A 225,842-nucleotide genomic window follows, 5' to 3' on the forward strand; every position below is an offset into this window, starting at 1 on the left:
CGCGTCGAGAACAAGGAAGTGGTGATCGGTTTCGGCCACCCGGTGTACACGATCTCCGACCCGCGCAACAAGGTCATCAAGGAAATCGCGAAGAAGCTCTCGAAGGAAGCGGGCAACAGCAAGCTGTTCAATATCGCCGAGCGGCTGGAGTCGGTGATGTGGGACGCAAAGAAGATGTTCCCGAATCTGGACTGGTTCAGCGCGGTCTCGTATCACATGATGGGCGTGCCCACGGCCATGTTCACGCCGCTCTTCGTGATCTCGCGCACGGCCGGCTGGAGCGCGCACATCATCGAGCAGCGCGTCGACAACAAGATCATCCGTCCGAGCGCGAATTACACCGGACCTGAGAATTTGAAGTACCTGCCGCTAAATAGGAGAAAATAGCGGTCGCTGTGCGCTTTCAAAGCGCGTGCAGTTCAACCACGCGGTCGCCAGGACCGGTAGCCCGCGGAATGTTTAACTGAAACTAGATAGAAAGGTTTTCTCCATGAAAAAGCTGATGATCGCCGCCGTGATTGGCGCCCTGTCCACGACGATGCTGTCCGTCGCGACTGACGCCGCCGCGCAAACGGCGACCACCACGAAGCCGGCTGCCAGCGCTGCGCCGAAAAAGCCGCAGCCGAAGCGCCTGATCAAGCGCAAACCGAACCCGGCTAAGGAAGCGAAGGTCGATCCGGTACCGGAAGGCGCGGAAAAGTGGTCGTGCAACGAAGGCCAGGCTTTCGAACTGAAGGGCGACATGAAACGTGACCAGATCGTCACGGTTCACTGGGCTAACAAAAATTACAATCTGCCGCGCGAAGCGACCACCACGGGGGCAGACCGCTTCCACGATGCCGCAACGGGTATGGACCTGGTCGTGATCCCGACGAAGGCGATGTTGTTCTCGGACAAGGACAGCTCGCGCCTGGCCGACGAGTGCAAGACGGCAGCGATGCAGCAAGGCGCACCGGCTCCGACGCAATCGAACGCGATCGACAAGACCAGCAACTAATCATCGTCATCAGGAAAGCTCTCCGATGTCCGCTCCGATTTCCAACGTGCGACCCGACCCGGACCCAGTCCTGGCCGATATCGTCGACTACGTTCTGGATTATCAGATCGATAGCAGGCTCGCGCTGGAAACCGCGCGTCACTGCCTGATCGATACGCTCGGCTGCGGACTCGAGGCGCTCACCTACCCGGCCTGCACCAAGCTGATGGGACCGATCGTGCCGGGCACGATCGTCCCCAACGGCGCGAAGGTGCCGGGCACGTCGTTCCAGTTGGACCCGGTTCAGGCCGCCTTCAACATCGGCGCCATGATCCGCTGGCTCGACTTCAACGACACCTGGCTTGCCGCCGAATGGGGGCATCCGTCGGATAACCTCGGCGGAATTCTGGCGACGGCCGATTGGCTCTCGCGCAGCGCCATCGCAGCGGGCAAAGGGCCGCTGGCGATGAAAGACGTGTTGATCGCCATGATCAAGGCGCACGAAATTCAAGGCTGTATCGCGCTCGAAAACTCCTTCAACAAGGTCGGGCTCGATCATGTATTGCTGGTGAAACTGGCGTCGACCGCGGTGGTCGGCCAGTTGATCGGCCTCACTCGCGAGGAACTGATCAACGCGGTGTCGCAGGCGTTTGTCGATGGGCATGCGCTGCGCACGTACCGCCACGCGCCGAATACCGGCTCGCGCAAGTCATGGGCCGCGGGCGATGCGACCTCGCGCGCTGTGCGTCTCGCGCTGATCGCGAAGACCGGCGAGATGGGCTATCCGTCGGTGCTGACGGCGAAGACCTGGGGCTTTTACGACGTGCTCTTCAAGGGCAACGCGTTCCGGTTCCAGCGTCCGTACGGTTCGTACGTGATGGAAAACGTGCTCTTCAAGATTTCTTTTCCGGCAGAATTCCATGCGCAAACCGCAGTGGAAGCCGCGATGAAATTGCACGCGCAACTCGCGGCTGAAGGCAAACGCGTGGAAGACATCAGCAAGATCATGATCCGCACGCACGAAGCCGCGATTCGCATCATTGATAAAAAAGGACCGCTGAACAATCCGGCCGACCGCGATCACTGCATTCAGTACATGATCGCCGTTCCACTGATCCACGGCCGGCTGACGGCCGCGGACTATGAAGATTCGATCGCGCAGGACGCGCGGCTCGATGTGCTGCGCGCGAAGATGGAATGCGTCGAAGACGCGCAGTTCACGAAGGATTACCACGATCCGGAGAAGCGTTCGATCGCCAATGCACTGACGATCGAATTCAACGACGGATCGACATTCGACGAAGTCGTAGTCGAATACCCGATCGGTCATAAGCGTCGTCGCGAAGACGGGATTCCGTTGCTGGTCGAGAAGTTCAAGACCAACCTCGCGCGCCGCTTTCCGGTCAAGCAACAACTGGCGATTCTCGACGTGTCGCTGGATCAGGCAAGGCTCGAAGCCATGCCGGTCAATGAATACGTCGATCTGTACGTCATCTAGTTAAGTACTGTAGTTCCGCGATCAAACCAAGGAAAACACCATGGCCCACAACCTCCACAAAACGCTCAAGGAATTCGACAGCGGTTCCGGCAAAGGCAAGTTCTACTCCCTGCCGCAACTCGGCAAGGCACTGAACATCAAGATCGACCGCCTGCCGGTTTCGATCCGAATCGTGCTGGAATCGGTGCTGCGTAACTACGACGGCAAGAAAATCGCCGAAGAACACATCGAGCAACTCGCGAACTGGAAGCCGACCGCCGCGCGCGTCGACGAGATCCCGTTCGTGGTGTCGCGCGTCGTGCTGCAAGACTTTACCGGCGTGCCGCTGCTCGCCGACATCGCGGCAATGCGCGGCGTCGCGAAACACATGGGCAAGGATCCGAAGTCGATCGAACCGCTGGTCCCGGTCGATCTGGTCGTCGATCACTCGGTGCAGATCGATCACTTCCGCGAAAAGAACGCGCTCGACCTGAACATGAAACTGGAATTCCAGCGCAACAACGAGCGCTACCAGTTCATGAAGTGGGGCATGCAGGCATTCGACACGTTCAAGGTCGTGCCGCCGGGCGTCGGTATCGTTCACCAGGTGAACCTGGAATACCTCGCACGCGGCGTGCACAAGAAGGCTGAAGGTGCGGACACGGTGTACTACCCGGATTCGCTGGTCGGTACCGATAGCCACACCACCATGATCAACGGCATCGGCGTGGTGGGCTGGGGCGTGGGCGGTATCGAGGCGGAAGCCGGCATGCTCGGCCAGCCTGTGTACTTCCTGACGCCGGACGTGGTCGGCGTGAACCTGAAGGGCAAGCTGCGCGAAGGCGTGACGGCAACCGACCTGGTGCTGACTGTCACCGAACTGCTGCGCAAGGAAAAGGTTGTCGGCAAGTTCGTCGAGTTCTTCGGCGAAGGCACGCGCTCGCTGTCGCTGCCGGATCGCGCGACGATCGGCAACATGGCGCCGGAATACGGCGCGACCATGGGCTTCTTCCCGGTCGACGAGAAAACCATCGACTACTTCAAGGGCACGGGCCGCACGGACGCGGAAATCTCGGCGTTCGAGAAGTACTTCAAGGCGCAGAACCTGTTCGGCGTGCCGAAGGAAGGCGACATCGACTACACCAAGGTCGTGACGCTGGATCTGGGCACGGTCGCACCGTCGCTGGCAGGCCCGAAGCGCCCGCAAGACCGTATCGAAATTGGCAATGTGAAGTCGACGTTCAGCGACCTGTTCTCCAAGCCGGTTGCGGAAAACGGCTTTGCGAAGAAGGCCGAAGACCTCGGCGCGCAATACACGACGAGCAATGGCGTCGACGTGAAGAACGGCGACATCCTGATCGCCGCGATCACGTCGTGCACGAACACGTCGAACCCGAGCGTGCTGCTGGCCGCCGGCCTGCTGGCGAAGAAGGCTGTCGAAGCCGGCCTGACGGTCGCTCCGCACATCAAGACGTCGCTGGCTCCGGGATCGCGTATCGTCACCGAATACCTGACGAAGACCGACCTGCTGAAGTACCTCGACAAGCTCGGCTTCACGCTGGCCGCTTACGGTTGCACGACCTGTATCGGTAACGCGGGCGATCTGACGCCGGAACTGAACGAAGCGATCACGAAGAACGACATCGTCGCGGCAGCGGTTCTGTCGGGCAATCGTAACTTCGAAGCGCGTATTCACCCGAACATCCGCGCCAACTTCCTGGCCTCGCCGCCGCTGGTCGTCGCCTACGCGATCGCCGGCAACATCACGCGCGACCTGATGACCGAACCGGTCGGCAAGGGCAAGGGCGGCAAGGACATCTACCTGGGCGACATTTGGCCGACCAGCGATGAAGTCAACGACCTGCTCAAGTTCGCGCTGGACGCGGAAGCGTTCCGCAAAAACTACGCGTCGCTGACCAAGAAGGGCGACCTGTGGAGCAAGATCGAAGGCGAAGAAGGTCAAGTCTACGACTGGCCGAAGTCGACCTACATCGCCGAGCCGCCGTTCTTCGGCAAGGACTTCTCGATGACGCCGGCCGACAGCATCGCAGCGGTCAAGGACGCGCGCGCACTGGGCATTTTCGGTGACTCGGTCACGACCGACCACATCAGCCCGGCTGGCTCGATCAAGGAAGACTCGCCGGCAGGCAAGTGGCTGAAGGAAAACGGCGTGCAGAAGGCCGACTTCAACAGCTACGGCTCACGCCGCGGTAACCATGACGTGATGATGCGCGGCACGTTCGCGAACGTCCGGATCAAGAACCTGATGATCCCGACGAAGGCAGACGGCTCGCGCGTGGAAGGCGGCCTGACGATTCATCAGCCGAGCGGCGAAAATATGTCGATCTACGACGCAGCGATGAAGTACATCGACGCCGGCACGCCGACCGTCGTGTTCGCGGGCGAAGAGTACGGCACGGGCTCGTCGCGTGACTGGGCTGCGAAGGGCACGCAACTGCTGGGTGTGAAGGTTGTGGTCGCGCGCAGCTTCGAGCGGATTCACCGTTCGAACCTGGTCGGCATGGGCGTTCTGCCGCTGCAGTTCAAGGGCTCGGATAGCGTGCAATCGCTCGGCATTACCGGCGAAGAAACGTACGACATCGAAGGCCTCGGCGCGGACTTCAAGCCGCAACAGGAAGTGACGCTGGTGATTCGCGGCAAGGACGGCAAGGAAAAACGCGTGCAGGTGCTGCTGCGTATCGACACGCCGATCGAAGTCGACTACTACAAGCACGGCGGGATTCTGCCGTTCGTGCTGCGTTCGCTGCTGGCTGCTTAAGGTATTCGCTTACCTGTGCAGTAGCTGCGAGCTGTTTTGCAGGGGCTGCGTCCTGTGGAGGACGCAGCTGACTTTGAAGCCCGACCGGTGGTCGGGCTTTTTTTTTGGCTGCTGACTTTTTGGGCGCTATTTGCCGGCGCCGCTTGTGCCGAAGGCTTCAGGGTCGTCGGTGATCCGACGCTGCGTTAGGTGGGCGCTCCAGTCGGTATCTTTCGGCACCGGGATGCGAGCCCGCGTCGTGATGTTCGCGCGCCGTTGCTGGGCCGCCCAATCGAGCAATGCGGCGCGCTCGGCTGTGTCGGTTGCGGACAGAGGGCGCGCGGTCCAATCGGGTTGTTGCGACGTGGACGGTTGTCCGGGTCCGGATGGCTTGGTCGTGTGGCTTGGTGCCGGGCGTTCGTCCGCTTGCAGTTTGCTGAGGTGTGTGACTGGGACCCGATGGCGGGGCTTTGCGGCTTGGCTTGCCGTGTCCTGATGCATAGACACTCGGGCGGTTGGACGCGGCACAAGGCTTTCGACATGCTGCGGCTTCGGTGTCTCGCGAGAAACCTCGCTCGCCTTCGCTGTGTTTGGCGTAGGAACAGCGATGGGACTCGTCGCCTTTGGCGAACTAGCGGCCAAGGGTATGCTTCGCGCGATCGCGCGGGTGAATTCGACCGGCGGCTGTGCCGGTTTGGCACGCTCGCGTGGATCAGGCGCCATCGTACTTCCGTCTGCCGATGCAACCGGCTGCGTTATCGACTTAGCCGCAGCCGTAGTCGTGGCTGCCGTCCTGTCGGCATCGTGCGTCGTACAGGTGGCCAGCAGCCAGGCCAGTGCAATGCTGCAGCCCGCGAAGATCGCCGCTCCCAGCATATGATCCGAACGGGTCGACCTCGGGCGCACTTGCCCCATGTTCAGGTAGTACCTGGCTTCGGCCAATTGCTCCGCAAATCGATGAGAATGATCGCGTTGCGCCGGGAGTTTGTAGAAAAAAAGAAACTTCACGCCCGGTGGTAACGGTCCACGACGTGCTGGCGGCGACGGGTGTTGTACCGCATCCTGGATTGCCTGTTGGGCAGCGGTGAGTGACGCGGGTTGCGGTTCGCGTTGTGCCATGGCCTGGGCCTGCCGACGCCGTGAGCCGAAAGGCGGCGGCAAGACATCGAACGGCCGCGGAATTGGAAGCGCCAGGTCGCCTTCGATCAAGGCAAGCGGTCGATTCATTGTGAGGTGCTCCGGTATGCGCGCGACGTTGCTTCGAGTTGCGTGACCAGGGTTCTGGCGCGCGCCGTTAGCGCGTCGATTGAGCCGGTGCTGTGTTCCAGGGGCGACGTACTCGCACGCCGCAACACCTCCATCAAACTGCGCGCGCCGACGAGGCCCACTGCTCCGCTCAAGCGATGCAGCACGCTATGGAAATGATCGAAGTCGCCTTCACGATGCAAGGCGTTGAGACGCTCGAGGTCTTCATTCATTGCCTCACGCCAGTTGTTGAGAAACGCGTGAAGATCGACTCCCTCTTCAGCCAATGCATCCAGATAACGGCTTTCAAAGGGCTCAAACGAGGCGCTTGCGGAAACGTCCCGTGGCTGCGTGGTGTTCCGAAGAAAGGGCGCTTGTGCATTGCCGCTAGCCGTTCCTGCGGATGGCTCCTGTTGTTCGACGGCGAACAGCGCGTTGAAGGTCGCGCGAGGGCCCTTCTCTGAACTGGTCGCGATGGAAAGCTCGCCGTGCATGCACTGCGCCAGTAGTGTGCAGAGTGGCAAACACGCGTCGGCGTCGGCGAGTCGCTTGGCTACCTGTGAGTCACCAGCGACTGGAGCCGAAGGCTGCGACGGCGCGACGGCAGCATGCTTATCCGCACCGCCGACCACGCTGATAAAGATACGTTGCGAGCCCGAATTCAACGACTGCGCCCACACGACGAGCGAAATCTCTCCCTGCGCGCTGAGTTGGACCGTTCGGTTGAGCAAATGGAAAAGGACTTGGCCTAACCGGGCACCGTCGGCGCGAATCGTTTCGGCCACAGTGTGGCCGACGCTCGCACGCAGGTGCAAATCGCGACGAGATGCAAACGGGATGAGCAATGCGAAAACACCATCGATGAGCTCGCGCAGGTTCGTCGCGCTCTCTTCGAGGACAAACGCGCGAGATTCTACAGGCGCGGCATCCAGCAGATCTTTAAGCGTTTGGCTCCATGTGGACGCAGAGGAACGAGACAGACTGGCAGTATTCATAGCCCACAAACCTACTCGACCAAACGGTGCAAAGTCGCGAACTCGATGAGACCTGCTAACGACGAAAGGCCGAGTTTCTCCTGGATACGGCTTTTGTATGTGCTGACGGTTTTGTCGCTGATAAACAAGGCATCCCCAATCGCCTTATTCGACATGCCTTTCGAAAGCATCTGCAGAATCACGAGCTCCTTATCCGATAGCAGCCCGATCCTGGCTTCTTCACCTCCCCCCCCGCCAGCGAACGCCATACCGCCGCCATTAGCCGTCACCGGGAACACGGTATAGCCTGCCAGCACCGCCTCTACCCCGCGCATGATCTCCTTCATTTCCTGCGACTTGCCGACGAAACCATGCACGCCCGAGCGCATTGCGCGCGGCGCGAACGTCGCCGGATCGTGACTCGACAGCACCATCACGCGAATCGGCGGATGAACGAGCTTGAGTCGGGGAATCACATCGAGTCCGCTGATGCGCGGAATGTCGAGATCCAATATGGCGAGCTCTGGCGTGTGTATGCGGGCCATCTCGACAGCGCTCTGGCCGTTATCGGCCTCGATCACTTCTTCAACGCCAAGCAATTGCACGAGCTGCATTTTGATGACCATGCGAAACGCAGGATGGTCGTCGATAACCAGAATAGTTGACACTTTTCTTAATCCTCCTGAATACACGCTTTGCGACATTGATCGTTGGCAGCGTCAAGGTCGAAGACGCATCGATCTGTGCGGCACGCTTGCTAGCTTTCCACCCGAGGGCACACTACGGGGCCACCGCGACGAGTTCAATCTCGACGCGTCGATTCGGCGCGAGGCATCGCATCAACACATCTCGCTTCGTTTGCCGGCAGTCCACCAACGGATTCTCACTGCCTCTGCCTTGCGCGCTCATCGGCAAGCTCACGCCGCGCGCTCGCAAGTACCGCTCGACCGTGAGCGCGCGCTGCATGGACAAACCGATGTTGTAAAACTTGTCGCCGAGGCGGTCAGCGTAGCCGGTGACCTTCAACTCACGCATGGCAGGAATCTTCTTCAAACGCATTGCCACGTCGTTCAACTGTCGTTTGCCGGCGGGCAATATCGCGGCGGCGTCACCGCCGTTGAAACGGAAAAGAGAATCGGTTTTTAACGTGATCGTCCGCGGCGAATTCGCAGCTGAGGCGGAGGCAGGACCACGTGCGGGCGCCGGAGCGGACGTCGGCGTTTGTACAGCCTGCTTGCATTGCAGCGCAGTTTCCGCCGACTGACGCAAGTTGTCCTGCACTTCAGGCAGGCGTTTCTCGGCGTTGGAGAAACTGCGTCGCCATGCGTCATGCCCGCTTTGCATCAGTTCGACTTCGGCACAAGCAAGCGGCGGCAGCGCCTGCGGACATTGCGCAACAGCGGGATCTGACTTGATGGTATTGACGATCTTCCAAAGATCGGGGCGCACCGTGGACACGGTACGCAGCGCGGGATTGACAGCCGATAACGGCGCACCGTTCTCGAGGCTCATCGTGATCATGGCTGCCTGGCCAATCGCTTCTTCGACGAAGCCCCAGTGATCGTCGGCTTGCCGCGCCTGTTGAGCGGCATTGATCCAGCATTGTGCCTTGGCTTGAAAATAGCCGTTCTTATCGCCCGGCAAACGGTCGAGCCGCGTCTGCAGTAATGTCAACGCCGTGCCGCTGCTTGCGACCGGCGCATAGGTGCTGATCCATTGTGAGTTGACCGCGCCCGCGGCTTCGTCCTGAGTGACGCCGAATCCGCTATGCAATAAGGTGGCGTCTTGAACGCCAAGCCGGTCACGCGCGCCGTGGTCCGCGCAGGCCGTTAAGGCTAGCGCGCACACAAGCACCATTAGCTGGTGTTTCATTGATTCCCCGCGTCGAGCGCATCTTCTTATCGAGGGCTACGAGTATGAAGATATGCTGATGCATAGGGAATGGGAGCAATCTTAGATTAGCGTCAGGAAAATGTTAATTGTGATGCGTTTCAAATAAAATCTGTCATCAGCAGATACTCAGACCTTGACTGCCCGCGCTGCATTTCGCCCACGCAGCCACTCGAGCGCTAGTAACAGGCTGGTGGAAAAAATAATCAGAATGGTCGCCAGCGCGGCGATGGTCGGGCTGATATTTTCGCGGATACCGGTGAACATCTGTCGGGGCAACGTAGTCTGATCCGCGCCCGCCAGGAACAGCGTCACGACGACCTCATCGAATGAAGTCGCAAATGCGAACAGCGCGCCCGAAATCACGCCCGGTGCGATTACCGGCAACGTGATACGGAAAAACGTCTTCACCGGATTTGCGCCCAGCGACAAACTCGCCCGCACCAGGTTGTAGTTGAAGCCCTGCAAGGTCGCCGCCACCGTCGTCACGACAAAGGGAACGCCGAGCGACGCATGCGCGAGAATCAGACCGATGTAGGTATTGGCCAACCCAAGCGGTGCAAAGAACAGGTACATGCCGACGCCGACCACCACCACCGGCACGATCATCGGCGAGATCAGGATCGCCATGAGCAGCCCTTTGCCGCGGAAGTTTGCCTTGGTCAGTCCGATTGCCGCCAACGTCCCAAGCACGGTCGCGACCACCGTCGCCGAGGGCGCGACGATAAAGCTGTTCTTGGCCGCCATGCGCCATTCATCGGACGCGATCAGATTCTGATACCAGCGCAACGACCAGCCCGGAATCGGATACACCAGAAACGTGCTCGACGAAAACGACAGCGGCACGATCGCCAGCACCGGCAAGATGAGATACAGAAGCGTGAGCACCGCCAGCGCACGCAACGCGAAATACCACACGCGTTCGACGAAAGACGTATGCGGCGCGAACAAAGGCTTGGCAAGTTTCATCGCAATAGACTCCGTTCAGCCGAGGCTCAGTGACGAACGCGTGAAGCGCCCGTAGATGACGTACAGCACCAGCGTCGCGGCGAGCAGCAAGCCGCCGAGCGCGCACGCCATGCCCCAGTTGATGGTCACGTTGGTGAAGTACGCGACGTAGTAGCTGACCATCTGATCGTTCGGTCCGCCGAGCAAGGCCGGCGTGATGTAGTAGCCGATTGCCAGAATGAACACCAGCAACGCGCCTGCGCCGATGCCCGGATAGGTCTGCGGTACATACACACGCCAGAACGCGGCGAACGGATGGCTACCGAGAGAAATCGCGGCGCGCTGATAGGTCGGCGGGATCGACTTCATCACGCTATAGAGCGGCAGGATCATGAACGGCAGCAGAATGTGCGTCATCGAAATGTAGACGCCGGTCCGGTTGAACAGCAGCGCCAGCGGATCGTGCAACAGCCCGCTGCCGACCAGCGCCTTGTTCACCAGCCCTTCGCTTTGCAGAATCACGATCCATGCCGCAACGCGCACGAGGATCGAGGTCCAGAACGGAATCAGCACGAGAATCATCACCAGATTCGCGCGACGTTCGGACAGCGTCGAAATCCAGTAGGCGAGCGGATAGCCGAGTAGCAGCGCGAAGAACGTCACTGCCGCGCCGATCACAAAGGTGCGGCTGAACACGGCGAGATAAATCTGTTGATCAGGGTCGGTCGGAATGATGTGGCCGAACGCGTCCTGTTTGTGGTCCAGCGAAGCCAGCAGATAAAACGGCGAATACGCGCCGGAATTTTTCGCGATGGCCTGCCAGTACGCGACGTCGTTCCAGCGTTCGTCAAGCTCGGCGAATTTCGCGTGCATCTGGGCGGGCGTCAGTTGCAAGGGCTTGCTGTTGTCGTCGACGAACGGCATGGCGCGCGCGGATTTGGCGACCAGCGAACGGTAGCCCGGAATCTCCACGTTCAGGCGTCGTGCGAGTGCGCCCATGCCGTCGCTGTCGGCGATCGCGGCGAGGTCGACTGCCAGCGCGGCATACGCGGTATCCGGCGGCGGTGTCTTGCGATCCCACGCGCTCAACGACGCCAGCGTATGCGGCAGCGCATTGACGACTTCGGGATTTTGCGCGGCGCGCGTGAGCAGCGCGCCGATCGGCACGACAAAAATCAGCAGCAGAAAAATCGCGAGCGGCGCGATCAGCAGCAGGGCCATGGCCCGCTTCCTGGCTTCCGCGGCCTTCAGCTCGCGCTTGAGTCGGCCACTTGATTCAGGCGTCGAATCGGCAGCGATCGTCATCGTAGTCACACCTGTCTCCTGCTTTACCTTGGAAGCGCGCGCACTTGGGTACTGCATGCGCGCGCGTCATTTCACAACTCGAAGGCGCGGCGGCATCGAACCCGCCACGCCCTCACACAACACTAACTACTTCGAAGCCCACGACGAAAACCGCTGCTCCAACTCATCGCCATGATCGGTCCAGAACGCCAGGTTCTGCAGCACCGCATTCTTCCCATTAGCCGGCGAGTTCGGCAGATTCGCAAGCGTCTTCGGATCGAGCGCCTTGATAGCCGCCACATTCACCGGACCGTACGCGATGTTGTGCGCATAGTCCTGTTGCGGCTTCGACGAAATCGAATAGGCGATGTACTTCTCGGCCAGCGCCTTGTTCGGCGTGCCCTTCGGAATCGCCCAGTAGTCGAGGTCGTAGATGCTGCCGTTCCACACCACCTTCAGGTTCTTGCCTTCCTTCTGCGCGGCGTCGATCCGGCCGTTATACGCAGTGGACATCACCACGTCGCCCGCGACGAGGAATTGCGGCGGCTGCGCGCCCGCTTCCCACCACTGGATGTTCGGCTTCAGTTCGTCGAGCTTCTTGAACGCGCGGTCCTGGCCTTCCTTGGTGGCGAGCACCTTGTAGACGTCCTTCGGCGGCACGCCGTCGGCCATCAACGCGAATTCGAGGTTGTAGCGCGCGCCCTTGCGCATTGCGCGCTTACCCGGGAATTTCTTCACGTCCCAGAAATCGGCCCAGCCGGCCGGCGCCGTTTTCAGCTTGTCAGCGTTGTACGCGAGCGCCGTCGACCACACGAAGAAGCCCACACCGCAAGTTTGCGGTGCTTCGGGAATCAGATCCGCCTTCTTGCCGATCTTCGACCAGTCGAGTTTCTCGTACAGCCCTTCATCACAGCCACGGCCGATATCGCCCGATTCGACTTCCACCACGTCCCAGTTCACATGCTTGGCTTCGACCATCGCCTTCACTTTGGCCTGCTCGCCGTTGTATTCGACGGCGGTGACTTTGTTGCTGGTCTCCTTTTCGAACGGCTGGTTGAATGCAACCTTTTGCGCGTCGCCATTCGCGCCGCCGAAATTGACGACCGTCAATTCGGCCGCATTGACTTGCGCGGCGCCCAGCGCGAGCGCCACAGCACCGACAGCGATGGCGCAGCGCGATTTCCCGATCTTGCTCATGGTGTGTTGCTCTCCTTTGGTGGTGTGCTTCATACGTTCAGTGCGACTTTGTTATGTGCTGCTTGATCAGCCCTGCCTGCGTCGAACATCTTGCACGTTCGACGCGTTCACGCCCCTGCGAAAACCCGCAGATGCTCGGGTGCGAATTCGAGTGCGACCGGTGCGCCGGGCGCGAAGGTGTCGAGCACGCCGGTGCCGAGCGGCACCTTCACGAAGCACTCGTCCTGTTGCGGCAGACCACAACGCATGCGCACGTGGTCGCCGAAATAGATCAGCCCGCGCGCTTCACCGGCGAGCGCGTTGGCGCCCGGCCGCGACAAGCCGTTGGCGAGCTTCATGCGCTCGGGCCGGATGCACGCGACCGCCGGCGTACCCGCTTGCGCGCCGCCGATATTGCGGCCCGTGAGGCGCGTGCCGTCAATCAGGTGAAATTCGCAATACTCGCCGTCGACATTCGCGATCGTGCCGCGCAGCTTGTTGCTGTCGCCGATGAAGTTCGCCACGAACTCATTGCACGGCGATTCATACAGCCGGTCCACGGTATCGAGTTGCTGCACGATGCCTTTATCGAACACGGCGACGCGATCGGACATGGTCAGCGCCTCGCCCTGATCGTGCGTGACGTACACGAACGTGACGCCGAGTTTCTCGTGCAATGATTTAAGTTCGTACTGCATGTGTTCGCGCAACTGTTTGTCCAGCGCGCCGAGCGGCTCATCCATCAGCACGAGCTTCGGCTCGAACACCAGCGCGCGGGCCAGTGCGATACGCTGCTGCTGGCCCCCGGAAAGCTGCGCCGGATAGCGCTTTGCGAAGCTCTCCATGCGCACCATCTTGAGCGCGTTATTCGTGCGATGCGCGCGCTCTTCCGCCGAAATCTTGCGCACGGTAAGCGGATACGCGACGTTCTGCTCGACCGTCAGATGCGGAAACAGCGCGTAGTTCTGAAACACCATGCCGATGTTGCGCTTATGCGGCGGCACGGTATTGAGCAGCGTGCCATCCAGCCAGATTTCGCCGCCGGTGGGAAATTCAAAACCCGCCAGCATCATCAGACAGGTGGTCTTGCCCGAACCGGACGGCCCGAGCAGCGTCAGAAACTCGCCCTGATAGATATCCAGGTCGAGCTGTTTGACGACCAGCGTTTCGCCGTCGTAGGTCTTTCGCACACCTCGAAAGCTGACGATCACGTCTTCGGTTTTCATCGTCCAAGTCTCCTCTGCGGTCCGGCTGGCTCCCGTGCAAAGCAGCGGGATTGCAGCAATTGCGTGGCTCACTATAGACCGTTACGGTTCTACAATATGGAACCATTTCATTATTCCGGATAGAACCACTTGGACACCGTGATTTTGTCGGATTGGCTTGCCGCGCGGCTCGACCGCGCGGCCGCCGAACCGGTCTACCGGCAGACGTTGCGGCTCATGCAGCAGGCTATCCTGACCGGCCAGCTGCCGCCGGGCACCAAGCTGCCCAGCTCGCGCACGCTCGCCGAAGACCTCGGCATTGCGCGCAACACGGTGCTGCACGTCTACGACCAGTTGACCGCCGAAGGCTATGTGATCTCGACCACCGGTAGCGGCACCTATGTCGCCGATACGCGGCCGGACACGGCCGCCGTGAATATGCGCAGGAAGCCGACGGTGGCGAGCGTCGACAAAGAAGGCAGTACACCCAGGGAAAGCCCCAAGCCGCCGAAACGCGACCTCAGCGATCTGTCGACCCGCGGACGCCGTCTGATCGACAAAGCCGGCGTTTCCGCCAAACAGTGGGGCGCGTTCATGCCGGGCGTGCCCGACGTGGCGGAATTTCCGGCGCGCACGTGGAGCCGCCTGCAGGCGCGTTTGTGGAAGGAAGCCAATCCCGATCTGCTCACCTACGCGCCCGGCGGCGGCTACCGGCCATTGCGGCGGGCGTTGTCGGACTACCTGCGCGTGGCGCGCTCGGTGAATTGCACGCCGGACCAGATCATCATCACCACGGGCATTCATCAGTCGATCGATCTGGCGGTGCGTCTGTTGACCGATGTCGGCGACCGCGCGTGGGTGGAAGAACCGTGCTATTGGGGCGCACGCAGCGTGCTGCAGTCATCGGGGATTACCCTTGTGCCGGTGCCGGTGGATGACGAAGGCCTGAATCCGCGCGAACAGGATCTGCAACAGCCGCCGCGGCTCGCGCTCGTCACGCCGTCGCATCAGTATCCGCTCGGCATGGTGATGAGCCTCGCGCGCCGTCGCACACTGCTCGAATACGCGCGCCAGCACAACGTGTGGATCATCGAGGACGACTACGACAGCGAGTTCCGCTACGGCAGCCGTCCGCTCGCGTCGCTGCAAGGACTGGACGACGCCGGCCAGGTGATCTATGTCGGCAGCCTGGGGAAGATGCTGTTTCCGGGCTTGCGGATCGGCTACATGATCGCGCCGGAGCATCTGGTGGACACGTTCCGCACGGGCGTCGCCGAGCTGTATCGCGAAGGTCAGTTGATGCAGCAGGCGGTGATGACCGACTTCATCATGGACGGGCACCTCACCTCGCACGTTCGGCGCATGCGCGCGCTGTATGGCGAACGGCGGCAGATCCTGATCGACGCCATCACCGCGCGTTTCGGCAACGAACTGCCGGTGATGGGCGACGAGGCCGGTCTGCATCTGGTGCTCGGCCTGCCGGATCACGCGAACGATCGCGCGGTGACGGCCGCCGCTTACGACGCCGGCGTGATCGTGCGCCCGCTCGCAAGCTATTACAGCAGCGATACGCCCGCGCGGCGTGGACTGCTGCTCGGTTATGCGTGCGTGCCGAACGACAAGATCGGCCCCGCGTTCGACACGCTCGCGCGCGTGATCGAGCAAACCGCGTTGAAGACGCCGACGCGCGCCGCTTGAGCACATGCCGCCGCGAGCATGCGCGGCCGGCGGCGGTGCGCTCAACGTTCAACGTTCTATGTTCAACACAGCGAGCTCAAGAAAAACACCGGATTCTGCCTGACGTACGAAGCGCCAGGCCTCACCACGCTCACTTCAAGCCGAAGTCGACCCGCGTCGTCGCGCCCTTATCCTTGATGCCGTCAGCATTCAGCTTAGGCGCGACGATAAACACGCGGCTGCTGTCGATCTTGCCGTCCAGATATTGCTGCACGCTCTGCGCGCGCTGTTGTGCGAGCTGGCGCAGGCTGGCCTCATCGATCGGTGCGTTGGCGGCGAGCGCGCTCTTCATGTCGTCGTCCGGCAAGCTCTTGGTCAGGCCGACAAAATTGCGCGGCTTCTTGAAGTCCGCCGACTTGTAGGCCTTGCTCAGATACTTGTCGTAGTCCTTCGGGTCGACGGTGACGGTCGACAAGTCGACGCTCTCGCCGTTGCCCACCACGTCCTTGATCTTCTGCTGCTTGACGAGGCGGTCCACATAGCCGGTGCGCAACGCGGGTTCGTCGACGGCCGGATCGACGCGGCCGATCAGGTCCATGCGGATCGACGGTTTATCGGACAGCGCCTTCACGATCGTGTCGAGTTTCTGGGTGTCGGCGTCGGTCAGTTTCGCCGAGCCGGGTTCGAACTCGACATAGCCCAACTCCTCGCCACTACCGCCGAATGCGTTGGCGATCAGCGAGAACGGCGCGGTCACCGCCTTCTGGAGCAGATTGAGCACGGCATGCCAGATCAGGCCGCCAATACTGAACTCAGGATTCGACAGCGAGCCCGACACCGGCAGGTTCACGTCGATTTCGCCGCGCGAATTCTTCAGCAGCGAGATCGCGAGACGCACGGGCAGCTTGGTCGCCGTATCGTTGTCGATGTGATCGCCGAACGTGAGCTGGTCGATGAAAATATGATTGTTCGCGTCCAGTTGATCGTTCGCCAGCTTGTAGTGCAGATCGACGTTCAGCTTGCCCTTGGTGATCGGATACCCGGCATATTTCGACGAATACGGCGTGAGATTGGTCAGTTCGATATCGTGCGCGACCGCTGTCAGATCGAGCGCCGGCTTCGCAATCAGCGGATTGACCGTGCCGCGAATCGACAACGGACCGTTGGCCGCCAGTTTCGCGGCGATGTCGACCGGCGCGGCCGTGGTCGATTGCGTGCCGAACGCGCCGACCGTGCCCTGAATGCCGACCAGATTCGCCGTGAAATTCGGTTTGATGAAGTTGTCGGTGTACGTCACGCGGCCCTGTTGCAGCACCAGTTGACCGAAGTGGAGCTTGACCGGGCTTTGCGGCGGCGTAGCCGCCGTCACCGTGGCGGGCGCGGTCGACGAGGCCGGCGCAGGCGCAGCCGCGACTGTCGATGCCGCTTGCGGCGTCAACGGCACGGGCTCGGCGCCGCTCTTGTCGCGCGTCAGCGATTGCGCTGCGCCGCTTTCATGCGCGACGACGTCTTTGAGATTGAGCTTGCCCTGCGCGTCGAGCAGCACGCGTCCATAGAACTTGGTAAACGTGACGCGGCCCGCGTCGACCACCGTGCCGTGCTCGTCGTAGTCAGCCTTAAGGTTGGACAACGCGAGCGAGCCCCAACCCGCGAACGGATCGGAGGTCGCCTTGTCGAGCATACGGACTTCGACGAGCGCCACGTCGCCGTGATAGGTCGCTTTCAGCGATTTCGCCTGATTCAACGCGAGGTCGCCGTTCGCATTGAGCAGCGCGCTCGCGATCACCGCATTCAGCTTGCTGCCGAAGTACGGCTCGAAGGCCGCCGCGTCGAGCCGGTTGGCGTTCACCTTGACGGCCACCTTGAGCGGCGTCGCCGTGACGTCGCCCGTGACGCCGAGTGTGCCCTTCTTGTTCAGCGTCGCCTGCAGATCGACCGGCAGCGGACGGCTCAGGTCGTCGCTGATGTTCTGCACCTTTAGCTGCAGCGGCGTGATGTTCAGCTTCACCGGCTGCGGCGTGGTGTTGTCGATGAAATTGGCGGTGGCGTCTTTCACGGTCAGCTCGCCGATCTTGTAGTGCCATGCGGGCCCTTCCGCCTGCGCCTTCTTGACCGCGTGAATCGCGGTGCGCCGCTGCGCCGCTTCGTGCTGGCCGGCAAGCGCGGCGAGGTTGATGCTGCCGTCTTTCAGACGCTGCGCGTCGACCGCGAGGCCGGTCGTATCGACGCTGGCGATCTCGGCGGTGCGCGCCGCCAGATCCACCTGCTTGAGCTTCACGCTGCCTTGCGCGAGCGAGATCAGCGGATCCTTGCTCTCGCGCGTCCCGATTTTCAGCGATTGCAGGTCCAGTTGCGAATCGGTGACCATCACCGCAACCGGCGACTTCGACCAGTTCGCGCCGACATTGGCGCTGGCCGAAAGTGCGCCGTCCGTGATCTGCGCAACAGTCGCGGTGTCGATATACGGTTGCAGCAGCGGCAGCTTCAACGACTTCAGATCGAGCTTCGCACTGGCCGTTTTCGCGACGAGGCCGAACGCGCCGGCCACGCCGAGCGAGCCGCCGGCATTCTTGAAATCGGTGTTCAGCGTGTAGTGCGCGGGCGCGGTGGCGAGCGTCGAGAAATCGGTCAGCGTCACGGCCAGTTTTTGCAGGCCGACGTCCATGGGGCGCGAGGCGGCGTCGTCGTGAACATTCACGGTGCCGTCATTGAGCAAGAAGCGTTTGATCGACAGATCCAGCGGCGGCGCCGTCTTTTCGGTGGCCTTCGAACCGGACGCCGCAAGCGGCGCGCTCGCGGCCGGTTGCGCCGCAGCCGCTTCAGATGCGGGCGCGGGCGCGAACATCTTCTCGACGCTCACCACGCCGTCTTTGTCACGCGCAAGATTGGCGGTGGGCGCCTCGATGCGGATCTCGTCGAAGTGATAGAGGCTCTTCAACGGCTCGAGCGTGGTGGCGGCCACATGCACCGCGCGCGCCGCGAAGAACGGCGCCTTGCTCTGATCCTGCACGTCCACGTCGTTCATATCGACGGTGCCCGCCACGCGCAACGAAGGCGCGTCGTTGGAGACCACGAAGTTGAGCTTGAGATCGGTGGACAGTCTGCCGGACTGCACGATCACCGGTAGTTTGGTCGGCACGTACGACATGAGGCGCGGCACATCGAGCCCGTCGAAGCGCAACGACACTTCCGACTCGCGCGACGCGGCAAACGGCTTGGTCTTGCCGTCGATGGCAAGCGGACTGCCGTCGATACGCGCACGCAGCAAAGGCTCGACGAAGATATCGGTTTTCGACGGCAGCGTGGCGATGAACGGAACGCCGAGCTTCCATTGATCGATCACATGCGTCGCGCCGAGCAGTTTGTCGTCGAACGTAATCTGGCCGTTTTCGAGGCGAATGTTCGATACGGAGAACAGAGTCGGCTTGCTATCGGGCTTGGTCGGCTGCTTCGCGAATTTCTCGATCAGGTCGGTAAAATTGAAGCGCTGCGCATCGTAGCGAACAATGTGAAAGCGTGGCGAATCGAGCTGCACTTCGTCGATGATCGGCGCCGCGCGAAACAGCGAACTCCACGACGGCTGCACGATGAGCCGCGAGATATCCACGAAGTCGCCCGCGCCGCCGCGCTCGCCGATATGCACACGATCGGCTTCGAGCTTGAGCGTGTACGGATTGAGCGCAATGCGGCCGATGGTGGCAGGGCGGTCGAGTTGTTTGCTGAGCTGTTGTTCGGCAATGTGGCGAATCAGCGGCGGCGCCGCGAAGAAGCCCAGCAGACCAAACAGTACAACGAAGATCAGCAGACCGGTAATGACACGCCGGGTGCGGCGTGACTGCGCGACATCGCGCACGGTCTGCATGGACGAGGCTAGTGATGCTTTATTGAGGCTTGCCATGCTCGGTCTTGGGTAGTGCGGCGGCAAGCCCGCCGCGAAAACGAAAATCCCGCAAGCGGCAGTATAAGTCGTGAATCTTTCGTCGGATATAAATGTAAGGCGTGGCTTACACATTCCTCCGCGCGATAGCGTCGCATGTCCGCCGAGTCGATGCGGCGGACATGCGTTTCGCGATGCGCTAACCGCTCGTCACTGATGCGCGGCTGTCACGTCATGGACACGCAGGTATCACTGACGTACGACGGCCGGCGGTTGCCAACTGCCGTCGGTGGCTTGCGGCTTGGGCGCATACAGACGCAACACGAGTTGCAGATCGGCACGCGGCGCCGGCAGCCAGTTGCCGCTCTTGCCGCGAGCGGACGACACCGTCACGTCGAGCGAGCCGTCGTGATTGCGGCGCGCGCCGTTGCGGTCGCCGACCGCCAGACGCGCCGGCGCGCTTTCACCGAGCGCGCCGTCCTTCGTGTAGGCGGTGATCGACCAGAAGCCGCGCACCGGCGGCAACTGATTCGGCGCGAAGTGGATCACGTAACGGTTTGCGCCGTTGAGCACATGACCGTCGCTGTCCTGGGTGGCGACCGCGCGAACTTCGTCGTCTTTCGTGCCGATGCCGGGTTGCGCGTAAGCGGCATAGGCGCGCATCGCGTAGTCGGGACCGTAGTTGCCCACGCCGTCGCCGAACCAGCTCCAGCCGTTGCCGCTCAGCAAGTTGGATGGCGGCGAGACGACACGTTCATGACCGTCGGCGAGACCGGCCGCGATGGCCTCCGGCGCGTTCGGCAGCTTGACCGGCTCGCCGGGCGTCACACCGAGGTCCGAGAGAAATTTGAGCGCGTGCGGATCGGCCGGCGTCGGCGGATTGTCAGGCAAAGCCTGCGCGAGTCGCGTGAAGAAGCCGTTCGCGTCGAGCGCGGCGACTTGCGCGGCCGGCGTGCCGGACGCGGCCGCTGCCGCGTCGGCGGCATTGCTGCGCGGCGGTGTGATCGAGGCGGAGCGGCCGTCGCCCGCGTAGATGCTCAGCGGCGCGACGCGAATCGCGCGCTGCAGCTTACGAACCGCCGTCAGATCGCGTGTGCCGTTCGACTGGATACGCACGCTCACCCATGCATTGCGGGTCGGCACGTCGACGCGCGTCACACCTTTGGGCAAGTCCCCTTGCCAGCCCGGACCGACAAAGGCGATCGCCTGCGCCTTGATGCCCGCCGCACGCGTGGCGAACTGCGAACTGGTGGACCACACCACATTGGTCCACATGTCGAGCACGCGGGCGTCGACATAGCGGCCGTGCGAGTCTGGCAGCGAAACGATCACCGGTTCGCTGCCGACGTCCAGCCAGCCGGTCGAATCGAATGTATCGAGACTCGGCCGTATCGGATTGGACGCGCCGATCGGCGGCAATGCCTGCGCGTGGCGCAGCGTATTGAGCGGCGCCTGGCCCGGATCGGTACCGACCGCCGCGTCGCGCGCGACGCCCATCAGCACCAGCGGGTAGCCGAATACGTAAGAGTCGGCGACTTCGTCCTTGATCCAGCCGGTGGATTTTTGTGTCGCAGTGGGGGTCGACGCGCAACCGGCCAGAAATGCGAGGCCTGCGAACGATGCGCAGGTCCAGTGAATCGAAAACAAATCTCGGCGATTTTTTATCATTCGTTCAGGTGGCGGAACGGGTGGTCCTAAGGGAGACGCCGGCGTGCGGCGAACCCTGTTTGCGCGGCCTCCCAAAGCCCAACGCAGCCAGTCCGCGGTTCGCGATGCCGACAACATCGGGTTGTATCGTATCCTTGATTACCAGGCAAGCGCAAAGGCAGGAATAGCGCGGGTTCGCGCGCGCACGCCGTCCTTTTGCGGTACGGTTGACGTTTTTTGTTACATCCGCCCCGGCGCCCCACGCCTTGGGCGACCTTTCATCGCTGCTCTTTCGCCCCCTCGTATCCGGAGCGCTTTATGTATATGCCCGCCCATTTCGAAGAGAACCGCCCAGAGGTTCTCCATCGCCTGATCGCCGAGCAGCCTTTCGGGGCGCTGATCACCAACGGACCGAACGGGCTCGACGCGAACCATGTGCCGTTCGAGTTCGAAGTCCCGTCCGCGGCCAGTGAAACGCACGGCATCCTGCGCGCTCACGTCGCCCGCGCGAACCCGGTGTGGCAGGAAGCGGCCGCGAACCCGGATGCGCTCGTGATCTTCCAGGGTCCGGCCGCCTACATCTCGCCGAACTGGTATCCGAGCAAGCACGAGGCGCATCGGCAGGTGCCGACTTACAACTATATGGTGGTGCACGCTCATGGCCGGATCGTCGTGCGCGACGAGGAGTCGTTCGTGCGCGGCCTGGTCGCGCGTCTGACGCGCAAGATGGAAGCCGGCGAACCGGTGCCGTGGAAGATGGGCGACGCGCCCGCCGACTTCATCTCCCAGATGCTCGGCGCGATCGTCGGCATCGAGATCGAGGTGACGCGGCTGGTCGGCAAGTGGAAGCTCGGCCAGAACAAGGTTGCGGCCGACCGGCGCGGCGCGGCCGAAACCCTGCTGGCACGCTCTACCGACGAACAGCAGGCCGTCGGCCAGGCCATGCTGGACGCGCCGCCGGCCTTCTGAGCGGGCGTTTCGGCAAGATATCGGCGCCCTGAAGCGCGCCCTGCAATTCGCCCTTGACCTTCCCATCATGGGAAGGTCAATACTGGGTTCATGACGCGGCCCGATGCCGCCACGAGCCTTGCCTACCATGACAGAACTTGCCGACCCGCAGCGCCCCACGGACGCTGCCGCCCCTTCCGCCCGGACCGCCGAACTCGACATCGGCGGAATGACTTGCGCCTCGTGCGCGCTGCGCGTCGAGAAAGCGCTCGCCAAAGTGCCGGGCGTCACGCGTGCGTCGGTGAATCTCGCCACGGAGCGAGCACGCATCGAAAGTGACGCCAGCGTCGATCCCGACACGCTCGCCAACGCCGTGCGCAAGGCGGGCTACGACGCCACGCTGTTCGCCGCCACGGAGACCGCGCCACTCGTTGCGCAGCAGCCGACGGAACTGGCGATCGGCGGGATGACTTGCGCCTCGTGCGCGATGCGCGTCGAAAAGGCGCTGGCGAAAGTGCCGGGCGTGGTCGGCGCGTCAGTGAATCTGGCGACCGAAACCGCAACCGTCAACCTGGATGGCATGACTGCCGCGCCGGACGCGCTGATCGCCGCCGTCAAGAAAGCGGGTTACGAAGCGACGTTGATCGTGCCGCCGGATGAAACGGCAGCGGCCGATCAAGCCGACCACGCCTTACCCGCCGACCGCAAGCGCGACCAGACCCGCCGCGAACTGGCAGCCGTGCTCGCCTCCGCCGTGCTGACGCTGCCGCTCGTCGCGCCGATGGTCGGCGAATGGTTCGGCCTGCACGCGATGCTCTCGCCATGGCTGCAACTCGCGCTCGCCTCGATCGTGCAGTTCGTGTTCGGCGCGCGCTTCTATCGCGCGGCTTATCGCGCCGTGCGGGCCGGCGCGGGCAACATGGATTTACTGGTGGCGCTCGGCACGTCGGCGGCGTATGGCATCAGCGTCTACGAACTGGCGACCCATCCGGGCGACATGATGCATCTGTATTTCGAGGCGTCGGCGGTCGTGATCACGCTGGTGCGCTTCGGCAAGTGGCTCGAAGCGCGCGCCAAGCGCCAGACCACGGACGCCATCCGCGCCCTCAATGCGCTGCGTCCCGACCGGGCGCGCATTCGCGTCGGCGGCGACGAGCGCGACGTGCCGCTCGCGCAAGTGCGCGTCGGCACGGTGGTGATCGTGCGTCCCGGCGAACGCGTCCCGGTCGATGGCGCGGTGCTCGAAGGCCGTACGCATATCGACGAATCGCTGATCACCGGCGAAAGCCTGCCGGTGCCGAAGCAGGTGGCCGACGCGGTCACGGCCGGCTCGATCAACGGCGAAGGCGCGATTGCCGTGACGACGACCGCGATCGGCGCGGAAACGACGCTCGCGCGAATCATCCGCCTCGTGGAAAGCGCGCAGGCCGAGAAGGCGCCGATCCAGCGCCTCGTCGACCGGGTCAGCGAGATCTTCGTGCCGGCGATTCTGGCGATTGCCGCGCTCACGCTAGTGGGCTGGTTGATCGCCGGCGCTGGCGGCGAAACCGCGATTCTGAACGCGGTCGCCGTGCTGGTGATCGCGTGCCCGTGCGCGCTTGGCCTCGCCACGCCGGCAGCCATCATGGCCGGCACCGGCGTCGCGGCGCGGCACGGCGTGCTGATCAAAGACGCCGAAGCGCTGGAAACAGCGCATCGCGTGACGATCGTCGCGTTCGACAAGACCGGCACGCTGACGCTCGGCCAGCCTTCGGTGACGGCGTTCGAGCCGATCGCCGGCATCGGCCGCGACGAGGCGCTGGCGCTTGCCGCGGCGGTGCAGCGCCATAGCGATCACCCGCTGGCGCGCGCGGTGGTCAAGGCGTATGAAGCGGCGCAGACGAATGGTAGCGACGCGGACGCATCCGTTCAGACTCTCGCCCGCCAGGCGAGCGCCGCGCGCGCGGTCGCAGGCCGCGGCGTCGAAGCGGAAGTCGACGGACGCGCCCTCGCGCTGGGCAGCACACGCTGGCTCAACGAACTCGGCATCGACTTGCCGCAGGCGCTCACTGCACGCGCTCACGAACTCGAAGCCGCGGGCAACACCGTTTCGTGGCTCATGCAGCGTAATCCGCAAGCGCCCGCGGCACTCGCCTTGATCGCTTTCGGCGACACCGTCAAACCGACGGCACGCGCCGCCGTCGAGCGGCTGGCGCAAATGGGCATCAAGAGCGTGCTCGTCACCGGCGACAACCGCGGCAGCGCGGCGAGCGTGGCCAAGGCGCTCGGCATCGACGAATTCCACGCGGAAGTTCTGCCCGACGACAAGGCCCGCGTGATTCGCGACCTGAAGATCCGCAGCGCCGGCATCGTGGCGATGGCAGGCGACGGCATCAACGACGCGCCCGCACTCGCCGCCGCCGACATCGGCATCGCGATGGCGACCGGCACCGATGTGGCCATGCAAGCGGCCGGCATCACGCTGATGCGCGGCGATCCGGCGCTCGTGGCCGACGCCATCGACATCTCGCGCAAGACGTGGCGCAAGATCCAGCAGAACCTGTTCTGGGCGTTCGTCTACAACCTGATCGGGATTCCGCTGGCCGCCTTCGGCTTGCTGAACCCGATGCTCGCCGGTGCGGCGATGGCGTTTTCGAGCGCGAGCGTCGTGACCAACGCGCTGCTGCTGCGCACGTGGCGCGGCACGCAGGATCGTTCGGCGCGCTGAGCGAACGCGGACAGAAATGCCCCGCACGCGACGGGGCCTTTTACGCCGTCGTCACCAACGCGCTATTGCCGCGCGCCTAGCGCGGCACGCAGCGCAGTTCGGCGGACTGAGCGCGGTATGGGACCTAAGCGCCGCTGGCAGCACGACCAATTACGAAGCGCTTTCAAAATTCTAAAGAAAGCGGACACCGCAGCCGTAAACAAGGCATCGATGCCGGGCATGCCTACGCATGGCTCGCGCCTCGCCTGTCCTCCTCTACTCTGCAAACGTCCATGGAATTTCTCTCTTTGCGCCGCGCCAGCGTCGGCGCGCGGCTCGCCGTACTTTCGTGCGTGCTGGTGGCGTTGATTTTCGCCGCGTTCACGTGGGCGCTCACCCGCACCGCCGGCAAGCAGATCAGCGATCAGGTGCTCGAACGCATCGCCGATAAAGACCGCTCGATCGCCGCGATGATCAAGCTGTTCGACAAAGCCCTGTCGAACGAGGTCGATCGCTCGATGTCGCTGTTCGCGAGCTTCCTGCCCACCGGCTACACGCTCGACGAGACCCAGAAGGTCGACATCGGCGGCGTCGCCACGCCGACCATCAAGGCGGGCGACAAAGTCCTGAACATGGACTTTTCCATCCCCGATCTGTTTCTAGAACGCAGCGGCGCGGTGGCCACCATCTTCGCGCGCAGCGGCGATGATTTCGTGCGCGTCACGACTTCGCTTAAGAAACAGGACGGCTCGCGCGCCATCGGCACGCTGCTCGACCGCAAGGCGCCGGCCTACGCGCTGCTGCTCGCGAACAAGCCTTACACCGGCCTCGCCGCGCTCTTCGGCAAACGTTTGATCACGCAGTACCGGCCGATCACGGACGCAAGCGGCCGCGTGATCGGCGCGCTGTTCGTCGGCGTGAACGTGGACAAGGAAATTCAGTCGGTCCAGGACGGCATTCGCAGCCTGAAGATCGGCGACAGCGGTTACTACTTCGTCGTCAACGCGTCGAGCGGCGCGGATCGCGGCAAGCTGATCGTGCATCCGGCCGCCGCCGGCCAGAATGCCGACAACGCGAACGCGCCGTATGAACAGATGCTCGACATGAAGGAAGGCCAGCTCGAATACAGCTCGGCCGATGCAACGCTCGGCGAGCGCGGCTCGCGCGACAAGTTCGTGTCGTTCGTTACCGTGCCGGAATGGCAGTGGCTCGTGGGCGGCGTCGCGCCGCGCGACGAAGTGATGGCCGACGTCATCACCACGCGCAATGAATTTCTGCTGCTCGGCCTCGTGCTCGTCGGCGTGTTCGCAGCCGTGTTTCTCTTTGCGGTGCGACGCCTCGTAAGCCGCCCGCTCGAAGAAGCCGCCAAGGCATCCGAACGTTTCGCCTCGGGCGATCTGAGCGTGCGCGTGGCGAAGGGCGCGAACGCGCGCGCCGATGAAATCGGCCGCCTGATGCAGTCGATCGACGGCATCGGCGAAGGTCTCGCGCGCATCGTTTCGCAAGTGCGCAATGCATCGACGGATATGTCGCACGGCACCGAAAAGATCGCCACCGGCAGCGGCAATATCGCCGCGCGGATCGCCACGCAGGCGAGCAGCCTCGAGGAAACGGCGGCCAGCATGGAAGAGATCACCTCGACCGTGCAGCAGAACGCCGACCACGCCGCGCAAGCCAACACGCTCGTCACGCGCGCCGCCGACGCCGCGCTCGAAGGCGGCCGCGCCGTCGAACGCGTGGTGTCGACGATGGGCGAGATCAGCCGCTCGTCGCAGAAGATCGCCGAGATCACGAGCGTGATCGAAGGCATCGCATTCCAGACCAATATCCTCGCGCTGAACGCAGCGGTGGAAGCGGCACGCGCCGGCGAGCACGGCAAGGGCTTCGCGGTCGTGGCTTCGGAAGTGCGCGCGCTGGCGCAGCGCAGCGCGGCTTCGGTGAAGGAGATCGAGAGTCTGATCGCGACGTCCACGGCGACCGTGCAAAGCGGTTTCCAGATCGCCGAAGAAGCCAGCTCGACGATGCAGGGCATCGTTCAACAGGTCGGCCAGGTGCGCGCGATCATGGGCGAGATCAGCGTCGCGTCGCGCGAGCAATCGGGCGGCATCGAGCAGGTGAATCTCGCTGTCACGCAGATCGGCGAAGCCACGCAGCAGAACGCGACGATTGTCGGCGAGGCCGAACTCGCGGCGGCCGAGTTGCGCGATCAGGCCGCGCGTCTCGCACAAGTGGTCAGCGTGTTCAAACTGGAAAGCGGACGCGATTGAGGCGCAGTCGGGGCCGGCGCGGCGCGCTGCAGTACGGCCTATCGCGCCGAACGCCGCCCGCTGTTGCGGCAGCGGCGCCGCCCGGCTTCTTCAGAACTCGACGTCCAGTTCGTCGATCTCTTCCACTTCCTGTTGCGCGTCGGCGATCCACTCCTGCATCTCGGGCAGCGCCATGATCCGCTGTCCGTACTCGACGATCTCCGGATCGAGTTTGACGTCGTAGGTCACGAAACGCGTCACCACGGGCGCATACATCGCGTCCGCCGCGGTGCGCTCGCCGAACAGAAACGGCCCGCCGTACTGCTTCAGACATTCGCTCCAGATCGTCACGATGCGGTCGATATCCGACTGCGCCCGCGCCCACACCTTGAAGCCCGGAAAGTGCGCTTTGAGGTTCATCGGCAGAGCCGAGCGCAGCGAACCGAAACCCGAGTGCATCTCGCCGCAGATCGAGCGGCAATGCGCGCGGGCGCGAATATCGTCGGGCAACAGCTTCGCGTCCGGCTTCAGTTCGTTCAGATATTCCGCAATCGCCAGCGTGTCCCAGACCTTGATGCCGTCATGAACCAGGCACGGCACCAGGATGGACGGCGACAGCAGCAGGAGTTCAGCGCGTGCCGCGGGGTCGTCGATCGGCATCACGATCTCATCGAAAGGCAAGCCGCTGAACTTGGCCAGCAGCCAGCCGCGCAACGACCATGACGAATAATTCTTGCTGCTGATGGTGAGCGTGGTATTCGCCATACGATTCTCCTCCAGATGAGGCGTTCGGTCGACGCCTGACGCCATGCGTGCACGTTGCCGTGCGCGCGCGCACCAAAGCGCGGCAAATTCGGCCCGTTGCCCCGACTCGCGCAAATGCTATGCCAACGCGGGGGCACGTCTGCACCCGTGCGTGTGCATGCATGGCACATGACTTGCCTTTATTTGGGTTCCTTCCTTTTCAGCATTCGTGCGAAGGTTATGAACCTGTTCGCATATCCTACATACCAGGCTTTCGCCGACATCATGCTGCCGATGCGGCACGGCGCTTCGCTGGTGAATCATTCGCTCGACGCGTGGCCTGCGTTCGGCGAGACATCGCACGGACGCTCGATCCGTGCGGCCTGCGAGCTGTTGACGCTGGCCGGGCTGACGCCCGTGCGGCCGCCGTTCGAGATCGACAGCGTGATATGCGAAGGCAAATCCGTGCCGGTCGTCGAGGAAGTCGCCGCGCACACGCCGTTCTGTTCGCTGTTGCATTTCCGTAAGGAGACCCAGCCGTCGGCGCCGCAGCCCCGTGTGCTGGTGATCGCGCCGATGTCCGGCCACTTCGCCACCCTGCTGCGCGGCACCGTGCGCACCATGCTGGCCGAACACGACGTCTACATCACCGACTGGCACAACCCGCGCGACGTACCGTTGAGCCAGGGCCGCTTCGGCTTCGACGAATTCGTGCAGCATGTGATCGACTTCACCGAAACGATCGGACCCGGCGCGCATCTGCTCGCCGTGTGCCAGCCGACCGTCGCCGCACTGGCCGCGGTCGCGCTCATGGCCGCCGACGATCATCCCGCGCAACCAGCCAGCATGACGCTGATGGCCGGTCCGCTCGATACCCGCATCAATCCGACGCGCGTCAACGAACTCGCCAAAAGCAAACCGATCGAGTGGTTCGAGCAGAATCTGATCAGCGCGGTGCCGTTCGGTTTTGCGGGCGCGCATCGGCGCGTGTATCCAGGTTTCGTGCAATTGACCGCGTTCATGGCGATGAATCTCAACCGGCATCTCGACTCGTTCGAGACGATGCATTACGAGCGCGCCAAAGGCGATCCGGCGAAGGCCGACACGATTCACACTTTCTATGAAGAATACTTCGCGACGATGGACCTGACGGCCGATTTCTATCTGGAAACCGTCGATACGGTGTTTCAGCGGCATGCACTGCCGTTGCATGCGCTCGAAGTGCGAGGGCGTCTCGTCGAACCGTCGAAGATTCGCCGCACGGCGTTGCTCACCGTGGAAGGCGAGAAGGACGATATCTGCGCCGTAGGGCAGACACTCGCCGCGCAGGACATGTGCGACAAGTTGCGGCCCTATTTGAAAACCCATCACGTGCAGACCGGCGTGGGACATTACGGCGTGTTCAATGGACACCGCTGGGAGCGGCACATTTACCCGCGCGTGCGCGCCGTGATCTACGACAACGAACCGCGTGCGGTGCTGGTGAGTTCGCGCGCGCGCACGATCCAGCCGGTGCCTGCTGCGGCGGCTGCAGAAGTCACTCCGGCGGCGCCGGCGGCGACGGCGGTGGTCGATGTGGATGGGGATGCGGCGACGTCGGTCGGGTCGAATGGATCGAGCGCCACGTCGAGCACGGGTTCAACGGCTGCCATCAAGCCGCAGGCGCCGCGTGCTCCGCGCAGGCGGCCGCCAGCGACGCAATGAGTTGTTGTTGGCGGCGGCTTGCTTGATTGCGTAGTCCTCGCGCTACACAAGCAAACAGGCGGCCGCTGTTGGCTTCGCTACGCCGCGACGCTCTTCCAAGGCGTCACTGCGGGCACCTCGCACGGCCCTTCGACTTCGATGGATTTGAAATCGGCCGGCGAGACGATTTCGATGTACTCCATATCCTCCGAGTAGTCGAACAGATAGTGGACGATGCCCGGCGCCTGATGCACGCAATCGCCGGCGGCAACGAGCGTCTCCTTGTCGCCGTACATGAAGCGCGCCCAGCCCTTCAACATGATCACAATGTGGAAATCGGCCTCATGACGGTGCCAGCCGGTGCCTTGCTCTGGTGCGTGATTCGCCTTGACGAGTTGCGCGAGCACCTTGCCGCCGGTCGCCTGCGCGATGCCTAAATCGCGGTAGAGAAAAAAGTCGCGCAAGCCCTGATCCTCATAGGACGTGTCTTGCGGACGGACATGACTGAATTGCGTGGCGAATTCGGTGGACATGATCGCGCTCCTCGCGAGTGAGCCGGCATTGAAAACGACGCAGTGGAGCGTCGGTTGCAAGCATCAAGCGGGCCAGTGCGCGGACTCTGTTTTTTGCTTTTACGCGCTTCCGAGGCAATGCCGTGGACGTCGCGCCGCCTTGCGCGGCGCGACGTGTTCTCAAGCGCGGTGACGTTATGCGGTCGGGCGGAACATCTGGAACATGTCGCCGATTTCCGCGTAGTCGGCGCGGTAGCCGGCGCGCATGATCGGCTGCGCTGCGTGGGTGTCGAACAGGCCATCTTTCAGATACGCCTCGTTGATATGCACGCCGACCACCTGCCCGAGTGACAGGTAGTTGTCCATCGGCTTGCCGTCGAGCGTATGCAGACGCACCACTTGCAGCAGCTTGCATTCGAGCGCCGCAGGCGATTCGGCGACGTGCGGCACGGCCACGTTGCGGCCCGGCGCGGGCGTGAGGCCCGCGAGTTCAAATTCGTCGACGTGCGGCGCGACTGGCGCTGACGAGCGGTTCATCTGCTCAGCGAGTGGCTTGGTGGCGAGGTTCCAGACGAATTCGCCGGTGGCTTCGATGTTGGCGACGCTGTCTTTGCGGCCTTCGCTGGAGAAGCCGATGATCGCCGGAAAGGTCGCGAACGCGCCGAAGAAACTATAGGGCGCGAGGTTCAATGTGCCTTCGGTGTCGCGCGAGGAAATCCAGCCGATCAGACGCGGGGCGACGATGGCTTTGAACGGATCGTGCGGGAGGCCATGACCGGTGGCGGGGTCGTAGAAGTAGTGGGGCATGGAGGTTTAGGGGCTTTGCGAATGGGGCGAGACGGCATTTATACCGCAGAGTGGCGCGGGCCGCTGGCGTGCATCGACAGCGGCATCCGAAACATCAGGTGTGCGTGATTTTGATGTTTGCCGTGCATTTCCTATGTCGATGCAGTGTGGAAAAACCTGCAACGACGGAGGAATGACATGAGCTTTTCCAGACTCCGCCGTGTCGAGATCGAGGCGTGCCTGACATCGTGAAGCGATGTATGTCATCACCGATGAGCGCGGATTCAATGGTACGTCGTTGTCGACGACTGCAGCTTCGTCAGCACGCCGCGTTGGAATCGGAACCAGCCTTGCGAGCTTTGCATCACGACTTCATCGCCTTGCCAGAACACGCGCTTGACCGTCATGCGCTTACCCGAGCGTTGCACAAGCGGCGGATGGTGGCGAAAGTCGTACAGCACTGGGCCGGATTCAGTTTGCACGAGCATGCGCGTGACGGTGTCATCTGCGCTGCCGACGTCATCGAAATGACTGAGCGTGTTTGCGCCGAAGCGATCGAAAACTTCCTTGTCGAGCATCCCGACGAAATCGTGGTCGACACGCACGAATTGCAGGTTGCCCGAGGGCGTGACGAGCGGGCCGGACGCGTTGCTTTGCGCATGAACGCAGGTCACGAAAGAAGTGGCTGCCAACGCAGCGAGGAGCAGTCGTCTCATGTTTTCTTTTAGATTCGGCGGCGTCTCCGACGACGGAGCACGACCTGTAATCGTTCCTTGGGAACATTATCGTCAATTTTTGGCCGACACGTCGAAAGGTGCGGTGCCTACCGTGCCTTTTGCTATCACGTATGACTGCATTTCGGCGATCCGTGAGATGAGACTCTGAGTTGCGAATCTTGAAGGCACCACTGCATGCTGACAGGCGCAATGCCCTTTCATTGATTACCATTAAGCCATGGCCAATTAAGCTCAGAATACGAGCACAACTCGCGCCAGGACGATTCTAATAGATACGGCATCACCTCATCACGAAGGTTTCCGGGAGACAGGACATGCGCAAGCTTCGTTCACAAAGCTGGTTCGGCAGGAACGACAAGGATGGATTTATCCACCGCTCGTGGATGAAAAACCAGGGCATTCCGCACGATGAGTTCGACGGACGTCCGGTGATCGGCATTTGCAATACGTGGTCGGAATTGACGCCGTGCAACGCGCATTTTCGCGAGCTGGCGGAATACGTGAAGAAAGGCGTGCATGAAGCGGGCGGCTTGCCGCTCGAGTTTCCGGTGATGTCACTTGGCGAATCCAATCTGCGCCCTACCGCGATGCTGTTTCGCAATCTGGCCTCGATGGATGTCGAAGAGTCGATTCGCGGCAATCCGATGGACGGCGTGATCCTGCTTGTGGGTTGCGACAAGACCACGCCCGCGCTGCTGATGGGCGCGGCGTCGTGCAATCTGCCGGCGCTGGCCGTGTCCGGCGGACCGATGCTCAATGGCCGGTTTCGCGGCAAGAACATCGGCTCGGGAACAGGTGTCTGGCAGATGTCCGAGGAAGTGCGCGCCGGCACGATGACGCAGGAAGAGTTCACCGAAGCCGAGTCGTGCATGAACCGCTCGCGCGGTCACTGCATGACGATGGGCACGGCGTCGACGATGGCCTCGATGGTCGAATCGCTCGGCATGGGCTTGCCGCATAACGCGGCGATTCCCGCGGTCGATGCGCGCCGTCAGGTGCTCGCGCATCTCGCGGGCCGGCGCATCGTCGACATGGTTCGCGAGGATCTGACGATGGACAAGATCCTGACGCGCCAGGCCTTTGAAAACGCGATCCGCACGAATGCGGCGATCGGTGGGTCGACCAATGCGGTCGTTCATCTGATCGCGCTGGCCAAGCGCATTGGCGTGGAGTTATCGCTTGAAGATTGGGAACTGGGTTCGAACGTGCCGTGTCTGGTGAACCTGCAACCGTCGGGCGAATATCTGATGGAGGACTTTTACTACGCGGGTGGTTTGCCGGCGGTGTTGAAGCAACTCGGCGAACAGGGGCTCTTGCATAAAGAAGCGCTGACCGTGAACGGCAAGTCGATCTGGGACAACGTGCGCAACGCACCGAATCACGACGAGAAAGTCATCACCACGTTCGCCGAGCCGTTCAAGCCGAAGGCCGGCATCGCGGTGCTCAAGGGCAACCTGGCGCCGAATGGCGCAGTGATCAAGCCGTCGGCGGCTACCGCGGCGTTGCTCAAGCATCGCGGTCGAGCGGTGGTGTTCGAGAACGTCGAAGAACTACACGCCAAAGTCGATGACGAGTCGCTCGATATCGACGAGCATTGCATCATGGTGCTCAAAGGCGCGGGGCCGAAGGGTTATCCGGGCTTCGCGGAAGTCGGCAATATGCCGCTGCCGAAAAAAGTGCTGCAAAAGGGCATTACGGACATGGTGCGCATCTCGGACGGCCGCATGAGCGGCACGGCGTACGGCGCGGTGGTGCTGCATGTGTCACCGGAAGCGGCTGCGGGCGGGCCGCTCGCGTTCGTGCAGACCGGCGACATGATCGAACTCGATGTCGAAGCACGCCGCCTGCATCTTGACGTCACCGACGAGGAACTCGCGCGCCGGCGCGCCGCATGGCAGGCGCCCGAGGCTCCCAAACGCGGCTACTACAAGCTCTATGTCGAACATGTGCTGCAAGCGGATCAGGGCGCGGATCTCGACTTCCTCGTTGGATCGAGCGGCGCGCCGGTGCCGCGCGACTCACACTAATGCCCATTGACAAGGAAACAGTCCAATGACGGCGAACGATGCACTTCCTCCCGGTGGAATCTGGCCCGTTCTGTACGCGTATTTCGACCCGCACAATCAGCTGGATCGAAACGCAATGCGCGCGCAGGTCGATGCCACGCTTCACGCCGGCGCGCCGGGCATTGTGATCCTCGGGCTCGCGACCGAAGTGCATCGCATGTCGCACGAAGAGAAGCATCATGTAATCGACTGGGCCAGCACTGACATCGATGCGCGCGTGCCGCTCGCCGTCACGATCACGGGCGACACCGTTGACGCCCAGGCCGAGCTTGCCGATTACGCCGTGACGCGTGGTGCGTCATGGCTGATCCTGCAGCCGCCTTCCGCGCGTAATCAGCCCGAATCGTTCTATTTCGCTTTTTTCGCTGACGTGATGGAGCGCGTGCATGCTCCGGTTGGCATACAAAACGCGCCCGAGTATCTCGGCGTTGGACTGTCCGCTGAGTCGATCGTTGAACTCGCGCGTCAACGCGACAATTTTCGATGGCTCAAAGGCGAAGGACCCGCGATTGTGGTCCGTCAGACCATCGACCAGTTACGCGCGCTCGGAACACCTCTGCCCGTATTCAACGGACGCGGCGGTCAGGAGATCATCGACAATCTGCGCGCAGGTTGCGCCGGCCTGATCGTTGCACCGGATACCTTCGACAGGCAGGTCGCTATTCAGCGAGCGTTTGTTGCTGGAGACGAGGCGCGTGCTGAGGCACTGTATGCAGAAGTACTGCCGTCCATTGTGTTCGTGATGCAGTCGCTAGACTCGCTGACCTGCTACGGTAAACGGATCGCTGCGTGGAGAATGGGATTTGATGTGCACCACGATCGCGGCATCGCGCCAACGGCATTCGGACTCGAATGCGCGCGGCGCTTTGCACAGCGACTGGGGGCCTACGCCTGAACCGCGATTAGCGGACGAGACATTCGCATTGTCGCGGCTGGTTGGCGCGGGCCGATTTCCTCGACGGCCTTTCCCGACGCGGGCATGACGGCTGCGCGGCCGATGCAGTCGGCGTCGATCAATTCGTCGAGCGCCGGCTCGCACGCCCGAATGTGACAAAGCCGGTCTTCCGCAAGGAAGGACCGGCTTTGTGGACTTCCCGCCGACGCCGCGTCTTGCGCGTCGTGCGGCGTCGTTACGCGCGGATTAATAGCGCTGCTGCGGACGATGGTCGTCGTGGTGATGCGGATCGTAGTCGTGCGGATGATGGCGCATCCAGTCGTCATGAGCCCAATAACGATGGCCGTCATAGTAACGATCGCCGTGCCAGCCGATATTGATCGACACGCCCACCGGCATCATGTGCGGCTGACCGTAGACCGCCGGTCCGTTTTCCACGACCACGCGTTCTTGGGCAAATGCGCTGCCAGCTGCGAGCAGCGCGCCGCCAGCCAGCAAGGTTGCAATGATCGAACGCGATGTCTTGTTCAAGGTTTTCATAGTGACCTCCCATCAAAGTTTTGTATCAAGCCAGCGTCCGTGCTCGAGATCGACCTGAACCTGCAATTTCAGGCTCGAACCAGACGCCGTACGCTTGAGACCAACTTTAGCGGCGCAAACCGCATGAAGACGTGAGCACTTGTAAGCGCACATTTCATAGAAAGGGACGGATGGCCAAAGCGCTTTTTGCCTGTCGCGCCCTGTCTACAAAGCCATGCGCGGTGACCGGGCCACGCCGGCTCTGCGGCCATCTTTCAGGCTCCGTTACATTCATTTCGGCCCGGAAATATTCGGAGACAAGCCCTGAGCGGCGGAAAAGCGTCCGAAAAAAACAAAAAGCCACGGTACGCGTTTCGCGAACTGTGGCTTCAATGGTGATGCGATGCGCATCCGACATGCGCGCCCGTACGCGGTTGCTCCGCGCTTGGGCCGGTACGACTTTGCTTTTAGTCGCTCAGCTTGACGCCGAACAACGTAGCTTGTGCTCTGCGAACGCGTTCTGCTTCGCGGCTACGCGCTTCGTACGAGTAGTCCGCATCCAGCGGCAGATGGGGCGACGCAAAGAGGTCGCTGACCTTTTGGAACAATGCAAAAATGAAGCTCATGGCGACTCCCGGTTAGTTACTGCATTTGCTAGGGTTTTCCCTTAAGAAGAAGTATAGGGTTTTCCCTAGGCAAAAGCTAGTGCAATGCAGCAATTTTTCGGTGTGGTTCGTTGTCGCAGGTATTTTTCACATGTTGCGTTGCATCATGACAACGTCCCTGTTTTTTCAATTCAGGGGCAGAGGGCTGGTCTACTGCAACGTGGTCGATACCGGCTTCCTGCTGCGCATCGGCTTCGGGCTCGCCGCGGCCTTGCGCGGATTGACTACCGCGGCGTCGACGGCGCCCGCCGCCGTGCTGTCCGCGCGCATCAGCGTCGCGCTATTCACCGACACGATCAGCCCCGGCAGCGTCCGTGCCGGATTGTCCTGCGGCTTGACGGCGGCGCCCGTCGCTGAAAACTCGACATTCAGCGCCCAGTGGCCCTCGTGGATGCCCTGATCGCGCAGAAGTGCGCCCAACAGTTCCTCGATGGAGTATTTGTGTTCGCTAGTCGGCATAGTGGCTCCCGTCAGAAGATGCGCTGGCGTATCCGGTCCGGCTTCGCAACAGCATTGAAAGTGTAGAACGCGGGGTTTGCGTTGCGGCGTGGCGGAAACGCGCGGCGCCTTACGGCGTCTATCCGGTGAAATGGCGAGCTTGGCGGTCGGCGAGTACCGAGCGAACGTTGGCAAGCGGGGAGCGGGGGCCGGCGAGTGCCGACTGGATCACCGCGGCCGGCCCGTCGCCGGCGACGGCGCTCACTGACTGTCAATGCGGGGTAACGGCTTTCGGCTTATGCGCATGCTGCGCTCGCGCGAAGCGCCTCGCATGCGCCGGCGCAGCGGTGGCTTGCTGAGGCGCGGCGGGCGCTGCCGCAGCCGCGGCCGCGTCGGAAGCGGCATTGGCGGCGGCTGCGTTCGCCATCGCCATGTGCGTGTCGAGCAAACTCGCCATCGCCGCCTGCTGGTTCTGCATCATCTGTTCGATGCGATGCTGCTGGGCCGTCGTCTCGCGCGTGAGGCGCATCAGCAGCAACGTTTGCGTAATGCCGATCGCGACCGTCACCAGCAACGCGCCCACCACGATCGACAGCATCCATTTCATGCGGCGCGAATGATCGGTCGCGGCGCGGCGCTGATCGGCGATCACGCCGTAGAGCGCGTCGACGGTGTCGGCGAAGGCGGTTGCCCGCGCGCGATCGAGTTCCGGCGCGGCCCGCAGCGCCGCCGCGGCCGCCTCGGCGCGGCGGGCTTCGCGCCACGGCGTGGCGAACGCGGCGTTAGCCTGTGCGGACGCCGATGAATTCGTCGACGCCTCCAAGCCAACCTTCGAACCTTCAGTAGCAGCGTCCGACTGTGCGGACGCGGGTTCGCTCGTCGTTATGTCCGCCACGCCGGCCGCGACTGCGGCCGGTTCTTGCGAAGCCGAAGCCGCCTTGGCAAAAGTCGCCGCAAAGCGTTGCGGCGCCTTGCCGCCGCCTGAAGCCGGCACCGTCGCAGTGTCAGTTGCTGCCCCCGGCTCGGACGTCTGGCGCAGCGCGGTCACGCTGCGCGCCACGGTGGCTGCCGCCATCGAGGGCGAAAGCGGCGCCGGTGCATCACGCGCTGGTGCCGCCGATTTCTCTTCAGCGGCAGTGGCCGAGTCCGGCGCTTTCGCGTCACCCAAACCCTCGTCGCCGGCCGCCGAACCCGTCGCCACCAACGGCTCGATTTCGAGCCCGCTCAATAGCGCGTTGACCGGCACCGGCTGATCATCCGACTTCGCAGCACGAGGCGTGCGGCGCGCAGCCCGCGCGTCCACCGGCACGTTGTCGCCGGCATCGATCGCGCCGACCGCGGCCAACACCACATCGGGTAATTCGAAACCGTGCAGCGTGCCTTGCCGGATGTCGATATTCATCGCTTCCAGCGTGGCGCGGGTGGGATCGTCGGGGAACAGATCGAGCGTGCTGTCATCGCGGGACGCCTCGCTCAGTTGCGCGAGGCGTTGTGCCGAGCGCGCGGCGCGCGCCAGCTTGTTTTCAGTTTCGGTCGAGACGGTGGCCTGGCGACGCTTCTTCGAAGCGGCGCGCTGAGGCCGGGACTGCGTGGATGCTACGGAATCTGCCATAGAGAAAAAAGCGGTCGTCGCCGGAATGCGGGCGCCGAGCACCGCTCGTCAATGCCGTTGGAATTTTTCGAGACCGCATTGTCGCATGGCCGCCCGCGCCCACCGAAGCCATTCGGCGAGGATTTTCCGTTTTTAGGAAGTCGTGTCGTCCTGCCGGAACTGCTTGACGCCGTGCAGTTGACGCAAGCGGCCGCAGATCGCCTCATATTCCGTATTCGACACGCGATGCAAGGTGATCACCACTTCATCGCACTCGGGCGCGTCCTCGCTTTGCTGCATCACGAACTGCTTGACGCGCGGGCTCGCGGCGCCGAGTTCGTCGTGCAGCGAGTGGAACGTCATGGCGCCGCGCTCGACGATCATCGTCAGCTGGCGCCGTTGCTTGACCGTGATGAAGCGGCGCTCGAGCGGTTTGATGCCCGCGAGAATAATCAGAATGATGATGGTCGCCGCAATCGACGCCGTGTACAGCCCGCCGCCGACCGCAAGACCGATCGCGGCAACCGACCAGAGGCTCGCAGCCGTCGTCAGTCCGCGCACGATTTCGCCACGCAGCAGGATCGAGCCCGCGCCGAGGAAGCCGATGCCCGACACCACCTGCGCGGCCATCCGGGAAGGGTCGAGCACGATGTGGTCGCCGGTCAGCACTTCGGCGAAACCGTAGGCCGAGACGATCATGATGAGCGCCGAACCGACGCACACCAGCATGTGCGTACGCAGGCCCGCGGCCCACGAAAGCCGCTCCCGCTCGAAGCCGATGACACTGCCGAGCGCCGCGGCCACCACCAGACGGGCGATGAGTTCGAGATTCCCCAGCATTGTTTTTCCTCCTTATCGGAAACTATTTGGAGTATTTTCCGCACCGGCGCCGCAGTGCCAGTGGGACCCGTTTGCTTTATGCTAAGCCGCACGCGCCATGCGGACCGCGCGCCCAATCGCTGTCTCGATTTTGCGGTTGCCGATTTGCAAAGCAGGTAGCATCCACGCTCAGCGGCAGGTTTGCCGGCAACGGCGCCGCACTCTGAAACTCAGGCTACGGGCCCACTCCGCGGCCGCTTCGCTTCGACATACCCTGTTTGACCCATTTGACTATGCAGAGCATGAACCCACCCGCCGCTTCCACCGTCGCACTCGCTGCCAGTCTGCGCGATCACTTCACTGGCGTGGTGCTGCCGATCTGGCGCGGCCCGGGTTTCAACACCGCACTGAAGCTGCCCTACGAAGCGGTCAGCGCCGAGGATCATCAGGCGCTGCCTGCCGAGCGCTACCGGGCCATGGCCTGCGCGCGGCAATTGTTCGTGTTCTCGCAAGCGGGCGACGCGGCCCATGCGCAGGTGCTGTTCGATTCGCTGGTGCATACCTTTCAGGACACGCGCAACGGTGGATGGTTCTACAGCGTGGATGCGCAAGGCGCACCGCTCGACACCACCAAGGACCTGTACACGCACGCGTTCGTGGTGTTTGCGTGCGCGGAGCACGCCCGGCGCTCGGGAAAACGCGACGCGCTGGAAGTCGTGCATCGCACGTCGGCGCTGATCCAGTCGAACTTCGCCGCTGAAGACGATCTGTTCAACGCCGCGCTGACCTCGGATTTCGCGGGCGTGACGGGCGCGCCGATCCAGAATCCCTTGATGCACCTCACCGAAGCCTGGCTGGCCGCTCGCGAAGCCACGCACGACAACGCTTTCGACGCCGCGCTGCGACGTCTAGCCGGTGCGCTCGCGCAGCGCTTCGTGCATGCGCCCACGGGCTGCATCGCGGAACTGCCGATCGGCGCGGACGATAACCGTCTGGAACCCGGTCACCAGTTCGAATGGTTCTGGCTGGTCAAGCAGGCGGGCGCGGTGTTCGAAGGCTCGGGTCTCGTCGAAGCCATGCCGCGTGCGTTCAGCTTCGCGCAGCAACATGGAGTGGACCGGGAAACCGGCGGCGTGTACGCCTCGCTCGACGAAACCGGCCGGGTCAAGGATGCGACCCAGCGGATCTGGGCCCAAACCGAATATCTGCGCGCGCTGGCGAGCCACGGGGAACCGGCGGCGCGGGCCGCACTGCCGCGGCAAATCGAACTGTTCCAGCAGCGCTTTCTGCGTTCGCAAGGCTGGTTCGAATGCAAGACGCCGGCGGGTGAAGTGGCGCGCGCCGACATGCCGTCGACCACGCCTTATCACCTCGCGACCGCCTACGACGCGTTGCCGACCTGAAAGCGGCCGACAAAAACCACGCGACGTGCGAACGCCTCAACTTCGCTAGCCATCCTGGCCATGGCCAAGAAACTCGCCGAACCTTGGTATCGACCGCCGCCGGCTGACGAAGTGTGTCCACTCTGCGGCCGACCGATCCCGGCGAGCCAACGCGACCTGCATCATTGGGTGCCGAAAACGAAAGGCGGCAAGGAAGTCGCCGCGTTGCACCGCATTTGCCACCGCCAGCTCCACGCGCTGTTCTCGGAAACCGAACTGGCGCAGCGCTATTCAACGGTCGAGGCGCTCCTCAGCGACGAGGCGGTACGCACCTTCGTTCTCTGGATCCGCACCAAGCCGAATGATTTTTACGAGCGCACGCGCCGCAGCGGGCGCAAAGGCTAAGGCCGAAAAACGGCTAGGCGCCCGACCGATCGCGGCCGGCTGAACGCCGGCCGCGATCTCACGACGGGGCGCGGAAACACAAACCGACCGCCCGGTCGATCAATACTCTTCGCGCTGCCAAGGGCTCCAACCGCTGTCGGCAGATTTGAAACGCATATAAGTTGCGCTGTTGCCGGTGGGGGTGTCCGATGTGTCGCCGTGCGGCTTCTGATCGGTTGTGTGAAGGGCGAAAGCCTGGCGGTCTTCGGTATCGACGGTGATACGGCCGACCGGGTCCGGGGCCCCTTCTTGAGGTGATTTAGACTCCAATATCGCCAGATAGGGGGTCAAACGACTCCAGAACGAGGTAAGTTCTTCTTGCAAATAATGTGTCAATGTTTTTCCTGGAAGAGTAATACAAGCAGTTTACCCTACCCGCGGGAACAGCCTTCCAATTGCTTTCCAGGCCTCAAAAAGGCCGGAGCCGGGGAATACCCGAATACTGGTTGATTGGCGTCCGTCATAAAGACGTGATACAACTCCTACTTCGCGCTCGATCTCGTGTTGAGAAATAGCGGTCGCGAATGCAACACACAACATTTACTGGATTAAAAATGGCAACAGGTACTGTGAAGTGGTTTAACGATGCAAAGGGCTTTGGCTTCATCACGCCGGACGACGGCGGCGAAGACCTGTTCGCGCACTTTTCGGAAGTTCAAGGCAGCGGCTTCAAGTCCCTGCAGGAAAACCAGAAGGTGACGTTTGAAGTTAAGCAAGGCCCGAAGGGCAAGCAAGCTGCGAACATCCAGCCGGCCTAAGTACCGTCAGGTACGTTGAGGCACCCTTAGGCGCTTGCGTCTAATGCAAAATGGCCCGCTTCGGCGGGCCATTTTCTTTGTCTGACGTTTTCTTTTTGAGCGCTTGCGCGGTTTAAATTGCGCGCATACCGGACAACGAAAAATCGGCCGATGGCCCGCGTGCGTCGTCGAATTGTTGCGTGCGCAACACAGATTCAGAAATTTCGAACACGGACACGGCCTGCTTCAATTGCTGCGTTTGCTGATGCAGCGAAGCCGCCGCCGCGGCAGCTTCTTCGACGAGCGCCGCGTTCTGCTGCGTCATCTCATCCATCTGCACCACCGCCTGATTGACCTGCTCGATGCCTGTGCTCTGCTCGAGCGACGACGCGCTGATCTCCGCCATCATCTGTGTGACGCGCGAGATCGAGGCGGACACGTTGCTCATCGCCTCGCCCGCATGCTCGACCAGCGTCGAACCACCCTGAATCTCGGCGACCGATTCGCTGATCAGGGTTTTGATTTCCTTCGCCGATTGCGCGCTGCGCTGCGCGAGGCCGCGCACTTCGCCCGCCACCACCGCGAAGCCACGCCCCTGCTCGCCCGCGCGCGCCGCTTCCACAGCCGCGTTCAGCGCAAGGATGTTGGTCTGGAACGCAATGCCGTCGATCACCGAAATGATCTCGGCAATCTTGTCCGAGCTCTGCGCAATGCCGCGCATCTTGTCGACCACTTCGTTGACCACTTCGCTGCCGCGCGAGGTCGCTTCGAGCGCGGTCTCGGCGAGCGCGTTGGCCTCACGGGCGTGCTCGGCGTTCTGACGGACGGTAGCCGTCAGCTCCTCCATGCTCGACGCGGTTTCTTCGAGCGACGCCGCCTGGTTTTCCGTGCGCGCCGACAGATCGGCGTTGCCGGTCGCGATTTCGTCGGCGCCCAAGTGGATCGAATCGGCGGATTCGCGCACGGTCTGGACGGTGCGCGCCACGCTCGCCTGCATTTTCGCGAGACCCGAGAACAGGCGGCCGATTTCATTGGTGCCGCGCCCGGCGATCGGCTGATCGAGGCGGCCTTGCGCGATACGGTCGAAGTGACGGCCCGCTTCTTCCAGCGGGGCCACCACGCCACGGCGCAGCGCCGCGTACACGGCGAACGTGCCGGCCACCAGCACCAGCAGGATCACGATGCTGACGGCGCGGAAAGTCGCCATACGCGTATCGATCGAATCGAGCGACGCACGGCTCGCGGCGTTGCCGAATTGCACGAAGTTATGCGACTCGCCGAGGTAGGCGTCCTGGAACGACTGCGTCGGCTGATCGAGGAAGGCCTGGATGTTGTTCGAATCGAGAAACTGCACCAGTTCCGCGAGCGCGTCGTGCAGCTTCTTGTAGCGCTCGGCGAGCGCGGCGGCGCGGGCGCCGTTTTCGTCGCCGGTCTTCGGCGCGCTCATGAACGCCGCGAACGACTGGTCGGCGGCCGTCAACTGTTCGCGGGCGTGCTGCACGATATCGGTCGGCTCGGAGCCGCCGCGCACCATGCGCGTCCCGGCGCGCGAGAGGTTGATGCGCGCGTCCATCAAATGCTGGGTCGTTTCGTTGACCGCGTCCACCTGCTTCAAGGCGATGTTCGACAGATCGCCCACGTCGTCATGAGTACGCGTGAGCGACCAGAACCCCAAACCCACCGTGACAAGCTGAAAAACGCAGAACGCGGCCAGAACACACAACAGGCCGGATGCGACCTTGATCTTGCTGAACATCGTGAATACCTGAAGACAAAGAATGACGGGAGCTACGTCAGGGTTAACGGCATAAGCGCGCCGTGCTTGAGCCCAATTCCATCAAAGATCGTCTTACGCCCCCTTTTCATCGGCCAACTTCACTATTGCAATCAATTCGCGCAACAATGCACGGCGCAAATTACCGATTCACCTTGACGCGGTGCGTGCGCGCTTCCTAGAGTGGGTAGGGACTGCACGACGCAGGCCAGTGCAGATTGCCACCGCGGGCCACGCCCGAAGGAATCACAATGACCGACCTCCTCGACCGGGCGCGCGGCGCACTGCATGCCCAGCCGTTCAGCATGCTGTTGGGCGCAGAGTTGATGCAGACAAGCACCAGCGAACTCACGCTGAGTCTGCCGATCCGCGACGAACTGCGGCAGCAGCACGGCTTCGTGCATGGCGGCGTCATCAGCTATCTCGCCGACAACGCGCTGACCTTCGCGGGCGCGCTGCTGCTCGGGCCGAAGGTCGTGACCGGGGAATACAAGATCAACTACCTGCGGCCGGCCATCAACGGCACGCTGATCGCGCGCGCGAAGGTCGTCTACGCGGGCCAGCATCAGGCGACCTGCCAATGCAACGTGTATGTGATGGAAGGCAACCGCGAAAAGCTGATTGCCGTCGCACAAGGCACGGTCAACCGGATCAGCGAGAACGGCGAGCACGAACACTCGGGCTGACGCGGCTTCACCCGCGTGGCTGAAGCACATCGCGCCGTCATCACCGCGCTTGTTCACGTTTCGTCATTTAGCTAATATACGAAACGTTATCGATCTTTGACTCCGTTCGGCGCGCCGCCTCGTGACAGACGAACTCACCCGCATCAACGCGCTCGCCAACGCCAGCCGGCTCGCCGTCATGCGCTGGCTGAAAGAGCCGACGCGGCATTTCCCGTATCAGGACCATGCGGATATCGAAACAGTCGGCGTGTGCTGCACGTTCATCACCGACAAGCTCGGCATAGCGCCCGCCACCACCACGCGTCACATGCGCATCCTCGCCGATGCGGGACTCGTGCGCGCGCAGCGGATCGGCAAATTCACGTACTACAAGCGCATCGACGCCGAGTTGCAGAAGCTCGGCCGCGACCTCGCCAATCTTTAGGCGCGTGGTCTTCAAGGGACCACGCCAACAGTTTTTCGATCATCAAGGGAGCCACATGGACGAACTCGCAATTCTCGCGGACGCCGACCGGCGCGCGCACGCTTACCTTGCCGGCATCGGCAAGCGCCGGGTGTTTCCGGATGCGGCCGCGCTCGCGCAACTCGCCGCCTTCGACGAAGCCTTCCCGCAACATGGCCACGCGCCCGCCGACGTGCTGCGTCTGCTCGACGAAAGCGGAACGCCCGGCACGGTAGCGTCGAACGATCCGCGCTATTACGGCTTTGTGATCGGCGCGGTGTTGCCGGCCGCCGCGGCGGCCGAGCGTCTGATGGGCGCGTGGGACCAGTGCGCGTCGACCTTCGACAACTCGCCGGTCGCGGCCACGCTGGAGAAAATCGCGGCGCGCTGGGTGCTCGACGCGCTCGATCTGCCGCGCGAAGCGGCGATCGGCTTCGGCACCAGCGCGACGGCGTGCACGCTCGTTTGCGTCGCGGCGGCGCGACGCGCGCTGCTCGCGCGCAAGGGTTGGGATTTCGACAACGACGGTTTGGACGGCGCGCCGCAGGTGCGCGTCGTGATCTCCGAGATGGCCCACATCACCGTGAAGAAGGCGTTGCGCGTGCTCGGCTTCGGCATGAAGCGCGTGATCAGCGCGCCCGTGGATGAGCATGGCCGCATCGACCCCGCGCAATTGCCGCCGCTCGACGACATGACAATCTTCTGCGTACAAGCCGGCGAAGTGAATACCGGCGAATTCGATCCGTTCGCGGAGTTGATTCCCCGCGCCAAGGCGGCCGGCGCATGGATTCACGTGGATGGGGCGTTCGGTCTGTGGGCGCGGGCGTCGTCGAAACGGGCGCTGACCGATGGCATCGACGGCGCCGATAGTTGGACCACCGACGGCCACAAGTGGCTCAACACGCCCTACGACGGCGCCATGGCGATCTGCCGCGACGCGCAGGCGCTTTCATCGGCGATGAACAGCGACGCGGTCTATCTGACAGGCGCGCATGACGCGCAGAAGAACGTGAATCTCGAGTTCTCGCGCCGCGCGCGCGGCATTCCGATCTGGGCGGCGTTGCGTTCGCTCGGGCGCAGCGGCGTGCAGGAGATGGTCGACCGGCATTGCGCGCAGGCTGCACGAATCGCTGAAGGTCTGCGCGCCGCCGGGTTCGAGGTGCTGAATCGCGTCGTGTTGAACCAGGTGCTGGTGCGCGCGAAGACCGACGCGCAGACGGTGGCGATTCGCGAAGCGGCGCAGGCGTCGGGCGAAACGTGGTTCGGCCAGACTGTCTGGCAAGGCCGGCCGGCGTTTCGCATCAGCGTGTCGTCATGGCGCACCGAGGACACGCACGTCGATCAGTTGGTGGCGCTGCTCGCACGCTTGCTTGCGGAACAACGCGCCTGAACGGCGCCGCCGAAGACACGCAAGTTGATCGTTTAGCGGCGCCGCTCACGCGACTGCTCATGGAACGGCGCAACTGAGCGGTAACGACGCCAACTAAAAAGGCGGTTCCTGCCTGTCGATGCAGAAACCGCCTTTCTTCATGCAGTAAAGCTTGCGAGCGCGAATTACTCCGCCGCGTACGTCTTCTGCGTTTGCTCGCCCAGACCTTCGATACCCAGACGTATTGTCTGGCCCGGCTTCAGGAACACCGGATTCGGCTTCACGCCCATGCCGACGCCCGGCGGCGTGCCGGTCGAAATCACGTCGCCCGGTTGCAGGCTCATGCACTGCGACACGTACGAAACCAGTTTCGCGACGCCGAACACCATCGTCTTCGTGCTGCCGTTCTGATAGCGGTGGCCATCCACTTCGAGCCACAGGCTCAGGTTCTGCGGATCGGCGACTTCGTCGCGCGTGACCATCCACGGGCCGATCGGGCCGAACGTGTCGAAGCCCTTGCCCTTGTCCCAGGTGCCGCCGCGTTCGATCTGCCATTCGCGTTCCGACACGTCGTTGATCACGCAATATCCGGCAACGTAATCGAGCGCGTTGGCTTCGTCGATATATTTCGCCGGCTTGCCGATCACCACGCCGAGCTCGACTTCCCAATCGGTTTTCTTCGAGCCGCGCGGAATCTCGACGTCGTCGTTCGGGCCGCTGATCGCGCTCGTCCACTTGTTGAAGATGACCGGCTCGGAGGGCACCGGCAGATTCGATTCGGCCGCGTGATCCGCGTAATTCAAGCCGATGCAGATGAACTTGCCGATCTTGCCGACGCACGGACCCATGCGCGGATTGCCTTCGACCAGCGGCAGCGAGGCCGGATCGAGCGCGCGCAGTTTGGCGAGACCTTCGTCGGTCAGCGCGGCGCCGTCGATATCGGCGACCACTTTCGACAGATCACGAAGCTTGCCTTGCGCGTCGAGCAGGCCCGGTTTTTCCTGGCCTTTCGGCCCATAACGAAGCAGTTTCATCCTTGCACTTCCTTTCAGTGGTGTTCGGTTCGTGGTTCAGCTTGAGTCGGCGTGGGTCGGCGTGCGTCAGTTCGACCAGCCGCCGTCGATCACATGCGCATGGCCCGTGGTAAACGACGATTCGTCGGACCCGAGATACAGCGCCAACGCGGCGATCTCTTCCGGCTTGCCGATGCGGCCCATCGGCTGACGCGCCACAAAGGCGGCCTGCACGGCGTCCAGCGTCGCGCCTTGCGCCTGAGCCTGCGCGACGATCCGCTGTTCGAGCGACGGCGAAGCCACCGTGCCCGGGCAGATCGCGTTACAGCGTACACCACGCGTGATGAAGTCCGCAGCAACGGACTTGGTCAGCCCGATCACCGCGGCCTTCGAGGCGCTATACGCGAAGCGGTTCGGCACGCCCTTCACGCTCGATGCCGCCGACGACATATTGATGATCGAGCCGCCGCCGTGCTCCAGCATGGCGGGCAGGAACGCGCGGATCATGCGGTACATCGCCTTCGCGTTCAGGTCGAACGCGAAGTCCCAATCCTCTTCGCTGCATTCGAGAATATTGCCCGCGTGCACGAAGCCCGCGCAGTTGAATAGCACGTCGATCGCGCCGAGTTCGGCGGCCAGCGCTTTGATCGCCGCGTCGTCGCGCACGTCGAGCTTGCGCGCGTCGACCGGCTTGCCGGCGAGCCCGTCAATGCGGATATCCGTGGCGATCACACGCGCGCCTTCGCGTGCGAAGAGTTCGGCGGTGGCGAGTCCGATGCCTTGTCCTGCCGCTGTGATCAGGGCCGTCTTGCCGGCCAGTCTTTGTGTCATCTACGACTCCAGTTGAATGGGCTTTGCATTTGCTTTTGCTTCAGGTCTCTTGCAGAAATCACAGTCGATAAAACGCGGCGGCATTACCGCCGAAAACCGCTTCGCGCTCGCCCTCGCTCAACGACGTGAGCAACGTGTTGGCCACCGAATGCCAAAGCAGATAGTCGCCGTTCAGATCGAGCACCGGCCAGTCGCTGCCCCACATCAAGCGCGCCGGACCGAATGACTTCAGCAGATGATCGACGTACGGGTGCAGCGTTTCCTCGCTCCAGCCGGGCGATGCCTCGGTGACGAGGCCCGACAGCTTGCAATGCACGTGCGGCAGTTGCGCGAGCCGCGTGATCGCATCGGCCCAGCTTGGATAGCCCGCGCGTCCATAGCGGATGGGCGGCTTCGCCCCATGATCGACGACGATGCGCAGCGCCGGAAAGCGCGTCGCGAAGGTCTCGAAAGGCTCGACGTGGCGCGCGTAAATCAGCGCGTCGAACGCGAGGTCGTGCGCGATCAGCGCTTCGATCGCCGGCGCGAGATCGGGGTTCGCGATCCATGTGTCGTCCGGCAAATCCTGCAGCATCGGCCGCACGCCCTTGAACTTCGGCTCTTGCGCCAAGGCTTCGATCACCTCCGGCGCCGTGGGCAGCAACAGCGGCACCCAGCCGACCACGCCCGCAATCGACGGCTCATGGCGCGCCATGTCCAGCAAATAACGCGTTTCGTCGATGGTCGGTGCCGCCTGCACCACCACCGTCCGTTCGATGCCCGCGCGTTCGCGCAACGGCTTGAGATCCTCCGGGCCGAACGTCCGGTACAGGATTTTCAGTTCCGGCGTGAGCCACTCGTAATCGCCACGAGCGGGATCCCAGTAGTGCTGGTGGGCATCGATATGCATCGTCAACTCAATCCTCTGGCGCGGGGGCGCGGCTGTCGAGCAAGCCTTCGTCGCGCAACGCGGACCACAAGGCCGCGGGGATCGGCTTCTCGAACGACGCGGCGTTCTCGCGTAATTCGTCGGCACTGCGCGCGCCGGTCAACACGGTGGCGACCGCCGGATGCGCATACGGAAACTGCAAGGCAGCGGCCGCCAGCGGCACGCCGTGCGTACGGCAAACCGCTTCCAGCCGCGCGACGCGCTCGATCACTTCGGGCGGCGCTTTGCCGTAATTGAATTTCAGATCGCCTTCGACGCCGCGCGCCAGAATGCCCGAGTTGAACGCGCCGCCTAACAGGATGCTGACGCCGCGTTTTTCACAGGCCGGCAACAGGTCGTCGAGCGTGGTCTGTTCGAGGAGCGTATAACGGCCCGCGAGCAACGCGCAATCGATATCGAACTCGGCCATCGCATCGAGTATGACCGCGCCTTCGTTGACACCGAGTCCGACTGCCTTGATCGCGCCAGACGAGCGCAATGTGTCCAGCGCGCGAAAACCGCCGCCTTCGGTTAGCTGCCGCCAGTAATGGGGATGGTTGTCGCCGTGCGTGACACGACCGATATCGTGCACCAGCAGAATGTCGATTTCGACGATGCCGAGGCGCTGCTGGCTGTCCTCGAACGAACGCAGAATGCCGTCGTGTGTGTAGTCGTAAATCGCTTCGAAAGGAAGCGGGTTTTGCCAGCCTTCCTTGTCGTCGAAAGGCGTGGTGCGCGGCACGAAACGGCGGCCCACTTTGGTGGACAGAAGATAGTCGCCGCGCGGATAGCGCCGGAGCGCGTCGCCCAGACGATGCTCGGCCTTCGTATTGCCGTAATGCGGCGCGGTGTCGAAATAGCGCACGCCTGCGTTCCACGCGGCGGCAATGGTGGCGTGAGCTTCTTCATCGGTCAGATCGCGGTAGAGGCCGCCGAGCGGCGCCGTTCCGAGTCCCAATCCGGTCACCTGCAAAGGCCCGCGGCCGATGCGGCGCCGTTGCCCGATCTTCGATCCGATCGTTGCGGTCATTGAGCGCGTCTCCAGTGTCGATCGGAGTTGGCGCTTCAGCTGTCGACCAGAGTCGGCGGTTCAACGCCTACTCTGGTCCCATGCAAAGCACTTAGTCCGATCCCATTCGTGTTTTACCATGCATGGGCGAGGTTTGCCCACGGTGTATACAGACGGCTTGTTGCTAGGCCCGCGGACCTGCCGCTCAGTGCGGCTCGATCGCAACGACCCGATGCTGCGCTGCGGCGCTCGACGGCAAGCAAGCCGGCCCAACCGGTTCGAACGTCTTGTACGTCAGGATGAACTCCTGATGACCGAGCGTCTCCGACTTCGAAGCCGCGCCGCGCGACACCGCCACCGTTTGCTCGAACACTTCGCGGCCCACCTCGTCGAGCGTGCCGCGGCCTTCGAGAATGCGGCCTGCATCGACATCCATGTCGCCGGAAAGGTTGCGGTACGTCGCGGGATTCGCGCACACCTTGATCACCGGCGAGATCGCAGAGCCGACCACCGAGCCGCGTCCGGTCGTGAACAGAATCACATGCGCGCCGCAGGCGATCAGTTCGCCGATCTCCGCGTTGTCGCTGATGTTCGGAAAGCCGAAGCGCGGCTCGCCGTCCGGCACCACGTCGAGCAGATACAGGCCGCCGGTCGGTGGAATGTCGCCGGGTTTGATAATGCCGATAATCGGCGACGCCCCGCTCTTCGCATACGCGCCCAGCGATTTTTCTTCCTGCGTGGTGAGTCCGCCATCCGCGTTGCCGACCGCAAAACTGCCGTGGCCGAGAATCGAGTAATAACGCGCCGCCTTCGCGACGCAGGCCACGATCTCATCGCCGAGCGCCGGGCGCGCCGCGCGCGTCTTCATATGGAATTCGCAGCCCACCAGTTCGCCGGTTTCTTCGAAGATGCACGTCGCGCCCGCGTCGATCAGATGATCGAACGCGCGGCCCACCGCCGGGTTCGCGGTGATGCCGCTGGTGCCGTCCGAGCCGCCGCAAATCGTGCCGATCACCAGTTCGCTCAGCGCCATGGGCACTTTCTGCTGCGCGGCGAGTTGCTCGCGCGCGCCACGAATCCAGTCGACGCCGTATTGAATCGTGCTGCGCGTGCCGCCCTTTTCCTGAATCGTCAGCACTTCGACGGGACGGCCACTCGCGCGCACCACGTCCACCAGATAGTGCTTGTTCATGCTCTCGCAACCGAGCGATACGAACAGCACCGCGCCCACGTTGGGGTGCGTGGTGAGCCGCTCGAGCATTTTTTCGGCGTAGCCGTTCGGATAGCAGCCGGGAAAGCCGATCAGATGCACGGGTGGCTCGCGTTCGGCGGAAGGATCGTCGAACGCGTCGAGCGGTTCGCGAAACTGCGTGACGATCTCGCGCGCGACGTGATGCGCGCACTCGACCAGATACGCCACCGCAACCACATTGCGGATGCCCTTGCGGCCGTCGCGGCGCAGATAGCCTTGCAACGCGGGCTGCTGCGATTCGGCAGATGGAGATGCTACGGAAATGTCAGTCATGATCGATCCAGCGCGGCGCGAGGCCACGTCATTGTGCCCACATCAGTGATGGACGAATTCGTGGCCCGCGTCGTGTGTGTACGTCGGCAGGTAATCGCTTTCGAGATTGTGCGTATGCAGATGCGCACCGCGCGCCACGGCTTCTGTCACGTGACCGATCACTGCGCCGTAGCGCAGCACCTTGTCGTCTTTCGCGAGTTCATGGCGCGCCACCTTGTGGCCGAGTTCGATGGTCTTGGCGAGCGTCACGCGCTCGCCTTCGATCTCGACTTGCGTGCCGCAGTCCAGACGCGCCGCCGCGATCAGGCAGTTGTCGGCGGGGCTGAGCAGGATCAGGCGCGGGTCCGTTTGCAATGGGCGGCTGGTCAAATGAGTTCTCCGAGGTGCGTGCGCATTAGTTTTGACCTTCGCCGCTGGCGAGGCGCGCCACCATCAGCGAGCCCAGGATGATCGCGCCGTAAATCGCCTGAATCCAGAAAGACGGCACCTGGGCAAGCGTCAGCAGGTTCTGCACGACGCCGAGCAGCAGCACGCCGGTGAGCGCGCCGAACATGGTGCCCTTGCCGCCGTCGAGTGAAATGCCGCCGATCACCGCTGCCGCGAACACCGTGAAGATCATGCCGTTGCCCTGGTTCGCGTTGATCGCGCCGACATAGCCGGTCACGATCAGACCGCCCACCGAGGCAAGTATGCTCCCGAGCACGAATACGCCCCACGTGATGCGTTCCACGCGAATCCCCGCTGCGCGCGCCGCTTCCGGATTGCCGCCGATGGCGTACAACGCGCGCCCCAGCCGGTGATAGCGCAGCATGAAGGCCGCAATCGCGAACGCCACCGCCGCGAGCCACACGGACAAGGGCAAGCCGAGCACGATAGTGGTGGCGAGCGCGAAGAACGACGGCGGCATATCGAACAGCGTGCCGCCTTTGGTCGCGCCGACCAGCATGCCGCGCAACACGATCAGCATGGCCAGCGTGACGATGAACGCATTGAGCCGCAAGCGCACCACGAGAAAGCCGTTGATCAAACCGATCACCGCGCCCACCACCACAATGGCGAGCAAGCCGGCCGCCGCTGGCCATTGCATGCCGAAGCCCGCCGACGCCGCCGGCATCACCAGCATCGCGCCCACAGCGGGTGCGATGCCGACCGTCGATTCGAGCGACAAGTCGAACTTGCCGGTCAGCACGATCAGCGATTCGGCAAGCACGACGAGCGCCAACGCCGCCGACGCGCCCAGCACGCTGATCAGATTGGCTTTGGTCAGAAAGCTCGGGCTGACAAACGCGCCGATCACGATCAGCAAAGCTAGCGCGGGCAGCAAGGCCAACTCGCGCAGACGCGCGAGTTCGGAGCGCGCGCGTTTGCCGCGTGACGCCTGCGCGACCAACGGCGGCTGAGCCGCAGCTTGCGCGGTGCCGAATGCAGGACTGGGCACACTATTCTTCATGGAGACTGACTCCTTCAACGGATGCGATCAGGTCGTGGTCCTGCCAACCCGCGGGAAATTCGGCCGCGACACGGCCACGGAACATGACCAGCACGCGGTCACAGGTGCGCAGATCGTCGAGCTCGCCGGACACGACCAGCACGGCCTTGCCCTCTTCGCGCACGCGATCCACGACGGAGAGCAGCGCTTCTTTCGATTTCACGTCGACGCCCGCGGTGGGATCGATCAGCACGAGCACATTGGGATTGGTGGCCAGCGCGCGCGCCATCACCACTTTCTGCTGGTTGCCGCCGGACAGACCCGACACGACATGCTCCGGACCTTGCGCGACGATGCCGAGCGCGTCGATCATCTTCTGACCGAAGGCGCTCTTCTTCGCGGGCGGCGCGATGCCGAACTTGCCGAGCACGCGCGCGATCGTCATCGATGCATTTTCCGCAACCGATTGCGTGAGCACCAAGCCTTCGTGATGCCGATCCTTCGGCACACAGCCGATGCCGTGCGCGAGCGCCGCGGGTACATCGCCGGGCGGCAAGGTTGCGCCGTCCACGCTGATCGTGCCGCGTTTGGCGGCACGCAGACCCGCAACCGCTTCGGCCACGCTCGTGCGGCCGCTGCTCGTCGCGCCGGTCAAGCCGACGACTTCGCCGCGCTTGACGGTGAACGACACGCCTTCGTAATCGGCGCCGGCCAGTTCTTTAATTTCCAGCGCAACCGCCGTGTCTGCGGGCAACGCGGCGCGCGCCGCCGCATCGGCGACGGCGAGACCGCCGCGTTCGCCGGTCATCGCTTCGATCAACTGCTCGCGCGGCAACGCGGAAACCGGCGCGCTGACGATATGCCGCGCGTCGCGGAGCACCGTCACCGCCTGGCAGATTTCATAGACTTCCTGAAGATGATGCGAGATGAAGAGGAATGTCACGCCCTCCCGCTGCAACTCGCTGATGCGCCGGAACAGGCGCTTGATCTCGTCGCCGTCGAGCTGCGCGGTCGGTTCGTCGAGAATGATGAAGCGCGCGCCGTACGACAGCGCGCGCGCAATCTCCACCAGTTGCCGCGCTTCCACTGACAGATCGCCGGCGCGGGCATCTTCGCGCACGTCGATCTTCCAGTGATCGAGCAACGCGCGCGCGTCGCGCCGCATGGCTTGCCAATCGATCACGCCACCGCGCAACGGCTGCCGGTTGATGAACAGATTCTCCGCGACGCTCAGATCGCGGATGATGGTCGAATGCTGATAGACGCACGCCACGCGCTCGCGCCACGCGTCGCGATTCGCGATCGACGGCGCGGCCGCGCCGCTGAAACGCACCTCGCCGGTGTCGGGCTTGCGCAGGCCGGTGAGGATCGACACCAGCGTCGATTTACCCGCGCCGTTGCGCCCGACGAGCGCATGCGACTCGCCGGGCATCACGCGGATGCTCACGTCGTTCAGCGCGGCCGTCGAGCCGAAGCGTTTGGTGACCTCAAGCGCTTCGACCACGGGCACGGAGGGCGTGAGTTCGCTCATTTGACCGTGTTACCCCACAAGGCTTTGTCGTCGACGTTCGATTTCGTCACGAGCGGTGCGGGCAATTGGTCTTCCAGAATGCCGGGCGCCAACTGGATGATGTTGCTGCCGTGATCGGTCGGGCCCGGCTTGAAGGTCTGACCTGCCAACGCCGCCTTGATATAGAACAGGCCGTATTTCGCGTACGAGTCGGCGGGCTGCGACACGGTTGCGTCGATATCGCCGCGGCGGATCGCCTCGAATTCCTGAGGAATGCCGTCGTTGCTGACGATCACGACGTGCTTCGCATCGCCGGCGGGAAACAGCATCTGCTTGCGCCGCAAGGTTTGCAGCGTCGGCGACAGATAGACACCGCCTGCCTGCATGTAAATGCCCTTCACGTCGGGATTGGCGGTCAGCAGGCTGTCGAGCGCGGTAGCCGCGACGTCGCCTTTCCAGGCTGCGGGAATTTCCAGCACCGACACGCCAGGATAGCCCTTCATGCAAGAGCGGAATGCTTCAGACCGGTCGCGCCCGTTGACCGATGCCAGGTCGCCCATGATCTGCACGACCTTGCCGGACTTCACGTGCTCGCCGATGTACTTGCACGCCTTCTCGCCGTACGCGTGATTGTCGGCGCGCACCACCATCGCGACCTTGCCTTGCGTGGGCGCGACGTCCACGGCGACGACCGGCACATTCCGCGCCGCGGCGGCGTCGAGCGCACGGCTGATCGCGGCCGAATCCAGCGGGCCGACCACGATGCCCTTCGCACCGAGGTTCAGCAGGTTGTTCATGTCCGTGATCTGCTGGACGGGATCTCCATTCGAATTGACCGGCGCGAGGATGTCGAGGCCGCTCTCCTTCGCATATTTGGGCAGATAGTTGTTGTACGACTGCCAGAACGGCGACGTCAGCAGCGGCAGACCGAGGCCGATCTTGCCGGTGTCGGCGGCTTGCGCGGCGCCCGTCACACCAAGTCCGGCGAGGCACGCAGCGGCTGCAACCGCGGACAACGAACTGCGGAACAAACGGCGGGCCGTGAGCGGCCCTTTCGTGAACGACATGGTTGTCTCCTGTGTCGATGGGACTCAGCGCTTTAGCACTGACTCCCATCCCATACACGATGGTTGTTGTGGGAACTGCGTGAACCCGGCTGCGGGGCCCGGCACTTCGTCCAGCGCTTTCTGATCGATTCGTGTGAGTATTGGCGTGCGCTCATTCACCAATGAACGTATTATTCATATACGGACTTTTTTAAGTCAAGGCATGTACACTGCATTAACCGTCCGTGTTTTCCCTGGACGAACGCCACCTCTACGAGATTCGTCACGCACTTACACTCACGCGCCACATAATGAGAACAGCCCAAGGAACTTCGCTCACGATGGACGCAGACGACAAAGACGACGCCGACCGCTACCGCGCCCCGGCGCTCGACAAAGGCCTCGACATCCTCGAACTGCTCGCCGAGCAGAAGGAAGGACTGACGCGCGCCGAAATCACCAAGCTGCTCGGACGCAATGCGAGCGAGATGTATCGCATGCTCGAACGGCTGGTCGCGCGTCAGTACGTGGTGCGCTCGGCGGCGGGTGACCGGTATTCGCTCAGCCTCAAGCTGTACGCGCTCGCCCACCGTCATCCGCCGATGAACCGTCTGATCTCCGAAGCGCTGCCGCTCATGCAGCGCTTTGCCGACGTTGCCGAACAGTCGTGTCACCTCGTGGTGTACGACCGCGGCAATCTGCTGGTGATCGCGCAGGTGGATGGTCCCGGTACGTGGGGCATCTCGGTGCGGCTCGGTTCGCGCGTCGGCCTGATCGATACGGGTTCGGGCCGCGTGATGCTGGCGTTTCAAAGCATCGAGCAGCGCGAACAGATGCTGGCCGAACACACCAAGGTGAAGGGCGAGGTCACCATCGATCGCGCCGCGCTCGAGCAGGCCTGCGAGCGGATTCGCACGGCGGGTTTTTCGCAGAAGGACAGCCAGCAGACGTTCGGCGTGACCGACGTCACGTTTCCGATCCAGGGTCCTTCCGGTCAGGCGATCGCGGTCCTCACCTGTCCATATTTGCGGCGTATCGACGAATACGTCGCGCCGACGCTTGAAGCCGCCACCGCGCTCTTGCGCGAGACGGTCCAGGCGCTGTCGATGTTTCACGAGAACGCCGCCTAGCGTGCCATGCGGGCAAGCGAACCCGCGCGGCGGCTCGTCGAAATTCGACGCCTCGCGCACATGGTTTAGAATGGCGACCCTCTCAAAAATCACGCCGCATGGGTTCGCTCATGCGCGCTCATCGATAAGCAATGGCGAAACTTCTGACCGATTCCGAATTCCAGCGTTTTTCCGAACTCCAACAGAAGCAGTCGAGCTTCACGATCACGCCTGAAGAAGCCGACGAACTGCGCGACATCGTCGCTCATGCGCAAAAGCGCCGCGACGACCGCGCGGCGGCGATGCAAAGCATCGAGACGTTCATTCAGCAATTCGACATCAGCCCGGACGAACTGTTTTCGCCGGAGCAGATCGGCGAAGCCGCGCGCACGTTCGGCCTGATTCCGGCCGCGAAGAAAGAGCGGGTGCTGCCGCCGCAATTCACGTTCAACGGCAAGCCGTATCAATGGACGACGCGCGCGCTGCCGGACGATATTCGCGTGCCGTTGTTCGATGCCTTCAAGGCGGGTGAATCGGTGAAGTCGTTTATCGCGACGCCGAAGGATGCGAGCCGTTGCGCGGCGACGATTGCGCGTTTGGAACGTGAGACGGGGGCGGTTTATGGGGACGCGTGGTTGGAGGAGTTGGCGGTGACGCGTGATCAGGTCGACGCCGCTGCGGAGAAACTCGCGGCGTAAGTCTGAGCACCCTGTTATCGCGGGTGGCACTCTATACGCGTATGACAAGAAAGGCGGCTGCGTGCCGCCTTTTTCTTTTTGAGCGCGGGTGTGGTGGGTGGGCGTTGTCGCCGCTATTCGATCCCGCTAGAAGACTGTTGATACGGTAACCCACGTCTGTTGGCGAGCCGTTTGCGCCAAGGGATGCCCCGCGCGCATCGCGTAACTCAATTGCGCGGCCACACGCTTGCCGCTGTAGCTCGCGCCGATGCCATAGCCTTGCAATCGCACGAAGGCGCCCGGTATCGGACCATCCTGACGTGTTCTGCCTCGCGCATTGTCATAGAACACCTGCACGGCGGCACCCGGCAAACTGCGTATGGATTTGCTCGCGGCGATCGAGAAGATCAGGCCGTCGTCGACCGAGGCCGCATTCTGATCGCAGGCGCGCACGGCCGAGGGACCGCCGAGGCCCATCCGCTCCGAGCTGTCGAGACTGCGGCTGGCCCATTGCCCACGCATCTGGACCGTCGCGCGGATGGTCGGCGTAATGGCCTGGACGTAGGCGATGGCTGGTTCGGCCTTGTAGAAGTCGAATCGTCGGCTGCCGAGCATGGGCGCGCTGTTTGAATAGTCGAATTCACTCTGCTTTGCCGTGCCGCGACTGAGAACCGCGCTGTACTGGATCACATTGCGCCGCTCACTGATTGCACCAGCCAGGGCGCCGTCAGCCCGCACCGATGCAACGAGACTGCGCTGGCTGGTTTGGAGCACGTTGTCGAACTTTTCGTCGCTGGAACGTTTGAGGTCGAGATTGGCGCCGAGATCGAGACTCGCGGAGTCTGAACGGATCAACGGCTCGACGCCGTAAATGCTGACGACATTGGCCGATCCCGTACCCAAGCCCGTGAACATTTCGCCGAGCCGGTAATCCACGTGCGAGTACGCGATACCCGCACGACTCGCGCCCAGACCCGTGAGCATGTCGTAGGAAATGCGGCCCAGGCGGGTTTGCCCGTCTTCTCCTGCCTTGGTCTGCATGAAGCGCGGCGTCAGATAGACCGTAGCCTGCAACTGATCGCCTAGTCCCAGCATATTGTTGACGCCACCAGTCAGGCCGAATCTGCGCCAGCCCGCTTGCCTCGAGCCCGCGTTATCGACGGTCGCCGCGCCGTAGTAGCGATCGCCCGGCGCTACGTCGACCGTGACAACCGTGCCGCCCGGCTGCGTTCCCGCTGATAACGTGGATGTCGCCGAGCCGATGCCGGGAATGTCCTCGACAAGGCGTGCGTTGCGCTCGATATCGCGCAGCGAAGGCGCGCCGTTGCCGGTGCTTTCGAGGATTTCCCTGAGCCGTTTGGTCGCCACGTCGGAGCTGTTTTCGACATTGACCGATTCGACGTGGCCGCGCGTGATCTCGAAGTGTATGACGCCGTCCGTCACTGTCTGGGGCGGCAGGATGACGCGCACGAGAGAATCGCCGCCGTGGTACAGGATAGTGGTAAGCGCGTCACGCAGCACGCGCAACTGCGAAAGCGTGACGTTACGCCCGCGCCACGGCGCAAGGAATTCGTCGACGCGCTGTTGTTCCTCTGCGGACAGCGCACCGCCAAAGTCGAAGCTATGGACGGGGAATGAAAGCTCGCCGTTTTCGGGTGTGGGTTCGGGCGGGGTTGAAGGCTGTGTTGGCGCCGTTCGGTCGACTCCGGGCTCGGCGCCGACTCCGCGCGTCAGTTCGGGATTTTGCCGAAGCAGTGAGCCGGCATTCGTCGGCTCGTAGGCTTGCGCGGCAGTGTGCCATGCGGTCGCGCCGAGTAATGGCAGCCATGCGACACCAAAACGACGGCGTATAGGCCGATATCGGTGAACGGCTTTCACGATGAGTGGGCTGGAAATATAAATGCCAGCAGAGGCTCGTGAGAGCCGTGCTGATGCATGAATCTGGAATGAGGAAGGCTTGCGACTACGCAGTCAGAAAGGAAGAGGCGATGCACGCCTCTCCCTTCGTTACGTCGGCTTGCCTGCCCGGCTTGGGGAAGATTGCAACTAGCGTGATGAAGGACCGTTCAAGTGCGTCATCACGCTCGCTTGCTATTACAGGTTCGCGGACTTGGCTTTGATGCGGATGTTGTCGTCCGTGTTCTCTGTGTTGGCCGGCAGGCTGATTTCGCGGGCCGTCAGTTTGCCGCCGATATGCGCCGCGTACGCATCGACAGCAATCTTGTTGCCGGCCTGAATGCGGCCGGTTTGAACGTCGAAGGCTTTAAGCGTGACGTCGTTACCGGCTTTGGTTAGGGACGAGGGCTGCTGCGAGACAGTGGTTGCGGCGTTCAATGTAACGTTGCCGTTGCGGCTGGTCACGTTGCCTGTCTGGACCAGGTGGCCACCTTGCATCACGGCAATGCAAATCTCTCCTTGACACGGAATGCTGCCTCGTAGCGATCTAACCGCGATGTCATTGTCTGCCTTCAGATCCCCCGCCAGCGTGATGTCGCCGCCGTTGATATTGATGGTCGTGCCAGTGACATTCGCCACGCGGATTTGACCAGTGGTCACCGTATTCGGCCGAACCGACCTCGATATTAGCGAGACGCTGGTATCGCCCGAAGTTTTGACGCCATCGGCCTGGATGATATTGATGCCGGCCACGTTGACCGAACCGGTAGTTGCCTTCACGTCCGCATGCTGGTTCACATCGCCGTCAGCGGAAACATCTACGCGGCTCCCCGCGCGGATCGGCGCATTGATGTCAATAACGCCGCCCGTCAGCGACACGCGGTCGGCGTTAATCCCGCCGTTCGTGGCAACGATGCCGCGATCGGCGCTGATAGCGGCGCTGCCTGCGTCAATCTGGCCATTCGTGCTGACATTGCCGCCCGCTGTGTCGATTCTGACGTCGCCGATCGCCGCGTGCAGCTTTGCGCCTGACTCCACCGTGATATCGTGGCCCGTGAGTCCGTAATATCCGCCGTCAGGTTGCGTGGATGCGTCGAACGGAGAATCGACATAGGCCATCGGTGAGGCAACGATCCTGATAGCCTTGTCAGCTGTCAGACGGCCACCCACACCGATCTTGCCGTCGAGTTCGGAACCCAGCGTGATGGAGCCGCCTTTACCCGACGACGCACTGGTCGCCTCAATCGTCCCTGTGTTCTGAACGACAGTGGCGAGCATGGCGCCAGTGGCCGCCGCGGACAGATTGACGTCGCCGCCCTTCGCAGCGATCACACCATAGTTTGCCGCCAGCGCATTCTGCGCCTGCCGGCCAAGCATGACCCCAAAGCCCGAATCGTTCATCTGCATCGCCACGCCATTTGCTGCACCGAGTCTCACGTCCTTGGCGAGGATCGTGCCGTAGTTGGCGGCCTGAGTGCCTAACAGGATCACCGATTCCTGCGCGGTCAACTGACCGTTATTCGTGACCTTGCCTTCGCCGCCGCGCGAAAAGAGATTGATGTTCCTGCTACCGTTCAGGCCTAGCTTGCCGCCATCCATAAACTGCTGGTCGGTCACGTCGAGCGTCGAAGCCACCAGACTTCCCACATCGACCTTGGCGCTTTTGCCGAACACCACGCCGGCAGGATTGACCACGAACACCCGGCCGTTTGCCTTCAGCACGCCGTCGATCTGAGTCGCGTCCGCCGTCGTCACACGGTTGAGCACAGCCGAGGTGGCGCCCGGCTGATTGACGATCACCGACTGCTCTTTACCGATGTTGAAGTTCTTCCAGTTGACGATCATCTTGTCGCTGGACTGCGAAATGGTCGTCTTGTTGCCCTGCGTTTTGATGGCGCCGGCGCCCGCTGCCACGACACCGCCGTCGACGGCCCAAGCGGTATTGGCGCAGCCCAACGCCGCCATCAACTTGCCGGCACGAGCGCCAGCCGGTAGCCTGGTTTCCCCGTGCCCTGGTGAGTCTCGCGGGTACGTTTCTTGTGATTCATTTGTTGACCTGTTAAGAGAGCTAAATAAAATCCCACCCGAGCAACAGTTCGCTGGATACACCTATGCGGATACTCGGAGCCAGAAAGTAATCTGGCTGTAAGAGTCTATGTAAGCTCCCATTTACAAGGCTTGAGAAACGTCTGAAGATTTAGTGGTTTTTGTCGGTATGCGGAGTGAGTGGCACCCACTACGGCCAGCTCAAAAGTTCGCCGCGACGTCGACATGCGTTAACACGATCTCCCGAAATTTCCTCCGCGGCCGGTCTTACCGCTGCCGTCGCTCGGTCAGTTAGCCGCTGGCTCATCGAGCGCCATCCTGAACCCGACCACACCCGGATCCTCCGTCCGCGTAATCGTGAAACCGCAGGCTTTGGCGAGTCCGATCATCGGGGTATTTTCACGCAGCGCCTCGCCGACCAGCCAGTGGATGCCGCGCACCCGCGCATATTTGATGATCCGGTCCATCAGCAACTGGCCGAGGCGCCGGCCTTTCTGATCCGAGCGCACCGCCACCGCGAACTCAGCGGTTTCGTTGTCGGGATCGGCGACCGCGCGCACCACGCCCAGCGTCCGGGTGAAGCCTTCTTCGCTTTGCACGGTGGCGATCAGCGCCATTTCGCGGTCGTAGTCGATCTGCGTCATGCGCGCGAGCTGCGAGTGGTCGAAGCTGCCCACCGCGCCGAAAAACCTCAGGCGCAAATCTTCGGGCGTCATCGCTTCGACGAAGTCATGGTGCGCGGCCTCGTCTTCCGGACGGATCGGCCGCACCGTCACCCGCGCACCCTGCCAGTCCAGCGTCTCTTCGAAGCGGCGCGGGTACGGCATGATCGCGAGGCGGCTGCGCGTCGGCGCGACGGTTAGCGTGGGATCGACGACTATCACGTGATCGCGGTACACCCTAAGCGTCAGCGCAAGACCGACGAGTTCCTTGACGTCGCAGACGGCTTGCGAGAGCGCCGTCAGTGCGGCCAGCGCCGGCTCCGGCGCAACCAGCCGCGCGTACGGCGAACGCGTGACGATGTCGCGCGCGAGCATCGGATTGAGCGGCGGCAGGCCGTAGACGCGCAGCGATTCGGACACACCGTCAGCCGATGGCGCCGTGAAGCTGAAGACAGGGCCGAAGTTGTCGTTATCGTGGAGTTCGACAGCGATATCGACGACGGGCCTGGTAGACGGGTCGACGCTTTCTTCCGGGCAGTCCGGCGACTGCGGTGCAGCCGAAGCTACTGTTGAGGCTTTCACAGCGCGTTGCGCGCTCGCTTGCTGTTGACTTCGCCCTTGCGCCGAACCAGCCGCAGCGCCCGGCGCCTCCTCCCGGCCTTCCCCCTGTCCTTGCGGGAAACCAGCCGTAGCGCCCAACGCTGGTTCCTGCCGCTGTCCTTGCGCGGAGTCTGTCGCGGCACCCTGCGCCGATCCCCGTGCGACGTCTCGCGCAGCGTCCGCCGCCCCGCCCCCGCTCGCACTTACGCCTCCCGCTTCCACCCGCAACCCGAAACGCCCCAGAAACCGCGCCGCCGTCTCGCCGGTTAGTTGGTGCTCACCTGCGCCGAGCACCGCGCGCGCCTGAGCCTGAGCCGCGTCGATGCATTCGGGAATTTGCGCCGGCAAGCCCTCCGGCGTCTGCATCAGCAGTTCGCGCCCCATCCGGTAATCGACCAGCCGTGCGAAGGCGCGCGCGAGGCGCTGCGGCGTCGTATGAACCGGGATGCCCTGCGCGTGCAGCGCGTCGCGCGTGGCGGCATCCACGCCGCCGAAGAAGCACGCGAGCAAGCCGCGATAAGCGAAACGCTGATTCGCGATCAAGGCCCGCGCCACTTCGCCGACTGGCGCGCCATGCGTCGACGCGTGAACCACGAAGGCCGTGCCGGTGCTGCGATGATCCGCGAGCAGTTTGAGCGCGGTGCCGAAATGCTCAGGACGCGCGTCGTCGCCGAGTTGCAGCGGATTGCCGCCGACCGCGTACGGCAAAGTCTGCTTGAACGCATCCGACGCTTCATCGGGCCACGGCGCGAGCGTGTCGCCAGCCGCGGCAAACGCGTCGCAGGCGAGCGTGGCCAAGCCGCTGTCGCTCGTAATCAGCGTGGCCGTCGCGCCCGCCGCCACACGGCCCACGCCGAGCGTCTCGATTTCGTCGAGCAAGTCGTCGAGCGCATCGACCCGCACCATGCCGGCGCGGCGGAACGCTGCGGTATAGAGGCCGTCCGCAGGATCGGCGCGGCCGGAGCGTAGCGCCAGCACCGGTTTGTTGCGCGCCGCCGCGCGTGCCGCCGACATGAACTTGCGCGCCGCTCGCACGGTATCCAGTTCGAGCAGGATGGCGCGCGTGCCGGGGTCGCTAGCCAGATAATCGAGCACGTCGCCCGCGTCCACGTCCGCTTCGCCGCCGAGCGCCACGGCGTGCGAGAAGCCGAGGCCGCGCGCATGCGCCCAGCCGAGCACGGCATTGGTCAGTGCGTTCGACTGCGACACCCACGCGACGCCGCCCGCCTTCACCGTGCACGACGGCGCGCCCAGATGCGCGCGCAATGCCGGCGACACCACGCCGAGACTGCCAGGCCCGACGATCCGCAGCAGATTCGGGCGCGCGGCCGAGAGCGCGTGCCGCAGCGCGAGCCGATCCTCATCGCAGCGTACCTCGCCGACGATAATCGCCGCGCGCGTGCCCAAGCCGCCGAGTTTGTGGATGATGCCCGGCCACGTCGCCGGCGGCGTGCAGATCAGCGCGACCGTGGGCGCTTCCGGCAGGTCGCCGGGGTCGCCGATCACGGCATGGTCGCCGAGCGTTTCGTATTTCGGATTGACCGGCCACAGCGGGCCTTCGAAGCCCCCTTCCAGCACGCGCGCCCACACCATCGCGCCGGTGCTGCCGGGCCGCTCGGAAGCGCCGATCACGGCGACGGATTTGGGTCGAAACAAGGCGTCGAGATTGCGAACGGTCACGGGCGCTCCGAAGACGGGGGAAGGCGAGCCGGCTCGGCGGCCGGGCGCGTCTCGTCAGCATAGGCGAAGTTGGGCGCTCGCGCGGCGCTTCTCCTCGAACGCCGGGTAGGCATCCCGGTCGCGGTCGACGGCTCAGGGCCCGCCACGGATATTTCTTATCGAGATCAAGCAAAACGACGGGCGCCAATGCGACAATCTTCCGGCCGCCACGATGGCCGTTTCCGGTTGAAAGATCGCCGGCCGATGGCGGTTCGGATCGCGCGTGCAGGAGACAAACGCGCGGCTGGCGACGCAGCACAACCAGAGTCCGCAGTCCGACCATCTTCAGGCCGAATCGCGCACGATTAAAAGTAACAGAAGGTGATTTATGCGGCGCTTGCCATCGCTGATCGCGTTGCGCTTCTTCGAAGAAACTGCTCGTCACATGAGCTTTAATCGCGCGGCCATTGCGCTGTGCGTGACCCAAGGCGCGGTGAGCCGGCAAATCAAGCTGCTTGAAGAATCGCTCGGCGCGAAACTGTTCGAGCGCGACCACAAAGGCATCCGTCTCACACAGGCGGGCCTGCAATTGCTGCCATGCCTGTCCGAAGCCTTCGACACGATCGAGCGTGGCTATCGCCAAATCACGGCCGCCAAGGGGCGGCGGCGTCTCGTGCTCGCTCTGCCGCCCACTTTCGCCACGCAATGGTTTTCGCCGCGGCTGGGTTCGCTCGCGGTGGAATTGCCCGACGTCGAATTATCCGTTCGCACCGAGGCGCACGGCGACTTTCACTGCCAGATTCGCTTCGGCCGCCAGGCGCTGCCGGATGCGCACTCCGAATTGCTGATGATGGAGCGCCACGTGCTCGTGGGCGCGCCCCGCCTGCTCGGTCAACCGCTCGACGCGGTACTCGAACGCATGCCGGCGCTGCACGTGCTGCACAACGACGCCCGGCTGGAATTGTGGCCTAACTGGCTGGCCAAGGCCGGCATGCCCGCGCGTTACGCGGACAACGGCATCGAGTTCTCGACGCTGGAGCAGGCGATTCGCGCGGCAAGTAAAGGCGCGGGGCTGGCGGTCGTCGACCGGAATATGATCGTCGAGGAACTGGCGGACGGCAGTCTCGCGCAGTTTTCCGATGTCGAAGTGAGCGGGCCGTTCGGGTACTGGCTCGATATTCCCCAGCGGCATGTGGGGCTCGAACATGTGCAGGCGCTGGCGGGGTGGATGCGGGAAGAAGTGTTGAAGCTGGGGTGAGCGTTGATGATTTTGTCGGCTACCGTATGGGCGTCAATGCAAAAGGCCTCGTTTTTCGACGAGGCCTTCTGATTTGCGTTGCCTTGCTTTGCGCTTGGGACCAGCGCGGCGGATTTACATCGCCTTCTTGAACGGCGCGCCCGAGTGCTCGCGCAATTCGTTGAAGACGATCTTCGGCCACGCCTTCTGCGCGACTTCGATTTCCGACACGTGCGAAGCCAGATACGTCGGCGCGTCGGACGCGTCGAGCGCGATCCGTGCCGCGTACGAATCGGTGAAGCGACGCAGCTCGGCTGCATCGTCGCAAGTCACCCAGCGCGACATGCGATAACGCGCCGGCGCCATGCGCACGTCGACCTTATATTCCGTCGACAAACGGTGCGACACCACTTCGAACTGCAGTTGCCCGACCGCACCGAGAATCATCAGGCCGCCCACTTCCGGACGGAACACCTGAATCGCGCCTTCTTCGCCGAGTTGCTTGAGCGCCTCGCCGAGCTGCTTGGCGCGCATCGGATCGACCACTTCCACGGTCTGGAAAATTTCCGGCGCGAAGAACGGCAGGCCGACGAATTGCAACTGCTCGCCTTCGGTCAGCGTATCGCCGAGACTCAGCGTGCCATGATTCGGAATACCGATGATGTCGCCCGGATACGCTTCGCTCACCGTCTCACGACGCTGCGACAGGAACGTCACCACGTTGTTGGCGCGGAAGGTTTTGTTCGAACGTGTCACCTTGACGGCCATGCCGCGCTCGAAACGTCCCGAGCACACGCGGATGAAGGCCACACGGTCGCGGTGCGCCAGGTCCATGTTCGCCTGCACCTTGAACACGACGCCGGTGAATTTCGGCTCGTCCGGCATAACCGGACGCTGCACCGTCATACGCATGGACGGCGGCGGCGCCAGATCGACCAGCGCGTCGAGAATTTCCTTCACGCCGAAGTTGTTGATCGCCGAGCCGAACAGCACAGGCGACTGCTGGCCGGCCAGGAACTGCTCACGATCGAAATCGGGCGTCGCGCCGGTGATCAGATCGATCTCTTCTTTCGCCTTGACCCAGCTATGGCCGAAGCGGCGTTCGCCTTCCTCGTCGCTCAGCGCCTGCAGCGTTTCGACTTCGCCGCCCGCTTTGTCCTGCCCGGCGCGGAACAGGCGCACCTGGTCGCGCTGGATGTCGTAGACGCCCTGAAACTCCTTGCCCATGCCGATCGGCCACGTGAACGGCACGGCGGCCACGCCCAGATGCTGTTCGATTTCGTCGAGCAGTTCGAGCGGCTCGCGCACTTCGCGGTCGAGCTTGTTGATGAAGGTGACGATCGGTGTCTTGCGGCTGCGGCAGACTTCGAGCAGCTTGAGCGTTTGCGCTTCGACGCCGTTCGCGCCGTCGATCACCATGACGGCAGCGTCGACCGCGGTCAGCACGCGATACGTGTCTTCAGAGAAGTCTTCGTGGCCCGGCGTGTCGAGCAGATTGATGACGGCGTCGCCGTACTCGAACTGCATCACCGAGCTCGCCACCGAAATGCCCCGCTGCTTTTCGATCTCCATCCAGTCGGACGTCGCGTAGCGGTTGCTCTTGCGGCCCTTCACGGTGCCAGCGATCTGGATCGCGCCCGAGAACAGCAGCAGCTTTTCCGTGAGCGTGGTCTTACCCGCGTCCGGGTGGGAAATGACCGCGAACGTGCGGCGGCGTTTTAGTTCGGAGACTGACATCGGGTCTGGCGACAAATAGGGTTCGGGCACTGCCGGCCACGGCGGGCGGCGGTTTGCGTTTCCGCTCCACCTGGCAAAGCACGCCGGGCGGGGAAACGGACGGGTAGACGCGGCTCGCGCGGCGGATCCGGGCCACGCGGCGGCAGACGCCGCGCGTTAGCGGTAAATAGTGCGGGGATGCCGGGTTGGAACAGCGCCGGGACGAATGATACACGTCTGCGCGGGGACAGATGGAATCCCGCAGTGAAAACGGCTTAGGCGCGCGGCCTGGCTATTGATAACTCATCGTAAAAACAAAAAAAACCGCCGCATCGTTACCGATGCGGCGGGTTCTTTACAGCGTTAGCGCGCGCTAAGCGCCGCTAGCTTCGTTCAACGTCAGATGCTTCGTTTCCGGCGCCCACGCAATCGACACCACCATGCCGATCAACAGCACCGCCGCGAGCGCCATCATCGTGATATGGAAGCCCAGATGCACGATGCCGAGCGGCAGCAGAAACGTTCCGATCGCCGAGCCGAGACGACTGCACGCAATCGCCAACCCGACGCCGCACGCGCGCACCTCGGTGGGAAAACACTCGGGCGGAAACACGCCGACGAGATTCGAGAACGCCGACATGGTGAGCGTGAAAATCCCAAACGCGACGATCATGCCGAGCGTCGCCGACTCCGGCAGCAAACTCAACGCGATCAGCGAAACGCACGTCACCGCAAACGAGCCGATCAGGAACACGCGCCGCGGAAGTTTGATCGTCAGCCAGATGCCGATCAACGCGCCGAGCACGAGAAACCCGTTCAACAGAAAATCCGCGCTCGAATCGTTGTTCAAATGAATCGCCTTCAGAATGGTCGGCAAAAACGTATAAACGGCGAAGTAAGGAATGACGAGACACACGAAGAAAGCACAATTGAAAATCGTGCGGCGGATCAGATCCGCCTTGAACAGACGCATGAAACCGCCCGCCGATTGCGCGTGCTCATCGTGACCGCCATCCAGAATGACGTTCGCGCCGAAGTGCTTCAGCACGATCGACTTCGCTTCCGCCGTGCGGCCTTTGCCATGCAGCCAGCGCGGCGACTCCGGCGTGCCCATGCGCAACACGAGAACGATCAACGCCGGCACACCCGCCGATGCCAGCAACCAGCGCCATGCATCCGGCGAGGCATCGGCGTAGTGCATGCCGAGCACATTCGCCACCACGTAGCCGATCGTCCACACCACGCTGAACGAGCCAAGCAAGGTCCCGCGATGTTTGCGTGGCGAGAATTCCGCGAGAATCGCATGGCCCACCGCAAAATCGCCTCCCATGCCGAAGCCGATCAACACACGCAGCAAACACAGTTCGAGCGGCGAGCGCACATAGAACTGCGCGAATGCGGCCGCTGTGATGATCAGAAAGCTCAGCAAGAAAATCTTCTGGCGTCCCATGCGGTCCGACAGCCAGCCGAACACCAGACTGCCGATAAAAATGCCCATCAACGCGGAACTGCCGATCATGCCCATCCAGAACGCGTCGAGCGGCATCTGGCGATTCAGCGACGCGAGCGCATAGCCGATCGTGCCGAGCGCGAAACCTTCAGTGAAGTGCGCGCCGAACGTCAGCCCGGCGATCTTGACGTGAAAGGCGTTCAGCGGAACGTCGTCGAGAGGAATGGGGCCGTGCGCGGATGCCGCTGCCGCCGGCAAAGTGGGGGCGAGGCCGAGAGTGGCCGCCTGCATATCCTGATTGCTCACGCTGTCTCCTTCGTTAGTATGGATCGCCGGGCGTGGCCGGCGTGTTGCCGCGCGCCCGATTGCGTCGTCCGCCGGTGAGTCATGCGTGTGCATGACGTACGGCGGACGCGCCGTGTGAAGATCAGCGTCCGAGGCCGCCCATCATCATGTACTTCAGTTCGGTGTATTCATCGAGCCCGTACTTCGAGCCTTCGCGGCCGAGACCCGATTGCTTCACGCCGCCGAACGGCGCGACTTCGGTCGACAGAATCCCTTCGTTGATGCCGACCATGCCGCTTTCCAGCGCTTCGCCGACGCGCCACGCGCGAGCCAGGTCGCGTGTGTAGAAATATGCGGACAAGCCGAATGGTGTGTCGTTAGCCGCGGCGATGGCTTCCGCTTCGGTCTTGAAACGGAAACACGCGGCTACCGGTCCGAAGGTTTCTTCCTCGGCGATCAGCATTGAATTGTTGGCGTCGACCAGAACGGTCGGCTCGTAGAAGGTGCCGCCGAGCATGTGCGGCTTGCCGCCGGTCAAGATCTTCGCGCCCTTCTCCAATGCATCGGCCACGTGCGTTTCGACCTTCTTCAGCGCGGCCTGGTTGATCAGCGGACCTTGTTCGACCTCGCCTTGCAACGCGTTGCCGACGCGCATCTTGCGCACCGCTTGCGTCAACGCGGACGTGAACGCATCGTAAATGCCGTCCTGCACGTAGAAGCGGTTGACGCACACACACGTCTGCCCGGTATTGCGGAATTTCGACGCCATCGCGCCTTGCACGGCGGCGTCGAGATCCGCGTCGTCGAATACGATGAAGGGCGCGTTGCCGCCGAGTTCGAGCGACAGCTTCTTCAGCGTGTCCGCCGACTGCTTCGCCAGCAGCTTGCCGACACGCGTCGAGCCGGTGAACGACAGCTTGCGCACCACGTCCGATTCCGTGAGCACCCCGCCGATCGCGACGGCATCGCCAGAGACGATGTTGAATACGCCGGGCGGAATGCCTGCCTCCCCGGCCAGTACCGCCAAAGCAAACGCGGACAACGGCGTTTCTTCCGATGGCTTGAGCACCATTGTGCAGCCGGCCGCGAGCGCGGGGCCGGCCTTGCGCGTAATCATGGCGAGCGGAAAATTCCACGGCGTGATTGCCGCGACCACGCCGACCGGTTCGCGCGTCACAATGATCTTCGCATTCGGATTGGGACTCGGGATCACGTCGCCGTACGCGCGCTTCGCTTCTTCCGCGAACCATTCGAAGAAACTGGCCGCATAGCCGACTTCGCCGCGCGCTTCTGCAAGTGGCTTGCCTTGCTCGAGCGTCAGCAATTCGGCAAGCGCGTCGCGATTCTCGAGCATCAACTCGCCCCAACGTTTGACGCGGGCGCTACGTTCCTTTGCAGTCAGCGAACGCCATGCGGGAAACGCACGCTCGGCAGCCGCGATGGCCTGCGCGGTTTCCGCCGCGCCGCCTTTGGCCACTTGGGCGACCACCTCGCCGGTCGCGGGGTTCAGCACGGCATATGTGTCGGCGCCTTCGTACCACTCGCCGCCAATGTAATGCCCCGTGCGAAGAAATTCGTTCATGCGGCCTTCTCCAGGGTTTCGACGAACACGCCTTGTGCAAAGCGCGCTTCGCGCGCAATGCGTTTGCCTGCGGTGTAGTCGTTGATCAGATCGCACGGCGTGTAGTTGCGTTCGAGCTCGAACAGTTCGTCCGCCGAAAGCGTCGTGCCGAGCGCGGCGAGCGCGCTGTCGAACTGCGCCGGCGTATCCGCACCGACCAGCATGCTTGCGACGCCGCCGTGGTTCAGCACCCACGCCTGCGCAATTTGTGCGGCCGAAACGCCACGCCGCGCGGCCACGCGCGCCACCGACGCTGCAATCTCGCGCGAAGCCACATCGCCGTACATTTGCGCGGTGAAGAAGTCAGTCTGATTGCGCGTCGAATTCGGATCGCACGTGAGCAGCCCGCGCGCCAGCGGACTGAAGACGGACACGCCGACGCCCTGATCCTGGCAATACGGAATCATCTCGCGCTCTTCCTCGCGGTACGCCAGGTTCAACTGCAATTGCATATTGATCGGCTTGTGCCAGCCGTTACGCTCGCAGACCTGCATGATCTTGGCGAACTGCCATGTGTACATGGTCGAGACGCCGATATAGCGAGCCTTGCCGGCGCGCACGATATCGTTGAGCGCGCCCATGGTTTCTTCGACCGGCGTATTCACGTCGAAAAAATGCAGCATGTAGATGTCGACGTAATCCATACCGAGGCGCTTGAGCGAACCGTCGATGCCGTCCATGATGTGCTTGCGCGAATGGCCGCCGGCGTTCTGATAAGCACCCATGTCATAACCGACCTTGGTGGCCACGACCATTTCCTCGCGTCGCGCGAGACGCTTCAGAATTCGGCCGACCACTTCTTCGCCCACGCCGGTCGAATAGAAATCGGCGAGGTCGATGAAGTTGACGCCTGCTTCCAGCGCATGACGGACAATCGGCTCGCTTTGCGCTTCGTCGAAAATCCACGGCTTCCATTGCGGCGTGCCCATGTTCATCGTGCCGAGGCACAGACGCGAAACCTTCAGACCGGATTGGCCGAGGCGAATGTATTCCATAGTGCGTGTCTCCTTCCTGATCGCATCCGGCAGCGCGGACGGTTAGTTGCGCATGAGCACTCACTGGCCGCGCTGCGTGCCATTAACGTTGCTTCGGTGTGTAGAACGGGTTCGATACGTCGCGCGCGGCGGCGAAGACTTCATCGCGATGCGGCAGGCCCTTCATCGCCGCGAGGATCGCGTTCTTGCATGCGCGGTAGTTGTTCTCGAAGACGGCGTCGAGATTGTCGGTCGACGGGTTGACCCAGTTCGCCGACACCACCACCCAGTCGTTTTCCGCTTCGGGCGGCAGCGTGCCGTTCTCCAGCGACTCGGCCACCGCCTTCGCGATGCCGGCTTGCGAGGCACCCCACGTCGCGTTGCCGTGGAAGTCGCTGCCGATCTGCGCCTTGTTCACATACAGCGTGAGCGGCTTGGTCGGCACGCCCGGGCGCGCAATCACGACGAACGGCGCGTGGCCCGCCGAAGGCGTCGCCAATGCGGTAGCAAAGGCCTGCCCGGCGGGACCGTTGCGCGGGCCGACCAGTACGTTGATGTGCGCGAGATTGACGCCGGGGCCTTCGAATCCTTCGCCGATAAAGAGTTGTTTGTCCGTCGATGCGCTCATGGTCTTTCCGTCGAGGTTGAGTGGATGACCGATTGTGACGTTCGGCATCCGCGACCACGTATCGATGAGTTTTGATGCGGGGTATGAGAGGAACTCAACTCCGGGTTAGTCCCGAGCGCAGTGGCCTGCGCGTATCGGGAAGCGCAAAGGTGAGGGTTTTCGGGACCACAGCATGTGCGTCCTCGAATCGCAGCAAACGCTGAGCGTGCCGACCATTAGTCGCGCACCTGCGCAGCGAAAGTCTGCACAGCGTCGAATGCGTTAGATGCAACTAAGAGAAACTTAAGGGTCGGCTGCCGCGATTCTTCGCAGAGCCTGGGAACGCCCGCCAGCAAAGGCTGGCACGGGTTTCGGAGGAAGTGGGTCAGTCACGGCGGCCTGCCGCGGCAAGCTTGCCGCAAGGTGCGTGATTCGATAAAACCAGGCTCACCGAAGCAACCAGGCTTCGAGTTGGCCACGTGGCCAAGGCCACGACTCACGCGACAGGTTCACGCGAAAGGTGAGCGTTTTCGGGACCTGCTCAGCGGTGCGAGAAAAACCGCCCGCGACATCACTTTAGACAATCCGGTGCACGACTCACGCGCACGTCATGCGCCGAAGCACTTCAACCTTCGATCAGAAAGCGCTCGCGATTCTTGCCTACGAGCCAGGCGGGCGAACGGCCGCGGCCGCTCCAGGTCTCGCCGGTTTTCGGGTTGCGATACTTGGCGACCGACGGCGTTTTGCGGGCTGCGGTGCCCTTGCTCGTGAAACCCAGTTCTTCAGCAGTCAGGTCGTACTCGGCCACCTTCTGTTTGATCTCGGCGATCGCCTGGGCAACTTCCTTCTCGCGCGCCGCCGCGACTTCCTTGTGGAGTTTTTCGAGCTGGGCAGTCAACTGCTTGTACGAGGCCATGACGGGTACTCCGATCATTTTGACGAGAACTGAAGTGCGGACACTATCAGACGAATAAATTGCCGGATAGAGAAGCCCGACACCGCGAGCGGATAACACGCTTAAAAGACGCTGGCCCGGACGCGGCCGGTTCGCTCAATCGTCAATTGCATCGTACACGCGGCGTTCGAAGTCCACTGTCATTGAAAACGGTTCGACGGAGCGCCTTTGAATCAGCATCAGACCGATCAGGTCTTCCACCGGATCGGCGAACCAGCTGGTGCCATACGCACCCGGCCAGCCGAACGAGCCCATCGAGCGATAACCGAGCGGCAACTGCTGCGCCGGATCGTCGACGATGGACACGCCGAGGCCGAACCCCTGGCCTGCCCATAGCGCATGACCGAAGGCCGACACGCGGCGTTGGTCGCGCGTCAGAAAATTCGAGCGCATCAGATCGACCGAGCGGTGCGACAGCAAACGCGTCGTGCCGACCCGCCCGCGGCCAAGCAGCAGTTGCGCGAATTGCAGATAGTCCTGCGCCGTCGAAACCAGCCCGCCGCCGCCGCTCTGGAAACGGTCCGAATTCGCCCACCGGCTCGACGACGGATGGTCCTCGACGATACGCCGCCGCGTGCCCTGTTCGACGCCATAAGCCGTGGCCAGCCGGGCGAGTTGCGCGTCAGGCACCCAGAAAGCGGTATCGCGCATGCCAAGCGGCTCGAAAATCCGCGTCCGGAAAAACTCGCCGAGCGACATTCCGCTCACACGTTCGATCAGCACGCCGAGGACATCGGTCGCGATGCCGTAGTGCCAGCGCGAGCCGGGCTGGAACATCAGCGGCAAACCCGCAATGCGGGCAAGCCAGGCGTTGCCGTCCATGCGCGCTTCGAAACCGTTGAAGGCGTCGGCGTAAGCTTCGGCCAGCGGTCCGGTTGCAGTGAAGTGATAGGCGAAGCCGGCGCGGTGCGTCAGCAGATCCAGCACGGTGAGCGACGCTCTGGCGGGGTCGGTTTCGTCGAGCGGGCCGGCGGGGTCGCGCAACACGCGCGGCGCGGACAGTTCGGGCAACCAGAGTGAGACCGGCGTGTCGAGGGCGAGCCGATCTTCTTCGATCAGCATCAGGATCGCCGCACTGGTCACCGGCTTGGTCATGGAGGCAATGCGAAATAGCGTGTCGCGCTCCATCGGCAACTGCGCCGCTTCGTCACGCCAGCCGAGCGGCTCGAAATAACCGATCTCGCCGCGCCGCCAGACCATCGACACCACGCCCGCCACTTCGCCGCGTTCCACATAGCCTTGCATGGCGTTGGTCAGCGCCGTCAGCCGAGACGCGGAAAGTCCTGCTGGTTGCATGTTTGTCCTGAATCAGTGGATGGAGGTGGCGACCTGCGCGCCCTTGCCTGACGCGCGCCTTCCGTCCGCGGTCGGCGCATATCCGCCGCCGGGACGCCGTTAGCGCGTGCGTATCAAAAGACGCGGCTTGCACCGTGTCGAGACAATGCGCTACGCCGCGTACGGTGCGTGGCCGTTACGTTCCCTTATTTTTGCAGAAAACGCTAACCGATCGAAGGGTACGTCACTGCCGTCCACTGCGCAGGCGTTCAGGCTTTCTGCCGTCGCTCCAGCGCCGAGAGCGCGGCGTTGAGCCGCTTGATGCGGGTCGCCTGCGACGGCACCAGGGCCGCGCCGGAAACGGAATCGATACGGTTTCGCCAATAAGACAGCGGGATGCGGTCTTCAGCGGAGATATGCGAGATTACGTGTTCAAGATGTTCAATATCTTTTTCGAGTTGATGATGATTCATTGCTTTCCCCGGATTACTCGTTGAACTATTTTCAATGCGTAAATCGAAGCATAAAGCGTGCCGCAAAAAATCCCGTTTTCGGTTGAACGGAAAATCCTTCCTAACACTTCCCGCAATGGCGATCAAACCGGCAAAACCTGCTTGCCACTTGAATCCTGAGCCACTGGCAAGAGAGTACTGCGGCTAAACTTCGCGTTCCGTTGGGTGCCGCACCGACTTGGCTAAACGATGAAAATTGCGGCGTTTTTAATTGCGCCCGCCGACAAGAAAAATAATGTGAAGCGCGGCATTAATTACCCATTGCGCATCATAGACGCGGAGAGAACCCGCATTAGATACAGGTCTTTATGACGGCCATACGCTTATCGTGACGACCATGAAGCAACGCGTGAACCAGTTTGCCGCGCGCGGCTGAAATCGGTGCGGCGAGCGAGACGCCCGCATTCGTTGCCGAACCGCGGGCTGAAGGAAAGATGCTTAAGGCGTTGGTCGCGCCGGTCTTCGCGCCGGCGAGCCGTTATTTCGCCCGGCAGGCGTAAATCAGGTTCAGCGTGCCATTCTCCGTGGACTGGCGCACGACTTCGAATGCGCCGCCGCAACCCGCGCTGGCCTGCTGCGAGCAGGAGTCGGAACCGGCGGGGCACTGCACCAGCGTGGTCGCGCGACCGTCCGGCAGAAACAGCGGCGCGCTGCTGCTGCAACCGCTCAACGCGACCATCACGCCGGCCGCCAGCGTGGCGCAGGCCCGGCGCGCGAAGAAGGAGAGACTGCGTTTCATTTGAAACCCCGATCACGTCTTGTTTTTCGATCACGCGATTGTGCCACGCGTCAATTACGCTGCGTCAATCGCCATCGACGAACGTTGTCACACGTCGATGCCGTATGCCGCAATCTTCTTATAGAGCGTCGCGCGGCCCATGCCGATCTGGTTCGCCGTCTCGATCACGCGACCGCCGTTGGCACGCAAAGCGTCGCTCAGGAAACGCTTCTCAAAGGCCGCCATCGCCTCGCTCCACGAGGCCGGTTCAGGCGCGCCAGCCTGCGCGCCTGCAGCGGGCAGCGGCGAAAGCGCCTCGGGCAAGGACGCAGTCGGACGATGCCCGCCGCCGTGCGCCGAGCCGATAAACGGCGCGAGCGCCCGGGCATCGATCCGCTCGCTGTCGGACAGCATCACCGCGCGCTCCAGCGTGTTGCGCAATTCGCGCACGTTGCCAGGCCAGCCGTACGAACACAGCAGCCGCAGCGCGTCATCCTGCAATTCGAAGTGACTGGCGCCACGCGCCTGGGTCGACAGATCCTCGAGCATGGCGTAAGCCAGCGCCTCGATATCGGAGGCTCGCTCGCACAATGGCGGCGCATGGATCGTCAGCACGTTCAGCCGATAGAACAAGTCCGCGCGAAAGCGCCCCGCCGCGACCAGCGCGGGCAAATCGGCCGACGTCGCCGCGATGATCCGGACGTCGGCGCGCACGATGCGGTTCGAGCCCAACGGTTCGAACTCCTTGTCCTGCAACACGCGCAACAGCTTGCCCTGCAAAGGCAGCGGCATATCGCCGATTTCGTCGAGAAACAGCGTGCCGCCGTTCGCGAGCTCGAACTTGCCGACGCGCCCCTTGCGGTCCGCACCGGTGTAGGCGCCGGGCGCGGCGCCGAAGAATTCGACTTCGAGCAAGGTGTCGGGAATCGCCGCGACGTTGACCGTCACGAGCGGCTGATTCGCGCGCGCCGACCCGCCGTGGATGGCATGTGCAAGCAACTCCTTGCCGGTGCCGGTTTCGCCGAGCAGCAGCACCGGTGACTCGAGCTGCGCCGCGCGGCGCGCCTGGCGCTTCACTTCGAGGCTGGCCGCGCTCGTGCCGACGAAACTGCCGAACGTATATTTGGCCCGCCGCGCCTGCGCGAGTGACTGGCGCGTCGCGATCAACTCTTCCTGCACGCGCGAGTAGTGGGAAAAGAGCGGCGTCAGCGCCTTCAGTTCGTCGAAGAGCGCGAAGCCCACGGCGCCCACCGTGACGCCCGCATCGTCCTTCAGCGGCAAACGCGTCACAACGAGCGGTTCGCGGTCCGTTTCCAGAATATCGAGCAGAATCGGTTTGCCGGTGACGACGACCTCGCGCATCAGGCTGTTCGGGATCACCGCTTCGCAATCGCGGCCGATGGCCTGCTCCGGGTCCGAAAAACCGAAGCGCGCCGCATAGCGCTTGTTGATCCAGACCACGCGCGCGTCGGCATCCACGATGAATGTGCCTTCGCTGAAATTTTCGAATGTGCGGAAGAGCGAATCCATCGCCCGGCGCAGTACGTCGCCGTAGGTGGCGGGAAGGCCCGCCCAGTCGTTCATCATGCTGTCGCTGTCTCCGGCTATTGTTTTATTATGCTTGTCTCATTTCGTAGACAAGCTTATCTCATTGAAGAGATCGCAAGCAAGCTTGCTACATAAGGGTTTAACCTTGTTTTGGCCTAACTTCAGCCAATTTGCGTCCCGTTTTAGAGACGTTTGGGTACAATCGGCCCGATCACGTTTCGACCTTCGGTCCGCGAAATCAAGCGGCTGGCCGTTGCCGTATGCGTGGCACGGAACCTGCGTTTGCCCGGCGCCGTGCCGTCGCACCCTCGGAACGGCGACCATGTAGAACAACCAAGCTTTGGAGACTCAATGTCCTTTGTCATCGTCCTCGCCGCGCTGGCGTTTCTGATGTTTGCCGCTTATCGCGGCTACAGCGTCATTCTATTTGCGCCAATCGCCGCGCTCGGCGCCGTTCTGCTGACCGATCCGGCCGCCGTCGCGCCGGTTTTCACCGGCATCTTCATGGAGAAGATGGTCGGCTTCGTGAAGCTCTACTTCCCGGTGTTCCTGTTGGGCGCCGTGTTCGGTAAGGTCATCGAACTGTCGGGCTTCTCGGAATCGATCGTGGCCGCCGCGATCCGCTATATCGGCCGCTCGCGTGCCAATGCGGTGATCGTTGCGGTGTGCGCGCTGCTCACCTACGGCGGGGTCTCGCTGTTCGTGGTGGTGTTCGCGGTCTATCCGTTTGCGGCCGAGCTGTACCGCCAGAGCAATATTCCGAAACGCCTGATGCCCGGCGCGATTGCGCTCGGCGCGTTTTCGTTCACCATGGATTCGCTGCCCGGCACGCCGCAGATCCAGAACATCATCCCGACCACTTTCTTCAAGACGACTTCGTGGGCCGCGCCCGCACTCGGCGTGATCGGTTCGCTGTTCATCATCGTGGTCGGCCTGACGTATCTGGAATGGCGCCGCCGCTCGGCGATGGCGACCGGCGAAGGTTACGGCACGGAACTCGTCAACGAGCCGGAGCGCGTGGAATCGAAGCAACTGCCGCATCCGTTGCTGGCGGTCGCGCCGCTGGTTCTGGTCGGCGTCGCGAACTTCCTGCTGACCCGCTGGATCCCGAACTGGTACGGCGCGTCGTACACCGTGGCGCCGGACATCCTGCCGGGCATCCACGCGCCGGTCACGACCACGATCAAGGCCGTGGTCGCCATCTGGGCCGTGGAAGGCGCACTGCTCCTCGGTATCGTAATGGTCGTCGTAACGGCGTTCAACCGCGTGCGCGAGCGCTTCGCGATCGGCACCAAGGCTGCGGTGGCGGGCGCGCTGCTGGCTTCGTTGAATACGGCGTCGGAGTACGGTTTTGGCGGTGTGATCGCAGCGTTGCCGGGCTTTCTGGTGGTCAGCGACGCGTTGAAGAGCATTCCCAATCCGCTCGTCAATGCAGCCGTGTCGGTGAGCTCGCTGGCGGGTATCACGGGATCGGCGTCGGGCGGCATGAGCATCGCGCTCGCGGCCATGTCCGACACGTTCATCAAGGGCGCGGAAGCGGCGCACATTCCGATGGAAGTGCTGCACCGGGTCGTCGCCATGGCGAGCGGCGGTATGGACACGCTGCCGCACAACGGCGCGGTGATCACGCTGCTGGCGGTCACGGGCTTGACGCATCGGCAGTCGTATCGCGACATCTTCGCGGTTACGGTCATCAAGACGATGGCGGTGTTCTTTGTGATCGCGGTTTATTACGCGACTGGTTTGGTCTGAGCGGGCGGGAACTGGGCACGATGCCGGCATCGCGCCGGCATCCTGACTTTTGATCGGTTACCTTGTCATCCCGACATCCGATCTTGCCCAGCACACCCTGCCATGAGTTCAGCACCTTCTTTCTGGATGATTCCCTCTGCACCCACGCCGGTCGGCCCGTTCTCGCATGCTGCCGAGGCCGACGGCTGGGTCTTCCTGACCGGCCAGATGCCGACCTCCCCAACCGACGATGCCGCACCGCTTCCCGAAGGTGTCGTCGCCCAAACCAAGCGCGTGATGGACAATCTCGTGCTGGTGCTCCAAGGCCTGGGCCTCGGCCTGCAAAACGTGGTGGCCGCACGCATCTTCCTGACCGAGTTCAAGCGCGATTACGCGCCGATGAACGAGATCTACCGCGCCTACTTCCCCGCCGATGCGCTACCGGCGCGAACCTGTATCGGCGTCACCGGATTGGCGCGCGACGCGCTGGTCGAAATCGACTTCATTGCCAAACGACCGGGTTGAGCCCGCAAAGCAGAATGGCGGGTCAATGCGCCGACTCCTCGTCGAGTCCGTAGTGATCCAATAAAGCGTCGTGCAGCGAGATCGCGAGTTCGTCCATCTCGGTGGTCCAGCGTCCGCTGTCATTGCATAACCGTTGCAACCGCCGACATTGGTCGACGAACTGCGGCTCCTGCACGACGACAAACGCGCCGCTCGCGCTATGCGCCCAGCCGGCCAACGCCTGCACATCTTCCTCTTCGACGATGGCGAGCAGCTTCGGCAGATCTTTTTGCAAATGCTCCTTGAGCATCGCCGAGTAGCGCGCCTTGTCGTCCGCGCTGAGCGTGCTCTCTGCATTGGGAGCGGAAGCCATCGCCTTGTCAGGCGCTACGTTCTCCGGAGCCACCTGCAGTGGTGCCGAAGCCGGTGCCACCTCCAGCAACGCCGCTTGCAACTCGCTCAACGTCGCCGGCTTGGCGACATATCCGCTAAAGCCGCGCTCGCGCCAGTTGTGCGCCCCCTCATGTTCGGCCACGGCGCTGAAGGCGAGCACCTGCACGGTCGCACGCAGCTTGCGCAGCGCGGCCAGCAGTTCGTAACCATCCATCTCCGGCATGTGGATGTCGGTTAGCACCACCTCGAAACCTGTCTGTTCGAATAACCTCAGCGCGTGCTTGCCGTCGGGGGCGATAGTGGGCACGCACCCCAATTCGACCAGTTGTTCGGCAACTAGATTCTGGATCAAGGGATTGTTCCGCGACGAGGACTGGGAGACCTCGCAGCGTCGGATGGATTCCCACCGAATCGGCCATTGCGGGCGCAGGAGTCGGCGCTGCGGATGTGCCCCCGCGCGCCAGTTCGATCGCCGACAGAATCGCCGTCCAGCTGAATTCACTCACTTCGAACACGCCGTCGCCGCGCGCCTCGGGATAATGCGGGCCTCCACGCGTGATCCACACGGCGCCGACCGGCTGCAACGGACGCAGCGCGGCAATCACCTCGAGATCGTATTCGCCGGAGACGAGCAACAGATCAGGGGGAGCATTCATGCGTAGCCACAGTTGCGCGGCGGCCAGCGAGGTTACCAGATGTCCCATCCAACCCGCGTGCTGAAGCCAGCGGTCCAGCAACTCGCTTGTTTCCCGTTCCATGGACAAGACGAGCACCGTCCCGCGTTGCTCGGGGACGGTCGCCGGCGCGAGCGAATCGACGGGCGCTTTCGCGAGCGGGATCGATACACGAAATGCGCTGCCCACACCAGCCACGCTGTCCGCAGCAATCTGGCCGCCCATCGCCTCGCATAAGCGTCTGCAGATCGCGAGACCGAGGCCCGTGCCGCCGGCACCGCGCGATGCACCCAGTTCGCCTTGTGCGAACGGTTTGAAAAGCCGCGCCAGCGTTTCCTCGTTCATGCCAGCGCCCGAATCCGAAACCTGGCAGGTCAAAATCGCGCAATCCGGTGAATCGTCTATCACTTCGGCATACAACGTGATCTTGCCGGTCGAGGTGAATTTGAACGCATTGCTAAGCAGGTTGTTGACGATCTGCGCGATGCGCATTCGATCGCCGATCAAGGTCTGATCGAGGGTCGGTGAGAGGAACGCATAGAAACGGATCGAGCTGTCGCCGTCCATCGACGCGTAGGAAAGGGCGATGCTTTCGAATTCGTCGATGAGACGAAACGGTTTTCTGACCAGCCACATCACGCCGGCATCGATCTTCGAAAAGTCGAGAATGTCGTTGACGACGCGGCGCAGAGCATCTGCTGCAACACGCAATGTCGCAAACCGTTGCGAATGCGCCTCGAGGCCGGGCGTGCGGGCGAATAGTTCGACATTGCCGAGCAGCGCGTTCAACGGCGTACGAATTTCGTGACTCAGCGCGGCGAAGAGATTCGTACGCGCGCGCATCAGCGCCTCGGATGTCTGCTGTGCATGCCGCAATTGCTGCTCGAGCATGGTCTGGGCGGTGACGTCGAGAATCGCGCAGAACAGCACGTTCTCGCCAGCGTAACGAACGGGCGCGTATATGAATTGCAGAAACCGCGAGGGCGCGCCGCCGCCTTTGTCTGATGGCGATGCGGTTTGCGGCTCCGTTTGCGACTGCTGCGGAGACTGATGCTGATGCGCCGGGTGCGCGGGCGCGACGAATGCAGCCACCCGCGCAATCGCCGTGGCCGACGTCTGATCCGGCGCCTGAGCCAGAAACTCGCCGACGACATGCGGCGGAAGCCGGCTGCCGCCGGCCTCGATACCGAGCAACTCGGCCGCAAGCGCGTTGGCGGTCAGGATTGAATAGTCACTCTGTCGAACGATGCACAACCCAACCGGCGTCGCACTGACGAGAATGTGGTTGAGCGTTTCGCTCTCCAGCGCGCGTGACGTTTCCGCAAACGAATTACGTAACAACCGCAGCCCGAAATAGCGTGCCATCAGTGCAATCGCCAGCAGGGTGAGCGCCGTCAGGCAGCCAATTACCCCCAGTTGCCAGCCAAGTGCGACGATCAGCGCACTCCACGGTATGTAGCCGACCAGGAAGCCGAAGCCCGGCCCCAGCGGCTCGTGAAAGATTGTGCCCTCGGGGCTGTAGTGAAAGACGTGGCTTGGCGTTGCCGCCACCGCCTGCCGCAGCAGGTTGGCGATTGGCATGTCGAGCGGCGTCGACGACACGGCGATGCGGCGATCCGCCGTCATCAGCAGGATCACGCCCTCGCTGTCGGCGGGCGCGATACTCGATATGAGCACGTCCAGCGGAATGTTCATGCTGATCAGCGTGGTGGGCGTGTCGCCGTGATAGTAGGCGCTCACCGCGGAAATCACCGGACGGTTCTGCAGCGGATCGCGGTACGGTCCCAGCCAGACGCGCTCGCCTTTCCCCGGCACGCGCTTGCCGGTTTGCGCCTCGAGGTGCCGTTCGAGCGTCTCGCGCAGCAAGCTCACGATCGCCGGTTGCGGCGTCGACGTGACGGCCTGATCGGCGCTGCCAGTTTGGCCCACGAGCGGTTGCGCCAGCGAAGGCAGGATCACCGCATAGTCGTCGTTCAAGCCGATCAGCGTCGCCCGTTGCCGCAGTTCAAAAGCCTGCTGGGTCACGAGCGTCGATTGCGCCGATTCGTAGAGGCGCCCGAGTTTTTCGCCCAGTTGCGGGCCCCACGCGTTGCGCGTGGTTTCGCCGACCACCAGGTCGAAATCTGCATCCACCCGGTCTACCTTGCCGCGCGCGACGCCGCTCTTGAGGATCGCCTGCTGTGTCGCATCCGGCGCGCTCCGCGCCGCGGCGCCGCCGTAGTAATAATCGAGCGTCAATTCAGCGCGCCGCAGGAACGACTCCTCCTGATGCAGGAGCAGGGAAACTTCGGCGGCATTTTGCGACTCGAGGGTGCGGCGGTATTCGAGGTGCTTGAGCCCCGCCGCTACCGCCAGCACCAGCGCGAAAATCAGCACGATCAGCATCAGCGAACCGATCGTCGCCAGATACAGGCGCTGCTGGCGTTTCGCGTTCTGCGCGAGCGTGGCGAAAGCCTGCGCCAACGACTCCTGAGTACGGTCGAGGATCTTCTGCATCAGCTCGCGTGAGTGGCAGATTTGCGCAGGCAGACCGCTGCGAAATCGAGGGACGAGATGCGTCTGCAGTCCTTATACGGGCGCAGTGTAGACCTTTTGAAGGTATCGCGCGACGCATCCGGCGCTGTTTCACGCGGCCATCCACGATGCGTCAATCAACCCTGTATTAACGGCTTAGGCCGGCCTAAACCTGAGTGGTTTACTGGGAAACCCTCAAGACCGCGGGGTTAATTGCCGATATTCCTTGCAACCATGTAAGCGCCGCGCCCACGCGCGGGCTAGCACCAGCAAGGAAAGCCATGCGCAATAACCAGCCTGTCACCGGGCACGAGTACGAATTCCCGTCGTCACACATGCTTGTATCCGCGACCGATCTGACCGGCCGCATCCAGTACTGCAATCCGGCCTTCATCGCCGTGTCGGGCTTTACGCGCGACGAACTGATCGGCCAGCCGCACAACCTGATCCGCCATCCGGACATGCCGCGCGAAGCCTTCGCCGACATGTGGGCGACGATCCGCGACGGCCGTCCCTGGACCGCGCTCGTGAAGAACCGCCGCAACAACGGCGATCACTATTGGGTGCATGCCAATGTCACGCCGGTGGTGGAGAAAGGCGCGGTCGTCGGCTATTTGAGCGTACGCGTGAAACCGGAACGCAATGCGGTGCGCGCCGCCGAAGCGCTGTACGCGCGCATGCGCACCGGCGAGTCGCGCGGCGTGCAGTTGCGCCGCGGCGTGGTGGTGCGCACCGGCGTGCTGGGGCGTTTGCAGGCGCTCATGCGCCTTCCTGTTGCGACGCGTGCGGCAATCGGCTACGCGATCACGCCGCTGGCGCTCCTGCTGACGGGCCTCGCCGCGTGGCAAGGCGCGCCGCCTGTGCCGTTCTGGATGGCATTCGGCGTCACCACGGCAGTCAGCATTGCGTCATGGCAGGTGCTGACGCGCCAACTCGCCGCGCCGATTCGCGACATGTCGGGATTCGCCACGCGTCTCGCCGCCGGCGATCTGACCGCCGATCTGCAGATCGCGCGCCACGACGACCTCGGCGACGTGCTGCAAGCGCTGAATCAGTTGAAGGCAAATCTCGCGGCGATCGTCTACGACGTGCGCGCGCAGATCACCGGCATGCTCGATAACGCGCGCGAAATTTCCAGCGGCAATGTCGATCTCGCGAGACGCACTGAGTTGCAAGCGGCGTCGCTTGAAGAGACCGCCGCCACCATGGAAGAACTGACCACCACCGTGCAAGCCAATGCCGACGCCACCGTGCGCGCGCTCGATCTGGCAAGAGACGCCCAGGCGGCGGCGACGGTCGGCGGCAAGATCGCCGGCCAGGTCGAGCAGACCATGGCGGGCATCACAGCGGCATCGCGACGTATCGCCGACATTACCGGCGTGATCGACGGGATCGCCTTCCAGACCAACATCCTCGCGCTGAATGCCGCGGTCGAAGCGGCGCGCGCGGGCGAAGCAGGCCGCTCGTTCGCGGTCGTCGCGAGCGAAGTGCGCATGCTGGCGCAACGCTGCGCGGCGTCGTCGAAGGAAATCAAGTCGGTGGTCGAAGCGAGTGCCACCGAAGTCGCGGCCGGCACCGAACTGGTTGCGCGGACAACGTCGCAGATGCGCGTGATCGACGAGGCGGTGGGGCGCGTGTCGTCGATCATCGTCGACGTGGCGAATGAGAGCAGCGAACAGGCGGAAGGCATTCGCCAGGTCAATCAGGCGGTCTCGCATCTGGACGGCGCCACGCAGCAGAACGCAGCGCTCGTCGAGCAGGCGGCGGCCACCGCGCAGCGTCTGGCGGAACAGGCGGACGTGCTGGATGAAGCGGTGCGCCTGTTCACCGTCGCCGACGCAGCGCCGGCGCAACGCGCCGCCGACACGAAGCGTCGAGCGTTCGCCGCTGATGCAGCGCAAACGTCGGCGCCCGAGATCAACCGACACCGTGCGCCAGTCACCACACACGATGTCGAGCAGGAAGAAGCCGAATTGATCTGATAGATCGGCGTTACCCCCACCTCGACAGTCCAGTATTGACGCAGCACGATGGCAGCGTCAGCGCCCAGTTATTTGCAAGGGCAGGCTGACCCGAGTAACAACGGCGTTTAGCGGCCCGCCCTCTCCGTGGACGGGCCTATTTTTTTGTGGACTGGCTGCGGTGCTTGCGCTGTTGAGGATTGTTGAGGTTTTGTCCTCGATCATTTATTGCCACCCGTCCAGCAGACAAAGCGAACGGTGAGGGAATACGGGAACGCGTCTTCACGAACGCGCCACACGTCGATTGCCTCGCGCGAAGCGATGCTACGCTAGACAGGCAGCGTTTCCATTCTCGCGCCACGCGTGCGATCACGGCGACGCGCAAGCGCACTCTCATGCCGATTCCCGCTACCGGAGGCCGACGTGACCCCTTCCGACTCGCCACGCGTCAATCCGCTGTCTTCGCACCTCACCGCCATGGCGCGCAACAACGCCTGGTCGAACCTGCGCCTCTACCGCGCCTGCCTCACCTTGACCGACGAAGCGTTCGCCGAGCGCAGGGTGAGCTTCTTCCCATCGTTACAGCTCACGTTGAATCACATCCTTCTGGTGGACCGCTACTACTTCGATGCGCTGATCGGCGGCGGCGCAGGCCTCACCATTTTCGATAACGAATTGCCCTATCCGCGCGCAGCCGACCTGTGGGATGCACAAGCGCGGAGCGATCAGCAACTGCTCGCCTTCTGCGAATCGCTTACCGACGACGATCTGCAACGCGAAGTCCAGATCGACCGCGGTCCGCCGGTCGGGGTGCAACGCGAGAAGATCGGCAGCGTGCTGCCGCATGTGTTCGTCCATCAGATCCATCATCGCGGGCAAGTTCACGCGATGCTGAGCGGCACAGCGGCCGCCCCGCCGCAGCTCGACGAGTTTTTCCTCGCCGCCGACGCACCGCTGCGCGTTGCTGAACTCAGCGATCTGGACAAGATGCGCTAGCCGCGACGTACGCCGCGCCCGGCCCATTTCCCCTAACTGGAGCGCGCGTCAACAGCGTGACAGTCATGGAGAAGAATCGCACCGTCACGGGGCACGAAAAATGCATCCGTCGTTGCCGAGAGTCGCGTTAAACTGGTTGTCACGGCGGGACGTCACGACACGCGCTGCCCGGCGGGCCGCGCCAGTCAACGCGCTTGGCGGCGTGCGGCACGCAGGCAACTGCGCCGGCAACAACGTGAAGCGTGACGGTGGCGAGACAGACGCCGCACCATCCTGCCCGTACAATGGTTCGATCAACAACGGAACGAGGACAACTTCGATGCGCACTACCGGGTCTTCCGGGTCAATGGCCCTGCTCACCGAATACGACGACGCAACGGCGCGCGAACTTCGCTCGCTGCGCCTCGAATCGACAGAAGACGGCAAAGGCATTCTTTTGATCGAAGTCGATGAGCGCAAGCCAGGCATTCACCGCGAAGTGCGCTACGAAATCACGCCAGCCGAACTGATTGCCGCGATTCGCGCGCACGGCGCGGAATTGCCCGGCGAACAGCACAATCATCGTCAATGAAATTCGTCACGCGGCATTGCACTTTCAGTGTGAATGCCGCGTGACGCTTTAGCATCACCGTTCTCTAATTGCTTGCTGTGCGGTCGTCTACGGGCTTCCATCGGGCATTATTTCCGCTTTAGCAACACCGCACGACATTCACGCCTTTCTTGTTTTGTTCAAGTCGCGCTGCTAATGCGTCATTCAAGTGGTTGAGTGTGCTTGAGATTGCGCATTCCACACCCAAGTAAAGGGCTTCTTTTCAGGGCGTTTGCACGTCTTGAAAATGCGTCCATAATCCTTGCATTCTCCTTTGCATTTCCTACCTGCGCCGCGCCCGAAAGGGCTGCGGATGTAAGCCGATGCTACATGATCTCGTCGAGCAATATGGGCCGGCGCTCGTCTTCGTGAACGTGCTCGCCGCCTCGATCGGACTGCCGGTTCCGGCGATGCCGTCGCTCGTGCTGTTCGGGGCGATGGCGGCCATGCATCCCGGTTCCGTGGGCACGCAGTTGGCGCCGGTGCTCATCCTGTCGATATTCGCCACGCTGATCGGCGACAGCGCGTGGTATTTCGCTGGCCGTATGTACGGCGGCAATACGCTGAAAACGATTTGCCGCCTGTCGCTCTCGCGTGACACCTGCGTAAAAAAGACCGAACGCTTTTTCGGTCGCTGGGGCGTGCGCGTGCTGGCCGTCGCCAAGTTCGTGCCGGGACTGTCGATCGTATCGATCCCAATGGCGGGCGCCATGGGCACGCGCTACCGCACGTTCCTCACCTACGACAGCATCGGCGCCGCATTGTGGTCTGGCACCGGCCTGATCATCGGCGCGCTGTTCGCGAGGCAGATCGACATGCTGTTCGCCATGGCCGGACGCCTTGGCCGAACGGCCGCGCTGGTCGCCGTCGGCCTGCTGCTGGCGTATGCCGCGTATCGCTGGGTGCGCCGGCGCCAGCTGATTTCGAAGCTCGCGTCCGCGCGCATCGAAGTCGACGAACTGGCCTCGCTCGTGAAGGCGGGCAAAACGCCGGTGCTGTTCGACATCCGTTCGCATGAGAAGCGCAAGCTCGATCCGTTCATCATTCCGGGCTCGCAATTCGCCGACGAGCGGCAGCTCGACGAGATCGTCGCGACCTATCCGCACGATCAGAAGTTGGTGATCTACTGTTCCTGCCCGAATGAGATTTCCGCGGCATGGATGGCCAAGCAATTGAACGAAGCCGGTTTCTCCGATGTGCTGCCGCTGCGCGGCGGCATGGAAGCCTGGCGCGACTCGGGCAAGCCGGTGGACTCGCTGCCCAACATGCCGCCGCCCGACGTGGCGGTCGACGACGTCGCGCCGAAGGCCGTATAGCGCAAGCAGCGCACCTGGATTCGCGCCTTCGGGCGCCGCGCCGCTTCGCCTCTCGTTCGATCCATCAATGAACACCGAAGGAGCGGTTCAATGCTTTCGACTCAAGAAGCTGAAGTGCAACAAGCAGTAGGGCAACAGCAGGACGTCGTCGCCGACGCGCCGTTTTCGTCACTGTCGACGCGCATGCATCAGATGTTCCCCGCGCTCACCTGCGCGGAAATCGGTCGTCTGCGCAAGTTCGGCGAGATTGGCCACTGGAAAGCCGGTGAGCTGTTGTTCGAGACCGGTCTCACCGGTCCCGGCATGTTCGTGGTGCTCGAAGGGCGCGTGAAGGTCTATCAACGCGACGGCATTGGACGCGAAGTGCTGATCAACGAACATGGCGCCGGGCATTTCCTTGCCGAAGTCGGTCAATTGTCGGGACGACCCGCGCTGGTCAACGGCATGGCGCTCGGTTCGGTGGAAGCCTTGCTGATTCCGCCGGACCGGCTGCGCGCGCTGATTGTCGCCGAAGCGGAACTCGGCGAGCGCATCATGCGCGCGCTGATTCTGCGGCGCGTGTCGCTGATCGAAAAGGGCGCGGGCGGGCCAATCCTGATCGGCAACAGCAGCGACGCCCGGCTCGTCATGCTGCAAGGCTTCCTGTCGCGCAACGGCCATCCGCATTCCGTGATCGACGAACGCGACGAAGACGCGCTGCGTCTGATCGAGCAATTCGCCGCGCAAAAAGAAGACATGCCGTTGGTGATCTGCCCGGACGGCTCGGTGCTGCGTCACCCGAGCATGCCGGAACTCGCCACGTGCCTCGGCTTGCTGCCCGATCTCGACGATGCGCATGTGTACGACGTCGCGATTGTCGGCGCCGGCCCGGCTGGGCTCGCCACCGCGGTGTACGCGGCCTCCGAAGGCCTGTCGGTGATCGTGCTCGACAGCCGCGCGCCAGGCGGCCAGGCCGGCGCGAGTTCGCGGATCGAGAACTACCTCGGCTTTCCGACCGGCATCTCCGGTCAGGCGCTCGCGGGCCGCGCGTTCGTGCAGGCGCAGAAATTCGGCGCGCACGTCGCGATTCCGGTCAACGTGAAGGCGCTGCATTGCGCGGAGCGGCCGCATCGGCTGGAACTGAAGTGCGGCGGGCATATCACGGCGCGCGCCATTGTGATCGCGAGCGGTGCGGTCTACCGGCGCCCGGCGCTCGAAGGGCTCGACCGTTTCGAGGGACGCGGCGTTTACTACTGGGCGTCGCCGGTCGAAGCCAAGCTGTGCAAACGCCAGGAAGTCGTACTGGTGGGCGGTGGCAATTCGGCCGGCCAGGCGATCGTCTATCTGGCGACGCATGCGGCCAAGGTCCACGTCCTGATCCGGCGCAGCGGTTTTGAGGCCACCATGTCGCGCTACCTGATCGACCGGATCCGCTCGCTGCCGAATGTGTTCGTGCATCCGAACTCGGAGATCGGCCGGCTGGATGCGGACGAAAGCGGTTTGTCGTCGGTCGCGCTGAAAAAACCGTTGCCCGACGGCACCGATCATTTCGACACGCGCCATCTGTTCCTTTTCACCGGTGCGGACCCGAATACCGACTGGCTGCGTACCTGCGGCGTGGAACTCGACGAGAAAGGCTTCGTGCTGACCGGCACGAGTGCCGACGGCGCCTCGGCCTGCGATCTCGCGACCACGGTCGAGGGCGTGTACGCGATCGGCGACGCCCGCGCCGGCTCGACCAAACGGGTAGCGGCGGCCGTCGGCGAAGGCGCCGCCGTGGTCGCGCAGATCCATCAATTGCTGGCGGTATCGGCGGGAGAAGCGGTCCCGCTGAGCGCCTGAATGATTTCGATGGTCTGAAAATGCCCGCCGGCCTTGCAACCGCCGGCGGGTAACCTGCTGTTACACACGCCTTCAACTGGTTGCACCTGCTTGCCTTTCTGTCTCGTAATATCGTCGTCAGCCATTCGACAGGAGACAAGCATGTTCCAACGCGCGATCGTTTTCGCCGCCTTCGGCCTTGCCGCCGCCTGCGCATCGACTGCCGCCTCGGCGCGAGTGGACGTCGGCGTGTTCGTGAACACACCAGGCCCGGTGTACGCAGCGCCGCCGGTCTATGCGCCACCGCCCGTCGTGTATGCGCCCCAACCGGTCTACGGTTACGGCTACCGGGACGACTACTATCGCGGCGGCCACCGCCACTGGCACCACGATCATGGCCGTCATCGCGGCTGGGATCGGCATCACGGCCGCGGGTGGTAAAGGCAAGTTTGGGCGCTTCACGCTACAGTAGCGGTTGCTAATCTAGGCCGGGCCTTGTGTCCGCCCCCATCGCAGTCACTCACTGATCGACGCCCGCGTGAAGAATCTTTCGCTTTCCGCCGCCCGTACCCTGCATCTGGCCGCGCAAGGTTTGCTGACACCGCCGCGCCGCAAAGCCGTCAAGGCCGACGTGCTCGACACGATCCGCCGCATGGCGCAATTGCAGATCGACACGATTCACGTCGTCGCGCGCAGCCCCTATCTCGTGCTGTTCAGCCGGCTCGGCGCCTATCCGCAGCAATGGCTCGACGAGCATCTCGCCGAAGGCAAGCTGTTCGAGTACTGGTCGCATGAAGCCTGTTTCGTGCCGATCGAAGATTACGGCCTGCTGCGCCATCGCATGCTCGATCCGAGCGGCATGGGCTGGAAATACGCGGCCGAGTGGCACAAGAAATATCGCAAGGACATTGAGAAGCTGCTCGCGCAGATTCGCGCGAGTGGTCCCGTGCGCTCCGCGGATTTTGCCCGCGAGGCGGGCAAGAGCAACGGCTGGTGGGACTGGAAGCCGGAGAAACGCCATCTGGAAGTGCTGTTCGCGATCGGTCAATTGATGGTGGCCGAGCGGCGCAATTTTCACCGCGTCTACGATCTGACCGAGCGCGTGCTGCCGGATTGGGACGACGCGCGCGATCTGCCGCCCGCGCACACCGTGACCGAAGCCGTGTTACGCCGCACCTGCCGTGCGCTCGGTGTCGCGCGCGCCGATTGGGTCGCCGACTACTACCGGCTGCCACGACGCCCGTACCGCGACGAACTGCATGCGCTCGCCGACCAGGGCGAACTGATTCCGGTGCAGGTGGAAGGCTGGAAGCAGGACACGTTCGTGCATCGAGACTTCGCCGCGATACTCGACGATGCCGCGAGCGGCAAGCTCTCGTCGACGGTCACTACCGTGTTGTCGCCGTTCGATCCGGTGGTGTGGGATCGCAAGCGCGCGGCGGCGCTGTTCGACTTCGACTACGCGATCGAATGCTATACGCCAGCGGCGAAGCGCAAATATGGTTACTTCGTATTGCCGCTGCTGAGCCGTGGGCGTCTGGTCGGCCGCGTGGATGCGAAAGCGCACCGGACCCAAGGCGTGTTCGAACTGAAGTCGCTGCACATCGAACCGGGCGTGCGTCTGAGCGCCCGTCTCGCCGGCGATCTGCGCCGCGCGTTGCAACGCTGCGCGGATTGGCACGGCACGCCGCAACTACAAATCACGTCCGCGCCGCCGGAATGGCTCGACGCGTTAATGGTCGACGACGCCTTGGGCGATAGCGTGGCCGCCTGAACGCCCGATCAGCGCCGCACTCAATGCAGTGCCGCCCACGCAAGCGACAAGGAAAATACGCCGAGCACGATCGAAGCGCCACGTTGCATCTTCACCGGATTGAGCCAGGTGAGCCTGCCGCTGCCGAGCGCCGCGCCGAACGCGATCCACGCGAGCGCGATCGGCACCAGCAGGCACGCGAACATCAGCATCGAAAAGGCGTAGGCCGGCAGGTGCGCGAAAGCGACAGCCGGAAAGATCGTGCCGGCGAACAGCAAGCCTTTTGGATTGAGCAGCGTCGCCACGAACAACGTGCGCATGCCGCTCGCCCGCTGCGCCGAGTCGGGCAAGGCGACTGCCGCGCGCCACATGTCGACGGCGAGATAGGCGATGTACAAGCCGGCCGCAACGCGTAACACCGAGGGTAGCCAGGGCAGCGCATGAGCCGCTTGTACGAGGAAATGCCCCCACACGGAGATCGAGACGAGATAGCCGCCTAGTTCGGCGGCGATCAGCGGCAGTGAGCGCCGCACACCCTGGCGCAAGCCGGCCGCGGCAAGCAGTGTATTGGTAGGGCCGGGCGTGATCAGCACGACGACAATGCCGACGGCCAGCAGCGCGATAGCAGACGCAGAGAGCATAAAAAGGCGCAATGTTGGAGACAGTGCGCCTTTTTATCATAGACAGCGGCGGCGCCGAAATGCAGCGGCCGAATGCGATGATGAATCGCAGCCGCGTTATGCCGTCACCCCAAACAGAAGCAACGGCCGTTCGACATCGGCATGCATGCCAATGCGAATCGCGCCGCCGACCGGCAACGCGCCATCGCCTTTAGTGATCCAGCCTCGCGCGCAGCTCGCGAGCGGCTTCCAGCAGCCCTTCGTAACCCGAACGTGCATGCTCCGGCAGATCGGGATCGCCGACAAACGTGCCGAGCGTTTCGATCAGGCTATACAGGATGCCCTTCGCGGCGCCGGATGCAATGCTGCCCGACGATACCTGCTGATCCACGTGACTGAGCGCTGCGTCGAGGTTTTCCAGATCGGGCCGGTCGCCCGTGGGTGGCTTAGGCGTTACGTCTTGCGTCATGATGAAACTTCGCTCCTGTTGATGCAGCGGTGAACAAGCCATCCTTTCATGTTGTTATATACCGATCGTGCGTTGCCGTCCATTCGTGAACGGGGCGAACGCGATCGGCTTTAAGGCGTCCATCGATACATCAGAATTTTTGCGCGGGCGTCGTCTTCGAGCAGGACGACATACTCGCCATTGTCGCGTTGCGCCGCGCTGATGCCAAGATACACGTCCACCCAGCCGCTCGTGTTGCCGACGCTCGCGCCCGGCGTCATATAGCCGACGGCCTGGCCGGTGCGCGCGTCGTACACATCCACCTTCTGGGTGTACAGCTCGGCCACGAAGATGTAATTGCCCGCCACCGCGACGCCCACGGTCGTCGTTTGCGGATTGCTTTGTGTGTTCCAGGGCAGCGAAATCGTGTACTGCTGCGTCGGCGTGCCGGAACTCCAGTTGTCATAACGCGCGAGCACCGGGCCGGCCTCTTTCCAATGCGTCGCATCCCATGGAATCGCGCTGGTGAAGCCGGAGATGTACATGGTGTCGGTCGCCGCGATATAGACGATCCGCGCTATCCGCGTGAACGGCTGCGGCATCGCGAACATCTTCGAGCTGGCGTATGTGTAGATCGGATTGCCCGCGGAATCGAGGCCTTGCAGCGGCATTTCGCGGATGCCGCTCAACGGCGTGGCGAGCCAGACATTGCCCGGCGTGTCGACCCACCAGAAGCCGTTGCCGACGGTGCTGCCGGAGGACGGATTGCTGCTGATCTCGCTGGCGTCGACGCTGCCGTTGCCATTGCTGTCGCGCCATAGCCATTCGCCATACGTGGGCTGCGCCGCGGGCCATGTGCCCGGCAGCGGATTTTGCGCGAGCAGGCCCGACGGAATCGCCATTTCACCGTGCGCGGCATCGAAGCGGTACACGTTCAGATAATGCGCGCCCGGATCGAGCGTGTAGAGAAACGGCTGGCCATTGATTCGACGCACCATCGGCTCGCCACGCACGCCGCGCGGCTCGTGAAAAGTGGGGTCGTCCGGATAGTCGAAACGATCGAGCGTGAAACCCGCGTACGACCATTCGTGGCCGACGGGTTGGCTGTAATCGAGCGTGAAGCGCTTCGAGCCTGTGTAGACCGAATTGGGCGTGGCGGGATCGAACGCCGCGCTATCGACGAACGTCAGGCCGTACAAGCGCCAATTGAGGGCGTGCGAACTGTACACATAGCTTTCGAGCACCGCGCCTTGTCCAACCGATGCCGATCCGACCGGTCGCGGCCCTTCGCCGTTCTGCGCGACGTACAGATTGCCCGCGGGATCGACGCCGATGCCCGTCATGCCGTTGAAACGCCAATTGCCGGGCAGCCCCTTGACCGCGTGAAAGATGCCGTTGCGCGTGCCGATCGCGGCGGCGGCTTGCGGTTGACCGTTGGCGTCTTTGTTGAAGACAAGAATCTGTTGCGACGGACCGTTGTCCGCGACGAGGATTTGACCCGCCGGCGTGACCGCGATATCAGCCGGCACCGCGCCCGCCGGCAGCGTCAATGTACTGGCGAGCGCAGTGCCGTTCGCAGCATAGTGCTGAATCGTTAGGCTTCCAGAAGAGACACCGCTCATCACCCACAGCGTCGAATCGGTATCCACCGCAATGCGCCCCGGCGATGTCACGTTCCACGTGCGCAAGCGCTGCATCGAATTCGCGTCGAACACGACGATCCGGTTGGCGTAGGTGTCGGCCACATACAGTTCGCTGTCGGTGGCGGCCATGCCGCGAATGCTCGCGTCGTTGCCGGTCGCTACCGTCTCGAGCGGCAGAAAACTGTTCTTCGTCGCATTGGCGCTATTGCCAATACCGCCGCTGAACGGCGCGCCAGTCGCCAGATTGGCGAGCGTGCGGCGCGTGATGCCGTACCAGGTCAGGTTGGCTGCCGGATAATCCGCGCCGACCAGGGCGTTGCTCTCGTTGCCGATCGACATCGCGGCATACAGGTACGTGTGATTGACCGCGACCGCGTCGCCACCGGCTGCGCCCCAGCCATGCGTCGAACCGGCGACGGCGATCTTGTCGCCCGCGCGGTAGGCGGCGATTTCACTGCCGCTTTCGTCCCACGGCGCGTTGGTGTAAACGGTGCCGTCGGCGCCGACGCTGATGGCCTGGATATCCTGCTGCATCCATTTGCCGTCGCCGAAACCAAAGCTATTACCGATCCATGAAGTGGTGTAATTGAGTTGCGATTGCGCGGACGCATTCAGCGGGATAAGACTGTGCAAGATAACAACGGCCACGCCTAGGCGAGAGAACAATGTCACGACGGTATTTCCTTGCAAGGTGCGAAGCGCGCAGGGTCGGCGTGTCCGGCGCACATCCGCAGGCGTGCGGACGGATAGGCAATCGCGCCCGCGTAAATGTTGGCTTTTTATCCTCGCATAGAAAAATCGGAAATATATTGATAAAAAATTCGCATTAAATGTTGAATTGTACAAACAATTCGAAGCGCATAAGCCTGCGCACAAATGCGGTGCTATTTGCTATTTACGTGGATGCGATAAGCGCACCGACGCGCGCCTGCCAGCACATGCTCCTCGCGTTCAATCGAACCGTCTTCGCCGACAATCTCCGCGAAGAGTTGCAACTCCGTGCGGCAAAATCCCTGGCAGGTTCGCGCCGCCGCGCAAATCGGGCAATGGTTTTCTAGCAGCAGCCAGTCGCGTCCGTCTTTGTGCAACTCCGCCATGTAACCCTCGGCGCTGCGAATCTCCGCCAGCTTCGCGAGCCGCGCCTTGAGGCCTTTGACCGGCTTGAGCGCCGCCAGATAATTCGCGCGCGTTTCAACGGCCCGCTGGTCGATCAACTTGTCGAGTCCCGCTTCGCCGAATAGCTGACGTATCGACCCGAGCAGTTGCACCGTCAATTGCGGATGTGTGTCGGGAAAACGCGCGTTGCCCGCTTCCGTCAAAGCCCAGCTTTGACTCGGCCGCCCAGGTCCCGCTTGCGAAGCCTGACGTCCTTCTATCAATCCGCCGCTCAGCAGTTTCTGGATCTGCTGGCGCGCCGCCTCGACAGTGATGCCGAGTTCACTCGCGATCGACGCCGTCGACAACGGCCCCTGCACCTTCAACAGATTCAGGATGCGATCCACCGGCGCGGCTGTCGTCGCAGCGGACGCGACGCCCGGTGAATTTTCCAAGCTTTCGTTTGCATATCTCATTGAGTGCCATTATTATCCAAGCCAATACTTGGATAATAAGCCAGCCTTGCACGGCTGTCCACGACATGAAAAATCTGCAATCGAATGCGCCCGCATGGAGCGATCTTCTCAGTGGCAGCAACGGCTGGCGGGCGTTGGGGCTGGCCGGCGGCGTCGCGCTGCACGCCACCACCGTCTATGTCGCGACGACGATCCTGCCCTCAGTCGTGCACGAGATCGGCGGACTCGAACTGTATGCGTGGAACACCACGCTATTCGTGGTCGCGTCGATTCTGGGTTCGGTGTTGTCGGTGCGTCTGCTTGCGGTGCTCGGCGCGCGCGCCGCGTACTTCAGCGCGCTCGCCGTATTCGCATTGGGCACTGTCGTCTGCGCGAGCGCACCGTCCATGCCGTGGATGCTGGCCGGGCGCACGCTGCAAGGTCTCGGCGGCGGCATACTGCTCGCACTCAGCTATGCGCTGATTCGCGTCGTGTTCGAAGAGCGCCTGTGGCCTCGCGCGATGGGACTGGTGTCGGGCATGTGGGGCGTCGCCACGTTGTGCGGGCCCGCGCTCGGCGGCGTCTTCGCGGAACTCGGCGACTGGCGGCTCGCGTTCTGGGTCTTGCTGCCGGCCATCTTGCTGCTCGCCGTGATCGTGCATCGCGAGGTGGACGGCAAGCACGCGACCGGCGCGGCGGCGCCCGTTCCGTTGCTCAAGGTCGTGCTGCTCAGCGCATCTGTTCTGGTGATTTCGCTTGCCGCCTTGAGCGAGAACATTGTGTGGAACGCCATCGGCGTCGCAGTTGGCCTCGGCATCGTCTGGCTGCTTGCGAGACTCGAACGCGACAGCACGCGCACGCGCTTATTGCCGAGCGGGTCGTATTCGATTCGCACGCGCATCGGCAGCATTTATGCGTGCATGAGCCTGCTCGGCATCGGCGTGACCAGTGAAATCTTCGTGCCGTATTTCTTGCAGACGATTCATGGCCGCTCGCCGCTCGCGGCCGGCTATCTGACCGCGTTGATGGCGGCCGGCTGGTCGTGCGGATCGGTGTTCAGCGCCGGACGTTCCGCCGTCGCCGCGCAACGCTTGAGCCGCGCGGGTCCGGTCATCGAAGCGCTCGGTCTCGCCGCGCTCGCGTGGCTGATGCCGCAAGCCGACCTGTTCGACAGCGCAGGCGGAACGCTGACACTGTGCGCGGCGCTCGTCAGCGTTGGACTGGGTGTCGGAATCGGCTGGCCGCATCTGCTGACACGTGTGTTCACCGCCGCGCAATCCGGCGAGGAGAACCTCGCATCGCTCTCTATCACCACCATTCAACTCTTCGCGATGGCGCTCGGTTCGGCGCTCGCCGGCCTCGTCGCGAACGGCGCGGGTCTCACCACGCTGCCCGCGCAGCGCGGCGCGCAACAGACCGCCGCATGGCTGTTCGCGATCTTTGCGATTGCGCCGTTGCTCGCGGCGGGATTGATACGCCAGCAGCCGCGCTCAACCGGAGAAGCATCGTGATAGATCGCGTGCAGGCCATGCGGATTTTCGTACGCATCGTCGATACGAGCAGCTTTACGCGCGCCGCGGAATCGCTCGAAGTTCCGCGTGCCACCGCGACGACCACCGTGCAGGCGCTCGAGTCGCTGCTCGGTGTGCAACTGCTGGTGCGCACGACGCGCAAAGTCACGCTGACCGCCGAAGGCGCCGCCTATTACGAACGCTGCGCGCAAATTCTCGCGGCGATCGAAGAAGTCGAATCGGGTCTTTTCAACCAGCCTGAAAATTTGCGCGGCCGCTTGCGCGTGGCCATGCCGGGAATGATTGCGGCGTCGATCGTGGTACCTGCATTGGCCTCGTTTCATGCGCAGCATCCGCATGTGGAACTGGCGCTCGGCGTGCATCATCGCTCGCTCGATCTTGGGGAGAGTGTGGATTGCAGCATCGAGTTAGGCGAGTTACCGGACTCACGCCTGCTCGCGCGCCGGCTCGGTTCGATCGAACGCGTGACCTGCGCGAGCCCTGCGTATCTCGCACGATTCGGCGAGCCGCGCCATCTCGACGATCTCTCGGATCACGTCGCCGTGCACTGGCTGTCGACGCAAACCGGCCGCCGCATGGACTTCGACTTCAGCGTGGCGGCGCGAGCGAGCAAGGTGAAACTGGACAGCTTCATCCAGGTGAACGACGAACACACTTACCTCGCCTGCGGACTCGAAGGCCTCGGCTTGATTCAGCCTGGGCACGCGGTTGCCGCGCCGTACCTTGCGTCGGGAAAGTTGGTCGAAGTGTTGCCGAAGTGCAGGCCCGCACCGGTGCCCGTTTCGGTGACGTATGTGAAGAGCCGCCAGATTTCGCCACGCGTGCGCGCTTTCGTCGACTGGCTCGTCGAGATATTCGAAAGCGCGCCTGGCATGGTGAGAACGGCCACCGCGCCGCCGGCCGATTCATCGCCGTGGCCGGTGCTCGATTCGACTCGCGACGCCGCGCTCACGCCGTTTTGTTGACTACCCAATATCAAACGTGCTCAGCGGCCGCAGCTTGCGCGGCCGCCGCTTCCGCCGCGGCGACAGCAGGCGACACGATCGCCGGCTGACCCGTCTGCCGACGTGAGCGGCCCGAGCTCAGATAGTCCGCAATTGAATCCTGCGTGACTTCGCCGACATAACGGCCGTCGCCATCCAGCACCGGCATCCATGACGAATTGAACTGGTACATCTTCGACAGCACGATGCGCAGATGCTCGTCCGCGCTGACCGTCGCCTTGAACGCAGTCAGATGATCGCCGCACACACCCTGGCCCGCGCGCGCCGAGCGGCGCGTCACATAGCCGAGCGCCTGCTGCTTGCCATCGACGATGGTCAGATAGCGGCTGTCGCTGTCGTCCATCATCTGGAATGCGCGCGCGACCGGCATGTCGGCATGCGCGGTTTCCGGCTGGGTGGCGGCGTCGCCGGCCTTCACTAGCAAGAGGCGTTTCAACGTGCTGTCCTGACCGACGAACGCACCGACGAACTCGTCGCGCGGATGCGCCAGCAGCGTATCCGGATGATCGTATTGCACCAGTTGACCCCGGCGGAATACGGCGACGCGGTCGCCAAGCTTGATCGCCTCGTCGATGTCATGGCTCACCATGATCACCGTCTTGTTCAGCTGACGCTGCATCTGGAAGAACTCGTTCTGAATCGACTCGCGATTGATCGGGTCGACCGCGCCGAACGGCTCGTCCATCAGCAGCACCGGCGGATCGGCGGCCAATGCGCGAATCACGCCGATACGCTGTTGCTGGCCGCCCGAAAGTTCACGCGGATACCGCTTCAGATACTGCTTCGGATCGAGCGCGACCATCGACATCAACTCCGTGGCCCGTTCGCGGCAACGCTTCTTGTCCCAGCCGAGCAGGCGCGGCACGACCGTGATGTTCTCCTCGATCGTCATGTTCGGAAACAGGCCGATCTGCTGGATCACGTAGCCGATGTGGCGGCGCAATTCGACTTCGTTCAGACCTGAAGTGTCCTCGCCGTTGATCAGCACGCGGCCCGAAGTCGGCGCGATCAGACGGTTGATCATCTTCAACGTGGTGGTCTTGCCGCAGCCCGACGGGCCGAGAAACACGCAGATTTCGCCTTCGCCGACAGTCAGGCTCACCGAGTCGACGGCCTTCACCTGCTGGCCGTCCTTCTGCGTAAACGTCTTGGTCAGTTTGTCGAGTTCGATCATGTCTTTTGTACTCCCTTCGGGGTCAGCAAGCGTTGCAGCGCTTGCAGCAGCAGGTCGGCGACGATCGCGAGCAAGCTCACGAGCACGGCGCCCACCAACAGTTTCATCATGTTGCTCTGGCCGATCGCGCGGATGATCAGCGTGCCGAGACCGCCCGCGCCGATCACCGCGGCGATCGTCATCACGCCGATGTTCATCACCACGGCCGTGCGCACGCCGCCGAGAATCACCGGCACGGCGAGCGGCAAATCGACGAGCCGCAGCCGTTGCCACACCGTCATGCCGATACCGATGCCGGCTTCCTTGATGCCGGCGTCGACATTGCGCAGCGCGAGGTAGGTGTTGCGCATGATCGGCAGCAGCGAATAGAGGAACACGGCGGTGATCGCCGGCACTGCGCCGATGCCCTGGCCGAAGCGCGAGAACACCGGAATCATCAAGCCGAACAGTGCGATGGACGGCAAGGTCAGCACCACCGTCGCAATGCTCAGCAGCGGCGCGGCGAGCCACTCGTGCCGATTGATCAGGATACCCAAGGGTACGCCGACGGCAATCGCGCAACCCACCGCGATTCCCACCAGCCACACGTGTTGCGCGGTGAGTTGCAGCAATTCAGGCCAGTTGGCCGATAGATAGTCGAATACAGTCATAAAGAAGATCTCCGCTCAGGGCAGCTTGTGCGTGCGCAGGAATTCCGCCGCGACTTCGCGCACCGGCTTGCCGTCGATGTCGACCTGCTTGTTCATTTCCAGCATCGTGTCGTTGTTCAGCGCGTCGGACAACGCGTTCAATTGCGGCGCGAGTTGCGGGTTCTGGTCGAGCGTCGTCTTGCGCACCACCGGCGTGGCGTTGTATGCGGGGAAGTAGTGGCGGTCGTCTTCGAGCGGCATGATGTTGAAGCCCTTCACGCGGCCGTCCGTCGTGTAGATCAACCCGATCGGCACCTGGTTGTTATGCAGCGCCGTGTAGACGAGGCCCGGATCCATTTGCCGCGTTTCCGCGCGGCTGAACTGCATGCCGTACGCGGCTTCGAGCGGCTTCAGGCCGTCCGGGCGATTGGCGAACTCCGCATCCATCGCAAACACGTGTTTCTGTTTCGGCTCCGCCGCCATCTTCGCGGCGAGTTGCGAAATCGTGCGGATGCCGGTTTGCTGCGCCACTTGCTGCGGCAGACCGAGTGCGTACGTGTTGTTCAGCGGCGAGCAATCGAGCCACACGAGGCCACGTTTCGCATCGAGCGCTTTCACGCGTTCGTACATCGTCTTCGGATCGAGCTTTTCAGTGATCTTGTTGTAGACGATCGCGGCGGTGCCCGTGTATTCCCACGTGATATCGACCTGGCCGTTCTCCTGCGCGCTGCGCAACAGCGTGCTGCCGAGGCCGGTGCGGGCGTCGATCGTGTAGCCCTTCGCGCGCAGGTATTGCGACGTGATCTCGGTAAGAACGTATTGCTCGGTGAAATTTTTGCCGCCGAGTACGAGCGTCGCCGCGCTCGCCTGAAGACTCGTGAAGAGCAATGCGCCGGCGGCGAGCCAGCGGCTGCGTTTGAACAGATTCGTCATGCCGTCACCCCGCGTCGCGCGAGCAGGTAGCGGCTGCCGGCCGAGACGATGCCGTCCAGTACCAGCGCGAGAATCGCGGTGGCCGCCGCGCCGAGCAAAAGCTGCTGCTGGTTGTTCAGATAGATGCCCGGAAAAATCAGCGTGCCGAGACTGTCCGCGCCGATCAGATAGGCGAGCGGCGCGCTGCCCACGTTGATCGCGAGCGCCGTGCGCACGCCGCCGATGATGATCGGCATGGCATTAGGCAACTCCACGCGCAACAGCGACTGCCAGCCCGTCATGCCGAGACCGAGCGCCGCTTCGCGCAGCGCGGGCGAGACGTTCTTCATGCCTTCGTAGGCATTGCGCGTGATGGGCAGCAACGACGCGAGAAACAGCGCGACGAGCGCCGGAATATCGCCAATGCCGAAGATGCCGAGCGCGATCGCCAGCACGGCCAGCGAGGGAATCGTGTTGCCGATGTTGAAGATCTGCATGAAGCGTTCGGCGTGACGCGCGAACGACGGGCGGCTCAGCAATACGCCGGCGGGAATGCCGACCAGCAGCGCGAGCGCCATGGAGTAGCCGACGAGCAGCAGGTGCCGCTTCGTGTAGTAGACGAGATCGGGCGCGTACTGATGCAGCGCGCTGGGGTCGATCGCGCGGCACAGCAACGCGACGACGACACCGATGGCTACAAGACTGCCGATCAGTCTGGCAGGACGTTGAATCATGAAGATGCGCCTCCTTGTTCGAGCGACGCGCGGAAATAGCCGCGCCGCACAGGCGTCGTGATGACGCTGCGAATGGGAAGTTCGGGACGCGGCAGATGCCGCGAGTTGAACCGAGTGGTGCCGGGGGTTTGTTTTTGCCCGGCGCGAAGGCGGTGTGATTTCGCCTTCGGTGGCGGACCAGTCAGCAAAACTGGTGCCAGATCCATCGATGATATTGGGCAGCAGCGCTGGGCTGCTTGTCCGACAGGGTTTGAGGCCCCTCTTGAATGCCGGGTTTTCAACCGGCGTCAGAGCGGATGCAAAGTGCTGCTAGTTTGCATCGAACCCCTTCTAACTGGGCCTATCTAGCTGCAATTTCGCGGTTAGGGTGCTGGGATTATACGGGTGATGGGCGGGTTCGTCTACCCATGTGGTTAATGCGGAGGTGATGGAGAGCGTGCCAGCTTTGATTTTTGCTTGATTTCCGCACTCCCGGAAAAGCTCACCGGAGCTTTTCCCAACCGCCTCCCAGGCTCCCGAAAATACTCACCTCAATCGCCCGCAGGTGCGGCCCTGCCAATCTGAATCATCACCGTTGATAAAGAGACGCGTTGGCAAACGGTGACTCTCCAGCACTCTCGGCACGGCGGCCGATTAGCGCGCCGCCTCGCAGGGAAAACGTCCCTCAGGAAGTCCGCACTCGCCGCACGAAGATACGCCGCGTGAGATCGAACGCCACCAGATTGCCGGCCACCACCAGCAACAGTCCGACCACGGCCAGCGCGGACCACTGATAGCCTTCGAACACCGTCGACACCGCCAGCGCCACGATCGGAAACAATACCGTGCAGTAAGCAGCCCGCTCGGGTCCGATGCGCCCGACCAGCATCAGATAAGCCGTGAAGCCGATCACCGAGCCGAAAATCGCGAGATAGGTGAGCGCGCCGAGATAACGCGCGGACGGCTCGACGGCGAACGAGAAACCGGCCACTACGCTTCCCACCGTCAAGACGCCGGCGCCGATCAGCATCGCCCAGCTATTCGTGGCGAACGGGTGCAGACCCATCGATTGCATGCGGCTCGACAACAGGTTGCCGGCCGAAAAGCACAGGGTTCCAAGAAACGCGATCCCAAGCCCGAACCACGCGGCGTGATCGCCGAGGTGTCCCGTCATCTGCTGCACGAACAGACACACGATACCGACGAGCCCCAGCGCCGCACCGGCAATCGCCGTGGGTTGCAACGGCCGGCCCATGAAGAGGCGGCCGTTGATCGAATTCAGCAGCGGCGCGGTCGAAAACACCACCGCCACCAGGCCGCTCGGCACCACCTGTTCCGCGTAGTAGAAGCACAGAAAGTTCAGACAGAAGAGCGTCAATCCTTGCGCGACCAGGAATCGCCATGCGGCGCGCGGCGGCCAGATCGGCCGGCGCATGATACGCAGCAACGCGAACAGCACCAGCGCCGCGATCCAGAAACGCCATGCAATGGACACCGGCGGCGGCACCGCCCCCAGTTGCCATTTGATCGCGATCCACGTGGTGCCCCAAATCAAAACGGTGGCGGCATAGAGGGACAAATTCATGGTCAGGCCTGCAGCAGCAAATACGGAAGCCCACTATGCCGCAGCCAGACCGGCCGCACTTGTCCAGGATTGCGCACTTTTTCGGAGTGGCAAGCCGCCGCGCGTGGGCGGCCGTATACTGACGCTTATTCAGTCATGACAAGTATTTCGCCCGCTTCGTGAACGCCAGACCGCACGCCGCCGTGACGCACCCCACCGAATCGCCGTTCGGCCTTCAGTCGGTGTGTCACACGCTGAGCAGCGCCAACGCGAATCTGGACCGCTTCGCGTGGCTCGGCGATCGGCTGGCCATCGCCGTCTGGACTCGCGACACGGAAGAAGCCGAGACCGTCTACGATCGGCCCGGCCATCACACGTTGTCGTGTTATCTGGACGGCGGCTATCGCACCGAGCGTCAGAAAATGCCGGGGCATTACGGCGCGCCGTCGCGGCTCTGTGCGCTGCCCGGCGACCACGAATCACGCTGGTGGGTGCGCGGCCACATGCATTTCATGCACCTGTACTTCCTTCCGGAGCACTTCACGCAGCGTGCGGTTCAGGAACTCGACCTCGAGCCGCGCGAACTGACGCTCGCCGATCGCACGTATTTCGAAGACGCCCGCATCGCCACGTTGTGTCAATCGCTTGCGAACGAAGACTGGCAGGATCCCGACGGTTTGCTGCGCACCAATGAGACCGCGCATCAAGTGCTGAGTCTGCTGTTGCGCGCGCAAGGCGTGCGCCGCACGGATGCGTCGCTTAAAGGCGGATTGTCGGTCGCGACTCGCCGGCGGCTGCACGACTATATCGAAAGCCATCTTTCGCAGACGCTCACACTCGGCGAGCTGGCCGGCGTAGCGGCGTTATCGGAATTTCATCTTGCGCGCATGTTCCGCACCTCGTTCGGACTGCCGCCCGCCGCGTGGATCGCGCAGCAGCGGCTCGAACGCGCCCGCACGCTATTGCGCTCCACGGCGCTGCCGCTCGCGCAGGTCGCCGAGCAATGCGGCTATGCCAACGCCAGCCATTTCAGCCACCGTTTCCGCGAGAGCGTCGGCGTGGCGCCGACCGCGTATCGGCAGGCTATCGCCGCCTGAGCGCGAGCCGGCGCGTTCTGCGCTACTGCATTTACTGCAACGCCATCGCCAGCACGCGCGCCACATGGATCGCGTCGACGCCGGCGCCGTCGTGAATCTGATGCCGGCAACTCGTGCCGTCCGCGACCATGAGCGTGTTGCCATCCATCTTGCGCACCGCCGGCAGCAGCGACAACTCGGCCATTGCCTGCGACGTCGCGTAATGCTCGGCCTCGTAGCCGAAACTGCCCGCCATCCCGCAGCACGACGACTCCACCGTCGATACCTTCAGTTCAGGAATCCATTTCAATACGGTTTGCACGGGCGTGAAGGCGTCGAAGGCCTTTTGATGGCAATGGCCATGCACCAACGCCTGTTGTTTGGCCAACGGCTTCAATGCGAGCTGCAAACGTCCGGCCTTTTCCTCGCGCACCAGAAACTCTTCGAATAGGAGCGCCTGCTTCGCCAGCCGCTGCGCTTCATCGCCAAAGCCGTAGTGCAGGAACTCATCGCGCAACGACAGCAAGCACGACGGCTCCAACCCGACGATCGGCACGCCGCGCTCCACGAATGGCTTGAACAGATCGAGCATGCGCCGCGCTTCCTGCTTCGCTTCATCGACGAGACCCGCCGCGAGGAACGTGCGGCCGCAGCACACGGGCCGCTCACCCTGGCGCGTATTGAAGTGCACTGTGTAACCCGCAGCCTCCAGTACCCGCTGCGCAGCGCGCGCGTTTTCCGGCTCCATGTTGTTGTTGAACGTGTCGACGAATAGCAGGACTTCTTTGAGTGCGACACCTTGGGCTGCGTTGCGCGATGACACCGCATCAGCCAGGAACGACTTCTTGAAGCGCGGCAAGCTCCGCTCGGGTGCGAAGCCCACGGATCGCTTGAACCACGCCGACAGCACCGGCACGTTATCGGCGAGCGCCATCAAACCCGGCATGCGGCTCGCTGTCGAAGCGTAACGCGGCATAAAAGCCACCAGCTTGTCACGCAGACGCAGCCCGTGACGCTTGACGCGCGCCGCCCGCGCCTCGATCTTGAACTTCGCCATATCGACGCCTGTCGGGCAATCGCGCTTGCAGCCCTTGCAGGAGACGCACAGATCGAGCGTTTCCTTCACGTCGTCGCTCGCGAGACCCGCTTCGCCGAGTTGACCGGAAATCGCGAGGCGCAATGTATTCGCGCGTCCGCGTGTGACGTGCTGTTCATCCTTCGTCACGCGGTAGCTCGGGCACATGGTGCCCGCGTCGAACTTGCGGCAGTGGCCGTTGTTATTGCACATCTCGACGGCCTTCGCGAGACCGCCGGACAGATCGTTGCCACTGCCCGGCAAGGTCTCCTGTCCTGTCAGCGGATCGCGTTCGACATTCCATGCGGACCAGTCGAGCGCCGTTTCGATGCGATGTTCCTTGTAGCCCGGTGCGAAGCGGAAATTGTGCGCGTCGTCCATCTTCGGCGGACGCACGATTTTGTCGGGATTGAAGCGGTTGTCCGGATCAAACAGCGCCTTGATCTCGCTGAACGCCTGATTCAGGCGCGGGCCATATTGCCACGCGACCCATTCGCCGCGGCACAGTCCGTCGCCGTGTTCGCCCGAATAGGCGCCCTTGTATTCGCGCACGAGTGCCGCGGCTTCCTCGGCGATCGCGCGCATCTTGACCGCGCCGTCGCGCCGCAAGTCGAGAATCGGCCGCACGTGCAGCGTGCCGACGCTCGCATGCGCATACCACGTGCCTTCCGTGCCGTTTCGATGGAACACCTCGGTCAGGCGGCTCGTGTATTCGGCCAGATGTTCGAGCGGCACCGCGCAATCCTCAATGAAGGACACCGGCTTGCCGTCGCCCTTCATGCTCATCATGATATTGAGCCCGGCCTTGCGCACTTCCCAAAGCGCTTTCTGTTCGTTCGCGTCCGGCATCTCGACGACCGAGTCGGGCAAGCCGAGGTCTGCCATCAGTTCCGTGAGCTGCTTGAGCGACGCCAGTTGCGCGTCGCGGTCCTCGCCCGCGAACTCCACCAGCAGAATGGCTTGTGGCTCACTGACCAGCGCCTTGCCGATCACCGGACGAAACGCCGGATTGCCCATCGCGAGATCGATCATCGTGCGATCGACCAGCTCCACCGCCACCGGCTTCAACTTGACGATGTGCTGCGTCAGCTCCATCGACTGCCAGAAGGTCGGGAAGTTGACTACGCCGAGCGTTTTATACGCGGGCAGCGGCGCGAGCCTGAGCGTCAATTGCCGGCTGAACGCAAGCGTGCCTTCCGAGCCGACCAGCAGATGCGCGAGATTCGCGACGCCGTCGTCCGTATAAGCGCGCGGGTTCTGGCAATCGAACACGTCGATGTTGTAGCCGGCCACGCGGCGCAAGACCTTCGGCACGCGCGCCACGATCTCGTCGCGCTCGCGTTCGGCGATCTGCTTCACGCCCGCGAGTATCTGCTGCAAGCGCGCGCCTTGCGGCGCCTCGCGTAACGAGGCGAAACGCGCTTCGCTGCCGTCGGCGAGAATCGCGTCGATCGCGTCGACGTTGTGCACCATGTTGCCGTATTCGATCGAGCGCGAGCCGCACGAATTATTGCCGGCCATGCCGCCGATCGTGCATTGCGCGGCCGTCGAAACGTCCACCGGAAACCAGAGACCGTGCGGTTTGAGCCACGCGTTCAGATGATCCAGCACGACGCCCGGTTCGACCGTCACCGTGCGCGCTTCGGCATCGAAGGCGACGATGTTGTTCAACCACTTGCTCGTGTCGATCACCAGTGCTTCGCCGACCGTCTGGCCGCATTGGCTCGTGCCCGCGCCGCGCGCGAGCAGCGGCACCTTCTCGCTGCGCGCGATTTCCAGTGCAATGCGCAGATCGTCCTGGTCGCGCGGCACCACCACACCGATCGGCGTGATCTGGTAGATCGACGCGTCGGTCGCGTAACGGCCGCGGCTCGCCGCATCGAACAGCACGTCGCCGCGCAGTGATTTGCGCAGATGCTGCGCGAGCGGACTCGTCAGGCGCGCGGCGGATGGAACCAGATGGATCGGCTTGACGAGTAAAGCGGAAGTGGGGTTCGTCATATCGTCGGCCTATGGCAAAAACAGGGAAGCGGCTAGCACAGCGTGAGGCTGACCGGCGCGAGTCCTTCAATGCGCCCGCTCGCCGTGCCCGCCGTCTGCGGAAAGAACATGCCGGTGTAGGAGCCGGCTGTGACGACCATCTCCGGCGTCACCGCAATGCCGCGCGAGGTGGCGTGATTGACGAGCCACGTCAGCAGGCGTCGCGGATCGCCGGCCGGATTGGCGGGCGTGGCTTTTACCACATCGTTTCCGTCGAAATTGAAATGCAGCGACGGCGCCACGAACGGAAAATCCTCGCGATACGGCGTGAATTCGCCCACGATCAGCGCGCCGTGGTTCTGCAAATCCGCGAGTTGAGCGAGCTTGTCGACAGCGGGCCATTCGGCGTAGCGACTCGCCACGATTTCGATGGTCGCGCCGATCGAACCGATGCTCGCCAGCACTTCAGCCTCGCTATACGGCGTGGTGGAAGCATCGAAACGCCGTCCGAAGCGAAACGCGATTTCCAGTTCAAGGCCCAACGGCGCGAAGACTTCGCGCGGCAAACGCGCACCGTCGGCATGCAAGTCGAGGTCGGGCAACGGCGCGCCCTGGATCGGACCGCTTTCGGACTTCGCGCCGATCTTCCAGCCGGCGATCCGCGCACCGCATGCGTCCAGGATTTCATGATGGATCGCATACGCCGCGGCGGCGTCAGCAGGTGTTTGCTCCGGCGACAACGTGTCGAGTGTGGCGTGATTGCGGCGTGCGTCGGCGAGAAGCGTGCTAAGTGCTGTGGTCATGTCGTCAAAGGCGAAGAGAGAGGGAACGGTGTAGCGCGCTCAAACGCCCATGCCGGTAGGAACATGCGCTTTATCGGCTGCGTTGAGCGCGAACTTGCTTTCCGGCTGCATGCGGAACGCGAGCACCACGCCGATCGCCATCAACAGCATGCTGCCGACGAACGGCAATTCCCAGCTACCGAAGTAGTCGATCAGGAAACCGCCGACCACCGGCGAGATGATCGCCGCCAGTGCCGAGCCGGTGTTCATCATGCCGCTTGCGGTGCCCGAGTATTCCGGCGCGATATCCATCGGAATCGCCCACATTGGACCGATCGTCATTTCGGCAAAGAAGAAGCCGGACGCGAGACACGCCATCGACAGATACAGGCTGTGCGTGAACATCAGTGGAATCAGCGAGAGCAGGCAGAAGAACATGCAGACCGACACCATCCAGCTACGTGCGCGTTTCAGGCTGCCGGTGCGCGTGAAGATCGCGTCGGTCACGATGCCGCCGAGCGTGTCGCCGATCACGCCGGCGAAGAACACCACTGAAGCGAAGATCGCCGACTTCTGAAGTTGCAGGTGATAGCTGTGCAGAAAGTATTGCGGAATCCAGCTCAGGAACAGCCACAACGTCCAGCCATAGCAGAAGTACACGATCGTGACCGGCCACATGCGGCGAAACAGTTTGCCCCACGGCACGCCGGCGACTTTCGGCTTCGGCGCGGGCAGCGCGGTGAGCTCGTCGTTCGTGATACGCGGATGATCTTTCGGATGTTCGGTGAAGGTGATCGCCCACACGGCGACCCACAACAAGCTGAACACGCCGCAGATATAGAACGACTCGCGCCAGCCCCAGGTCGCCATGACGAGCACGATCAGACCGGGCGCCACCGCATTGCCGATCCGCGAGGCCGCATGCGTGATGCCCTGCGCGAAGCCGCGTTTTTCCTTGGCGACCCAGCGCGCCATCGCGGAAGTAGCGGCGGGAAACGTCGCGCCCTCGCCGAAGCCGAGCAGCACGCGCGCGGCCAGCAGCGAAACCAGGCCGCCCGCAAAACCCGTCAGCAGAGTCGCGACGCCCCAGATGGCGCCGCAAAATATCAACGTGCGTTTCGCACCGAAGCGATCACTGACCCATCCGCCGATGATCTGGAAGATCAGATACGGATACGCGAAGGCCGAGAACACCAGGCCGACTTCCGTATGCGAGAGATGGAATTCCTTGCCGAAACCCGCCGCCGCGGTGCTGACGTTGACGCGGTCGAGGTAGGTGATGAAGTACATGATGCAGAGCATCACTAGAACGATACTGGTCGCACTGGTCACACGAAACCGCTTCATCGTCTCTCTCCATTGCATGTGTCGACGGCGGGCCTGAGATGGCGCGCTGCGTCGTTGCCCGGCAGCGGCTTGCGCCGCAGGACCATCGCATTAGTTCGGGCCGCGTTCTGTGCGCGGCTTCCTTCGTCAGGGAAGTCCCTTTTTTGCGAGCCGTTGGTTGCGCCTCGTGTCCTCAGGCCGCGGCTTTCAGGCCCGAGGCTTGGGTCGGCTGGCTCAACCATTCCATAGCGGCAGGCATGCCGCTTTCCTTGAGCGGCACGCCCGCGAGCCGCAGACCCATTTCGCAGCCGGCCAGCGTGGCCAGCAGCATCAGGTCGTTGCAGTCGCCGAGATGGCCGATGCGGAACATGCGGCCTTTCATCTTGCCGAGGCCCGTGCCAAGCGACATGTCGAAGCGTTCGTAGATGAGCTTGCGCACCGCATCGGCATCGATGCCGTCGGGCATCATCACGCCCGTGAGCACCGGGCTGTACACCGACGGATCGGCGCACTGAATCTCCAGGCCCCACGCACGCACCGCGCGACGGGTCGCTTCGGCGAGACGTTCGTGCCGGGCGAACACGTTGTCGAGCCCTTCGCCGAGAATCATCTCGAGCGCTTCATTGAGTCCGTAAAGCAGGTTCGTGTTCGGCGTGTACGGCCAGTAACCGGTCTTGTTCATCTCGACGATGTCAGTCCAATCCCAGAAGCTGCGCGGCAGTTTTGCCTGCTTGCTGGCGGCCACGGCTTTCGGCGAGATCGCGTTGAAGCTGATGCCGGGCGGCAGCATCAAACCTTTTTGCGAGCCCGAGACGGTGACGTCGACGCCCCATTCGTCGTGACGATAGTCGGCGCACGCGAGGCCTGAGATCGTGTCGACCAGCAGCAAGGCCGGATGACCCGCTGCGTCGATTGCGCGACGCACGGCGGCGATATCGGAGGTCACGCCCGTGGACGTTTCGTTGTGCACCACGCACACCGCCTTGATCGCGTGCTGCGTGTCGGCGCGCAGACGCTCCTCGATCATTTGCGGCTGCACGCCGCGACGCCAGCCTTCAATGCCCGGCAGGCCGAGAAACTTCGGCTTCAGCCCGAGGCTTTCCGCCATCTTTTTCCACAGCGTGGCGAAGTGGCCGGTTTCGAACATCAGCACGTGGTCGCCGGGGCTCAACGTGTTCGAGAGCGCCGCTTCCCAGGCGCCCGTGCCCGAGGCCGGGTAAATCACCACGGGTTGCTGCGTCTTGAAGATTTTCTTGATGCCGTCGAGCACCTTCAGACCGAGTTCGCCGAACTCCGGACCGCGGTGGTCGATGGTCGGGTAGCTCATTGCCCGGAGGATACGGTCGGGCACCGGGCTCGGACCCGGAATCTGCAAAAAGTGACGGCCAGCGGGGTGAAAGTCTAGCTTGAGCATTGGGCTCCTCCGATTGAATTTTGCATTCAAAAAACTATATCAGACGAACCCTGACGATCCCAAGGCGAAAATTGCCCGTTGGCACCGGTGTTTACCCGCGCTATTAACTAATCTTTCAGCTTCCTATAAAATCCGAGCTAATGAGATGTTGAGGGCTTTTGTATGCAAAATTCGGATTTCGAGGCCGGCGTCGCCACTTCCCCGCTGATGCCGAAGGTCGAGCGGCAGCGCTTGCACGACACGGTGGTGGAGCACATTCGGCGCTTCATCGTCGAAGGCGTGCTCGAGCCGGGCAAGAAATTGAACGAGCGCGAGTTGTGCGAAACGCTCGGTATTTCACGCACGCCGCTGCGCGAGGCGCTCAAGGTGTTGGCCGCGGAAGGGTTGATCGAGATTTCGCCGAATCGTGGCGCGTCGGTGTCGAAGATGTCGGAGGCTGAATTGCGCGAAACCTTCGAATTGATGAGTGGTCTCGAAGCTTTTTCCGGCGAACTGGCGGCCGAGCGGATGACGGCTGCTGAACTCGCCGAGATCAAGGCGCTGCATTACGCGATGCTCGCGTGCCGTACGCAGAACGATCTGGCCGGGTACTACAGCCGCAATCAGGCGATTCACGACAAGATCAATGAGGCGGCCAGGAACTCGGCTCTGCGGCAGACTTATGTCGCGGTGAATCGGCGCTTGCAGGCGCTCAGGTTTCGGTCGAATTTCCAGATTCCGAAGTGGGATAGCGCGATTCATGATCACGACGAGATGCTGAAGGCGCTTGAAGCGCGGGATGGTAAGAAGCTGAGTGCGATTCTTCGGCAGCATCTGCTTGATAAGCGCGATGCGGTTTTGCAGGTGCAGTCGCGGGAAGCGGTGGCGGGGTCACCGTTGAAGACTTGAGTCGAGTTGAGCACCTAGGCGGTGTGCCTTCGGCGTCCGCGCCGAAGGTAAAACTTGTCCACCTAAAATGTTGGCAAGCCTGTGGACAACCTTCTTACATCCCAGCCAAGTGGTTGATGCGATGGAGGTATCGACCTGCGGTTCATGCGTGAGCACCGGTCGGCACTTTGCGGGCGAATGCGCTGGAAACGCGTTACGCCGGGATGTGGTTCGACGCGAACCGTCAGTTATCCCCACAAATTGTTCGCAAGCCTGTGGACAACCTGCGCACAGCCCACCCAAGTGCTTGACGCCACACGCCTATCCTGTCTCGTCACAACCACAGGCACCCCATCCGCGGTGTGATAAAAAGTAGTTCCCCAGCCATTTGCCGAGGCCGAACATGTCGTCCGTCATGGGCTTCAAAGTCGTCCTGCTGTCGCTCGTCGCGATCATCGGTCTCGAACTGCTTGCCAAGCGGCTGCGTCTGCCGCCAGCCGCCGCGCTGCTGGTCGGCGGCGCCGCAATGGCCTTCGTGCCCGGACTGCCACGCTTCAATCTCGATCCCGAACTGGTCCTGATCGTGTTCCTGCCGCCGCTCCTCATGGACGGCGCGTACTTCTCCGTGTGGGACGAGTTCAAGGGCAATCTCGGCGGCATCCTGCTGCTCGCGATCGGCGCCGTCGCGTTCACCACGCTCACGGTCGGTCTGGTCGTGCATTGGGTCGTGCCCGCTCTGCCGTGGGGCGCGTGCTTCGCCTTGGGTGCGATCGTCTCGCCGCCCGACGCCGTCGCCGCGAAGGCGGTGCTCGAACGCGTCGCGCTGCCGCGCCGCCTGATGGTGCTGCTCGAAGGCGAGAGCCTCCTCAACGACGCCGCCGGCCTCGTGCTGTTCCGCTTCGCCGTCGCAGCCGCGCTAACCGGCACCTTCAGCGCGCAGCATGCGATCGGACGCTTCGCCGTGCTCGCACTGGGCGGCATAGCGGTGGGCGTGGCGATCGGTTTCGTGCTCGTCAAGCTTCTGCGTTATCTCGACGACGCATACCTCATCATCACCGCGTCGACCCTGTCCGCGTGGGCCAGCTATATCGTCGGCGACACGTTGGATGTGTCGGGCGTGATCGCGACCGTGAGTTGCGGGATGGTGCTCGGCTGGCATCAGCACGAAGTCTTTTCGGCGGCGGTACGCATGCGCGGCACGGCCTTCTGGCAGGTCGTGATCTTCCTGATGGAAGCGCTGGTGTTCATTCTGATCGGACTGTCGCTGCGCGGCGTGATCGTGCGGCTAGGCGGCGTCGGCGACGTGTTGGCCGCGTTCGCCCCCGTCGTCGGCGCGGTGCTCGCGGTGGTCGTGCTGTCGCGATTCGTGTGGGTCTTCGCGGTGGAATGGTTGAAGGCGCTGGTGTGCAAATTGGCGCGCCGCACGGGCGGCACGCCCGACTGGCGCTCGGCCACTGTCACGAGCTGGGCCGGCATGCGAGGCGTGGTCACGCTGGCTATCGCGCTCTCCTTGCCTGAGGAGATGCCCGGCCGCGATCTGATCCTGGTCGCCTCATTTGCCGTGATTCTGGTGACGGTGCTCGGTCAAGGCACGACGATCGGAGCGCTGATTCGCTGGATCAATCCGGACCACGCAGCCGAACGAAACGAACAGCATCTGACCGAGCCGCAGGCGTGGGCACGGCTCGAAGCCGCGCAGCTCGCCGCCATTCAGCCGCTCGTGCATGGGGCGGATGGCAGCGTGATTCATCCGCGCTTGCTGGAACAGTACAGCTATCGTGCTCGCATTACCGAGGCCCATCAGGACGAAGCCACCTTTCCTGCGAAAGAACGCGCCGCGCACTACGACGTGGTGCTGGCCGCCGTTTCGGCGGCACGCGTCGAGCTATTGCAGCTGCATCGAACGGGCTTGCTTCACGATGAACTGCTGACCGTTCTCGAACACGACCTGGACCTGCAGGAAATCGCCGCGTTGCATGGCAGGGGCTGACCGATCGCGTCAGGTCAGCCTTTACCGCGCGGCTTCCTTGCGTCGCAATGAGTCAGGCAATCCGTACAACACGATCAGCGCGCACACCAGGCTCATCGTGCCGATTACGTACAAGGCCGGCGTGGTACTGCCGGTCAGGTCTCGCACGCGCCCCACCATGATCGGGCTCACAATGCCGCCGAGCTGCCCGAGCGTATTGATCAAGGCGATCCCGCCGGCGGCGCCGGCGCCCGTGACGAGCTTCGGCGGCAACGCCCAGAACGCCGGAATCGAAGCGACCACGCCCGCGCCCATCACAGCCAGCGCGACGACCAGCAACGCCGTCTGCTTGTCGAAGAACCCTGCGGCAAAGAAGCCGATCGCAGACATGACCAGCAAGCCGAACACGAACTTGCGCCGTTCGCCGCTCGCATCGGACAAGCGTCCGACCACTACCATGCAGATTGCGCCGGCAATATAAGGCACCGCCGTCAACAAACCGATCACCGTCGGGTTGTTCGTGCCCGCCACGTGAATCAGATGCGGCGCCCAGAAATTCAAGCCGTACGACGCCACCTGAATCAGGAAATACACCAGCCCAAGCGTGAGAAAGCCCGGCGTTCTGATGGCACCCATCAACGAATGTCCGGTGTCCGGATGACGGCTTTGCTGCGCAATCTGCCCGGACAGAAAGGACTTTTCTGCCGGCGACAGCCAACCCGCGTCTTCGATACGATCCTTCAGCAGCTTCAGCACCAGATAGCCGAGCACGATGCACGGCAACCCGCCGAGCAGAAACAGCCAGTGCCAGCCAGGCATGCCCAGCACGCCGTTCATGTGTCCGATCACGAGCCCCGCGAGCGGCGCGCCGACCAGGCCGGAAAACGCGGACGCGAGAAACAGCATCGACGTGATACGCCCGCGATAGCTCGGCGGAAACCACAGCGTCAGGTAGTACAGCACGCCCGGCGCGAAGCCCGCTTCCATTGCGCCGATCACGAAACGCAACCCGTAGAACTGCCACTCGTTGTTGACGAACACCATCGCGGCCGTCGCCAGTCCCCACGAGATCATGATCCGCGCGATCCAGCGCCGCGCGCCGACCTTGTACAGAAACAGATTGCTCGGGACTTCGAACAGCACGTAACCGATCACGAACAGGCTCGCACCGAGACCGTATGCGGTATCGGACAAGCCGAGGTCGCTCTGCAACTGGAACTTCGCGAAGCTGATGTTGATGCGGTCAAAAAATGCAAACAGATAGCAGATCATGATCAGCGGCATCAACCGCCACGCCACTTTGCGGATGATGGCCGAAGCATCGTTCGCGCTGTGCTCGCGGTTGCCGGTTGCGACTGCGCCCAGGTCACTCATGTTCGTCTCCAATGCCGGATTCGGCGAAGCCGTCCGGTCGTTTAATCGATTAGGGGAGGGTTAGATTTGTAGAACGTATTCGGGTACGGGATGCAGGTCGCAGTTACGACCCGCCTTTGCCAGTTGCCCCGGCACGTCGTGGCCGAGCAACGCGGGCAAGCCGCGCGACAGCGTGATCAGCTTTTCCAGATCGATCCCGGTGGGAATGCCCATTTCGTCGCACATGTTCACGAGGTCTTCCGTGCAGATGTTGCCGGACGCGCCCGGTGCGAACGGGCAGCCGCCGAGGCCGCCCAACGCGGCGTCGAAGCGGCGCGCGCCGGCTTCGTATGCCGCCAGCACATTCGCAAGACCCAGCCCGCGCGTGTTGTGAAAGTGCAGCGTGAGTGCCGCGGCCGGCAGTCGTTCGAGCACGCGCGTGACCAGTCGCGTCACCTGCCGCGGGTTCGCCATGCCGGTCGTGTCGGCGAGCGTGATGCCCTCGATCCCCATCTCGCGGTATGTATCGACAATGCTGATCACGCGGTCTTCGTCGATCTTGCCTTCGAACGGACAGCCGAACGTGGTCGCCACCGACGCGTTCAACAGCACGCCCGAGCCCTTCACATGCTGCACGATGTCGCCGAACGCCACCAGCGACGACTCGCAGCTCATCCGCATGTTGGCGCGGTTGTGCGTCTGACTCGCGGACATCACCAGGTTCAGTTCATCCGCTCGCGAAGCCAGCGCGCGTTCGGCGCCCTTCAGATTCGGAATCAGCGCGACGTAAATCACGCCCGGTTGCCGCTCGATCTGCTGGAACACGGCCTCGCCGTCACGCAGCGCGGGAATCGCTTTCGGTGAAACGAACGAGCCGGCCTCGATGCGCGTGAAGCCCACGGTGGATAGCGCGTTGATCAGCGCGATCTTGTCGTGCGTGTCGACCCAGGTGGGTTCGATCTGCAGGCCGTCGCGCGGCGCCACTTCCTGCACGATCAGTTTGTCGTAGTGCGGGGTGTTCAAAACGCGATTCATTGCACGGCTCCTTCGCGGCGGAGCCGCTCGATATCTTCGTTGGCGAATCCGAGTTCGCTGAGCACGCTGCCGGTATGCTCACCGAGCGTCGGCCCTTGCCAGCGCACTTCGCCAGGCGTGTCCGAGAGCTTCGGCACGATGCCCGGCATCTTCACCGACGCGCCGCCCGGCAGTTGCGCCTGCAACAACATGTCGCGCGCCTGGTAGTGCGGATCGGCGACGATGTCGGCCACCGAATAGATGCGCCCAGACGGCACTTCAGCGCGTTCGAGCGCCGCCAGCACGTCGTCGGTGGAGTGGTGCGAGGTCCATTCGGTGATCGCCTGATCCAGCATTGCGCAGTGTTGAACGCGGCCGTCGTTACGCGCCAAGGCGGGATCGTCGGCGAGATCGGGACGGCCGATCACCTGCATCAGGCGTTTGAAAATCGGATCGCTGTTGCCGGCGATCACGACGAAGCCCTCGTCTTCGGTGCGATACGTGTTCGACGGCGCGATGCCCGGCAGCGCGCCGCCGCTGCGCTCGCGCACATGGCCGAGCAGATCGTATTCGGGCACGAGGCTTTCCATCAGGTTGAACACGCTCTCGACCAGCGAGACATCGACCACCTGGCCTTCACCCTGCCCCGTCTTCACGCGCAGCAGCGACATCAACGCGCCGATCACGCCATGCAGCGAGGCGAGCGAATCGCCGAGACTCACGCCGACGCGCGCCGGCGCGCCGTCCACATCACCGGTCGTGTAACGGATGCCGCCCATCGCTTCGCCGATCGCGCCGAAGCCCGGCCGATCGCGGTATGGGCCGCTCTGGCCATAGCCGGAGATGCGGACCATCGTCAGTTTCGGATTGATTGCGTGCAGCACGTCCCAGCCGAGGCCGAGCTTTTCCAGCGCGCCGGGGCGGAGGTTTTCGATCACGACATCGGCGTCGGCCGCGAGCCGTTTGACGATCTCGACACCGTCCGCCGACTTCAGATTCACGCAGATGGACTTCTTGTTGCGCGACTGCAGATACCACCAGAGCGAGGTGCCCTCATGCAGCTTGCGCCATTTGCGAAGGGGATCGCCGGTCTCGGGCGCTTCGATCTTGATGACGTCGGCGCCGAACTCGGCCATGAGGCGCGCGGCAAACGGCGCGGCGATGAGGGTTCCGATCTCGATGACGCGGATACCCTGAAGGGGTCCACCCATAATGCTGTCTCCGAAGCTGGTTTCGTGTTGAGAGACAGCTTATGAGCGGCGCGGCTGCGGCGTCCAACCGCAATTCGCCAACGACCGTTCGCGAACGGCGAACGCTCTTCGTCAAGCAGTGGTGGGCGGGGCTTCCGAGGCTTCGATGGAGCGCAGATGGTCGAACAGCAGGCGGCTCACCGGCGACAATGCGTCGACGTCGCGCACCACCAGCACGAGGCTGCGTTCCGACCAGTCGTCTTCGAGCGGTGCGCCGACCAGACCCAGCGGACGGCCCATGAGTTGATACACCTTCAGCGGCAACACGCCGACGCCCATGCCGGCCTGCACCATCCGGCAGACCGCGTCGAAGCCGGGCACGTGGATGCGCAGCCGCAGCGGCTTGCCCGCCTGACGCGCGGCGAGATGCGTGCGGGCATTGATGGAACTCGCGGCGTGCAGGCCAACGTGATCGCCGTCCAGCGTTTCGACGAAGGCAACGCTCTCGCGCGCCGCCAACGGATGATCGTCGCGCATCACGAGCACCAGCGAATCGCGCCGGTAGTGTTCGACGTGCAGGTCGCGCGTGTCGGCGTCGCCGGAACAGATGCCCACGTCGACGAGGCTGTCGTCGACGGCTTCGACCACGCCGCCGCTCGGCCGCTCTTCCAGATCGAGCTTGACGCGTTCGTGCTGCAACTGGAACGCGCGCAAATCTTCCGGCAGGAATTCGACGATCGCCGACAGGTTCGCCATCATGCGTACATAGCCGCGCACGCCGCTCGCATGACCGGCCAGTTCGATGCCGATATTCTCGATGTCGCGCATCACGCGGCGCGCGTGATGCAGCAGCGTTTCGCCTGCCGGCGTGAGCGTCATGCCGCGTGCGTTGCGCTGGAACAGCGTGGCGCCGACCGCCTGTTCGAGTTCGAGCAGACGCTTGCTCGCGGCGGAGACGGCGATCGCCTCGCGCTCGGCGGCACGCGTGAGGGTGCCTTCTTCGTAAACCGCGAGGAAGAGTTGCAGCGTGGTGAGGTCGAGCCTTCGGAGAAGGTTTTTGATTACCATGGCGGGACGCCGCGTTGTTGTGCGATCCGCCTATTCTGACGCCAGATGCAGAAAATAGGTGCCGTGCCTCGCGGATCCCGTCCCTCGTCAAAGGAAGTCTTCCGATGCCCACCGTCGCGATCGCGATCTTTCCCGGCGTGCAGGCGCTCGATGTCGCCGGCCCGGTCGACGTGTTTTCCGAAGCCAACCGCTTCATCGCGCCCGCGGATGCCTACGAGGTGAGGTTGCTCAGCGCTCAAGCCGCACCGCTGCGAGCATCCAACGGCATGATGCTGGTCGCCGACGCTACCTTCGACAAGGCCCGCGGTCCGTTCGATCTTGCGTTGGTCGCGGGTGGCCCCGAGCTGCCGGACACTACGCCTGATGCGCCCCTGCTGGACTGGCTGACGAACGTCGCCCCCCAGTGCGGCCGCTACGGTTCGATCTGCACCGGCGCGTTCGCGCTCGGTCACGCGGGGTTGCTCGACGACCGCAACGTCACGACGCATTGGCAGCACGCAGCGCAACTGGCGGCGCAATTTCCAAAGGCGCGCGTCGACTTCGACCGCATCTATCTGCGCGATGGGCAACTCGTCACATCGGCCGGCGTGACTGCGGGCATCGATCTTTCGCTCGCTTTAGTCGCCGAGGATCACGGTCCGCACACGGCGCTCGCCGTCGCCAAACGTCTGGTGGTGTTCGCGCAGCGGCAAGGCGGCCAGTCGCAATTCAGCCCCTACCTGACCGCGCCCGCCGACGACACCTCGCCGGTTGCCAAAGTTCAGGCGCACGTCATGGAACGGATTCGCGAGAGCTTCACGGTGAAGCAACTGGCGGACGTCGCGGGCATGAGCGCACGCAACTTCGCGCGCGTGTTCGTGCAGGAGACCGGCGTGACGCCGCATGAATTCGTCGAGCGCGCCCGCGTGGATGCGGCGCGCAAGCTGCTCGAAAGCAGCGGTGCGGCGCTCAAGGCGATTGCGTACGACTGCGGCTTCGGCACGGCGGACCGCATGCGCATTGTCTTCGCCAAGCGAATCGGCGCGACGCCGATGCAGTATCGCGAGCGTTTTCGCTCGGCTTGACGTGAAACGCACGCGCTCGCAGTGAGGGCCGCCGCACGCGGAAAAATGTCGCGTGAGAAAATAGCGGCCTTTCCAAGCCAACGATCCCAAGGACCGACATGACCACTTCTTCCCCGATCCGTGCGATCGTCACCGGCCACACGCGCGGTCTGGGCGAGGCGCTCGCCGAACAACTTCTGGCTCGCGGGATCGCGGTGCTGGGCTTGTCCCGCTCGCGTCATGCCGCGCTCAAAGCGCGCTTCCCGACGCTGCTCGAAGAAATCGAACTGGAACTGGCCGACACCGCACGCGTCGCGCAATGGATCGCGAGCGATGCGCTGCGTGGCTTCGTCAGCGGCGCGCAAACGGTTCTGCTGATCAACAACGCGGGGATGGTGCAGCCCATCGGCCCGATTGAAGGACAAGACGCGACATCCATCGCGACCGCCGTGAGCCTCAATGTCGCCACGCCGTTGATGCTGGCCAGCGCGCTCGCCGCGGCCGCCGTCGACGCAACCGACCGGCGCATCGTGCACATTTCCAGCGGCGCGGCGCGCAATGCGTATCCCGGCTGGAGCATCTACTGCGCGACGAAGGCCGCGCTCGATCATCACGCGCGCGCCGTCGCACTCGACGCGAATCGTGCGTTGCGTATCTGCAGTCTGGCGCCCGGCGTGATCGATACGAATATGCAGGCGGAGATTCGCGGCAGCGGCGTCGAACAGTTCCCCATGCGCGAAAGATTCGAAGACCTCAAGCGCAACGGCCAACTGTCGACGCCCGAACAATGCGCCACCCAGTTGCTCAATTACGCATTGAGCGATGCATTCGGCCAAACGCCGGTCGCGGACATTCGCGAGATCGCGAAGCCGGCTTAATGCGTTGGTAACGGGGCGCATCGAGCGCTCCCGAAAACCCTCACCTTTCGCCTGACTCCCCGCCGATTTACACGCCGGGCGCGACCATCACATCGCGCTCGGCCGCACCGAGTTCGCCGTGCGGCACGAACACATAGCCGCGTCCCCACACCGTTTGCACATAGCGCGGCTCCGAGGGATCGATTTCGATCAGCCGACGCAGCCGCCAGATCGACACGTCCAGGCTGCGCCCTTGATGCAACACGCTATTGCCGCGCAGTTTCTCGTTGAGTTGCACGCGCGTGAGCACGGTCATCGCGTGATTGACGAAGATCTTGAGCAACGCGAACTCCGAACTGCGCAACGCGAAGTGCTCGTTGTCGCGGCGCAATTCGCGCGCGGAGAAGTTCAGCTCGCAGCGGCCGAAGCGATACGGCGGCCGCGTCTCCGGCGCGCCGGGCGCGAGCGAGCCGCGTCGTCGCAGCAACACGCGAATGCGCGCGAGCAGTTCAGCCGGGTCGGCGGGCTTGCTCATGAAGTCGTCGGCGCCGAGTTCGAGACCGATCACGCGATCAATCGCTTTGCTGCTTGCCGATAGCAGAATCACAGGCACGTCGTTGCCGCTCATGCGCAAGTCACGCAACACGGCGAGGCCGTCGCCGTGCGGCGCCGAGATGTCGAGCACCAGCAACGAAGGCCGCTCCATCTCGACCACATGCTTGAGCCCGGCAGCAGGCGGACGTGCTGACACGCCGCAGCCCTGACCGCGCAATGATTCGCCCACCACGGCAGTCAAGCCGGCGTCGGCACCCACGAAAAGAATATGCTGACTCATCCAACTGATTCCAGGAGACGATCGTTTTTCAGAGACAGGCATCTGGCATGCGGATATAGCCGATCCGCGCACCCTGTCGTCCGCGTCGCCATCTTCCCCGCATGCGGCTGTTCTCAAAACGCGGAACAGCCCCCTAGGTTGCCAATTTCTTCCCAACTCTTTCAACGCGAAACGTGATATGAGTCCGCGCGTGTGGCGCACCGTACGATTTGCGGGTGGGCTCCCGAAAAACCTCACCTTTGACACGGAGCGCTTGGGGTTCGGGACGAGGCAGGCGTCGAATTGCTCCCGAAAACCCTCACCTTTCGAGCTTGGGGGCAGGCCGCAAAGGCATGCTGGGCGTGGTTCGACTACTCCAGAACAGGCCACTCCCGCAAACTCTCACCTTTAAAGCCGATGGAGTAATTTGCATACCCAGGTAAGCAGCCGTGTACGTGCAGGGCTTCGCACGTGATGGAGACGCGCGATTCGCGCGGGGGATGGGTGCTGTGATCGATATATGCTGGCCAGCGACACCATCGTGCTGAAAACAAAGCACCGTGGTGAGTGCCGATAGAATTTGCCGCTCACCGTTTTCGATCCGAGGCGCGATGGAGCTTTATGAGCAGAAAAAGCGGCATGGTCAGCGCATGTCGCAATAAACCAGGCTTTGTGGCGAGCCTTGTGCGAATACCCGGATGGTCCCGAATAGTCTCACCTTTGATCAAGCGGAGGCATCCGGAAGCATCGCCTCGATCACTACGCCAGCCGGTTTATTAGCGTTTTTCCCGCATTTCGACAGTCGCAGTGACTGCGAAACAGACTCAAACACCGGCCCGCGCGAAGCTCCCGAAAAACCTCACCTTTGCGCTCGCTTGCAGCGAAACAAGCGCTTAGCTCGCCAGTTTGCGGAACGTTTCCAGCACCGCGTCGCCCTTGAACGGCTTGACGATCCAGCCTTTCACGCCGGCCGCCTTGCCGCGCTCCTTCATTGCCGGGCTGCTCTCGGTTGTGAGCATGATGACGTTGACGGTCTTGTTGGCGAGCTCGCCGCGAATCTTCTCGACCATCGTCAGACCGTCCATATTCGGCATGTTGACGTCGCTGATCACCAGCTTGATACCGGGGCTGGCCTTCAGCTTGGCGAGGCCGTCCTTGCCGTCCACGGCCGTGTCGACGTCCAAGCCGTTCTTCTTCAGAAAGCCGGCCACTTCGTCGCGCACCGTGCTCGAGTCATCCACCACCAGAATTTTCGACATGTTTTTTCCTATGACAACACTCAGAACAGATCCAGTTCGCCTGCCTCGACCATTGCGCCGACGTCGTCCGTGACTTCTTTGAAGTCTTCCGGCGACCAGCTCAGGCTGAACACAAAACGTTGATGCAACTTGACCGCACGGCTCGACTGCGGATCCTTCAGCCAGTACGTGAAGCACAGTTGCGGATTGCCGCTGCCGAACGAGATGTACTTGTGCTTGTGATTCACCAGCAGCGGCACCTGCACCTGGCTGCGCGCCCAGGCGTCCGCATCGCCGACATAGCGGTTCTTGAAGGAACCCCAGATCAGATTCGTCACTTCGCCGAGCACGCTGTTCAGGTCGCGGAAATCCGCTTCGCCGTGCCGCGCGTTGTCGATCATCTGATAACGATCGAGCAGTTCGAGGATCGGCGTCTCTTCGGCCTGCATCATCATGTAGCCGCGGCACCAGGCGCTTTCCAGCGGAATCAGGCTGAACACCTCGCCGAAGATGATGCGGTCGCGCACGATATACGGCGTGTCGCACGTGATGGTCAGGTCCTTGAACACGTCGCCGAGAATGGCCTGCGTCATGTCGGCGATGCCGCGCACTAGTGCGTTCGGATAATCCAGGCTGAAGATGTAGTCGTCGATCACCTGGCGCAGCGGCGCCATATCGTGCGCGACGTACGCGGCGCAGACCACGCGCCGCAGGCTCTCCGGCAAGCCGTCCATGGCTGGGTCGTTATCCCGGCGCATGATGATCGGCAACTCGGGGCGCACCGCGTTGATCCTGATCGCGATCTCGGCGCTCGCTTCCGGCGAGCCGCCGTAACTCTCGGCGAACAGCACCGCGCCCAGATCGATATTCGAGCGCAGCACCGACTGCAAGCGGTTCTTGCCGACTTTCACGCCGACCAGATTGTTCTCGTCGCAAAAGCGCTTCAGCGCCTCTTTGTGCGCCGGGCAGTCGTCCAGCACCAGCACTTTGCTGACCGGCTTGTTCATGTTCATGTCGCGTTCCTGCTCACAGCGGCTATCCATTTCACGGTCAGAACAACTCCAGCTCGCCGCTGGTTTCTTCGACAACGCTCGTATCGGCGACGAAGTCGAGCGGCGCATGCGCGCACACGCACACCGTCGCGGCAAGCCGCACGCTGCCGTCGAGCGTGATCGCATACGACGACAACAGAGCCGGCTTCAATTCATGCAGATGCGGCAGGCAACGCGCGTTCAGCACATAAGGCGTCGACATGCCGAGGTCGGGGAAGTAGCGCAGCAATTCCTGATTCATCGCCCCGCAACACAGGTTGCAGATTTCCAGAAAGACTTCCTGGAAGGGGCGCTCGTCCGCCGTGTCTTTCAGGTAGTAGCCGCGTGTGGTGTCGTCTTCGTCGAAATGAAGAATCAGCAGCAGCCTGAATACGATCGACGAAATGGTCAGCACGACCACTTGCGTGTCTTTGGATACGCCGACGCTGGCGTCCGCTATCGGCGCGATCTCGCACAGCTCGCCCGAATTCAGCGGCAAACGCGCCTGCGCGGCCTTGCGGAAAATGCGGTCGAAGCTGTCCTTGGCGTGGGCCGAGATCACACCGCCACCTCGTGCAGCTTCGAATGAAACTGATGGGCCAGCGACTCGACGCTCGCGAGCGATGCCGCAATCATCTTGCCGCCCGCCTGAATGTCCTGAAACGTGGACGTCGTGGTCAGGTCGTTGCGGTGCAAACTGTCGCGATAGCTCTTCGACAATTCTTCGGAACGCGCGGCGAGCGCGCGCACTTCGCTCGCCACCACCGCGAAGCCGCGTCCGGCAGGCCCCGCGCGCGCAGCTTCGATCGACGCGTTCAGCGACACGATCACCACGTGCCGCACAATCGACGACAGCTCCTGATTCTTCGCGTGCATGTCATGGTTTTGCGTCATCAGCGAAATCATCTGTTCGTGCCAGCGCTCGAACGTCGCACCGAGACTCTTCAGACGCTCGGCTTCGCCGGCAATCTGCCGCGCCTGATGCGCCAATTGATCTTTGTCCTCGGCGGCCGCTTTCAGTGCGGCGCGCAGTTCGTCGGCGCTTGCCGATTGCTGCATCAGGTCCTCGCGCAACTGCGTGGTCAAAGCGAGGAGTTCCTGCTCGGCCTGCTCTCGCGCGCGAATGGCTGCGCCATGATCGGCCCGCTCAGCCTCGAGCCTGGAGATGCTGGCTTGCGCTTCAGCGCGCAGCCGTGCCGTCAGCTTCGCGCTGTGCAGCTTGTGCGCGGCAAATGCCAGCAGCGCGGTCACCGCGCTGCCTGCAGCCATCGCCAATACATACTGTTGAATCACAACCGTTCCCTTCGAATTCCGTCGCGACGTACGCCGATGCGGCGCTCAGTCCGCCATCGCGTCGAGTTGCAGTGCGCCGGCTTCGCCGCGCGCTTCCAAGCCGAGCGTATCGACGGCAAGGCTATCCGGCAGACAGACGATCGTCTGGAACTGACGGAACGCCGCGCCCTTGTGATCGTCGGTGAAGCGCAGTTTGATGCTGCCATTCGCGCGCTTGAGGAAGTCGCGCACGGCGTCCATACCGACACCGCGGCCCGACAACTCCGTGACCGTCTCCGCGGTCGAGAAGCCTGGCCGGAAAATAAAATCGGCGATGGCTTCGTCGCTCAGCGTGTCGTCGCGGCCGATCCAGCCGCGCTCCATCGCGATGCCGCGAATGCGTTCGAGCGCGAGGCCGCGGCCGTCGTCGCTGAGCGTGACCTGCAGCGCGCCATTGTCCACGCCGACTTCGACAGCGATCGTGCCCGTTGGTGCTTTGCCGTGGGCGCTGCGCGCCTCGGCGGTTTCAATGCCGTGGTCCATCGAATTGCGCAACAGATGCATGAATACGTTGTTCAGCGTGCCGCCCACCTGACCACGCAGACGGTAGCCGTTGTCGTCGATACGCACGGTCGGCGCAGGCTTGCCCAATTCGCTCGCGAGCGACGGCAGCGAGTCCAGCACGCCGGAGAGCGCGTCGCGCACACTGTCGCTGCCCAGTGCGCTCAGCGTGCGGCGCAGCGCATCACGCATCGACTGGAGTTCATGCAGTTCGCCGGAGTTGGTCTGGTCCAGCATGCTCAGTGTGTGCTGGATATGTTCCTTCGCGACCATCACGTAGTGGCCGGAGTTGCCGGCGTCGTTCGGCTGGTTCTTGTTCTTGCGGCCGAGGCTCTGTTCATTGATCTTCGCGTAGCTGTCGATAGCTTCGCGCACGCGCGTCAGTTCGCGCATCAAATGCTCCTGATCCCACGAACGATCCGCGTCCGGTTGGCGCAGCTCGTGATAGCTCTGCTCGGTTTCGTGCACGACGTTGGTCAGATGCTGCAGGTTGTAGGTCCGCGCATTGCCCTTGATGGTGTGCATGTTGCGGAACAGTTCGGCAATCGCCGCGTGATCCGCCTCCGAATGCTTGCGGATGATCCGCTCGTTCTCGCTGATGAAGCCCGCCGAGCTTTCGATGAAGTGGTGGAACTTCTCCTCGCTGACCGCGAGAATTTCGCCGATCATGTCGAGGCGGCGGCGTTGTTCGCTGGCTTCCGCCGCGAGCTTGCGCAATTCGGTCACGTCACGCACGCAGAGCATCAGGCGCACAATCACGTCGTTTTCATCGGTAATCGCCGACCAGCTCAAGTCGAGAATCTTCACGCGGCCGTCAGGCATGCGTTTGGAAATCTCGCCGACCAACAGATGCTGATTGAACACGAAGTTGATGCAGTCTTCGCCAAGACACGCATGCGCGGCCGCATCCACTTGCGAGAGCGCGTCCGAACCGAGATCGGTATCCGCGAACACCAGATCCATCAAACCGCGCCCGGCGATATCCTTCGTTTCGAAGATGTCTTCCAGATACGCCGAGTACTCCGTGTGAATCACGGCGCCGTCGATCACGGTCAGAATGCCTTGCTGCATGTTCTGCAACATCGCCTGAATGTCGGCGGTTTTCTGCTTGAGTTGCGCCGAGCTTTCCTGAATTTTCTCGATCATGCCGTTGAAGGCGACGATCGAATGGCCAATCTCATCCAGGCGGCCCACCGGCACGCGCCGCGTAAAGTCCTGGCTCGAGGCGATCTCGCTCATCATCGCTTGCATGCGGCTGAGCGGGCGCGTGATCTGACGGTAGAGCAGCGAGCCGATGGAGGTCAGCAGAATGATCGCGATGCCCGTGACAACGGCGATTGCGGTGGTCGTGGTCGAGAGCGTGGTGTTCAGCGTGCTGATCGCCTCGTCTTTCTCGCGATTCTTCTCGACACGCAAGGTTTCGACGATTCCTTCGAGTTCGTCGCGATACTGCGCGACATTGGCGAACAGATACGCCTGCGCGAGTTCGTTCTTGCCGTCGGCCTTCATTTTGGCCGTCTCGGCGATCGCGGAGAAATAGTTTTCGAGGCTGTCGTTGGCCTGCGAGACGAGACCCTTCTGGGCGTGGCTCGCGGCATCTTTCGCTTGCAAGGCGAGCGCCTGTTGCAACGAGGCCCGCTTCTTCGTCAGGTCGTCCTGCGCCTGGGCAACCATGTTGGCGTCGGGCGCGTAGACCAGTGTCATCGTGGCGAGCTGCACATCCTTGACTTGCGACACGAGGTCGGCGGAAGCGAGCGCGCTGGGCACGACGCCTTCTGTGACCTTGCGCACCTCGGCGGCGCTGCCGCGCGTCTGGTAGACGGCGTAGCCGCCGATCGCCGATAAGGCGACGAACATCAAAACAACCAATAGCGTGATGCGATGACGAATAGTCATGTGAACCCCCCGGGGTCTGGCCTTCGCGTCAGCCCTCGTTGGGAGCAGCGCGTTTTATGCGAAATTTGGTCTGACTTGCAGCGCTGCGGAGTATTGCGCACGCATGTTACTAAGCGATGACCGCAGACTTTTAGAGCGCATTCAACGCGTTAAATATATTGCTAAAGTTTCCGAATAAAACGCCGTTAATCAATACCTTTTTTTGATTTCGCGTCTTGTCACCATTTCAACAAACTGCGCATCCAGACTAAAGCTCCATTCGACATCATGGAGCCAAATGATGAATGTAAGCGTGCGCAGCTATCTGTCCCCGACACTCGTCCTACTCGCTTTCGATTGGCCCGAAGGCGGCAAGCGCGAAGACTTCCTCGGTTTCGCCATCAAACGGACGCCGGGTTTTCTCGCCGCCGATGGACACGAACGCGAAGCCAGCAGTTGGCTCCCCAACCGGTTGACGTTCAAAGGCGTGGTGCCGGATACGCAGAAAGACGCGCCGACGAATGAGGCGCCCATTCAGAAATTCATGTGGTGGGATGCGCGAATCGATGAGGCGGATCGGGAAAAGTCGTTCACCTATCTCGTCTATCCGGTGATCGGCACGCCGGAAGCGCCGCAATTGCTCGACGCGCAAAAAGGAGAATGCAAGCTGACTTTGCCCGCGCATATGGAGGCGAACATCGGCTCGTGGTTCAACCGCGCCGTGGTCAGTTCGCAGGCGTTCGCGCGTAAAGTCAAGGCGCTGCATCTCGCGCCGAACGCAGCGCCTTCGGCGGAACAGGCACTGCGCCTGCGCACATGGCTTGCAAACGACTTGCAGCAAGTGTTCGCGCTGACGCTCGATCACGCGCATCGCGCTGCATCGGCGGTGTACCACCTGACCGATCCGCTCTGGGCGATTCCTGCCTTCGAGGCTTTCGGCAAGAAGCAGGGCAAAGCATCGCTTGCCATTGTTTACGACTCGCACAAGGTGTCGCAGAAGGGCAAGCCACCGGCACCGTCGCCGAATCAACCCGCCGTCGACGAGCTCGCCGATGTCGCCACGTTCGCGCCGCGCGACAAGACGCACATCATGCACGACAAGTTCATCGTGGTGGACAACGGCAATGGCGAGGCGTCACCGGCGCGCGTACTGACGGGCTCGGCCAACTTCACCACCGAAGGCATCACCGAGCAGGCGAACGTGCTCCATCTGTTCGATTCGCCGGAACTGGCCACGTTGTACAGCGAACGCGCCAAGGCGCTCGCCGGCAATCCGAGCATTGGGGCGACGGCGAAGCTCACGCCGGGTTGGTCCGAGTCGATTCAGATCGGCAGCGCGAAAGTGCGGGTCTGTTTTTCGCCGGAAGCGAAGGACTCGCGTTTGCAGATCGACACGATCGTCGACGCGATCAACAAGGCGAAGCACTCCGTGGTGTTCTGCCTCTTCATGCCGACCGACGCGCCACTGCGCGATGCCTGTTTCGCGGCTGGCGACAAAGGCCGGATGATGTTCGGCCTCGTCAACCACATCAGCCCGAAGTCGGCGGAGGCGGCAGAGGAGGCGGAGAAAAACGGGCAGATCGTCTCGACGACCGCGCTCGCCAACATGGAGCTATATCACCGAGGCCGGGACAAGCACGACGTGATCGACGCGGAGTATTTTTCACCGGCGACCGTGCCGGCAGGCTTCGAACCCGAGCTGCGCCTTTTTCCAGGCGAACACGCGCCGAACTACGCGCCGGTCATCATTCACCACAAGTTCCTGGTGATCGACGCAGAGGGGGCCAATCCGATCGTCTACACGGGCTCGGCGAATATGAGCAACAACTCGGAACATTTCAACGACGAGAACCTGCTGGAGATTCGCGACCGCCGCATCGCCGGCACGTATCTCGCGGAATTTCTGCGGCTCTACGAGCACTATCGGGCGCGTGCGTTGGCGATACGGCAAAAGAACGACGGCACGCATGAGCGTTTGATGCTGGCGCCGGATGGGTCGTGGGCGAAGAAGTATTTCGTTGCGGATAGTCCGGAATACAAAGCGCGTGTTGCGCTCGCGCACGGCGGTGATTAGACCGCACGCGGGCGAACGTTAAGCGATCGAAGCGTCAGCGAATCGGCGGAAGATGCTTCGACGCTTCGCGCAGGGTGAGCGGCGAGATAAGGTCTCGCGAAGCCGATAGAAAACCGCTCACCACGTCGGGCGCGTGCCGCGCGTAGTCGCGCAACGCCCAGCCGATCGCCTTACGGATAAAGAAGTCATGTTCCGCTGCGAGCGCCCGTGCGTAGCCGAAGAGGCGATCTTCGTCGGTATGCCCGCGCCAGCCGAGTTGATGAATCATCGCGATACGTCGCACCCACAGCGATTCGTGCTGAAGCGCGGCATCCATTACCGCCTGCGCCTGCGGCGTCCCGATTCGCGCCGCTTTCAGCACGTCGCCGACCACGGCCGCGAGCGGATCGATCGAATCCCACCACGAAGCATGCTGCGCGATGGCCAGCAAATGCGCGATGTCGGTGGTCGCAAGCGTCTTCCAGTTGCGCGCCAGCAGATCTGTCGCGACGTACTGGTATTCGCGCGCCGGCATCGTCCATAAACGATTGGCGCACGCCAGCAAGTGATCGGCGTTCTCCACCGGCAGCCGCTTGAAAACGGGCGTTACCGCTTGCCGCCGCAGCGGCGTCGGCACACCGATGAAGTCGAACTGGTGACGCATATAGGCGCGCATGGCGAGCGCGCGGTCTGCGTCGGCGTGCGGGGCGAGCGCCGCCTTGATTTCCCTGGCGAAGGCGTTGGGTGTCATTGAGGAAAGCGCTCGACGTGAACTTCGCCGCGCCGGGAATCGGTGAAGTACGATTCGATGCCAGCCTCACCGAGCGCGCGCACCGCGGAGCCGAAGTCGATCGTGCCGATGTGCGAGCACTGCGCGCGGTCTTCGGCAGCGCGACGGCCGGCTTTATCGAGCTTGGCGTGCATGGTGATTTCTAGCAAGGTTGGACGTCTATTCGCGGGAGGCATCAAAATGCGTTGAGCGAATGCTAGTTTCCCAAGAAATCGATGTCAAATTCATGCAGAGACGCGCTCGATAAGAACTCGGACTTCTGCTCCCGAATTCCCTCACCTTTGAGCGTGGCCAGTGTGTATCGATCAGGCTTGGGCCGCGTTGCCAGGAACGAAGATCGCACCATGAGGCCCATCGCCTCCACCGGGACCGCCGCCACCCTGGCCGCCGCCGGGGCCGCCGTGACCCGGACCGCCGCCGCCCCAACCCGGAGGCGGTCCCCACCAGCATCCGCTCAAGGTTGCGCTCAAGGCGGCCAGTGCCGCGATTGCCAATAACTTCTTCATGCTTTCTCCTTCGAGGGGTCTATGGTCACGCCACGTCGTCGCTCGTGTTTGGAGCGGCGACGTTGCGTGTCATGCGCAACTTATCAACCGGCGAAAGATCATGTTTTACGAAGCCGTTACAAGCTCGGCGATGAATGGCCGTTGCCGCGAAACGCGTGACTGTGTGTGACGCCTTATAGCGTGGGTCACGTGGTTTTTCGCAGCGTTGCGCGGGCAAGCTGGCGCGTTCACGCTTTGTTTGTATATGGAAGAGGATGTAAGCAGATGGGCAGCATCGGCGCTGCGCCGATACGCTTCAAGGTGAGGTGTTTGAGCGCTCGATGCTTCACCGTTGGCGCTACGAATAGAACTCCCTGGAAATCCTCACCTTATCTCAGGTGCGGATTCAGCGCGGCGTTGACTCACCTCCTGGAATCGCTCACCTTCGCCGGGTGATCTCCTGGAACGGCTCACCTTGCCGTCTCTCGTTTGTGGTTAAGGTGCTGTTCCGGCTCCTGGGACGCCTCACCTCTCGGCAAGTTTGAGATGTCTGTCTCCTGGAAAGCTTCACCGTTGACCGTGATTCGCGTCATCTCCTGGAATTCCTCACCTTTGATCGTGGCGGTGTCATCTCCTGGAATTCCTCACCATTTATCGGTGCGGCGCTATCTCCTGGAATTCCTCACCATCCTGGAACGGCTCACCTCAACGAGCCACCCTATCGGCAAGCCAGACGACTGCTTTGATTGCCGCGCCGAGCGCTTCCTCCTTCGAAGGAAACACCGCGCCCGAATAGTATTGGACCGGCGTCCAGGCTCCGCCGTCTTCGACATCGCGACGAAATTCTTCGAATCCGTATGTGCCGTCCGAACGTAGGAACAGGTCCACGCATCGGTTGTGCTCATCGTTTTCGATGCTGTCGAACACCAGCGAAGACTTGTCGATACGTGATGACATTTCGGATCTCCACTCGCAGGTCGGGCCTGCACTTCGCGGTTGTCACAACTTGTCCGTCAACGATGCTAGCACCGCGGGCGAATCCAATGTTTTCGCCCTTTGGTTCGACCTGAACGCGAATTCTTGGTCATCCGCAAGCTGTTCGTAATCGGCCTTTCTCAGCACGGTGATGCCCGGAAACCCGCCATGGGCCGCACTCCGCTTCATTGTTTGGTTTGCAGCAACTGTGATTTCACGCTATTGGCATAGAAAAAAGATAGGCGCCGTCTAAAGTACAACTTGTCAACGGCGCGGGTCTCACTCGACTCGCGGTGCTCCTAAAAAATCGCATTGGAGATTCATCATGAAAAGCAAACTTCTTGCAGCCTTGCTCGTCGCAGCTACTACCGCTTTCGCTGCTCCCGCATTTGCCAGTGGGTATGGTCCGGCACCTTCGTATCGCCCGTCGGTTGGCGCCCCGGCGTCGCAGCGCGGACAGAGCGCACAAACGGTCGCAGTCGAACGCAGCAATGCGGTCGGTTCGGTCAATGATTCGTACGGTGGCGTAGTTGGGTCGTCTTCGGAATCCGGCAGCCGTCAACCTGACCAGTCTCTTGGTCGCTTGTACTCCGGTCACTAATCTGAAAGTCGTGCGCGTACCGAGGCTGTAGCGAGGTGTTGAAATGTTGAAGATTATCGAAGGTGCGGTGGTTCTGGGTGCGCTGATGCTGTATCTGGCGCCTGCAATGATTGCGGACGCCAGAGAACGCAAAGACGCCTTTGCGGTGACCATGGTGAACGTCTTGCTCGGATGGACGGTGATCGGTTGGTTTGCAGCGCTGATCTGGGCGCGGCATCCTGTGAGCGATCGGCGCCTGAAGCACTTCGCGAAGCGAGCACACCGCGCAGTCGCACGAGTCACCATCGATGCAATCGTCGCTCGAGCTGAATGTCGTGGTAGCTCGATCCCGGCGTTCAACCCTCGTTTGGTGCCGATAGTTGCACGTATTGCTGCAAGCAGTAATCGACAGAAAATGTAATTCGGGCTGCTGGTTGCCCGGTGCCTTCGGATGATTGCAAGCTATCTGGATATCGATAGTTTGCTTAGAACTTCACCTTCAATTGAAACCCAATGGTGAACGGAAGATTATCGGAAGGGATCGGCGGAATCACGATGAAGTTCGCGCCCACACGCTTGTATTCGACCATGACGATCGGCGCGACCACCGGCCCGATCGTATGGTCGTGGCCCAAGCCCCAGTTGCCGTAGTTATAGCCCGAGATGATCCCGCCGATCGCCGCGATCCGCACGATGCCCCAGTGCGCGAACTCCGGCGCCCACACCCCGCCGCCATAGTAGGAAGGCCGGCGCAGCGAGTTGCGAAAGCCACCGGCAGTCAACGCCCATTGGTTATTGAGCCAGCATTCGACGCCGAGACCCGGATTGAACTGCTCGAAATGCGTGTTTGGATCAGGGTTGATGTGATACGAACCCAGCATGGCGTCGACCCATACGCCGCCCTCGCACCAATTGCCCGCATGGGCGGCCGACGCAGCGGCGAGGCTGGCAACGAGCGCCACTGCGGTACGTCGGATATTCTTGTTGATCTGCCGAAAATGCATGTCCTCTCCGCCACCGGTCGAGCGCCGGCGTCATCTATGTTCCGGGTATGCTTGCATGCCGTCCGTCGCGCACTGTACCTCAAGCCGCACAGGCGATGTTGAGGACACGCTCGGGCGCGCGGGCACAACACGTGCCCGGCCGCGCAGACATAACAGTAACGGAGAACCGATGGCAGAGCGGTGAACGCGCAGCACGCGTTCACCTGCGCCAGGTCAGAGACCGAGATCGGACAGACTGGGATGGTCGTCGGGGCGGCGGCCGAGCGGCCAGTGGTAAAGACGGTCCGCTTCGCGAATCGGCATATCGTTGATGCTGGCGTGACGGTGCGCCATCAGTCCGTGCTCGTCGAATTCCCAGTTCTCGTTGCCGTACGAGCGGAACCAGTTGTTCGAATCGTCGTGCCATTCATAGGCAAAGCGCACGGCGATGCGGTTATCCGTAAATGCCCACAGTTCCTTGATCAAACGGTAGTCGAGTTCTCTCGCCCATTTGCGGCGCAACAGGCCGACGATCTCCGCGCGACCATGCGTGAACTCGGCGCGGTTGCGCCACACGCTATCCACCGTGTAGGCGAGCGACACGCGCTCGGGGTCGCGGGTATTCCAGCCGTCTTCCGCGGCGCGCACTTTCTGGATTGCGGTTTCGCGTGTGAAGGGCGGCAGCGGCGGGCGGGTTTCAATCGAGTCGGCCATGGTAATTCCTCAGTCAGGTTGCGGTTCGCCGGGATGGCGGTCGTTTGCTTGGCGGGATGCCTGGCTCGCCCGCGCACTCCGCGTCGAGCAGGACTTGGGCTGCAGCTTGCGCGTCGAGGGCGGCATCGGGCTCGCCGCTCACCAGCGCCACGGCAATGGCGCCGTCGAGCAAGATCAGCCATTGACGCGACAAGCGCGCCGTGCGACGGGCGTCGATGTCCGACTCCGCCGCGAATGCATCACATTCGGTTTGCACGAACGCCAGCAGGCGTTCCTTGTGATGGCGCGCGACGATCCGGATCGGGTCGTCCGCGGAGGCAATCTCCCCGGATGCGTTCAGAAATGCGCAACCGTGAAAATCCTCCGATGCAAACCATTCGCGCAGCACCTCGAACATGCCGAGCAGGCGTTTGCGCGCCGTCTTGCCATGCCGTTGCGTGCCCGCGATAAACCAGTTCATCCAGCGTTCGTCGCGCCGGTCGAGCGCGGCCGCCACGAGCGCATCTTTCGATTCGAAATGCGTGTAAAAGCTTTTGCGCGCCGTGCCGGACTGCTTGACGATCGCGTCCACGCCGGTTGCGTGAATGCCGCCGGCGTAGATTAACGCTTCAGCCGCGTCCAGCAGCCGCTCGCGCGCGCTGCCCGGTGCGACTGATTCAGTGTGAGTTTCGGTAGCCATGGACGAAGGGTAGAACGATCATTCTCCCTCGTCAAGTCTTTTGCGTTTTTGCAGGTTGGGTGCGCGAACTGTTATCTTGAGCACGATCGGTCAACGGGAACGAACTTCATGAGTACACTGACTCTCCGCGCCACCTTCATGCGCGCCCTGCTCAGCGCAACACTACTGACGGCGGTTGCCTGCACGCCCGTGCAAGTGCTCACGCATACGGTCAGCCAGAACGAAACACGCGTGCCGCCCGGCCGCTACGAAATCGATCCGGATCATTGCAGCATTACCTTCGACATCGATCATTTCAAGTATTCGCGCTTCACGGCGCGCTTCGATCGCAAGAAGGGCGAACTCGACTGGAACGAAGGCGGTCTGGACAAGAGCACGACGTCGGTGACGATCGACGCCGCGAGCATCGATACGAATGTGCCTCTGCTCGACAAAATGGTGAAGAGCGCCAACATGCTCGACGTGGAGCGCTATCCGGAGATTCGCTTCGTCAGCACGCGTTTTGAGCGCACGGGCGAATCGCGCGGCACGTTGACCGGCGATCTGACGATTCATGGCGTCACACAACCGGTCACGCTCGACGTCACCTTCAATGGTTTTGCCCCCGATCCGCTCACGAAGAAAGACACGCTCGGTTTTTCGGCCGAGGGGCATTTCAGTCGCGCGAAGTTCGGCCTGGCGACGTGGTATCCGGCCGTCGGCGACGATATTCATGTGCGCATTCAGGCCGAGTTCGTTAAAACGCCCGCAGGCGGGTGAGCGCGGTGCGGGCGTTGGTCCAAGCGTTTTTTTGCTTCACGCTGAGACTGCAAGCGTGGTCGCGCGTCGGCGCGTGTTAACTCATGCCGCCGTCCAGTCGAGAATCACCTTGCCGCTTTCGCCAGAGAGCATCGTGGCGAACGCTTCCTGATAGTCGTCGACCTTGAAATGGTGCGTGAGGATCGGCGAGAGATCCAGGCCGCTTTGCAGCATCGCGACCATCTTGTACCAGGTCTCGAACATCTCGCGTCCGTAAATGCCCTTGATTTCAAGGCCTTTGAAGATGACCTGAGTCCAGTCGATCGCGGTCTGCGCGGGCGGAATGCCGAGCAGCGCGATCTTGCCGCCGTGGTTCATCGCTTCGAGCATGCCGGTGAAGGCGCTCGGCACACCGGACATTTCCAGCCCGACGTCGAAACCTTCGGTCATGTGCAGGTCCGCCATCACGTCGCGCAGCGATTCGCGCGAGACGTTGACAGCACGCGTCGCGCCCATCTTGCGCGCGAGTTCGAGGCGATAGTCGTTGACGTCGGTGATCACGACATTGCGCGCGCCCACGTGTTTCGCGATCGCCACCGCCATGATGCCGATGGGTCCGGCGCCGGTAATCAACACGTCTTCGCCGACCAGATTGAACGACAGCGCAGTGTGCGTGGCGTTGCCGAACGGATCGAAAATCGCGGCGAGGTCGTCGGAAATCTCGGGCGGAATCTTGAATGCGTTGAATGCCGGAATCACCAGATACTCGGCAAACGCGCCTTCACGATTCACGCCGACGCCCACCGTATTGCGGCACAAATGCCGGCGGCCCGCGCGACAATTGCGGCAGAAGCCACAGGTGATATGTCCTTCGCCCGACACGCGATCGCCGATCGCAAAGCCGCGCACTTCCTGGCCCATTTCGACGATTTCGCCCACGTATTCGTGGCCGACATGCATCGGCACGGGAATCGTTTTTTGCGCCCAGTCGTCCCACTTCCAGATGTGAATATCGGTGCCGCAAATCGCGGTGCGCGTGATGCGGATCATCACGTCGTTGTGGCCGACTTCGGGTTTCTTGACGTCCGTGAGCGTGAGGCCGGGAGCGCGTTCGAGTTTTGCCAATGCTTTCATGTGCGCCTCCGTATTAGATGACACCGAGTTCACGGCCGACGCGCGCGAATGCATCCACCGCGCGGTCGATCTGTTCGGGCGTGTGCGCGGCGCTCATCTGCGTACGAATGCGTGCGCGACCTTTCGGCACGACCGGGAACGAGAAGCCGATCACGTACACGCCTTCCTTCAGGAGCGCATCGGCCATTTTCGAAGCGAGCTGCGCGTCGCCGAGCATGACAGGAATGATCGGATGTTCGCCGGGCACGAGCGTGAAACCGAGCGCACTCATCTTGCTGCGGAAGTGCGCGCCGTTTTCGCGCACGCGCGCGCGCAATTGCCCGCCTTCTTCGCTCGCCAGCAGTTCGAGTACTTTCAGCGAAGCGGCGGCGATGCTCGGCGTCAGCGTGTTCGAGAACAGATAGGGACGCGAGCGCTGACGCAGCAACTCCACAATCTCCTTGCGTGCGGCCACGTATCCGCCCGATGCGCCGCCCAGCGCCTTACCCAGCGTGCCGGTGATGATGTCGATGCGCGACAGCACGCCACAATGTTCCGGCGTGCCGCGCCCGTGTTCGCCGACAAAACCCACGGCGTGCGAGTCGTCGACCATCACGAGCGCGCCGTAACGGTCGGCCAGATCGCAGATGCCGGCGAGGTCGGCGATGATGCCGTCCATGGAGAACACGCCGTCGGTTGCGATCAGTTTGAAGCGCGCGCCGGCGGCCTCCGCTTCGATCAGTTTCGCTTCGAGGTCGGCGAGGTCGTTGTTCTTGTAGCGAAAGCGCTTCGCCTTCGACAGCCGCACGCCGTCGATGATGCTCGCGTGGTTCAGTTCGTCGCTGATGATCGCGTCATTTTCGTCGAGCAGCGTTTCGAACAGGCCGCCGTTCGCATCGAAGCAGCTGGAATAGAGGATGCAATCGTCGGTTTGCAGAAACGCGGCGAGCGCGTGTTCCAGATCCTTGTGCACGGTTTGCGTGCCGCAGATGAAGCGCACGGACGCCATGCCGAAGCCGTCGTTGTCGAGACCTTGCTTGGCGGCCTCGATCAGGCGTGCGTCGCCGGCGAGGCCGAGGTAGTTGTTGGCGCAGAAGTTCAGCACGTCCGTCCCGTTAGCCAGACGAATGTCGGCCGATTGCGGGCTGGCGATCACGCGCTCGTTCTTGTAAAAGCCGTCAGCGCGAATCTGCTCGAGGGTGCCGCGCAGATGGGCGAGGTAAAGGTCACGCATGAACCAGACTCCTGAAAAGGGTGATAGCGCCCGTGTCAGCGTGTTCGGCATGTGCGACCACGAGGCGGCCTGTTATAGTCGGCTGTCAGTTTTATCGGATTTTTTCGTTTTTCCGAACTAAAATCCGGTATGTCGAACAACTCTAAACGATGGGTCAGGAAATGGCAAGTTCGGGTATCCGCCGCGCCGCGGCCAACGCGGCGCCCATCCCAGGCGCAACTTCGGTCCCGGCAGTCGCGGCGCCGCCGCGCGTCGGCGAACAGATTCAGCGTTTGCGCGCCGAACGGCGCATGACGCTCGACGATCTGTCGCGTGCGGCCGGCGTGTCGAAATCGATGCTCTCGGAGATCGAGCGCGACAAGGCCAATCCGACCATCGCGGTCGCCTGGCGGTTGACCAATGCGCTCGGCGTCAGCCTCGATTCGCTCTTCGCGCCACAAAAGACGCCGGAAGCGATCGCTGTCTCCGGGCCGCACGAGATTCCCACGTTGAGTGGGCACGAAGCCAAGTATCAGTTGCGCGTTTGGGGGCCGATCGAGCTGGCCGGCAAGTTCGAATGGTACGAGTTGACGCTGCAGCCGGGCGGGGCGCTGGTGTCCAATGCGCACGAACCCGGCACGCGCGAGCATCTGACCGTGCTGCAAGGGTCGATCGAAATCGAGGCGGCCGGCACGACGAAACGGCTGAAGGCAGCAGACACCGCGCGCTATGTCGCCGACGAACCGCACGCGATCCGCAACGCCGGAAAGGGCGAGGCGAAAGCGCTGCTAGTAGTGATTCACGGCTGATTGTTCGGCGCACCGTGGCTAGCCGTTGGCGGAATCGACACTTCGGCCGAGGTTGCGTCCGACACTGTATATTTGTACAGTACAGGGTATCGACTGGAGCCGATCATGAACAAGCTGACAACCGACACGACCGACCATGCTCTGGCCGCGCTGCGCTATCAAACCGCGGCGCGCGATCTCGAACGCATCGTGCGCAATATTGCTGCGCGCTACATCGTGCAGCAGGTGCCGCTCACCTGGCGTTTGCTGCATGCCATCGAAGCCGAAGCGCTGGCTGACCTCGGCTTCGCCAGCCGGCACGACGCGGTGATGCTGGGTCTTTTTCAACGACCGTCCGATTTGCCGTATCCGGAAACGGACGAGGCGGTGGACTTCGGCACGTCCACGGCACTGCCGGCGGTGTTCGCGTTCGCGGTCAGTGCTTATGAAGAAGCGGCACGGCGGGCTGCGCAGCCGTCGTCCGAGAACGCGCCTTTGAAACACGCGCGCGCTTGGGGCGACTGAATCCGGGCTGCATTTCCATCCGTTGCCACCTACAATGGGTGCAACTAACGGAAGAATAACCCATGTCACCTCCTCACCTGACCGACCCGGTCCCGCGTCCAGCGCCGTCCACGGATCTCTTCGATCAGCAACGTGAAGACTGGCGCCGCGACCCGCAAATCGCGTTCGACGCATGGCTAGCCAAACAACATTTCCGCCGTTCTTCCGCTGAAGTCTACCAGGCACAGTGGGGGCTTTTTCTCGATTGGCTGAGCGCGCGTCAAAAGAGTCTGGTCACGGTCGAAGCTCACACGATTGCCGAATTCGTCACCGGACTCGACGTCAAAAAGACTCAACGTGTACGGTATTTGCGGCTGATCGAGCGAGTGCTCGATCATGTGCGCGAAATCGAATCCGCTTCGACCAATCCGGCGCGCTTCATTGCTCAGGATGGCGAAGCAGCGTGGCGAAACGCGCGCGATAACGAGCCGACCGGCTTTCTCAACCACGCCGAACGAACCGCATTGATCGCGCATCTGTTTTCGCCGTTGCCGGATTTGTCTGCGGCGCAACGTTGGCGGGAGCGGCGCGACCGCGCTTTGATCGCCGTGTTTTTAGGCGGCGGATTGAAAACGGGCGAGGCTGCTTCGCTTACGGTTAGTTGCGTCAATGTGGGATCGCCTTGGGTAACAATCGAGTCGGCCAATCCGATGCTGACGCGGCGCACCCGGCTCGCACCTTTCGCCGCCGCGATTCTCGACGCGTGGCTCGCCGAACGGCGTCTATCGGAATTGGCGGGTAATCTGGTTTTTCCCGCATCGCCTTCCGGACGTCCGATGCATAAAGCCACCATGCTGCGCGCGGTCGACGCCTTGATCGACGGTGCCGGGATCGCCGAGTCGCGGGCGTCGCGAGCCAGTCCGCAAACATTGCGCAACACCTTTGCGGCCGATCTGTTCGAGAGCGGGGTCGAGGCGGAACTGGTCGGGCAGTGGCTGGGGTTCGTGCAGGCGGTGTCGGCGAACCGTCTGTATCGCGCGTGGCAAAACTGGATGGATCAGCAGGATTCTCCTGCCGCAGAGGTGCCGGATCCGGCCGTTCCGCCGCTGCCAGCACCTAGGCGTGACGGGCGTTTGACAAGGAAAAGGGGAGACGCCGAGTCCTGAAACTCCTCACCTTTCGAGTCCCGAATTTCCTCACCTTTGGCAATTTGTCCGCTATTGCACCGCGTCAAACGTCACGCCGACGCCGCAATCGGGTCGCTCGACAGAAACCGGCTAACCGCCTCCAGCCTTGATTTGCCGAGACCCGACGAGTGATCGCACTCCGGACATTGCAGTTCGAAGCGGTGATCCACTTGCGACAGTTCCGGCTCACCTTCCTCACATTTTGGGCACCGCAGCGGCAGGGCGACATGACCATCCGCCGCGGTGCCGATCGCCCTTAATTCGTCACCCGTCAGCCGGCCAGCTTCGACCAGCGAGCAGAGCAGACTCGCGATCGCCGGATCGATACCTTGCTGACCGCGCAGGACGGCGACCTCTTTCGTGAGCGAGTCTACTTCGTCGGATTGCTCGCGCAACTGAGCGTCGAGCCGGTCGCCGCGCGCCTTGGCCGCGGCGATTTGCTGAATAAACTCAAACTCTTTGCGGCTCGCGTCGCGCACCCCGGACTGATAAGTGCCCGCCATGCTGCGCAAGGAGTCGAGCTCGACCAGCATCGGTTTGACGCGCCGCTCGGCTTCGGCGACGGCGTCTTTGATCTGCTGCGCATAGTGTTCAGTGCTTTGGCGCAATTCGACGTGCAATGCGTCGATCCGGTCCCGGAGCGTTGCATTGGTCGCGAGTTCGGTGTCGAGCCGTTGACGAAGCGCTTCATTTTCGTGATCGAGTCGGCGCACCGTTGCCTGTAAACCCTCCTGGTGAGCATTGCCGTGTGTGGTTGTGCTCGACAACTCGGTTTCGAGCGCGCGAACACGTTCCCAGGCGGCCTCCGCTCGCAATTCGCTGCGCTTGATCGCGTCTTCCGATGCTTGCTGACGAATTTCCGCTTCTCGAGCGCGCTGGTCGGCGGCGGTGATCTGCGCGCGAATTTCCTCGCGCTCGTCGTCGAGCGTTGTGCGTGCATGAGCGACGGCTTCTTCGAAAAGTACGCCCAGCAATTCGCCGGCACGGTCTTCGAGTGCTTTCGGAATAGCGCCGGCGCCAACTTTCACGCGCGACACACTTCGGATGCGCTCCCAGAAGTGGTCGATGTCCTTAGGAATGTCGCTCGCGCTGCCGGTCTGGGTCAGATCACGAACGGTGGCCATGGAGGGCCGGATTCCCAGATCGAAAAACAGTCGCTTGCATGCATGCAGCGAAAGTTCTTGTCGCCGTGCCCCATTGGCTCGCAGAGCTTCAAGCTCGTTTCGAATGGATTGCCGTTCCTGATCCAGATTCATGTATACCTCGATGTCGCTCGAATTGGATGAATCATAACAATTTACGTACTGTTTGCTACGCATTTGTTGGGTTGGGACATGGATTCGAGTAAAGGCGTGTTTTGTTGCTAGAAGTGAGTCGGCGGATTTGCGCTAGCTGATTTTTTCCGTGAAACAAAACGAAGAATAGCCAATAAGGTCTTGTAAAGAAAGAGCTTTTAAAGATTTTAGAGCGATCGTGCACTGTTTCACGAGCGCTTCATCATGGCTACTTGGGTTGGAAGGCTTTGTCCGAGGGACGCGCGGGGAAATGCTAGAGAGTAATAAAAGTAAACACCTTTGAACCCATGTTAAAAACGTTAACGCCATGGCAAAGCCTTATCTGGCAAGGGTTCCAGCCCGGTAAGGTGAAGCTTTGCGGGAGAGGTGGTGAGGTCTTGCGGGAATGTCGAGTGATGAGGTTCGGGGGCCTCGGTGAGCGGGTCCGGGACAGAACGTGAGCGGGTTCAGGAGCCACCCCAAAAGTGCGGTGTGACCAAAGGTGAGATTTTGCAGGACCTGAATGACGTGGATCGCCCGGCGGCGCTCGAAAGTCTGTTCGAAAGTCGACCAGGGCGAAGGTGAGCGCTTTCGGGATGGATTCGTCCGCCCAATTTCGGCCTTATTTTGAGCTCGTTAACCCCATTGGTGAGTCAAGTCGGGAGAAAACGCGAACCGAAGGTGAGATTTTACGGGGAAGGGGTGGCATTTTTGCCTTATTTCTGTGCATTCCGGTGCCTAAGGTGAGAGTTTTCGGGAGCGAGGCTGCTTTTCGGGCTGAATCCAAAGTCGACGGCGATGAGTTGGCCGATCGCTGCCTGCCAACGGTGAGGAAATTCGGGAGGTCGGGTTCTGTGGCACGCGCCGTCCGTGAAATGCACCTGGTTTGGATCAAAGGTGAGGTTTTTCAGGAGTCGTTTGGGTGCTCGGCGATCGTTAAGGTGAGGAAATACAGGACCAAAATGGCTTCCATCGCCCGGAAAAGCCCTACTGACGCTGCCGAAGTCGTTTGCGTTTTACGGTCGCTGAAATCGAAAGGTGAGATTTTTCAGGACGGCGACGGCCGCGATCAAAAATACGGGAATTCACCGAAATCGGCTTTGAGGTGAGGTTTTACGGGAGCGTTCACAGATGACGCGGCTAAAGTGAAATCTATAAAGCTATGAAATCATTGAGTATTTTTGATTGATTTCGCAAAGGTGAGGTTTTTCGGGGGCTCTTTTTTTAGGTGGTTGGAGACCCTCAGATAGCCCTAAGGTGAGGTTTTTCGGGACCGTTTTTCCGTGCTTTGGGAGTTCAATACGCCTGAAGGCCGCGTCGTTCCAAGCATGCCGCTAGCATTAAGGTGAGCTTTTTCGGGGGCTTCGAGAGTGTTGATCCGAGCCCAGCGAGTCAGGGCGTCTTGGTCGCCCACTACCTATAACGGTTGCACAAGTGGCAGAGGCATCAATGCACGAAGCTCAGGCGGTGCCGATCTGGGCCGGGTGCACGGTTGGAAAGCTTGCGACGCCTGCGGAGAGATCCCGCGTGGGGCTGCTGCATCGCGTGAATGCATGGGCAGAGCTGCGTGCAGGGCGGGTCAAGAAGGCCGGCGACAGGCTTGTAGCGGTGCTCGGCGCGCTCTTCGCACAGCGGAGCACGCATGCGGAGGCGTTGCTTGTTAAGGCGGCGTCGATTCGACCGCTTGGCTTGCCAGCGTCGCACGCTTTGCGCCGGCAGCCCTCCCCTGCTGGCCAAATATTGCTCGAAGCTTGTTCACCGACTTCGTAGACCGCAAGTGCACCGGGTCGGCGGGCGACCCGTCAAAATTCTCGAAATTTTTTTGAGGTGAGAACATTCGGGATCAGATGGCGCCGGTTCGCGCCCGCTGCGGAAATGGTCCGAATTTGCCAGGCCCGCGACCTGCAAGGATGGCCCGAACCTGGCGCGAAACGGCTGAGGTGAGGGTTTTCGGGAGTTGCTCGAGGTGAGTCGCGCCTCGTAAACTCGCTTCACCCGCAACGGTGAGATGCACGCTATAGACGCGTATCACCGCAGCCGGTATGCTCTCGCCAAATCCCTCCTCGACCAGACGCATGGCCACGAAGCGCGCGAAGAAGACCGACGTAGTCAGCCCGAGCTCGGCCGAATTGCGCAAAGCCGTCGAGGCGATCGCGATTCAGCCTAAAAGCGGCAAAATCACGCTCCTTACCCGCAAACTGTTCAACGTGCTCCTCGCCGTGGCCCAGCAAGCGGACGAATCCGGCGACACATATCGGGCCTTGCTGTCCGATATCGTCGCGAACTCCGCGTTTGATTCCAACGACACCGCGCTCGTCAAGGAGCACTTGCGGCGCATGGTGTCGGTGCAGGTCGAATGGAGCACCGGCACGTCCAGTCAGAAGCCGGGGCGGAAATGGGGTATTTCCACGCTGATTGCCGACGCGGAAATTCTCGAAGACCCCACCACCCGCCGCGTCTGGGTGGAATTCTCGTTCGCGCCGAAGATCAAGAAGAAACTGCTTGATCCGGTTCAGTATGCCCGCTTGAGTCTCCAGTTCCAGAGCCAGTTGCGCAGTAGCGCGGGTCTCGCGCTGTACGAGATTTGCGTGCGCTACCTGACCAACCCGAGCCATCTGACGATGCGCGAGACGTGGGAGTGGTGGCGCCCTATCCTCTCCGGCACGCCGGACACGGAAGCGGGCGATGAAGCGAAGCGCGAGTACAAATACTTCAAACGTGATTACTTGCGCCCGGCCATCGCCGAGGTCAACGCCGTTACGAACATCTTCGTCGAACTGATCGAGCACCGGGAAGGACGCCGGGTCGCCGAGATCCAGTTTCGCGTGACCGAACGCAAGCAGCCGATGCTCGCGCTCGACGAACACCCGAACGTGTTCGACAGTACGCTGGTCGACCGGATGGTGAAGATCGGCATCCCGCTGAAAGAAGCGCAAACGCTCTACGCCGACAGCGAAGAAAATCGCATTCGCGCCGCGCTGCAGATGACCGAGCAACGCATGCGCAGCACGTCGTTGCCGCCGGTGCGCAGTGCGCCCGCGTTGTTCAAGGACGCATTGAAAAAAGGTTACGCGCCGCCGGTCGAAGCGTTGCCGTCGAGTGGTGGCGGCAAGGCTGCGGTTGCTGCGCCGGCCGACGACCTCAAGGCGCGTCTGCTCGGCGAGTACTCGGCGTATCGCCGCAAGGAAGCGCGCGAGTTGTACGACGAACAAGGTGAGTCCGAGCGGGAGATCGCGCGGCAGTCGTTTGAAGAAGATGAATTGCCGGGACTCGGCACGCACATGCGCGACGACTGGCGCCGCCGAGGGCTGGATTCGAAGATTGTCGAAACGGCATTCTTCGATTGGCTGGCTCGCAAGACCTGGGGCGAGCCGACTGACGGTGACCTGCTAGCCTTCACGCTGAGCCAATCGCGCGCGGCATAATCATCTAGCGAGCGGGGCGCGGCTCCTGGCTGCCGCGTGCCCCATCTCCGTACTAGTCTTTCTTACTTCAACATCTTTTCAATCTGGCGAAGGATGTCGTCGCGCTTTTCACGCGTGAGCCCCTTCAGACGCAGTTCGATTCGATCATCCCCGTACGATTTGAGATCGCCGACCGACACACCGTCGAGTTTGATTTCCAGACGTTGCGCATAGCGTTGCCGGCCCGCCGGTTTGGTGCTTTCCTGAGCGCTCGCCCTTCCCTTGACGATGTCGGCGACTTGCCGCGTACTCAGATCGTCCGAGAGGATCTTGTTGATCAGACGCAGCGTTGCATCGGCGCCGCGGGCAGTGTGATAACGCCCAACCTGATACGCCATGTTCGAGCCGAAGCGGTCTGGTCGCGCGACCATCTCGTGCATGACGACCTCAGGCAATTTGGCAATCGACAAGGCAACTGCAACGGTCGACTCGTCTAGCCCGAGGTGTTCGGCGAGTTCCTTCTGACTCTGGAAATGGCGGTCGTCGAGAAAGCGTTTCCATACGACCGCGTTGTCGAACACCGTCTGCGAATCGCGCTGGACGTTGAGGTCGTAACCGAGCTTGTAGCTCTGGATACCGATCGGCAGATCGATGACGATCGCCTTCACTGTTTCCTTGTTTGCTTCTTTCAGGGCCCGCACGCGTCGTCCGCCATCGCTGACGTAGTAGGTGCCGGGATTGTCGTAATCCGGGATGACGTGAATCGCCTGCTGCTGCCCCTGCTTTGCCAGATTGACAGCGAGTTCGGCAATCGACGACTTCAGATAGAAGTGCCGCGGATTGAACGGGCTCGGCTTGATCGTCTTAAGCGCCAGCTCGATGACCTGGCCTGGCCGGTAGCCGTGCTCGTTGCGCCAGGTGCGGTAGGCCGCCGATTCATTGGCTGTGTCAACAGCGTCGACTTCGGCAACGCTCTGCGATGTCATGACGGACGCGAGGGTACGCCCCGCCGCCTCGCTATTCTTCGGGTCATTCTTGACCAGTCCGTCGATGGCGTTCAGGCGATCGAGCGCGGTTCGCTTTTCGCTGCTGGTCGAATCAGGACGTGCCTGAAAGCCTTTGGCGAATTGGGAGGGTTTCATTCAGGGTCCTTTATGCGCATAAATTTCACGGTAGCAAGGCGGCGATCTCATTCGCGCATGCCCGTACTTCGATGGCGGCCAGCTTGGCGCCGCGATCATTCATCTGAAGCACTGTTTGCCCTAACGCCATAGCCTGCTTGTAGGCCTCGCGAGTCGGGATCTGTGTTTTGAGCAGCGGGAACCCGAGCTCTTCCAACGCACGCTTCAGTTCGCGCGTCAGCATCCGTTTCTCTTCGGTCTTATTGAGCAGGAAGACGGCACGGAGGTCTTCGTTCATGACCTGAGCCTGCTGGACAAGCTTCACCAGTCCGATACTCGACCAGTAGTCGGCGGGCGATGACGATGTCGGGATCACCGCGACGCTCGCAGCGAGAAGGACGACGCCGGAGACTTTCTCGGTGATAGACGGCGGGCAGTCGACGACGATGATGTCGTAGTCAGACACGAACTTCTTGATCTCGCGATGGATCTGGCTGCCTGCTTCGGAGAGGTTGACGACTGGAAAGGGGATACCGGTGTCGCCGTCTGATGATGCACTGGCCCAGTGGATCAGCGTGTTTTGACCGTCTGCGTCTACCACGAGGACGCGTTTGCCTTTCTCATGGAATGCAGCGCCGAGGTGCATCGCGATTGTGCTCTTCCCGACCCCGCCCTTCTGCTGAGTTACCGCGATGATTTCAGCTGCCAATCTTCACCTCCTCTTTTTAGACGCAAATGGATTTTACCTGGATGAATTTGTATTTCAATCGTTTTTGTGTAAACACGAGAAGGATTAGCCGTTCGGATAGGTTTATGCGCATAAAGGATGGAGGCGCGGTGATGGAGGCGCTGATGAGGTTGAGAGAGGGTGCTGGGGCGATGTGCCGGCTGACAGGTTTGGCCTGCATGGCGCCAATTCGATTGCGCTCGCGCCGTGTCCGGATCGCTGTATCCATCAACGCGAGCGTTGTCGGCAACGTGACATGCGCTGCCGATGAACCCGTGATAGGTCGCCGGAACTGGCCGCGAGATTTATGCGCATAAAGCCCGGCGGCGGGCTCTGCCGTAACCGTGATTTGCCAGAGAGAGTCGGCCACAGTTCAATGCGTTGACACGATGATCGGAGCAACGATCTACACGAGTACCCGAGTAGCGTAGGCACCAGCTAAACCCACGAGCACGGAGGACGCTTGTGCACAGCATGCGTAGATTGGCGGCTGCGCCGCTTGAGAAATCCGACTATTGCGAAAAGTCGGTAGGACAGTTTATGCGCATAAACTGCGAAATTGAGCAATGACAAACAGGGGGGCGCCGTTCACCACTTAGCTCCTTTTAGCCGAGCCACTTCCCCGCAAGTCGCACTAGCCGGGAGTTCATGGATCGTATGGCGTTCGGAACTCGCCAAATCGCATTCACGCGCCGCAGGGGAGGTAATCCACAAAGACCTAGCATGGCCGCCGCGCCCGATACCATTTCGCAGACGCAATGAACTCGGAAGTAAAGCGAACAGAAAAATACCTCTTCACGCGAAAGCCTAGCCGAACGTGACCATCACGCACGTCACGCGATTACGGTCATGTCTCGCCTTTCCTCTCCGAAGCCACATCCACTGCCTGCTTATCTCGCGACCTCGCCAATTCAAAAATCTCTACAGCACCGCCTCGCTCCGCCTTCTCCCCACCCGCTAAAATCCCATCCAACGTGGGCCATGCACAAGCATCCCGCAACCACCCACACCACCCCAAAACCCATGATCACGATCTACCACAACCCCCGTTGCTCAAAATCACGCGCCGCATGCGAGCTAATCACCACCACCTACAACAGCGCAAACGAAGCGACAGAAATCGTCGAGTACCTGAAGCATCCGCTCACGGTCGAACAGCTCAAGCGACTGAACGCGCAACTAGGCTGCACAGTCCGCGAGATGATTCGTGACAACGAAGCCGAATACAAGGAACTGCAACTCGCCGACACCTCCTTGACCGACTCTCAGTTATACGAAGCATTGGAGAAACATCCGATCCTTCTGCAACGGCCGATCGTCGTGCGAAACGGGCGAGCGGTAATCGGCCGCCCGCCGGAAAACGTCGCCGCACTGTTCGCCTGAATGGCGTAGCAAGGCCAGCAAATCAAAGCTACGCCTGCAGACTAGACTTTGCTGCCGGGCAACGCCGCATCCTTGGTAACGATCTTCGTCGGAATGATGCGCAACTCGCTGAAGGTATCGGCGATACGTTGCTGTTCCGCGAGCACATTGGCATCGACAGGTCTATACACGTGCGCATAGTGCCGCAAGCCCGCTTCGATCACGCCGGCGTCGAGCCCCTGAATCGGCGCGAGTTGCGCGGCAGCCTCGCTGTAATGCTCCCGCACCCACGCGCCTTCTTTGCCCACTTCGTCCATCGTGATCGCGAGCACATCGGCGTTCTGTTGCGCGAACTGTCGCGCGCTCAGGAAGAACTGGTGATGGCTCACAATGCCGTCGGCATCCGCGAGCAAGCGCGCATTCGACTGCCGCTTCGCCGCTTCGAGGAACGGATCCCAGATCGCCCACGCATCGATCGCGCCGCGTTCGAAGGCGGCGCGCGCATCGGCGGGCGCCAGATAGACCGGCTGAATCTCGCTGTACTTCACGCCGCTTTTCTGCAGCGCGGCGACCAGAAACCAGTGAACATCCGAGCCTTTGTTGAAGGCGATTTTCTTGCCCTTCAGATCGGCCAGCGTTTTGATCGGCGCATCCTGATGCACGAGGATGCCTTCGGCATGCGGCGTCGGGATCTCATAGGCGACGTAGACGAAGTTCGCGCCGGCGGCCTGCGCGAACACGGGCGGCGCCTCGCCGACATAGCCGAAGTCGATGGCGCCGACATTCAGTCCTTCCAGCAACTGCGGCCCCGCAGGAAACTCGGTCCATTTGACGGTGATGCCCAGCGGCGCGAGCCGTTTTTCGAGCGTACCGTGCGCCTTCAGCAACACGAGCGTATTGGCGGCTTTCTGATAACCGATGCGGAATTCCTTGGCGTGCGCCTCGGCGGCAAAAGCGGACGCGGAAATGACGGGCAGCGTGGCGGCAGCGAGCGTTGCGCTCACGCCGGCAATGAACGCGCGGCGCGTGAGCAGCGGATGACGTGACATAACAGGGCTCGTAAAAAAGACGGACGCAAAACGGACCGATTGGCTCCGACGATAATTCGTCTGCAAGCCTGGACGAACCGATAAATTCGCATAAGCAAATCACGCGGACGGAACGAAGCACTGCGGCCTTCGAATCTGCCCGCGTAACTGCGTCGAATCTGAAGCGGCCGCTACAATTCGTCATCCGCGCCCGGCCGCGGCTGCGTCATTCGACAAAAAAGGAACACCGTGCATCTGACGACAACACTCGCGCCGTGGTCATCCCACGACACCCAACTCATTCTGTCGTGCGTGCTCGGGCTCGCACTGATCATCATTTTCATCAGCGTGCTGAAACTCGCGCCGTTCCTGTCGATTCTGGTCGGCACGTTCGCCGCGGGTTTCGCCGCCGGCCTACCGCTCGAGGCTGTCGCCAGCGCATTCAGTAAAGGCGCCGGCGCGCTACTCGGCGACGTCGGCATCATCATTGCGCTCGGCGCCATGCTCGGTGCGCTCATGGCCGAATCCGGCGCCGCCGACCGGCTCGTCTCGACCATCCTCAAACACTCCACGCCTCGCACGCTGCCGTGGATGATGGCAGTCGTGGCGCTGATCATCGGCTTGCCGCTCTTCTTCGAAGTCGGCCTCGTGATGATGGTGCCGATCATCTTCGTGATGGCGCGCCGTTCGCAGCAGCCGATCCTGCGCATTGCGATTCCTGCGCTGGCCGGCATGACCACGCTGCACGCACTCCTGCCACCGCACCCGGGTCCGCTGATCGCGGTGAGCGCATTGCACGCCGATCTCGGCCTCACGCTCGGTCTCGGTCTGATCGTCGCGATTCCCGCGGTGATTCTCGCGGGTCCGCTGTATGGCATCTGGTTGTCCAAGCGGATGCACGTGGTCGAACCGGAGGAAATGGGCAAGCTCTTCAGCGCCAAGGAAGACACTGGCGAGCCGCCGAGTTTCGCGATCTCGCTCATCACGATCCTGCTGCCCGTCGTGTTGATGCTAGGGCGCACCGTCGCCAAGCTGCTGCTTCAGCCCGAAACGTTCCTGTTCAACACGTTGAATTTCCTGGGTGAGCCGCTGGTCGCGCTCGGCCTCACCGTGCTGTTCGCCGTGGTGGCGCTGGGTTGGTCGCGGGGCATGGCGCGCGAGCGCGTCGGCGGCATTCTGCGCAAGAGCTTGCCGCCCATCGCCGCGCTGCTGCTGACCATCGGCGCCGGCGGCGGTCTCAAGCAGGCGCTCGTGGTGGCGGGCATCAGCTCGACCATCGGCAAGATCGCGGTCGGCGCGCACATGCCGCTGATTCTGCTGGCGTGGCTGATCGCCGTCGCGCTGCGCCAGGCGACGGGTTCGGCGACGGTTGCCACCACCACGACGGCAGGCATCGTCGCGCCGGTCGTCGCCGGTCTCAGCACGACGCACAATTCGCTGATGGCGCTCGCCATCGGCGCGGGATCGGTCTTTTTCTGCCACGTGAACGATGCGGGCTTCTGGATGGTCCGCGAGTATTTCGGCCTGCAACTGAAACAGACGGTGCTGGTCTGGTCGGTGTTGCAGACGATCGTGTCCGTCGTCGGCCTCGCGCTCACGCTCGTGTTGTGGACCGTGCTGACGTGAGCGCGCACCAGGCTCTCGCGGCGTTGGCAGGAATTGATGCGCGGCTGGCCATTCCGGACGGCCGACGCCACTTACACTGCCTGGCAGGCGAGCAGCGGTCCCGCAGCTCGCTTCCCTGAAAACGCGGAGTCACCATGCTTGAACTGAGACCGTCCTGCGAAGGATGCGGCAAGTCACTGCCGCCGAACGCATCCGATGCCATGATCTGCACGTACGAGTGCACCTTCTGCGAAGTGTGTGCGCTCACTACGCTGCGCAACGTGTGTCCGAACTGCGGCGGCAATTTCCAGCATCGGCCGATTCGCACGCGCGCGCAGCTCGAGAAACATCCGGCCGGCGCCACACCGCATCCCGTTTCGATCGACGAAGCGTCGCATGCGCGTTTCTTCGAGCACTACCAGAACACGCCGCCCGGCAAGCGCTAGACCAAGCGGCACGCCCACGCATGCCCTGCCATCCAAGCACGACGCACAGCGCGCTTCAATCGTCGCTATTCAACGCGCCCGGCGTCGCGATTCCGCTGACGGTATGCGCCGCCACGCGCAGCAGACGGATCTGTTTGCGATAGTTGCGGCAGCCGCTGCAGGTCGGCAGATGCAGCCGGATCGCGACCCATTCGCCGGTCGTCAACGAACGGTCGAGCGCGTCGGACAACAAGCGCGTGATGTGCTTACATTTCCCCATTCGCATCCTCGCTGGATAGGCCCTTTTCGCTCAGGCAAGTGCGCAAGCGCAGCCGCGCACGGTAGATCAGCACGCTGCAATGATTGGCGGTCATCTGCAATTCGGCGCAAATCGCCTCGGTATCGAGATCGAGGAATTCGCGCATCATGAACACGCGTCCGATGTGCTCCGGCAAGTGTTCGAGGCACATCTCGAACAGGGCCCAGAACTGCTGCTGACGCAGCGCGGTTTCCGGCGTCGGCCAGGGACGCGGCTTCGTTTCGCGCGACCAATGGCCGTTGTCCTTGAACAACTCGCGATCGAGCAAGGCTTCACCGTCGAGTTCGGATTCGAGCGCCGACAGGTTGATCGTGCGTCGCCGGGCACGCAGGGTGTCGACGAGTTTGTGCCGCAGGATGCCGAACACCCATGTCTTGTGTTCCGACTGTGCGGCGAATCGATCGGCTTGCGTCCATGCCGCGGCGAGCGCTTCCTGGACGGCATCTTCCGCAGCGGCGGCGTCGCGCAATTGCAGACGGGCAAAACGCACCAGGTCGCGCCGCAATTGCGTCAGATAAACCGGATCGTCGAGCGCCGTGCCGCCTACTTGCGCCATGGACTGCCCCATTGACGCGATCCTGCCTGCCGCGCGTTTTTTCTTGGATCGTAGTGATTCATGAGCGGGTGATTTTCCTCGCACTGTGGCTGAGCTCGTGCGCCATTCTCCCGCGAGCGCCTGCGTAATCGAATCGGTATTGAACATAGGCCCGACCATGAGCGATGACCAGATGAGCTTAGTCGCGCCGTGCAGGCCGTTATGACAATGACAATAGATTATTGCGAAAAGTGAAATCGCTCGGGATTGATGTTGGCGGCGTAGCGCCGGGCAAGCAATACCCACCGCCAATTGGTGCCCGAAGCTACACCAGGCGGCTTACCGGATTATTTCAATATTTGAAAAAAAGTCTTATTGACTTCGCTGTTTGTCGGCGGATCCTCAGTCGATATTCTTCAGTCCATCGATCGCACCAGATCGCGAACCAAACGCTGAGGAGCAGCACCATGAAACGCATTCTTTCCGCACTGATCGCTTCCGTCGCCCTGTTTGCCGCCGCTTCCGGCGCAGCCCAGGCTGCCGCTCCGTCGCAGTGCAACGGCCCGGCGTCGTATTGCAACGTATTCTTCGGCAACTGATCAGCTGACGGGCACGGACCCGTCGACGAGGAAGTTTTTCGAAGACGAAAAGAGGGGCGCCGATGTTGGCGCCCTTTTGCTTTTGAACCGGAGAATTAGACTGGCTGCCTGATGCTGGCATGAGGTCGTCCGGGCAACACCGTTACACGCCCGAATCAACGCGGCGAACGCCATCGGCCAAAAAAATCCATAGAAACTCGGTCCAGGAGACGCTGCGCATCGCAGCAGCGGAAAACAATACCCGGCACTCCGAAGCAACACTCGCGCCCGGCACACAAATGCGTTCAATGTTCACCCTACTAACGTGTTACAGTGGGTCAACAGCTTGCAGTTCTCCTGCGCATCGCGCGCAGTCCCTGACGCAAACGCCTCGCATCACAGCGCCCTGCACCGAACAGGGTCCCTTCCTCCTACACAGCTCTGCGATGTCGTCGGCCCGGCTTGATTGAAGCGGCCGCCCTGTACGCACATCGTCGATCAACATCACGTTTCGCTGGTACGCCGCGGTCCGGCCGGCATTGCGCCCGACAACGACGCCACGTTCCACGAAAGCCTTCATCGGAGACGAGCATCATGGGCAATACGATCAGAAGCTACCGGGGTCTAGAGATCTATCCGTTGGTGTATCCGCACCAGCCGAGCGGTCTCGATGGCGTTCGCCACTACGATTCGGGCTTCGATGCCGCCGTGCGAATCTGCCGGCGCGGCACCGACGACACCATGACCAGCAGCAGAGTGTTTCGCGTGCCGAGCCGTTCACCGTTCGGCGCGGCCGGCGACGCGCGCATTGCTTCAGCCACCTACGCCGAGCAGGTCATCGACGGCATGGTTGCAGGCCAGTCGATCGCTGGGCTCTGATGCGCGCGCCAATGGCAAGTCAAGCTTCCAGGCGCTCGCAAGGCGCGAATCTTCCGGCACTTACGGGCCGTGCGAACTATCAGGTGATGGCGTCGTCGCGCCGTACCTCGAGCGGCACGGTGCCGACACTGAAAGTGATCCGCTTGAGCGACGAGCGGGTGATCTACCCGTTCCAGGGGCACGCCGACATGCCCTTTTTCGAAGACGCCGATGCGGCCCAGTTGTTTGCCGAGACCTACGGCTGGCAATTGGTGGATGGCGACATTGCCGTGCCGGAGTGACACGCTGAACACGCAGCGAGACTAATTCGTGACGTAAGCCAGGAAGGCACAACGCCTCGCCTTCATGGCTTGGTAAGGCGCCACCGTCGCGAACCGCGGAACGCCAAGCGCTGCGCGACGGCGCAAGACAGTAGGCACGCCGCGCTACCGCCGACTAAATCTTCCCGCCGCCATCCATCCCGCTACCGCGGCGCCACACTTCCTTGCCGCGTTCGGACAACTCGCCGCTGCTATGCGCGGCGTCCGCTTCCGTACCGTCGACGGCCATCTCGCCGCCGGGCTGTTCCTGTGCCCGCTGCTTTTCCTTCTTGCGAGCAGCCACTGCTTCGTCGTGGGATTTACCTGCGTAATTCGGACTCATGGCTCGATCCTCCATCAAGTAGACTTGCCCACGCGGCGCGCGTCATCGGTCATTTATGCCCGTCGCGCGGATTTCCGGCTGAGCAGGACAGGCAACAAACGCTTGTTTGCCTCAAAACGTCCTAGACCGAAAGCATGCTTGATTGACAAGGCAAAAGTACCAGTTATCCACAAGGTTATTCAGTGAATCTGTGGATAACTTTGTGGGATGCGGAGTTATCCACCGCGCACCGCTGCCGTACCTGCCCCAATAGTCGCGGGGCAGTATTTTGCCGCCCGTCGCCGCCGCGCGCGCAGCTATTGCCTATCATGGACAGTTCGTACCCTTTGCGCCCCGAGCGCCTCACAACAAGGAAGCGAATCATGGCCCATCACATTGCAGTCGTCGTCGGCAGCTTGCGCCGCGAGTCGTTCAACCGGCAGTTGGCGCAAGCCGTGATTTCACTGGCGCCGTCCGACTTCACCTTCGAATTTATCGACATCGGCTCGCTGCCGCTTTACAGCCAGGACTACGACGCCGACTATCCCGAAGCCGGCAAGCACTTGAAGCAGCGCATTGAAGCCGCGGACGGCCTGCTGTTCGTCACCCCCGAATACAACCGGTCCATGCCCGGCGTGCTGAAAAACGCGCTCGACTGGGGTTCGCGCCCGTGGGGCACCAATTCATGGGCCGGCAAACCCGGCGCCGTGATCGGCACCTCGCTTGGCGCGACCGGCACGGCGTTGGCGCAACAACATCTGCGCAATGTGCTGGCGTATCTCGATGTGCCGACGCTCGGCCAACCCGAGGTGTTCATCAAGCACGATGCGGCGGTCATCAACGAAAAAGGCGAGATCCTGAGCGACGGTACACGCAAATTTCTGCAGACTTTCGTCGACCGCTACGTCGCGTGGGTCAAGCACCAGACCGCTGCTTGAAGCGAAAGGCGCGAGCGCATCAGACGACTGAACGTGGCGGCATTGCCGTGACCTCCACGGCAATGCCGCCACGAAGTGCTCAAGCTCAGACGTGATGATGTCCTGTCACCCGCTCCCAGCCATGACGCACGGCCAGCTTGAAGCGCTCCCAGGTGCTGTCCGGCGAGGTGCTTTCCCAATGACGTCGTGCTTCCGGTTCGACGTCGTCCCAAGGCTGGTCGCGATACCGCATGTCCTTACCGATCTCCGCGCCATAGCGGTAGGCCGGCACATAGTCTTCGTAACGTGCGTTTTCGGAGGCGTACTGCTCGTCGTAGTGCGCGCGAAAGTCTTCCTCGTACTCGAGATATTCGTTCGGCATTTGGCCGCCTAAACCGGCGGTCGGCTGGCTCGCTTCGGGGACGACTTCGGACGGCTGCATGATCGCGCCCGAACCCGGTACCGAGCCCGCAGCGATCGCGCTACGGCCTACGTCGCCGACCAGTGGGTCCCTGACCGGTTCGTTCACCGGATCCGTCAGCGGGCGCTCGCTGAGCGGCGGCGGCACGAACGGCTCGGCGTCGGTGCTGCCGGGCGGCACGGTGTACCCTGGATCAGCCATCGTGGCAGGCCGCGTAGTCGCGGCCGCGCTTGGCGTCGATACGCTCGACGTACGGGGCGTCATAGCGCCGATGCCGAGTTCATCGAGGACGGAATGCTCGCGGCCGGAGTCTTCCACAGGCGTGTCCCAATCGGGCGAGCGTTCGCCGATATCGGTCGCGCCCAATCTCGTCAAGGTATTGCGAGCGAGGTCCGCATGGGCTTCGCTCGCCGCGTTGACGCACACGAGCACCGCGCCGCGGCGTACGGCCTCGGCGTAGCGCGCGGTTTCCGGCGCACGTGGACCGCTTGCAAACAGGCTCGACAGGAAACGCTCGATATTTGCCAGCACGCCCGAACTGGCGACTTCGTCGGTTGCGGAACCCACCGACGGTTCCGGATTCGCCTGCAATTCGATCGTCTCGCGTCCAAAACCGGTCTGGACGAGCGTGTCGCGCGCGGCTTCCGCTTGAGCAAAGGTGTCGAATAAACCAATCACGGTGTGTCGCATGGCTGTCTCCCGACGTATATTTAGGCAGGACGGACGACGCGCCAACGCGCCGCTCCCGTTGCTTATTTTGACGCCGCAACGATCATGCCGGGCCCGTCCGACGGGCCTGCCGCGCCCGCCGGCGCCGACCTGCGCGCGGCGGCGGCGCAAAAAAGCGCGGCATGCCGCCGCCGCGCTTTTACAACCACCGGTAAATGTCAGATTTGGTCCCACGCCCGCCAACGCGGGCTTACTCTGCCGGATGCGCCGCCGGGTCGGCGCCCGTCTGCGTCAGATCGTGCTGGATCGCTTGCAGGAGTTCTTCAAGCAAACCGATATCGAAAGGCTTGGAGAGCACACGCACATCCACGTGGCGCGCCCGGTCGAGTTCTTCCGCGTAGCCGGTGACGAGAATGACCGGCAGTTTGGTCTCGAATGCGAGCACCGCCTCGGCCAGATCGATGCCGTTCATGGTGCCGGGCATATGGATGTCGGACAGCACCAGATCGAACGGCAGCGGTTCGCCGGTGCGCGCTTGCCGCGCGTGGGCGTCGTCGAACAGGCGCAGCGCGGTGTCGGCGTTGAAGACGCACGTGACCTGATGGCCCATCATCTGCAGCAGGGCTTCGGTGCCGGCTGCCACTTCCTCGTTGTCTTCGACCAGCAGAATGCGCAAGCCCGGCGGCGCGCCGTTCTCCTCGGCGCCGGTTTCGGGCGGTCCGTCGACCTCCGGCTCAGCCGTGGCGCGTGGCAGATAGAGACGCACGGAAGTGCCCGCGCCGACCGCGCTGTCGATCGCGGCGAGGCCGCCGGAACGCTCGCAGAATGCGAAAACCTGCGGCAAGCCGAGGCCCGTGCCCATGCCTTTCGGCTTGGTGGTGAACAGCGGTTCGAAGGCGCGCGCGAGCACGTCGGGCGCCATGCCCACGCCGGTATCTTCTAGCGACAGTTGCACGAAGTCGCCCGTCAACGGAAAGCCGTCTTCGTGCCGGAACTGAATATTGGTGGCGCGTACCGTGAAGCGCCCGCCGTTCGGCATGGCGTCGCGCGCGTTCACCGCGACGTTGATGAGCGCCAGCTCCAGTTCCGCGACGTCGACGCGCATCGGCCAGATCTCGACGCCGATATCGATCACCAGCGACACCTTCGCGCCGAGCGAGGCGCGCAGCAATTCGCGGCAGGCCGGCAGCCAGCGTTCGAGCGACAGCGTCTCGTTGCGCAGCGGCTGCTTGCGCGCCACGCCGAGCAATTGCCGCGTGAGCGACTGGCCGTTCTTGAGCGCCCGCTCCATTGCCGACAACTCGCGGTCCAGACCCGTCACGCCGCGCCGCCGCGCAATCTGCACGTTGGCCGAGAGGATCATCAGCAGGTTGTTGAAATCGTGCGCGACGCTGCCGACCAGCGTGCCCAGCGCTTCCATCTTGCGCGACTGGCGATACGCCGATTCGATCGAGCGGCGCATGGACGCTTCGGCCTGCCAGCGCTCCCACGCCTCCTGTTCGGCGCCCAGGCGGCGCAGCGACAACCAGATCACGCACCACAGCGCGATGGACGGCGTGAACATCGACAGGATCAGCACGCCGAGATGCCGGTACCACGCCGCCCAGATCGCCGAGGCCCGATAGCCGCACACCACGTAGACGGGATACGAACCGACGTGACGGAACGCGAGAATCAGATCTTCGCCGTCGACATTCGAATGCATGCGCACCACGCCGGCCCGCCGTCCCTGCGCGAGCGCTTCGGCGAACGGCGTTTGCGGTGCCATGGCAGTGGGCTCGCGCGGCGTGCGCGGATAGTGCGCGAGGATCGAGCCGTCCGTGCGCACGAGGCTCATGGTCATCGGCGTGCCGCTGTTGTTGCCGCCGAGCAGTTCGCGGTAGAACGCGTCGAAATAGCTCGGCCGCAGCGCAACGGAGACCACGCCGGCGAACGAGCCGTCGGCGGCGGGCCGTTCGACGCCCATGTTGAACACCTGTTCGCCGGCCACGTGTCCCGTCATGACTTTCGACACATGCTCGAGATCCTTGCCGTCGCGAATGCCGGTGAAATCCTCGCGCTCGCCGACCGAGATGACCGGCGACGGCAGGTAGCGGCTGCTGGCGAGCAAGGCGCCGTCGCGCCCGAAAATCGACACGGCGGCCACTTGCGGATAGCCGCCGCCCATGACGCGCAGCTTCTCGTGAATGGCGGCTTCGCGCTCGCGAATGCCGTCGTCGTCCAGACCCTCGGTCAGATCGACGATGCGCGCATCCAGCGTCTCGTTCATGTCGAACACTTTCAGCGCATGCTCTTCCGCGATCCGCACCGTGCGCAGCGTCATGTCGGTGGCGTCGGCCTCGCGTGTGCGCAGATCGCTGAGCGCCATGGCCGCGACATACACGCAAGGCAGGACGATCGCAGCGATCAGCAGCGCGATCAACGTGATGCGCCGCACCTGAAAATTCTGTTCCGGCACGGCGGGGAACAATGCCTCGTCCTGCCGGTGAGAGGCAAGGCGGCTCGCGGGCGGCGGTTCGAACCGGTCTGGTGTCATTGTCGGTAATGCGAAGGTCGTTCGGGACAGAGGCCGGGAGTCAGCATCATACGAGAAGCATAGACACGGAGCGGCGGTAGAAGTTACCCGCGGCAAACGGACCGCCTCGGGCGGCTGTCGGACCGCCCATCGACTGACGACTCAATTGTCTGCTTTTTAAAACAGCGACGAATCGAGAAGCGCAAACGTACACAAAAGGATGGAAGTAAAAGAATCCCTTCCAAATCTACCAAAAGATTTTCAAAAATGGTATTTAATGGGAAAATCTCTTTAATGAAAGTGAAATTGGCGAGTTGCCTTTCCGCCGTTTTACTTCGAAAATCAGCGCCATGATAAAAATGCGTCCGCCATGTTCGGACGCATCTGCCGCGAGGGCACCCAGCCAGGCCATGCGTACCACGCGTGGCGGAAGGCGTTCGCGGAATCACGTGCGCGGCAAGGGACCAGCCCGATCCACGAAGCCGCGCAGATTCATCTACGGGGTAGGCTTCGAACATGCCGGTCATAGCCGTCGTCCACCGTGCGCGTACGCTTTCAGGCGTTCCCACCGGTTCCGTCCAACGCGCCTCGCCGCGCGCGCTCCCCGCTCGCCTGCAATCCGCATTTCAGCAAGCTTCAGCCGACTTTGACGCTGGTCGACAGACTTCGCGCTAAAGAATCCGCCTCGATCCGCCGTTAACGCGAATGAGCTAATTCCGCTTTCCGACCCGCCCATGCCTTTGCCCATTGTGATCGCCGATGATTCATTGCTTGCCCGCAAAGTGCTCACCAAGGCATTGCCGCCGGACTGGGAGGTCGACGTGTCTTACGCATCGAACGGGCGCGAAGCGCTCGCTCTGTATCGCGAAGGCAAGGCGTCGGTGATGTTCCTCGACCTGACCATGCCGGACATGACCGGCTATCAGGTGCTGGAAGCGTTGCAGCACGAGGATCTGAACACCTTCGTCATCGTCGTCTCCGCCGATGTTCAGCCGATGGCGCAGTCGCGCGTGCGCGCGCTCGGCGCCGTGGCCTTCATCGCCAAGCCCGTGACGCCCGAGGCGGTACTGCCCATCCTCAAGGAGTACGGGTTGTATGTCTGAGCCAGTCCTCAACGAAGATCAGCGCGACGCGCTGCAAGAGGTCGCCAATCTGGCGATGGGTCAAGCCGCGACACGTCTGGCGCGGCTGCTCGATGCGTTCATCGAATTGTCGGTGCCGCGCGTGAAGGTGGTGGCGGTCAGCGAGGCGGCGCAGGCGCTGCGGGAGATGACCGGGATCGAGGACACGGTGAGTGCGGTGCGCCAGGGCTTTCGCTCCGATATCAAGGGCGAGGCGCTGGTGATCTGCCGCAGCGACAGCATCGAGCAACTGTGTGCGCTCGTCAGCGACCCGTACTCGCGCTCGTCCTACGAAGCGGTGAGCCAGACAGAGCTGGTGTTCGATGTGGCCAACGTGCTGACCGGCGCCTGCGTGTCGTGCATTCTCGACCAGCTCGGCCGCACACCGATCTTCTCCGCGCCGGGTTTGCTCGGCGAAGCCATGACGCTCGACGAGGTCTTCCAGCCCGGCGTGCTGCAATGGGAAGTGGCCTTGCTGGTCGAAGTGAATTTCGCGCTCGAGGACCAGAGCTTCCGCGCGCACCTCGTGATGCTGATGGCCGAAGAATCGATTCGCCACATGAACGGCGCGCTCGACGCGTTGCTGTCGAGCCTATGAATGTGCCCGTGGACTCGTTGAGCGACCTGGTGGTCGAACGTGTCGGTTTCGGCATTTTCGTGCTGGATCGCGACATGAACGTGCTCATGTGGAACCGCTTCATGCAGGATCACAGCGGACTGACGCCGGACCAGGTGGTCGGCAAGTCGCTCTTCACGCATTTTCCCGAACTGCCGCGCGTGTGGCTGGCACGCAAGATCGAAAGCGTGTTTCAGCTCGGCAGTTTTGCATTCAGCTCGTGGGAACAGCGCCCGTATCTCTTCAAGTTCGATCACGACCGGCCGATTACCGGCGGCGTTGATTTCATGCAGCAGGACTGCACCTTCATGCCGCTCATGCGCGAGCGCGAAGTGGTGGCCGTGTGCGTGACCATTTCCGACGTCACGCACGTGAGCATCGTGCAGCGTGAACGCGAAGAGGCGGTCGCGAAGCTGCAGGAATATGCCGATCGCGACGGCCTGACCGGCATTGCCAACCGCCGCTTCTTCGAAGCGCGCCTGCGCGACGAATACACGCGCTGGCAGCGCTACGGCGGCGATATGTCGGTGCTGCTGTTCGATCTCGATCACTTCAAGAAAATCAACGACCAGTTCGGCCACGGTGTCGGCGACACGGTGTTGCGCGTGATGGCGCAGCGCGTCGCCGAGGTGGTGCGGGCGCAGGATACCTTCGGGCGCTTCGGCGGCGAGGAATTCGCGTTGCTGCTGCCTTGCACGCCGCTCGACGACGCGATGCGCGTCGCGGAAAAGATCCGCTGCACGATCGCCGACACGCCGGTCGAAGTGCAGGGTACGAGCGTGCCCGTGACGGCGAGCGTCGGCGGCGCGTCGGCGCGGGTCGGCGTGCCTTCGTATGACGTGCTCATCAACGAAGCCGACGCCGCGCTGTATAGCGCGAAGCGGCAAGGGCGCAACCGCTCGGTCGGGTTCGTCTAACGCCGCCCCACAGCGGCGTTGCGCCTCGCCAGAGGCGCCGTACAGGCCACAGTGGATGGCGTGAAGCGCACTGTCTGACCCGCTTCAGGCTTCCTTCCGGCCCCTTATCCGCCGACGAAACTGCGGCATCTCACAAACGTTGATATACTTTTCGCCGTTTCCGGCCTCCCAGCCGGGTGTTTCGCGCGTGTCCCCGCGCGCGTGCCGCCGGCCCTGCGGGCAGGCATAAAACTTCTTGAACGCCTTTCAGCGGGCGCCTCCAGCGGAGATCGTCTTGGCTGTTTCCAATCTTGTCGTGGACGATACAGAAATCGACGCCGCTGCCGCCACATCCGGCAGCTCGTTCTATCTCGCAATGCGCATCCTGCCGGCGGCGCAGCGCGACGCGATGTATCAGGTCTACGCTTTCTGCCGCGCTGTCGACGATATCGCCGACAGCGACCTGCCGCCCGCCGAACGCGCCGCCGCGCTCGAACGCTGGCGTGCCGATATCGACGCGTGCTACGCCGGCGCGCCGCGCGCTTCGCTGCGCGCGCTGACGCGGCACATTCACACGTTTCATCTGCAACGCGACGATTTTCACGCGATGATCGACGGCATGGCGATGGACGCCGCCGCCGACATCTGCGCCCCCGACGAAGAGACGCTCGACCTCTATTGCGACCGTGTCGCCAGCGCGGCGGGCCGCCTATCGGTGAGGATATTCGGGATGCAGGAAGAGCCCGGCCGTTTGCTCGCACACCATCTGGGCCGCGCGCTGCAGCTCACCAACATCCTGCGCGATATCGACGAAGACGCCGGCATCAATCGCTGCTATCTGCCGCACGAATTGCTGGCGCGCGAAGGCATTGCGGTGACGAGCCCCACGCAGATCGCCGACGACCCGTCGCTGCCGCGCGTGTGCGCCACGCTCGCCGAGCGGGCCAAGGAACACTTCGCCGCCTCCGACGCGATCATGGACCGCGAGCCGCGCAACCAGGTGCGGGCGCCGCGCATCATGTCGGGCGTGTATCGCGTGCTGCTCGAACGGACGCTGGAGCGCGGCTTCGACATTCCGCGCACGAAGGTCAGCAAGCCAAAGCTCCGCATGCTGTGGATCGTCGCGCGTTACGCGCTCTTCTGAGCTGATGCAAAAGCTCGTACATGTGGTCGGCGCGGGCCTTGCCGGTCTGGCCGCCGCAGTGCAGTTGCAGCGGCGCGGCGCGCACGTCGTGCTGCATGAAGCGGCTGCCCAGGCGGGCGGCCGTTGCCGTTCGTACTACGACTCCAAGCTGGGCGCGACGCTCGACACCGGCAATCACATGGTGCTGTCGGGCAATGCCGCGACGCTCAACTACGCGCGGGCGATCGGCGCCGCCGACGAACTGGTCGGCCCGGCCCAGCCCGAATATCCGTTCGTGGATCTGGCCACGCGGGCACGCTGGACCGTGCGTCTGTCGCCGGGACGCCTGCCGTGGTGGATCTTCGACCCGAACGCGCGCGTGCCGAACACCGGGCCAGGCGACTATCTGGCGCTCGCGCCGCTGCTGTTCGCCAAACCCGGGCGCAGCGTCGCGCAGACCATGCGCTGCAACGGACCGCTGTGGGACCGTCTGCTGCGGCCGCTGTTTCACGCCATGCTGAACGTCGAGCCGCGCGAAGCGTCGTCGGAACTGACGGGCGCCATGGTGCGCGAGGCGCTGCTTGCCGGCGGCCTTGCGTGCCGGCCGCTGGTGGCGCGCAACGGGCTGGGCAGCGCGTTCGTCGATCCGGCGCTGCGGCTGTTGCAGCACGGCGGCGCGGCGATCCGGCTGGGCTCGCGCCTCGACGGAATCGTCTTTGCCGCCGACAACCGCCGCGTGCAAGCGCTGAATTTCGCCGCCGAAAGCATCGCGCTCGACGCGAATCAGGCCGTGATTCTCGCGGTATCGCCGGAAATCGCGCAAACGCTCGTGCAAGGTTTGCGCGCACCGACGCGCTTCGCGGCGACCGTCAACGTGCATTTCGCGGTCGAGCCGCCGTTTGGACTGCCGCAGGTCACCGGGCTGCTCAACGGCACGGCCGAGTGGCTGTTCGCCTTCGAAGGCCGCTTGTCGGTGACGGTGAACGGCGCTGAGCGGTTGCTCGACACGCCGCATGAAGCACTCGCGGCCACCGTCTGGGCCGAAGTGGCTCAGGCGGCGAGCTTGCCGGTCGCGCCGATGCCGGCCTGGCAAGTCGTCGTGGAAAAACGTGCGACCTTCGCCGCGCTGCCGGATCAGGAAACGCGGCGGCCCGGCACGCGCACTCGCTGGAATAACTTGATGCTCGCGGGCGACTGGACGGCTACCGGCCTGCCCGCGACGATTGAAGGCGCGATCCGCTCCGGCCAGAAGGCCGCGGATACGTTGCTGAATGAACCGATGGAACGCCGATGAACGATTTATCTCAAGCCCAGCCGCTGGACGCCGTGCTGCCTGATTTCACCGAAGCAGCGCCGGGCGCGTCCGCGCCGGCTGTTGCGGGTGATGTGCCCACGGCATCGCTCGACGCCGCGATCACGCGCGCGACCGATGCGATTCTCGCCGCGCAGAAGGCGGACGGCCACTGGGTCTACGAACTCGAAGCCGATGCGACGATTCCCGCCGAATACGTGCTGCTGGTCCACTACCTCGGCGAAACGCCGAACGTGGAACTCGAACAGAAGATCGCGCGCTATCTGCGCCGCATCCAGTTGCCCGACGGCGGCTGGCCGCTATTCACCGACGGCGCGCTCGACATCAGCGCCAGCGTGAAGGCGTATTTCGCACTGAAGATGATCGGCGACCCGGCTGACGCCGAGCATATGGTTCGTGCGCGAGAGGCGATTCTCGCCAACGGCGGCGCCGAAACCGTGAACGTCTTCACGCGGATTCTGCTCGCGCTGTTCGGCGTGGTGTCCTGGCGCGCGGTGCCGATGATGCCCGTCGAGATCATGCTGTTGCCCATGTGGTTCCCGTTCCATCTGTCGAAGGTGTCGTACTGGGCGCGTACCGTGATCGTGCCGCTCCTCGTGCTCAATGCGAAGCGGCCGGTGGCGCGCAACCCGCGCCGTGTGCGGATCGACGAGCTGTTCCGCGGCGCGCCGGTCAACACCGGTCCGCGCGATCGGGCGCCGCATCAGCATGCCGGCTGGTTCCGGTTTTTCAGTGGCGTGGACGTGCTGCTGCGCGCCGTCGATGGCCTGTTCCCGAAGGCCACGCGCGAGCGCGCGGTGCGCGAGGCGGTGGCTTTCGTCGATGAACGGCTCAATGGCGAAGATGGCCTCGGCGCGATTTTCCCGGCCATGGCGAATTCGGTGATGATGTACGACGTGCTCGGCTATCCGGCCGATCATCCGAATCGCGCGATTGCTCGCCAGTCGATCGAAAAGCTGCTCGTTATCAAGGATGACGAAGCATATTGCCAGCCGTGTCTGTCGCCGGTCTGGGACACCTCGCTCGCGGCGCACGCGCTGCTCGAAACCGGCGAGGCGCGTGCCGAACAGGCCGCCGAACGCGGACTCGCGTGGCTGCGTCCGCTGCAGATTCTCGATGTGCGCGGCGACTGGATTTCGCGCCGTCCGAATGTGCGGCCGGGCGGTTGGGCGTTCCAGTACAACAACGCGCACTACCCGGACGTCGACGATACGGCGGTGGTCGTGATGGCGATGCAGCGCTCGGCGACGATTACGCAATCGGATGTCGATCGCGAAGCGATTGCGCGAGCGCGCGAGTGGGTGGTCGGCATGCAGAGCAGCGACGGCGGCTGGGGCGCGTTCGAGCCGGAAAACACGCAGTACTACCTGAACAACATTCCGTTCTCGGATCATGGCGCCTTGCTCGATCCACCGACCGCGGACGTCTCGGGCCGCTGTCTGTCGATGCTCGCGCAACTCGGCGAACTGCCGCAGAACAGCGAGCCGGCGCAACGCGCGTTCGCGTACATGTTGAAGGAGCAGGAATCGGATGGCAGCTGGTACGGCCGCTGGGGCCTGAACTACATCTACGGCACGTGGACCGCGCTGTGTTCGCTGAACGCCGCCGGCATGCGGCACGACGACCCGCGCATGATGCGCGCGGCGCAGTGGCTCCTGTCGATCCAGAACGAAGACGGCGGCTGGGGCGAGGGCGGCGAGAGCTACAAGCTCGACTACCACGGCTATGAGCGCGCGCCGAGCACGGCTTCGCAAACCGCGTGGGCTCTCATGGGCCTGATGGCGGCCGGCGAGGTCAATCACGAAGCGGTCGCGCGCGGCGTCGCGTATTTGCAGCGCGAACAGCGCGAGCACGGCCTGTGGGACGAAACGCGTTTCACCGCGACGGGCTTCCCGCGCGTGTTCTATCTGCGCTATCACGGCTATCGCAAGTTCTTCCCGTTGTGGGCGCTGGCGCGCTTCCGTCATCTGAAGCGCAACGGCCTCACGCGCGTCGCGGTCGGGATGTAACGGATGCCGCTATCCACCCCGCCGTCAGCCGATGACGGCCGCAGTCCCTTGCCGGTGATCGTAGTGACGGGCATGGCGTTCGAGGCGCGCATCGCCCATGGCGAAGGCGTCGAGGTCGTCTACGCGGCGCGCGCCGATCTGCTGGAGCGCGCGTTGAGCGCGGCAGTGGCGCGAGGCTGTTCGGGCATCATCAGTTTCGGCACGGCGGGCGGTTTGGCTCCGGATCTGCAACCGGGCTCGCTGATCGTTGCGGATGCCGTCGACGGGCCATTTGGGCGCCTCCAGACCGATCGGCCATGGTCCGACAGGCTCGCAGCTGCGCTGGCGGCCGGGCCGCTCTCCGCGCGTTTGCGGCGCGGTCTCATGGCGGCCGTCACCGCGCCGCTGGTAACGGCGGGCGACAAGGACGTGCTGCATCGCTCGAACGGCGCTTTGGCGGTGGATATGGAATCGCACATTGCCGGCGCGAAGGCTGCCGCGCATGGGGTTCCGTTTGCCGTGTGCCGCGCGATCGTGGATCCGGCGTGGCGCACGCTGCCTTCCGCCGCGACCGCCGGCCTGCGCGACGACGGCAGCACGGCGCTCGGGCCGATTCTGCGGGAATTGATCCGGCAGCCGTCGCAACTCGGCGCGCTGCTCCAGCTTGCCGTCGACGCTCGGGCGGCGCGCCTCTCGCTGGTCCAGGCACGGCGCGCGATGGGCGAGGCCGGGGCCTTGCGCATGGCCACCATCTGAAGCGCGCGTCACGACGGCGCTGTCCCTTCTATTCAGTAGATATTGAAATACTAGGGAAAACCCTTACATTTGGTACAATGTCAGTGTTAACCCTAGGTCGTGCTGCCAAGCGCGCGGCCCAGGTGCCTCGAACACGGAGTACCGAATGAATTTTCACACCAGAAAGTGGGTCAAGCCCGAAGATCTGAACCCCAACGGCACGCTGTTCGGTGGCAGCCTTCTGCGCTGGATCGACGAAGAAGCCGCGATTTACGCCATCTGCCAGCTCGACAATCAGCGCGTCGTGACCAAGTTCATGTCCGAGATCAATTTCGTCAGTTCGGCGCGGCAGGGCGACATCATCGAACTCGGCATGACCGCCACGCATTTCGGCCGCACCTCCATCACGTTGCGCTGTGAAGTGCGCAACAAGATCACGCGCAAAAGTATCCTGACCGTGGAAAAGATGGTGTTCGTCAATCTCGACGAAAACGGCGAGCCGGCGCCTCACGCGCGCACGCGGATCCGTTATGCGGATGAGGCGTTTGCCCGCTATCGCGAGAATTCGCGGCCGGTGCCGCAAGGCGCGGTTGCGGTCGAAGAAGAGCGGGTTGCGTCGCGCGCCGAGGTGGATAGCCTGCATTGAGCCGGTTGATTGGCTCTAACCCAGGCTGCGGCGCGTTGCACGCCGAAGTTGTAGCTTGTCCTGTCTTGGCCGGCGTCTAGCTCGGCTTTACGGGGCGCCCGTTCTGGGCGCCCCGCCTGAATCCCGATACTTATTGCGTCACCGGCGCTGAGGCCGGCTGGGTGCTGTCGGCCGGCGCTGCGGAAGGCGCCGCTGGCGGCGTCGGTGCGGCCGTGCCTGAAGCGCCGTTGGGTCCCGCAGCCGGCGCGGCCGGCTGAGTCGAGCCCGCTGCGCCGCTCGCGGGCGTCTCACCCGGATCGGTGGAGTTGGGCACGCCTGCCGGGGCGCCCGTGGCGGCGCCAGAGGCCGCATTCGGGGCTTCCGCGGCGTCGCCCGGATCCGCGTAGTTCGGCAGAGCGCCTGCTGCCGGCGCGCCCGCTGCGGGCGCCGACGAGGCGCCGGAATCGCCCTGATCGTCATAGTTCGGCAGCGGCGCCGAGTTGTCGCTGGTGCCGCGCAGACGCGCACGACGTTGTTGCGTGTAGGCGTCGCGCACGAACGAGTACTTGTCCAAGGCAGCCTGTTGCAGCAGGTCCGACGCACCCAGCAGGTCGGAGCGCACGCTCACGAACTGCAGCACGTACAGCGGATTGCGCACCGCCGGCTCCATGTAGTTCAGCGGGTTGAACTTCACGTCGACGATAAGCCCCATGCTGTCACGCACCGTGCTCGGGCCGAACAGCGGCAGGACCAGGTACGGGCCCGACGGAATGCCCCAGTGACCCAGCGTCAGACCGAAATCCTGATGATGCTTGGGCAGCCCGGCCGGCGTCGCCCAATCGAGCAGGCCGCCCAGACCGAAGGTCGAATTGAACGCGAAACGGACGAAGTCCTCGGTCGCGTCGGTGATCTTCAACTGCAGCAGCGCATTCGCGGCATTGGTCAGATCGCCCAGATTCGAGAAGAAGTTGCTCACGGCGGTGCGCAGCGGTTGCGGCGTCACCTTCTGGTAACCCTTCGCCACTGGAACGGCGACATAGCGGTCCAATCCGTCGTTGAAATTGAACACGGCCCGGTTCATCGGCTCGAGCGGGTCGCCGGGCTTACGGTCGGGGCCGGTGGCGCAGCCAGAAATGAAACCGGTGGCGACGAGTGCCAGCGCGGTGTTACGCAGCTTCATGCTTATATTCCTTTTTGCTCCGCGCGACGTGAGCGCGGCTTGCCCATCAACACGGGTTGAAACACCACTGCGCCGATCAGTGTGCAGAACAACGAGAGCGCCAGCAGGCGCCCCATACTGGACGTCCCCGGATGGTGCGACAGCCAGAGGCTGCCGAACGCCGTCGCCGTGGTCGCCGCGCTGAACAGCACAGCGTGCGTCAGGCTCGACTGCAGGAGGCCAGTCTGACCGTGGCGCCACGCCATCACGAAGTAGATCTTGAACGCTACGCCGACGCCGAGCATCAGCGGCAAAGCGATGATATTCGCAAAGTTCAGCGGCATGCCGAATACCACGCACAACTCGAGCGTCACGAGCGCCGATACCAGCAGCGGAACCAGCGTGCGCAACATGTCGCCGATGCGCCGCAGCGCGATCCACAGCAGGATCGCAATCGACACGAGCGCGTAGCCGGCGGCCTGCAGGAACGCCTTGATGATGGTGTCGGCCGAATGCAGGATCGAAATCGGCCCGCCGATCGCGCCCGGCTCCGCCTTCTTCACCGCGTGGGCGAAGTGCGCGAGCATGACGTCGTCGTTCGGATCGGTGCCGGGTTTCACCTTCGGCGAGATGTCGACGAGGGCGCGGCCGTCTTTCGAGACCCAGCCTTTGGAGATTTCCTTGGGCAGATTCTCACGGGTGATCTCGGTGGGTTGCAGCAGGTTGGCCAACTGCTTCAGCGCAATGCGCAGCGTGTCGGACATCGCGGTTTCGGCGCGATCGCGCGTGGCCGCATCGGCGGCGGCTAACTTCTGCAATGTGGCGGACAGATGCTTGGCTTCGGCGGCGCCCGGGCCCGGGTGATCGTCGGCGGCGAGCGAGAGCTGGTTCGACGCGCGCTTGAGCGCGGCGACGCGCACCGCGTCCGTCGCTTGTGGCGCGGGTTGTTGCTGCAGCGCGGGCAACAGCTGCTGCGCGGCACTCGCAATCAGCATCAGCTTTTGCTGCTGGTCGGCGGGAACGAAGGTGTCGAGCGTATTGACGCGGCCCACTTCCGGCAACATACGCAGACGCGCGGCCATGCGGTCGGCGTCGGCGAGCGACGGTGCCAGCACATGCACGTTGTTGACCGCCGCTTCCGGCGAATCCTTCAGCGACAGCAGTGTCGCCATCGACTCCGTGTGCGGATCCTTCAGATGCAGCGGGTTGAAGTCGAAGCGCAAATGCGTGAGCAAGGGCGTGGCGCCGATCACGACGATCAGCGTGCCGATCAGCACCGGCTTGCGATGTTGGTCCAGGAAATCGTCGACGGGCGCGAGCCGCTTGAAGCCTGGCGAACCGGCTTCGCCGGGCGGCCGGAAGATCTTCAGCAGGGCCGGCAGCAACGTCATGTTGGTGAAGTACGCGACGAACATGCCGACGCCCGCGATCTCGCCCAACTCGGACACGCCGCGATAAGCCGTCGGCAGGAACGAGAAGAAGCTCAACGCGACGGCGACCGCCGCGAGCGTGAGCGGCACGCCGATGCTGTGCGACGTATGCATGAGCGCGGCGGAAAGACGATTGTCGCGATTGCGCTCCTCGCGATACTTGACGCCGAACTGCACGCCGAAATCGACCCCGAGCCCGACGAACAGCACCATGAAGGCGACCGAAATCATGTTGAGCGCACCGACCAGCATCAGGCCGAGCGCCGCGGTGATCGCGAGTCCGACGAACAGCGTGATGAACACGGCGGCGATCATGCGGCCCGAGCGCAGGGCCAGCCACAAAATGATCAGCACGACGATGAAGGTGCCGATGCCGTTGAGCACCGCGCCGTCCTTGACCGACGCGAACTCTTCGTCCGCGAGCGGCTGTTCGCCCGTCAGACGGACAGTGGCGCCGAAGCGCGAGTCGAGGTGCAGCGCGGCGGCGGTGTCGCGGATCGACTTCGAGGCCGTCGCGCCCGGCTCCAGCGCGTCGTAGTTCACGACCGGCTGCACGATGACGAAGGCGCGCGCCGGCTCGGTGGCCGCGCTCTTGTCGACCAGCGCACGCCACGAGAAGGCGGCCGGCTGCCCGGCCAGCACGCGGTCGAGCGTGGCCGCGCTTTGCGATAGTAGATGGCTCATGTCGCCGAGCTTCACCTGACCCAGCTGAAGCGGCAGCAACAGACTCGTGGTCAGCGTACCGGCAAGGCCGGTCAGGCTGGGATCGTGGGCGAGAGCGTTGACGAGCGGGCGCGACTGGACGAGTTGCGAGGTGGTCGACATGACTTCGTCGGTCGATGGGAACAGCAGACCGTTGTGTTCGAAGAACGGACCGCCGGCCGGCTGCGAAACCGCTACGAACTCCTTCGGATCGGCCTTGAGCGCCGTGGTCAGGGCTTGCGCGGCGGCGTCGGCGAATTCCGGCGCGCGCGCTTCGACGACCACCAGCACGGTTTGACCGCGATCCGGGAACGCCTGGTCCATGGCATTTTCGAGCGACGACCATTGCTTGTCCGTCTCGACGAGACGGCTGATGTCCGTGTTGATCTTGAAGTTATAGACGACGTAGAAACCGCTCAAAACGGCGAGCACGAGCGACAGCGCGACGATCCTCATCGGATGACGCACTGAATAGGCGACAAGACGGACAATAGATGACTTCAGCATGTAGGCGAACGTGGCCTTATCACGGTTTTTGTTTTTGACGAAAGTGCACAAGTATACAGAGCCGGAGGGCTCAGTCTCCGGTTCGGTAGCAAGTGCGGCTCCCGCAGACGCTCTTCGGGGCGGGAACGCAATCTCGGTATACTGGTCTATCCTGCGTTCGCTGCGTGCTTGCAACCCCGGCGGCGCTTACTTCTTTCAGGTTCTGTCGAGCGTATGAAACGTTATCTGTCTGCTTTTCTGGCTGCGGCCGTGGTATCCACCGCGGCATATGCGCAAAGCGCGCCCGACGCGGTTGTAAAAAGTGCTGTCGAGGGCACGGTGGCCGCGATGAAGGCTGACCCGCAGGCGCGCGGCGGCGACATGGCGAAGATCACCCAACTGGTCGAGTCACGCTTCCTGCCGGCCACGGACTTCCAGCGAACCACGCGGATCGCGGTCGGCAAGGCTTGGGCTACCGCGACACCCGACCAGCAAAAGCAGCTGTACGAGCAGTTTACGCTGCTGCTCACGCGCACTTATGCGGCCTCGCTGTCGCAACTGCGTGATCAGGACGTGAAGTTCAAGTTCTTGCCGGTCAACGTTCCGGCCGGCGCCAAAGACGTTGTCGTGCAGTCGCATGTGTTGAGCAACGGCGGCGATGATGCGATCGACTATCGCATGACCAAGGGTGCCGCCGGCTGGAAGGTCTACGACATCAACATGATGGGCGCCTGGCTGATCCAGGTGTATCAGACGCAATTTGCCGATCAGATTTCGAAAGGCGGCATCGACGGGTTGATCAAGTTTTTGACCGCTCACAATGCGCGCAGCGCGGGGTGACGGTTGATGGCCTGACGTCGTGCGTGAGGCCTGAGGTATAAAAAAGCGCGGTGGCTTGCTGGCCACCGCGCTTTTTTGTATTCACGACCAGGGGCGGTGCTAGACCGCCCCATCGACCGCTCAGTGTGCCGCCGTCGCCGTCTGCACTTTCTTGCCCTTACCGGACACCTTGATCTCTTCCAGCTTGATCTCGACGTGGCGGGAGAAGACATACTCGGCCGGACGCTGCTTATCCAAAGGAATGTCCTTGGTGAACGCGCCCGACGTCTTCGGACCGCGCAGGCTGACCTTCAGCGCCTTCAGCGGATGCGCCACCGTATCCATCACGGCGGTCGCTTCGAAGCCGCAGTGCACCATGCAGTCGGCACACTTCTCGTAGTTACCCGTGCCGTATTTTTCCCACTGCGTGGTTTCCATCAGTTCCTTGAAGGTCTTCACGTAACCTTCGCCGACCAGATAGCACGGCTTTTGCCAGCCGAACACGGTACGCGCCGGGTTGCCCCACGGCGTGCACTCGTATGTCTGATTGCCGGCCAGGAAGTCGAGGAACATGCCCGACTGGCTGAACGACCAGTTCTTGCCATTGTTGCCGCGCTTGAAAATCTCGCGGAACAGGTGCTTGGTCTTGTCGCGGTTCAGGAAGTGCTGCTGATCAGGCGCGCGCTCATACGCATAACCCGGCGAGACGGTGATGCCGTCCACGCCCATCGGGCCCAGCGTGTCGAAGAACGCGGCGACGCGTTCCGGCACGGCGTCGTTGAACAGCGTGCAGTTGATGTTCACGCGGAAACCGCGGCGCTTCGCTTCCTTGATGGCGGCGACAGCCTTGTCGTACACACCTTCCTGCGACACCGAGTGATCGTGCGCCTGCTGATCGCCGTCGAGGTGAACCGACCAGACGAAGTAAGGATTCGGCTCGTAGTCGTCCATCTTCTTTTCCATCAACAGCGCGTTCGTGCACAGGTACACGAACTTCTTGCGCGCGATGATGCCCTTCACGATCTGCGGCATTTCCTTATGCAGCAACGGCTCGCCGCCTGCGATCGACACCACCGGCGCGCCGCATTCGTCGACGGCGCCGAGGCATTCTTCCAGCGACAGACGCTGATTCAAGATGGGATCCGGATAGTCGATCTTGCCGCAGCCATTGCAGGCGAGATTGCAGCGGAACAGCGGCTCCAGCATCAGGGCGAGCGGGTAGCGTTTGTTCCCGGACAGATGCTGACGCATGATGTATGCGCCGACCCGGACTTTCTGTAGCAGCGGAATAGACAAGACGTCCTCCTTAAACTTCGCGTGCAGCGAGTGGTTGCATCAGCTTCGATGGCAACTTGAATTCGACTTTTTCTTCACGGCCCGCCATCGTCGTGACATCGACAGGCCCCAATGCGCTCAGCGCATCGATTACGTTCTTGACCATCTCTTCCGGCGCCGAAGCACCGGCCGTGATGCCGACCGTTTGCACGTTCGCAAACCATTCCGGCTTCACTTCCGAACCGTCGGCGACGAGATAACTCGCGACGCCGCTTTCGCTGCCGATTTCGCGCAGCCGGTTCGAGTTCGAACTATTGGTTGCGCCCACCACCAGCAGCACGTCGACCTGTTTGCTCAACTCGCGCACCGCTGCCTGGCGGTTCTGCGTGGCGTAGCAGATGTCGCGCGTATCCGGACCGACGATGTCGGTGAAGCGGCGCAGCAGGGCGTCGATAATGCCGCGCGTGTCGTCCACCGACAGCGTGGTCTGCGTGACATAAGCGAGCGGCGTGTCGAGCGGCAGGTCCAGATGCGCGACCTCGGCCTCGCTCTGCACCAGCAGCACCTTGCCGGGAATCTGGCCGATCGTGCCTTCCACTTCCGGATGCCCGGCGTGGCCGATGAGAATCAGCGTGCGGCCGGCGCTGACGTATTGGCGGCCCTGCACGTGCACCTTGGTGACCAGCGGGCAGGTCGCGTCGAGCACGTCGAGACCCCGCGCTTGCGCGTCACGCTCCACGGTTTGAGCGACACCATGAGCGCTGAAAATCGCCACGGCGCCTTGCGGCACTTCGTCGAGTTCCTCGACGAAGCGCGCGCCCTTCTGGCGCAAATTGTCGACCACGTGGCGATTGTGAACAATCTCGTGGCGGACATACACGGGTGCGCCGTGTTGCTGTAACGCGCGATCGACGATCTCGATTGCGCGAACAACACCCGCACAAAAGCCGCGGGGTTGAGCAAGGATGACTCGCATAAGTTGGCGAACTCCGACTGACGCGGGTTCCGAAGAAGTCGGTAAATATGACTTTATCGCCGCGACCATCTAATTAGTTGACGTCTTGAGCCCCGGCGACGTGCCGGTACAGCAAAACCAAACGCGCATTCTAACGCTATCAGGCCGGCTTTGCTTCGGCGGCGCCCGGCGGGTGTTGGGCAGACGCCGCAGCAGCGGATCGATGCCCGGCGCCCTGAGCGGCTGGTTGCGGCAATGCGGATGTGGCAATGCTTGCACGCTGCAACGGTTTGACGGAACCCTTAAACTACGTAGTCCTGCGGCGCGTGGGCGCCCGCCTTACAAAAGGGTTTCGAGGCTCGCTGGATGGACGTCGATCAATACGAAAACTTTCCGGTCGCGAGCGTGTTGCTGCCAAAGGCGCTGCGCGCGCCGATGGGCATTATCTACCAGGTTGTCCGCACGGCCGGCGACATTGCCGACGAAGGCGACTGGAGCGCAACCGAGCGGCACGCCCGTCTCGCCGACTTCCGTGCCGGCCTCGACGCGGTGGCGGAGCGGCGCGCGGCCCCGGTCCATCCGCTGCTGTTCGGCAAGCTCGCCGGCGTGGTCGCACAGTATAAACTGCCGCTCGCGCCGTTCTACGATCTGCTACACGCGTGCGGGCAGGACATCGACACCAGTCGTTACGCCGACCGCGCCGCGCTGCTCGACTACTGCCGCCACTCGGCCAACCCGCTCGGGCATCTGATGCTGCATCTGATCGGCGCGGCCACGCCGGAGAATCTCGCCGACGCCGACGCGATTTGCACGGCGTCGCAGTTGATCAGCTTCTGGCTGGACGTCTCCGCTGATTGGAAAAAGGACCGCGTGTACCTGCCGCGCGCCGATATGCGGCGCTTCAACGTGACCGAGGTGCACATCGCCAACGGTGTCGCCGACGAAGACTGGCGAGCGCTCATGGCGCACGAAGTGTCCTTCGTCCGTGAGACGCTGGTGCGCGGCGCGCCGCTCGCGTTGCGAATTCCAGGGCGGCTGGGCCTCGAGTTGTGTGGCGCCGTTCACGGCGGCCTGCGCTTTCTCGAACGGATCGAGAAGGCGGGCTACGACGTGTTTCACGAGCGGCCGGTGCTCAATACGTTTGACTGGTGCGTCGTCGCGGCCCGCACCGTGGTGATGTGGCTGTCGCGGCGCGTCGGCGTGCAAGCGCGTTCAATCGAGGGTAATGCTTAATGGCGGTGGTTCTGTTTCTTCTTTCGTGTCTCTCCTTGCTGATCTGGTGTGTGTTGCTGTTTGCGCGCGGCGGTTTCTGGCGCGCGCGCCCCGCTGCGCCGCTGACCATCGAGCCGCGCGTAACGTGGCCGGCGGTGGCGGCCGTGGTACCGGCCCGCAATGAAGTCGATGTGATCGCCGAGGCGGTCACCACGCTCCTTGAGCAGGACTACGAAGGCGAATTCCATGTGATCGTCGTCGACGACCACAGCACCGACGGCACCGCCGACGCCGCTCGCGCGGCCGCGTTGCAGCTGCAATGCCCGGACCGTCTGACCGTGCTGAGCGCGAAGCCACTGCCGCCGGGCTGGTCCGGAAAGGTGTGGGCGCAATCGCAAGGTATCGAGGCCGTGCGCACGCTCGGCTTGTCCGCGGACTTCCTTCTGTTGACCGACGCCGACATAGGCCATCCTGCCGACGCGGTCGCACAACTCGTCGCGCGTGCGGACGCGGAACAGCGCGATCTCGTCTCGCTGATGGTGCGTTTGCGCTGCGATTCGTTTTGGGAAAAGGCGCTGATTCCGGCCTTCGTCTTCTTCTTTGCCAAGCTGTACCCGTTCTCGTGGGTCAACAACCCGCGCAATCGTACGGCGGCGGCTGCGGGCGGCTGCATGCTCGTGCGCCGTAGCGCGCTGGAAGAAGCGGGCGGCATCGAGTCGATCCGCGCCGAGTTGATCGACGACTGCAGTCTCGCCGCGCGCATCAAGCATCGCGGCACGGGGCGTCATCCGATCCGGCTGGATGTGGCGGCGCGCAGCGTGTCACTGCGTCCGTACGATAGTTGGCGTGAGATCTGGAACATGATCGCGCGCACCGCCTTCACGCAGTTGCATTACTCGCCGCTGCTGCTGGCGGGTACGCTGGCCGGCATGGCGATCATTTACCTGATGCCGCCGGTGGCCGCGCTGGTGCTCGGTCCGACGGGCTGGCCGGCGTGGCTCGCGTGGGCGGCCATGTGCTGCGCTTATGCGCCGATGCTGAGCTATTACCGCCGCTCACCACTGTGGGCACCGTTTCTGCCGCTGGTCGCGTTGTTCTATGTCGGCGCGACGTTTGCGTCGGCGGTGCGCTACTGGCGCGGCAAAGGCGGACAGTGGAAGGCGCGGGTTCAGGCGCCGGTGCAAGAACGCTGAAGCATCGGTCAGCAATCGCAGCGGAATAGAAAAGCGGCGCTCTCGGGCGCCGCTTTTTTTGCATCAGCCTTTGGTGAGCATCATGTAGAGCTGGATCACCATGTCGGGCGAGAACGTGAACGGTACCCAGCCGTGGCCGGTGTGGCGCATGACCAGCAAACGATCGCCGTTCGACTGCTTCTGCACCGCCATGACCGGATTTTTCGTGGACACGAAGCGCCAGCCCGGCGGAATGCCCGGCGGCGGTTCCGGCGTCATCGACGCGCGGGCGTTCGACAACTCTTCGATCAATTGGCCGATCTGCTCCGCGCGCAGCGCGACCGTCTGGCCGCCGATCGTCATGGTGATCTCGTTCTGCGCGGGGCGATTGATTTCGAGCGTGGGCTGAAGTTTCGGAGCCGCCGCCTCGTTTTCGACGACGACCGCCTCGGTCTCAGCCGCTTCCGCATTGGATTCGGGCGCGGCCTGCTGCGCCGGCGCTTGCGGCGCAGCGTGCTCTACGGGTGTCTCGGGGATGTTTTCGGCCTGCGGGGCCACGACAGCCTGAATGAGCTGATCGACGCCCAATTCGAGTGCGCCGAGCTGTTCGTGAAGATTCATGCGAGGTTTCTCTGGTAAGACCCACGATTTTAACTGCTGCGCGTAGGCTTTTACCTGTCGCTAACACAGTGACGTTGTAACAAAATGCTTGCGGCTGCACCGGCTCGCCGGTGCGAGCCGCTTATTCACGCAGACATCACGGCTTCAGATAGCCCGCTTGCCGGAACCAGTCGAGCGCGTCGCTCAAGCCCTCGCGGTAGGACCGGGCGCGATAGCCAAGCTCACGTTCCGCTTTCGCCGACGTGAAATACATCTTGTTCTTCGACATTTTCAAGCCGTCGACGGTGACGAACGGTTCGCGTTTCGTGATCTTGGCGACCGCCTCGGCACCGATGGCGAGCGGGTAGAGCGGCCAGCGCGGCAAGCTCAGCGTCGGCGCCTTGCGGCCGGTCAGCGCCGCGATATCCGCGAGCATCTGTTGAAGCGGCAGATTTTCGCCGCCGAGAATATAGCGCTCGCCGATCTTGCCGCGTTCGAGCGCGAGGAAATGGCCGGCCGCGACGTCGTCCACATGCACGAGATTCAGGCCCGTGTCGACGAACGCCGGAATCTTGCCGAGCGCCGCTTCCACGATGATGCGTCCCGTCGGCGTCGGCTTGACGTCGCGCGGTCCGATCGGCGTGGACGGATTGACGATCACCGCCGGCAGGCCGTCTTCGGCGATCATCCGCTCCACCGCGCGTTCGGCTAGCACCTTGCTGCGCTTGTACACGCCGATCGCCTGATCGGCTTTGAGCGGCGAGGTTTCATCGGCCGACTGGCCGGAACTGGTCACTTTCAGCGTGGCCACACTGCTCGTGTAGACGATGCGCTCGACGCCTTCCTTCAGCGCCGCGCGCATGGTCGCCTCGGTGCCTTCGAGGTTCGAGCGCTCGATCTCACTCGGGTCCGGCGCCCACAGGCGATAGTCGGCGGCCACGTGCAGCAGATAGCGCACGCCGCGCAGCGCGTTGCGCATCGACGCTTCGTCGCGCATATCGCCGATCACAATCTCCGCGTCCAGCGACTCGACGTTCTGACGCGGACTGGTGGCGCGCACCAGCACACGCACCTTGAAACCCTTCTGTTGCGCGATGCGCGCCACGGACGAGCCGACGAAGCCGGAAGCGCCGGTGACGAGCACGAGATCGCGATTCTGTTCGGTCATTCCGTTTCCATTCCCTGCATGACAGTCGACGGATTGTACGTGGCGCGCGCGCCGTGTGTCGTGCGGGTCGTTTCAACGAGACGTGGTTGAACGCGCGCTTTGCCGAGCAAGCTCGCCGCGACACGACTAGAATGCCGGCTTGAAAGTTTGCGAAGAGAGGACGGCATGGCCCCGGATCTGGACCAGCGGATCGAAACGTATTACGTGCGCGTGCGCGGCACCGTGCAAGGCGTCGGCTTTCGCCACGCGACCGTGCGGCAGGCTCACGCGCTCGGCATCAAGGGATGGGTGGCGAATCTCGACGACGGTTCCGTCGAAGCCATGTTGCAGGGCTCGGCCAACCAGGTCGACCGGATGCTCTCGTGGCTGCGTCACGGGCCGCCGGCGGCGCGCGTGACCGAGGTGACCGGCGAAGAGCGCGCCACCGAAAAGCGCTACGAACGTTTCGAACAGCACTGAGCGGCCGCACGTAGAGCACGCAAGACACGCAAAAACAAAAGGCGGCGCGCCATCATGCACGATGGCGCGCCGCCTTGTTTGCGTGACCGTGCTTCAGTCAGCGGCCCAGTCAGCGGCCGGCCGCGCTCAACGCGCCACCAGCAGGCTCTCCGCAAAGCCCCATTCGTCTTCGATCCATTGATGGCTGCACACGAAGCCGGCGTCGTCCGCGATAGCGGGCATTTCTTCCGCGCGATATTTGTGGCTGCTCTCGGTCCAGATCGTTTCACCCGCCTTGAGCGACACCGTCAATTGCGCCGCGCCCACACGCGCGGTGATATCGCGCTTCGCCCGCAGATGCATTTCGATGCTGCGCGCGTCCGGGTTGAAGCGCGCGACGTGCTCGAACGCCTCGAGCGGAAAGTCGCCGTCGAGTTCGCGATTGATGCGCGCCAGCAGGTTCAGATTGAACGACGCAGTGACGCCGATCGAGTCGTCGTAAGCGGCCACCAGGACGGGCGTCGGCTTGATCAGGTCCGTGCCGAGCAGCAAAGCGTCGCCGGGAGCGAGCATGTTGCGGATATCGCGCAGGAAACGTGTCGCCGCGAGTCTGCCGAAATTACCGATCGTACTGCCAAGGAACAGTACGAGTAACCGCTCGTCCGCCGCGCGTTGCTTGCTCACTTCAGCGAGGCCGGCCAGGTAATCGCGTTCGTAGCCGACAATCGAAATGCGCTCGATGTCGCCGAGTTCGCGCCTGCACAACTGCAATGCGCTGCGCGAAATTTCAATTGGGCAGTAAGAAGTGGGGCGCTTTTTACACAGCGCTTCCAGAATGCGCCGCGTTTTACGGCCGCTGCCGCTGCCGAGTTCCGCGACCGTCACGTCGTGCGGCAGATGCGCGACGATATCCGCGGCGTGCCTGGTCAGCAGACGTTCCTCGGCGCGCGTCACGCCGTATTCCGGCAACACGGTAATCACTTCGAACAGCGCGGAGCCCACTTCGTCATACAGATACTTCGATGGCAGCTCTTTCTGCGGCGTATGGGTGAGGCCTGCGCGAACGTCGGCGGCAAAGGCGGAGCGTAGGTCGGGCGATGCGTCGTGCGATAGGGCTGGCTGGGTCATGCTGGCTCCAGTAGTCACATTCGATGAGCGGGATTGCTGCCGGGCGGCGGCACGCGTGATGAAACGCAGTTGAGGCGTGCCGCGGAGAAGAAGGGCGGGCTCGGTCCGTAGGACTGCCATCGCCGGCCCGGCTCATGGATGCTGCACATGCCGTCCCCAAGGGGACTTCCTGCAGGGCGTTGCGAACGGTGACGCAAACAGCGTCGCAAGACTAAGTAGCAAGATTCGCGCTTGAGCCGCTTGGCGCGAGATGATGTGCGGCGTTGCCGGTGAAAAGCCCGGCGTTGTTGGCCGCACGTGAAGTTATGTTCTAGTCCATCGACGCGCGATGCGCACGGAATAATTTCAGCCCGCCGACGCCACCATGCGGAGTCGCGAACGGATAACCCGTCTAGAATGCCGCCTTTGCGTCGCTGATCGAAGACAAAAAAACGCAGTGCCGGATACGCACTGCCCGCTTGTGAGACCTCATTTCTAATGACAACAACGAACGCCGCGCGATTGAATGCTGCGCTACAAACATATCTGCCTGCACACGCGCCTGTCTTGCACGTCGACGCGCTTGCCCAACGGGGCGCTCGATGAACCAGTATGACCCAAAGCGCGGCATCGCGTTGTCGGTCTGCGCATCGACGATGTTTGCTTTACTGTCCGCTTACGCCACACTGCTCGCGCCGCTGAGCGGCCTCGATATTTTCGCGTGGCGCATCGTCTGGACTGTGCCGGGCGCGCTACTGCTGGTGGCGTTGCGAAAGCGCCTGCCGATTCTCCGGCAACTTCTTTACCGCATGGTGACCGAGCCGAGACTCGGCGTCGCGATGATCGTAAGCGCGGCCTTGCTCGGCGCGCAACTGTGGGTCTTTCTATGGGCGCCGCTGCACGGCCGGATGCTCGACGTCTCGCTCGGCTATTTCCTGCTGCCGCTGGTGATGGTGCTCGTCGGGCGCTTCTACTACCACGAGCGCCTCGATGGATTGCAGTGGTGGGCCGTTGCGTTCGCGGCGGCGGGCGTCGCACATGAGCTGTGGATCACGGGCGCGTTTTCGTGGCCGACCTTGCTCGTCGCGCTCGGCTATCCGCCGTATTTCGTGTTGCGCCGCAAAATCAATCACGATTCGCTCGCCATGTTCACCGTGGAGATGGTGCTGCTGTTGCCGCCGGCAATCGTGTTCGTGATCAGCGGTGGCTCGCTGCCGATGATCTCCGGCCGTCTCGACATGTGGTGTCTGTTGTTGCCTGGCCTCGGCGCGCTGAGCACCATTGCGCTGGCGTCGTATCTCAAGGCGAGCCGGTTGTTGCCGGTCGCGTTGTTCGGCATTCTCGGCTACGTCGAGCCGGTGCTGCTGGTGCTGATCTCGATCACGTTGCTCGGTGAAACGTTGAGCGCGGGACAGTTGGCCACCTACGTTCCCATCTGGATCGCGGTCGCGTTGACGGCATTGCATAGCGTGCGCCTCGTTCGCTTCGCGCCGAACTGAGTTGGGTTGATTCGGATCGAGCGTCCCGGCGATGAAGCGGGCGGCGCGCTTCAGCGATGTGCCGCCGTACGGTCAACATTGATACGCGTCGGACCGACTTGCGCTTCGATCGCTTCGCGTAGCGCGGGCCGCCAGCCGAAGCCGAACAACGCTTCGGCCAGCACGAACAGCGGTCCGATCAGCAGACCGATCACATCATCGACAAAGGCCGGCTTGCGATGTTCGTAGGCAACGTGTCCGATGAACTGAAACACCCAGCCGACCAGAAAGAGCACGACGCCGATCACGAGCCACGCGAACGTGGATTGCGTGGCTGTCCACTGGCCGAACGCGACGCAGAGGGCGGACACGAACGCCATCATCACGCCGAGCGGCACGTCGAGCACGAGGTAATACAGCGTTGCCGCGACGAATAACAGCCACGCCGGCGACAAGTTCAGCGGCCATGCGCCGACAGCGAAAGCAGGCCGGCTCAATAGCACCGCCAAGGCCAGCACGATCATTGGAATGCCGACGAAGTGCGTGGCGATATTGCGCCGGTCACGATGGTAGGCCGCGTATTGCGTAAGCTGTTGCGTCAGCGTTCTCATGGATGCCGCTCCTCCTTCAAAGTCAGCATAATCGCGGGCAGCGGAATTTGAAACCATCGGGTAGCCGACAATCGGGCATGAGTGCCGTTCTATGACTGCGAGTTTTTCATCGAATGAGCTTGCCGCGTTGCTTGGGCGCAGCGCGTGGTTTCGCTCGGCGCCGCCCGCGATGCAGGCGCAGTTGATCGAAGCGGGGCGTGTCGAACGTCTCGCTGCCGGTCAGCGACTTTTCACGCGCGGCGATTCCGATGATGGCCTCTATTGTGTGCTCGATGGCCTGATGAGAATCGGCGCGGCCAGTTCGGCGGGCAAGGAGGCCTTGCTTGCCGTCATCGAGCCGGTGAACTGGTTCGGTGAGATTGCGCTGTTCGACAACCGGCCGCGAACCCATGACGCGTATGCCGAACGCGATTCCGAGCTGTTTCATGTGCCGCGCGCCGCACTCGCCGTGCTGCTCGAACGCACGCCCGCTTATTGGCATCTTTTTGGTTTGCTGTTGACGCAAAAGCTGCGTCTTGCGTTCGACGCGATCGAAGAAACCGCGTTGTTGCCCGCCGCGCAACGCGTGGCGCGCCGGTTGTTATTGATGGCAGGCGGCTACGGCGAGCCCGGCGCATTGCGGCGCGTGCTCAAAGTCCCACAAGAAGACCTCGCATTGATGCTGGCGCTCTCCCGGCAAACGATCAACCAGGTGTTGAAGCAGTTCGAAACACAAGGCGCGCTGAAACTCGGCTATGCGGAAATCGAAATCACCGATGTGCAAAAACTTGGCGCGCTGGCGGAGTTGAATCCCGCTGCGGATTGATTGCTGTGCTTTTGCTTTTTTTCTTTCGCCTTGCTCACGAGAAGAAGGCAAACGGCAGCGTGGCGGCCAGATAGACCGCGATACCCATCGAGGGCAAGCCCACCGCAATAGCGATGGCCGCGATGGCGCTGCTCGCGACGGTCAGCACAAGCGTGCGCTGACGAGCTGTCTTCCGCCCGGCGAGCGATGCGCGTTGCGGCGTGTCGCTGGTGTCATCTAGCGAAACGGCGGCGTGCTGGCGGATGTTCAGACTGGACATGATGACTTTCCGATGATCGATCATTGGAGTCTGACATTTCCGCCATATCGAACGGCTCAATAACGCGCCGCCCGGCGCAAAAGAGATGTATACGGCCGCCGCAATCCACTACGCGGCGCTGAAATCTTTATAAGCATTTTACGGCGCGCCCCTGTTTCTTTTGCGATTCGCTACATCCAGCCCGGTAAGGTCGAGACACCCCGGTCAGGAAGCGAAAATATGCGTGGAAATGGTGTTCTGGATGGTGTGCCAGTACAACGAAAAGCCGGCCGCTATCCGGTATCCGGCTTGACGATCATGCTTGCGGCGATCTTCGTCTCATGCGCCACTGCTGCGCATGCCGCTGACGCTCAGCCGGTTGCACAGGCCCCCATCGTTGCGAGAGAGGCGACTTCAGAATCCAGCTTGCCAGCTCTCAGCGATATCACCGCCATGTTGCGCGCGCAATTTCGCGTGGCGCCAATGGAATCGCTGAAGATCGCGCGCGCCGTGCTGATCGAATCCGATCGCCACGCGATCTCGCCCGTCTTGCTGCTTGCGGTAATGGCGGTTGAATCGAGCTTCGATCGCCATGCGGTTAGCGTCGCGGGTGCGCGAGGGCTCATGCAGATCTTGCCCGCCGCACATCCGCAATTGATCGCGGGCGCAACCGATCTGTCGGATCCGGCAATCAATGTGCGGATCGGCTCGACCATTCTGCGCCGCTACCTCGACGAGAGCGACGGCGATATCGATGCCGCGTTGTTTCGCTACAGCGGCGGCGGGCGTGGCTATGCGCGCCGCGTCGTGCTGAATATGCAGCGTTTCGACGCAAGCTTGCGCCGCGAATGAAGTACTCATTCGCGGCGCAGTGAGGAGAGATCGAATGGGAGTGCGCTAGTTCATCACGCCGGCAAACTCGGCACGCAAATCTTGCAGCCTGTCGCGCGCGGTGCTCAGACGATCGACGAGTTGCGCCGAAGCGCGCGAGATCGGCATGCGTGTTTCGTCGCTGAGCGCATGATCGAAGGCCAGCATCGCTTTGATTGCGGACGGATTCGGCGCGGCGAACAGGAGCCGCAAGACGGGCAGCAAGCTGGCGAACAGATTGCGCGCGTCCACCTCGCGTTCAGCCCCGAGCAGGTCCTGGTACGCAACCAGCAAATCCGCACAGACGTGCGCGCTGGCCAGAATGCCGCCTGTTCCGCCGTGATGCAGACAATCGTCCAAGGCTTCGTCCGTGCCGCACAGGACGTTGATCGGCAGGGCGCTCAACTTGTCGAAATGCTCCTTCACGCACTCCTTGATCGCGACGATGTTGCCGCACTCGATGAGTCGCGCGACGGTATCCGGCGCGATTGTCACGCCGGTTCGGTGCGGCACGTCGTACAGGACGATGGGGCGCTCGGTGGCGAGCGCGGCCTGCTCGAAGTGCCATTGCACGCCGGCCTGATCCGGACACACGTATGACGGCGCGGAGACCAAATAGCCCGCGCATTCCCAGCGCTCATAGCGCTGAATATCGTGCAGGACGTCGCGTGTGTTCGACCCGCCGACGCCGATCAGCATCGGTAGACGGGAGCCGGTCACTTCGGTCAGCGCCTGCAATACGGTGAGGCGCTCGGCTTCCTGTAACAAGGCGGCTTCGCCCGTCGTGCTCAACGCGACAATGCCGCTGATCTCCGTGCGCAAGTAGTATTCCGCGAGGCGCTGCAATGAGTCGATATCGACTTCGCCGTTACGCAGCGGCGTAACGATGGGCAACCAGATACCTGAGAACATGATTAGCGCGCCTTTGCGGCCGCGCTGCGGCGCTTCAATGGCCCGATCGTCGCGGCGGGAAGTGTCGAGATCAGCGTGTGCAGCGTGAAGTCGAGGTCGTCGGGGGCAATGTCGAGCTGCACGCGGATTTCCTGGCGGACCGCTTCTGTGGAGACGACGTAGACACCGAGAGGAGAATGAAGCAGGACGCGAAGCTGGGTGCCGGGAAGTTCGTACGATCGGTGCGGCAGGGTTACCTGCAAGCGGACGCGCGTCGCGGGAAAGGGAATGACGTTGTTGCGTTGAACGTGCGGCTCGTTGAGCGGCTGAGTGGCAAAACTGTCGATTGATTGTGTGAGAGCCATGTGATGCGGCGTTCGTCGACGCCATGGTTGATCAAGACAGCTTCAGATTAGACGTCTGCGGGTAAACGCGGTGCAAAAATTGGGGTGTTCGTTGGAAAAATCATACGGCTCCCTTAACGTGCAAGAACTCGACGCGATCCGAAATGCGCATGAAAAAAGGCGAGTCATATGACTCGCCCTCCCTGAACGGCACATTCGGCTTCGATTACCTACACATGCCTGGCCGGTGCGTGCCGGAACCGATCACGTGTTATTGCGTTTTCGTCGTGTCGGTCTTTGCGCCGTCGGCTTTCACCGGGGCATTGCTGGCCTCTTTCGCGCTCTCCGTTTTAGTCTTGGCGGCGCTCGTTTCTGCCGCGGCCTTCTTGGTGGTCTTGTGAGCTTTTGCCGTGTGATGGGCGGAAGTCTTCTTCACTTGCGCTTTGGTCGCGGCTTTGGCCGGCGCTTTCGTTGCCGCGGTGCCTTCGTCCGTGGCGCCCGTTTGCACGGCGGTGCTCGCCTTCAGGTTCGCCTGGCCAGCGGGCTGCGTCTGCGCGGGCTGGGCGGCTTGTGTCGTGGACGGTGCGGCCGTTTGAGCGAAAGCGGTCGACACGAGCAGAGCGGAAGCGAGAGCGGCGAAAAGCATCTTCATGGTTTAACTCCTGGTTTAACCGGTTGATTCCTGGTTGATTCCTGGTTGATTCTTGTATCGCGGCTGAAATGTTTCAGCGCTGCCGGTTTAACGTTGGCGGGGAGACAGGAGTTGACGACGGTGTGGTGACAAAACGTAACCGCTGAAACATATTGGGGATCCCGAAGCAGTTTCAGCTACGCGGCTCACGGCGATGAACGGTGCCGGATACGACGATGCGCTAGCAGGGGCATTCCGAAACGTGAGACCGCGTGCGAAAGGCGAAGGCGGCGAAAAGTCTTCGCGCCTTCGCATGACTGCGCTACGTTAGCGAGTCATTGAAACGGGTTCTGGACGACCCCCGGTTTCGCATCCGGTTCATCCTTCACTTTCGCGGGCAAATTGCTCTGCGCCTGCAAGCTGGCCACGATCGCATCCACTGCTTCCTTGAGTGCCAGCGCCGCCTTCAATCCGCGCTGATCCTGTGTCAGTTCCAGCGTGCCATTCAGCACGATGCGCGTCGTGCCGTTACTCACGGTCAATGCATCGCCCTGAATGTTCAGCACATCGTCGTCGTTCGAATAGGGTTTAAACACCTTTCAGTCCTCCCGGTCGCTGATCTTTGAGGTTCTCCGGAATGCCCGGAAAACGGATGCCCGATGCTGCTTCGAGTTCGTGAATCGTCTTGATGTCGTAACGGTTGGTCGAGACGTTGTCCACCACCACGGCGAACGCCAGCTTCCGCGACGGCACGTAGACCACCTTGAACAACTGCGTCGGCACGAACACGCGCGTTGGTCCAATGGTCTGCAACTGCTGGCCGTTGAAGATCGGGCCGGTGACGACATAGGTATCGTCGTACGACACGGCGATCTTGCGCACCGAGGTTTCAATGCGCGCCCACAGACGCTGGTTGTTCTCGCGGTTTTGCGGCACGACGTTGGCCAGTGAGAACGATTGTGCCATCGCCTCCTGATTCCAGCGATTACCCGCCGGGCTCATATGACCGCGATCGAACCCGCTGCGCTTGTAGTCAGCGAGCGTGGCGCCTTCGCCGTCCGGCAGGCGCGCGTCTTCGAAGAACTTGTTGGTGCGCACCATGTCTTTGGCGGTTTCGATATGGTCGCGCGTCAGATGCTCGGCGGACCACAGCGGACCGTGCGTGATGCCCGAATGCAAAACCGCGAAATCGCTATAGCAAAGCATGCGCGTTTTCGGGGCCATCTTCTGATTGCTCAGAACCGGCCATTGCGCATTCGGTGTGAATTGGGTGCAGGAAGGCGCTGCGCTAGCGTGAGCAGCAACGGCGAACAACAGACAGGCAAACCACTTCTTCATGTGTCAGTCAGTCGAGGGATGGGGCCGCAAGTATAGCGTTGCGACCACATCGCGCCGCACCAAAAAAAAACGGGCCGCCTTGCAGCGACCCTAATGCGTGGATTTCCAACTCTACGCACGCAAACTTAAGGCGAGCTTAAATGCGCAGGAGACGAAAGTGGCAATCGAAAAAAGTGCGCACGAACGCGCATACGAATTTACCCATGCGCGAGCGAAGCGCGGCTCGCGCACGGAAAATTCGACCGATCAAAAAGAGTGTGGAAACTTAATTGCCGAATACGCTGTGTTCAGCGCGGACCTGTTGGCGGTCCACTGCTTGCAGACGCCAGAAGCCGCTGGTCGTCGCGCGCGTCGGCAGGGCGGTCCATGCCGCGGCGCCTTGCGCGGCGCTCACGCGCTGCTTGCGGTCCACGTGCAATCCGCGCAGCGTGCACAACGGCGCATCCGTGCTGGGCGCACAGAGGGTCGTCACACCGTTATCGTCGTGTAACTCGCCCCAGGGGGGCAGATCGATCCCTTGATGCGCTTCTCTCGACCACCGGTGTTCGTCGGTATCGAGCCATAGCACAGCGTAGTCATGGCTGACGGTGGGATCGGAACCGTTGATGAGGATGGTCAGTCGCATGGCGGGTTCCGTACAAAGTGCGAAGTTGGCTTTACCAGTCTACGCCGCAAAGCGTGTTATGCAAGGCAAAACGTATGACGATCAGGCACGAAAAAACGGACGCCCGATGCGTACGGCTGTACGATAGCCGCGTCCGGTTGACGTTCGCGGAGGCATGCCATGCTGAGTCGATTTCTGCAATGCACGGTGATCGCGGGATGCCTGAGCACGGTGGCCGCCGTCAGCGCCGCGGCGGACAGCGCACCGTTCGCCGCGCCGGTGCCGATCGTCTATGTGGCCGACTTCGATCTGGACGTGGCGAACGTGACGCCGGACAGCGGACCGGGCCAACGCGCGCGCCGCCTGCGCGGTTTGCTGCCGAGCGGACCGGGACCGATGGGGCAGGACAAAAATCCCCAGGACCACGCTAAACACATCGTGGACGAAATGGCGGACGCGCTGACGGACGATCTGAAGAAGGCTGGCGTCGATGCGCGCCGTAGTGCGCCGGGTCAGCCGTTGCCGGCTGTCGGTTGGCAAGTGCGCGGCGTGTTTCTGAGCGTCGATGATGGCAATCGCCTCCGGCGTGCCATGGTGGGTTTCGGCGCGGGCCAGAACGACATCCAGGTGGCGGTGTCGTGCGATAGTCTCGGAGCGCCTGATTTGCCGCCGCTCTATCAGGCCGTCGACGAAGCCGACAGCAAGGGGATGCCGGGCGCGGTCATCAAACTGAATCCGTACGTGATCGCCGCCAAGTTCGTGATGGCGAGCGGCGACGAGAAGAAGACGATCAAGAAGACGGCGCAGCAGATTTCAGATGCGGTGATCGCCAAGCTGCATGGCGTCGCGCAGTAGTTTGCGCTGAAACACCGGCGGCGCGGCCGCAGGCGTTTCAACTCTCACGAACTCTCGAACCTTCAAGCCAGATCCAACGGCGCTGTCAAATCGCCCAGCGGCGCGAGCCCGTTGCTCGCGAATGCGCGATCGCGCGCCACCACACCGTCGAGCGGCGCGAGGCCGTGCACACGGCTGATCAGTCGGAGAATCGAATTGGTGTCGTACACCGTGTGATCGACGTAACCCTTCTTCGCCAGCGGCGATATCACCAGCGCGGGAATCCGCGAGCCCGGACCCCAGCGATCGCCCTTCGGCGGCGACACGTGGTCCCACCAGCCGCCGTTCTCGTCGACGGTGACGATCACGACCGTGTTCGCCCACTGCGGCCCGCGTTGAATATGCTCGATCACCGTCGCGATGTGACGGTCGCCCGACTCGACGTCCGCGTAACCCGCGTGCATGTTCAGATCGCCTTGCGGCTTGTAGAACGCGACTGCCGGTAAGCGTCCTGCATCGATATCCGCGATCAGATGGTTGGTCGACGCGTCGTTGCCGAGGCCGCCATCGCGGAGATACTTGCGCCGTGCCGCCGTGCCCGGCGCGTAGTTGGTGAAGTAGTTGAACGGCTGGTGGTGATACTGGAAGTCGGGCACCGCGCCCGTATCCTGATGCTCCAACGCGTACTGCCAGGCGCCGCTGTACCACGCCCAGTCGACACCCTTGTCCGTCAGACGGTCACCGATCGTCGCGTAATTCTGTGGCGGAAGCACGCGCGGATTCGACAGGTCCGCGAAGGCCGGATTGCCGCCTTCGGCCGGCCGCACGTTGCTCGGCTGATACGGCGGCGCCATGGTGTTGACGGCGTAGCCGTCGGCGGTGAACGCGCCGTCGTTGACGAATTTCGGCGGGCCGTCGAGTGCGGAGGCGGGCGACTCTTCCGACTGCTTCAGCCGCGTGCCGGTCGGATCGTCGCCGTCGACCACCGACACCATCTTTTTCGCCGGGCTGTTCTGGATGTCGGGATAGAACGGCGCCTGCGCCGAGATCAGAAAGATGTGGTTCAGCCACGAGCCGCCGAAGGCCGCCATGAAGAAGTTGTCGCACAGCGTGTACTGCTGCGCGAGATTCCACAGACGCAGCGTGTCGGCGGAATTGCGGTAGTGCCCCATCACCAGGCCGCCGGAATCTCCCCATGCGGCGAACTGGTTGTTGCGGCCGGCATTGATCTGCATCTGGTTCTGATAGAAGCGGTGCACCAGATCGCGTGTGATCACGCCGGTCGGCAGCGGCGCGCCCTGCGCGTCGGCGATATGGAACGGGCGGTTATGCAGGTTGACGATATCCTTCTGGCCGATCATGTAGCGCTTGCCGTCCACTTCCTGGGCTTGCGGCACGAGGCCGCCCCAGATGGCAGGCAAGCGCGGCAGCGGCGTCTTGCCGTCGCGGTCGAGTTGCAGATAGCGCTCGGCGCTCACGGCATCGAGCGGATGCTGGACGCCGGGGAAATTGCCGTACAGGTTCGCGAAGCTGCGGTTCTCCGCGTAGATCACTACGATGTGCTTGACCTGATCGTGAAGCGCGGCGTCGAGCCGCAAGTCGGCAGCGCTGCGCGGCGCGCCAGTGCTCGACATGTTTTGATCGGTTTTGCAGCCCGTCAGCGCCAGTCCGATACCGACCGCTGCCAGGCCGGTCAGGACTCGGCGGCGGTCGGGGTCGTCGGGGGCGTTATCGGCGTTGTCGGCGTTCGGCGGCAGAGTGGAGTCGTGATCGGTCATCGGTAGGTTCCGAAGTGGCTGTGACGGGCACTAGAGCGCCGCTCGGGGCGGCGTGCGCGCGGCACCGGTTGCGGATTCGAAGCGGCGAAAGAGGCAGACTAAGGCAGCCGGCGCTTCACGCGCCAACTGTTATGCGTGGCGTCGACGGCAAGCAGGAGCCAATGCCGCGTATCGACTGGGTGACGCTTTTGCGTGGCATAGCGATCGACCATCAATTCGAGTTCGTCGAGCGCTCGGCGGTGGCACGTGGCGTTGGCGCCGGAACCATCCGCGAATTCGACGACGGCGGCTGCCCCCCGGGCCGGCTCGGGCAAGTGCGCGATGCGCACCGCGCAGCCCGGATAAAGGTGCGAGTCGGCAACCTGAATCTGAATGGAATCGGACATGAGCATGGCCTCCGGACGCCTTGGGCGGAGCGAATGCGCGGCAGCGAGACCTCGCGCAATGGACCGCTTCAAAGCATAGCACCGCACGAAATGGTGGCGGTGCAGCAAATGGCATGGTTAACCACGACCCGGCGCACGACCCGGCATAGCGCGCGCGTGTCGCGTTGGTTGACGATCGCACGGCTTGCGGCCACGGCGTCGTGCAAGAAATAGCGAAGGCGGTGAGGGCGGCGCGCGCCACGCGCTATCATGCTGATCTGACCTTGATGAACAGCAGAAACGGCAGCCAAGATGGCAAAAGAAGAGCAGACAGGAGCGGGACGCAAGCACGCAAAGCCACGCGGTGCGGCCGCCTCGATTTCGCAGGACGACGCGTTGCCGCCGCGCCAGGTGAACGACGCCGAGTCCCCGGATTCCACCGACGAAGAGAGCGCCGGCGGATCGACTTATCTCGTGCCGGGCCTCGAGCGCGGCCTGCGCATTCTGGCTGAATTCAGCGCGCGTGAGCCGGTGCTCGGCGCGCCCGAATTGTCGAAGCGCATCGGCATTCCGCGCACCACCACGTTCCGTTTGTTGCAGACGCTCGAAGCGCTCGGCTTTCTCGAGCGCGTCAACGGCGACCGCTATTTCCGCCTGAGCGTCGCGGTGTTGAGGCTTGGTTTCGAATATCTGAGTTCGCTCGAATTGACCGATGTCGGCACGCCGATTCTCGAACGCCTGCGCGACGCCACGGGTCTGAGCACGCATCTGCTGATCCGCGATCAGCGCGACGTGGTGTTCGTTGCCAAGGCGCAAACCCATGCGCCGATGTTCAGTTCGGTGAAGGTGCATGTCGGCACGCGTTTGCCGGCGCATGCGACGGTGCACGGTCAGGTATTGATGGGCGATCTGAGCTTCGAGGAATTGCGTCAGTTGTATCCGGAGCCGCAACTGGAACGTTTCACCGAGCGCACGCCGGCCACCGTCGAAGAACTGTACGAAAGAGTGCGCGAGAGCGCGGCGCTCGGTTATGCGGTGAGCGAAGCGTCATTCGAGCGAGGTATTTCGGTGGTGAGCGCGCCGGTGCGCGAGCAGAGCGGCAAGATCGCAGCGGCGTTGACCGTGACGATTCCGCGTTCGGATATCGGCGAAGCCGAAGAGCGCGAGCCGCTCATCATCGCGGTTTGCCAGGCGGCGCTCGAACTGTCCGAGCGACTCAGCTACCGGCCGCGCCCGGATGATCCGACCGCGGTTCAGGCTCGCCGCAAGTCGGTGGCGGCCGGTTGATTCCGCCTCTGCTTCCGCATTCACTTCAGCGCTAGTCCGGCTGCGATTGCGGCCGGACTGCATGCTCCGCATCGCGGTTTCAGCAGAACCTCAGAACGAGTGATGGATGCCGGTCAGAATGATCGTCTGGTTCCGTCCACTCGACACACCCGCCGTAAAGAACGCCGCATCCGTATTCGAGCCGGCGCGCTCGTACAGCGCATTCACATACAACTGCGTCGATTTCGACAGCGAATAGATATCGCCGATCTCGAACTGCGTCCAGCGATGCCCCGCCAATGTCGTCGTGGCAGCGCCGCCGGCCACGCTGTTGAATGGCGTGAACTGATAATTCGCGCCGACGTCGTAGCTCTGATACGTGTCCGAGTGTCCGCCCGACTCCAGCTTCACGCGCGTGTACAGACCGTGCACCAGCAGCTTGCCGAACTGGTATGACGCGCCCGCGCCCATGTTTTCGACCTTGTCCGCGGTGTAGTTGGCCGCAGGCACGCCCTGGAAGTTGGTGATGCCCGTCGTGACGATCGACGGTGTGCGATTGTGCTCGTTCGCATACGTCGCGCCGGCCTTGAATGGACCGTTCGCATAGCTAAGCGCGAAGCTCAAGGTCTTGCCGGTCGAGAAGTTGGTCGTGTTGCCGAGACCCATCATCGCGCCAACCTGGAAGCCGCTGAAACTCGCCGAGCGGAATTTCACCGAATTGTCGAACGGCACTACGCCGGTGTCGGCGAGCTCATCGATATTGCCCGGGTGGAACGCGTACCAGCTGGCCGCCAGATAGGCCGTGCTCAGCGGACCCAACACGTCGAAGCTGAACGGCGTCTGATGACCGAGCGTCACCGTGCCGATCGTGTCCGAACTCAGGCCGACAAACGCCTGGCGATTGAACAGCACGCCGGGTTTAGCGAACGCGCCGGTGTTCGTATAGAAGCCGTTTTCCAACTGGAAGACTGCTTTCAGGCCGCCGCCCAGATCTTCCACCCCCTTCAGGCCCCAGCGGTCAGGCTGCATGTTGCCCTGTTCTTCCATCCACTTCGAATGGCCGCCTACATTGCTGATATACGCGACACCGGCATCCAGGCTGCCGTATAGCGTCACACTGCTCTGCGCCCATGCGCCTGTCGTTGCGCAGATTGCCGTCAAGCCGGCCGCAATGATGTGCTTCACCGTTGGTTCTCCTGATCACACGACGGATAGCTCTCGCCGGATTCGTCGTCCCTGATCCTTGCTTTGGGTTGAATGCAGCTCTGGGGTTTATGCGCCAAAACTGCCACGCTTTATGTTCCACCTATGGGCGTTTGTATCGCCTATGGAAAATTATAGTGAGTCTGAGAGTAGTCAAAATAAATTTTCGGACCCCGTACAAACCCGTATAAGGGTGGCCGGATTCATCGGAAAATTTGGCTCAAATCCAAGCCCTGCAATGCTCGGCGAGTGTCGTAGCCATTCGCGCCACCTCGCGCGATGCTGTGTTGAGAGCGCCACACTCGGTGTTTTCCCCTACCAGTCCAGATTTTTATTTTCTCTGGTCGAAGCCGCTCCTATAATTATCCATACACGAACTGATGTTCCTTGTATGGAACATAAGGCTTCAGGAGAAGGCGAGAAATGACTGAACAATGGCGCTGCGCCGGCCATGCCGGCGACCTGTCCGATGACGCGCCGCTCGAGTTCAAGCTCGACGGCACGGAGATCGGCATCTACAAGGTGGGCGATGCGCTGTACGCGCTGGAAAACGTCTGCCCCCATGCGTACGCGTTGCTGACGCAGGGCTTTGTCGACGGCGACACCGTCGAGTGCCCGTTGCACGAGGCCGTGTTCCATATCCCGACCGGCAAATGCTTGAAAGAGCCCGGTGGCCGCGACCTGAAGATGTACTCGGTGCGCCTCGCCGGCGAAGAAATCCAGATCAAGGTGGAATGACATGCGAGAGCAAATCGTGAACTTCAATCCCTTCCTGAAGCCGTGGCTCGCGCCGCAGCCGAACAACGTCGCCGGCAAGGGGGTGATCGAAAAGCCGGGCGAGACCGAGAACTTCATCTGGCAAACGCGCAAGGCCGAGCCGACCCAGTACGAAAACGACTTTGGCGATGCGCTCGAGAAAGTGTTCGAAGCGGGCGCGGTGGAGTTGCAGGAAGTGGTCGACGGTTTGAACCGCGTCGGCTTCCGCACCCCGGAAGGCAGCACGTGGCACGCCGACCGCCTCGCCGCCGAATTCCGCCTGCTCGCCGAATAAGCGCGCTTTCCCGAACACGTTCATCGCATCCGTATCCGGAGTCTCTTCATGACGTCCCCCAATACAACTCAAGGCACGGCTGACCCGATCCAGTCGTATCTGGACAAAGGCCTGCGTAACTACTGGTATCCCGTTGCGCCGAGCTGGCAAGTCGGCGACGCGCCAGTCGGCATCACGCGCCTCGGCGACCAGATCGTGCTGTGGCGCGACAAGGAAGGCAAAGTCCACGCGCTCGAAGACCGCTGCCCGCACCGCGGCGCGCGTCTGTCGCTCGGCTGGAACCTCGGTGGCAGTGTCGCGTGCTGGTATCACGGCATTGAAATCGATGGCAGCGGCGAAGTCACCAAAGTGCCGGCCGTGTCGAACTGCCCGCTGGAAGGCCAGAAGTGCGTCAAGTCGTATCCGGTCGAAGAGCATGCCGGCGCGATCTTTCTGTGGTTCGGCGATGAAGCGCATAAGGAACCGACGCCGCTGGTGTTGCCGGAAGAGCTGGTTGGCGAGGAATACGCGAGCTTCCTGTGCATGTCGAACTGGAAGTGCAATTACCAGTACGCGATCGACAACGTGATGGACCCGATGCACGGCGCGTATCTGCACGCGACCTCGCACTCGATGGCCGAAGGCGACAAGCAGGCCGACATGCGCGTGCGCAAGACCGAAACCGGACTGATGTTCGAAAAGGTCGGCCAGCGCGACGTGAACTTCGACTGGGTGGAACTCGGCGAAACCGGCACGCTGTGGATGCGCCTCGCGATTCCCTACAAGAAGAAGTTCGGACCGGGCGGCAACTTCGGAATCATCGGCTTTGCGACGCCGGTCGACGGCGACAACTGTCAGGTGTACTTCTGGCGCACCCGCAAGGTGTCGGGCTGGCAACGCGACGCATGGCGTTTCCTGTACCGCAATCGCCTGGAAGGTCTGCATTGGGCCGTGCTGGAGCAAGACCGCTACGTGCTGGAAAGCATGGCGCCGAACGCGCGCAATCACGAGTTCCTGTATCAGCACGACGTCGGCATGACGCGTGTGCGCCGCATGTTGCGTCAGCGTGCACAGCAGGACTTCGCCGCGCTGGAAGCACATCGCGCTGAAGCCGCGAAGTCAGGCGCCGCGCAAACGGCGGATGCAGGCCACAGCCATGCATAACGACGCGTCCGCAGCGCTCAACGGCCGGCGCGTCCTCGTGACGGGCGGCGCGCGTGGTCTCGGCGCGGCCTTCGTCTGCTCGCTGGTGCAGGCCGGCGCGCGCGTGGTGTTCGGCGACGTGCTGCACGAAGAAGGCAAGGCGCTCGCCGCATCGCTCGTCGAACAAGGTCATGCGGTCACTTACGTACCGCTCGATCTCGCCGATCCCGCGAGCATCAAGCAATTCGCGGAGCAAGGCGCGGCGCAGCTCGGCGGTCTCGACGCCCTGATCAACAACGCGGCGATCACCAACTCTGGCGGCAAGTTTGCCGACGAGTTGTCTGTCGATACGTGGGACGCCGTGATGAACGTCAACGTGCGCGGCACCTGGCTGATGAGCACCGCCGCGCTGCCATATCTGCGCGACTCGGGCCGCGGCAGCATCGTCAACATCGCCTCGGACACGGCGATGTGGGGCGCGCCGAAGCTGCTCGCTTATGTCGCCAGCAAGGGCGCGGTGATTTCGATGACCCGCTCGCTGGCGCGTGAATTCGGCGCGCATCAGGTGACGGTCAACGCGATCGCGCCGGGGCTGACCGAAGTCGAGGCGACCGCGTACGTGCCCGCCGAGCGTCACGAGTATTACTTGCAAGGCCGCGCGCTCACGCGCGCACAAGTGCCCGACGACGTCACCGGGCCGGTGCTGTTCCTGTTATCCGATGCCGCTCGTTTCGTGACCGGCCAATTGCTGCCGGTCAACGGCGGCTTCGTGATGAATTGATCTTGTCGAATCGAAAGGAGAAAGAGATGGCGGACGCCGATATCGAACGCAAATCGTGGGACCAACCCGCGGACGCGAGCTTTGCCCAATGGCTGGACACTCGCGTCGCGCGCCTGGAAACGCGTCGCTATGACTGGGACGCGTTGAAGTTCCAGGCCGACTACGACCCGAAGTATCGCCGTGCGCAAATGCGTTATGTCGGCACTGGCGGCACGGGCGTCGCGAAAGACATGAACACGGTGCCCGCAGGCGGCTTCACGTTCTCGACGATGGTGATCCCGGCCGGCAACATCGGCCCGAGTCATATTCATATGGATGTTGAAGAAATCTTCTTCGTGCTGCGCGGCAAGATGAAAGTGATCTGCGAGAGAGACGGCGAAACGTGGGAAGCGGTCCTCGGCGAGCGTGATCTGATCTCGGTGCCGCCGGGCGTGTATCGCACGGAAATCAACGTCGGAGAAGAAGACGCGTTGATGTGCGTGATGCTCGGTTCGCCGAAGCCCATTACGCCGACGTATCCGCCGGATTCGCCGCTGGCCAAGCTCAAGCGCTAAGCCGTCGTACCGGTTTCAAAACACCCGCGAAGGAAATCATGTCCGCAGTCCCGTCCTCTATCACCGATAGCGCCGATCAGCACGCCACGCTCGAAGCCCGCCTCGCGCGCTTTCCGGCGCAGCAGATCTGGCTGGCCTCGCAACGCGCGGTGAGCTATCGCGAAGTGGATAGCGCCGACAACAGCGCGCTGCCGCTCGTGTTGCTGCACGGTATCGGTTCGGGCGCGGCTTCGTGGGTGCAGCAGTTCGAAGGACTCGGCGCGACGCGCCGCTTGCTGGCGTGGGATGCGCCGGGTTATGGCGCATCCACGCCGGTCGCGGCTGAATCGCCGGTGGCGAGTGATTACGCAAGCATATTGAACGAGTGGCTCGACGCGCTCGGCATCGAACGGTGCGTGCTGCTTGGCCATTCGCTCGGCGCGATTATTGCCGGCGCGTTTGCCGTGACGCATCCGCAGCGTGTGGCTGGTTTGCTGCTGTTGTCGCCGGCTGGTGGCTACGGCGCTGCGTCGGCTGAAGTACGCAATACGAAGCGCGATCAGCGTCTCGCGATGCTGAAGGAACTCGGTCCGCAAGGCCTCGCCGAAAAACGCAGCGCCAATATGTTGTCCGCTCACGCAAGCGGCGAAGCGCGCGCATGGGTGCGCTGGAACATGTCGCGCGTGATCCCGCACGGCTATACGCAGGCCACGCATCTGCTCGCCAACGCCGATCTCGCCGGCGAGCTCGCGCGCTACACAGGCCGCATCAACGTGGCCGTCGGCGCCGACGACACCATTACGACGCCCGAAGCCTGCGAGCGACTCGCACTGGCCGCGGGCACCCAATTGCAGGTCGTGCCGCGCGCGGGGCACGCCGGCTATATCGAAGCACCCGCCGCGTACACAGCGATCATCGACACGTTCTGTCGCTCGAGCGACGGACAACGGAGCCAATGAATGACGCCCGACACGCCCGACACAATTAACGCCGAGCGCGACGCGGACGAAGTCCGCAATGACCCCGGCAACGACACCAACGGCGACACCGCCTACCGGGTGCCGGGTCTCGAACGCGGTCTGAAGATTCTGACGGAGTTCTCGCCGCGCGAACCGGTTCTCGGCGCACCGGAATTATCCAAGCGCCTGAAGATTCCTCGCACGACGGTGTTCCGTCTGCTGCAAACGCTCGAATCGCTCGGCTTTCTCGAGCGTGCCGACAAGGACCGCAACTATCGCCTCGGCGTCGCGGTGCTGCGGCTCGGTTTCGAATATCTGAGCTCGCTCGAATTGACCGACCTCGGTCTGCCGATTATCGAGGCGCTGCGTACGGAAACGGGCCTCACGAGTCACATCGTGATTCGCGATGGACGTGACGTCGTGTTCGTCGCCAAGGCACAAAGCCATGCGCCGATTTTCAGCTCGGTGAAGGTCAACGTGGGCACGCGTCTGCCGGCCTATGCCACGACGCATGGCCAGGTGCTGATGGGCGACATGACGCTCGACGAGTTGAAGAAGCTTTATCCCGAGCCGGAACTCGAGCGCTACACGAAGCAGACGCCGGTCACCGTAGACGATCTGTACGAACGGATTCGCGACGATGCGAAGCGCGGATTCGCGATCAGCGAGTCGTCGTTCGAGCGCGGCATTTCGGTGGTGAGCGCGCCGGTGCGCAACGACACGGGCCGCATCGTCGCCGTGATCACGACGACGATTCCGCGCCACGAGATCGACGCGTCGCTGCTCGATAGCGGCCTGATCGACAAGGTCCGCCGCGCGGCCGACGAACTTTCGCAGCGGCTCAACTATCGGCCGAAGGGTGGCCCGAAGGCGGGCAGCAATTACATGAAGGCATTGGGACTCTGATGATCCAAATCGACTTGACCGGACAGGTAGCGGTGGTGACGGGCGGTTCGTCCGGCATCGGCCTCGCGACCGCCGAAATGTTTCTGCGGGCGGGTGCCTCGGTCGTGATCTGCGGCCGCGACACCGAACGTCTCGCGCAAGCGGAAGCCGCGCTGAACGCGCAGTTTCCGAACGCGCAGTTGCTTGCCCGCCGCTGCGACGTACTCGACGCCGACGACGTGAAGGCTTTCGCAGAAGCGGTGCAGACGCGCTTCGGCCGCACCGACATGCTGGTGAACAACGCTGGCCAGGGCCGCGTGTCGACTTTCGCCGACACCACCGACGACGCCTGGCGCGAAGAACTCGACCTGAAGTACTTCAGCGTGATTCGCCCGACCCGCGCATTTCTGCCGATGCTGCGCGACGCGGCTGGGGTGAGCGGAAGCGCTTCAGTGGTCTGCGTCAACTCGCTGCTGGCGTTGCAACCCGAGGCGCACATGGTGGCGACTTCTTCGGCGCGCGCCGGTGTGCAGAACCTGCTCAAGTCGCTCGCGGTGGAACTCGCGCCGCAGCGCATCCGCGTCAATTCGATTCTGATCGGCATCGTCGAATCGGGTCAATGGCGCCGCCGTTACGCAAAAGAAGCGCAGCCGGGCCAGAGCTGGGAAGACTGGACGGCCGAGCTGGCGCGCAAGAAAAACATTCCGCTAGGCCGCTTCGGTCGCCCCGAAGAAGCCGCTCAAGCGCTCTTTTATCTGGCTACGACGCTGTCGTCCTATACGACGGGCAGTCATATCGATGTTTCTGGAGGCGTTGCACGACATGTCTGACAAAACCACCGTTGGCGAACTGATCGCCGCCTTTCTCGAGCAATGCGGCGTTCAAACCGCATTCGGCGTGATCTCGATCCACAACATGCCGATCCTCGACGCGATCCATAACCGCGGCAAGATCCGCTATGTCGGCGCGCGCGGCGAAGCCGGCGCGGTGAATATGGCTGATGGCCTCGCGCGCGTCTCCGGCGGCCTCGGCGTCGCCTTTACCAGCACGGGCACCGCGGCGGGCAACGCAGCGGGCGCGATGGTCGAAGCATTGACCGCCGGCACCGCGCTGCTGCACGTCACCGGCCAGATCGAAACCGAATACCTCGATCAGGACCTCGCGTATATCCACGAAGCACCGGACCAACTGTCGATGCTGTCGTCGATCTCGAAGGCCGCGTTTCGCGTGCGTTCCGTTGAAACCGCGCTGCCGACTATCCGCGAAGCCGTGCGTGTCGCGCAAACCGCGCCGAGCGGTCCGGTGAGCGTCGAGATTCCGATCGACATTCAGGCCGCCGAAGTCGAATGGCCCGCCGATCTGGCCGCGCCGCACATCACGACGCTCACGCATTGCAAGCAGCGCGTCGCGCAACTCGCCGATTCATTGGCGACGGCCAAGCGCCCGTTGCTGTGGCTGGGCGGCGGCACGCGTCACGCGACCCAGGCGGTCGAGCGTCTGGTGGCGCTGGGCTTCGGCGTCGTGACCAGCGTGCAAGGCCGTGGCGTGCTGCCGGAAGATCATCCGGCCACGCTCGGCGCGTTCAATGTGCACACGGCGGTCGAGAGCTTCTACAAGACGTGCGACGCGCTGGTGGTGGTCGGTTCGCGCCTGCGTGGCAATGAAACGCTGAAGTACAAGCTCGCGTTGCCGCAACCGTTGTATCGCATCGACGCCGACGCGCTCGCCGATAACCGCGGCTATCGCAACGAGATGTTCATTCACGGCGATGCATCTTCGGTACTCGAAGAACTTGCAACGCTGCTCGAAGGTCGTCTGAAGGTCGACCCGACCTTCGCGCAGGATCTGGCCGCCGCGCGCGAAAGCGCCGTCGCCGATGTGGGCAAGGGCCTCGGCCCGTACAAGCGTCTCGTCGACGCGCTGCAGTCGGCGGTGGGCCGCGACTACAACTGGGTGCGCGACGTCACGATCTCGAACAGCACGTGGGGCAACCGCATGCTGAAGATTTTCTCGCCGCGTGCAGGTGTTCACGCGCTCGGCGGCGGCATCGGCCAAGGCATGCAGATGGGCATCGGCGCGGCGCTCGCGGGTAGCGCGGCGAAGACCGTGTGCCTCGTCGGCGACGGCGGTTTGATGGTCAACGTCGGCGAACTCGCGACGGCTGTGCAGGAAAACGCCAACGTGATGATCGTGTTGATGAACGACCAGTGCTACGGCGTGATCCGCAACATTCAGGACGCGCAATACGGTGGCCGCCGCTGCTACGTCGATCTGCATCAGCCGGATTTCGCGCAGTTCTGCGAAAGCCTGAAGCTCACGCACTACCGCATCAAATCGCTCGACCAGGCCGACGCGATCATTCGCGAAGGTATGGCGAAGACGGGTCCGGTGCTGGTCGAAGTGGACATGCTGTCGGTCGGCTCGTTCGCCACCGCGTTCGCGGGGCCGCCGGTCAAGGAACAGGAGCCGGAACATGCGTGACGCGGGCTACGCGGGGCATCACGCACCCGTCGACGTCGCGATGATCGGCTTCGGCGCGATCGGCCAGGCGGTGTATCGCTCGGTCGCCGCCGATCCGACGGTGCGCGTGTCGCACGTGATCGTGCCGGAGCGCCACATGGCTTCGGTGCGTGAAGTAGTGGGCGACTCGGTGGATGTCGTGGCATCCGTGTCCGCCTTGAGCAGCCAGCCGCATTTCGCGCTGGAATGCGCGGGACATAGCGCACTGGTCGATCACGTGGTTCCGTTGCTGAAGGCCGGCACGGACTGCGCGGTCGCATCCATCGGCGCGCTGTCCGACATGCTGCTGCTCGACGCGCTCTCCGCGGCCGCCGATGAAGGCGACGCCACGTTGACGCTGCTCTCCGGCGCGATTGGCGGCGTGGATGCGCTGGCCGCGGCCAAGCTCGGCGGTCTCGACGAAGTGCTGTACACCGGCCGCAAGCCGCCCATGGGTTGGCTCGGCACGCCGGCGGAACAGCTCTGCGATCTGCACACGCTGAATGAAGAGAAGGTGATCTTCGAAGGCAGCGCGCGCGAAGCGGCCCGGCTCTATCCGAAGAACGCCAACGTGGCCGCGACGATCGCGCTGGCCGGCCTCGGTCTGGACCACACCACGGTTCGGCTGATCGCCGATCCGAACGTGACGCGCAACGTGCACCGCATCGTGGCACGCGGCGCATTCGGCGAGATGTCGTTGGAAATGTGCGGCAAGCCGCTGCCGGATAACCCCAAGACGTCCGCACTGACCGCGTATAGCGCGATGCGTGCGCTACGCAATCGCGCGGCGCGCTGCGTGATTTAAGCCCCAGTTGATTAGCTGAAGCAAACCGGAATGACCGACATGACTCACTTCGATACCAGCCTCGTGCCCACCGGCGATATTTTCATCGGCGGCGAATGGCGGCAAGGGCGTGGCAACCCGTACACAAGCCTGTATCCGGCGGATCAGTCGGTCAACATGGAAATCTCGACGGCCAATGCCGACGACGCCCGCGACGCCGTGGAAGCGGCGGATATCGCATGGCGCCGCGCCGACTGGTCGGGTTTGAAGCCGCATCAACGCGCGCTGATTCTGTACCGCATCGCCGATCTGATCATGGCGCGTCACGAAGCGCTCGCGCAATTGCAGCGCCGCGACAACGGCAAGCCGATTGGCGAAACGCGCGTGCTGGTGGCGAGCGCCGCGAACACGTTCCGCTATTTCGCGGCGTGCCTCGAAACGCTCGACGAAGAAGTCACGCCCTCGCGCGGCGACTATCTGACGATGAGCATTTACGAACCGATCGGCGTGATCGCCGCGATTACGCCGTGGAATTCGCCGATTGCTTCCGACGCGCAGAAGCTCGCGCCGGCGCTCGCAGGCGGCAACGCAGTCGTGTTGAAGCCGGCTGAAGTGACGCCTTTGGTGTCATTGGCATTGGCGCGCATTTGCGAAGAAGCCGGTGTGCCGAAGGGCGTTCTGAGCGTGTTGCCCGGAAAAGGCTCCGTAATCGGCGACGTGCTGGTGCGTCATCCGCTGGTGAAGAAGGTGTCGTTCACGGGCGGCACCGAAGTGGGCCGCGGCATCGCGCGCATCGCGGCGGACAAGTTGATGCCGGTGTCTCTGGAGCTTGGCGGCAAGTCGCCGACCATCGTCTTCGACGACGCCGATCTCGATCATGCGGTCAACGGTGTGCTGTACGGCATTTTCAGTTCGTCGGGCGAAGCGTGCATCGCGGGTTCGCGCCTGTTCGTGCAGCGCTCGATCTACGACGCGTTCATGAAGCGTCTCGCGGAAGGCGCGCGCAAACTGCGTGTCGGCGATCCGTCGCGTGAGCAAACGCAGATGGGTCCGCTGATTACGGCGGCGCATCGCGAAACCGTCGAACGTTATGTCGCGCTGGGCCTGGAAGAGGGCGGCCGCCTGCTGTGCGGCGGCGAACGCCCGGTCGGCGATGGCCGCGAAGCAGGCACCTACTTACAGCCGACGATTCTCGAAGGCCTGACCAACAACGCCCGTATCTGCCAGGAAGAAATCTTCGGCCCGGTGCTGGTGGCGATGCCGTTCGACGACGAAGCCTCGCTGCTGAAGGAAGCGAACAACAGTGTGTTCGGCCTCGCCGCCGGCATCTGGACGCGCGATTACAAGCGCGCATACCGGATCGCCCGCGCACTGGAAGCCGGCACCATCTGGATCAACACCTACAAGCTGTTCTCGATCTCGACGCCGTTCAGCGGCTGGAAAGAGAGCGGCATGGGACGCGAAAAAGGCCGGCTCGGCATCCGCGAATACATGCAACAGAAGAGCCTCTACTGGGGCTTGAACGACGCGCCGCTGGCGTGGGCGAATTAATACGCAAGATACGCAAGAGGCACGTTATGACGATTCTCGGCATTGAACAGATTATTTACGGCGTGACGGATCTCGCCACCTGTCGCCGCTTTTTCGCGGACTGGGGCTTGAAGGAAGTCGCGCACGATGAAACGCAGGCGCGTTTCGAAACGCTGAACGGGTGCACGATTCTCGTTGTGAACGCTGACGATCCCTCGTTGCCGCCCGCGTTCGAAGAAGGCCCGACGCTGCGCGAAGTAACGTGGGGCGTGGCCACGAAAGCCGAACTCGACGAATTGCGCGGGCGCTTCGCAAATCAGCCGGGCCATTTCGAAACCGACGACGCCGTCGGCTGTATCGACCCGAACGGCATGGCGATTCGCGTCGAAGTGACCCGCAAGCGCGCGCTCGACATTCACGGTTCGCCGTCGAACGTGTGGGGCCAAACGTTGCGCGTCGATCAGCCGTCGCCGATTTATGAACGCGCCGAGCCGGTCGAAGTGGGCCACGTCGTGTTTTTCACGAACCGTCTCGCCGAACAGGAAAAGTTCTATCAGGAACTGCTCGGCTTCGAAATGTCCGACCGTTATCCGGGCCGTGGCGCGTTCATGCGCTGCGCGCCGCACGGCGGCCATCACGACATTTTCCTGCTGGCTTTGCCCAACGGTAAGCGCGGCCTGAACCATGTCGCGTTCACCGTGCGCGATATCCACGAAGTGTTCGGCGGCGGCATGCATATCAGCCGCTGCGGCTGGGACACGCAACTCGGGCCGGGGCGTCATCCGGTGTCGTCGGCTTACTTCTGGTACTTCCAGAACCCGGCGGGCGGCCTGATCGAGTATTACGCCGACGAAGACCAGCTCACGCCCGACTGGCAGCCGCGCGATTTCGAACCGGGTCCGACCGTATTCGCCGAATGGGCGATCGACGGCGGCATCGACGGCAATACGCGGCGGCAGAAAAACGCCAAGGCGCCGGAAGGCAAGTTCATGACGGAGCAGAAAAAATGACGGACGCTGCTGCTGCAAAGGCGCAAGCCGCCCATGCCGGCCTCGAAGCACCGCGCACGATCGTCGTGATCGGCGGCGGCCAGGCGGCCGGTTGGGTCGTGAAGACCTTGCGCAAGGAAGGCTTCGACGGCCGCCTCGTGATGATCGCCGACGAAGTCCATCTGCCGTATGAACGTCCGCCGCTCTCGAAAGCGGTGCTGGCGGGCGAAGCGGATATCGACACCGTGCGGCTCGTGAAGCCCGACGACTTCGACGCGCTGAACGTCGAAGCCTGGCAGCCGGATTGCGCGACTTCGATCGATCGCGAGCAGCGCATCGTGCGCACGCAGTCGGGCCGCGAAGTGCAATACGACCGTCTGGTGATCGCGACGGGCGGTGCGGCGCGCAAGTTGCCGGAGGCGCTTCTAAAGACCTCGCACATTGCCTACTTGCGTACGCTCGATGAAGCCGTTGCTTTGGGTGAACGCCTGCGTGCCAGCAAGCGCGTGCTGGTGGTGGGCGGCGGCTGGATCGGCCTCGAAGTCGCGGCCACGGCGCGCAAGCTCGGCGTCGAAGCCACGGTGGTGGAAGGTGCGCCGCGTCTGTGCGCACGGTCGTTGCCGCCGATGGTGTCTGGTTTCCTGCTCGACCTGCATCGCTCGAACGGCGTGGACGTGCGTTTGAACGCTTCGCTCACCGCGCTCGAAGATCATCCGCACGACGCCAATCGCATTCGCGCCACGTTCGCGGACGGCTCGACGCTCGACGCCGATTTCGCGGTGGCCGGCATCGGTCTCACGCCGCACACGGCGTTGGCGCAAGCCGCGGGCGTGAAGGTGGAAGACGGCATCGTGGTCGATCATTTCGGCGCCACGGACGACCCGCGCATTTTCGCGTGCGGCGACGTCGCCAACCATCCGAGCGCGTGGCTCAAGCGCCGCGTGCGGCTCGAATCGTGGGCCAATGCGCAGAACCAGGCGATTGCCGTCGCGAAGGCATTGCTCGGCACCTTCGAACCGTATGCGGATATTCCGTGGTTCTGGTCCGATCAGTACGACGTGAACCTGCAGATTCTCGGCGACATTCCAGGCGATGCACAACTGGCCGTGCGCGGCGACTTGCGGGGCAAACGCGCCACGCTGTTCCATCTGGAAGACAGCGCGATTCGCGGCGTGATCGCCATCAATACGCCGCGCGAACTGAAACTGTCGCGCAAATGGATGAACCAAGGCCGGACCATCGACCTTGCCACCCTGACCGACGCCTCAACGGCGCTTGCCTAACCACATCTACGGACGGCACAACGGCATGAGAACCATCGACAACACCATGGGGGACCGCAGCAGCGCCGGTGTCTCAGGCCCTGTGACCCGGGGCTCGATCATCGCGCGTCTGGAGCGCTTGCCCAAGAATGCGATGCAGGTGCGCGCGCGCATACTGATCGGTCTCGCGACGTTCTTCGACGGCTTCGATGTGATCGCGATCGCGGCCACGTTGCCGATCCTGATCGCGAAGTGGCATCTGACGCCGTGGGAAATCGGCTTTCTGATCGGCTCCGGTTCGGTCGGACAACTGATCGGCGCGTTCGTTTTTCCGTGGTATGCGGAGCGCAAGGGCCGCGTGAAGGCGATCGCGCTGAGTTCGGGGATCATCGGCATCACCAGCATTGCGTGCGGTTTTGCGCCGACGTTCGCGGCGTTCGTCGTGTTGCGCGTGATTCAGGGGCTTGGGCTTGGTGGCGAATTGCCGGTGGCCGCGACGTACATCAACGAGATCAGCCGTGCGCATGGCCGTGGCCGTTTCGTGCTGTTGTATGAGATCGTTTTTCCGGTCGGCCTGCTCGCTTCGAATGCGTTGGGTGCGTGGATCGTGCCGCGTTTCGGCTGGCAAGCCATGTACTTTATCGGCGGCATGCCGTTGATCCTGTTCTTCGTGCTGCGCAAGCTCGTGCCGGAATCGCCGCGTTGGCTCGCTGAACGTGAGCGGATGGCCGACGCGGATGTGGCGGTGCATGCGTTCGAACGCGCGGTCAAAGGTCCGCTTCCGCCGGTCACGCAGTCGGTTGAATTCGAAGCGATGGCCAATCGTCATCCGAAGCGCCGCATGGGCGACCTGTTCGGTCCCGCGTATCTGAAGCGCACGCTGGCCGTGGCGATGTTGTGGATCACTTGCGGCTTTATTCAATACGGTCTTTCGACGTGGCTGCCGACGATCTACCGCACGATTTATCACGCGCCGCTGCAACTTGCGCTGAATCTGGCGGTGGCGGCTTCGGTGCTCGGCGTGGTGGGTTCGTTGACTTGCGCGTTGCTGGTCGACAAGGTGGGACGTAAGCCGATTATCAATCTGTCGTTCGTGGCGTGTGCGATTTCGCTGCTGCTGGCGGGTGTGCTCCACGATTCGTCGGTGTATGTCGTGGCGACGTGCTGCGCGTTCTCGCTGGGCTTCCTGGCTTGCGGATTCATCACGGCTTATGTGTACACGCCGGAGCTGTATCCGACGAGTATCCGCGCGATGGGCTGCGGCGTCGGCGGCGCGTGGCTGAAGGTGGCGGCGATCTTCGCGCCGGCTATCGTGTCGAAGACGATGATCGGTGGGAATCTGCAAGTGGCGTTTTATATCCTCGCGGCCGTGCCGTTTCTTGCGGCGGTGGCGGTGCACTTTCTTGGGATTGAAACCAAGGGGAAGGTGCTGGAGCAACTGGAGGCTTGAGGTTTCTACTGTTTGAGTTTGGTGGGCGGTTGATGTTGCAGTACCGCGATTAGCTGGGAGACGAGGGGCGCACTGGGTGGTGTGCCCCTTCGTTTTTTTGGGGGTGGTTACCGCGTCGCCTGGCGCGCTTCTCGCCGCTGCCTAATCCCCTCAATAACCCAGATACTCATCAACCCCGCACTCACACAGGCGATGATGTCCGGCTTATAAATCGCCAGCGCCATCCAGACAAGGTTGGCATACCCGCGAAAAAACGCCGGTATCGCTGCGCGCAGATCGTTCCAGCGCGTCGTCGCCAGCACGCCGCCGGCCGCCGACATCACCGTAAACAACGCCCACGCGAACTGCGTCGGACGCACTTCGCGCTGCAATAGCAATACGATCAACGCTGCGAATCCAGCGAACCACAAAGGCGCGCAAACCCAAAACAACAACCGCGGCCGACGCGCGATCCATCCACGCCATTCCGCTTGCGAAAACGAAATGAAGAACGCGAACAGCACACCATGCGCATAAGGCATCAGCCACGCATGCGAATCCGTCGCGATCCAGTGGCCCGCAAAGCCCAACGCCGTCGCGCTGAATGCGGCGAGTATCGCGAGCTCCTTGATAGGCGGCCAGCCGTGAATCAACGCGGCCCAGATCGTACAGACGCTCAGCGTGGCCATCGCGACCGATGTCGAACGGCCGCTGCCGTCCTCACACAGCGCAACGGTTGTCGCACCGAGCCACACGGGAATCCAGCCATAACGCAGCCAACCGAGCGAGCGCAACGCTCGCAGCCGCTGTTGCTGAGGCTCGGACAGCAGCACGGTCGTAGCGGCGACCGTTACCAGCGCGAGCATCAGCGTCGACAAAAGGATGCCCAACTGAGCGGGCGACCATTGATCGAACCATCGACTGCTATTGGGTTTCAGCGAAGCGTCCGCGAACAGCAAGCCGCACCACGCGTTCAAGGCGAGCGCTGGTCCGAACAGACGGCCCGCGCCGATGCGGAATTTGAGGCAACGTCCCCAAAAATCGACTTTCTCGGCATCGAGCCGCAGCCGCACGACATTCGGATGGTAGCGACCAAGCGCGGTCAATAGCTGCTCCATCTCTGCGCGCACGCCGGCACGAAGCAGTGCTCGCGCGCCGGCCGCCAATTGCGGCGACGGACCTTCGAGCAATGCCATCGCGTTCGTGAAGCGCAGGCGCAGCGCGTTGTAGTCTTCGTCGGCGAACACGCGGTTCAGCGCGAGCGTGGCAATGGCCGCGTTGCGCCGTCGCAGATGCGCGGCGTTGTCCCGCCAGCCGAGAACCGCGCTCAAATTCATGCGCAGCATGGCCGGCGTGTCCTCGTTCAGACAATGACACAGCGCCTGCCATTCGAGTTCATCGCGCGTCGCAATGTTGACGACGGCGGCGAACAGATCCTGCAAGGAGCGGCGCGACTCGAGGTCGTCCGTTTGCGCGATGAAGTTTTGCCAGAGCTGGACGGCGGTTTCGAAAGCGTCGGGTTCGCGGACGGCGGCCTCGACTTCCGAAGTGTTGACCGTAACGTGGGACGTCGCCGGCGCGGTTGCAGACTTCCGCGTAGTTGCGATCAAACGCTCGGGTTCAGTGCAAGACGCGTTCGCTGTTGGTACCGCGGCTACTTCTTTCGCGATCGCGCCACTCGCCATCTGCAACGCCGACTCGTACGCGTACCGCAGACGCTGAAAAGCCTCGGCATCTTGATCCGGACGTTGCTGCTTCAACAGCCGCGCATAAGCGCGACGGACCGCCCGCTCGTCGGCATTCGACTCGATGCCGAGCACATCCCAGGGCCATTGATTGTTCGAGATGGTATTCATGGCCAGTCAGTAAGTCACATGTACATCGAAGCGATCCAGCAGCGCGCTCAGCTCACCGCGCGCCTGCGCGATTTCATCGGCGTTCTGGCGCTCGATCAGTGCCTGGAAGCGGGCGATATGCGCGGCCAGATATTGCCGATGATCGCCGAGCGTTTCTTCATAGACACGGTCGGCGCGCGTCAACAGCGTCCGGTTCTCGAGTTGGTCGCGTGGGTGGATCTTCAGCGCGCTCAACGCGGTAAGTCGCTCGCGAATTTCTTCCGGTGTCATTACGCCGGGATTTTCTTCGATCACCATCGCGCGTTTTACGCCGCCCGGAAACGCAGTGGCCTCCACTTCCAGCACGCCGTTGATGTCGTAAGTGAAGCGCACATCCGCGCCTGCTTCGCCCGCTGCCTTGAGCGGCACTTCGAGCGTGAATTCACCGAGCGCGACGTTGTCCGTGGTCAAACGCGCTTCGCCCTGAAACACCTTGATGCTCAGGATCTGCTGGCGGTCGCGCACCGTGAAAATGCGCTGCATGCGGCTCACCGGCACGATCGTATTGCGTTCGATGATCGGCAAAAAGTGACCCGGCACGAACTGAGCGGGCCCGACCTGCATGGCTGTGTCGATACCGAGGCTATAGGGCGCGACATCGGTCAGCACCATTTCGTCGAGCCCGGCATCGCGTCCCACGAGTCCGGCTTGCACCGCCGCGCCGAGCGCGACCACTTCGTCCGGATTCAAATGTCCGGCGGGTAGGCGGCCGAACATCTTCGAGACCAGCTTGCGGACCATCGGCATGCGCGACGCGCCGCCGACGAGGATGATCTCGTCGAGCGCGGCGACGGCAATCTTCGAATCGCGCAATGCGCGTTCCACCGGTTTGCGCAGCCGTTGCAGCAAATGCTCGCAGGTGCGCTCCGCTGCGGCCGCGTCGAGTTCGAGCGTGTGCGCGTGGTCGCCGATCGTGAGTTCGAGCGTGACGCTGTCAACGCCGTTCTGCGTAAGCTGACGTTTCGCGCGTTCGGCTTGCTGATGCAGACGTTGCGCGGCAACCGGCGTGAGCGATTGGACCTTGAGTCCGTTGCGCTGGCAGAACAACTCGACCAATGCATCGGTGAAATCCTCACCGCCGAGAAAATTGTCGCCGGTGCTGGCGCGCACTTCCATCACGCCTTCGAAGAAATCGAGCACGGAGACGTCGAAGGTGCCGCCGCCCAGATCGAAGATCAGAAACTTGCGCTCGCTGTCGCGTTGATGCACGCCGTACGCGAGCGAGGCCGCGGTCGGTTCATTGACGAGGCGCAGCACGTTCAGGCCGGCGAGTTCGCCGGCAATGCGCGTGGCTTTGCGTTGTGCGTCGCTGAAATAGGCGGGCACGGCGATCACGGCGTCGCCGACCGTTTCGCCGAGAAACGCTTCGGCGTCGGCCTTCAACGACTTGAGCACCAGCGAGGACAACTCCTCGGGGCGCAGCGACTGCGTGCCGAGCGACACGGTGCGACTCGTGCCCATATAGCGTTTGAAGTTGGCGGCGGTGCGCTCGGGATGCGTATGCAGGCGGTCATGAGCGGGGCGGCCGACGAGGATCGAGCCATCGCCGTCGATGGAGACGCACGAGGGCGTGAGCGTCTCGCCTAACGCGTTCGGGATGAGCACGGCGCGGTCGTCGCGCCAGATTGCCGCAAGACTATGCGTGGTTCCAAGATCGATGCCGATGATCGAAGGCATGTACAGTTTCCGATTCGTTTGCGCCCCTCCATGAGGAGATCGCCCAAGTTTTCGCTGATGAACCGCGTGGAGCCGGGTGTAGCTCCGTCCAATGGCGATAACGGCAGACCACACGCAAACTTGAGCGGCACGCGAAACGAAGGCGGCGGAAATCGGACCGGACAATGCGCGGCGCATGGTGGCGGCAAGATCGGTCGGAGATAAAAGCAGTGTGCCGCACAGAGCGCGCGGCACGGCGAGACGAGCGGGAAGCGCGCGAGGCGAGCCCGCCGCGCGGCATCACAAGGCTTTGCGATAGACCAGGAAGCCCGAACGGTCCGCAACCTTGTCGTAGAGCTTCATCGCCGTCTGATTCGTCTCTTGCGTTTGCCAGTAGACGCGTTGCGAACCATCGGCTTTGGCGCGCTCATACACCGCTTCAATCAATGCGCGGCCAACGCCTCTGCCGCGCTCGGAGTCTAGCGTGTAGAGGTCTTGCAGATAGCAGATCGGTCCTTTCATCGTCGTGTGACGGTGATACAGGAAGTGCACGAGACCGAGCAACTGGCCGTTGCGTTCAGCCACCATGGCATGCATCGGCTCGTAGCCGTCGAAAAAACGTTCCCACGTGATTTGCGTGATCTCGCGCGGCAACGCGGTTTCGCCCGAGCGGCCATAGAACGCGTTGTAGGCGTCCCAAAGCGGCAGCCATGCATCGAAGTCGCCGGGGACGACGGGGCGGATTTGAATCGAATCGGACATGTGCGGTTCCTGGTCGGAAGAAGACTGCTGAACCGCCAGCATAGAAAATTTGCGGCGCTATTGTTAGATCCACAGTACGTTCAGAATGTGGAGCCACCAACTGTGAATCGAGGAAAACGTTCAGGCCGTCTCGGCTCTGAGCCAACGCGCGAGCGTGGCGTCGTCGTCCGTCTCCAGCGCCTCCGCGATGCGCCGCCCCACCGCTGCACCGAATTTGTAGCCGTGCCCCGAGCAAGCCGACACCACCAGCGTGTTGCCGATGCGCTTCGAAAAGAAACGGTTATCCGCCGTGAACGTGTACGCGCAGGTTTTTACTTCGGATACCGTATATTCGTCGATGCGGCTGAACGGCGGCGCAAACAGCCGCCGCAAGCGGTCGCCTTCACCGGGCGCCGCAACGCGATTCGCGTCGGGGTCCGGCGCGCGTGATTTATTGACGCCGGCGCCAAACTTCAGACCAATGCCGTCGAGCGGCGGCAGCACATAGCCGTCGCTCGCGCCGCCGATATCGACGATCGCGGGCGCCGTCGACCACGCGTCTTCCAGATCCGCGGGCGGCTCAAGATAGGCGACCGTGTTGCGATATGTCATCAGGTTTTCGGCAAGCGCGGGAAACAGTTGCGGCGTCCATGCGCCCGCGGTGACCACGAGCTGGTCCGCATGCACGATCACGTCGTTTTCGATGCGCACGGAAGCGGTCTGCGGGTCGACCGCGAGCACCTTGGTGTGCATGCGAATGTCGGCGCCGCGCATCTTGAGCCACGCTTTCATATCGCGTGCAATGCGTTCGCTGAAAAGTGCGCCGCCGTCGTGATCGAGGTAGGCGTAACGAAACGTGGCTGGGTCGAGAAACGGGTAGCGCGCCGCTGCTTCGAGGGGTTCGAGCCTTTCGTACTCGAATCCCATGCGGTCGAGGCCGTTGCGAAACTGTTCGGCGCCATCGCCCGTGAATTGCGAAATGCCGAGCACGCCGCAATTTGCATAGTGCGACACGCCGAGATCGTTCCACAGCAGGTCCCAGCTATCGAACGCCTCTTCGATGTTTCGCGCATAACCGTCCGCATCGCCATATGCGCGACGAATCATGCGATGCCGGTCGCCCGACGCGGCGAGTGGATTTGGAATCGAGCCCTGCTCGATCAGCGTGATGTCATGTCCCTGTTTCGAGAGCGACCACGCCGTGCTCAAACCGGCGATGCCCGCGCCTACGATCGTTACCCGCATGCCAACTCCCCCGAGTCGATGGTTCTGGGCGAGAGTCTATCAGCGGGAAAAAAATCGGTGCGCGTTATGTGAATTTTTGCGCGAGTCGGTCGAGGCGAAAAAAATTGCGATTCAGCAGGCGGTGGTCTCCGCGCGCCGCCGTGTCAGTGTTTGCGATTCGAACTGTCGCGAAGCTGGTTGCGTACTTTTTTCGCGGCGAAGAGCGGCACGTAATCGAATACACGCGCGTCGTGCCGGTAGTTGGCCAAGGTGTCCGCGTACATCTTCGAGACCGTTTCCGCCGGCGTGTCGGTTTCTTCGGCGATGCTTTTCACTAATTCATCAACATTAGGCTCGGGTTGTGACATAGATCTCTCCAAAGGTGCGGACAGGTTGGGCGGATGGCACGCGGACAACAGGAGTTTCATTACAGGATGCGATGCGCGGCGATGCCAATTGAATCGGTCTATCGCATGATTTTTTTTCAGAGAGATTTTTGTCTTGCGATGCAGCAAGCGTCCGTGCTGCACGGCTGGCCGAAAAATCAATGCGTGTGCCGGTGATGGATATCCGGGAAATGCGCATGCGCGTGCGTCATGGGTGCATGGTGGTGCGAATGGGTATGCGGCTCGACGCCGTCCCACGCGAAGTCGTGCTCGTGCTGGTGATGCGCGTCGTGCCGGTGACGATGCGAGTGCTCGAGCGGATCGTGCGTGTGCGGATGCTCATGACGTTCGCGAATGTGCAGCCACACGCCGAGCGTCATCAGCGCTGCAGCGACCCAGAAAAGCGGCGGCGGCAGTTCGGGCCACAGAAGCCAGGATAAAGTCACGCCGAATAGCGGCGCGACCGAAAAATATGCGCCGGTTCGCGCGGTGCCGAGATTGCGCAGTGCGACGACGAACAGCACGAGACTCACACCGTAGCCCGCAAAGCCGGTGAGCATGGCGAGCGCGACGGTCGAGAGCTTCGGCCATGCGGCGCCGAGGGTGAGCGCGAGCGTCACGTTCACCGAACCGGCCACGAGTCCTTTTATGCAGGCGATGAACATCGCGTCGTACGCCGACACCTTGCGCGTGAGATTGTTGTCCACGGCCCAGCACGCGCAGGCGCCGATCAGCAGCAGCGTGCCGGGCGGCAGTCCCGCCGCGCCCGGCTGCCATGACAGCGCCACGCCGCCCGCGACGATCGCGGCCATGCCGAGGAACACCTGCACGTCGACGTTCTCGCGAAACACGATCCACGCGATCAACGCGGTGAATACGCCTTCCAGATTCAGCAGCAGTGAACCGGTGGCGGCCGGCGTCGTTTGCAGACCCAGCATCAGTAAAGCGGGCCCGGCGACGCCGCCGGCTGCGATCGCGCCGGCCAACCAGGGGGCTTCGCGCGACGGGAAATGGCTGTGGCCGACCGGCTGCCCGGCGCCGCCGCCTTTAAGCCGGCGCGCCAGAATCACCGCGGTAAGGCCGCAGCCGCTACCGAGATAGAACAACCCAGCCAGCAGGAACGGCGAGAGCGAGCCGAGCAGCGCCTTGGCGAGCGGTGTCGTCGCGCCGAATAGGGCGGCGGCGAGCAAGGCGGTGAATGCGGCGTTTGAGCGGGTAGGCATGAGGGAATTCGCGCGGGAGCGGGCGTTGCGGACACGATAACGCTAACCGGATCGCGCCGCTTGTATCGTCGCTAAGCTGCGCTGAACAAGCGCTCCGACAGAAAATCGACGAACGCGCGCAGCTTCGGCGACAGTTGCCGGCTGGACGGCCAGAGCACCGAAAACTGCCCCGCGTGCGCCAGATGGTCGTCGAGCACGTTTTGCAGTGTTCCCGCCCGGATTGCGTCGCGCGCCAGAAAATCCGGCATGTAGGCCACGCCCAGACCGAGTTCCGCCGCCGCTCGCAGGGCTTCCATGTTGTTGCAGGTCAGCGCGGTCGGAAAGCGCGCGGCCGCGTCTTCGGGGAGTCCTCGAAACGCCCAGTGCTGCAGTTTGCCCGAGGTCGGGAAGCGGAAGCGCAAGCATGCGTGCTGCGCGAGATCGGCCGGCGTGAGCGGCACGCCGTGCCGTTGCAGATAACCCGGCGACGCGCACAGTACGAAGCGGAACGGGCCGAGCCGCTTGGCCATCAACTGCGAATCGGGCAGATCGCCGCTGCGGACCGCGGCGTCGAAGCCGCCTTCGATCACGTCGACGATGCGGTCGTTGAAATCCAGTTCGAGGTCGATCTCGGGATAGCGCTCGGCAAATTCCGGAAGGATCGGCAGCAGGAAGCGATAGCCGATGGTCGGCAAAGTCACGCGCAGGCGCCCGCGTGGCGCGGCGTTGGCTTGCAGCATCATCGCTTCGGCTTCGCTCAGCGCGTCGAGAATCTGCCGGCAGCGTTCGTAGAAGCGCTCGCCGTCGTCGGTCAGGCTGACGCGCCGTGTGCTTCGCTGCAACAGCCGCACGCCGAGGTGTTGTTCGAGCCGCGCGACGCTTTTGCCGACGGCGGAGGGCGACAGGCCGAGCCGCTGCGACGCGCCGACGAAGCTAGACGCTTCGGCCGTTTGCACGAAGGCGACGATCCCGCTCAGGTTTTCCATTCGGTCGATTCAGGAATTGAAGTCCGCAGTCGTGCCAATTTAGCACCATTTGCCGCTTTGGTTCTGTTATCGGTATGCGCCTTCTTGCGGAGAGCGGCGCACGCATCCAGACGGCCTCGTCGAACGTAATAGGTGTATTGCCGCCACGTTCGAGGCCCTTGCCATGCGCCGAGTTGCCTACGTCACCGCTGCAGCTGCCGCCGCTGCAAGCGTTCTGCTGCTATCACTCACGCCTGCTCGAACGATCCGCCCAATCCCAACCCGCGCGCGAGCGAACCGCTCGCCACCGTGCCCGTCGACTTGCCGCGCTACATGGGCCGCTGGTACGTCATCGCGAACATTCCGTATTTCGCCGAACGCGACATGGTGGCGAGCCGCGCCGAATGGACACTGCGCGCGGACGGCAAGATCGACGATTCGTACTACGCCCGCAACAAGCGCTTCGACGCCGAGGAAAAGCACTATCAGTTTCTCGACACGCCCGTGCCCGGCAAGGACGGCGGCGAGTGGAGCGTGCAGCTGTTCTGGCCCATCCGCGTGACGCAACTGACGCTTTACGTCGACCCGGACTATCGCTACACGATCCTCGGCTATCCGGGCAAAAACCTCGGCTGGATTTTTTCGCGCGAGCCGGACATGGGCGAGAACACATATCGCGCCTTGCTTGCGCGGCTCGATGCGATGGGCTATGACACGTCGCGATTCAGACGCGTGCCGCAGCGGCCGGATCAGGTGGGCAAGCCGGGCTTTGCGTCGCCGGGCGGCAAGGATTAGCGGGCGAATCGTACGCATCCGATACCACCGTCGCCGCGTATAACCCGCATTGCCGTCGAATGAGGAAACCATGCCACCACTTGCTGCCGCCGTGATTGCCCTGATCGGACTCATCGCGCTTTTCAGCGCCGTCTGGGCGTGGCAGTTGAGGAGCGAAAACGCCGGCATGGTCGATCCCATCTGGGCGTATTCGCTGGGCCTCGTGGCGGCGCTCTACGCGATGCTCGGCACCGGCGACCCCGTCGCGCGCGCGCTGACCGCGCTGGGCGGTTTGGTCTGGGGCGCGCGGCTCGGCACGCATCTGTGGAAACGCAACGCCGGCAAGCCGGAAGACGCGCGCTATCACCGCTTCCGCGCAGAATGGGGCAACAAAGCGGCAAGCCGGATGTTCTTGTTTTTCCAGTTGCAAGTCGTGATTTCGATGTTGCTGTCGATCGCATTTCTGGTGCCGTCGTACCGCGGCACTGCGCCGGCCGTCGGCTGGATGCTGCTAGCCGTCGTGGTGTGGATCGTCTCCGTGGCCGGCGAAGCGATGGCCGACCGCCAGTTGCGAAACTTCAAGGCCGATCACGCCAATCGCGACGCCGTGTGCCGCGTCGGCTTGTGGCGTTACTCGCGGCATCCGAATTACTTCTTCGAATGCGTGCATTGGCTTGCGTATATCGCGTTGTCGATCGGCACCCCGTGGGGTTGGTTCACGCTGTTGCCGCCGGTGCTGATGGCGTTTCTGTTGCTGAAGCTCTCCGGTATTCCGCTGCTCGAAGAAAGCATGGCAAAACGGCGTCCCGGTTACGTCGACTACATGCGCACCACCAGCGCGCTGATTCCGTGGCCGCCGCGGCATTGAAGACGGCATGGAAGACGCAAGCCGGGCGCAAGCGCGCCTTCGAAAGAGTCCAAAAGAAACGCCAAGGAGTCAGCCTCATGAGTCTTTCCACCACTGACCACACGATGCCGCCGTCGCCCACCGACTCCGCCGATGGCTGGCTCATTCAAAGTTGCGAGCGCGGCTGGCTACCCGACGGCGTGATCCGTTTCGGCATGCGTCGGTTGATGCGTCAGCGCCTGCGCGATGAAGCGGTCGACAACGGCGAGTTGCGCGCGCAACGGTTCAACCGTCTGCTCGACGATCTGCGCGCGAGTCCGATCGCCATCGAAACGCAAGCCGCCAACACGCAGCATTACGAGGTGCCGGCGTCGTTTTTCCACGCGCATCTCGGACCGCGTCTGAAGTATTCATGCTGCCTGTATCCGACCGGTGACGAGACGCTCGCGCAAGCCGAAGCGGCCATGCTCGAACGCTATGCCGAGCGTGCGGAACTCGCCGACGGTCAGCGGATTCTCGATCTCGGCTGCGGCTGGGGTTCACTGTCGTTATGGTTGGCGGCGCGGTATCCGAATTCGCGCGTCGTCGCGCTTTCGAACTCGCATGGGCAGCGCGCGTTCATCGAAGCGCGCGCGGCGCAGGCTGGTTTGCACAACCTTTCGGCGGTGACGGGCAACATCGTCGATTTCGAATTCGACGGGGCGCAACTTGGCGGCGGCTTCGATCGCGTGATGTCGATCGAGATGTTCGAGCATATGAAGAACTACGGCTTGCTGCTCGCGAAAATCGCGCGCTGGATGCGCGCCGACGCGAAGCTGTTCGTGCATCTCTTCGCGCATCGAACGCTGGCCTATCACTTCCAGGTGCAAGACGGCAGCGACTGGATGTCGAAGTACTTTTTCACCGGCGGCACGATGCCGTCGGAGGCGCTGCTGCTCAATTTCCAGGACGACCTGCGCGTGGAGCGGCAGTGGTGGGTGAGCGGCACGCACTACGAGCGCACGGCGAATCATTGGCTCGCCGCGCTCGATGCGGCGCGTGACCGGGTGATGCCGATGCTGATCGACACCTACGGCGCGCGCGATGCGGCAGTGTGGCTGCAACGGTGGCGCATGTTCTATATGGCGGTGGCTGAACTGTTCGGCTACGCGAATGGAAGCGAGTGGGGCGTCGGGCATTATCGGTTCGTGAAGCGTTGAACCGCGGTGGGCCGATCCGCTTAAGTGCTAGGCGTGACGCGATACGCCGGCTGGCTTTCATTGTGTTTTCACGCTTGGCTTACTGCCGAGCGACCGTCTCGCGAGTGCCTCCCGGCGATTTATCGGATCGTCAGGAAACTGCGCAGGCATCCGGGCATCAAACCTTGGTGCACTCTGAGGCAGGGAAGCCCTGTCTGATCGAGTTGCCTCGCAACAGCGGCGCAAATGGACCGCAGCAACGACAATGGGGTTCCGTTCGTCGTTTGCCATTGCCGCAACCGACCCGCCTGGATTTACCGATGACCACCCCAATCCCCTTCGTTCCCGACCGCTTCAGGACCACCGCCGCGCATTACCTGGCGGGCCGTCCACCGTATTCGCCGCAGTTGATCCGCCGCGTCGCGCAGTCCTGCGAACTCGGCGGCTCGCACCGGCTTCTGGACCTCGGCTGCGGGCCGGGGCAACTGTCACTGGCGTTTTCGTCGTGGGTCGGCTCGGGTCTCGCGCTCGACCCCGAACCGGAAATGCTGCGCGTCGCCGCGAGCCTGGGCGCGGGGATTGCGCCGAACATCGAGTATCGCGAGGGGAGTTCTTACGATCTGTCGCCGGCTTTGGGGCGCTTTCGGCTGGCCGTCATCGGGCGGGCGTTTCACTGGATGGACCGGCCCGACACGCTCGCGCGTCTGGATGCGCTGATCGAACCGGAAGGCGCGGTCGCTCTGTTCTCGACCGCGTTCGCCACCGACTCGCCGATGGCCTGGCTTGCGCCGTACCGTGCGTTGCTCGAGGCTTACTCGGAGGGCGACCCGGCGCGCATGCAGCGCAAGGCGGACGGCTGGGAAAGCCACGACGCGGTGCTGGCGAAGTCGCCGTTCCCGATGCTCGAACGCGTGTCGATCGTCGAAACGCGGCGGGTCTCGGTCGAATCGCTGGTGACGCGGCCGCTGTCGATGTCGAGTCTGTCGCGCGAACGGCTCGGCGAGCGGCTGGACGAACTGCTGGCGCGCATCCGGCAACTACTGGATGCGTACGCAACCAACGGCTGGCTCGACGAACGGATCGAGTCGGCCGCGCTGATCGCGCGGCGCGAGGCGGCGCACGGTTAAGGTGCAATGACTTCTCTAAGCCGGCGGCAGCGAAATAATCCGAAAACATAGAGTTAAGCGCCCGGCGGAATAAAGCGGCACACTCGGGCGTTTGCCTATACATCGGCTTGCCTTGATGTGTTACGGCATCGCCGGATTTTCAAACAGCTTTCGCAGCCATGCCGCTGCGGACGGAACAATCATGAACACACACGCCGACTCTTTGACCGATTCGACCGGCACGCCAGTGCCAACGCGCTACACACGCACGGCCATGGTTCTGCACTGGCTGATCGCGCTGCTGATGATCGGCAACGTGGTGCTCGGGCTGAGCGCGGATTCGTTGCCGGACGACTGGGTGCGTCCGGTGGTCGACACCCACAAGTCGATCGGCATCACGGTGCTGGGTCTCGCGCTCATGCGCATCTTGTGGCGTGTGTCGCACAAGCCGCCGCCGTTGCCGCGCGAGTTTCCGTCGTGGGAAAAGATCGCCGCGCACGTCGCGCATTTTCTGCTGTATCTGCTGATGATTGCGCTGCCGCTGTCCGGCTGGCTGCACGATTCCGCATGGAAAGACGCGGCGACGCACCCCATGCATCTGTTCAATCTGTTTCCGTGGCCGCGCATCGGCTATGTGATGAATCTCGATCCGGCGCTGAAGGAGACCTTGCACGACCGCTTCGGCGCCTTGCACACGTGGCTTGGCTACGCGCTCTATGCGCTGCTGGCGATGCATATCGGCGGCGCGTTGAAGCACCAGTGGATCGATCGCAAGTCGGTTCTGAAGCGCATGGTGCCGTGAGCGCCGCATTCACCTATCAACCGCAACATTGACAAACCCGGCAGTCATTTTGAAGAAAACCCTGGAACAGGCTCTCGCTCTCGCTTCGCCGCGCATTGTGCCGCGTCGCACGACACCGTTGAGCACGCTGATTCATCTGAGTGTGGTCGTCTTGTGGCTGCTGCTGTTCGCGCGCGCCTTCTTTCTGCAGGGCGCGCTGGCGTGGTCGACGGGTATCGCCTACGTGGTGTACGACACCTTGCTGCTTGCGTTCGTCACGTGGAAAACGCTGCCGTTGATGCGGCGTGCGCCGCCGCTCGAGCCCGAGTTCGAACGGCGCAGCTTGCCGAGCATGGGCGTGATCGTCGCATCGCATAACGAAGCGACGGTGCTGCCGGTCACGATCGCCGCGCTGCTGCGGCAAACGCACGGGCCGGCGCAAATCGTCATTGCCGACGACGGTTCCACCGACTCCACCCGCGAGTTGCTCACCGGGCGCTTCGGCCTCACCGCGGCCGCAGACGGCGTGCTGAGCGCGCCGAGCGCGCTGTATCCGAATCTGTTCTGGCTGCGTGTGCCGCACGGCGGCAAGGCCCGCGCGCTGAATGCCGCGATCACCGTGATGACCACGGAAACGGTCATGACCGTCGACGCCGACACCTTACTCGACGACGACGCCACCTACGCCATGCGCGCCGCTTTCGCGAGCGAACCGAAGCTGGTCGCCGCGGCCGGCATTCTGGTGCCGGTGTGCGGCAAGTCGGTGTCGGGGCGCGTGTTCCAGTGGTTCCAGACCTACGAGTACATGCGCAACTTCATCGCCCGTTTCGCGTGGATGCGTGCTGATAGTCTGCTGCTGATTTCGGGCGCCTTCGCGTCCTTCAAGCGCGACGCGCTGGTCGACGTGGGCGGCTTCGATCCGCAGTGTCTCGTCGAAGACTACGAGCTGATTCACCGGCTGCGCCGCTATTCGGTCGACCATGGCCTCGACTGGGACGTGCGCGTGGTCGGCGAGGCGCATGCCCGCACCGACGCGCCGGACAATCTCGCCAGTTTTCTGCGTCAACGGCGCCGCTGGTTCGCGGGCTTCCTGCAGACGCAGTACTGGAACCGCGACATGACCGGCAATCCGCGCTACGGCACGCTCGGCATGCTGATGCTGCCGGTCAAGGCGATCGACACCATGCAGCCGATTTACGGCCTGACCGCGTTCGCGCTGCTGCTCGCCTTCGTGTTCGGTGGCCATGGCGCGATCGTCGTGTCGATCTTCAGCGTGATCGGCCTGAAAACGGCGATCGACCTCGCGTTCTATTTGTGGAGTATCCATTTGTACCGGCGCTGGACCGGCGAGCGCGCCGGCACCAGTTTGTGGATGGCGATGCTGGCGGCGGTCGCCGAGCCGTTCACGTTTCAGCTGGTGCGGCACGTGGGCGCCGCGCTCGGCTGGCTGCATTTCCTGCGCGGCGGACGGTCGTGGGGCGTGCAGCGCCGCTCGGGGCTGGTGGCACACGACGAGAGCTGACGCGGCGCGTCGGCTCTTCAGGAGGGCAGTGGGAGCAGGACGGTGCGCTTGCGCGAGCAGGCGCCGCAGTAGGTGGTTGCACGGTCCCCGAACCCATACGGCGTCGGGTTCTAGTAGACTGGCGACGATGCCGCCCGCAATTTGCAGGGCGCAACCTTCTATCCGCCGTGCACGGAGACCCACCTATGCATGCTGTTCCCCCGCTAGAACGAGACACCGTCGATGTAACCGTCGATGCGTCGCCTGCCCAGGCCGCATCGCAGAAACCCGCTCACATGCCGGGCCAGGCCGCCAACGACGCACCGGTGCGCGATCTGCGCCGCGTCGGTATTCACCCTGACTACTGGTATCCGCTGGCGTGGTCGCACGAGGTGAAGCGGGGCAAGACGCATGGTGTGACGTTCGCGGGCGAGCCGATCGTGCTGGCGCGCACGGAGTCCGGCAAGGCGTTCGCGCTGGAGGACCGCTGCGCGCATCGTCAGGTGCCGTTGCATCAGGGCGTGGTGGATGGCGAATCGATCCGCTGCGGCTATCACGGCTGGACTTACGACTGCTCGGGCAAGTGCATCGACGTGCCGTACCTGGGCCGCGACCGTTTGCCGAACGGCGTGCGCTCTTACCCGTGCCGCGAAATCGAAGGCCTGATTTTCGTTTTCCCCGGCGACGCGGCGCTGGCCGAGCAACGGCCGCTACCGGCGTTCGGCTCGGTCTCGGACAAGAAGTACAAGACGCGCCGCTTCGGCCGTCCGGTGAATTGCCACTACTCGTTCATGCACGAGAACCTGATGGACATGAACCATCAGTTTCTGCATCGCAGGCAGATGGGGCAGATGCGGGCGCGTTCGCTCGGCCGGCGGCGTGGCGAGGGCTGGGTCGAAGTCGATTACACATTTGCGCGCATGGCCGGCCAGCAGCCGATCGGCGAAGCGATCGTGTTCGGCCAGAGCCGTAAAACCGGCGGCGACAACGACAAAGACGTGATGACGATCCGCACCGAGTATCCGTATCAGACGCTGCAGATCCGCACGTCCGAGCAGACGCTGGTAATGGATCTGTGGATCGTCTACGTGCCGCTCGATCGCGAGCAGCGCACCAACCGCACGTTCGGGCTGCTGTCGATTCGCAAACCCGGTGTTCCTGGCGTGTTGAATCTCGCGTGGCCGCTGCTGGTGTGGTTCACCGAGCGCATTTTCAAGGAAGACCGGGAGATCGTCGAAGCCGAACAGCGCGCCCACGATTCGCAGGGCGCGGACTGGAATCATGAGGTGTTTCCGGTCATCAACGATCTGCGCGCGTTGCTGCGCGAGAACGGCGCGCCGGATCAGGTGGTGGGTGCCGGCACGGGCGACACGGCTGTGATTCGCTTCTGGGATTCTCGTCACGGCAACCCGTTGGCGAAGAGCTGATTCTCGGGTCGTTTTGACGCCGGGCGCATGATGTGAGTGGCGATCTGCCCGGCATGTCCGCATCAGGAATCCGCACGAAAACTTTCCCCCTCGAGGGGAATTAATCCATCTCCCGACGGTAGGGAATACCGGGCGATCGAGCGGCGATAATGGCAGCTAATGCACGGCGGTTTGCGCTAATCGACATGCGCTAGCCGCGGACCCGTGTACCATTTCGCTTTTTCCGATCTTCAAGAATAGCCCGTGACTACGCAACAAATCCCTACCGCACCCCGCAAATCCCTCACTCTGCTGCAATTGCTGGGCCTCATCGGCGCCGCCGGCCTGATTGCCGCGATCGTGTTGAACCAGTTCGTCTGATCTCCACGCGAAGCCTCTGCGCGACGCTTCCGACCCATGCCGGCACGTCCCTAAGGAAGTTCTTCCTGGGACGCACTGCCGGCTTCATCGAAATTCCGATTTGCCATGTACAAGAAGGGCGTAGCCGTAGAAATCCAGTTTTCTCCTGAGCGGCTCAACGACGGCGCGGGCGATCCCTATTGGATCGATCTGACGCAGGCTGAAGCGCAGAGGCTGCTGGAAAGCTTGCAGGCGCGCCTCGCGGAAACCGGCGTGGGCACGGCCGCGCCGTTGGTGGTCAGCCTCGATGACACGCCGGCGTCGCACGCGGCTGATGCGCCGCACGCGGCGGAGCCTGCCGCTTCGGCGGACGACTTCAAGCAGTGGGTCTGCGTGATCTGCGGCTGGGTCTACGACGAAGCCGCAGGTTTGCCGGAGGAGGGCATCGCGCCGGGCACGCGCTGGGCGGACGTGCCGGCCGACTGGCGCTGCCCGCTTTGCGACGTGGGCAAGGAAGATTTCGCGTTGGTCGAGTTTTAAGCCCGGCCAACGGACAACATACGCCTAAGCTCAGCCCGCTCCTTCCGGATAATCCGCCCCCAGCGTGGTGGCTTCCCACGCATCGAAATCGCCGCGCATGAAGTCCAGCTTCTTGCGCGCCAGTTCGAGCGCGGTTTTGCCGAGCAGCAACCGCAGCGGCGGTGTGTCCGACAGCGCGGCGTCGATAATGGCCTGCGCGGCGCGCACCGGGTCGCCTGCCTGTTTGCCGCTGCGCGCCTCGGTCTGCTTGCGGCGCTCACCGGCCGTGGCAGCATAATCGTCGATTACCGTGGCCGATTGTTTGATCGACGGACCCGCCCAGTTCGTGCGGAACGGTCCCGGTTCGACGATCAACACGTCGATGCCGAGCGGCTTCACCTCCGTCGCCAGCGATTCGGATAGACCCTCCACCGCATATTTGGTGGCGTGGTAATAGCCGGTCGCCGCGAAACTCGTGATACCGCCGATCGACGACACATTGACGATCAAGCCGCTGTGCTGCTCACGCATGATCGGCAAGACCGCCTTCGTGATGTCGACGAGGCCGAACACGTTGGTTTCGAACATGGCGCGGACTTCGTCGTCCTCGCCTTCCTCGATCGCGGCCAGATAACCGTAACCCGCGTTGTTGACGAGCGCGTCGATGCGGCCGAAACGCTGCTTCGCTTGCGTTACGACTTCGTCGATCTGCATGGGGTTGGTCACGTCGAGTGGCAGAACCAGTGCGCGATCGCCATGGGCTTCGGCGATATCTTTCACTTTCGACGCGTCGCGTGCGGTCACCACCGCGCGCCAACCGCGCTCCAGCACCAGCTTCGCCAACTCGCGGCCGAAGCCGGTGGAACAACCTGTGATCAGCCAGACGGGATTGTCTCGATTCATCATTTGGGAAACTCCTGTTGATGGTCTACGACATATAAAAACTCATGCGGCGCGAAGGCGCTGTGCGTCGTTCGCGTCCGCAATCGGTGTGCTGCTGTGTTTAGCTTGAAGCGTGCCCGGATTCTTTCGGTGGAGGTCGGCGATTGCCCGCGCGTTGATTCGCGAACAAAGCGCTCACTGCTGCTTGCGTCCGGTGTGGGATTTCAATTGTAGCCGCAGCGCGGCGGCTTCGCTTTGCAACGCTCGAACGAACGCGCCGGCCAACGGATGACCCGGACGATGCTCCGGCTGAATCACGCTCACGCGAAACGGCAACGACACGGCAAGCGGCCGGATATGCAGATGGCGACCCACGAAATCGAGGGCTGTCAGCGGATTGACGATCGCGAGGCCAAGCCCTTGCCGCACGAAACTGCACACGGAGACGGCAGTGGGCGTCTCGACGATCTGGCGGCGCGCGATTCCCGCTTGCGCGAAGGCCTCGTCGATCTGAATCCGGTACGGATCGTTCGACGACAGGCTGATGAACGGCTGATTGGCGAAATCCTTCAATGCGATTACTCGCTTGCCGAGCAACGGATGCTCGTCGGGCAGCACGCACACTTCATCCACTTCGAGCAACGGCGTCAGACGCGTGCCCGCCGGCGGCGCGCCGTGTTCGGTCAGGCCGAGATCGTAGCGCTGCGCGGTCAGCCATTCCTCGAGAAACGGCGACTCCTGGGTCGCGATCGACAAACTTGCGCCCGGTTGCGCGCCGTGAAAGCGCTTCGCCGCGCCCGGCAGGATCGAATGCGAAAACGCGGGCAACGCGATGACGGAAAGCTGGCCGCCCTGGAATTCGCGCAGGCTCGCGGCGGTGGACGCCACACGTTCGAGTCCGACATACGCGCGCTTGATCTCGTCGAACAAGGTGAGCGCGGACAAGGTGGGACGCAATCGGCCATTCGTGCGCTCGAACAATGCAAAGCCAATGCTCTGTTCCATGCGCGCGAGTTCGCGGCTCACCGTGGGCTGCGAGGTGAACAGCATCTCGGCCGCTTTGGTGACGCTGCCCGCGGTCATCAGCGCGCGGAAGACTTCGATATGCCGATGTGTAAGCGCCATGGTGGGTATATCAGAAGTGAATGGGCATGCCAGGAATTGGTATTTTACTGAATGACGCGTTTTCCGCATCATGTCGCTCATACCAACGCTTCGATATCAAGAGACGGGAACCGTGACGCCATTCAATCCGCAACAACTCGTCGAACTCGCCCACGAGCATGGCACGCCGCTGTGGGTCTACGACGCTGACGTAATCCGCAAACGCATTGCCGAATTGCGCAGCTTCGATGTGATCCGCTATGCGCAGAAAGCGTGTTCGAACCTGCATATCCTCAAACTGATGCGCGAGGAAGGCGCGATGGTCGACGCGGTCTCGTTGGGCGAACTCAAACGCAGTCTCGCGGCAGGCTTCACGCCTGATGGCGATCCCGAAGGCGTCGTGTTCACGGCGGACCTGATCGATCATGCGACGCTCGCCACCGTGATCGAGCATCGCATTACAGTCAATGCGGGCTCGCTCGATATGCTCGAACGGATAGGACGGCATGCGCCCGAAGGTCATCGCGTGTGGCTGCGAATCAATCCGGGGTTCGGTCACGGGCACAGCAACAAGACCAACACGGGCGGCGAGCATAGCAAGCATGGCATCTGGCTCGACGATGTGCCGCACGCGGTCGAGCTGATCCGGCGTTATCGCCTGAAGCTGGTCGGGCTGCACATGCATATCGGTTCGGGCGTCGACTATGGGCATCTGTCGCGCGTCTGCGATGCGATGGTCGAAGCCGTGAAGGGCCTGGGCCACGATATCGACGCGATTTCCGCGGGCGGTGGTTTGTCAGTGCCGTATCGCGAAGGCGAGCCCGATATCGACGTCGCGCACTACTTCCGGCTTTGGGACGCGGCGCGCCGGCAGATCGAAGCGCATGTCGGGCATGGCGTGAGGTTGGAGATCGAACCGGGCCGCTTCCTCGTAGCGCAATCGGGCGTGCTCGTCGCGGAAGTTCACGCGTTGAATCGACGCCCCGCGCAGCAGTTTGCTTTGGTCGATGCTGGATTCAACGATCTCGTACGGCCATCGTTTTACGGGAGTCATCATGAGATGACGGTGCTGAAGCGCGACGGCTCGCCGAGCGAGGCGCCGGTCGATTCGTTCGCGGTGGCCGGGCCGCTGTGCGAAGCCGGCGATGTCTTCACACAAGCCGCAGGCGGCGTCATTACGAACCGCTCAATACCGATGCCCGAAGTGGGCGACTTCATCGTGTTTCACGATGCAGGCGCCTACGGCGCGTCGATGTCCTCGAACTACAACAGCCGGCCGCTTGTGCCCGAGGTGCTGCTCGAGCATGGCAAGCCGCGATTGATCCGCCGGCGGCAAACTCTCGACGAGTTGCTTGCGCTCGAAACTTCGGCCTGATTTCAGCGCCACCTCAATGCCGCGTCAACGCGCCCGCACCGTGCGCGTGTACGAAGCGATCATCGTCGCGAGTTCCTGCGCGGCGGGCGTGAGCGGAATGGCCGCGCGCTGGAGCAGGCAGACGTTCTGTTCGACCGCGCGCTCGCGCACCGGAATGGCGGTGAGCGTGCTCGCAAACGGTCCGCGCTTCACCACGATCGACGCTTCCAGCGACAGGCAATCCGTCGCGCTCACCAGATGCAGCGTTTCGTACAGGCCTTCCACTGTCGCGACGATTTTCGGCGGCGGCAGGCCGTGGCTTTCGAACAGATGGTTCAGGCGGTTGATTTGCGGATCGTCCGTGAGATTCGGCGAACGCGTGGCCACCCACGTGCAATCGACCAGTTCGGCCAGCGTGGTCGCACCAGCTTTCGGATGCCCTTGGCGGCAGACGATCACCGGATCGGACGGATACAGCGGCGTCACCGAGAGATCGGCGGTATCCGTGTGCTTCGATACCAGCGCAACCGCGAAATCCAGCGTGCCTTCGCGAATCCACGAAATCATCATGCGCGAAGTGCCGGTGCGCAGATGCACCGCGACCCGCTCGAAGCGCGTGCGAAATTCCATCAGCACCGGCGCGAACGCGTCGATCAGCGGTTCGGTGGTCATGCCGAAGGTGACCTCGCCGACGTAGTCGCCGCGCAGTTGCTGCACTTCCCGCTCGGCGCGTTCGCATTCGCCGATAATCGCGCCGGCGCGCTGCAGCAGCCGTTGACCCAGGGCAGTCAGCGC

General features: G+C 62.8%; 205 protein-coding genes and 1 pseudogene (1 of these 206 running past the window's edge). 93 read left to right on the top strand and 113 right to left on the bottom strand.

Annotation, left to right across the window (positions count from 1 at the left end; genetic code table 11):
- The 4 genes from ACQKRQ_RS27780 to acnA all read left to right on the top strand — a co-directional run.
- A partial coding sequence (locus ACQKRQ_RS27780) for a citrate/2-methylcitrate synthase (RefSeq protein ID WP_427480927.1) occupies positions 1-387 on the top strand: 387 nt, incomplete at its 5' end.
- 103 nt (positions 388-490) lie between these two features.
- Positions 491-997 (top strand): hypothetical protein, encoded by a 507-nt coding sequence (locus ACQKRQ_RS27785; protein WP_132383599.1) that lies wholly within the window; start codon positions 491-493, stop codon positions 995-997.
- Positions 998-1,022: 25 nt separating this feature from the next.
- The gene (locus ACQKRQ_RS27790; RefSeq protein WP_427480929.1) at positions 1,023-2,474 is read left to right on the top strand and encodes a bifunctional 2-methylcitrate dehydratase/aconitate hydratase; all 1,452 of its coding nucleotides are present in this window, start codon (positions 1,023-1,025) and stop codon (positions 2,472-2,474) included.
- Positions 2,475-2,514: 40 nt separating this feature from the next.
- Positions 2,515-5,232, top strand: a complete 2,718-nt coding sequence (gene acnA, locus ACQKRQ_RS27795) for an aconitate hydratase AcnA (RefSeq protein ID WP_427480931.1) — start codon at positions 2,515-2,517, stop codon at positions 5,230-5,232.
- Positions 5,233-5,358: 126 nt separating this feature from the next.
- Here the strand turns inward: acnA and ACQKRQ_RS27800 are convergent, their stop codons facing one another.
- From ACQKRQ_RS27800 to ACQKRQ_RS27835, 8 genes are all read right to left on the bottom strand, one after another.
- A complete protein-coding gene (locus tag ACQKRQ_RS27800) occupies positions 5,359-6,438 on the bottom strand; it encodes a hypothetical protein (protein ID WP_427480933.1) in 1,080 nt (359 codons plus the stop codon).
- Positions 6,435-7,451, bottom strand: coding sequence for an Hpt domain-containing protein (locus ACQKRQ_RS27805; protein ID WP_427480935.1), 1,017 nt, complete (start codon positions 7,449-7,451; stop codon positions 6,435-6,437). The genes ACQKRQ_RS27800 and ACQKRQ_RS27805 overlap by 4 nt, the downstream gene beginning before the upstream one ends.
- A gap of 11 nt (positions 7,452-7,462) precedes the next feature.
- The gene (locus tag ACQKRQ_RS27810) at positions 7,463-8,098 is read right to left on the bottom strand and encodes a response regulator (protein ID WP_427480937.1); all 636 of its coding nucleotides are present in this window, start codon (positions 8,096-8,098) and stop codon (positions 7,463-7,465) included.
- A gap of 112 nt (positions 8,099-8,210) precedes the next feature.
- Positions 8,211-9,302: an OmpA family protein gene (locus ACQKRQ_RS27815; RefSeq protein WP_427480939.1), complete on the bottom strand. Its 1,092-nt coding sequence runs from the start codon at positions 9,300-9,302 to the stop codon at positions 8,211-8,213.
- A gap of 147 nt (positions 9,303-9,449) precedes the next feature.
- Positions 9,450-10,289 (bottom strand): ABC transporter permease, encoded by an 840-nt coding sequence (locus ACQKRQ_RS27820; protein ID WP_132383585.1) that lies wholly within the window; start codon positions 10,287-10,289, stop codon positions 9,450-9,452.
- Positions 10,290-10,304: 15 nt separating this feature from the next.
- On the bottom strand, positions 10,305-11,582 hold the full coding sequence (locus tag ACQKRQ_RS27825) for an ABC transporter permease (RefSeq protein WP_342960207.1): 1,278 nt from the start codon (positions 11,580-11,582) through the stop codon (positions 10,305-10,307).
- A gap of 117 nt (positions 11,583-11,699) precedes the next feature.
- The gene (locus tag ACQKRQ_RS27830; RefSeq protein ID WP_132383583.1) at positions 11,700-12,749 is read right to left on the bottom strand and encodes an ABC transporter substrate-binding protein; all 1,050 of its coding nucleotides are present in this window, start codon (positions 12,747-12,749) and stop codon (positions 11,700-11,702) included.
- A gap of 107 nt (positions 12,750-12,856) precedes the next feature.
- Positions 12,857-13,954, bottom strand: a complete 1,098-nt coding sequence (locus ACQKRQ_RS27835; RefSeq protein WP_408177674.1) for an ABC transporter ATP-binding protein — start codon at positions 13,952-13,954, stop codon at positions 12,857-12,859.
- Positions 13,955-14,083: 129 nt separating this feature from the next.
- Here ACQKRQ_RS27835 and ACQKRQ_RS27840 point away from each other — a divergent pair, with 129 nt between their 5' ends.
- Complete coding sequence (locus tag ACQKRQ_RS27840; RefSeq protein WP_427480941.1) at positions 14,084-15,631, top strand: PLP-dependent aminotransferase family protein; 1,548 nt, start codon at positions 14,084-14,086, stop codon at positions 15,629-15,631.
- A gap of 130 nt (positions 15,632-15,761) precedes the next feature.
- On the opposite strand, the gene ACQKRQ_RS27845 is transcribed toward ACQKRQ_RS27840, so the two are convergent.
- Together ACQKRQ_RS27845 and ACQKRQ_RS27850 are read right to left on the bottom strand one after the other, a co-directional pair.
- Complete coding sequence (locus ACQKRQ_RS27845) at positions 15,762-19,508, bottom strand: DUF748 domain-containing protein (RefSeq protein ID WP_427480942.1); 3,747 nt, start codon at positions 19,506-19,508, stop codon at positions 15,762-15,764.
- A 228-nt stretch (positions 19,509-19,736) separates the two neighbouring features.
- The gene (locus ACQKRQ_RS27850) at positions 19,737-21,155 is read right to left on the bottom strand and encodes a DUF1254 domain-containing protein (RefSeq protein ID WP_132383575.1); all 1,419 of its coding nucleotides are present in this window, start codon (positions 21,153-21,155) and stop codon (positions 19,737-19,739) included.
- A 297-nt stretch (positions 21,156-21,452) separates the two neighbouring features.
- Here ACQKRQ_RS27850 and ACQKRQ_RS27855 point away from each other — a divergent pair, with 297 nt between their 5' ends.
- From ACQKRQ_RS27855 to ACQKRQ_RS27865, 3 genes are all read left to right on the top strand, one after another.
- Positions 21,453-22,103 carry an FMN-binding negative transcriptional regulator gene (locus ACQKRQ_RS27855; RefSeq protein ID WP_427480943.1) on the top strand — a complete coding sequence of 217 codons (651 nt, stop codon included), beginning with the start codon at positions 21,453-21,455 and terminating at the stop codon, positions 22,101-22,103.
- Positions 22,104-22,230: 127 nt separating this feature from the next.
- On the top strand, positions 22,231-24,789 hold the full coding sequence (locus tag ACQKRQ_RS27860; protein ID WP_427480944.1) for a heavy metal translocating P-type ATPase: 2,559 nt from the start codon (positions 22,231-22,233) through the stop codon (positions 24,787-24,789).
- Between the two features lie 272 nt (positions 24,790-25,061).
- The gene (locus tag ACQKRQ_RS27865; protein WP_427480945.1) at positions 25,062-27,035 is read left to right on the top strand and encodes a methyl-accepting chemotaxis protein; all 1,974 of its coding nucleotides are present in this window, start codon (positions 25,062-25,064) and stop codon (positions 27,033-27,035) included.
- A 90-nt stretch (positions 27,036-27,125) separates the two neighbouring features.
- On the opposite strand, the gene ACQKRQ_RS27870 is transcribed toward ACQKRQ_RS27865, so the two are convergent.
- On the bottom strand, positions 27,126-27,779 hold the full coding sequence (locus tag ACQKRQ_RS27870) for a glutathione S-transferase family protein (RefSeq protein ID WP_427480946.1): 654 nt from the start codon (positions 27,777-27,779) through the stop codon (positions 27,126-27,128).
- A 219-nt stretch (positions 27,780-27,998) separates the two neighbouring features.
- Between ACQKRQ_RS27870 and ACQKRQ_RS27875 the strand changes: the two genes are divergently transcribed.
- The gene (locus ACQKRQ_RS27875) at positions 27,999-29,462 is read left to right on the top strand and encodes a polyhydroxyalkanoate depolymerase (protein ID WP_427480947.1); all 1,464 of its coding nucleotides are present in this window, start codon (positions 27,999-28,001) and stop codon (positions 29,460-29,462) included.
- A gap of 77 nt (positions 29,463-29,539) precedes the next feature.
- On the opposite strand, the gene ACQKRQ_RS27880 is transcribed toward ACQKRQ_RS27875, so the two are convergent.
- From ACQKRQ_RS27880 to ACQKRQ_RS27890, 3 genes are all read right to left on the bottom strand, one after another.
- Positions 29,540-29,974 (bottom strand): cupin domain-containing protein, encoded by a 435-nt coding sequence (locus tag ACQKRQ_RS27880; protein WP_132383565.1) that lies wholly within the window; start codon positions 29,972-29,974, stop codon positions 29,540-29,542.
- Between the two features lie 174 nt (positions 29,975-30,148).
- Entirely contained in the window at positions 30,149-30,760 is a 612-nt protein-coding gene (locus ACQKRQ_RS27885; RefSeq protein ID WP_132383563.1) for a flavin reductase family protein, read from the bottom strand.
- 263 nt (positions 30,761-31,023) lie between these two features.
- On the bottom strand, positions 31,024-31,455 hold the full coding sequence (locus tag ACQKRQ_RS27890) for a hypothetical protein (protein WP_408177665.1): 432 nt from the start codon (positions 31,453-31,455) through the stop codon (positions 31,024-31,026).
- 335 nt (positions 31,456-31,790) lie between these two features.
- Between ACQKRQ_RS27890 and ACQKRQ_RS27895 the strand changes: the two genes are divergently transcribed.
- Together ACQKRQ_RS27895 and ACQKRQ_RS27900 are read left to right on the top strand one after the other, a co-directional pair.
- On the top strand, positions 31,791-33,503 hold the full coding sequence (locus ACQKRQ_RS27895; RefSeq protein WP_427480948.1) for an IlvD/Edd family dehydratase: 1,713 nt from the start codon (positions 31,791-31,793) through the stop codon (positions 33,501-33,503).
- A 25-nt stretch (positions 33,504-33,528) separates the two neighbouring features.
- Positions 33,529-34,437: a dihydrodipicolinate synthase family protein gene (locus ACQKRQ_RS27900; RefSeq protein ID WP_427480949.1), complete on the top strand. Its 909-nt coding sequence runs from the start codon at positions 33,529-33,531 to the stop codon at positions 34,435-34,437.
- A 246-nt stretch (positions 34,438-34,683) separates the two neighbouring features.
- On the opposite strand, the gene ACQKRQ_RS27905 is transcribed toward ACQKRQ_RS27900, so the two are convergent.
- The 5 genes from ACQKRQ_RS27905 to ACQKRQ_RS27925 form a co-directional block, all read right to left on the bottom strand.
- Positions 34,684-34,977: a hypothetical protein gene (locus ACQKRQ_RS27905; protein ID WP_132383558.1), complete on the bottom strand. Its 294-nt coding sequence runs from the start codon at positions 34,975-34,977 to the stop codon at positions 34,684-34,686.
- 446 nt (positions 34,978-35,423) lie between these two features.
- Positions 35,424-35,582, bottom strand: a complete 159-nt coding sequence (locus ACQKRQ_RS27910; protein WP_165924046.1) for a hypothetical protein — start codon at positions 35,580-35,582, stop codon at positions 35,424-35,426.
- Between the two features lie 189 nt (positions 35,583-35,771).
- Positions 35,772-36,080: a hypothetical protein gene (locus ACQKRQ_RS27915; protein WP_408177661.1), complete on the bottom strand. Its 309-nt coding sequence runs from the start codon at positions 36,078-36,080 to the stop codon at positions 35,772-35,774.
- A gap of 250 nt (positions 36,081-36,330) precedes the next feature.
- On the bottom strand, positions 36,331-37,671 hold the full coding sequence (locus tag ACQKRQ_RS27920; RefSeq protein WP_427480950.1) for a hypothetical protein: 1,341 nt from the start codon (positions 37,669-37,671) through the stop codon (positions 36,331-36,333).
- Between the two features lie 132 nt (positions 37,672-37,803).
- A complete protein-coding gene (locus tag ACQKRQ_RS27925; RefSeq protein ID WP_132383552.1) occupies positions 37,804-38,490 on the bottom strand; it encodes an MgtC/SapB family protein in 687 nt (228 codons plus the stop codon).
- 272 nt (positions 38,491-38,762) lie between these two features.
- Here ACQKRQ_RS27925 and ACQKRQ_RS27930 point away from each other — a divergent pair, with 272 nt between their 5' ends.
- Both ACQKRQ_RS27930 and ACQKRQ_RS27935 read left to right on the top strand, forming a co-directional pair.
- A complete protein-coding gene (locus tag ACQKRQ_RS27930) occupies positions 38,763-39,872 on the top strand; it encodes an AGE family epimerase/isomerase (protein WP_427481168.1) in 1,110 nt (369 codons plus the stop codon).
- 60 nt (positions 39,873-39,932) lie between these two features.
- Positions 39,933-40,256, top strand: a complete 324-nt coding sequence (locus ACQKRQ_RS27935; protein ID WP_427480951.1) for an HNH endonuclease — start codon at positions 39,933-39,935, stop codon at positions 40,254-40,256.
- A 99-nt stretch (positions 40,257-40,355) separates the two neighbouring features.
- Here the strand turns inward: ACQKRQ_RS27935 and ACQKRQ_RS27940 are convergent, their stop codons facing one another.
- A complete protein-coding gene (locus tag ACQKRQ_RS27940; protein ID WP_132383548.1) occupies positions 40,356-40,631 on the bottom strand; it encodes a hypothetical protein in 276 nt (91 codons plus the stop codon).
- A gap of 218 nt (positions 40,632-40,849) precedes the next feature.
- Here ACQKRQ_RS27940 and ACQKRQ_RS27945 point away from each other — a divergent pair, with 218 nt between their 5' ends.
- Positions 40,850-41,053, top strand: coding sequence for a cold-shock protein (locus ACQKRQ_RS27945; RefSeq protein WP_007178724.1), 204 nt, complete (start codon positions 40,850-40,852; stop codon positions 41,051-41,053).
- Between the two features lie 112 nt (positions 41,054-41,165).
- Here ACQKRQ_RS27945 and ACQKRQ_RS27950 read toward each other — a convergent pair whose 3' ends face one another.
- Complete coding sequence (locus ACQKRQ_RS27950) at positions 41,166-42,788, bottom strand: methyl-accepting chemotaxis protein (RefSeq protein ID WP_132383546.1); 1,623 nt, start codon at positions 42,786-42,788, stop codon at positions 41,166-41,168.
- A 269-nt stretch (positions 42,789-43,057) separates the two neighbouring features.
- On the opposite strand from ACQKRQ_RS27950, the gene ACQKRQ_RS27955 reads away from it, so the two are divergent.
- The 3 genes from ACQKRQ_RS27955 to ACQKRQ_RS27965 all read left to right on the top strand — a co-directional run bounded on the left by ACQKRQ_RS27955 (position 43,058) and on the right by ACQKRQ_RS27965 (position 45,324).
- Positions 43,058-43,492 carry a PaaI family thioesterase gene (locus tag ACQKRQ_RS27955; RefSeq protein ID WP_132383544.1) on the top strand — a complete coding sequence of 145 codons (435 nt, stop codon included), beginning with the start codon at positions 43,058-43,060 and terminating at the stop codon, positions 43,490-43,492.
- A 178-nt stretch (positions 43,493-43,670) separates the two neighbouring features.
- On the top strand, positions 43,671-43,916 hold the full coding sequence (locus ACQKRQ_RS27960; protein WP_427481169.1) for an ArsR/SmtB family transcription factor: 246 nt from the start codon (positions 43,671-43,673) through the stop codon (positions 43,914-43,916).
- A gap of 55 nt (positions 43,917-43,971) precedes the next feature.
- On the top strand, positions 43,972-45,324 hold the full coding sequence (locus ACQKRQ_RS27965; RefSeq protein ID WP_427480952.1) for a pyridoxal phosphate-dependent decarboxylase family protein: 1,353 nt from the start codon (positions 43,972-43,974) through the stop codon (positions 45,322-45,324).
- Positions 45,325-45,488: 164 nt separating this feature from the next.
- Here ACQKRQ_RS27965 and ACQKRQ_RS27970 read toward each other — a convergent pair whose 3' ends face one another.
- The 9 genes from ACQKRQ_RS27970 to ACQKRQ_RS28010 all read right to left on the bottom strand — a co-directional run bounded on the left by ACQKRQ_RS27970 (position 45,489) and on the right by ACQKRQ_RS28010 (position 54,594).
- On the bottom strand, positions 45,489-46,337 hold the full coding sequence (locus ACQKRQ_RS27970; protein WP_132383540.1) for an ureidoglycolate lyase: 849 nt from the start codon (positions 46,335-46,337) through the stop codon (positions 45,489-45,491).
- Between the two features lie 66 nt (positions 46,338-46,403).
- Positions 46,404-47,147 carry an SDR family oxidoreductase gene (locus tag ACQKRQ_RS27975; RefSeq protein ID WP_132383538.1) on the bottom strand — a complete coding sequence of 248 codons (744 nt, stop codon included), beginning with the start codon at positions 47,145-47,147 and terminating at the stop codon, positions 46,404-46,406.
- Positions 47,148-47,205: 58 nt separating this feature from the next.
- Positions 47,206-48,036 (bottom strand): amidohydrolase family protein, encoded by an 831-nt coding sequence (locus ACQKRQ_RS27980; protein WP_427480953.1) that lies wholly within the window; start codon positions 48,034-48,036, stop codon positions 47,206-47,208.
- Positions 48,037-48,043: 7 nt separating this feature from the next.
- The gene (locus ACQKRQ_RS27985) at positions 48,044-49,084 is read right to left on the bottom strand and encodes an aldo/keto reductase (RefSeq protein WP_132383534.1); all 1,041 of its coding nucleotides are present in this window, start codon (positions 49,082-49,084) and stop codon (positions 48,044-48,046) included.
- Positions 49,085-49,268: 184 nt separating this feature from the next.
- Complete coding sequence (locus ACQKRQ_RS27990; protein WP_132383532.1) at positions 49,269-50,588, bottom strand: UxaA family hydrolase; 1,320 nt, start codon at positions 50,586-50,588, stop codon at positions 49,269-49,271.
- A 42-nt stretch (positions 50,589-50,630) separates the two neighbouring features.
- Positions 50,631-50,957, bottom strand: a complete 327-nt coding sequence (locus ACQKRQ_RS27995) for a UxaA family hydrolase (RefSeq protein ID WP_427480954.1) — start codon at positions 50,955-50,957, stop codon at positions 50,631-50,633.
- A gap of 25 nt (positions 50,958-50,982) precedes the next feature.
- On the bottom strand, positions 50,983-52,038 hold the full coding sequence (locus ACQKRQ_RS28000) for an ABC transporter permease (RefSeq protein ID WP_132383528.1): 1,056 nt from the start codon (positions 52,036-52,038) through the stop codon (positions 50,983-50,985).
- Positions 52,028-53,548, bottom strand: a complete 1,521-nt coding sequence (locus ACQKRQ_RS28005) for a sugar ABC transporter ATP-binding protein (RefSeq protein WP_427480955.1) — start codon at positions 53,546-53,548, stop codon at positions 52,028-52,030. Before ACQKRQ_RS28005 ends, ACQKRQ_RS28000 begins: the two co-directional genes overlap by 11 nt.
- Entirely contained in the window at positions 53,545-54,594 is a 1,050-nt protein-coding gene (locus tag ACQKRQ_RS28010) for a sugar ABC transporter substrate-binding protein (RefSeq protein WP_132383524.1), read from the bottom strand. Before ACQKRQ_RS28010 ends, ACQKRQ_RS28005 begins: the two co-directional genes overlap by 4 nt.
- Positions 54,595-54,914: 320 nt before the next feature.
- Here ACQKRQ_RS28010 and ACQKRQ_RS28015 point away from each other — a divergent pair, with 320 nt between their 5' ends.
- Positions 54,915-55,703 carry an IclR family transcriptional regulator gene (locus tag ACQKRQ_RS28015; RefSeq protein WP_427480956.1) on the top strand — a complete coding sequence of 263 codons (789 nt, stop codon included), beginning with the start codon at positions 54,915-54,917 and terminating at the stop codon, positions 55,701-55,703.
- Positions 55,704-55,834: 131 nt separating this feature from the next.
- Complete coding sequence (locus tag ACQKRQ_RS28020) at positions 55,835-56,380, top strand: hypothetical protein (RefSeq protein ID WP_427480957.1); 546 nt, start codon at positions 55,835-55,837, stop codon at positions 56,378-56,380.
- A gap of 126 nt (positions 56,381-56,506) precedes the next feature.
- Here ACQKRQ_RS28020 and ACQKRQ_RS28025 read toward each other — a convergent pair whose 3' ends face one another.
- The 3 genes from ACQKRQ_RS28025 to ACQKRQ_RS28035 all read right to left on the bottom strand — a co-directional run bounded on the left by ACQKRQ_RS28025 (position 56,507) and on the right by ACQKRQ_RS28035 (position 63,243).
- Positions 56,507-58,237: a ShlB/FhaC/HecB family hemolysin secretion/activation protein gene (locus tag ACQKRQ_RS28025; protein ID WP_427480958.1), complete on the bottom strand. Its 1,731-nt coding sequence runs from the start codon at positions 58,235-58,237 to the stop codon at positions 56,507-56,509.
- Between the two features lie 216 nt (positions 58,238-58,453).
- Positions 58,454-60,220 (bottom strand): filamentous hemagglutinin N-terminal domain-containing protein, encoded by a 1,767-nt coding sequence (locus ACQKRQ_RS28030; protein WP_427480959.1) that lies wholly within the window; start codon positions 60,218-60,220, stop codon positions 58,454-58,456.
- A 368-nt stretch (positions 60,221-60,588) separates the two neighbouring features.
- Positions 60,589-63,243 (bottom strand): GNAT family N-acetyltransferase, encoded by a 2,655-nt coding sequence (locus tag ACQKRQ_RS28035; protein ID WP_427480960.1) that lies wholly within the window; start codon positions 63,241-63,243, stop codon positions 60,589-60,591.
- A gap of 367 nt (positions 63,244-63,610) precedes the next feature.
- Here ACQKRQ_RS28035 and ACQKRQ_RS28040 point away from each other — a divergent pair, with 367 nt between their 5' ends.
- Positions 63,611-64,480, top strand: coding sequence for a LysR family transcriptional regulator (locus tag ACQKRQ_RS28040; protein ID WP_427480961.1), 870 nt, complete (start codon positions 63,611-63,613; stop codon positions 64,478-64,480).
- Between the two features lie 114 nt (positions 64,481-64,594).
- Here the strand turns inward: ACQKRQ_RS28040 and ACQKRQ_RS28045 are convergent, their stop codons facing one another.
- The 10 genes from ACQKRQ_RS28045 to ACQKRQ_RS28090 form a co-directional block, all read right to left on the bottom strand.
- Positions 64,595-66,196 carry a peptide chain release factor 3 gene (locus ACQKRQ_RS28045; protein ID WP_132383516.1) on the bottom strand — a complete coding sequence of 534 codons (1,602 nt, stop codon included), beginning with the start codon at positions 66,194-66,196 and terminating at the stop codon, positions 64,595-64,597.
- A gap of 352 nt (positions 66,197-66,548) precedes the next feature.
- Entirely contained in the window at positions 66,549-67,931 is a 1,383-nt protein-coding gene (locus ACQKRQ_RS28050) for an MFS transporter (protein ID WP_408284857.1), read from the bottom strand.
- Positions 67,932-68,052: 121 nt separating this feature from the next.
- The gene (locus ACQKRQ_RS28055) at positions 68,053-69,492 is read right to left on the bottom strand and encodes an NAD-dependent succinate-semialdehyde dehydrogenase (protein ID WP_427480962.1); all 1,440 of its coding nucleotides are present in this window, start codon (positions 69,490-69,492) and stop codon (positions 68,053-68,055) included.
- Complete coding sequence (locus ACQKRQ_RS28060) at positions 69,489-70,526, bottom strand: aldo/keto reductase (RefSeq protein ID WP_132383508.1); 1,038 nt, start codon at positions 70,524-70,526, stop codon at positions 69,489-69,491. Before ACQKRQ_RS28060 ends, ACQKRQ_RS28055 begins: the two co-directional genes overlap by 4 nt.
- A gap of 82 nt (positions 70,527-70,608) precedes the next feature.
- Entirely contained in the window at positions 70,609-71,133 is a 525-nt protein-coding gene (fae, locus tag ACQKRQ_RS28065; protein ID WP_132383506.1) for a formaldehyde-activating enzyme, read from the bottom strand.
- 604 nt (positions 71,134-71,737) lie between these two features.
- The gene (locus ACQKRQ_RS28070; RefSeq protein WP_132383504.1) at positions 71,738-72,028 is read right to left on the bottom strand and encodes an H-NS family nucleoid-associated regulatory protein; all 291 of its coding nucleotides are present in this window, start codon (positions 72,026-72,028) and stop codon (positions 71,738-71,740) included.
- A gap of 135 nt (positions 72,029-72,163) precedes the next feature.
- Positions 72,164-73,363, bottom strand: coding sequence for a serine hydrolase domain-containing protein (locus ACQKRQ_RS28075; protein WP_427480963.1), 1,200 nt, complete (start codon positions 73,361-73,363; stop codon positions 72,164-72,166).
- 248 nt (positions 73,364-73,611) lie between these two features.
- Positions 73,612-73,815 (bottom strand): hypothetical protein, encoded by a 204-nt coding sequence (locus ACQKRQ_RS28080; RefSeq protein WP_132383500.1) that lies wholly within the window; start codon positions 73,813-73,815, stop codon positions 73,612-73,614.
- A gap of 517 nt (positions 73,816-74,332) precedes the next feature.
- Positions 74,333-74,593 carry a hypothetical protein gene (locus tag ACQKRQ_RS28085; RefSeq protein WP_427480964.1) on the bottom strand — a complete coding sequence of 87 codons (261 nt, stop codon included), beginning with the start codon at positions 74,591-74,593 and terminating at the stop codon, positions 74,333-74,335.
- An 87-nt stretch (positions 74,594-74,680) separates the two neighbouring features.
- Positions 74,681-76,159, bottom strand: coding sequence for a sigma-54 interaction domain-containing protein (locus ACQKRQ_RS28090; RefSeq protein ID WP_427480965.1), 1,479 nt, complete (start codon positions 76,157-76,159; stop codon positions 74,681-74,683).
- 312 nt (positions 76,160-76,471) lie between these two features.
- On the opposite strand from ACQKRQ_RS28090, the gene ACQKRQ_RS28095 reads away from it, so the two are divergent.
- Together ACQKRQ_RS28095 and ACQKRQ_RS28100 are read left to right on the top strand one after the other, a co-directional pair.
- The gene (locus ACQKRQ_RS28095; protein ID WP_132383494.1) at positions 76,472-77,872 is read left to right on the top strand and encodes a GntP family permease; all 1,401 of its coding nucleotides are present in this window, start codon (positions 76,472-76,474) and stop codon (positions 77,870-77,872) included.
- Positions 77,873-77,974: 102 nt separating this feature from the next.
- Positions 77,975-78,376 carry a RidA family protein gene (locus ACQKRQ_RS28100; RefSeq protein WP_408177640.1) on the top strand — a complete coding sequence of 134 codons (402 nt, stop codon included), beginning with the start codon at positions 77,975-77,977 and terminating at the stop codon, positions 78,374-78,376.
- 22 nt (positions 78,377-78,398) lie between these two features.
- Here the strand turns inward: ACQKRQ_RS28100 and ACQKRQ_RS28105 are convergent.
- Positions 78,399-81,918, bottom strand: a pseudogene (locus tag ACQKRQ_RS28105) (ATP-binding protein).
- A 299-nt stretch (positions 81,919-82,217) separates the two neighbouring features.
- Here ACQKRQ_RS28105 and ACQKRQ_RS28110 point away from each other — a divergent pair.
- From ACQKRQ_RS28110 to ACQKRQ_RS28140, 7 genes are all read left to right on the top strand, one after another.
- A complete protein-coding gene (locus ACQKRQ_RS28110; protein WP_427480966.1) occupies positions 82,218-83,918 on the top strand; it encodes a methyl-accepting chemotaxis protein in 1,701 nt (566 codons plus the stop codon).
- Between the two features lie 402 nt (positions 83,919-84,320).
- Positions 84,321-84,893, top strand: a complete 573-nt coding sequence (locus ACQKRQ_RS28115; RefSeq protein WP_427480967.1) for a DinB family protein — start codon at positions 84,321-84,323, stop codon at positions 84,891-84,893.
- A gap of 319 nt (positions 84,894-85,212) precedes the next feature.
- Positions 85,213-85,464: a hypothetical protein gene (locus ACQKRQ_RS28120; RefSeq protein ID WP_007178686.1), complete on the top strand. Its 252-nt coding sequence runs from the start codon at positions 85,213-85,215 to the stop codon at positions 85,462-85,464.
- A 341-nt stretch (positions 85,465-85,805) separates the two neighbouring features.
- Positions 85,806-86,798 carry a DedA family protein/thiosulfate sulfurtransferase GlpE gene (locus tag ACQKRQ_RS28125; RefSeq protein WP_408431266.1) on the top strand — a complete coding sequence of 331 codons (993 nt, stop codon included), beginning with the start codon at positions 85,806-85,808 and terminating at the stop codon, positions 86,796-86,798.
- A gap of 90 nt (positions 86,799-86,888) precedes the next feature.
- Positions 86,889-88,619 (top strand): FAD-dependent oxidoreductase, encoded by a 1,731-nt coding sequence (locus tag ACQKRQ_RS28130; RefSeq protein WP_132383482.1) that lies wholly within the window; start codon positions 86,889-86,891, stop codon positions 88,617-88,619.
- 141 nt (positions 88,620-88,760) lie between these two features.
- Entirely contained in the window at positions 88,761-89,039 is a 279-nt protein-coding gene (locus ACQKRQ_RS28135; protein WP_132383480.1) for a hypothetical protein, read from the top strand.
- 97 nt (positions 89,040-89,136) lie between these two features.
- Positions 89,137-90,372: a winged helix-turn-helix domain-containing protein gene (locus tag ACQKRQ_RS28140; protein ID WP_427480968.1), complete on the top strand. Its 1,236-nt coding sequence runs from the start codon at positions 89,137-89,139 to the stop codon at positions 90,370-90,372.
- A gap of 20 nt (positions 90,373-90,392) precedes the next feature.
- Here ACQKRQ_RS28140 and ACQKRQ_RS28145 read toward each other — a convergent pair whose 3' ends face one another.
- The 4 genes from ACQKRQ_RS28145 to ACQKRQ_RS28160 form a co-directional block, all read right to left on the bottom strand.
- Positions 90,393-90,992: a LysE family translocator gene (locus ACQKRQ_RS28145; RefSeq protein ID WP_408177633.1), complete on the bottom strand. Its 600-nt coding sequence runs from the start codon at positions 90,990-90,992 to the stop codon at positions 90,393-90,395.
- Between the two features lie 190 nt (positions 90,993-91,182).
- Positions 91,183-91,440 carry a hypothetical protein gene (locus ACQKRQ_RS28150; RefSeq protein ID WP_132383474.1) on the bottom strand — a complete coding sequence of 86 codons (258 nt, stop codon included), beginning with the start codon at positions 91,438-91,440 and terminating at the stop codon, positions 91,183-91,185.
- A gap of 110 nt (positions 91,441-91,550) precedes the next feature.
- Positions 91,551-93,734: a hypothetical protein gene (locus tag ACQKRQ_RS28155; protein WP_427480969.1), complete on the bottom strand. Its 2,184-nt coding sequence runs from the start codon at positions 93,732-93,734 to the stop codon at positions 91,551-91,553.
- Between the two features lie 212 nt (positions 93,735-93,946).
- On the bottom strand, positions 93,947-94,633 hold the full coding sequence (locus tag ACQKRQ_RS28160; protein ID WP_427480970.1) for a helix-turn-helix transcriptional regulator: 687 nt from the start codon (positions 94,631-94,633) through the stop codon (positions 93,947-93,949).
- Positions 94,634-94,698: 65 nt separating this feature from the next.
- On the opposite strand from ACQKRQ_RS28160, the gene ACQKRQ_RS28165 reads away from it, so the two are divergent.
- The gene (locus tag ACQKRQ_RS28165) at positions 94,699-96,123 is read left to right on the top strand and encodes an MFS transporter (protein ID WP_427480971.1); all 1,425 of its coding nucleotides are present in this window, start codon (positions 94,699-94,701) and stop codon (positions 96,121-96,123) included.
- On the top strand, positions 96,120-97,109 hold the full coding sequence (locus ACQKRQ_RS28170) for a LysR family transcriptional regulator (protein ID WP_427480972.1): 990 nt from the start codon (positions 96,120-96,122) through the stop codon (positions 97,107-97,109). The genes ACQKRQ_RS28165 and ACQKRQ_RS28170 overlap by 4 nt, the downstream gene beginning before the upstream one ends.
- 10 nt (positions 97,110-97,119) lie before the next feature.
- Here the strand turns inward: ACQKRQ_RS28170 and ACQKRQ_RS28175 are convergent, their stop codons facing one another.
- From ACQKRQ_RS28175 to ACQKRQ_RS28195, 5 genes are all read right to left on the bottom strand, one after another.
- Positions 97,120-98,322, bottom strand: a complete 1,203-nt coding sequence (locus tag ACQKRQ_RS28175) for a betaine/proline/choline family ABC transporter ATP-binding protein (RefSeq protein ID WP_132383468.1) — start codon at positions 98,320-98,322, stop codon at positions 97,120-97,122.
- Entirely contained in the window at positions 98,319-98,972 is a 654-nt protein-coding gene (locus ACQKRQ_RS28180; RefSeq protein ID WP_408177628.1) for an ABC transporter permease, read from the bottom strand. Before ACQKRQ_RS28180 ends, ACQKRQ_RS28175 begins: the two co-directional genes overlap by 4 nt.
- 15 nt (positions 98,973-98,987) lie before the next feature.
- Entirely contained in the window at positions 98,988-99,884 is an 897-nt protein-coding gene (locus tag ACQKRQ_RS28185; protein WP_427480973.1) for a glycine betaine ABC transporter substrate-binding protein, read from the bottom strand.
- Positions 99,881-100,597 carry an ABC transporter permease gene (locus tag ACQKRQ_RS28190; RefSeq protein ID WP_427480974.1) on the bottom strand — a complete coding sequence of 239 codons (717 nt, stop codon included), beginning with the start codon at positions 100,595-100,597 and terminating at the stop codon, positions 99,881-99,883. The genes ACQKRQ_RS28185 and ACQKRQ_RS28190 overlap by 4 nt, the downstream gene beginning before the upstream one ends.
- Positions 100,598-101,261: 664 nt before the next feature.
- Positions 101,262-102,161, bottom strand: a complete 900-nt coding sequence (locus ACQKRQ_RS28195; RefSeq protein WP_427480975.1) for a DMT family transporter — start codon at positions 102,159-102,161, stop codon at positions 101,262-101,264.
- A 158-nt stretch (positions 102,162-102,319) separates the two neighbouring features.
- Between ACQKRQ_RS28195 and ACQKRQ_RS28200 the strand changes: the two genes are divergently transcribed.
- Positions 102,320-103,237, top strand: a complete 918-nt coding sequence (locus ACQKRQ_RS28200; protein ID WP_427480976.1) for a helix-turn-helix domain-containing protein — start codon at positions 102,320-102,322, stop codon at positions 103,235-103,237.
- Between the two features lie 31 nt (positions 103,238-103,268).
- Here ACQKRQ_RS28200 and ACQKRQ_RS28205 read toward each other — a convergent pair whose 3' ends face one another.
- The 4 genes from ACQKRQ_RS28205 to ACQKRQ_RS28220 all read right to left on the bottom strand — a co-directional run bounded on the left by ACQKRQ_RS28205 (position 103,269) and on the right by ACQKRQ_RS28220 (position 109,793).
- Positions 103,269-106,292, bottom strand: coding sequence for an FAD-binding and (Fe-S)-binding domain-containing protein (locus ACQKRQ_RS28205; RefSeq protein WP_427480977.1), 3,024 nt, complete (start codon positions 106,290-106,292; stop codon positions 103,269-103,271).
- A 32-nt stretch (positions 106,293-106,324) separates the two neighbouring features.
- Positions 106,325-107,074: a 2-keto-4-pentenoate hydratase gene (locus ACQKRQ_RS28210; protein WP_427480978.1), complete on the bottom strand. Its 750-nt coding sequence runs from the start codon at positions 107,072-107,074 to the stop codon at positions 106,325-106,327.
- Between the two features lie 39 nt (positions 107,075-107,113).
- Complete coding sequence (locus tag ACQKRQ_RS28215; RefSeq protein ID WP_132383452.1) at positions 107,114-108,400, bottom strand: MFS transporter; 1,287 nt, start codon at positions 108,398-108,400, stop codon at positions 107,114-107,116.
- Between the two features lie 172 nt (positions 108,401-108,572).
- Positions 108,573-109,793 (bottom strand): pyridoxal-phosphate-dependent aminotransferase family protein, encoded by a 1,221-nt coding sequence (locus ACQKRQ_RS28220; protein ID WP_427480979.1) that lies wholly within the window; start codon positions 109,791-109,793, stop codon positions 108,573-108,575.
- 162 nt (positions 109,794-109,955) lie between these two features.
- Here ACQKRQ_RS28220 and ACQKRQ_RS28225 point away from each other — a divergent pair, with 162 nt between their 5' ends.
- Positions 109,956-110,681: a GntR family transcriptional regulator gene (locus tag ACQKRQ_RS28225; RefSeq protein WP_427480980.1), complete on the top strand. Its 726-nt coding sequence runs from the start codon at positions 109,956-109,958 to the stop codon at positions 110,679-110,681.
- Positions 110,682-111,063: 382 nt separating this feature from the next.
- Entirely contained in the window at positions 111,064-112,650 is a 1,587-nt protein-coding gene (locus ACQKRQ_RS28230; protein WP_427480981.1) for a Na+/H+ antiporter, read from the top strand.
- A gap of 21 nt (positions 112,651-112,671) precedes the next feature.
- Here ACQKRQ_RS28230 and ACQKRQ_RS28235 read toward each other — a convergent pair whose 3' ends face one another.
- The 4 genes from ACQKRQ_RS28235 to ACQKRQ_RS28250 form a co-directional block, all read right to left on the bottom strand.
- A complete protein-coding gene (locus tag ACQKRQ_RS28235; protein ID WP_427480982.1) occupies positions 112,672-114,003 on the bottom strand; it encodes an MFS transporter in 1,332 nt (443 codons plus the stop codon).
- A gap of 60 nt (positions 114,004-114,063) precedes the next feature.
- Entirely contained in the window at positions 114,064-115,017 is a 954-nt protein-coding gene (locus ACQKRQ_RS28240; protein WP_427480983.1) for a hydroxymethylglutaryl-CoA lyase, read from the bottom strand.
- Entirely contained in the window at positions 115,014-116,207 is a 1,194-nt protein-coding gene (locus ACQKRQ_RS28245) for a CaiB/BaiF CoA transferase family protein (protein ID WP_132383442.1), read from the bottom strand. Before ACQKRQ_RS28245 ends, ACQKRQ_RS28240 begins: the two co-directional genes overlap by 4 nt.
- A gap of 111 nt (positions 116,208-116,318) precedes the next feature.
- The gene (locus ACQKRQ_RS28250) at positions 116,319-117,254 is read right to left on the bottom strand and encodes a LysR family transcriptional regulator (protein WP_132383440.1); all 936 of its coding nucleotides are present in this window, start codon (positions 117,252-117,254) and stop codon (positions 116,319-116,321) included.
- Between the two features lie 104 nt (positions 117,255-117,358).
- Between ACQKRQ_RS28250 and ACQKRQ_RS28255 the strand changes: the two genes are divergently transcribed.
- Both ACQKRQ_RS28255 and ACQKRQ_RS28260 read left to right on the top strand, forming a co-directional pair.
- Positions 117,359-118,318, top strand: a complete 960-nt coding sequence (locus ACQKRQ_RS28255; protein ID WP_427480984.1) for a GlxA family transcriptional regulator — start codon at positions 117,359-117,361, stop codon at positions 118,316-118,318.
- Between the two features lie 98 nt (positions 118,319-118,416).
- Positions 118,417-119,175, top strand: a complete 759-nt coding sequence (locus ACQKRQ_RS28260; RefSeq protein WP_427480985.1) for an SDR family oxidoreductase — start codon at positions 118,417-118,419, stop codon at positions 119,173-119,175.
- A 67-nt stretch (positions 119,176-119,242) separates the two neighbouring features.
- Here ACQKRQ_RS28260 and ACQKRQ_RS28265 read toward each other — a convergent pair whose 3' ends face one another.
- From ACQKRQ_RS28265 to ACQKRQ_RS28290, 6 genes are all read right to left on the bottom strand, one after another.
- A complete protein-coding gene (locus ACQKRQ_RS28265; RefSeq protein ID WP_132383435.1) occupies positions 119,243-119,989 on the bottom strand; it encodes a winged helix-turn-helix domain-containing protein in 747 nt (248 codons plus the stop codon).
- A gap of 872 nt (positions 119,990-120,861) precedes the next feature.
- Positions 120,862-121,227: a response regulator gene (locus ACQKRQ_RS28270; RefSeq protein ID WP_007178665.1), complete on the bottom strand. Its 366-nt coding sequence runs from the start codon at positions 121,225-121,227 to the stop codon at positions 120,862-120,864.
- Between the two features lie 20 nt (positions 121,228-121,247).
- Positions 121,248-122,219 carry a chemotaxis protein CheX gene (locus tag ACQKRQ_RS28275; protein WP_427480986.1) on the bottom strand — a complete coding sequence of 324 codons (972 nt, stop codon included), beginning with the start codon at positions 122,217-122,219 and terminating at the stop codon, positions 121,248-121,250.
- Between the two features lie 37 nt (positions 122,220-122,256).
- Entirely contained in the window at positions 122,257-122,799 is a 543-nt protein-coding gene (locus tag ACQKRQ_RS28280) for a hypothetical protein (RefSeq protein WP_427480987.1), read from the bottom strand.
- Positions 122,796-123,530 carry a methyl-accepting chemotaxis protein gene (locus ACQKRQ_RS28285; protein WP_427480988.1) on the bottom strand — a complete coding sequence of 245 codons (735 nt, stop codon included), beginning with the start codon at positions 123,528-123,530 and terminating at the stop codon, positions 122,796-122,798. The genes ACQKRQ_RS28280 and ACQKRQ_RS28285 overlap by 4 nt, the downstream gene beginning before the upstream one ends.
- 45 nt (positions 123,531-123,575) lie before the next feature.
- The gene (locus ACQKRQ_RS28290; protein WP_427480989.1) at positions 123,576-125,966 is read right to left on the bottom strand and encodes a HAMP domain-containing protein; all 2,391 of its coding nucleotides are present in this window, start codon (positions 125,964-125,966) and stop codon (positions 123,576-123,578) included.
- Between the two features lie 280 nt (positions 125,967-126,246).
- On the opposite strand from ACQKRQ_RS28290, the gene ACQKRQ_RS28295 reads away from it, so the two are divergent.
- Positions 126,247-128,019, top strand: a complete 1,773-nt coding sequence (locus tag ACQKRQ_RS28295; RefSeq protein ID WP_427481170.1) for a phospholipase D-like domain-containing protein — start codon at positions 126,247-126,249, stop codon at positions 128,017-128,019.
- A 34-nt stretch (positions 128,020-128,053) separates the two neighbouring features.
- On the opposite strand, the gene ACQKRQ_RS28300 is transcribed toward ACQKRQ_RS28295, so the two are convergent.
- Positions 128,054-128,749: a DNA alkylation repair protein gene (locus ACQKRQ_RS28300; protein WP_427480990.1), complete on the bottom strand. Its 696-nt coding sequence runs from the start codon at positions 128,747-128,749 to the stop codon at positions 128,054-128,056.
- A gap of 17 nt (positions 128,750-128,766) precedes the next feature.
- Here ACQKRQ_RS28300 and ACQKRQ_RS28305 point away from each other — a divergent pair, with 17 nt between their 5' ends.
- Complete coding sequence (locus tag ACQKRQ_RS28305; RefSeq protein ID WP_427480991.1) at positions 128,767-128,934, top strand: hypothetical protein; 168 nt, start codon at positions 128,767-128,769, stop codon at positions 128,932-128,934.
- Between the two features lie 159 nt (positions 128,935-129,093).
- On the opposite strand, the gene ACQKRQ_RS28310 is transcribed toward ACQKRQ_RS28305, so the two are convergent.
- Both ACQKRQ_RS28310 and ACQKRQ_RS28315 read right to left on the bottom strand, forming a co-directional pair.
- Entirely contained in the window at positions 129,094-129,294 is a 201-nt protein-coding gene (locus ACQKRQ_RS28310) for a hypothetical protein (RefSeq protein ID WP_132383425.1), read from the bottom strand.
- A gap of 684 nt (positions 129,295-129,978) precedes the next feature.
- Complete coding sequence (locus ACQKRQ_RS28315; protein ID WP_132383423.1) at positions 129,979-130,230, bottom strand: hypothetical protein; 252 nt, start codon at positions 130,228-130,230, stop codon at positions 129,979-129,981.
- Between the two features lie 343 nt (positions 130,231-130,573).
- Here ACQKRQ_RS28315 and ACQKRQ_RS28320 point away from each other — a divergent pair, with 343 nt between their 5' ends.
- Positions 130,574-130,849: a hypothetical protein gene (locus tag ACQKRQ_RS28320; protein WP_132383422.1), complete on the top strand. Its 276-nt coding sequence runs from the start codon at positions 130,574-130,576 to the stop codon at positions 130,847-130,849.
- A gap of 43 nt (positions 130,850-130,892) precedes the next feature.
- Positions 130,893-131,249, top strand: a complete 357-nt coding sequence (locus ACQKRQ_RS28325; protein ID WP_132383420.1) for a superinfection immunity protein — start codon at positions 130,893-130,895, stop codon at positions 131,247-131,249.
- 64 nt (positions 131,250-131,313) lie between these two features.
- Here the strand turns inward: ACQKRQ_RS28325 and ACQKRQ_RS28330 are convergent, their stop codons facing one another.
- The 3 genes from ACQKRQ_RS28330 to ACQKRQ_RS28340 all read right to left on the bottom strand — a co-directional run bounded on the left by ACQKRQ_RS28330 (position 131,314) and on the right by ACQKRQ_RS28340 (position 133,204).
- Positions 131,314-131,832 (bottom strand): hypothetical protein, encoded by a 519-nt coding sequence (locus tag ACQKRQ_RS28330; protein WP_132383419.1) that lies wholly within the window; start codon positions 131,830-131,832, stop codon positions 131,314-131,316.
- A gap of 213 nt (positions 131,833-132,045) precedes the next feature.
- Complete coding sequence (locus ACQKRQ_RS28335; protein WP_132383417.1) at positions 132,046-132,525, bottom strand: DUF1348 family protein; 480 nt, start codon at positions 132,523-132,525, stop codon at positions 132,046-132,048.
- A 13-nt stretch (positions 132,526-132,538) separates the two neighbouring features.
- Positions 132,539-133,204: a TetR/AcrR family transcriptional regulator gene (locus ACQKRQ_RS28340; RefSeq protein ID WP_427480992.1), complete on the bottom strand. Its 666-nt coding sequence runs from the start codon at positions 133,202-133,204 to the stop codon at positions 132,539-132,541.
- Positions 133,205-133,312: 108 nt separating this feature from the next.
- On the opposite strand from ACQKRQ_RS28340, the gene ACQKRQ_RS28345 reads away from it, so the two are divergent.
- Positions 133,313-133,963, top strand: a complete 651-nt coding sequence (locus ACQKRQ_RS28345; RefSeq protein WP_132383414.1) for a YceI family protein — start codon at positions 133,313-133,315, stop codon at positions 133,961-133,963.
- Between the two features lie 81 nt (positions 133,964-134,044).
- On the opposite strand, the gene tdh is transcribed toward ACQKRQ_RS28345, so the two are convergent.
- Positions 134,045-135,076 carry an L-threonine 3-dehydrogenase gene (tdh, locus tag ACQKRQ_RS28350; protein WP_132383412.1) on the bottom strand — a complete coding sequence of 344 codons (1,032 nt, stop codon included), beginning with the start codon at positions 135,074-135,076 and terminating at the stop codon, positions 134,045-134,047.
- 13 nt (positions 135,077-135,089) lie between these two features.
- A complete protein-coding gene (locus tag ACQKRQ_RS28355) occupies positions 135,090-136,289 on the bottom strand; it encodes a glycine C-acetyltransferase (RefSeq protein WP_427480993.1) in 1,200 nt (399 codons plus the stop codon).
- A gap of 149 nt (positions 136,290-136,438) precedes the next feature.
- Here ACQKRQ_RS28355 and ACQKRQ_RS28360 point away from each other — a divergent pair, with 149 nt between their 5' ends.
- The 3 genes from ACQKRQ_RS28360 (at position 136,439) to ACQKRQ_RS28370 (ending at position 138,726) form a co-directional block, all read left to right on the top strand.
- A complete protein-coding gene (locus ACQKRQ_RS28360) occupies positions 136,439-137,077 on the top strand; it encodes a helix-turn-helix domain-containing protein (RefSeq protein WP_427480994.1) in 639 nt (212 codons plus the stop codon).
- Positions 137,078-137,182: 105 nt separating this feature from the next.
- Entirely contained in the window at positions 137,183-137,581 is a 399-nt protein-coding gene (locus ACQKRQ_RS28365; RefSeq protein WP_427480995.1) for a DUF2471 family protein, read from the top strand.
- Positions 137,582-137,643: 62 nt separating this feature from the next.
- Entirely contained in the window at positions 137,644-138,726 is a 1,083-nt protein-coding gene (locus ACQKRQ_RS28370) for a tyrosine-type recombinase/integrase (RefSeq protein WP_427480996.1), read from the top strand.
- Positions 138,727-138,797: 71 nt separating this feature from the next.
- On the opposite strand, the gene ACQKRQ_RS28375 is transcribed toward ACQKRQ_RS28370, so the two are convergent.
- Positions 138,798-140,003, bottom strand: a complete 1,206-nt coding sequence (locus ACQKRQ_RS28375; protein ID WP_427480997.1) for a DNA-binding protein — start codon at positions 140,001-140,003, stop codon at positions 138,798-138,800.
- Positions 140,004-140,617: 614 nt separating this feature from the next.
- On the opposite strand from ACQKRQ_RS28375, the gene ACQKRQ_RS28380 reads away from it, so the two are divergent.
- A complete protein-coding gene (locus ACQKRQ_RS28380; protein ID WP_427480998.1) occupies positions 140,618-141,130 on the top strand; it encodes a hypothetical protein in 513 nt (170 codons plus the stop codon).
- A gap of 966 nt (positions 141,131-142,096) precedes the next feature.
- Positions 142,097-143,446 (top strand): replication initiation protein, encoded by a 1,350-nt coding sequence (locus ACQKRQ_RS28385; RefSeq protein WP_040124205.1) that lies wholly within the window; start codon positions 142,097-142,099, stop codon positions 143,444-143,446.
- 62 nt (positions 143,447-143,508) lie between these two features.
- On the opposite strand, the gene ACQKRQ_RS28390 is transcribed toward ACQKRQ_RS28385, so the two are convergent.
- From ACQKRQ_RS28390 to ACQKRQ_RS28400, 3 genes are read right to left on the bottom strand one after another with little or no spacing between them, the layout of a single operon-like run.
- Positions 143,509-144,567 carry a ParB/RepB/Spo0J family partition protein gene (locus ACQKRQ_RS28390; RefSeq protein ID WP_427480999.1) on the bottom strand — a complete coding sequence of 353 codons (1,059 nt, stop codon included), beginning with the start codon at positions 144,565-144,567 and terminating at the stop codon, positions 143,509-143,511.
- A gap of 25 nt (positions 144,568-144,592) precedes the next feature.
- Positions 144,593-145,255 (bottom strand): ParA family partition ATPase, encoded by a 663-nt coding sequence (gene parA, locus ACQKRQ_RS28395; protein ID WP_012428795.1) that lies wholly within the window; start codon positions 145,253-145,255, stop codon positions 144,593-144,595.
- 16 nt (positions 145,256-145,271) lie between these two features.
- Positions 145,272-145,643, bottom strand: coding sequence for a hypothetical protein (locus ACQKRQ_RS28400; protein ID WP_427481000.1), 372 nt, complete (start codon positions 145,641-145,643; stop codon positions 145,272-145,274).
- Between the two features lie 653 nt (positions 145,644-146,296).
- Here ACQKRQ_RS28400 and arsC point away from each other — a divergent pair.
- Positions 146,297-146,656: an arsenate reductase (glutaredoxin) gene (gene arsC, locus ACQKRQ_RS28405; protein WP_427481001.1), complete on the top strand. Its 360-nt coding sequence runs from the start codon at positions 146,297-146,299 to the stop codon at positions 146,654-146,656.
- Between the two features lie 41 nt (positions 146,657-146,697).
- Here the strand turns inward: arsC and ACQKRQ_RS28410 are convergent, their stop codons facing one another.
- Positions 146,698-147,684 carry a sulfonate ABC transporter substrate-binding protein gene (locus ACQKRQ_RS28410; RefSeq protein WP_427481002.1) on the bottom strand — a complete coding sequence of 329 codons (987 nt, stop codon included), beginning with the start codon at positions 147,682-147,684 and terminating at the stop codon, positions 146,698-146,700.
- A 228-nt stretch (positions 147,685-147,912) separates the two neighbouring features.
- Between ACQKRQ_RS28410 and ACQKRQ_RS28415 the strand changes: the two genes are divergently transcribed.
- Positions 147,913-149,289, top strand: a complete 1,377-nt coding sequence (locus tag ACQKRQ_RS28415) for a gluconate:H+ symporter (protein WP_427481003.1) — start codon at positions 147,913-147,915, stop codon at positions 149,287-149,289.
- A gap of 134 nt (positions 149,290-149,423) precedes the next feature.
- The gene (locus tag ACQKRQ_RS28420) at positions 149,424-149,714 is read left to right on the top strand and encodes a DUF1272 domain-containing protein (RefSeq protein WP_427481004.1); all 291 of its coding nucleotides are present in this window, start codon (positions 149,424-149,426) and stop codon (positions 149,712-149,714) included.
- Between the two features lie 55 nt (positions 149,715-149,769).
- On the opposite strand, the gene ACQKRQ_RS28425 is transcribed toward ACQKRQ_RS28420, so the two are convergent.
- Positions 149,770-149,973 carry a zf-HC2 domain-containing protein gene (locus ACQKRQ_RS28425; protein ID WP_132383388.1) on the bottom strand — a complete coding sequence of 68 codons (204 nt, stop codon included), beginning with the start codon at positions 149,971-149,973 and terminating at the stop codon, positions 149,770-149,772.
- A complete protein-coding gene (locus tag ACQKRQ_RS28430; protein ID WP_132383983.1) occupies positions 149,960-150,568 on the bottom strand; it encodes an RNA polymerase factor sigma-70 in 609 nt (202 codons plus the stop codon). The genes ACQKRQ_RS28425 and ACQKRQ_RS28430 overlap by 14 nt, the downstream gene beginning before the upstream one ends.
- Before the next feature lie 446 nt (positions 150,569-151,014).
- Between ACQKRQ_RS28430 and ACQKRQ_RS28435 the strand changes: the two genes are divergently transcribed.
- The 3 genes from ACQKRQ_RS28435 to ACQKRQ_RS28445 all read left to right on the top strand — a co-directional run bounded on the left by ACQKRQ_RS28435 (position 151,015) and on the right by ACQKRQ_RS28445 (position 152,285).
- Positions 151,015-151,146, top strand: a complete 132-nt coding sequence (locus ACQKRQ_RS28435) for a hypothetical protein (protein ID WP_279388651.1) — start codon at positions 151,015-151,017, stop codon at positions 151,144-151,146.
- 573 nt (positions 151,147-151,719) lie between these two features.
- Positions 151,720-152,004 (top strand): hypothetical protein, encoded by a 285-nt coding sequence (locus ACQKRQ_RS28440; RefSeq protein ID WP_132383386.1) that lies wholly within the window; start codon positions 151,720-151,722, stop codon positions 152,002-152,004.
- 11 nt (positions 152,005-152,015) lie between these two features.
- Positions 152,016-152,285, top strand: coding sequence for a DUF6723 family protein (locus ACQKRQ_RS28445; protein WP_243658573.1), 270 nt, complete (start codon positions 152,016-152,018; stop codon positions 152,283-152,285).
- A gap of 154 nt (positions 152,286-152,439) precedes the next feature.
- On the opposite strand, the gene ACQKRQ_RS28450 is transcribed toward ACQKRQ_RS28445, so the two are convergent.
- Positions 152,440-152,646, bottom strand: a complete 207-nt coding sequence (locus tag ACQKRQ_RS28450; protein ID WP_408213628.1) for a hypothetical protein — start codon at positions 152,644-152,646, stop codon at positions 152,440-152,442.
- A 362-nt stretch (positions 152,647-153,008) separates the two neighbouring features.
- Here ACQKRQ_RS28450 and ACQKRQ_RS28455 point away from each other — a divergent pair, with 362 nt between their 5' ends.
- Complete coding sequence (locus ACQKRQ_RS28455) at positions 153,009-153,563, top strand: NADPH-dependent FMN reductase (RefSeq protein ID WP_132383380.1); 555 nt, start codon at positions 153,009-153,011, stop codon at positions 153,561-153,563.
- Positions 153,564-153,648: 85 nt separating this feature from the next.
- On the opposite strand, the gene ACQKRQ_RS28460 is transcribed toward ACQKRQ_RS28455, so the two are convergent.
- Both ACQKRQ_RS28460 and ACQKRQ_RS28465 read right to left on the bottom strand, forming a co-directional pair.
- The gene (locus ACQKRQ_RS28460; protein ID WP_427481005.1) at positions 153,649-154,653 is read right to left on the bottom strand and encodes a hypothetical protein; all 1,005 of its coding nucleotides are present in this window, start codon (positions 154,651-154,653) and stop codon (positions 153,649-153,651) included.
- 229 nt (positions 154,654-154,882) lie between these two features.
- Positions 154,883-157,168 (bottom strand): hybrid sensor histidine kinase/response regulator, encoded by a 2,286-nt coding sequence (locus ACQKRQ_RS28465; RefSeq protein WP_132383376.1) that lies wholly within the window; start codon positions 157,166-157,168, stop codon positions 154,883-154,885.
- Positions 157,169-157,881: 713 nt separating this feature from the next.
- Here ACQKRQ_RS28465 and ACQKRQ_RS28470 point away from each other — a divergent pair.
- The 8 genes from ACQKRQ_RS28470 to ACQKRQ_RS28505 all read left to right on the top strand — a co-directional run bounded on the left by ACQKRQ_RS28470 (position 157,882) and on the right by ACQKRQ_RS28505 (position 165,584).
- Entirely contained in the window at positions 157,882-158,250 is a 369-nt protein-coding gene (locus ACQKRQ_RS28470; protein WP_132383375.1) for a response regulator, read from the top strand.
- Positions 158,243-158,866 carry a chemotaxis protein CheC gene (locus tag ACQKRQ_RS28475; RefSeq protein WP_132383373.1) on the top strand — a complete coding sequence of 208 codons (624 nt, stop codon included), beginning with the start codon at positions 158,243-158,245 and terminating at the stop codon, positions 158,864-158,866. The genes ACQKRQ_RS28470 and ACQKRQ_RS28475 overlap by 8 nt, the downstream gene beginning before the upstream one ends.
- Positions 158,863-159,801: a sensor domain-containing diguanylate cyclase gene (locus tag ACQKRQ_RS28480; protein ID WP_132383371.1), complete on the top strand. Its 939-nt coding sequence runs from the start codon at positions 158,863-158,865 to the stop codon at positions 159,799-159,801. The genes ACQKRQ_RS28475 and ACQKRQ_RS28480 overlap by 4 nt, the downstream gene beginning before the upstream one ends.
- A gap of 274 nt (positions 159,802-160,075) precedes the next feature.
- Complete coding sequence (hpnD, locus tag ACQKRQ_RS28485; RefSeq protein WP_132383369.1) at positions 160,076-160,924, top strand: presqualene diphosphate synthase HpnD; 849 nt, start codon at positions 160,076-160,078, stop codon at positions 160,922-160,924.
- A gap of 4 nt (positions 160,925-160,928) precedes the next feature.
- On the top strand, positions 160,929-162,197 hold the full coding sequence (gene hpnE, locus ACQKRQ_RS28490) for a hydroxysqualene dehydroxylase HpnE (RefSeq protein WP_427481006.1): 1,269 nt from the start codon (positions 160,929-160,931) through the stop codon (positions 162,195-162,197).
- Complete coding sequence (gene shc / locus ACQKRQ_RS28495; protein WP_427481007.1) at positions 162,194-164,224, top strand: squalene--hopene cyclase; 2,031 nt, start codon at positions 162,194-162,196, stop codon at positions 164,222-164,224. The genes hpnE and shc overlap by 4 nt, the downstream gene beginning before the upstream one ends.
- 3 nt (positions 164,225-164,227) lie before the next feature.
- On the top strand, positions 164,228-164,959 hold the full coding sequence (locus ACQKRQ_RS28500; protein ID WP_427481008.1) for a phosphorylase: 732 nt from the start codon (positions 164,228-164,230) through the stop codon (positions 164,957-164,959).
- A gap of 145 nt (positions 164,960-165,104) precedes the next feature.
- Complete coding sequence (locus tag ACQKRQ_RS28505) at positions 165,105-165,584, top strand: acyl-CoA thioesterase (RefSeq protein ID WP_427481009.1); 480 nt, start codon at positions 165,105-165,107, stop codon at positions 165,582-165,584.
- 130 nt (positions 165,585-165,714) lie between these two features.
- On the opposite strand, the gene ACQKRQ_RS28510 is transcribed toward ACQKRQ_RS28505, so the two are convergent.
- Entirely contained in the window at positions 165,715-166,743 is a 1,029-nt protein-coding gene (locus ACQKRQ_RS28510) for an MlaA family lipoprotein (RefSeq protein ID WP_427481010.1), read from the bottom strand.
- Positions 166,744-166,745: 2 nt separating this feature from the next.
- Positions 166,746-169,361 (bottom strand): MMPL family transporter, encoded by a 2,616-nt coding sequence (locus ACQKRQ_RS28515; RefSeq protein WP_427481011.1) that lies wholly within the window; start codon positions 169,359-169,361, stop codon positions 166,746-166,748.
- Between the two features lie 213 nt (positions 169,362-169,574).
- Between ACQKRQ_RS28515 and ACQKRQ_RS28520 the strand changes: the two genes are divergently transcribed.
- Positions 169,575-170,180: an MlaC/ttg2D family ABC transporter substrate-binding protein gene (locus ACQKRQ_RS28520; protein WP_132383355.1), complete on the top strand. Its 606-nt coding sequence runs from the start codon at positions 169,575-169,577 to the stop codon at positions 170,178-170,180.
- Between the two features lie 120 nt (positions 170,181-170,300).
- On the opposite strand, the gene hpnH is transcribed toward ACQKRQ_RS28520, so the two are convergent.
- Positions 170,301-171,455, bottom strand: coding sequence for an adenosyl-hopene transferase HpnH (hpnH, locus tag ACQKRQ_RS28525; RefSeq protein WP_132383353.1), 1,155 nt, complete (start codon positions 171,453-171,455; stop codon positions 170,301-170,303).
- A 10-nt stretch (positions 171,456-171,465) separates the two neighbouring features.
- Positions 171,466-172,410 (bottom strand): 4-hydroxy-3-methylbut-2-enyl diphosphate reductase, encoded by a 945-nt coding sequence (gene ispH, locus ACQKRQ_RS28530; protein ID WP_132383351.1) that lies wholly within the window; start codon positions 172,408-172,410, stop codon positions 171,466-171,468.
- A 345-nt stretch (positions 172,411-172,755) separates the two neighbouring features.
- On the opposite strand from ispH, the gene hpnC reads away from it, so the two are divergent.
- Positions 172,756-173,622, top strand: a complete 867-nt coding sequence (gene hpnC, locus ACQKRQ_RS28535; RefSeq protein ID WP_427481012.1) for a squalene synthase HpnC — start codon at positions 172,756-172,758, stop codon at positions 173,620-173,622.
- Positions 173,622-174,794, top strand: a complete 1,173-nt coding sequence (locus ACQKRQ_RS28540; protein ID WP_427481013.1) for a glycosyltransferase — start codon at positions 173,622-173,624, stop codon at positions 174,792-174,794. The genes hpnC and ACQKRQ_RS28540 overlap by 1 nt, the downstream gene beginning before the upstream one ends.
- A gap of 63 nt (positions 174,795-174,857) precedes the next feature.
- Here ACQKRQ_RS28540 and ACQKRQ_RS28545 read toward each other — a convergent pair whose 3' ends face one another.
- The gene (locus tag ACQKRQ_RS28545; RefSeq protein ID WP_427481014.1) at positions 174,858-175,394 is read right to left on the bottom strand and encodes a hypothetical protein; all 537 of its coding nucleotides are present in this window, start codon (positions 175,392-175,394) and stop codon (positions 174,858-174,860) included.
- A gap of 136 nt (positions 175,395-175,530) precedes the next feature.
- Positions 175,531-176,541 (bottom strand): hopanoid-associated sugar epimerase, encoded by a 1,011-nt coding sequence (gene hpnA, locus ACQKRQ_RS28550; RefSeq protein WP_427481015.1) that lies wholly within the window; start codon positions 176,539-176,541, stop codon positions 175,531-175,533.
- Between the two features lie 165 nt (positions 176,542-176,706).
- Here hpnA and ACQKRQ_RS28555 point away from each other — a divergent pair, with 165 nt between their 5' ends.
- Positions 176,707-177,000: an acylphosphatase gene (locus ACQKRQ_RS28555; RefSeq protein ID WP_063500556.1), complete on the top strand. Its 294-nt coding sequence runs from the start codon at positions 176,707-176,709 to the stop codon at positions 176,998-177,000.
- A 126-nt stretch (positions 177,001-177,126) separates the two neighbouring features.
- On the opposite strand, the gene egtD is transcribed toward ACQKRQ_RS28555, so the two are convergent.
- Positions 177,127-178,107 carry an L-histidine N(alpha)-methyltransferase gene (gene egtD / locus ACQKRQ_RS28560; RefSeq protein WP_132383341.1) on the bottom strand — a complete coding sequence of 327 codons (981 nt, stop codon included), beginning with the start codon at positions 178,105-178,107 and terminating at the stop codon, positions 177,127-177,129.
- 581 nt (positions 178,108-178,688) lie between these two features.
- Here egtD and rarD point away from each other — a divergent pair.
- A complete protein-coding gene (rarD, locus tag ACQKRQ_RS28565; protein ID WP_427481016.1) occupies positions 178,689-179,585 on the top strand; it encodes an EamA family transporter RarD in 897 nt (298 codons plus the stop codon).
- A gap of 50 nt (positions 179,586-179,635) precedes the next feature.
- Here the strand turns inward: rarD and ACQKRQ_RS28570 are convergent, their stop codons facing one another.
- Entirely contained in the window at positions 179,636-180,175 is a 540-nt protein-coding gene (locus ACQKRQ_RS28570) for a DUF962 domain-containing protein (protein ID WP_427481017.1), read from the bottom strand.
- A gap of 91 nt (positions 180,176-180,266) precedes the next feature.
- On the opposite strand from ACQKRQ_RS28570, the gene ACQKRQ_RS28575 reads away from it, so the two are divergent.
- On the top strand, positions 180,267-180,980 hold the full coding sequence (locus ACQKRQ_RS28575) for a Crp/Fnr family transcriptional regulator (RefSeq protein ID WP_132383335.1): 714 nt from the start codon (positions 180,267-180,269) through the stop codon (positions 180,978-180,980).
- Between the two features lie 34 nt (positions 180,981-181,014).
- On the opposite strand, the gene ACQKRQ_RS28580 is transcribed toward ACQKRQ_RS28575, so the two are convergent.
- Positions 181,015-181,239, bottom strand: coding sequence for a hypothetical protein (locus ACQKRQ_RS28580; protein WP_132383333.1), 225 nt, complete (start codon positions 181,237-181,239; stop codon positions 181,015-181,017).
- Positions 181,240-181,644: 405 nt separating this feature from the next.
- On the opposite strand from ACQKRQ_RS28580, the gene ACQKRQ_RS28585 reads away from it, so the two are divergent.
- Positions 181,645-182,070, top strand: coding sequence for a lytic transglycosylase domain-containing protein (locus ACQKRQ_RS28585; protein ID WP_427481018.1), 426 nt, complete (start codon positions 181,645-181,647; stop codon positions 182,068-182,070).
- A gap of 45 nt (positions 182,071-182,115) precedes the next feature.
- Here the strand turns inward: ACQKRQ_RS28585 and ACQKRQ_RS28590 are convergent, their stop codons facing one another.
- The 6 genes from ACQKRQ_RS28590 to ACQKRQ_RS28615 all read right to left on the bottom strand — a co-directional run bounded on the left by ACQKRQ_RS28590 (position 182,116) and on the right by ACQKRQ_RS28615 (position 185,917).
- Positions 182,116-183,000 (bottom strand): 4-hydroxy-tetrahydrodipicolinate synthase family protein, encoded by an 885-nt coding sequence (locus ACQKRQ_RS28590; protein WP_132383320.1) that lies wholly within the window; start codon positions 182,998-183,000, stop codon positions 182,116-182,118.
- A gap of 2 nt (positions 183,001-183,002) precedes the next feature.
- Positions 183,003-183,344, bottom strand: a complete 342-nt coding sequence (locus tag ACQKRQ_RS28595; protein ID WP_132383318.1) for a hypothetical protein — start codon at positions 183,342-183,344, stop codon at positions 183,003-183,005.
- A 250-nt stretch (positions 183,345-183,594) separates the two neighbouring features.
- On the bottom strand, positions 183,595-183,975 hold the full coding sequence (locus tag ACQKRQ_RS28600) for a hypothetical protein (RefSeq protein WP_427481019.1): 381 nt from the start codon (positions 183,973-183,975) through the stop codon (positions 183,595-183,597).
- A 314-nt stretch (positions 183,976-184,289) separates the two neighbouring features.
- Positions 184,290-184,550 carry a hypothetical protein gene (locus ACQKRQ_RS28605; RefSeq protein ID WP_408246399.1) on the bottom strand — a complete coding sequence of 87 codons (261 nt, stop codon included), beginning with the start codon at positions 184,548-184,550 and terminating at the stop codon, positions 184,290-184,292.
- Positions 184,543-185,292, bottom strand: coding sequence for a DNA/RNA non-specific endonuclease (locus ACQKRQ_RS28610; RefSeq protein WP_427481020.1), 750 nt, complete (start codon positions 185,290-185,292; stop codon positions 184,543-184,545). Before ACQKRQ_RS28610 ends, ACQKRQ_RS28605 begins: the two co-directional genes overlap by 8 nt.
- A 265-nt stretch (positions 185,293-185,557) precedes the next feature.
- A complete protein-coding gene (locus ACQKRQ_RS28615) occupies positions 185,558-185,917 on the bottom strand; it encodes a DUF3564 domain-containing protein (protein ID WP_342960212.1) in 360 nt (119 codons plus the stop codon).
- A gap of 159 nt (positions 185,918-186,076) precedes the next feature.
- Between ACQKRQ_RS28615 and ACQKRQ_RS28620 the strand changes: the two genes are divergently transcribed.
- Positions 186,077-186,751 (top strand): DUF4410 domain-containing protein, encoded by a 675-nt coding sequence (locus ACQKRQ_RS28620; RefSeq protein ID WP_427481021.1) that lies wholly within the window; start codon positions 186,077-186,079, stop codon positions 186,749-186,751.
- Between the two features lie 62 nt (positions 186,752-186,813).
- On the opposite strand, the gene ACQKRQ_RS28625 is transcribed toward ACQKRQ_RS28620, so the two are convergent.
- Both ACQKRQ_RS28625 and ACQKRQ_RS28630 read right to left on the bottom strand, forming a co-directional pair.
- Positions 186,814-188,508: an acid phosphatase gene (locus ACQKRQ_RS28625; RefSeq protein ID WP_427481022.1), complete on the bottom strand. Its 1,695-nt coding sequence runs from the start codon at positions 188,506-188,508 to the stop codon at positions 186,814-186,816.
- A 98-nt stretch (positions 188,509-188,606) separates the two neighbouring features.
- A complete protein-coding gene (locus ACQKRQ_RS28630) occupies positions 188,607-188,894 on the bottom strand; it encodes a hypothetical protein (protein ID WP_132379269.1) in 288 nt (95 codons plus the stop codon).
- A gap of 291 nt (positions 188,895-189,185) precedes the next feature.
- Between ACQKRQ_RS28630 and ACQKRQ_RS28635 the strand changes: the two genes are divergently transcribed.
- Positions 189,186-190,160 (top strand): IclR family transcriptional regulator, encoded by a 975-nt coding sequence (locus ACQKRQ_RS28635; protein WP_427481023.1) that lies wholly within the window; start codon positions 189,186-189,188, stop codon positions 190,158-190,160.
- A 90-nt stretch (positions 190,161-190,250) separates the two neighbouring features.
- Here the strand turns inward: ACQKRQ_RS28635 and ACQKRQ_RS28640 are convergent, their stop codons facing one another.
- Positions 190,251-191,324 (bottom strand): porin, encoded by a 1,074-nt coding sequence (locus ACQKRQ_RS28640; RefSeq protein ID WP_132379265.1) that lies wholly within the window; start codon positions 191,322-191,324, stop codon positions 190,251-190,253.
- A 441-nt stretch (positions 191,325-191,765) separates the two neighbouring features.
- On the opposite strand from ACQKRQ_RS28640, the gene ACQKRQ_RS28645 reads away from it, so the two are divergent.
- The 14 genes from ACQKRQ_RS28645 to ACQKRQ_RS28710 are packed head-to-tail and all read left to right on the top strand — an operon-like array spanning position 191,766 to position 205,187.
- Positions 191,766-192,080, top strand: a complete 315-nt coding sequence (locus ACQKRQ_RS28645) for a non-heme iron oxygenase ferredoxin subunit (RefSeq protein ID WP_074289216.1) — start codon at positions 191,766-191,768, stop codon at positions 192,078-192,080.
- 1 nt (position 192,081) lies between these two features.
- Positions 192,082-192,393, top strand: coding sequence for a recombinase-like helix-turn-helix domain-containing protein (locus ACQKRQ_RS28650; protein WP_132379263.1), 312 nt, complete (start codon positions 192,082-192,084; stop codon positions 192,391-192,393).
- Positions 192,394-192,441: 48 nt separating this feature from the next.
- A complete protein-coding gene (locus tag ACQKRQ_RS28655) occupies positions 192,442-193,536 on the top strand; it encodes a Rieske 2Fe-2S domain-containing protein (protein ID WP_427481024.1) in 1,095 nt (364 codons plus the stop codon).
- Positions 193,529-194,296 (top strand): SDR family oxidoreductase, encoded by a 768-nt coding sequence (locus ACQKRQ_RS28660; RefSeq protein WP_427481025.1) that lies wholly within the window; start codon positions 193,529-193,531, stop codon positions 194,294-194,296. Before ACQKRQ_RS28655 ends, ACQKRQ_RS28660 begins: the two co-directional genes overlap by 8 nt.
- A gap of 26 nt (positions 194,297-194,322) precedes the next feature.
- Positions 194,323-194,850, top strand: coding sequence for a cupin domain-containing protein (locus ACQKRQ_RS28665; protein ID WP_132379257.1), 528 nt, complete (start codon positions 194,323-194,325; stop codon positions 194,848-194,850).
- A 38-nt stretch (positions 194,851-194,888) separates the two neighbouring features.
- Positions 194,889-195,788 carry an alpha/beta fold hydrolase gene (locus tag ACQKRQ_RS28670; RefSeq protein WP_427481026.1) on the top strand — a complete coding sequence of 300 codons (900 nt, stop codon included), beginning with the start codon at positions 194,889-194,891 and terminating at the stop codon, positions 195,786-195,788.
- Entirely contained in the window at positions 195,789-196,694 is a 906-nt protein-coding gene (locus ACQKRQ_RS28675; RefSeq protein ID WP_427481027.1) for an IclR family transcriptional regulator, read from the top strand.
- Positions 196,694-197,503 (top strand): SDR family oxidoreductase, encoded by an 810-nt coding sequence (locus ACQKRQ_RS28680; RefSeq protein WP_427481028.1) that lies wholly within the window; start codon positions 196,694-196,696, stop codon positions 197,501-197,503. Before ACQKRQ_RS28675 ends, ACQKRQ_RS28680 begins: the two co-directional genes overlap by 1 nt.
- Positions 197,496-199,154, top strand: a complete 1,659-nt coding sequence (locus ACQKRQ_RS28685; RefSeq protein ID WP_427481029.1) for a thiamine pyrophosphate-binding protein — start codon at positions 197,496-197,498, stop codon at positions 199,152-199,154. The genes ACQKRQ_RS28680 and ACQKRQ_RS28685 overlap by 8 nt, the downstream gene beginning before the upstream one ends.
- Positions 199,147-199,977 carry an aspartate dehydrogenase gene (locus tag ACQKRQ_RS28690; RefSeq protein WP_427481030.1) on the top strand — a complete coding sequence of 277 codons (831 nt, stop codon included), beginning with the start codon at positions 199,147-199,149 and terminating at the stop codon, positions 199,975-199,977. The genes ACQKRQ_RS28685 and ACQKRQ_RS28690 overlap by 8 nt, the downstream gene beginning before the upstream one ends.
- A gap of 39 nt (positions 199,978-200,016) precedes the next feature.
- Positions 200,017-201,507 carry an aldehyde dehydrogenase gene (locus ACQKRQ_RS28695; RefSeq protein ID WP_427481171.1) on the top strand — a complete coding sequence of 497 codons (1,491 nt, stop codon included), beginning with the start codon at positions 200,017-200,019 and terminating at the stop codon, positions 201,505-201,507.
- Between the two features lie 26 nt (positions 201,508-201,533).
- A complete protein-coding gene (locus ACQKRQ_RS28700; protein ID WP_427481031.1) occupies positions 201,534-202,496 on the top strand; it encodes a VOC family protein in 963 nt (320 codons plus the stop codon).
- Positions 202,493-203,758: an NAD(P)/FAD-dependent oxidoreductase gene (locus tag ACQKRQ_RS28705; protein WP_427481032.1), complete on the top strand. Its 1,266-nt coding sequence runs from the start codon at positions 202,493-202,495 to the stop codon at positions 203,756-203,758. Before ACQKRQ_RS28700 ends, ACQKRQ_RS28705 begins: the two co-directional genes overlap by 4 nt.
- A 25-nt stretch (positions 203,759-203,783) precedes the next feature.
- Positions 203,784-205,187: an MFS transporter gene (locus ACQKRQ_RS28710; protein WP_427481033.1), complete on the top strand. Its 1,404-nt coding sequence runs from the start codon at positions 203,784-203,786 to the stop codon at positions 205,185-205,187.
- Positions 205,188-205,294: 107 nt separating this feature from the next.
- Here the strand turns inward: ACQKRQ_RS28710 and ACQKRQ_RS28715 are convergent, their stop codons facing one another.
- The 7 genes from ACQKRQ_RS28715 to ACQKRQ_RS28745 all read right to left on the bottom strand — a co-directional run bounded on the left by ACQKRQ_RS28715 (position 205,295) and on the right by ACQKRQ_RS28745 (position 213,256).
- Positions 205,295-207,022: a J domain-containing protein gene (locus tag ACQKRQ_RS28715; RefSeq protein WP_427481034.1), complete on the bottom strand. Its 1,728-nt coding sequence runs from the start codon at positions 207,020-207,022 to the stop codon at positions 205,295-205,297.
- Between the two features lie 6 nt (positions 207,023-207,028).
- A complete protein-coding gene (locus ACQKRQ_RS28720; RefSeq protein ID WP_427481035.1) occupies positions 207,029-208,738 on the bottom strand; it encodes a molecular chaperone HscC in 1,710 nt (569 codons plus the stop codon).
- A gap of 279 nt (positions 208,739-209,017) precedes the next feature.
- Complete coding sequence (locus ACQKRQ_RS28725) at positions 209,018-209,479, bottom strand: GNAT family N-acetyltransferase (RefSeq protein ID WP_408177549.1); 462 nt, start codon at positions 209,477-209,479, stop codon at positions 209,018-209,020.
- 120 nt (positions 209,480-209,599) lie between these two features.
- A complete protein-coding gene (locus tag ACQKRQ_RS28730; RefSeq protein ID WP_427481036.1) occupies positions 209,600-210,703 on the bottom strand; it encodes an NAD(P)/FAD-dependent oxidoreductase in 1,104 nt (367 codons plus the stop codon).
- A 143-nt stretch (positions 210,704-210,846) separates the two neighbouring features.
- A complete protein-coding gene (locus ACQKRQ_RS28735) occupies positions 210,847-211,050 on the bottom strand; it encodes a DUF3562 domain-containing protein (protein WP_132379526.1) in 204 nt (67 codons plus the stop codon).
- 176 nt (positions 211,051-211,226) lie between these two features.
- Positions 211,227-212,291, bottom strand: coding sequence for a DMT family transporter (locus tag ACQKRQ_RS28740; RefSeq protein WP_427481037.1), 1,065 nt, complete (start codon positions 212,289-212,291; stop codon positions 211,227-211,229).
- A 71-nt stretch (positions 212,292-212,362) separates the two neighbouring features.
- A complete protein-coding gene (locus tag ACQKRQ_RS28745) occupies positions 212,363-213,256 on the bottom strand; it encodes a LysR family transcriptional regulator (RefSeq protein WP_427481038.1) in 894 nt (297 codons plus the stop codon).
- Between the two features lie 222 nt (positions 213,257-213,478).
- Here ACQKRQ_RS28745 and ACQKRQ_RS28750 point away from each other — a divergent pair, with 222 nt between their 5' ends.
- The 8 genes from ACQKRQ_RS28750 to ACQKRQ_RS28785 all read left to right on the top strand — a co-directional run bounded on the left by ACQKRQ_RS28750 (position 213,479) and on the right by ACQKRQ_RS28785 (position 221,728).
- Positions 213,479-214,030, top strand: coding sequence for a lipocalin family protein (locus ACQKRQ_RS28750; protein WP_427481172.1), 552 nt, complete (start codon positions 213,479-213,481; stop codon positions 214,028-214,030).
- 70 nt (positions 214,031-214,100) lie between these two features.
- A complete protein-coding gene (locus ACQKRQ_RS28755) occupies positions 214,101-214,877 on the top strand; it encodes a DUF1295 domain-containing protein (protein WP_427481039.1) in 777 nt (258 codons plus the stop codon).
- A gap of 77 nt (positions 214,878-214,954) precedes the next feature.
- Positions 214,955-216,055, top strand: a complete 1,101-nt coding sequence (locus tag ACQKRQ_RS28760; protein ID WP_427481040.1) for an SAM-dependent methyltransferase — start codon at positions 214,955-214,957, stop codon at positions 216,053-216,055.
- Positions 216,056-216,354: 299 nt separating this feature from the next.
- On the top strand, positions 216,355-217,161 hold the full coding sequence (locus tag ACQKRQ_RS28765; RefSeq protein WP_408313554.1) for a class I SAM-dependent methyltransferase: 807 nt from the start codon (positions 216,355-216,357) through the stop codon (positions 217,159-217,161).
- A gap of 181 nt (positions 217,162-217,342) precedes the next feature.
- The gene (locus tag ACQKRQ_RS28770; protein ID WP_132379221.1) at positions 217,343-217,942 is read left to right on the top strand and encodes a cytochrome b; all 600 of its coding nucleotides are present in this window, start codon (positions 217,343-217,345) and stop codon (positions 217,940-217,942) included.
- Between the two features lie 49 nt (positions 217,943-217,991).
- Entirely contained in the window at positions 217,992-219,443 is a 1,452-nt protein-coding gene (locus tag ACQKRQ_RS28775; protein ID WP_132379219.1) for a glycosyltransferase family 2 protein, read from the top strand.
- Between the two features lie 185 nt (positions 219,444-219,628).
- Positions 219,629-220,849, top strand: coding sequence for a Rieske 2Fe-2S domain-containing protein (locus ACQKRQ_RS28780; RefSeq protein ID WP_408177540.1), 1,221 nt, complete (start codon positions 219,629-219,631; stop codon positions 220,847-220,849).
- Between the two features lie 465 nt (positions 220,850-221,314).
- Positions 221,315-221,728: a rubredoxin gene (locus ACQKRQ_RS28785; RefSeq protein WP_408286179.1), complete on the top strand. Its 414-nt coding sequence runs from the start codon at positions 221,315-221,317 to the stop codon at positions 221,726-221,728.
- A gap of 30 nt (positions 221,729-221,758) precedes the next feature.
- Here ACQKRQ_RS28785 and ACQKRQ_RS28790 read toward each other — a convergent pair whose 3' ends face one another.
- Complete coding sequence (locus ACQKRQ_RS28790; RefSeq protein WP_427481041.1) at positions 221,759-222,613, bottom strand: oxidoreductase; 855 nt, start codon at positions 222,611-222,613, stop codon at positions 221,759-221,761.
- 171 nt (positions 222,614-222,784) lie between these two features.
- Entirely contained in the window at positions 222,785-223,714 is a 930-nt protein-coding gene (locus ACQKRQ_RS28795; RefSeq protein ID WP_427481042.1) for a LysR family transcriptional regulator, read from the bottom strand.
- A gap of 70 nt (positions 223,715-223,784) precedes the next feature.
- Between ACQKRQ_RS28795 and lysA the strand changes: the two genes are divergently transcribed.
- On the top strand, positions 223,785-225,068 hold the full coding sequence (gene lysA, locus ACQKRQ_RS28800) for a diaminopimelate decarboxylase (protein WP_427481043.1): 1,284 nt from the start codon (positions 223,785-223,787) through the stop codon (positions 225,066-225,068).
- 24 nt (positions 225,069-225,092) lie between these two features.
- On the opposite strand, the gene ACQKRQ_RS28805 is transcribed toward lysA, so the two are convergent.
- A protein-coding gene (locus ACQKRQ_RS28805) for a LysR substrate-binding domain-containing protein (RefSeq protein WP_427481173.1) crosses the window boundary here: on the bottom strand, positions 225,093-225,842 show its 3' portion. Its footprint extends 171 nt past the window's final position; the window shows 750 of its 921 coding nt (coding positions 172-921); the start codon falls outside the window, past its right edge; its stop codon occupies positions 225,093-225,095.

This window comes from Paraburkholderia sp. NPDC080076 (genome assembly GCF_050281145.1).
Taxonomy (GTDB): Bacteria; Pseudomonadota; Gammaproteobacteria; order Burkholderiales; family Burkholderiaceae; genus Paraburkholderia.

What these genes read in the sequence shown, in the direction of transcription:
- ACQKRQ_RS27785 (WP_132383599.1), top strand. Translation starts at nt 491, where the DNA reads ATGAAAAAGCTGATGATCGCCGCCGTGATTGGCGCCCTGTCCACGACG.
- ACQKRQ_RS27790 (WP_427480929.1), top strand. Translation starts at nt 1,023, where the DNA reads ATGTCCGCTCCGATTTCCAACGTGCGACCCGACCCGGACCCAGTCCTG.
- acnA (WP_427480931.1), top strand. Translation starts at nt 2,515, where the DNA reads ATGGCCCACAACCTCCACAAAACGCTCAAGGAATTCGACAGCGGTTCC.
- ACQKRQ_RS27800 (WP_427480933.1), bottom strand. Translation starts at nt 6,438, where the DNA reads ATGAATCGACCGCTTGCCTTGATCGAAGGCGACCTGGCGCTTCCAATT.
- ACQKRQ_RS27805 (WP_427480935.1), bottom strand. Translation starts at nt 7,451, where the DNA reads ATGAATACTGCCAGTCTGTCTCGTTCCTCTGCGTCCACATGGAGCCAA.
- ACQKRQ_RS27815 (WP_427480939.1), bottom strand. Translation starts at nt 9,302, where the DNA reads ATGAAACACCAGCTAATGGTGCTTGTGTGCGCGCTAGCCTTAACGGCC.
- ACQKRQ_RS27820 (WP_132383585.1), bottom strand. Translation starts at nt 10,289, where the DNA reads ATGAAACTTGCCAAGCCTTTGTTCGCGCCGCATACGTCTTTCGTCGAA.
- ACQKRQ_RS27830 (WP_132383583.1), bottom strand. Translation starts at nt 12,749, where the DNA reads ATGAGCAAGATCGGGAAATCGCGCTGCGCCATCGCTGTCGGTGCTGTG.
- ACQKRQ_RS27835 (WP_408177674.1), bottom strand. Translation starts at nt 13,954, where the DNA reads ATGAAAACCGAAGACGTGATCGTCAGCTTTCGAGGTGTGCGAAAGACC.
- ACQKRQ_RS27845 (WP_427480942.1), bottom strand. Translation starts at nt 19,508, where the DNA reads ATGGCAAGCCTCAATAAAGCATCACTAGCCTCGTCCATGCAGACCGTG.
- ACQKRQ_RS27850 (WP_132383575.1), bottom strand. Translation starts at nt 21,155, where the DNA reads ATGATAAAAAATCGCCGAGATTTGTTTTCGATTCACTGGACCTGCGCA.
- ACQKRQ_RS27855 (WP_427480943.1), top strand. Translation starts at nt 21,453, where the DNA reads ATGTATATGCCCGCCCATTTCGAAGAGAACCGCCCAGAGGTTCTCCAT.
- ACQKRQ_RS27860 (WP_427480944.1), top strand. Translation starts at nt 22,231, where the DNA reads ATGACAGAACTTGCCGACCCGCAGCGCCCCACGGACGCTGCCGCCCCT.
- ACQKRQ_RS27865 (WP_427480945.1), top strand. Translation starts at nt 25,062, where the DNA reads ATGGAATTTCTCTCTTTGCGCCGCGCCAGCGTCGGCGCGCGGCTCGCC.
- ACQKRQ_RS27870 (WP_427480946.1), bottom strand. Translation starts at nt 27,779, where the DNA reads ATGGCGAATACCACGCTCACCATCAGCAGCAAGAATTATTCGTCATGG.
- ACQKRQ_RS27875 (WP_427480947.1), top strand. Translation starts at nt 27,999, where the DNA reads ATGAACCTGTTCGCATATCCTACATACCAGGCTTTCGCCGACATCATG.
- ACQKRQ_RS27880 (WP_132383565.1), bottom strand. Translation starts at nt 29,974, where the DNA reads ATGTCCACCGAATTCGCCACGCAATTCAGTCATGTCCGTCCGCAAGAC.
- ACQKRQ_RS27885 (WP_132383563.1), bottom strand. Translation starts at nt 30,760, where the DNA reads ATGCCCCACTACTTCTACGACCCCGCCACCGGTCATGGCCTCCCGCAC.
- ACQKRQ_RS27890 (WP_408177665.1), bottom strand. Translation starts at nt 31,455, where the DNA reads ATGAGACGACTGCTCCTCGCTGCGTTGGCAGCCACTTCTTTCGTGACC.
- ACQKRQ_RS27895 (WP_427480948.1), top strand. Translation starts at nt 31,791, where the DNA reads ATGCGCAAGCTTCGTTCACAAAGCTGGTTCGGCAGGAACGACAAGGAT.
- ACQKRQ_RS27900 (WP_427480949.1), top strand. Translation starts at nt 33,529, where the DNA reads ATGACGGCGAACGATGCACTTCCTCCCGGTGGAATCTGGCCCGTTCTG.
- ACQKRQ_RS27905 (WP_132383558.1), bottom strand. Translation starts at nt 34,977, where the DNA reads ATGAAAACCTTGAACAAGACATCGCGTTCGATCATTGCAACCTTGCTG.
- ACQKRQ_RS27910 (WP_165924046.1), bottom strand. Translation starts at nt 35,582, where the DNA reads ATGAGCTTCATTTTTGCATTGTTCCAAAAGGTCAGCGACCTCTTTGCG.
- ACQKRQ_RS27915 (WP_408177661.1), bottom strand. Translation starts at nt 36,080, where the DNA reads ATGCCGACTAGCGAACACAAATACTCCATCGAGGAACTGTTGGGCGCA.
- ACQKRQ_RS27920 (WP_427480950.1), bottom strand. Translation starts at nt 37,671, where the DNA reads ATGGCAGATTCCGTAGCATCCACGCAGTCCCGGCCTCAGCGCGCCGCT.
- ACQKRQ_RS27925 (WP_132383552.1), bottom strand. Translation starts at nt 38,490, where the DNA reads ATGCTGGGGAATCTCGAACTCATCGCCCGTCTGGTGGTGGCCGCGGCG.
- ACQKRQ_RS27930 (WP_427481168.1), top strand. Translation starts at nt 38,763, where the DNA reads ATGCAGAGCATGAACCCACCCGCCGCTTCCACCGTCGCACTCGCTGCC.
- ACQKRQ_RS27935 (WP_427480951.1), top strand. Translation starts at nt 39,933, where the DNA reads ATGGCCAAGAAACTCGCCGAACCTTGGTATCGACCGCCGCCGGCTGAC.
- ACQKRQ_RS27945 (WP_007178724.1), top strand. Translation starts at nt 40,850, where the DNA reads ATGGCAACAGGTACTGTGAAGTGGTTTAACGATGCAAAGGGCTTTGGC.
- ACQKRQ_RS27950 (WP_132383546.1), bottom strand. Translation starts at nt 42,788, where the DNA reads ATGTTCAGCAAGATCAAGGTCGCATCCGGCCTGTTGTGTGTTCTGGCC.
- ACQKRQ_RS27955 (WP_132383544.1), top strand. Translation starts at nt 43,058, where the DNA reads ATGACCGACCTCCTCGACCGGGCGCGCGGCGCACTGCATGCCCAGCCG.
- ACQKRQ_RS27960 (WP_427481169.1), top strand. Translation starts at nt 43,671, where the DNA reads ATGCGCTGGCTGAAAGAGCCGACGCGGCATTTCCCGTATCAGGACCAT.
- ACQKRQ_RS27965 (WP_427480952.1), top strand. Translation starts at nt 43,972, where the DNA reads ATGGACGAACTCGCAATTCTCGCGGACGCCGACCGGCGCGCGCACGCT.
- ACQKRQ_RS27970 (WP_132383540.1), bottom strand. Translation starts at nt 46,337, where the DNA reads ATGAAACTGCTTCGTTATGGGCCGAAAGGCCAGGAAAAACCGGGCCTG.
- ACQKRQ_RS27975 (WP_132383538.1), bottom strand. Translation starts at nt 47,147, where the DNA reads ATGACACAAAGACTGGCCGGCAAGACGGCCCTGATCACAGCGGCAGGA.
- ACQKRQ_RS27980 (WP_427480953.1), bottom strand. Translation starts at nt 48,036, where the DNA reads ATGCATATCGATGCCCACCAGCACTACTGGGATCCCGCTCGTGGCGAT.
- ACQKRQ_RS27985 (WP_132383534.1), bottom strand. Translation starts at nt 49,084, where the DNA reads ATGACCGCAACGATCGGATCGAAGATCGGGCAACGGCGCCGCATCGGC.
- ACQKRQ_RS27990 (WP_132383532.1), bottom strand. Translation starts at nt 50,588, where the DNA reads ATGACTGACATTTCCGTAGCATCTCCATCTGCCGAATCGCAGCAGCCC.
- ACQKRQ_RS28000 (WP_132383528.1), bottom strand. Translation starts at nt 52,038, where the DNA reads ATGAAGAATAGTGTGCCCAGTCCTGCATTCGGCACCGCGCAAGCTGCG.
- ACQKRQ_RS28005 (WP_427480955.1), bottom strand. Translation starts at nt 53,548, where the DNA reads ATGAGCGAACTCACGCCCTCCGTGCCCGTGGTCGAAGCGCTTGAGGTC.
- ACQKRQ_RS28010 (WP_132383524.1), bottom strand. Translation starts at nt 54,594, where the DNA reads ATGTCGTTCACGAAAGGGCCGCTCACGGCCCGCCGTTTGTTCCGCAGT.
- ACQKRQ_RS28015 (WP_427480956.1), top strand. Translation starts at nt 54,915, where the DNA reads ATGGACGCAGACGACAAAGACGACGCCGACCGCTACCGCGCCCCGGCG.
- ACQKRQ_RS28020 (WP_427480957.1), top strand. Translation starts at nt 55,835, where the DNA reads ATGGCGAAACTTCTGACCGATTCCGAATTCCAGCGTTTTTCCGAACTC.
- ACQKRQ_RS28030 (WP_427480959.1), bottom strand. Translation starts at nt 60,220, where the DNA reads ATGGCGGCGTTGGGCTGCGCCAATACCGCTTGGGCCGTCGACGGCGGT.
- ACQKRQ_RS28040 (WP_427480961.1), top strand. Translation starts at nt 63,611, where the DNA reads ATGCGGCGCTTGCCATCGCTGATCGCGTTGCGCTTCTTCGAAGAAACT.
- ACQKRQ_RS28045 (WP_132383516.1), bottom strand. Translation starts at nt 66,196, where the DNA reads ATGTCAGTCTCCGAACTAAAACGCCGCCGCACGTTCGCGGTCATTTCC.
- ACQKRQ_RS28055 (WP_427480962.1), bottom strand. Translation starts at nt 69,492, where the DNA reads ATGAACGAATTTCTTCGCACGGGGCATTACATTGGCGGCGAGTGGTAC.
- ACQKRQ_RS28060 (WP_132383508.1), bottom strand. Translation starts at nt 70,526, where the DNA reads ATGGAATACATTCGCCTCGGCCAATCCGGTCTGAAGGTTTCGCGTCTG.
- fae (WP_132383506.1), bottom strand. Translation starts at nt 71,133, where the DNA reads ATGAGCGCATCGACGGACAAACAACTCTTTATCGGCGAAGGATTCGAA.
- ACQKRQ_RS28070 (WP_132383504.1), bottom strand. Translation starts at nt 72,028, where the DNA reads ATGGCCTCGTACAAGCAGTTGACTGCCCAGCTCGAAAAACTCCACAAG.
- ACQKRQ_RS28075 (WP_427480963.1), bottom strand. Translation starts at nt 73,363, where the DNA reads ATGCAACCAGCAGGACTTTCCGCGTCTCGGCTGACGGCGCTGACCAAC.
- ACQKRQ_RS28080 (WP_132383500.1), bottom strand. Translation starts at nt 73,815, where the DNA reads ATGAATCATCATCAACTCGAAAAAGATATTGAACATCTTGAACACGTA.
- ACQKRQ_RS28085 (WP_427480964.1), bottom strand. Translation starts at nt 74,593, where the DNA reads ATGAAACGCAGTCTCTCCTTCTTCGCGCGCCGGGCCTGCGCCACGCTG.
- ACQKRQ_RS28090 (WP_427480965.1), bottom strand. Translation starts at nt 76,159, where the DNA reads ATGATGAACGACTGGGCGGGCCTTCCCGCCACCTACGGCGACGTACTG.
- ACQKRQ_RS28095 (WP_132383494.1), top strand. Translation starts at nt 76,472, where the DNA reads ATGTCCTTTGTCATCGTCCTCGCCGCGCTGGCGTTTCTGATGTTTGCC.
- ACQKRQ_RS28100 (WP_408177640.1), top strand. Translation starts at nt 77,975, where the DNA reads ATGAGTTCAGCACCTTCTTTCTGGATGATTCCCTCTGCACCCACGCCG.
- ACQKRQ_RS28110 (WP_427480966.1), top strand. Translation starts at nt 82,218, where the DNA reads ATGCGCAATAACCAGCCTGTCACCGGGCACGAGTACGAATTCCCGTCG.
- ACQKRQ_RS28120 (WP_007178686.1), top strand. Translation starts at nt 85,213, where the DNA reads ATGCGCACTACCGGGTCTTCCGGGTCAATGGCCCTGCTCACCGAATAC.
- ACQKRQ_RS28125 (WP_408431266.1), top strand. Translation starts at nt 85,806, where the DNA reads ATGCTACATGATCTCGTCGAGCAATATGGGCCGGCGCTCGTCTTCGTG.
- ACQKRQ_RS28130 (WP_132383482.1), top strand. Translation starts at nt 86,889, where the DNA reads ATGCTTTCGACTCAAGAAGCTGAAGTGCAACAAGCAGTAGGGCAACAG.
- ACQKRQ_RS28135 (WP_132383480.1), top strand. Translation starts at nt 88,761, where the DNA reads ATGTTCCAACGCGCGATCGTTTTCGCCGCCTTCGGCCTTGCCGCCGCC.
- ACQKRQ_RS28145 (WP_408177633.1), bottom strand. Translation starts at nt 90,992, where the DNA reads ATGCTCTCTGCGTCTGCTATCGCGCTGCTGGCCGTCGGCATTGTCGTC.
- ACQKRQ_RS28150 (WP_132383474.1), bottom strand. Translation starts at nt 91,440, where the DNA reads ATGACGCAAGACGTAACGCCTAAGCCACCCACGGGCGACCGGCCCGAT.
- ACQKRQ_RS28160 (WP_427480970.1), bottom strand. Translation starts at nt 94,633, where the DNA reads ATGAGATATGCAAACGAAAGCTTGGAAAATTCACCGGGCGTCGCGTCC.
- ACQKRQ_RS28165 (WP_427480971.1), top strand. Translation starts at nt 94,699, where the DNA reads ATGAAAAATCTGCAATCGAATGCGCCCGCATGGAGCGATCTTCTCAGT.
- ACQKRQ_RS28175 (WP_132383468.1), bottom strand. Translation starts at nt 98,322, where the DNA reads ATGATCGAACTCGACAAACTGACCAAGACGTTTACGCAGAAGGACGGC.
- ACQKRQ_RS28180 (WP_408177628.1), bottom strand. Translation starts at nt 98,972, where the DNA reads ATGACTGTATTCGACTATCTATCGGCCAACTGGCCTGAATTGCTGCAA.
- ACQKRQ_RS28185 (WP_427480973.1), bottom strand. Translation starts at nt 99,884, where the DNA reads ATGACGAATCTGTTCAAACGCAGCCGCTGGCTCGCCGCCGGCGCATTG.
- ACQKRQ_RS28190 (WP_427480974.1), bottom strand. Translation starts at nt 100,597, where the DNA reads ATGATTCAACGTCCTGCCAGACTGATCGGCAGTCTTGTAGCCATCGGT.
- ACQKRQ_RS28195 (WP_427480975.1), bottom strand. Translation starts at nt 102,161, where the DNA reads ATGAATTTGTCCCTCTATGCCGCCACCGTTTTGATTTGGGGCACCACG.
- ACQKRQ_RS28205 (WP_427480977.1), bottom strand. Translation starts at nt 106,292, where the DNA reads ATGACGAACCCCACTTCCGCTTTACTCGTCAAGCCGATCCATCTGGTT.
- ACQKRQ_RS28210 (WP_427480978.1), bottom strand. Translation starts at nt 107,074, where the DNA reads ATGACCACAGCACTTAGCACGCTTCTCGCCGACGCACGCCGCAATCAC.
- ACQKRQ_RS28215 (WP_132383452.1), bottom strand. Translation starts at nt 108,400, where the DNA reads ATGAAGCGGTTTCGTGTGACCAGTGCGACCAGTATCGTTCTAGTGATG.
- ACQKRQ_RS28220 (WP_427480979.1), bottom strand. Translation starts at nt 109,793, where the DNA reads ATGCTCAAGCTAGACTTTCACCCCGCTGGCCGTCACTTTTTGCAGATT.
- ACQKRQ_RS28225 (WP_427480980.1), top strand. Translation starts at nt 109,956, where the DNA reads ATGCAAAATTCGGATTTCGAGGCCGGCGTCGCCACTTCCCCGCTGATG.
- ACQKRQ_RS28230 (WP_427480981.1), top strand. Translation starts at nt 111,064, where the DNA reads ATGTCGTCCGTCATGGGCTTCAAAGTCGTCCTGCTGTCGCTCGTCGCG.
- ACQKRQ_RS28235 (WP_427480982.1), bottom strand. Translation starts at nt 114,003, where the DNA reads ATGAGTGACCTGGGCGCAGTCGCAACCGGCAACCGCGAGCACAGCGCG.
- ACQKRQ_RS28240 (WP_427480983.1), bottom strand. Translation starts at nt 115,017, where the DNA reads ATGAATCGCGTTTTGAACACCCCGCACTACGACAAACTGATCGTGCAG.
- ACQKRQ_RS28245 (WP_132383442.1), bottom strand. Translation starts at nt 116,207, where the DNA reads ATGGGTGGACCCCTTCAGGGTATCCGCGTCATCGAGATCGGAACCCTC.
- ACQKRQ_RS28250 (WP_132383440.1), bottom strand. Translation starts at nt 117,254, where the DNA reads ATGGTAATCAAAAACCTTCTCCGAAGGCTCGACCTCACCACGCTGCAA.
- ACQKRQ_RS28255 (WP_427480984.1), top strand. Translation starts at nt 117,359, where the DNA reads ATGCCCACCGTCGCGATCGCGATCTTTCCCGGCGTGCAGGCGCTCGAT.
- ACQKRQ_RS28260 (WP_427480985.1), top strand. Translation starts at nt 118,417, where the DNA reads ATGACCACTTCTTCCCCGATCCGTGCGATCGTCACCGGCCACACGCGC.
- ACQKRQ_RS28265 (WP_132383435.1), bottom strand. Translation starts at nt 119,989, where the DNA reads ATGAGTCAGCATATTCTTTTCGTGGGTGCCGACGCCGGCTTGACTGCC.
- ACQKRQ_RS28270 (WP_007178665.1), bottom strand. Translation starts at nt 121,227, where the DNA reads ATGTCGAAAATTCTGGTGGTGGATGACTCGAGCACGGTGCGCGACGAA.
- ACQKRQ_RS28275 (WP_427480986.1), bottom strand. Translation starts at nt 122,219, where the DNA reads ATGAACATGAACAAGCCGGTCAGCAAAGTGCTGGTGCTGGACGACTGC.
- ACQKRQ_RS28290 (WP_427480989.1), bottom strand. Translation starts at nt 125,966, where the DNA reads ATGACTATTCGTCATCGCATCACGCTATTGGTTGTTTTGATGTTCGTC.
- ACQKRQ_RS28295 (WP_427481170.1), top strand. Translation starts at nt 126,247, where the DNA reads ATGAATGTAAGCGTGCGCAGCTATCTGTCCCCGACACTCGTCCTACTC.
- ACQKRQ_RS28300 (WP_427480990.1), bottom strand. Translation starts at nt 128,749, where the DNA reads ATGACACCCAACGCCTTCGCCAGGGAAATCAAGGCGGCGCTCGCCCCG.
- ACQKRQ_RS28310 (WP_132383425.1), bottom strand. Translation starts at nt 129,294, where the DNA reads ATGAAGAAGTTATTGGCAATCGCGGCACTGGCCGCCTTGAGCGCAACC.
- ACQKRQ_RS28315 (WP_132383423.1), bottom strand. Translation starts at nt 130,230, where the DNA reads ATGTCATCACGTATCGACAAGTCTTCGCTGGTGTTCGACAGCATCGAA.
- ACQKRQ_RS28320 (WP_132383422.1), top strand. Translation starts at nt 130,574, where the DNA reads ATGAAAAGCAAACTTCTTGCAGCCTTGCTCGTCGCAGCTACTACCGCT.
- ACQKRQ_RS28325 (WP_132383420.1), top strand. Translation starts at nt 130,893, where the DNA reads ATGTTGAAGATTATCGAAGGTGCGGTGGTTCTGGGTGCGCTGATGCTG.
- ACQKRQ_RS28330 (WP_132383419.1), bottom strand. Translation starts at nt 131,832, where the DNA reads ATGCATTTTCGGCAGATCAACAAGAATATCCGACGTACCGCAGTGGCG.
- ACQKRQ_RS28335 (WP_132383417.1), bottom strand. Translation starts at nt 132,525, where the DNA reads ATGGCCGACTCGATTGAAACCCGCCCGCCGCTGCCGCCCTTCACACGC.
- ACQKRQ_RS28340 (WP_427480992.1), bottom strand. Translation starts at nt 133,204, where the DNA reads ATGGCTACCGAAACTCACACTGAATCAGTCGCACCGGGCAGCGCGCGC.
- ACQKRQ_RS28345 (WP_132383414.1), top strand. Translation starts at nt 133,313, where the DNA reads ATGAGTACACTGACTCTCCGCGCCACCTTCATGCGCGCCCTGCTCAGC.
- tdh (WP_132383412.1), bottom strand. Translation starts at nt 135,076, where the DNA reads ATGAAAGCATTGGCAAAACTCGAACGCGCTCCCGGCCTCACGCTCACG.
- ACQKRQ_RS28355 (WP_427480993.1), bottom strand. Translation starts at nt 136,289, where the DNA reads ATGCGTGACCTTTACCTCGCCCATCTGCGCGGCACCCTCGAGCAGATT.
- ACQKRQ_RS28360 (WP_427480994.1), top strand. Translation starts at nt 136,439, where the DNA reads ATGGGTCAGGAAATGGCAAGTTCGGGTATCCGCCGCGCCGCGGCCAAC.
- ACQKRQ_RS28365 (WP_427480995.1), top strand. Translation starts at nt 137,183, where the DNA reads ATGAACAAGCTGACAACCGACACGACCGACCATGCTCTGGCCGCGCTG.
- ACQKRQ_RS28370 (WP_427480996.1), top strand. Translation starts at nt 137,644, where the DNA reads ATGTCACCTCCTCACCTGACCGACCCGGTCCCGCGTCCAGCGCCGTCC.
- ACQKRQ_RS28375 (WP_427480997.1), bottom strand. Translation starts at nt 140,003, where the DNA reads ATGAATCTGGATCAGGAACGGCAATCCATTCGAAACGAGCTTGAAGCT.
- ACQKRQ_RS28380 (WP_427480998.1), top strand. Translation starts at nt 140,618, where the DNA reads ATGGATTCGTCCGCCCAATTTCGGCCTTATTTTGAGCTCGTTAACCCC.
- ACQKRQ_RS28385 (WP_040124205.1), top strand. Translation starts at nt 142,097, where the DNA reads ATGGCCACGAAGCGCGCGAAGAAGACCGACGTAGTCAGCCCGAGCTCG.
- ACQKRQ_RS28390 (WP_427480999.1), bottom strand. Translation starts at nt 144,567, where the DNA reads ATGAAACCCTCCCAATTCGCCAAAGGCTTTCAGGCACGTCCTGATTCG.
- arsC (WP_427481001.1), top strand. Translation starts at nt 146,297, where the DNA reads ATGATCACGATCTACCACAACCCCCGTTGCTCAAAATCACGCGCCGCA.
- ACQKRQ_RS28410 (WP_427481002.1), bottom strand. Translation starts at nt 147,684, where the DNA reads ATGTCACGTCATCCGCTGCTCACGCGCCGCGCGTTCATTGCCGGCGTG.
- ACQKRQ_RS28420 (WP_427481004.1), top strand. Translation starts at nt 149,424, where the DNA reads ATGCTTGAACTGAGACCGTCCTGCGAAGGATGCGGCAAGTCACTGCCG.
- ACQKRQ_RS28425 (WP_132383388.1), bottom strand. Translation starts at nt 149,973, where the DNA reads ATGGGGAAATGTAAGCACATCACGCGCTTGTTGTCCGACGCGCTCGAC.
- ACQKRQ_RS28430 (WP_132383983.1), bottom strand. Translation starts at nt 150,568, where the DNA reads ATGGCGCAAGTAGGCGGCACGGCGCTCGACGATCCGGTTTATCTGACG.
- ACQKRQ_RS28435 (WP_279388651.1), top strand. Translation starts at nt 151,015, where the DNA reads ATGAAACGCATTCTTTCCGCACTGATCGCTTCCGTCGCCCTGTTTGCC.
- ACQKRQ_RS28440 (WP_132383386.1), top strand. Translation starts at nt 151,720, where the DNA reads ATGGGCAATACGATCAGAAGCTACCGGGGTCTAGAGATCTATCCGTTG.
- ACQKRQ_RS28445 (WP_243658573.1), top strand. Translation starts at nt 152,016, where the DNA reads ATGGCAAGTCAAGCTTCCAGGCGCTCGCAAGGCGCGAATCTTCCGGCA.
- ACQKRQ_RS28450 (WP_408213628.1), bottom strand. Translation starts at nt 152,646, where the DNA reads ATGAGTCCGAATTACGCAGGTAAATCCCACGACGAAGCAGTGGCTGCT.
- ACQKRQ_RS28455 (WP_132383380.1), top strand. Translation starts at nt 153,009, where the DNA reads ATGGCCCATCACATTGCAGTCGTCGTCGGCAGCTTGCGCCGCGAGTCG.
- ACQKRQ_RS28460 (WP_427481005.1), bottom strand. Translation starts at nt 154,653, where the DNA reads ATGCGACACACCGTGATTGGTTTATTCGACACCTTTGCTCAAGCGGAA.
- ACQKRQ_RS28465 (WP_132383376.1), bottom strand. Translation starts at nt 157,168, where the DNA reads ATGACACCAGACCGGTTCGAACCGCCGCCCGCGAGCCGCCTTGCCTCT.
- ACQKRQ_RS28470 (WP_132383375.1), top strand. Translation starts at nt 157,882, where the DNA reads ATGCCTTTGCCCATTGTGATCGCCGATGATTCATTGCTTGCCCGCAAA.
- ACQKRQ_RS28475 (WP_132383373.1), top strand. Translation starts at nt 158,243, where the DNA reads ATGTCTGAGCCAGTCCTCAACGAAGATCAGCGCGACGCGCTGCAAGAG.
- ACQKRQ_RS28480 (WP_132383371.1), top strand. Translation starts at nt 158,863, where the DNA reads ATGAATGTGCCCGTGGACTCGTTGAGCGACCTGGTGGTCGAACGTGTC.
- hpnE (WP_427481006.1), top strand. Translation starts at nt 160,929, where the DNA reads ATGCAAAAGCTCGTACATGTGGTCGGCGCGGGCCTTGCCGGTCTGGCC.
- shc (WP_427481007.1), top strand. Translation starts at nt 162,194, where the DNA reads ATGAACGATTTATCTCAAGCCCAGCCGCTGGACGCCGTGCTGCCTGAT.
- ACQKRQ_RS28500 (WP_427481008.1), top strand. Translation starts at nt 164,228, where the DNA reads ATGCCGCTATCCACCCCGCCGTCAGCCGATGACGGCCGCAGTCCCTTG.
- ACQKRQ_RS28505 (WP_427481009.1), top strand. Translation starts at nt 165,105, where the DNA reads ATGAATTTTCACACCAGAAAGTGGGTCAAGCCCGAAGATCTGAACCCC.
- ACQKRQ_RS28510 (WP_427481010.1), bottom strand. Translation starts at nt 166,743, where the DNA reads ATGAAGCTGCGTAACACCGCGCTGGCACTCGTCGCCACCGGTTTCATT.
- ACQKRQ_RS28515 (WP_427481011.1), bottom strand. Translation starts at nt 169,361, where the DNA reads ATGCTGAAGTCATCTATTGTCCGTCTTGTCGCCTATTCAGTGCGTCAT.
- ACQKRQ_RS28520 (WP_132383355.1), top strand. Translation starts at nt 169,575, where the DNA reads ATGAAACGTTATCTGTCTGCTTTTCTGGCTGCGGCCGTGGTATCCACC.
- ispH (WP_132383351.1), bottom strand. Translation starts at nt 172,410, where the DNA reads ATGCGAGTCATCCTTGCTCAACCCCGCGGCTTTTGTGCGGGTGTTGTT.
- hpnC (WP_427481012.1), top strand. Translation starts at nt 172,756, where the DNA reads ATGGACGTCGATCAATACGAAAACTTTCCGGTCGCGAGCGTGTTGCTG.
- ACQKRQ_RS28540 (WP_427481013.1), top strand. Translation starts at nt 173,622, where the DNA reads ATGGCGGTGGTTCTGTTTCTTCTTTCGTGTCTCTCCTTGCTGATCTGG.
- ACQKRQ_RS28545 (WP_427481014.1), bottom strand. Translation starts at nt 175,394, where the DNA reads ATGAATCTTCACGAACAGCTCGGCGCACTCGAATTGGGCGTCGATCAG.
- hpnA (WP_427481015.1), bottom strand. Translation starts at nt 176,541, where the DNA reads ATGACCGAACAGAATCGCGATCTCGTGCTCGTCACCGGCGCTTCCGGC.
- ACQKRQ_RS28555 (WP_063500556.1), top strand. Translation starts at nt 176,707, where the DNA reads ATGGCCCCGGATCTGGACCAGCGGATCGAAACGTATTACGTGCGCGTG.
- egtD (WP_132383341.1), bottom strand. Translation starts at nt 178,107, where the DNA reads ATGACCCAGCCAGCCCTATCGCACGACGCATCGCCCGACCTACGCTCC.
- rarD (WP_427481016.1), top strand. Translation starts at nt 178,689, where the DNA reads ATGAACCAGTATGACCCAAAGCGCGGCATCGCGTTGTCGGTCTGCGCA.
- ACQKRQ_RS28570 (WP_427481017.1), bottom strand. Translation starts at nt 180,175, where the DNA reads ATGAGAACGCTGACGCAACAGCTTACGCAATACGCGGCCTACCATCGT.
- ACQKRQ_RS28575 (WP_132383335.1), top strand. Translation starts at nt 180,267, where the DNA reads ATGACTGCGAGTTTTTCATCGAATGAGCTTGCCGCGTTGCTTGGGCGC.
- ACQKRQ_RS28580 (WP_132383333.1), bottom strand. Translation starts at nt 181,239, where the DNA reads ATGTCCAGTCTGAACATCCGCCAGCACGCCGCCGTTTCGCTAGATGAC.
- ACQKRQ_RS28590 (WP_132383320.1), bottom strand. Translation starts at nt 183,000, where the DNA reads ATGTTCTCAGGTATCTGGTTGCCCATCGTTACGCCGCTGCGTAACGGC.
- ACQKRQ_RS28595 (WP_132383318.1), bottom strand. Translation starts at nt 183,344, where the DNA reads ATGGCTCTCACACAATCAATCGACAGTTTTGCCACTCAGCCGCTCAAC.
- ACQKRQ_RS28600 (WP_427481019.1), bottom strand. Translation starts at nt 183,975, where the DNA reads ATGAAGATGCTTTTCGCCGCTCTCGCTTCCGCTCTGCTCGTGTCGACC.
- ACQKRQ_RS28610 (WP_427481020.1), bottom strand. Translation starts at nt 185,292, where the DNA reads ATGAAGAAGTGGTTTGCCTGTCTGTTGTTCGCCGTTGCTGCTCACGCT.
- ACQKRQ_RS28615 (WP_342960212.1), bottom strand. Translation starts at nt 185,917, where the DNA reads ATGCGACTGACCATCCTCATCAACGGTTCCGATCCCACCGTCAGCCAT.
- ACQKRQ_RS28620 (WP_427481021.1), top strand. Translation starts at nt 186,077, where the DNA reads ATGCTGAGTCGATTTCTGCAATGCACGGTGATCGCGGGATGCCTGAGC.
- ACQKRQ_RS28625 (WP_427481022.1), bottom strand. Translation starts at nt 188,508, where the DNA reads ATGACCGATCACGACTCCACTCTGCCGCCGAACGCCGACAACGCCGAT.
- ACQKRQ_RS28630 (WP_132379269.1), bottom strand. Translation starts at nt 188,894, where the DNA reads ATGTCCGATTCCATTCAGATTCAGGTTGCCGACTCGCACCTTTATCCG.
- ACQKRQ_RS28635 (WP_427481023.1), top strand. Translation starts at nt 189,186, where the DNA reads ATGGCAAAAGAAGAGCAGACAGGAGCGGGACGCAAGCACGCAAAGCCA.
- ACQKRQ_RS28645 (WP_074289216.1), top strand. Translation starts at nt 191,766, where the DNA reads ATGACTGAACAATGGCGCTGCGCCGGCCATGCCGGCGACCTGTCCGAT.
- ACQKRQ_RS28650 (WP_132379263.1), top strand. Translation starts at nt 192,082, where the DNA reads ATGCGAGAGCAAATCGTGAACTTCAATCCCTTCCTGAAGCCGTGGCTC.
- ACQKRQ_RS28655 (WP_427481024.1), top strand. Translation starts at nt 192,442, where the DNA reads ATGACGTCCCCCAATACAACTCAAGGCACGGCTGACCCGATCCAGTCG.
- ACQKRQ_RS28660 (WP_427481025.1), top strand. Translation starts at nt 193,529, where the DNA reads ATGCATAACGACGCGTCCGCAGCGCTCAACGGCCGGCGCGTCCTCGTG.
- ACQKRQ_RS28665 (WP_132379257.1), top strand. Translation starts at nt 194,323, where the DNA reads ATGGCGGACGCCGATATCGAACGCAAATCGTGGGACCAACCCGCGGAC.
- ACQKRQ_RS28670 (WP_427481026.1), top strand. Translation starts at nt 194,889, where the DNA reads ATGTCCGCAGTCCCGTCCTCTATCACCGATAGCGCCGATCAGCACGCC.
- ACQKRQ_RS28675 (WP_427481027.1), top strand. Translation starts at nt 195,789, where the DNA reads ATGACGCCCGACACGCCCGACACAATTAACGCCGAGCGCGACGCGGAC.
- ACQKRQ_RS28680 (WP_427481028.1), top strand. Translation starts at nt 196,694, where the DNA reads ATGATCCAAATCGACTTGACCGGACAGGTAGCGGTGGTGACGGGCGGT.
- ACQKRQ_RS28685 (WP_427481029.1), top strand. Translation starts at nt 197,496, where the DNA reads ATGTCTGACAAAACCACCGTTGGCGAACTGATCGCCGCCTTTCTCGAG.
- ACQKRQ_RS28690 (WP_427481030.1), top strand. Translation starts at nt 199,147, where the DNA reads ATGCGTGACGCGGGCTACGCGGGGCATCACGCACCCGTCGACGTCGCG.
- ACQKRQ_RS28695 (WP_427481171.1), top strand. Translation starts at nt 200,017, where the DNA reads ATGACTCACTTCGATACCAGCCTCGTGCCCACCGGCGATATTTTCATC.
- ACQKRQ_RS28700 (WP_427481031.1), top strand. Translation starts at nt 201,534, where the DNA reads ATGACGATTCTCGGCATTGAACAGATTATTTACGGCGTGACGGATCTC.
- ACQKRQ_RS28705 (WP_427481032.1), top strand. Translation starts at nt 202,493, where the DNA reads ATGACGGACGCTGCTGCTGCAAAGGCGCAAGCCGCCCATGCCGGCCTC.
- ACQKRQ_RS28710 (WP_427481033.1), top strand. Translation starts at nt 203,784, where the DNA reads ATGAGAACCATCGACAACACCATGGGGGACCGCAGCAGCGCCGGTGTC.
- ACQKRQ_RS28715 (WP_427481034.1), bottom strand. Translation starts at nt 207,022, where the DNA reads ATGAATACCATCTCGAACAATCAATGGCCCTGGGATGTGCTCGGCATC.
- ACQKRQ_RS28720 (WP_427481035.1), bottom strand. Translation starts at nt 208,738, where the DNA reads ATGCCTTCGATCATCGGCATCGATCTTGGAACCACGCATAGTCTTGCG.
- ACQKRQ_RS28725 (WP_408177549.1), bottom strand. Translation starts at nt 209,479, where the DNA reads ATGTCCGATTCGATTCAAATCCGCCCCGTCGTCCCCGGCGACTTCGAT.
- ACQKRQ_RS28730 (WP_427481036.1), bottom strand. Translation starts at nt 210,703, where the DNA reads ATGCGGGTAACGATCGTAGGCGCGGGCATCGCCGGTTTGAGCACGGCG.
- ACQKRQ_RS28735 (WP_132379526.1), bottom strand. Translation starts at nt 211,050, where the DNA reads ATGTCACAACCCGAGCCTAATGTTGATGAATTAGTGAAAAGCATCGCC.
- ACQKRQ_RS28740 (WP_427481037.1), bottom strand. Translation starts at nt 212,291, where the DNA reads ATGCCTACCCGCTCAAACGCCGCATTCACCGCCTTGCTCGCCGCCGCC.
- ACQKRQ_RS28745 (WP_427481038.1), bottom strand. Translation starts at nt 213,256, where the DNA reads ATGGAAAACCTGAGCGGGATCGTCGCCTTCGTGCAAACGGCCGAAGCG.
- ACQKRQ_RS28755 (WP_427481039.1), top strand. Translation starts at nt 214,101, where the DNA reads ATGCCACCACTTGCTGCCGCCGTGATTGCCCTGATCGGACTCATCGCG.
- ACQKRQ_RS28760 (WP_427481040.1), top strand. Translation starts at nt 214,955, where the DNA reads ATGAGTCTTTCCACCACTGACCACACGATGCCGCCGTCGCCCACCGAC.
- ACQKRQ_RS28765 (WP_408313554.1), top strand. Translation starts at nt 216,355, where the DNA reads ATGACCACCCCAATCCCCTTCGTTCCCGACCGCTTCAGGACCACCGCC.
- ACQKRQ_RS28770 (WP_132379221.1), top strand. Translation starts at nt 217,343, where the DNA reads ATGAACACACACGCCGACTCTTTGACCGATTCGACCGGCACGCCAGTG.
- ACQKRQ_RS28780 (WP_408177540.1), top strand. Translation starts at nt 219,629, where the DNA reads ATGCATGCTGTTCCCCCGCTAGAACGAGACACCGTCGATGTAACCGTC.
- ACQKRQ_RS28785 (WP_408286179.1), top strand. Translation starts at nt 221,315, where the DNA reads ATGTACAAGAAGGGCGTAGCCGTAGAAATCCAGTTTTCTCCTGAGCGG.
- ACQKRQ_RS28790 (WP_427481041.1), bottom strand. Translation starts at nt 222,613, where the DNA reads ATGATGAATCGAGACAATCCCGTCTGGCTGATCACAGGTTGTTCCACC.
- ACQKRQ_RS28795 (WP_427481042.1), bottom strand. Translation starts at nt 223,714, where the DNA reads ATGGCGCTTACACATCGGCATATCGAAGTCTTCCGCGCGCTGATGACC.
- lysA (WP_427481043.1), top strand. Translation starts at nt 223,785, where the DNA reads ATGTCGCTCATACCAACGCTTCGATATCAAGAGACGGGAACCGTGACG.